Origin of the sequence: Lysinibacillus piscis (assembly GCF_026012395.1) — a bacterium.
Lineage (GTDB): Bacteria > Bacillota > Bacilli > Bacillales_A > Planococcaceae > Lysinibacillus > Lysinibacillus piscis.
In genome coordinates, this window is record NZ_BRZA01000001.1 from 922,745 (window position 1) to 1,153,430 (window position 230,686).

The following is a 230,686-nucleotide window of genomic DNA, read 5'->3' on the forward strand; positions in this document are numbered from 1 at the left end:
AAAGTAAACGCCTACCCCTTCACGCTCACGGAACTTACGGTTAACCTTTGTTTTATGTTTGCGAATTTGACGCTCTAGCTTATCAACAATTAAATCAACTGCTGCGTACATATCGTTATGGCGCTCCTCTGCACGAAGCGTTAAATTTTTCATTGGAATCGTTACTTCTACTTTTGTTTGTTTATCGTTATACACTTTTAAATTGACGTTGGCGTTTGCATTCACATCTTCGCTAAAATAACGCTCAACTTTGTCGATTTTATTTTCGACATATTCTCGAATTGCTGGAGTTACCTCAATATTTTCACCACGAATGTTATAGTTTAGCATGTAAACTCCTCCTTTATAACTGCTATACTTTATATTTCTACATAAGTGTATGAATTCCTTCTAAATTCATTCAAATTTTCACAAAAATTTTACTATAAATTATTTTTTTTCGATATTGCGATTTCTTTTTTCCGACGTGCTTTCAATTCATCGACAATCAAGTCCTCTACCTGTACTTGATCATTGAAAAATATACCATATTGCTTGCCCTTAGCAAAAGGACGTACCCAAATAACTTCACCATAGGCACGTATCTCATGTGTATCAAGGATAAATCGTACTTCAATAGGCGGTGGATTAATGCCTAAATCTACTTCACTAAACATTTTAATGCCTTTTGGACTAATATCTAATAAAGTAGCCATCGCCATTTTTTCTTTATTCACACGTCCATTTTCATAAACCGCAAAAGTCATAGGAATGGGTTCTTCAAATTTAAAGCGGAATCCTTCCTTACGTTTAAAATTCATCCTGCCACCTCATGTAATTCAAGTATGTATCAAAAAATCATCGCTATAAAGTGAACCTTCAATTAGAAAGAGCTTTGACATATAAAATAGCCGTTCCCCCTCTATTTACTTCACTTTATGCTTCAAAGTGAGGTCTTACAACCTGTTGATACAAGATAAAAGAAAGAGACCACCCCGATAAGATGATCTCTTTTGGTTTGTCTAAGCTTGTCCGTTATTGCCTGAGCCGAATTGCTGTTGTCGATTAATGCGAATAACTTCTTTCCATGTATCGCGGAATTCCGTCACAAACCCTTCAACTTCTTCAATAATCGCAGCATCATTTTTCATGTTAGCCTCTACAAGACGATGATTCATAAACTCGTAAAGGGATAACATATTTTTGGATACAGGAATATCCATGTTCAATGTTGCCATTAGTTCACTAATGATAGCTTGTGCTTTTTGGATATTTGTGTTTTTTTCTTGTATATTCTTCTCAGTAATAGCTGTCTTTGCTTTTCCAAGAAATTTCAGACACCCATTATAAAGCATTAATGTAAGCTCACCAGGGGATGCTGTTGTAACACTATTTTGTTTATATGCATTTTGCGCTGCTAAATTTGCTGCCAATAAAGGACAACTCCTTTGAACGAGTACTTTTTACTATTTTAAACCATTTATTAGACAATTACTATGAACGAAATGTTAATTCTTTTTATCATAGTACATACCATCCATTGTCCGAATATCAGAATATGGATTTTGATATTGTATCTCACTCTTTTTTGTTCTTTGAAGATTTGCCATATCTTGTTTCACTGCATTCATAACAACGACTAATCGTTCTTTAATACCATTATCCAGTTCAAGTAATGTACAATGAATACGATCTTCTTGATTAAATTGAAAACCATTTTTCATTAACATATCAATAATATCTCCACGTTTATTAAGACTATCATTAATATGCTCAATGTATCCATCCCGTTCTTCCCCAATTGGAATTTCGCCTAAAATTTTATATAAATTCGCTGACACTTGCAATAATTGATTGATTAGTTGCATATGACTCTCCTGCCTAGCTATTTAGAGATTACCTTCACTATTGACCTTGCATGAACAAACTAGATTGTTGATTTGCTTTGTTAATCGCTGATTCCATAGCAGAGAACTGTTTCCAATAGCGTGCCTCAACATCTTTCATCTTATTTTGCCAAGTTTTAATACGGCTATCCAAATCTTTCAAATTTTTTCCAATAGCATATTCTGCATCTGTCATTGTCGAACGACCAGCTTTTTTCTCAATAGATACTTCAAATGATTTCATTGCATCATAACGAAGTTTCTCTAAATAGCCACGTGTATCGACAGTTTTACCATCTATGATATCCTCTTTTTTACCAGAACTGTTTTTAAATAGCTTTTCTACGGCATCTGGGTCTTCTTCTAAAGCCTTACGCAATTTTACTTCATCAATTTCTAGTGTGCCACCTTCATTGTAATTTTTAGATGTCGTAATCCCTATATTAAAGAGTGAATTATATTTTGATCCTTCTAGTGCTGGATTTGTTTCATAAACTAATGCACGCATTTTTGAAAGCCCATCACGAATCAGTGCATCATTTCTAAGTAAACCACTTTTCGCTTTCTCATCCCATAGTTTTATTTCATTTTCCTTCATGTCTTTCTTTTGCTCTTCTGTAAGAGGCGCATAATCACGATATTTTGCTTCTTTTGTTTGACCAGAAAAATCTTTTACTAATTCATTATAAGTCGCTACAAAATCTTTAATCTTTTTCATCATGTCATCTACGTTTGAAGTAGATGCTAACGTTACAGGTGATATACTTTCAGTTGATGTACTTGTATTAAAAGTTGACTTGAGCGTAACATTATATCCATTCATTGAAAAGGTGTTACTAGTACGCTCTGTCTCAATACCATTTACCACAAATTTCGAATTTTTACCTGCTTGATTGCTTACTGCATCAATATCTAACTTTAATGCATCCTTTGCTGAACCTGTTATTTCAATACTACCCAAGCCTGTATTTTTAGCTGTAAGGGAGAATTGCCCTTTTTCAAACACCGCCGTAACACCAGCATTACTATTATTAATTTTTTTCACTAAATCTTCGACTGTCATATCAGATGTAATTTCTATTGGTGCTACATTACCATTATTTTGGGGAGATTTAATTTCAAGTGTTCCAGAAATGCCTATAGCACTTAATTTGGTTTTTTCTGTCGTTGTATTATCACCAATCTTACCACCTACTACTCGAGCAGCTGTCGCCAATTCCTCAACTTTCTCGATTGTCAATGTTCCAGATGCGCTACTTGATGCAGTTGCAGTAATTAAATTTGAGTTTGAGTTATTAACTGTTTTTGTATTGAAACTTTTTAATACTAAATTATCTGAGATATACATGTCAAACGTTTTAAGCTTTTTATTCACATCACGGTACGCATCCCGTTGCCATTCATATTTTTGCTTGTTTTGAAATAATTTATTTAGTGGAGCTCTTTCCGCACTCATTAATTTTTCTACTAAAGCATCAATATCCATCCCTGACGCTAAACCGCCAATTCGCATTACCATAAATATTCCTCCAATTATAAGTACATTTTATATTTTTTCGTCTACAATCATACCAAGCATTTTTTGCATTTCATAAAAAGCATCTAGTAATTTCTTCGGTGGAATTTCTTTAACTACTTCATCTGTCTCACGGTCCACTACTGTTATATAATAACGATCTAAGCCTTCATGATATTTAAATTTTGCAGTATTGTGATTTACTTCTAACATTGTATTCATTTTTTCAACAGCTTCTTGCACTTTTACTTTTATGTCCTCTTCATCGCTCAGTTGTTGTCCCTGTTCTACATTGAATGTCACATTTTTCATTGTAGTGTCGCTTCCTTGCTTTACTACATTTTCCACTGTTTGTGTGCTTGTAAAAATCGACTTATTCATATTTGTTGCACTCGTATCTACATTCCCTGTAATACGCATATTTTCATCCTCCTTGACTCTAATACAAATATCATTACTACTAGTATCGGATTAAAAAAAGAGAATTTCAGTTTTTTCTAAAACTAAAACTCTCTATTTTGATTATCTTTTACAATAGCAATCAGTGTACGAATTACAAATTGAATTTCCTCATCAGTCAAACTTGGATGAATTGGTAATGTTAAAGCCTGCTCATACCACTTCTCTGCTACTGGACATAACCCTTTGAAATAACCAAGTTGCTGATAATACGGGTGCCAGTAAACTGGAATATAATGTACATGTACACCAATATTTGTAGCACGCATAGCTTCAAATACATGCTTACGATTTGCACTCTTTAATTGAAGCATATACAAATGCCAACCAGATTGCGTATGCTCCAACTGTTGTGGTATTTGAATGCCTTCTACATCTTTTAATGCATTTGTGTACATAGTGGCAATATCACGGCGACGCTGTAAAAATAAATCCAGCTTTGCCATTTGTGAAATCCCAAGTGCCGCCTGCAAATCTGTCATCCGATAATTATAGCCGAGGTCTGTCATTTCATAATACCAGTCGCCTTGCTCATCTGCATAAGCCGTATGCTCAATACCATGACTACGGAATCTTAATAATTTTTTATAGTATTCTTCATTGTCAGTAACAATGACACCACCCTCTGCTGTCGTAATAGGCTTCACTGGATGAAAACTAAACATGGTCATATGTGCCTGTGTCCCAACTTTGCGCCCTTTATAGTTGGCTCCAAAAGAATGAGCTCCATCTTCAATCACAACTAAATTATGTTCCTTTGCAATTTGCATAATAGCATCCATATTTGCTGGCTGCCCTGTGAAATCAACAGGAATAATCGCTTTTGTTTTTGATGTGATTTTTGCTCGTATTTGGGTAGGGTCAATATTGTATGTTACTGCATCAATATCTGCAAATACAACTGTTCCTCCAACATATCGTACACAGTTTGCACTGGCAGCAAAAGTAATAGGCGATGTAATAACTTCATCATCTTCACCAATTCCAGTAGCATAACAAGCGCCATGTAGAGCTGCTGTACCATTACAAAAAGCTACTGCATATTTTGCACCAACATAATTTGCAACAGCCTGCTCAAACTCTAAAATTTTTGGTCCTTGCGTTAGATTAGGCGAGCGTAGCGTATCAATGACTAATTGGATATCTTCATCATCAATCGATTGTCGTCCATAAGATATAAAGTGACTGAATTTTTCCATTGTTATTCCTCATTTCGCAATGCAGAAATTATTGATGGTTCTATCCTCGACAATTTACCATCTAAAAATTGGTCTACAATATCATTGTTATAAACGTTATACACAAAGCGTAAATGCTGTGGCATCCAATCTGTTCCAATCCATAGCTTACCATTGCCTTTCTGAGGTGTATAAATTATTTTTTCTAATGGTGTACTTTGAATAATACTAATTAAATCTTCGGCTACTTGTATAACTGCCTTACATGCCACATCATGAAGTCCATCACTATAAGCTAATGTCGGGACAGCTTGATGTACAATTTCTCCAGCATCTAAACGAGTTGTTAACCGATGCACTGTCATACCTGCCCAATTTGGTCGTAGCATAAAGAATGGCCAAAATAGCGTTGTGTTGCCTTTATACCATGGTGAAAGACCACCATGAATATTCCATGAATGCTCTGGCATCACTTCTAGCAATTCCTTACTTAACATATGAACACCATAGCTAATAGCTAAATCAAATGTTTGATTTTTCACCCACTCAATTGTTTCCGCACTATTTAATGTGCTATGGGATACTTTAAATGTCAAAATGTCTGTGTGAACTGTAGCATGCCCTTGAAAATGACGTTGTTCTGCTTCATCACGATCAGCAAAATGACGGATAAAATTTTCCTCATCTATTTTTTCCAAATGAGCTGGTGGCTGCGGAACAAATTCTTCACGTACTTCTATAATATGAGCAGCTACTATACCCAATTTTGAGAGCTCGTTTACTAAATATAAATGCCTTGGATGTGAGCCTGTCAACAACAAAACTTTCATTTTCACAACTCCTGTTCTTCATAAAAAGGACCTGTTAATAACCCATGCTCCTTTAATGCTTCTATAGATATCTCATAATCTTCTAACGGATATGGTAGCGTCTTAGCTAAATCAGCTAGGCAATGCTTACCATCTGAATAATTTAAAATCGTCAGTATTTGATTTAACTGTTGACGGTTATCAATTTTTTTACTACTTGATTTCCCCCATGTTCCGGGAGCATTTATATCAGGATATAAATCATATTTTCCTAACTTCGGCTCACCAAATGGCTTTTGATTTACATAATAACCATTGAGTTCTTGTAGCTTTAATAATGTTTCAATTTCATCTACGCTTTCCAATAATGCTTCAATAGTCATTGCTTCTTTTGTATCTAATGAATTATGGTAACCAGCATATGTCCCATAAATCATTTTTGAAAACTGTCCAACTGGTAAATTAAAACCTGGAGAACAATATTGTCTTTCATCAGAACCATATAACGGTGTAAATGGACGAATTGGCATTTCATACTGTTCAAACTGATTTAAACGTGTAATTAATTCATCCATCGGCGTATTAGTAGCACGTGGCTGCTTAAATGAAAGACGGTGCTCCTTGCCACCTAAACAGGTTAATACAAGTCCAGAATACAAATTTTCTTTCAGTTGCTGTCCATACTTCCACAAATAAGTGATAGAGCCAATTGTCTCTGGTAAAAAAACAAAGCGATACGTCAATTCTCGGTTATTCCAATTTTTCAAACGATTATATAAAGCTGTTGCGACAAGCGGTCCACTTAATTCATTATTAGCCATTGATGGATGGCAAATATATGTACTAATTAACACCTCTTTAGCTGATTTCCCTGGCAACACTACTTGTGCAAGATTCAATTCACCATCTACTTTTTCACTATCAATATACACATGATATTGCCCATCCACTAAACTATCCAACTGATTTTGGCTCATGCAAAAACCCCAACGTTCCTTATAATAAGAAATTACATAAGGAACAGCATTAGGTAAATGAGGAATTGTATGTACATGCTGTTTCAATTCTTCCAACGATAACCATTGATTAATTGGTTCACTGTAATTGACAACATGTAAATTTAAATTTTTTATATCAATTACTGTATTTCCTTGTGCATCTTTAATCCACGCTTCACGAATAACCCACTCTTTTGGAATTTCCCAATCGAATACTTCTGTACCTGTTGGAATGCCTTCCATTTCTAGCGGGATATATTCTTGTAAAATACGGATTGTTTCGCGAACGCCTTCTCCTGTAATACTACGCATAATAGGAAAGAGACGATCGAATAGTTTATCTATTTCCTGTAATTCATTCATGATATAACCTCAATTTTCCTATAATTTCAAAGGTATCATCTTATTAAATTGCTCTATAAATTGAGTATATTTCAAAATACCTGTTGCTAACATCGCCTTTTGTCTGTTAATTGCGTCACTATGCAATGGTATCATACTTAAAAATAGCATACTTTCAATAAAATCTACGTATAACTTCACATAAGGATCCTGTAAAAATTGTTGCTCAAATAGTTGTACAATTTCCTTATGATGCTCCTTTGTAAAAAGCTCGAATACTATATTAGCTCCATCCTCTTGAAAATAAAATTGCTCCCGAATAATAAAATCATAATATCCACGGACAGAATGGCTTAATTTTGCCAAATCATATACTGTATCCCCATAAATCGAACGCTCTCCGAAAGAACCTCTAGGATCAATAATACGCATAATACCATTATAAATATCATACAAAATATTACTAAAACATAAATCTCCATGCATTATAGTAAATTGTTTTGGAAGTTTATGCTTTACATATTGATAAAGTTGACTATATACGTTTTCAAGAGAATTTAATATCTTTTCTAATGGCATAATTACTATATGATTAATTTTCTCTACAGTACTCACTTTTTTCAACACTTCTGGCCAATCATAACTTGTTAAACGATTCAATGTTTTTTGTACGTACATATTAAATCTTATATCGTCTATATTGACTGTCTGTTGCTGAAATTGATTAAAATGCTCTACTAGATTGCTAATTCGTTCAAAAATTAATCGCCAATCTTCAATAGGCAGATTATTAATGACGTATCGTTCTGATAATGATCGATAACTATAATACTCCATTTCAATAAACTCATTTGTATGTTCTATCGAGTAGTTAAAAATTCTTGGTACCGCATATTGTAAATCTTTAGGTAAATTAATATACCATAGTATTTCATCGATAAATTTCGCTGTATTCTTACTTCGTTTTTGTAAAATGCCCTTTTTGGCATCTAAAATAATTTCATTGAATGCTCGTGTTTGTCCTGTGGCCTCAATTAATCGATCCAAATGCCCTAAATCAATCCAACTTTCACGAGTAATTTCGATTAACTGTAATGGATACTCTCGATGATATTGTTCCAACGCAACAAATAAAGCATCTATAGTATTATTTTCAGTAAGTACCTCACATAATAGCTGCCTAAAATACATTGGTTGTTGAATATGTATAGTACCTACAACTGCAAAATCTTGCTGTGATATAGATGTTTTATCCTTAAACAGTAGCTCACCTTGATGGATAGTAACAGTTGTCCAACGCCATGCATCATTTACTTGGCATATCAATATACTATTCGGCGTATGTGCTTCAACATTATGCAGTATTGTATCGCCAAAATGGATTGTCATTTGATCTAATTCATTAAAGTGGATTTGTTGCATTAAATGATAGATTGTATGTCCTAATGTTTGTGGCTGTGCAATCTCTACTAATTCCACTTCTAATCGTGATTTTCTGACATACTGTTCTACCAGAGATTTCCCCTCACATAGCCCTACCAAAATCCTTGAATCCCTGTAATTTTTATGTACATATTGCAATATCGTTTCATTTTGATACGTTAATAGTACAGGTGGAATATGACCAAATTCCTTTCTTAAATCGGATGCTATATATTTTGCAGAAGGGATAATCACATAGTTTGTCATCTATTCAAATTCACCTCACTAAAAGCTTTATCAAATACTGTAACCTCTGCTGGTGTACCAAGTGGAATAACGTTTTGTGAAGGAATTTTCACATCTTTTATGAGCTTACCGCTACGAATCATGGTTTCATAAATTGGTGCTATATATTTTTCAACAGATGATAGATTTGAGTAAGTAACATTATAGTATTCTTTATAATCATTAGAAGAAGCAAAATAATAAAGTCCTACAGTTGCCCATTCAGATATACGCCTTTTTTCAGCAATTTCTATTACTTTATTTTGAGCATCTGATTTAGTAAAACTCCAATGAGTACCTTCAGCTGAAAAAACAGGAATCATACCATCTACTCCTTCTTCTATTTCTATTGCAGCTAAATCCTTAACATATGTATCAATATTATAGATAGCTATAGATTCGTCTTTAGTCGTTAACGCAAATAAAGCTGTTTCCGCCTGACCAGATGTGAAGTGATTAATTTTGACACAAGAATATCGTTCTATTCCTAACTGATGACACTGCTGTTGAACAAAATCTTCATCCTGTCGCAAAACAAAAACAAATTCAGCAGATGTAAACCATTTTTCTAATGATTGAAGCGACCATGTAAATAGCGTTTTATTATGGCATAATAGTTTGTATTTCGGAAGTTTATAGCCACTTTTTTTAAAGCGACTACTCTCTCCAGCCATCGTTATGATTATTTTCATAGTTGTGCATCTCTCTTCAATAAATTCATAATTTCATCATACGAATTATCAATAAATTCTCTAGGGCGAATTGCTCGATCATCTATATAAAATCCTTCATGACCACACCATGGTTTGCCAACGTGTAATTCGTCAAATGGGATATCATGTTCTTTTAACCATTCGACTAATGAAGGCAGTGTATGGACATTTATCTTCCCAATATTTCCATCAAATGTACGCATTTGTCGACTTGTATAAAGCGAAATGTGAAAACCTGTTTCCTTATATGCTCGTAACTGCGCTACAAATTCTTCATTTGGAATAGCTGTACTATAATCTCCCTTGACTTTAAGCTCTGTATAGATTGTTCCATCTATATCCACAACAAGAACTTTTCCTGTTTCAATCACGTCAAATATCCTCTATTCCAAATAAATTTTCGTTGATTTCGATAAATTCAATGAGAGATTTTGCTCGCTGTTCCCATGAATGTTGTTCTAATGCCAAGGTTTGTCCTTTAATCGCCACATTATATAGTGCTTCCTCATCCTGTAAATAATAGTTTAGGATATTTGGTGCTTTTTGAAGCTCTGTCCATTTATACAATACAATATCTTCGTTATTTGTAAATTGTTCCTCATAATAAGTACTAATATCTGAAAAAACAGCAGCTCCATTGACCATTGCAGCGAAAACCCTTTCATGCCCACCATGAACAAAATGTGTATTCGTATTTAAGACAATTTTAGCTCTCGGTAATAAATCTAACGTTTCTTCAAATGTTCCCTCTTCCTTAATCGTAAATGACTTCCATTTATCTTTCATTGAAGCCCAACCTTGTCCGTAAATAGTTACAGGTATTTCAGCCTCTGCTAATGTATTTAAAATAGAATATCTTCTCATCGCATGCACATAAGTATTAACATAAGGCATTACTTGATGTAATTTATTGAGTTGTTGTTTAGATAAATGTATATTACGTGTTGCTAACACATAATTTAATCCTTCTTCAAAGCTTATTGTATCTTGTGATAAGATTACCTCAACCACTTCATCTAATAAGTTAGCAAAATTTTCCCCATAATTCTCCCATGGTTTTTGAGGAATTCCTCTAAATGAGCCTGTAAATAACACAGGAATATCTCTTTTAGCTATGAACTCTTCTTTTGTATGAATTGTTATCGGTTTTTTCGTATTAAAATTACCACCAGGTGTCCATAATTTGGTCGCCTTAAAGTGATTTTCTGGGAAATACGTATGAACAAAATTTAGATGTCCTTTATCTAACATCATTACATAATGGTGATCAATTTTATGAGCTAATCTTTCTAAATGCATGTGTGGATGATCTACATAAGCAGCGACAAAAGGAACATTCAATAAATTATAAATACTCTTTCCTTCAATATTCATGTTCACGCCTATTCCATTAAATGCGAAAAATAAACTAATAGGCTCATTTATATATTTATCTAATGTACTGTAAGCATCATCTTGAGTTAAATCAATCACCACTGATTCATATCCTAAATTTCTTAAAGCTATATGTAATTGATCAATATGTAATCTTAATGAACCGTAGTTTGATTGACCCTTAAAAAGAATGATTCTTGACATGATTTTCTCCTCTTTCTTTAAAATAATAACTCCCAACTAAGTGGTGTACCTTTCACAACATTTTGTTTTACAGTTTTCCCTAAAACTAAATCATAATATTTAGTCGATAGTCCTAATCCAGGTCGTACATTACGTAAATTTTCAGCTGTAAGAATGTCTCCAGCCTGTAAATCTTCTCCTATATAGAGAGAGCGCCTAAATTTCGTTGAATCCTTCTCTGCTTCTGTTGGTCCATAGCTTACCTTGCCCAAGCTTTGCCACGCTCGCTCTGTTTCTTCTACAAGCATCTTTAGTTCATGTGGCTCCATCGAAAATGCCGAATCCACTCCACCATCTGTACGTGATGTTGTAAAATGCTTCTCAATAACTGTTGCTCCAAGCGTTACAGCGGCTACTGATACCCCAACCCCCATCGTATGATCAGATAAACCAATCTCCGTCTTAAACAACTCTCGCATATGTGGAATTGTTGCAAGGTTTGAATTTGCTGGTGTTGCAGGATAAGTACTTGTACATTTTAATAAAACGATTTGCTCATTGCCCTCTGCTTGAGCAGCACGCACTGCCTCATCAAGCTCGGCAGCAGTCGCCATTCCTGTTGAAATAATCATTGGCTTTCCTGTTTTCGCTACTTTACGAATTAACGGAATATCCACATTTTCAAACGAAGCTATTTTATAAGCAGGAACATTTAACGTTTCCAAAAAATCAACTGCAGTTTCATCAAAAGGTGAACTGAATGCTAATAGCCCAAGCTCATTGGCCCTATCAAAAATGGCCTTATGCCATTCCCAAGGTGTATAAGCCTCCTTATATAAATTATACAAAGAGTTACCCTTCCATAAATTAGCATCATCTTGAATAAAAAATTCTCCTGTATGTAAATCAAGCGTAATTGTATCAGGTGTATATGTTTGAAGCTTTAATGCGTCTACACCCGCCTCTGCCGCAAGATCTACTAAATGTAATGCACGCTCTAGTGACTGGTTATGATTCCCAGACATTTCTGCAATAATAAAAGGCTTTACATGTCGTCCTATTTCTTTATGTCCAATTTTTATCATTTAATCAACTCCATTATTTCATATAGCCAAGCATTTGGTTGCTGATTTGCTGTCAATTCCAATCCTTTATTGCTCATACCGTCTATCTTTATATCAGATAATAATTGATCATACGTCTCAGTTGTTACTTGCTCATGCCAACCTAAATTGACCGTAACTCCTAATGCATTTGCGTAAATAGTCGTCTCTCTTTGATTATCGGCAACAATTGTCGAACTTGAAGGAAGTCCCACGTAACAGCGCTCCCAAAGTGTGCTTCCACCAGCCCCAATAGCAAAGTCTGCTAACTGCATGAGTTTTGCCATATAGTTAATTTGACAATGATAGTGATAATTTCTCATCTTACAAATTTGTTCGATTTGTTCTTTCATAGGGTTACTGCCACCCACAACGATATCAATATGGACGAAGTTACATCTCTCTAATGCATTTAATATTTTCATTGTTTCATTCGTTGGATCGCTGCCTCCCATAAACACAAGCAAACGTTCAACTTTAGTATTGCGATGACCTAGCTGTTCTCTCTCCTGAATAAACTCATCACGCATAATTAAATATTTAGGACCAAGTAGCTTCATACAATGTGCTGGCACTTTTCCATCATAACGTGTTTCAAATTGTGCAATCACATTTTGATCTACTAACAAATCACAATCATGCTCTCTTGCTAAATCATCTATCACTACTATCTTTTGTGTGTATGGGCGAATAGCTTGTTCCCACGTCTTATCTAATTGATAATGGTCGATAATATATAAATCTGCCTGCTGTGTAGAAGTAATATTTACAAAACCTTCATTTGCCACGAAATCAATCAAATTCCCCTCTAAAGCGTCCATCCAAAATAATACCTGACACCCTCGATTACGAAGATTTTTAGCAATCGTCAAGCAGCGCATCACATGACCACTGCCGATTGCAACAGAGGCATCTGTACGAATAATAATATTCATTTCATATCACCTTATTATTTCAAATTCACTGATTTCAACTTAAGTTTAGTTTATCATACTTAAGTTCATTAGATTAAAGTCATTACATACTAAAATTTCAATAAAAATAAGGGGATTTGTTTAGTTTTCACTAAAGCAAATCCCCTTATAGCGTCTTAAATTACTGGCTTTTGCTCAATATGCGCATTAATCTGTGCAATCTCTGGATTGGCCTTCAAAAATCGAATAACCTCTTCACTCGACACTAATGGATTTTGAAAATGCTCTGCAATAGCCTTTATTAATTCATAATCTTCTTCTGTATCTAATGTAATACGAAGCTCTGGTGCTTGGCGATTCACAGGCACTTTATATGTCACAGCCTCAAACTGTTCCTTAAATTCATACGCATAATAGGTTACATGCTCACGATGACGTGGCTCTTTTCCCATCTCATCAATACGCAACAATGTATCATAAGAAATAATTTCGACTGCTAATCCACGTGGCAGCTCACCTTCAAGTAACATTACATCTTTCCGCTCTTTTGCCATTAACGCAACCATCTCACTAGCCATTTCATAATCAACAAATGGACAATCCGATGTCACACGCATTACATAGTCAGGCTCATACAGTTTCGCACACTGTACATAACGATCTAATACATCATTCTCAGAGCCACGGTAATAAGCTACCTTATGCTCTTCACACCAATTAGCAATGGCATCATCCTGTGGCAATATACTTGTTGCTACAATAACCTCTGCCACGCCTTTGATAGCACGACAGCGAGCAATATCATATGTTAACACATCAACATGGTGTAGAGGTTTTAAAATTTTTCCTGGTAAGCGGGAAGAGCCCATTCTTGCTTGAATAATCACGATTATATTCATCTCATCACCACTTTCCTTGTAAATGAAGTTAGAAAGCTTTGCCCATCCCAAGCCCCATCAAAATCAAGTGCTTGTCCAATCGGTACAATTCTGTCCAATCCACGAGAAGACACAGCTTCAATAAACGCTTGTAATTCTTGTTTTTCGATACCAAAGTAAGCCAGTGTTTGGTCTTTATCACAAATTATTGAGCTAGCATCCATTAAATTTTCCACATCGTATTCATAAAATAGCCCTCCACCACAATGCACTTCACGTACATTTGGCTCAATATGCTCAAATTGTACACGAGAATAATAAATATCACTGCTAATATGACTTACTTGCTCCTCTACTGCCAATTGAAGTGCCGTCGTATATTTTAATACTTGTGTTGCTGCAAATAGCTCATATTGTTTACTCTTAATTACTTTATCAAGTGCTGACCAAAAGTGGGCCTTAGCCTCGGTTTGTTGTTTACCTGTCCAAATAACTAACCGCGGTGATGAGCATGCCATTTGATCAAACCAAAAGACATCATTATAAAATCGCTCTACTAATGCAGCTAACTCCCCATCCTCTAAAGAAGCTACTACATCACTATTCAATGTGGCTAATGAAAAACGGTCAGGAAAGGCTAATTCATTAGCTAAAGGAGCTAACGGTATACGGCGAATTGCTTCTACTGTCGCATCTCCTCCCCAAATAACACGCGTATGACATACTGCACTAATTTGCTCTGTTGCCTGCTCCTCATGCCCATATGTACAAATAAGTGTTTGTCTAGCAATGGATTCAAACTCTGGTTTAACAAACTCCTCTAAAATAACTTGCAAAAGCACATTCAACCCATTCTGCTCCTTGCTTGAAATACGTAAAATATTGCGATTACCAGCAAGCAATGAAAGCATCCAAGAATAAACAAAAATTGTATCAACATTCGATGGTGCAATATGAAATACAGTTCCTCTTGCGCGAACAAAGGAATCTCCATGCTGTCGCTCAAATTCTTCCTGCATTTGTTTTATATTTGCCTTACGTAGCCAATAACCTAATGCCACAATTTCTGGCTGCTGACGCATATGTACAAAACGCTTTGACAATGCTTGTGTAAAAGGTATGATGTGTTTATCAAATGGACGATTGGTTGGTGTTTTTTGTAAATCATCTAATGCCTCATTAAAGGATTTTTGCAGTGGCCAAAATAACTTCATCCCTGTCCACCTCCTTGAAACGTATCACTACAACCTCGTAACTCTGCTTTTGGAATGCGCCCTGCTACTGAAAAATATTTTCCTTTCCAGCCACATGGACAATCATCTATCCCATGAACCGTTCCTAAATCCTCCGTTAATAAGGAGTGACCTGGATAACTTTTTGGTAGCTCGCTCACTACTTGAATCAATCCTTGTTCTCCAACTGCTACAGGTTTAAACGTAATCGTATCTCGAATAATTACATCTGCATAGCTCGGTGCATGTAAATATCCTTCACTACATTCCACAAAAATAGAGCCAACTTGTTCAACCATGCCGTAGTAATTATGCACTTCTTGAATACCTAACTGCTCCTGTAATAATCGATTAAAAGTTCGGGCATCCACCGCTTCATCCTTCAGTTTTTTCCAGCCACCACCATGAATTAACACACTATTAGCAAAATGAAGCGCAATATCTTTATCACGGATTTTCTTATAAATATACTGCCAAATCATAAACGTAAAGCCGAACAATAAAATACGTTGCCCCTCATATTCCTTTAAATAAGTCTGTAATCCTTCAACATCCAATGTCATATCATCGTTCAATGCATAAAAATGCTTGCGTCCGAAATTGGAAAATCCTAAAATACCAGCTCCCCTAGCACTAAATGATTTTCGGTCCTTTAGCACAGACTTCGTATCTAAAATAATCATCGGTAGACGTTTACCACCTAAAATTGGCTTCATTACTTCTACCAGTGTCTTTGTTTGTACAATAGATGTTTCCTTATCTAAATAAATTTTTGACACCTGCTGTCCTGTTGTTCCACTTGATGTTAACACTTTAACAATCTCCTCCTGTGGAACAGATTTTAAGTCCATTAGCTTAAATAATTGCACAGGCAAATAAGGGATTTCTTCTATATGATTGGCGCTAATCTGTAACTTGCTTTTTTCAAGCATTCTTCGGTATGGCTCACAATTCATCTTATGCCATGCTGTCAGCTCATTTAATTTCTCAAGCAACAGCTGCTCTTTTTCAGCTTGCGCTAAATGATATGGGACTGTCATAAACAGCGCTCCTTCAATGTTGTATAGTCTGTTTTGCCATTAGCAAATCGCGGGATAGCGTCTATTACCACCACTTTATAGGCTGTTTTGTGTAGCTTGTACAGTTGCTCAATTGCTCTCTTCACCTGCTCCATTACCTCTGTTTGCTCAATGGCTACAATTAATTTATCGTCAGAACCTGTACAAGCTAAAGGAATGTGAAAGGCTTCCTCTAGTTTCTTCTCTACCTCATCTAAATTAATACGTAAGCCAAACAACTTGATAAAACGCTTTATACGTCCTGTAATGGTGAAATAACCATCTTCATCAACCGTTGCTGTATCACCTGTATGTAAGACACCTTGTAGCTCGTCACCTTTTGCTAAATCAGCCAAATTTTCTGCATAGCCCATCATGACATTAGCCCCACGATATACTAATTCACTTAACTCCCCCTCAACTGATAACTGTCCATTTGGAATAGATATACCAATTGTTCCCGCTTTTTCAAGCACCTTATCATAAGGAATATAGCTCATTCTTGGTGCTGCCTCAGTTTGACCATACATAATATAAAAACGTTTGTCATGCTCCTTTGCATATTCAGCAAATACTCTCACTAGTTTTTCATTCAAACGCCCACCAGCCTGTGTCAACACCTTTAAATATGGCAAATCCATTTTCATAAAACCAAGACGATGTAACATTTGGTAAGTAAACGGCACACCAGCAAGTGATGTAGCTTTTTGTTCCTTCACAAGCTCCCAAAATGGCTTTTCCATCACACTCATTTCTGTTAACAAAATGGATGCACCTGCTAATAAATGACTATTCACTATCGACATTCCATAAGAATAGGAAAGTGGCAAATTCATGACTGCACGCTCATGTTCATTGATCTCCAAATACTCAATAATTGATTGTGCATTGGAACGAAGATTGTCATAGGATAAACGTACAAATTTTTGGCTACCTGTCGTACCAGAAGTGCTTAAAAGGATTGCTAAATCTGAATGAATGTCTACGTTACTCTCAATTTCTCTTACTAATTTATTAAATTTGGATGTATAGCCTTCATACTCATCCAAGCCTACAATCCAATACGGTTTATATTTACTAATAATATTATTTAGTAATTCAGGATGAATATCTGCTGCAAGTAGCATCACTGCATGTCCACTGTTCAGCCCTGAAACATAAGCGTTTAAAATATCAATCGTATTTTGACATAAAATTAAGATGAGTTGCTTTTTTGAATGAATAAATTCAATTGATGGGATTTCCTTGTAATGATATTTTTGTTGTGTTGTTATAATGGCTAAATTATGATTTTCTAAATTAAAAAAAGCCATGTGAGTCACATCCTTAAAAGATTACATATTTTTATCTATCACAAAAGTCATAATATTTTTATTTTCTTGTCAATTATACTGTAAATGCACTTTCAATAGACAAAAAGCTTGTAATTCTTAAAGAATCACAAGCCTTTTTACTAAAATTCTACATCATATTTCGTTAAAATGTCCTTAGCCTTCGCAAATGTACTCATATCAAGTACATCATCTGTATCAAGCATTGTATCAAATTGATCGTCAATTTCAGAAACTAGTGCCATATGTGCGATAGAATCCCACTCTGGAATCGAATTATATGCTAATTCGTCAGTTATTTGAGCCTCATCAATCCCTAAGCTTTCTGCAAAAATCGCACGTAATTTTTGTTCGTTTGTCATGTTAACCCCTGCCTAATTATATGTATTTATAAAATATATCGGATAGTCCAGTATTTATTATAATATAAAATCCGCCCTAAATTTATGAAATTTAGTACAATTGTCTTTCCAATGCCTTTCAATAAGCTCAAAATATTCAACATTATGAAATCTATTATTTTTATATATATGCTCTTTAAATGTCGCAACATGCGTAAAACCGTAATGTAAATGCATTTTCATCATTCCATCATTACCTTCCATCACTTCAGCATACAATTTGTTCAATCCTAACTCAAAGAAAACAAAATTATATAAATATGGATGAATACGCCCCGCAATAATCGAATAGCTCAAATCTCCAATATAGTAAGCAAAAGTTGCTTTCTTATTTTTTCGGTCAATTTGATTCAAGGAAATAAGACCAATAGGCACCCCTTTCACTTCAATAATCCAATAATACTGCGTATCATCATTTGATATTTTTTCAAACCATACATATTGTTTAGCTAAATCTTTTTCAATGTTCGTATACATATATTGTGTCACATGCTCACTCGTACGCCATTCTAGCACCTGCGCCAAATCAAATTCCTCTAACTTTCGAAAGGTAATCATTGTCCTCACTCCTCACCTGCTTGAAAAAGGTATGGCTAAATTACCATGCCCCCATCAACTCCGATTACTTGCCCTGTAATGTACGAAGCTACATCCGAGGCTAAAAATAATATAGCATTCGCCACTTCCTCAGGCTGCCCAATACGTCCCATTTTAATTTCTGATAGACGCTGCTCGAACTTCTCCTCTGATAGTTGCTGTGTCATATCTGTCGCAATAAAGCCTGGCGCTACTGCATTAACGCGAATATTATACGGTGCCAACTCTTTCGCCGCCGAATAAGTTGCTCCGATTACAGCTGCTTTACTTGCTCCATACACTGTTTGCCCTGCATTACCAACTCGTCCAATAATCGAACTGACATTGACAATGGCACCTGACCTTTGCTTCATCATTAAACGAGAGGCATACTGCATATGATAGATTACAGCCTCTGTATTAATAGCTAACGTCTGTGTCATTTGCTTCTCATTTACCATTCCAAGTAGGGCATCATCTAAAATACCCGCGTTATTCACTATCGCATCAAGCTTTCCTACATTCTTTTTAATCCACATGAATGCTTTTTTAATCGCATCTATATCACAGACATCGTAGCTTAATGTATGAATTGTTGCACCGTATTTTTCTAATTCCTCTTTAACCTCTGCCAAACACGCTTCATCACGACCATTTAATATGACAATCCAGCCTTGCATAGCCGCTTGTTTCGCTGTTGCATAGCCAATTCCACGTGTTGCGCCTGTGATTAATATTGATTTCACTTAATTCCCTCCTCACAAATTAACTTCACAAAAACCAAAATATTCAATTTTTATAGCTTGATTAACAAATAAACTTTTCTATTGTAATTTTGTAATATTCCCTTTCTAGTTTATCACAATTGTTTTTGTAGTAATGACACCTGTAATAAAAATAAGCAATCTGTCTGGTTTCTATCAAACAGATTGCTTATTTGTCATGAATACCTCAACAAGTTTTTACGTAATTCCCGTTTTGTAAAACAATATTCTTTTTTTCCATCAGCTAATACACTAAGATTATCAGTAGCATCCATATAACCTGGAAATTGCTCCAATGCTTGTTCAAATAATTCTTGTGCAGCTTCTATATTCCCTGCTTTCGCATAGCATACCCCCCGATTATTTAAGGCTGCACCATGATTTTCATTAAGATTTATTAATCTATCTAAATAACGAACAGCATTTTCCTCTTGATGCTTTTCGATATAATAAAGTGCTTGATAAAATAATTTACTTTCTTCAAACTCACCCGCTGTTACATACGCTAAATAATTAAATCCTTCATCATACTGTTGATATTGATAAAGAAGTGTTACAAAATCCATTAAATTTTTTTGTTCACTATAGCTTCTACAAAAGATAGCTTCTTTAATTTCATCAATTGAATAGATATCTAAAACGGCCTTTCCTGCTTCTTCCATTTTTTTCAAACTAGATGATGTATTCTTTAAATGTCTTCGATAGTTTACATACGCTTTATTTAAATAGACAAAAGTTCCCTGACGCGATAAACGTAAAAGAAATTCATAATCCTCTGATAGACTCAAATTAGTATTGTATCCTCCAACATTTAATGCTTCTTTCCGGTTAACTAATAGTCCTGAAGCTGTAATTATATAATTACGTACTAATAGAGTCCCAAATGTTTCATTAAAGGATAATTGTTGACCATAATATTCGCTTCCTAGCAGAACTTTCCCTTCTGAATCAATTTGAATATATGCTGGATGAACACAGACAGGCTTAGGTTGAGTATTTTCATGTTGCATAAGTTGGCTTACTTGATATTTCACTAAATTTGGATGAATCGTATCATCCGCATCCATCAACAAAACCCACTCATTTCGCGACTCCTGCAACCCTTTATTGCGGGCTGCAGAAACTCCTTGATTATACGGGAGTTGGATTATTCTAATATTTGAATGTTGTTTACTGTATTCCTTAACAACTTCTACTGAGCAATCATCCCCACAATCATCTATAACTAAGATTTCATCAATTGGATACGTTTGAGCAATTAGACTATCTAATGTTGAAGCTATATATTTTTCTACATTGTATACTGGAATAATTATAGATACATTCATATTTTCACTCCATAACGTTGAAAAAGAAACCATTCAAAAAATTGTTTCTTCTTTTCATATATAAAAATAACTTTCTACATCTGGTGAACAAAATCAATATTTTCTTTATATCCAAGAGCTTTCAAAATTTCTGCTATTTCATTGTAATAACCTGTACAAATAAGTATTCCTATATCTCTACTATTAGACAACTCTTCTATAGAGTAAATCGGTTTTCCGTTAAATCGCTGACCAGCTTTCATAGAATCCGAATCAATAAAACCCTTGATATCTACGCCAAGATATTGATAAACCTTTTCACCTGTTATACCTGCTCCCCAAATATAAATATCCTTTTTACTATTCAATATTTTTTTTACATTTTTCGAAACTAACCCCAAATATTTAACAGAAGTTTGTGATAAGTAAGATAAGTATTCAGATTGATATATACTAGAAGATGAGATATGCCATGGTTTAGATGCTCCTGTAAAATGAACAATTGCAGGGTCCTCTAAAATAGCTTTATCAATGTTATCAGGCTCAAAGCTGGCTGTTTGAACATTCCATGTATCCTCAATTATTAAAACTTTATCGTATAACAGCGCATTCAGTGCATCTTGATCCCAATAAATGAGCTTACTTCCTTTACTTTGTATATATCCAACTAGCCGATCCGTTAAATCATATTCTCTCCAATACTTTAAATTCATCAGTAATACACCTGCATTAAAGTAATCTGCAAATTCAGGCATATCTAACTCTTGCTTTCGATTTTGTGCCTTATAGTCATAAATCGCAGCAACAGCATATGACTCTATGTTTTTATCATACAATGCACTCAAAGATTTCCTTACTATTAAATCGCTATCTAAATATAATACTTTATCTTCCTTAATAATCTCAGCAATCATTATTCTGAAGTAAGTTTCATATGAAATATGAGCATTCACAAAAAAATTATTAAAATTGTATTCTTTCATATCATGCCAAACAAAAGAAAAACATGAAAATTCATTTTTTATGTTAGATAAATCCCTTTCTAACAAATCTAAAAATAAAACATTTATAATAATACTTCTATCCTTATTGTTACTACTCTCTATGGATTTCAAAACAGCCATAAAATGCGGAATAAATTTTCTATTAATAGCAAATGCTAAATTCATTGTTTCACCTCATATAAATAACATTAAAAAATTACTAGAAAATCATTTAAATGCTCAAATTTCTTTTGTTTTAATTCGTTTACAATGTCAAATTTTCCATATGATGATGCCACCAGTATAAAAGAATTTTTATTAATAACCTCCTTTGAATAAACCATAACTCCAGATTTTTTTGTTCCCACAATAGATAGATTATTATCAATAAAGCCTTTTACTGTCCATCCTTTATTTTTTAAGTACTCTACTGTACTTTGGCCAAGCTCTCCAGTTCCCCAAACATAGATATCCTTATTTAATGCCTTTTGAAACTCATCTTGTTTTATATCTAACATCCCGTTCAACATCTGATGTTTTTCTCGAACAGTTGTTGATGCTTCTGAAACTCTTATATCAGCCAATTTCACAGGTAGTTTATGTATTACAAAACCCAATTTATTTAATTTATAGTAAAAATCATAATCTTCTCCTATTTTCAAATCTTCATTATAACTAACTGTTTTAAGAATTGCGCTCCTAAACATCAGCGTGCTATGCGTAATACAAGGGAACCAATAAATTTTTTCACTAATTTCTTTATGTTTAAAAATTGAATTCAACTGTTCTTCATGTATATTCTTCAAATAGTAAAATCTTTTTGATTCTTCTATCTGCTTATTATCGGGAAAATAATTAATAAAACCATCCACCATTGATACATTTTTATGTTCTTGCAAGTAATCTAATTGCAACTGAAATCTATTTTTCATGTATATATCATCTGCATCTACTTTGGCAATAAAATCCCTATTAACATGCTTTAAACCTTCTTTAATCGCTGCTCCTACACCTCTATTTTCTTTCAACTCTATCAAAGTTATTCTGTTATCTTGATAACTCTGTATAATATTTCTAGTATCGTCAGTTGACCCGTCGTTTACGATGATTAATTCAAAATCAGTAAAGGTTTGATTTAAAATAGATTCTATTGACTGTCTGATATATTTTTCACCATTAAATACTGTCATTAAAGCACTTATCATAATTGTTCTATAACTCCTTTACTAAATCTCTTCAACTACATATTGTTAAATTTGATAATAATTATAATATTTTTTTTGCTAAATACACTTTTTTCGTTCCTTCCCTTAAAACTTATAACAACACAATCTATTTTTTTATAATTTTCAATTAAAAGTTCTGAAGGTACAACTAGAATATTATTCATCAACAACTACAACAGGAAACGGGAGCGTTTTTCTTATTCAAATATCTTCTTTCTATTTCAACAGAACTTACTAACCTGTGTACCTCTTTATAGTAAATATCACGTTTGTTAATTAACTATTTTTTACCATTAAAACTTAATAAAAAAGAGATTCCATGTAAAATGTAAGTTGCGATACAAACTTTTACGAGGAGGAATCTCTAGGCTTGCGAATAACACGATTTTCACACTGCTTTCAAACTTTATTTCACAGGAAGAAATGCATGAGATTCTCACTAACTTTGATTTGGAAGATACCGCTCATAAATATGATGTACCCACACTTTTAAACTTACTTAGTTGATGTTGCTACATTTGAATGGAAAAGCCTACGTTACGTTTCCCATATGGCAACAGAAAAAGGATTGAAATCAGTGGATTATACCATGCTTTTCAAATGTTTGGGCGAGTTGAATTACCCTATTGTCAGCCGATTAAACTGAACTATGAAACGAAAATTTCCACGAAACAAATGATTAGCGATTGTTTCAACAATCATTATGGTCAGAAAAAATCACTTACTCTGGGCAATGAATGCTTAGGGAGCAAACCATGCATTAGTTTCAAAATGTATTTATTGTCCATTTTTAGGAATAACGAATAAAGTAGAAATCCGCCATTTTGATTTTCAATGAATATTACAACTTTACATGGGGGGCGAGCGTAATAGTCTCATTCAGCCAATCACCCCTTATAATTTCTTGCTTTTGACTGTCAGTAGAGATCTTAATGTAAAATCGTAATTATTTACATACATGTATAGAGAGGTACATTTTGAACAAAAGTGTCCATACTTAAACAAGCAAAGATGTACATTTCGATATTGATATATTTATACTGTGAATTATACATCACTAAAATTATAGAAAACAAAAGGGCTACTTTTTCACTACATATGACAGTAGGAGCTTTCTTTTGAATCAAGAAAAATACTTTTCACATTTTTATATTCTTCTCAACCAAATGCTCCCACCAAAATGACCATCTATTAATAAATTCTCATCTAGGCAATGAATATCCTTGAATGTATCAAATGCAAAGTTATTAAAACACAATATTTCAAACTGATTATTATATTGTAAAAACGCTCTTAAAATATAATTTTCATTCCAAAATCGTCCATTATAGATCCAATCTAATGGATATTCAAATTGAGTGAAAATATCATGAATATGGATAATCGTTCCTTTTTTCAAATTCGGTAACACTTCAAAAAATAAATAATTTACATCACTATTGATTTTAGATACATGTGAACTATCAATAAATAAAAAATCATTTTCGTTTAAATTACTAAAAGTAGAAATAGGAATATTTTGTACAATATCTTCAAGCAAACAGCCCATTTCTTTTTTTCCTTCTAATAATTTTTTAATTCTTTCAGGGTATGGTTCAATAAAAGTAAAATCAATTTCTAAATCACAAAATATACTTGTTCCTAGTGCTAAAGCTGACGTAAAGCCTGAACCAACCTCAATAATTTTTTGGGGCTTGAAATGATTAATAAAAGTAAAATAAGTAATGCTATCCACATATCCAAAGTACCCGTTATTCAAATAGAACAGATCATGATTCTTCTCTAAAAACTCATTAAATTCATGTCTTGTTGCATTAACTCTATAAACGAAGTCTTTTTGTGTTTGAAGATTTAAATTAATCCCTAAGTAGTCGTCATTTCGTTCATAGGGTTTATAGTTTTCTGAAAATATTTCTGATGTATTCGGAATTGGTGAATAAAAATGCCCTGTTTCCAATATTTTATGCAAATTAAAGCCAGTATCTAAATCAATATATGTGCAAAAATCATTGCCATATTCCAATCCATTTCGCTCTAATTCTTTGGAGATTTCTTCAATAAAAGAACTCATTATAATAATAAAGCAATTAGAAAATTCTATTGATTGAGGATCAAATACATATTTATTATCCTTCATCTTTCCCCAATAATTTTCATCATTACATATTAATCCACACACATTATAACTATCTAAAAAAAACTTATATTTTTCATATACACTGCCAATGCCATATATATATATATTAGATTCTTTCATTTTATCAAATTTCATTCTCTTCTCCTTCTAGGATAAAACTATTAAAGGTCATCAATATTAATTCACCATTCTTATCATCCTTATATTGATTTTTTTACATTACATAAAAATCTTCATTAGCTTTTAACTCCATCTTTCTTAATGAATCAACAATTTCACATTTATATGTACTAGCCACGATTATTTTATAATTTTTTAAATCTATATTTTTAAAATAAAATATAGTTTTGTCCCCTTTTTTCTTCCTATCTAAATCTATATTTGAATCTATAAACCCTTCGACTTGAATATTTAACTTCTTTTCCAAATAGAATAATATATTTTCTCCATAGCTTCCAGCACCCCAAATCAAAAGCGATCTAGTATCTTTTTTTATATAATGAATTAAAAAATTTTCTTTAATGCTTTCAGTTAACTCTTTACTTTTATCACTATTTACCATTGTTGTAGACGTTTTTCTGATTCTTACATTGGCCAAAGTTATAGGTATTTTAAAAAATTTCACATTTCTTTCATTTAGTTTGTAAAATAAATAATAATCTTCTGCTAAAGACATTTCATCACAATAACCTACTTCTAACACAATATTTTTTCTAGCCATCATAACACTGTTTATTATAATACATCCCCAATACAATTCTTCATGTATTTCTTTAGAAGTTAATTCTCTATTTATATATTTTGAATATATTTCTTGACAGTACTTATATTTTGAAGATTTCTCTGCTTCTTCGTCGTGGGGAAAATAGTCTATAAAACTATCAACAACATCTATATCTGGATTACTATCTAAAAAATCCACTTGAATTTTAAATCGTTCTCTAACGTATATATCATCCACATCTACCTTAGCAATATACTCTCCTTTAGCCATTTTTAATGCAATATTACTAGCAAAGCCCACACCATGATTTGTATTCAATTTATGGATCTGCACTCTTTCATCGTCAATATCTTTTAATAGATTCCATGTATCATCTGTTGATCCATCATCAACTATTATCCACTCAAAATTTTTAAAAGTTTGATTTAATACAGAATCAATTACGTCTTTAATAAATGGCTCTCCATTAAAAATGGTAGTTAGAACACTTAATTTCAAATTTTTCACCTTTCCTTTCAAAACATAAGGCATAGGATAGCTAATAGATACAAGTAAGCATCTACTAGCTACAATTATTATTTTTCAATATCATATATGAGGGAGGTATGTTGATTATCTATTATTTCATAAAAATACTTTAAAATTTTTGATATTCACTCCTAGTGAATTTTTTACAAGAACACTACTACAACTATATTCTATTATTACTGAAATAAATGGATTTTCAACATGCAATTTCCTAGCTGACATCACCTTCCTCTCCAAACAAAAGATGTTCACATTATAAACCTTGTTTTTCCCTATAAAACATGTTAATGATTATTCAATACTATGAAATGCCTTTCCTTCCCACAAACTCTTATACCCATAATCACTTAATTGTTTTCCAATTTCATCAATATATTGACTTGCAATAATAATAAAATAGTTTTCTTTATTTTCTTTTAAAATATTAGGATTTAAAATGACTTTATTATTAAAGCTTCCATTCCATTTCTTCGAATCATTATCAACATAAAACATGATATTTATACCTTCGTTTTGACATATTTCAGATAATTGCAACGAAGCTTGACCAGTGCCAAATAAAACAACCTGTTTATTTGTTAGATATTTAAAGTCTGCTTTTCTATCATAATTTATATCTAATTCATCTAAATAAATGAAATATTCTTCTTTATAAGGATGGTCATCTAATAATTTCCAAGGTTTTTTAGCAGAAGTATAATGAATAATAGATGGATTATTCAATGCATCTTCTATTTCTTCATGTGAGAAATATTTATAATAATTTTCTTTATTATCTACAAAATTCCTAACAAGATTCCATTTTAAAGGAAGTCTCATCCACTCTCCATTTAAAACTCCGTTTAATACATCTTGATCAGCTAATTGTATTCTTTCAGGATATTGATTTGCGAATTTTAAACATCTATCTAAAAATTTTTCCTCTCGCCATTTTTTTAAATTGATTAATATAAATCCAGCATTAAAATAATTTAATATATTATCAAATTTTATAGTTTCTAGTATTTTTTCATAAACATCAACTACTGCTGCCAAATAATAATTTTTTAAATCAATTTTATAGATATCGTAAATATCATCTTTTATGACTATATCGGAATCTATATATAATACTTTATCAATATCTACAGGCAGTTCCATCGGCAAAAGTAATCTAAATAATGTTTCTATAGTTAAACTATCCGCAATTATCGGGATATTTTCCAACAAATTCTTTTCCACATGATAAAAGTTTACTGTGATTTTCTTTTGATTTTTAAATAGATTTTGAATAAAATATTGATCATTTTCATCTAATTCTGTATGTAATATATGAACAAATACATTTTCATTAGTGTTTGTTATCAAAGATTGCAGCATTACACACATATGTTGAATAAATTGTTTGTTTGTTGAACAGGCTACATGCATTTATTTTCCTACCTCTCTTAAATATCATATTTCTTCAAATTATCTCCAATTGAATTTAATATACATTTTTGACTTTAATTATATTCAGAAGTAGTATAATAAATCCCCTTTATGCGAAAATATGAGAAATTTAACATTTTCCCAACATTGAATTTTGTATATTTAATCAAATAAACTCTAGTCTGATTATGGAACTCTATTTTAGTAACACACTTACTTCAAGAAAAAGCGCAATATGGTCTAGGTCTAATAGATTTTATATTAATGAATACTCTTTTCAAAAAATCCTCACTATCTATGGAACAAAAGATAGGCTCTCCAACGGGAAAAGTATGAGCTGGAAATTTATTTATTTTGGTATATATTTAAACAATATTTATGCCTGAAATTGAATATACTATCAAGAACAATTTTTATTGAAAATTCTAAATGTCCATCTCATACCTTACTAAAAATAATTTACTTTCCTTTATTTTATTATCCTTTAAAGATAATTTCTTTTTGCATCTACGACTATTTTATATGAAAATAATTCATTGGAATCATCATCAAAAATATTATTTATATTGTATTTTTTTGGTAAATATACTCCACATATACCTGTATCTACTGCAAATAAATTTTCATGGAACTCTTTTGGAAGTGCCGTCAAAATTGCGTTATATGTTGTGTCAATTAATTGATTAGTATTACTCTTAAAATCATGCCAAACTATTATTGTATCTTCAAAGCCTACTAATTCAAATATATTTGTTGAATCTTTATAAATGGCTTCATAAGAATGATCTCCATCAATGAATACTAAGTCGATTTTATCCTTTATAACTGAAAAATCAAATTCTAAGGAATTATCATAATAGCTAATGATTTTTTCTTCATCTTTAGAGAAAAATCTACTGAAGTTATTTTTATCACAGTATGTTTTAAAAATATCTATCATTAGCATATCATCATCAGGTAATGAAATACTGTAACATTTCTCTGCAATATCTGAAACAGACATAATGCTCTCACCAGTCCATGTACCTATCTCTAAATAATTTTTCAAGTTAAACTTGTACATTAGGGCTCTCAATAACAAGTAGTCAGTTATTAATGAGCTACCATTCAAAAAAGAAAGGTTCCCAATACTTAACTTATTATTCTCTCCAATTATTCTTCCTAAAGATAATCTCTTTAAATTATTTTGCGAAAATCCGCTGTTCCCTAATCCATTTTTATCACAAGTTATATTGAAAATAGAATAATTATTAAATCCCATAGAATTTAATTGTCTTCTAATCTCTTCAACATAAGAACTAGCAATAATTACTTCATAATCACTTTCAAGAATAATATTTGGAGGATAAATAGGTATATTTTTTAATGTCTTTCCCCATTTTTCTTCATCATTATCTATAAATCCTACTACTGTTTTATTTAAACTCATATAATCATATGCAATTTCACCTAATTTTGAGGCACCAAACAACAATATTTTTTCCATTTTTTTCTCCCTTTATGTATTTTTTTAAATGACTTATTTTTTAATAAGCGATTAACAAAAATCACATTCATATGGTATTATTCAACATCTTTTATAAATATATAGCTATTTCTCTTTTTGAAAAAACTAGAAAACTTTTAACTAATTAATTCATTAATAAATAGCTTTCATACTCCTTTATTTATAAAAGAAACTCTAAAGCACTTTTATAACCAAAAAACATAAAAATTAATAAATTTTTCTTCCTTCAATTGCTGTATAATATCTTTATACCAATCAGATGCAATCACAATTAAACTTTTTTTGTCAATCATATCTAAGCTAAATACTTTTTCTCCATAAAAATCCGATTTATTATTATCAATGAAACCTTTAATTTTGATATTATTCTCCTCTAAATGTTTTTTTAGGGATACACCTCTTCCTCCAGCTCCAAAAATATAAATTACTTCATATTTTCTAAGTTGGTCAATCTCATCTAAATTTAGATAATACTCTGGATAGTTAAACTCTGGGTCTACTTCTTTGATATAATTTATTTCTTCCATATATTCTTCAATTATTTCGGATAAACGCTTTTTATTTTTATCAGTTGTATTTTTAAATTTCTCTAAAATAGGAACATGCTTTTCTAAGATATCTAAAAGCTTTTTTTTATTTATCTTGTCACTCCATGATTTTTCTGCATACCTTCTATATACAGCCATCTCTTCATTTAAATAATATATTTTTCCTTTTTCACTAGCTATCAATTGTAAAAAATAATCCATTATCGGAGCTTGATGAATATAATCAGGAATACCCTGTTCAAACACATTACTTCTAAAAAAACAGCTTGCTATATGACATAATGGCTCTTTTGTTATTTGATTAATATTAATTTCACCTGAATAGTTATGATTAAATTTCCAATCCTCCTCTGAAAATAAACCAGTTCTATTATCAAGCACTTTAACTGTATGTCCACAAAAAGAATACTCTGAATTCATTTCCATAAAATCAGCTTGTTTTTGTAGTTTTCCAACATCTGTCCAATAATCATCTCCTTCACAAATAGCGATATATTTTCCCGAAGCAGCTTTTATTGTTCTGATAAGATTAGCATTCATTCCTACATTATTTTCTGAAGAAATGATTTGTATCTTCTCACTTAAACCAGCATATTCGTCCAATATCCCTCTGGTATAATCTGTACTACAATCCTCTCCAATAATTATCTCATAATCAAAATCAGTTTTTTGTGATAAAAATCCTTCAATACTTTCTCTAATATATTTTTCATGATTATATGTAATACAACAAACACTAACAAGCGGTCTATCTTTCATCAATTTTTACATCTCCTCAAAAACCAATATGACATCATTAATTCTAATGCCCTACACTTTCTAAATAATGAAATAAACCATTGGGTATCTTGTGTTGTAATTTTCTTAACCTTTACACCTTTCTATCTCTTCTAGCATAGATTGCATATTTGCAATGGCATATCTTTGATCGCATGGTAATGGTAGAATATTTATAGCATACTGATACTCTAAACTATTCTTTGACATTGCTTCTAAAATATTTGGCCACAATGTAGGAATATATATATGTCTGCTTACTAATTTTTTTCTAAGTTCATCTCCATTTTCAATATAAAAAGGATACATAAAAGCCGTGTTTGGCATTGTTAATTTTAATTTATTTTCCTTGCCCAATTTTTCATTTAGAAAACTATAATTCTTATTCCTAATTTCCTGAACATGCTTATAATCAATTGCTCCCAAAATATTTTGTGTAAGTGTAGACATACGTTTTAATGGTTCTTGGCTAAATGTTTCCTCTGTCTCGCTAAATAAATTGTAATAATTGTACGCTTTTCCTTCATATCTACCCAAAAGGTGCTCCATGCGCCCTCTCGACTCATCAACACCTAATTCTTCTTGTAATTGTATATTTGTGAAAAGATATGCACCATCTGGAACTCCAAAAAATTTTCTACATGAATATATTGTATCTACATCATCTACTGGATGTTGAAAAAAAGCATGGGTATTATCTATTGCTATTTGGCGAAATTTTCGTTTATAAAAAAATATATCTTCATTAGTAAGTTGTCCAAAATAATTTACTATATATAAAAGTTCACCGTCATTCAATTTTCTATCAAAAATTGGTGTAAAATTTGAATCTATATAATAATATTCAAAATTGTATCCATCTCTAACTAAAACATCACTAACAGAGTTACAAAGGTAATATGGTATAAAAATTTTATTATATTTTTTTGATTTAAGAATATGCAAAAGGGCATTCCTTGCAGTATTTAATCTAACCATCTCTTTGTAATATTCGTTATTAATTAACTGTTCAAAACCAAAATAACCGCCAATTTCTTCCATTCCTTTACCTCTCAAATAAGTATATATTCATTTAGCATATTTCTTATTTCACTGGGTGAATTAAACATCATGATATCTATTATTGATAAATTTTGTACAAACTCTTCTTTTTGAAACTGCACATATTTTATGTTATTAGTTTTTAAAAATCTAAGTTCAATTCCATTATTTTCGAAATATGTGTATGAATATAAATTTTGCCCACCGACAGCATTAATATATTTACTCGCATGAAGGTTTTTACAAATTTCTATTATATTATCTTGCCCTTTTAAGTCGTTTCTTTTTTTCACATCAGAAGAAATGAGTATTTCTGTATTTATAGACAAATATCCACAAATTTCTTTAGTTAAAAATGTTAAATATTTTGCTAGATTATCTTCGTTTTGATTTACAATGTTACCTACTAACGAAAAAGTCTCTTTAAAAAAAGGTGCTTTGCTATATGATTCTTTAATAGTTTTTAAGAGCTTTTCATTGTATTTAAAATTACATAAAACTCGAGTTTCATTGATTAGTTTGTTTGGGCTAGCTTTTTCAATTTGCAAATTAATAAATTTTGCATCACCTTGAATTAAAATATTATTTCTATTTATCCACCCCCCTTTTATATAGTTCACATCATCATAGATTACATATTTGTCTACAGCATTTATCAATTGCCAATACCCTATATATGGAAAGAAGTAAGGTTGCATAATTCCTACTTTCAATGTAGCCCACCTCACACAATATTTTTCAAGCATTTAATTTTTTCCCATAATGCTTGTTATGACGCTATAATTGCATGCTATTACTCAAAAAACATTTCATTTTCTCTTAAATCAATTCCTTTTTCTAATTCTAGATAAATGAATTTATTTTGTTTTTTCACTAATATATATCGTCCATTATTTAATAAAAGCTCACCATCTTGTGATGAATTAAAAAGACTTTCTAAATTAGAGCTTTCAATTACTTTTACTGATAATATTTTATATTCTTGTCCCTTTCTATACATTTTAGCCCCTAACGAAGGAATACCAAATGCTCTAATCTTTCTAATCATCACTTCAAGACTATCGCTTTTATTCAAAACTAAATCTTCATTTTTTCTTGAGTAGTAAATTGGAGAGTCAATATTATAATTCTCATCACTCGGTATAAAATTTTGATTATATGCTTTTTTAAATACCTCAGCCTCAGTTAAAAATGTGATTTTATAAAGTAAATCTAAATCTATATTTTCATTAATAGGGATTTTTATTCTAGTAATTATCTTTCCTGTATCAATACCATCATCCATCAAGTGACAAGTTACACCATGTTTTCTCTCATATAATAAGGCTCCATTAATCGGATGCTTTCCTTTTAAATCAGGTAATAATGATGGGTGTATATTAATAAAGAGTTGGCCCATTTTACTCATTTTACTTACAGGTAAGACATATGGACATCCATTGGAAACTAAACAGTTGAAAGACAATTTGTTAAGTTTTTCAATTAAACTCTCCTTGTTATGTATTACATTGAATTGATATCCAATTTCTAATAAATATTTCTCTAAAAATGAATCTTTAACTGCGAAAACCCCAATAATTTCACAGTTCAGTTTCTGCATTTGTTTGAATACCTCAACTCTATTACCAACAAATACATATTTCATTATATCACCTCTTGAAATATTACTATTTAAATAACCAAAATTATTATCACAATTCAATACTTTAGTTATAATAATCGAAATTATTTTTTCACTATGTTAATGAAAACAAAATTATTTGAACCATCAGTAGTTACTACATTCATTTTATAAGTATAAAAACAGCATTTTACAAACCAATCAGATGCTTCTTTGTTAACAGAATACAGACTATTAGGAGCTTATAGGCTCTATTCTATGAAAAGCCTCTTTTTACCTGATGGTCAAAAAATTTCATCAGTAGGTACATGATACAGACGAGCTCTTTCAAATTCATTTTTCATATTATTAGGGAAATCTAGTCAATAGCTTTTAACTACATCCAGTAATATAAACTTCTTTAATAGAATTTCTTAATTAAATTATTTACATGTAACTGTGTAGCAAATAGATAACCTATTGAAACCTCTATTTTTAAATAAAGATTCTATTAATATCATCACTTACGATTTCTTTGAAGCTCTTTAAATCATCTTTAAATGCAAGTAAGCCCAAATTAATAATTTTAGACGCTGAATACCTTTTTAGCACGTAAATAATAAAATTTGAGCTAATAAAGCCTACCCTATCTACTAGTAAATTAATTCATTTTACTCTTTTTCTATTGTAAAATTTATTAATTCAGCTATGTGTTTTATATCGTGTTCAGAAAGCTCATTATATACAGGCAAGCAAAGAATTTTTTTAGATATATCTTCAGCATTGGGACAATCTATTTTTTTATCAAGGTAAGGTAACTTATTTAAAGATGGGTAAAAATAGCGCCTCACCTCGATTTTATTATTTTTTAGTACATTCACAACTTTAATTAATATATCTTCATTTTTAAAAAGCACAGGAAAATAACTATAATTGTACTCAACTTCACTTAGTTTGAAATTCATCCTAATTTTTGATGTTAATAATAAATTATATTGATTATAAATTTCTTTTCTTTTTTCAATAATCTTATCTACATATTTTAAATTGCAAATCCCCATTGCTGCATGGAACTCCGTATTTCTTGCATTAATACCTGGATGTATATAATCCTCTCCTTCAAACCCAAACTTTCTTAAAAGTTGAATCTTTTTATTTACCTCCAGACCTATATTGTTAATGATTCCCCCACCTTCAATAGTATGAAATAACTTAGTTGCATGAAAACTCAAAGTTGAAATGTCTCCATAACTTAAAATAGATTTCCCCTTATACTTCACACCGAACGCATGTGCTGCATCATAAATCACTTTTAAATTATGTTTCTTAGCAATTTCTTCTATTCGCTCTACATCACATGGAATACCATATACATGGGTCGCTAAGATTGCTACAGTATTTTCTGTAATTGCTTCTTCAATTTTATTTGCATCAATACATAGAGAATCTTTACATATATCCACATACACAGGTATACAATTTTCCCACATTATCGCTGTAGTTGTAGCGACAAATGAAAATGGCGTTGTGATTATCTCACCTTTTAAGTCAAGAGCTTTAATTGCAAGTTGCAAAGCAAGTGTACCATTACCCACAAAATGTAATGCTGGCACACCTAGCTTTTCCACTAATTTTTGCTCTAATTCTCTTACATATGGGCCATCGTTTGTTAACCAAACATTTCCCCAAATTTGCTTTATTTTTTCTTCATATTCCTCTATTGGTGGTAGAAATGGTTTTGTAACTGTAATCATTTTTTCATCTCCTAAAAATAGTTTTATATTTCTTTTAGTTAGATAAAAAGATTTTATCATTCGCTAACAGCATAAAGAACCGTTTCCCATGTTACATCTGAATGATGGCCTACGTAATACCTATAATTTAATTCATCAAATTGCTCTCTTAAATACTCATAAATATCTATTAAGTCTTCCCAAGAATGGTATAAACAAACTTGTAATTTCGGTTTATTTATATATATTGTATTTTTTGCACCTTTAAGAGAAGATAACTCAAAACCTTCAACATCTAACTTAATTAAATCAACTTGGCTTAAATTATTCTTTGTAAAATATGTATCAATCGATGTTATTTGGATAATTTCCTTTCCATCTTCTGAAATTTTACTGCCACCTGGATACATTTCATTAAAGCTTATTTTGAGTTGTTCGTTCTTTTCACCCAATCCCTCTCTATTCGCAAAGACATTTCCGTATTTTTGAATTTCTACTGTTTTTTTCAACTCAGAGAAATTTTGCGTTGTTGGTTCGAATGAATGAATTTCACATTCATTATTTAAAGCTTGATTAATCTGTTGAATTGTATCCCCTTGAAAAGCTCCACCATCAATTATTACATCACCTTTTATTGGTGATACTTGAGGGTGAAAATATTGAGGGTACACCGATTGCTTGATAAAACTCTCATCACCTGTCCTTCTAAAGTCTAAAATTCCCTTAAAGACATTAATAGATTCCTGATCTAGATTTTTAAACATCTCATTAAATCGGCCTTCGTTATCAATATAAAACTTTTCAAAATCCATAAAATACAATAAATCTTCATGAATAATTACATAATTTTTAATTTCCTTATATTTCAATTGCTCTTCAATTTCTTTAAAATAGCTACTACATACTACAATTAAATAAGAATTTTGGTTAAGTGAGGACACTTGTTTAAAATCCACTACTTCTATATCATAAAATAGCTTGCCTAACTTCATTTCATCATTGTCAATAAATTTTTCAACCATAATCCCCTGACTTCTCAAATATTCTGCGGTTCTCAAGCCGAAACTACCTGCCCCCCAAAGATACAATTTCCCCTTATTAATACTTAGCTTTTTTAATACCTGCAAATTTTCTAATTTCATATTAAATTTACTCCTCTTACCATTTTTTTGTTAATCATCCCCATTTTTCAAGGAAGCTTTGTTAATGTAAAAATTCTTTTATAAACTGAGATTTTTAATTAAATAAAAAATACATCTGATAAATCACGTTAAATTAGAATTAAGGTGATGTTATAGGAAGTAATTACTTAGATGTTGATTTAGAACCTCGCTCAACTATCACATGCTTAAATAATTCCATTTATACATTATCTAATCAATATTAAAACCTTTAAAGATGCATAAGTTATCTGCCAAAAGCAGTTTTACCACCAAAGTTCTCTCTAATTTAAAAGGCGTTATCGTCTATTTTAATGAAGATTTTTCGTAATAAATTCACTAAAATTCCTATATATCACAACACAAAATGATATTTATGTAAATCATAGAATTATATTAAAATTTGATTATTTTATACCTTTGTTGACATTTTCTTAATTTACTAATAAGTAGCGTCCATCAAATATTTTTTTACACCCTTGAACTTCCTTTAATTTCAAAAATTCTTCCCACTCTGTCACAAGTAACACTGCATCCGTTTCTATCAATACTTCTTCAATTGTCTCCACACATTGCGTCAAATGTTTGACAACAGGATCATAAGCCTTCACAACTGCCCCACGTTTCTCCAACTCTTCAATCAAATAAAGAGATGGTGCCTCACGCAAATCATCCGTATTCGGCTTAAACGCTAAACCTAACATACCAATAATTTTACCTTTGACATCTTCATTAAAGTAATTCAAAATTTTATGCAAAAACAATTCTCGCTGACGGAAGTTCGCTTTAATGGCACTTTCCACAATTGTTAAAGGTGCATCATATTCTCTTCCTAAATATGCAATAGCCTCTGTATCTTTAGGGAAGCAAGAGCCACCATATCCTATACCTGGATTTAAGAACGCTCGTCCAATGCGATGATCTAATCCTATTCCATCTGCTACATCAAGTACATTAGCTCCCATCTTTTCACAAAGATTCGCAATTTCATTAATATAGCTAATTTTTGTTGCTAAAAACGCATTTGCTGCATATTTAATCATCTCAGCACTACGGCGATTCGTTCGTACGACTGGTAGTTTTAAAGAGCTAAATAATTGCTCAACTATATCTCCAGACTCTTGTGATTCGGAACCAATTACAATTCGATCTCCATGAAATGTATCATGAATTGCATGACCTTCACGTAAAAATTCAGGATTCGATACAACATCTATTTTTACGTTAGCCACTAAATTTTCTCTAACGATAGTCTCTACTAAATCATTTGTTCCAATAGGTACTGTACTTTTCAAAACAACAACTGTATCGTTTATAATATTTTTGGCAATATCCTTTGCAGCTTGTCGAATATATGTTAAATCAGCTGCACCGTTATCACTTTGCGGTGTACCAACTGCAATAAACACCATACTAGCCTTCTCACATGCCTCTCGATGATTCGTTGTAAAATATAAGCGATTTGCTTCTATATTTTTTACCATTAATTCAGCTAATCCAGGTTCGTATATAGGTGATTTGCCTTCCTTCAATGTCTTGACTTTTTGCTCATCAATATCAATACAAGTAACTATATGACCAATTTCAGAAAGTACTACACCTGTTACTAAACCTACATAACCTGTACCAATAACCGCTACATTCATCATATCTTTTCCACCACTTCTCTAATATAAGCAAGTACTTCATCTCGCAAATCATCACGCTCTAGTGCAAAGTCGATTGTTGCTTGTACAAAGCCTACCTTACTCCCACAATCATAAAGCTTACCTTGGACATTATGCGCAACAATACGTTCTGAATGATTTAACAACTCGACCGCATCTGTCAATTGAATTTCTCCTCCAGCTCCTGGCTGTGTTACTCTTAATGCTTGAAAAATATTTGGTGTTAAAATATAGCGTCCCATAATCGCTAAGTTTGAAGGTGCTTCCTCAGCTTTTGGTTTTTCAATAAAGCCCTTTACCTCAATCGTCTCTCCTACTACAATATCACTCTTTGGATCGATGACACCATACTGATGTACAACACTTTTATCAACAGCCTGTACACCGATAACAGATGCTTGCTCCTTTTCATACACATCTATTAATTGAGCTAATGCTGGTTGCTCAGCTTGTAAAATAATGTCCCCTAATAATACAGCAAATGGTTCATCGCCAATAAAGCGATGTGCACAGTAGATAGCATCCCCAAGTCCCCTTGCTTCTTTTTGTCGAATATAGTGGATATTTGCTAGATTTGAGATGGTTTGAATATCAGCTAGATCATCCCATTTACCCTTTTTCGTCAACAATTCCTCAAGCTCGTATGTTTTATCAAAGTGGTCTTCAATCGAACGTTTATTGCGCCCACTAATAATAATGATATCCTCAATACCTGCTGCTACCGCTTCTTCGACAATATATTGAATCGTTGGTTTATCAACAATCGGTAACATTTCTTTAGGTTGTGCCTTTGTTGCTGGTAAAAAACGTGTACCTAAACCAGCAGCAGGTATTACAGCCTTGCGTACCTTCTTCATCTATACTCGCTCCTTAAAGTATGCAATTGTTTTTTGGAGACCCTCATCCAACATAATTTTCGGCTCCCAGTTTAATAATTGCTTTGCCTCCTCAATTATTGGCTGGCGTTGTTTTGGATCATCCTGCGGTAATGGTTCATATTGTAAAGATGTTGTGTTTCCTGTCCATTTCACTACTTTTTCAGCTAGCTCCAGCATTGTAAATTCGTTTGGATTCCCTAAATTCATAGGTCCTGTAATATGCTTAGGTGTAGCCATTAATCGTAAAAACCCTTCAATTAAATCATCTACATAGCAAAATGAGCGAGTTTGTTGTCCATCACCATATACAGTTAATGATTTATTTTGTAATGACTGTACAATAAAATTACTAACTACTCGTCCATCCTTGGCATCCATACGTGGACCATATGTATTAAAAATACGAACAATTTTAATCTCAATATCGTACATTCTTGCATAATCAAAAAATAATGTTTCTGCTCCACGTTTCCCTTCATCATAGCAGCTACGGATACCGATTGGATTGACATGTCCCCAATAGTGTTCTGGCTGTGGATGTACTAAAGGATCACCATACACCTCTGATGTAGAGGCTTGGAAAATTTTAGCTTTCTTTTGTTTCGCTAACTCTAGTAAATGTAATGCACCTATTACGCTTGTTTTGAATGTATGTACAGGATTAGCTTGATAATGAATTGGACTTGCTGGACATGCTAAATTGTAAATTTCATCAACATGCCCTAGAGCTGGCAATGGTTCTGTAATATCATGCTGGATAAATGTAATTTTATCAGCTATATGCTGTATATTATCCATTGCCCCTGTTTGTAAATTATCCATACAAACAATTTTATGTCCCTGTACTAACAAGCGATCAATCAAATGTGAGCCTAGAAATCCTGCTCCCCCTGTTACTAAAATACGCTTTTTCATACTTTGCCTCCAAATTTCTTCTGATGCCAAGCCCAAGCTGTTTCAATAATTTGCTGTAAATTATAATTCGGCTCCCAATGAATAATGTTCTTCGCTTTATCTGCACAACCTATTAGTTGCCCAGGATCCCCCAGTCGACGATCTGTTAATTGGTATGTGATAGGTATTCTTGTTACCTTTTCAGCCATCTGTATGATTTCTAAGTTTGAGTACCCCGCACCATTAGCTAAATTTAATTGAAGGTTTTGTTTTTCAGCGATTAAATATTTAGCAGCTCTATAATGAGCATCTGCTAAATCTGTGACATGAATATAATCACGGATACACGTACCATCTGGCGTATCAAAATCTGAGCCAAAAACATTAATTTTTTCTGATTTACCCAACGCTACATCCAAAATTAAAGGGATTAGATGTGGTTCTGGCTCATGCCATTCACCTATTTCACAATCCTCTGCTGCGCCAGCCGCATTAAAATAACGTAGTGCAGCAAAGTTAATACCATACGCCGTTGAATAATCATCCATTAACTGCTCCATCATTAATTTAGTACGTCCATAAGGATTAATTGGATTTTGTGGATGTTCCTCCGTAATCGGTAACGCAATTGGATTGCCGTATGTCGCACACGTTGATGAAAACACAATATTTTTCACATTATATACAAGCATTGTATCTAGTAAATTCACTGTATTTACTAAATTATTTCGGTAATATTTTGCAGGCTCTACTACTGATTCTCCTACATAAGCAAATGCTGCAAAATGAATAACTGTATGAATATTTGGATAGTTTGTAAAAAGTTTGTGTAAATCCTCAAAGGAAGCTAAATCTCCTTCAACAAATGGCACATCATTTGGTACAAATTGTTGATGCCCCGTGCTCAAATTATCGAAGACAACAACTGGTTCACTTTGCTCTACTAAATATTTGACTGTATGTGAACCGATGTATCCTGCCCCTCCAACTACTGCTATCATTTATATTTCCTCCGCCAACTCACGTAGTTGTTCAACCGTTAACCAATCCTCATTCACATCACTTGTATAAGAAAATCCATCTTTCAGCTCTTTTCCACCTTTTGCATATTTTGTCGACCAAAATGGAAACTCTGGCTGAATGACATAATATGTATCAAATTCAACGGTATGTCGTGCATCATCCTCCATAATCATTCCCTCATGCAATTTCTCACCAGGACGAATACCCACAATTTCAATTTCACATTCGGGTGCAATCGCTTTCGCAAGGTCTGTCACCTTCATGCTTGGAATTTTTGGCACAAATATTTCACCACCATGCATGCGCTCTAAATTATCTAATACAAATTGTACACCCTGTTCTAACGTAATCCAGAAACGAGTCATACGCTCATCTGTAACAGGTAATACACCTGTTTCTTTGATTTTCTTAAAGAATGGTACAACACTTCCACGGCTGCCAACAACATTACCGTAACGTACTACTGCAAAACGTGTTTTCTTTTCCCCTACATAAGCATTTGCTCCAACAAATAATTTATCAGACGCTAATTTTGTTGCTCCATATAAATTGACTGGTGCACACGCCTTATCTGTTGATAATGCAATCACCTTTTCGACACCACAGTCAATCGCTGCTTCAATAATATTTTGAGCACCATGAATATTTGTCTTCACTGCTTCAAATGGATTGTATTCACATGCATCCACATGCTTCATCGCAGCAGCATGAATAACAATATCTACACCATCAAATGCTCTATGTAAACGTTCCTGATCTCGGACATCTCCTATAAAGAAACGAAGGCGCTTATCATCAAATTCTTGCTTCATTTCGTATTGCTTTAACTCGTCACGGCTAAATATGATTATTTTTTTTACACCAAGCTCCAATGCTTTTTTGGTGAACTTCTTGCCAAATGATCCTGTCCCGCCCGTTACTAATACTGTTTTATTTTTTAGTACGTTCATTTATGTATATCCCCTATCTATCCGAAAAAGTTTATATAGTATCTCAAATTATACACCAAAATGATTACCCTATATATCGACAAAATTCCTTAAAAATAAATAAAAAACCTACATCTCTGTAGATTTTTTAATCTTTTGTACTATTCGATTCGTTTCAACATTCTTTTAGTAAAGATAAAAACTTTTCATATTGAACTAGCTGCGCATTATTTATTACAGCTCCATTATAAGCTGTATTATAGACTCGTATTTTTGTGGAAGCACACTTACTTTCAAACCATTTAAGATAGCTATATAAATTCAAAGTAGTATGAATTGAAGTTCCTCTATTAGATGGAATTTCAATTAACTTTTCATCAGCAGATACTATTCTACCTGATGTAGAACCAACAACATGTGTTTCTTCAGCCTCAAAGCCTAAATCTTGTCCAAACAAAAATATAGTAGCAAAACCGAAGTACTCTAAAAGACTAAAACCAGTAGTTGCTACTGAACCACCTGTTTCTAATAAAGGGTAAGATAAATCAGTTGCTTGTCGTTCTGCTAAAGAATATCCTTCCTGTAAAAGAATCGTCTTACTATGAGCATATGCTTGTACGGTTTTATAGTTTGCTGTACTTAAATAAAATAAATGCCCTGTATATGCGGTATGGTTAACTTGATAATAAATATTATCTTTAGGATCTGAAATGATTACTGCATTTGGTACTACACCATGGTTTAATAGAAAGTTTAATGCTGAACCTACACATAATATGTATAATTCTTTTTGTTGTTCTTTCAACCATTCTACAGTATCCTTCAAAGATGGTCCACTTGCCACTAAACAAGCATTTTTCCGTTGACTGATTCGAGCCTTTTGTTCAACTAAATCAAAATGATTCAATGCACTATTGAAAGAGAAGTTTTCTACCATTTGTTCAGCACTCTGTTTGTATGTTACTTGCTTCATCTTTATATCCGCTAAGGAGAAATATAAAGGATGCTCCTCATCTATTGTATTCATCCAAACTTGGGGAATAATAATTTGTAAATTTCCATTCCACTCTATATCTTGAAAACTCCCGATTTTAATGTTGTATTGAGCAAATGGAAAATCCTGTTCTATTGAATGAAATACTATTCTTTCCTCTTCATTTAGAGCAACCACTTGAACAGATTTATTTGTATCTATCAATTCACATAATGCAGCTAAATGATATCCTAAACCAAGTCCAATTAGTATATAGCCCGAAGCCTGTATATCAAAATCAGAAATAATATTTTTAGTCGCTTCTCGCTGAGGATTATACTTGCTATAAATATAGCGTCCATTTAGTTTTAATGTCCATTGCCCATTTTTTGCCTTTTCTTTTTCGAAATTCATGACTGTTTTTGAACACTTATTTGTTGAACATTTTCAAAAAAAGGAGAAATTTCATATTCAAATAAGTCTGCTACTAAGCTGTAATCTTGTATTGTTAACCCATCATTAATTTCATTTAAGTATTCATTGATTTTGTCAATATTTAATTCACTACTCATCCCATTTTGCGTAACTAAATTATCTACTTCAATTAACCAAATAACACCTTCTGTAAAATTTCTTATATTTTCAAGTGCCTCAGTCACTCTATCTTCCCTTAGTAAATTTGAAATAATCATACTCCCCGCAGGCATTTTTTGCATATATTGATTATAGCTTTTAATTGTTTCTGTTATGATTGCTTCCATTCAGACGATTCCTCAACTTTCTTTAATGTTTCGATGGTATATTGTTTAGCATGTTTTAAGGCTACTAATAAGCGTGTGTAAAGATCCTTATTTTTTGCAAATATGTGAATATACGCTTCCTCTTGCGATTCATACTTTTTCGCTGGGTACTTATTTAGTACATCTAAAGTAATAGGTTCAACAATTCTTTGAATAAACAATTGTGGAATAAGCCTTTCTGCTAATTTATCCAATTTATTTAGATTTTTAACTACATTTGGCTCAAATGCAATCGTTGACCTATTTTTAGTTAACAGCAAAATGGCATAATCCATCTCTTTAATTAATTTATCGTACATTTGTAACTGATTATTAAGTGCTTTTTTATATTCTTCTAAGTCGCCTTTCTTTTCTTCTGTTATCTCCGTTGACTCAGCCACACTATCTTCAAATGGCTTTACAAAATTTTTATAAAATTCATCGAAGGAGCATTGCTTTATGCCTTCAATACAGAGCCCACCCTCTGTACAGTTAAATATTGGTGATTCATGTACTAACAAACTATTTGTGATTTCAAAGTTTTTTTTCATGGAATAAAAAGCATAGTCTGTCAACACTTTATCACCAAAATACCCCTCTACTTCAAACATCCCTCGTTGCTTTTTATAATTATCATCAATTGCTTGTGAATATTTATTATTATTGGCATGTGTTAAATTGTTTGTATACGCTAAATCTTGACCAATGAAAGCGATAGGGCCTGTTGTCATATAGGCTGCTATAGAAAAAGCAAAGTTCGCTACTGAGCCTCCTCCTCTCATTAAAGGTGGCTCCAATCCTAGTAAATTTTTTAATTGTTTAGCAAATTCCAAGTCGATTAACTCTAAAAAGCTATATTTTTGATTGGTAAATTCATCTTGAATTTTGTAATGGCTCCCTAAATGATAAAGTAATTTAGAGTTTTTCACCTGTATATTTTGAAAATGGTGATAATTCTCCACCCCAGCATCTACTGTCACAATATAATTAGGCTCAATACCAGTCGCTAATAACGAATTAACTGTAGAGCCTGCTGCTAAAATAATAACTTTATTTTGCATTTGTTTTAATAATGGCAACTGCTTTGTTAAAGAAGGTCCTCCTGAAGCGATGATGATGGGATGATGATATTTTTTATTTAACACTTTTATGGTGTTATCCTTAAAAGCATGGTATGTGTTGTGGATATAATTTTGCTGCCACACATCAGCATAGCGATTCGCCGTATTGACAGAAATTTTATGAACAATTTGCACATCTAGCACGGATTTCAGTACATCATTATACTCTTTCGGAAAAATTTTATCGTAATTAGGCGTGCAAATTACTTTAATTTTCGTGCTTAAATTTTGCAGCTTATCCGAAATCATATTCTCTAGTTCCATTTTAATGATTTTTGAAATAACTGTACATTCCTGCTCCTCCACAGGTAAAAATTCATACACTGGATCGATAATAATAATGTTCTCTTTTGCAACGTGTTGCTGTAACAGTGCTTCCTTTAAATACCCCATTCCATAACCGAATAAAATGTATACATAGTCTAAAGATAACTCCTTGCTGATTATTCTTTCTGCCTCTGTGTGTGGATCATATTTGCTATGTATAAAAAAATCATTTATTTTCAAAATGGCTAACCCATTTTTGGATTGCTGCACTTCTATCTTATACGCTGTCATGCACTAACCACCTCTCTTTTTATCGTCCATACTTCTTCATTTTGCCATAAAAAAACCTCTAACTCGAGAGCTAGAGGTTTACTTTTTAAAATTAACCTAATAATTGTAGTACGCCTTGTGGCTGTTGGTTCGCTTGCGCTAACATAGATTGTGCAGCTTGCATTAAGATGTTGTTTTTCGTGAAGTTCATCATCTCTTTTGCCATATCTGTATCACGGATACGAGATTCAGCAGCTGTTAAGTTTTCTGAAGTAGCACCTAAGTTATTGATTGTGTGCTCTAAACGATTTTGAACAGCCCCTAGTTTAGAACGCTCACCTGAAACTTTCGTAATCGCTGAATTGATTGTTGTGATTGCTGTATTAGCATTTGCTTGAGAAGAAATGCTAACACCCGTACCTGCAGCTGTACCATTTACAGATAATGAAGTTGCACTCATGTTGTCAACTGAAAGTGTAATAGATTGACCTGCATTCGCACCGATGTGGAATACTTTACCAGAGAATGAACCCGTTAATAATTTTTGCGTGTTGAACTCTGTATCTGTTGAGATACGTGTAATTTCTGTCGCTAATGCATTAATTTCTTTTTGTAAATCACCACGGTCAGAAGTTACGTTTGTATCATTCGCAGATTGTACTGCTAATTCACGCATACGTTGTAAAATTGCATGTGTTTCGTTTAATGCACCCTCAGCCGTTTGGATTAATGAAATTGAGTCTTGTGCATTTTTAGTTGCCATATCAAGACCACGAATTTGTCCACGCATTTTTTCTGAGATTGCTAAACCAGCAGCATCATCGCCCGCACGGTTAATTTTGTAACCAGAAGATAATTTCTCAATGTTTTTGCTCGCTTGCGTGTTGTTGTAGCCTAGGTTACGGTGTGTGTTTAATGCTGAAATGTTGTGTTGAATTCTCATGATAGAATTCCTCCTTGAATTGTTTTTGTATAACCCACATCCATGTGGGAAAGTTTGGCATCAATAGTATGTACTACTTCTACCATACAGTTTATATATCGTAAGAGGTTGTAAATAGTTAATAGTTTTTTGAAAAATTTTTTATTTATTTTTTTTGAGTGTATTTAATATATCTACAGATGCAGTAAGTGCTTCTTTATTTTGCTCCTGTATTGCCTCAAATACTTCTGAACGATGGACTTTCACAGATTTAGGAGCTACAATTCCTAGTTTGACTTGTTCCCCTTCGACTGCTAATATTTTCACTTCAATTTGATCGCCAATTATAATTGATTCTCCTTTTTTTCTTGATAGTACAAGCATTAATCGGCACTTCCTTCCATAGAACCAATTGGATGTCGTAAAGGATAGCTAGTACTATCTTGTAAAACGATTTGCTTACCCAGTTTTTTTACGGTATTCACAATAACTGGCGCTAATAAATTCATAGTCGACTCTTGAAATGTTTCTTTCAATGTCAAAATAGCGTATGCGATAACATCTTCTTCTTGTTCAATTTGTAAATCTATTTTTTCATCTTCATTAATATCAAATGCATAGTCTTTTTTAAACGCAAATGGATAGGCAAGTATAAAGCTCAATTCTTGCTGTTCAATTGATTGTAAAACAACCAACGGCAAATCAGCATCTAATGGCAATAACACAAATTTTTGCGCATCAGGAAAACCAGGTAACCCTGCTGTAAAAGTTAAAATATCTTGTTCTTGGATTTCTACTGTACCTAAAAATTTTGTCTCAATATTCATTTCATTGCCCTCTCCTTTAACCAATTACATCAATCTCAATATGTGGTCTTTGCACCATTGTACCAGTTACTTTTCCTGGCGTATATTCGTGAATTGGTTTGTTTACCTTAACATCAATTTTAGGCTCCCTGCGTTGAATATTTATATCAGTTGTACCTGGTGTATAATCAATTTTGACAGAACCGATGGATGGTACAAATTTAATGTTAAATGGTGTGCGATGTGGACCATGATTTTGTTTCGCGATATTTTGAATCGTTGCTCGTCCCTGCTCTTTCCCAGCAGATAACATCATTTGTCGACCTTCTCCTGCTCTTCTGGCAGCTCCTTTCAACGCACCTTGAGCTCCTTCAGCAGCAAATTTTCTTGTAGCCTCAAGTGGCCCAACTAATCCTAAATCTCGTCTGGCCTGTGATGAGTCAATCCTCAAAACGCCTTTGGTAGTGTTGATTTCTAGTATCGCAGCTGGCTGTTCAATATGTTGAGTTGCTCTTGGTTGTTCAATATGTTGCTGTGGCTTTGTGATATTTAAATCCATTTGAATATCTGTTGTCTGAATTTGAATTTGTGGGAGTCTCATAGGTGGCTCTCCTTTCAAGAAAAGCGTCTGAACAATTTGTCCAAACGCCTTTTAGAATCATTATGAAAATCACTATTTTTTAGCACTACATTATCTTATAAAAGGTAGATTAACGGTTTCGCTTTCGAGATAAAATTTTAGTAGATTTTATCTTATGAAATCTACTAAAGTTTGCTGGATAATTTTCGCACCTACTGATAATGCAGCTTGGTGAATCGATTCTTGTGTGACCATTTCTGTAATTGTCTTTGCATAATCTGTATCTTCATTAAGAGATAATTGCTTTGTAACGTTAACTTCTTGCATACCTAATCGATTTTCCATCATTTCCACACGATTTTGACGAGCACCTACATCTGCTCTTGCTGTCAATGTGCTCTCATTAACAACGTCTAAATCAGAAAGTTTAGCACTAATTGTTGCAGATGTTCCACCACTTTGCAAAAGCGTATTAGTCTGTGCCATAAAATTATCAATATCTGCAAATAAAGTAGTTCCAGGTGTGTTAATATTCATTGCAATCCCATCAAAGACATTAATCTCGATAGGCTTTCCACCGCCTGAAGTGATAGCTGGGTTTGGTGCCCCCCCTGCAAGATAAAGTGGCTCATTTGTATGCGTTCCAGAAAAAATATAGTTTTCGCCAACTTTTGTATTGGCAATATCACGTAATTGTTCTCTAATTTGTTCCATTTCTGCATTAATTTTTTGGCGATCTTCAGGTGTATTAGAATCATTGGCAGCTTGTACAATAAGCTCTTTAACGCGCTTTAAAGCAGAACCTACTTGGTCAAACGCCTCATCCGTTGTATCTAGCCATGTATGTGCTTCACGAATATTGCGTTGATATTGAACATTTTTATCAATATCGACACGGTAGCCCATACCTTTTACAGCTACTACAGGGTCGTCAGAAGGTCTTGTAATTTTGCTACCTGAATCTAGCATGTTCTGATATTTAGACATTTTATTATAGCTTGTATTTAAATTACGCAGCATATTGCTTGATAGCATTGATTGTGTAACGCGCATGATGCATCTCCTCTCAGTTAAGTAGAGTGGCTATTATAGCCCTACTCTACCCATACCATTGATAATTTTATCTAATGTTTCATCCACCACTGTAATCATACGTGCATTTGCATTGTATGCTTGTTGGAATGAAATCATATTCGTCATCTCTTCGTCTAAAGATACAGAACTCATAGAATCACGGTTATTGGAAATTTGCAAATGCAATGTTTTGGAGTTAAAGGCATTACGCTCAGCCTCTTGTCCTGTTACGGCTAAATCTCCTACGAGTGATTTATAGAACCCTTGGAATGTACCTTGATTTAGAGCTGCCCGTGGATCTGATTGTAGCTTTGCCAGCTCACGCATATTATTATTATTACCTTCTTCACCTAAAGCACTAGACACAGCCACTTGTTTCGGATCTGTAATGACTACTTGGAAATCTCGTGCTGTTGTTCCTGTGAAAAAGTTATTGTTTGTACTATTATCAAGACCATAACCAGCGCGATGTTGTGTATTAAATGTTGTAATAAATTCATTCGCCAATCTATCTAAATCAGCTAACATCTCTGGGTAGATGCCTTGCCCACCACTATGTCCATACGCATCAATTAAAGAATGTAAACTTCCTTTACTTGGCTCCATTTGATTATAGGCAATAGTTGTATACGTTCCTCCAGTTAGTGGATCTGTTGGCGGTTCACCGATAGCAGAGATTCTAATTCCTCCAAATTCAGTGAATCCACCTGTTGTCAAATTATCGACATCACTATCAACACGATTACCACTTGTATCTACTGTTGCTAATTTGGCATACTCTTTACCATCTACTAATTTCACAGGTGCGCTTCCATCTGCTGGCACATATGTAATTGTCATCGAGCCTTCTGCTATATCTTTGGCCATCCCACCTGATTTTTGCCATGAAATCGATACAGGAATATGTGTATTTAATTCATCCACTAATAAATCACGTGCATCATATAAATCATTTGGTATATAACCATTTGGCTCAACAGCTTGGATTTGTTTATTAATATGTGCAATCTGCTTGAGAATTGAGCTTACTTTATCTGTTGTCACACTAATTTCATTTCCGATATTGCCTTGAATCAGTTTTAACTGCCGATCCATATAGTTAAAGGATTCTGCTAATGTTTTTCCTTTAGCGATTAACACTTGACGTCCAGCCGTGTCCTTTGGGTTGTCAATCACATCCTCCATCGACTTCCAAAAATCGGTGAATGATTGGTTAATACCAAATTCAGAAGGCTCTGACATAATATCTTCCATCTGTGAAATGGATTTCGTTGCTGATTCCCAATAGCCAAGCTTATTTGTTTCTTGACGATATTGTCGATCGATAAACTCATCACGAATACGTTTAATCGAACCTGCTTCTACCCCTGTTCCTAAATGACCTGGATAGATAGGTTGGTTTAAACCTGCTGTTGGAAAACCTGGTGTTGCCTGCATGTTTACACGTTGACGTGAATAGCCAAGTGTATTGGCATTTGAAATATTATGCCCTGTTGTATACAAAGCTGTTTGCTGTGTAAATAAACCACGCTTATTTGTCTCTAGTCCCATAAATGTTGAACGCATCTGTGTACCTCCCTATGCTTGTGAATCAAAGTATGATTTTTTAGCAATCGTATTTGTGCCTTTTACTTCCTTATCAGAATAATTGATAGATTCCTGCTGTGGTCTGAAGGCACCTAAAGTTAAATTAACAACTTGCAGTGATTGAAATACCAATTTTTGATTTAAGTCATTTTGTTGCTTTAATGCTTGAATAAGCTGTAGTAATCGTTGGCGAACAGCTGATAATACCTCTTTATCTGCTGGCTGTTTAGCAGCTTCGATGACATCTGCGACAGTCATTTTGTCAGTTGCAGCAAATCCATTTGCTACAAGGTAGTCTGTTACCTGTTGCTGACGCTGTTGCTCGAGCTTATCGATGGCCGCTACATGTGCCTGCTCATCCTTGAGCATTTGGTCCAGTGCTTCGATATCGCCTATTTTAATAATTTCTGTTTTTTTCAAAGCTAGCTCTAATAAACTTTTATGCATACGTTCTAGCTTTTCCAATGTAGAACAAATCGTTTCTACAGACATTTTGCTCGACACCTTCCTTCTTTAGAAACGATAATACTTCAGCATATCCTCTGCTACTTTGCGTGCATCTACTTTATATTTACCAGCGTCAATCTCTTCCTTCAACTGCTTTACACGCTCAGCTCGTTCCGTTCCGTATGTTGAAACATCACGCATCTCTTGTGCAGCCTTTGAAATTTCAATCTTATCAGCAAAAGACGCTTTATTCGCATTTGCTTTCACATTACGTGTTTGATTTTTATACGCATTCAGTGCATTGATACCATATGATGTAATTTTCATTAGTAAACCTCCAATCTAAAAGCCTTTCTTCTTATTATTTCGGATTCGCTTGCTTAATGTTAAGTTTTAAACATGAAAAAGTGTGTTAATTTTTGTTAGCAATTAACACACTTCCTTATTATGAATTATCGCGCTCTCCGTGGTATGTTGCCTTATCTCGTGCTGCAATACCATCTCGAAACTCTTTCGCTGCATCAAAAGTGCGCAAATCTGATTTTAAGGCATCTTGACATTTCGAACATAATTTACCTGTCGTTGTTAAATGACCACAATTATCGCACGGGTAGCCTAAGTTAGGGAACATCGCTGGCTGTAGACGACCTTTTCGCACCCACTTATATAATAAATCTTGGTCAGCACCTGTTGCTTCTACTATACGCTCCACTGTCGCAGCACGGTTTTCTCGCTTGCGTAAAAAGCGATAGACAATTTGGTACAATTCCTCTTCTGACTGTGCACACTTATGACAAACTTCTCGAACACCCGTATAATTAAAAAAACTATCACATTTTGGGCAATTGCGAATTTCCGCCATGTTATTTCCCTCCTACCTCAACAAATTCTATACATCTCATTATACATGACATCATACTATTTTCAGCCACTAATTAATGTAAAAGTGCGAACATTTTTTGCTCCTGCATCTAGTAAAATGGTCGTGGCATGCTGTAATGTCGTACCTGTAGTTTTTATATCGTCAAATAACAAATAATCTTGATATTCCACTTGTCGACCTGCTATTAATCGAAATAGCGGGGCTACTTGTATGCGTTGCTCTCGATTTTTCGTGCTTTGGGTTTCAGTGGTTGTCTTTTCTAATAGCTGAATATAAGGAATACAAGCCGCTTTCAATAGCTCTTCTACATGTGAAAATGTTCGTTCTATTTGTTTAAGGGGATGCATGGGAATAGGAATAATGATGGCTCGCTCTTTGCGGAAATGTGCATGGATTTGCTGACGAAACACTTTAGCTAATGCAATATCTTGCAGAAATTTATATTGATGTAAGTATACCTTCATCGCTTCATTATATTTATAGATGGCAAACGCACATGAAGAATCTTCAAATTGAGCCATACATCGATCACAAATCGTGGGTGGAAATTGCTTTGTCAGCAGTATTCTCCAGGAAATAACAGCTTGAATACGCTGGGCACATAATAAACAATGTGTAATGTCCTTATTCATTCCGAAAAACCTTCCTTATTATATTTTATAATTTCAGCACGTGCTTCATCCATTTCCGCTGTTATGCCATGATGGAAAAATAAAATATCACCATCTGCAAAATCGACATGTCGCCCTACTCTTCCTGCTATTTGAATCAGTGCACTCGCTGTGAAAATAGCTGATTCCGCTCCAATTACCGCTACTTGTACATTCGCAATGGTAATACCTCTTTCTAAAATCGTTGTTGTTAGTAAGCCTTTGACCTCCCGCTGACGTAATTGTAATACTTTCTCCTTCCGTTCAGGATCTTCTGCATGCACAGCTACAATCGTTGATTCCATTGCTTGAAACAGTGGTTCAGCCACTAACATTAACTCAATTGTTGGAAAAAATAATAGGAATGGTCGTTGCTGAGCAAGTTGGTGCTCTACCCATTTTTTGAGCTTGCGTGGTATTTTTCCAGCTCGAAAACATTTTTCATAACGCCATAAAGCACTAAATTGTGGCACTGGCAATGGATGATTATGATAGCGTTTCGGGATAAAGGAACGTTGCACTGTTGGAAATTGTGACAGTAATTTTTGCGAAGGGGTTGCGGTAACAACTATAATTGGTGCTATGGCTGTTTTTGCTTTCTGCACTGCTTGTTGGAGGGTGTCATCAAATACATAAGGAAAAGCATCGGCTTCATCAACAATCATCACATCAAATGCTTGCTTAAATCGATAAAGTTGGTGAGTTGTGGCAATAATTAGTTGTGCATAGCCTTCTTGCTTTGGTGCATCTCCATATAAAGCATGGATCGTAGTTTGCGGGAATGTTCGTTGAAAGCGGGGAAATAATTCGAGAACGACATCTGTGCGAGGAGTTGCAATACAAATGCGTAAACCTTGACACAGAGCATAGTAAACTGTAGGGAACAATAGCTCTGTTTTTCCTGCGCCACAAACAGCTGTTATGATATGTGAACGTCGCTGTTTCACGCTAGCTAAAACTTCATCAGCTGCCTTCCTTTGGAGTAGTGTAAATTGCCCTGTCCAATGAAAAGTATGCTTTTTTTGCTTGATAAAGCGAGGACCTGCCCATATCATCAATTGTGTACAGCTACTTACCCTGCCCATTTTGATACAATGGCGACAGTAAACACACGTTTTTTGACATTTTGCACAATCAAATAAAATGAATTGGTGTCGATTTTGATTGTGACAGCGATTGCATTTTATAGAGGGGATTGTTTGAATACCAGGAAGTACTTGAACATAATGATGTTGCAAAGCTCGTTCTATATCCTGTTGAGCAAATGGTGAATGCTCCTTTAACCAAATACGCCCTTCATGAAAATCACGTAATGCTGGTGGTACAATCCAACTACGATAGTTCATTAGTCATCTCCTTTGTCTACTAAACAGCCCCTACCTTATCTACGTAGAGGCTGTTGTATTCTATTGAAAAAAGTTGCTATCAAAAACAAAATAAGCACTTTGAGCAAAGCAAGGGTTGATTTCCGTTCCGCCAGCGTCCTTTCCAGGGGGCGTCCGATGAGCCGCTTCACTCATAAGGAAGGAACAAAGGCTAAGAGCGTCACGTCCTGTGACAACGCCTTTATGACTAACATCGTGTTAGCCTCAGGGTCTCATCTGTGACGCACATCCCCTAGGAGTGACGCTAGCTCCACTCCACTCAACTATTCTGCAAAAGTGGGTATATTTACTTTTTTCTCTATTAATAGGCGTAAGTTAAATAATTTAACCTTACTCTATTTCGAAAAGGGTATTTATTTACTTTTTCCATTTAAAATAAAAAGAAATAGGGTCAGTAGTAATGACTGTTACTATTAGCAAAATGCTTGCTAAAAAGATTTCACTTTTGCAGATTCGAGTGGATGTTTACTTTGACTGTCGCAGGATAGCGAGACAGTCAATACCCTAAGATCAACATAATATTGGCTCAAAAACGTTGTCATAAGACGTGACACTTTTAGTCTTTATCCCTTCTGTTATGAAGGAAATGACTCATTGCTACTTTTGTTTTTCAACAAGTTAATGTTATTTTTTCGTCCACCCTAAGCCTACGGAACCTTCACCTAAATGTGTGCCTATAACCGGACCGAAGTAACTTAGTGTGAAGTCCACGTTAGGATAGGCTGTCGCTAACTGTTTGCGCCATTCCTCAGCTTCTTCCTCACAATTACCGTGAATCACGACTGCATCCAATGCCTCATAACGGTGTGCATCTTCCGCTAGTAAGTCTTCTACACGTTTTAAAGCCTTTTTACGTGTACGAATTTTTTCAAAAGGCACAATGACTTTATCAACAAAATGTAAAATCGGCTTTACTTGCAATAATCCACCGATTAGAGCTGCGGCTGCTGACAAACGCCCTCCACGTTGTAAATGGGCTAAATCATCTACAATAAAATAAGCACGAGTATATGGCTTCATATCCGCCAATGCTGCCATAATCTCCTGTGCACTATGACCTTGTGCAGCCATTTCTGCTGCACGTAAAACATAAAAACCTTGTACAGCACAGGATATTTCACTATCAAATGTGTAAACATCCAGTCCATCTACCATTTCACCAGCTTGTACTGCACCTTGGTATGTCCCACTAATACCGCTTGATAAATGAATGGCAATTACTGCATCATAATCCTTTGCTAAATCGCTAAACAAAGCAACAAATTCTCCAATTGGTGGTTGTGTTGTTTTTGGAAACTCTTTCGCTCCACGCACTTTATCATAAAATTCAGCTGCTGTAATATCCACTTCTTCTGCAAATAATTGCCCTGCAATATTCACACTTAACGGAATCATATGGATATTTAAACGTGCACGTTCCTCAGGTGTAATATAGGCTGTACTATCTGTTACAATTGCCGTTCTCATTCATGTCACACTCCCATAATCCATAGTTTACATGAAAAAGAAATGAATGTGAATATCATCATCCACATTCATTTCTTGATTAATTTGCTGTGCTTGATTGCGAATCATCGCCAATATAATAAACACTCGTTACTTTCCAGTTGTCATCTTCTTTGACAAAGACCGTTACTTGACGACCAGCACTTTCATGTTGTACTTTCGTCTCCAACTGTAATGAATTTGTGCTGATAGTAGCAAAAACTTGTGCTTCCTCTGGAGAATACTTTGTAATCGTTATGTTATCCACTTCTCGCTTCGTATCGAATTTCGTAAAGATATCTGCCACAAAGGCCTTCTCTTCTTCATATTGAAAGCCCTTTGGATTTTTAGCGATACTTTGCATATAACGGTCTACTTCTTCTGCATTTAATGCAGCAATATATTCTTCAAAAGCAGCGACAATAGCTTTTTCCTCATCAGCTGGTACATCTTTCGCTTTTTCGATTGTATCACCCATCATCTCAAAGCCTGCTGTACCTTCTTCTATTATTTTTTCTCTTTCTTGTGCATCTAAATCTTCTTTATTACTACAAGCAGTTAACAGAAATAAGACCATCACTGCCATCATATATTTTTTAAACATCTAAAACCCTCCCGCGCATATTGTAGCACAGAATTATCTTTGTCGAAACTTTCATGCTACACCCACCTTATGACGCCAAATAAATAAAAATGTTGCACGCAAAAACCACTTTTAATCTACCTTTTGTACAAGTAGATTAAAAGTGGCTTTCATTTGCTAGTGGTCTGCATTAACGAACTTCTACCCAGCCATTTTTAATTGCTGTCACAACTGCTTGTGTACGGTCATTAACATTCATTTTTTGTAAAATACTTGATACATGGTTTTTCACTGTTTTTTCCGAAATAAATAGTGTTTCGCCAATAGCACGGTTCGATTGGCCGTCTGTTAATAATTGCAATACTTCACATTCACGTTTTGTAAGTAAATGGAATGGACGACGAATTTCTGATTGATGGAAATTGCCTTTGTTTTCATGTTCAGAAAGACGACGGAATTCTGCTACTAAATTTTTTGTCACTTTCGGGTGTAAATAAGAGCCACCGTTCGCAACAACTTTAATCGCCTCTACAATTTCATCTGCATCCATTTCTTTTAACATATAGCCAAGTGCACCTGATTTTAATGCGTGTGTTACATATGTTTCATCATCATGAATCGATAGCATAATTACCTTCGCATCTGGGTACTCACCAATCAGTTCTGCTGTTGCATCCACACCATTTTTTCCTGGCATATTAATATCCATCAACACAACATCTGGTTGGTTTTCTGTATATAAAGAAACGATATCCGTTCCATCATCACCTTCTGCAATCACATCAAATGTATCTTCAAAATCTAAAATACGCTTTACGCCTTCACGGAATAATTGGTGATCATCCACAATAATAATTTTTGTCATAGTCATAGTCATTACCTCCTAAATTTCCATTCATTCAATCGTTAATGGGATTTTAAACACTACTGCTGTACCATTATTGATTTTACTATTAAGAGTCATTGTACCATTTAATATATCAATACGCTCTCGCATACCAATAATCCCAAATGAATGATCTTTCACAGTTTGTGGATCAAAGCCTTGTCCATCATCTTTCACGACAATATTGACAGCATCTTTTAACCACTCAAGCTTCACCCAAATATTTTTACATTTCCCGTGCTTCATTGCATTTGTTACACATTCTTGCACTAAGCGGAACATTGAAACTTCATAGTTCGACGGAATGCGTGTTTCTACACTTTTGGATTGGAAATGTACCTCAACTTCTGGATTATATTCTGTCACTGTTGATAAATATTTCTTTAAAGTTGGTACGATGCCTAAATCATCGAGAGCCATCGGACGCAAATCATAAATGATGCGTCGTACCTCTGATAATGCATTACGGACAATTCTTTTTAAATCAGCAATCTCTTTTAATGCATAATCTATCCCTTTTTCACGATACGTTCGTTCAATTAAATCGGTACGCATTAATACATTTGCTAACATTTGTGCAGGTCCATCATGAATTTCTCTTGATAATCGTTTCCGCTCTTCTTCCTGTGCTGCAATAATACGAATGCCAAAATCTTGCTTCACCTTCGCTTGTTCAAGTGCCAAGCCAACATTTTTTAAATCGGATGTTAAATAATTTAACACAACATTCACTTGATTGACAATTTGGTCAGCACGTTCAATCGTATCTAACAAAGCTCGTAATCTTCTCTCTAAATCATCTCGTTTATCACGTAATTGTTTTTCTTCTGACCGGATAATAGAGAGCTTTGTTTGAAAATCATGCGCTGTTTCATATGCGTGTCTTACTTGTTCTTCTGTATAATTATTAAAAGCCTCACTGACCTTAGCTAATCTTTGTTTAGCAAGCTGTGTACTTTTTTCAAGTGCATCACTTTCAAGGATAACGGTTGTGATTTGTTTACGAACAGTTTCTAACTCTTTTTGCATCTCTTCAAAGCTTCGTCTACTTTGTTCGCTTATAATAAAAATATCATCTTTTGAACTCATAATTGTTTCTACCATTTGATTGAATATATCGTCAAGTGATTTTAAATCAAAAGTATCATTTGCAAACATTATGTACTCCCCAGTCTAATGTCATATAGTTGTTTGCTTTTTTTAAAGACTAATTTCATATATGCTATAGTCTACACCTATTATAGCATTACAATGATAAAATTTAATGCTTTTTCTTTATGAAAATTATAGAAGTCACGCTACTATTTTAAAGGAGAATAGAAATATGAGAGAAAATTATTTAACGGTCAAAGGATATGGAGAAAGTGAAATTGTTATTTCAAAGTCTCGCTTCCTCACTTATATAGAACGTGCAGAAACGGAAGAGGATGCACTTCTCTTTATAGAACGTATAAAAAAGACACACCATCATGCAACACATAATTGCTCTGCCTATTTAATCGGTGAACATGACCATATTCAAAAAGCGAATGATGATGGGGAACCTAGTGGTACAGCTGGCGTCCCTATGTTAGAAGTACTTAAAAAACAAGGCTTAAAAGACACAGTCGTTGTTGTAACACGCTATTTTGGAGGCATTAAACTTGGGGGCGGCGGTCTTATTCGTGCATATGGCAAAGCAACGACAGAAGGCTTACTTGCAGCACAAATTGTCGAACGAAAGTTGCATCACATGATGAAAGTGTCGATTGATTACACATGGCTAGGAAAAGTCGAAAATGAAATTCGTAGCTCTACTTATACTATAGAAGAAATTCGTTATTTAGAAGGTGTCGATATTATTGTCCCTGTTCCAAAAGAGCAAGAATCAGCTTTCCATAATTGGCTAACAGAAATGACAAATGGACAAGCCATCATCACATTTGAAGATGCACGATTTATCGAATTTCTTGTAGAGGAATAGTTTTCATTGTCGAGAGTCTAGTATCCATAGTATAATTCTAATATTGAGCTATTTTTGACTAATCTCAATAATGCCTGAATTTAGAGGAGAATCTATTAAACAATGACAAAAAGATCAAATTCTAAAGAAAAAAAGAAGCCTTCTAAAGTTTCTCTTATTATAAAAATTACTTTGTTACTTGTCGCTAGCTCACTTATTTGTGTAACAGCTTATGGTGTTTATTTGACTAAGCAAGCTGAACAAGCTGCTAACACTGCACATGAAGTATTAGAGGGACGAGAAACATCCCCTCGCCGTGTAGAAAAAATTGAACCTGTCCAAGACAATGTTTCCATTTTATTCGTCGGTGTAGATGATAGTGCAAGCCGTGGACAAGGCTCAGAAAATTCCCGTTCAGATGCTTTAATTTTAGCAACATTAAACAATCAAACAAAGACGATTAAAATGCTAAGCATTCCACGTGATTCTTATGTGTACATCCCACAAGTAGGATATAAAGATAAAATTACACATGCTCATGCTTATGGTGGAACATTAGCAACACTTGAAACAGTTGAAGACTTATTTGATGTGCCAATTGATTATTATGTACGTATGAATTTCAATGCCTTTATCGATGTTGTCAATGCTCTAGGTGGTATTGAAGCTGAAGTCCCTTATGCATTGCATGAAAAAGATGAATTCGATCGTAATACAGTCAATTTACAGCCTGGTTTACAACATTTAAATGGCAGTCAGGCACTTGCACTTGCTAGAACACGAAAACAAGATAACGATATCGAGCGTGGTAAACGTCAACAAGAAATTTTAACAGCGATTATTAATAAGGTTTCTTCTGTTGGCTCTATTACAAAGTATGATGATGTTATCCGAGCAATTGGTGATAATATGAAAACGAATATGACGTTTGATGAAATGAAATCATTTTTATCGTATGTCACACAAGGCATGCCACGTATTGACTCACTAACATTAGAAGGTGCAGATGATATGTCCACAGGTGTCTATTATTATCAACTCAACCAACAATCCGTCGATACAGTTAGTGAAATCTTAAGAAACCATTTAGATGTCAATGAAACACCTACTAGTTTAACAAATAACTCACTAACACCAACAAATGATGAGTCTGCCTCTTCTGAATAATATTAAAAGGTCCAAATTCACTTCTATTCCGTGAATTTGGACCTTTTTAATTTTCACATTGTATGCCAAAATAAAAAAGCAATCATCCCTATTGTATGAGATGATTGCCTATATCGTTTATTTATTAAATATCCGCACAAAATTTAATAATGGTTTGTAATTCTTCCCTGCTAGACCGATAATTTCTACGAATATTTCAATCGCTGTTAAAATTACGGCAATTAATAAGATAGCACCCCATACTTTTGCCATTGAGAAAATAACCGCTGCTAATCCAAACATCATCGCAATCGCATAAATAATTAATACCGTTTGACGATGTGTGAACCCCATATCAAGCAAACGGTGATGCAAATGAGATTTATCTGGATCAGACCATTTTTGCTTCATACGTACACGACGTACAATAGCAAAGAATGTATCAGAAATTGGTACACCTAACATAATAACAGGAATAATGAATGATACTACTGTAATATTTTTAAAACCGAGTAAAGCAAGCACTGAAATCATAAAGCCTAAAAATAAGGCTCCTGTATCACCCATAAAAATTTTCGCTGGATGGAAATTGTAAAATAAAAAGCCGATTGTTGCCACCGCTAAAATGGCTGCTACAGGTAATACAAACATATTGCCCATACTAAAGGCCATGACTGACAATGTAAGCAATGCAATAGAAGAAACACCTGCTGCTAAACCGTCTAAACCATCAATTAAATTAATGGCATTTGTAATACCTACAATCCATAAAATTGTTAACGGTATACTTAGTAAACCAAAATTCAATTCACCAACGAATGGCAAGTTAATCACTTCAATTTGAATGCCACCAACAAAAACAACAATAAGCGCTGCTATCAGTTGACCAAGCATTTTCGCTTTAGCAGAAATTTCACGCATATCATCGATAACACCTGTTGCGACAATAATACATGCACCAAGCACAATGGCTAATAAATAAGGGCCACCACTACCATCTGTAAACACATTGATTAAAAATGGCGACGATATGGCTATACCTATTAAAAAAGCGAGAAAAATAGCTAATCCGCCAAGTCTTGGCATAATGCGTGCATGTACTTTTCGATAATTTGGTGCATCTACTGCGCCTATCCGAAAAGCTAATTTTTTCACCAGTGGAGTTAATAATATGGAAGCAACAAATGCTGCTAGTAAAGACACGTAAAGCATGTCTCTCCTCCTCAAAAAATAATCTACATCTAATCCTCATTTAATTATAGCATGAACAAGCAATGAAATATACTTTTTCTATTTATTTTCCATCATTTTTTATCTATTATGCCTCATTTTCAATGATACATGTCAAGTGTTGCTGTCGCTACGTTGCACTCACGCTTTCGCACAGAAAACATTTGTTGCTGTCGCTACGTTGCACTCACGCTTTCGCACAGTTTAAACACGTGTGGTCACCATTCGTAAAATTTGATAGAATAATGAAGTGTCTAACAGTAGACAACTTAAAAGGAGCGTATATTTCATGTTCTCAATTTTTAAACGTAATACAGAGCAAACGAGTGCTCGTCAATTAAAGCGCTACTATAAGATAGTAGAACAAATCAACAGTCTTGAAGAACAATATGTCAACAAGTCAGATGCAGAATTGCAAGAAATGACTTTTATTTTCAAGAAACGTTTAGAGCAAGGCGAACCCATTACAGCAATCATCCCAGATGCTTTTGCGGTTGTGCGTGAAGCTTCAAAACGTGTATTAGGCATGCGTCACTTTGATGTACAGCTTATCGGTGGACTTGTTTTAACAGAAGGCAATATTGCTGAAATGCCGACGGGTGAAGGAAAAACGCTTGTAGCTTCACTTCCTTCTTATGTTCGTGCATTAGAAGGCAAAGGTGTACATGTTATTACAGTCAATGACTATTTAGCAAAACGTGACTACGAATTAGTTGGACAAATTCATCGTTTCTTAGGCTTAACAGTTGGCTTAAATATACCAATGATGGAGTCTAACGCAAAGCAAGAAGCGTATAATGCTGACATCACATATGGTGTTGGAACAGAGTTTGGTTTTGACTATTTACGCGACAATATGGCACATAGCTTAGCTGATAAGGTACAGCGTCCATATCATTTTGCCATTATTGATGAAGTGGATAGTGTCCTAATTGATGAAGCAAAAACACCACTTATCATCGCAGGAAAAATGCCTGCAAATGATGAGCTTCACCGTATTGCAGCAATGTTGGCAAAACGCTTTAAAGCAGAAGAAGACTATGACTTCGATGATGAGACAAAAGCTACTTCTTTAACAGAAAAAGGAATTGAAAAAGTAGAGGCTGCCTTCAATGTCGACAATCTATATGATCTTGAGCACCAAACACTTTATCATTATGTCATTCAAGCTGTACGTGCACATGTAATGTTTGCACGCGATGTAGATTACATCATTAAAGATGATAAAATTGAGCTTGTTGATATGTTCACTGGCCGTATTTTAGAAGGTCGCTCATTATCTGATGGTTTACATCAAGCGATTGAAGCTAAAGAAGGTGTAACAATTACTGAAGAAAATAAAGCACAAGCACAAATTACAATTCAAAACTATTTCCGTATGTATCCAAAGCTTTCTGGGATGACGGGTACAGCGAAAACACAGGAAAAAGAAATTCGTGAAGTCTATGGCATGGAAGTTGTGCAAATTCCAACAAACCGTCCACGTCTACGTGTAGACCAAGCTGACCTTATTTTTAGTACACAAGAGGCTAAATATAAACATGTTGCGGCAGAAGCAAAACGTCGTCATGAAACAGGACAGCCTATCTTAATTGGAACAACTTCCATCTTACAATCAGAAACAGTCGCTGATTATTTGAAAAAAGAAGGATTAAAGTTCCAACTATTGAATGCGAAAACGGTTGAACAAGAGGTAGAACTCATCTCTGAAGCAGGACAAAAAGGACGTATTACAGTTGCTACAAACATGGCGGGTCGTGGAACAGATATTATGCTAGGTGAAGGTGTCGCTGAGCTTGGTGGTCTATTTGTTATCGGAACAGAAAAACATGAAAGCCGTCGTGTTGATAATCAATTACGTGGACGTTCTGGACGCCAGGGCGATGTTGGGGAAAGCCGCTTCATCCTTTCTATTGAAGATGATATGTTCCGCCGCTACGCAAAAGAAGATGTAGAGAAATTTTCATCTAAAATGGTCGTAGATAAGCAAGGCATCATTCAAAATAAGGATGTGCAAGAGCTAATTGACCGCACACAACGCATTGTAGAAGGCTCACAATACGGTATGCGTGAATACAATCTCAAATTAGATGATGTTATCAATGATCAACGTACTGTTATTTATGGCATGCGTGATAAAATTTTAGCAGGTGAAGATTTATTAGGACAATTAAAGCAAATGTTCTATGAAACAGTAGATTTTGCTGTACGCGATGCTGCCCCAGAAGAGCTTCCTTCTGTAGAGTGGGACTATGATAGTATGGAAAAAACATTAAACAGTCTATTCATACACCCTGTTACCATCGATCGCGAAGTCGGCAAAGTGATTCCTATTTTAGATTCTTTACAAGCACCTGTAGACGAATTGACTGCACAAATGGAAAAATTCGCAGATAACGAACGTGTCATGGCTGTCATTCCTCAAGTGATGCTTAGCTACTTGGATAGTGGTTGGGTGAAACATTTAGAAGCAATGGCCCATTTAAAAGAAGGTATTGGACTGCGTCACTACCAGCAAGAAGATCCAATGCGTATTTATCAGCGTGAAGGCTTAGAATTATTCGGGAAAAACTTCCAAGAGTTACGTCGTTCAATTATTAGTGAGATTACAGGCTTTATGAAAATCGTAGAAGCTGAACAGGGGGAACTATAATCATGGGTTTATTTTCATTCTTTAAAAAAACAGATACAGTCGGGAAAGAAAGTACTGTTAGCTCAAAAGATGTTTTAACAAATATGAGTGTTGATGAAACAGATGCTGAGCGTGATGTCATCACAAAGCTATCCTTCCATCCAGAATGGGAAGTACCGCAAGAGCAAAAATATATTTTTAACTTTTTAGCTAATGAATTAGAGCCATTAAAACCAAACCAATTATCACTGTCTTCGATCAGCATTGATGAAGATATGCGTACTGGTAAATGGCTTGTACGTGCGTTCTTCCGTTCTTCTTTACCAGAAGAAATTGAGCTTGGTGACATCGAACTATTCATTATTGATAAAGATGAAAAACTGGTTGCTTCCAAACGATTCGATTTTAAAACACTTGGCACAATTCCAGCAGAAAGTGCTCGCCCATGGGTATTTGAATTTGACCAAGCGAGTCGTCAAGTCACAGAAGTGCCCGAGGAAGGATGGAAGCTTGCCTTCAATTTAGTTTCCTTACGTGACCATCAATTAGAGTTAGATGCAACATGGGAAGAGCAACTACCAGCAGAGCAAAAAGAAGAATTAGCACGCATCGTGAAAGATTTGCCAAAGCTTGGTGAAACAGAGGTCAACTTTACTGGTTTACAAGCTAAATTTTCAAATGATGGTAGCTTAAATGTATCAATCTTTATTCGTAATGGACATAATAAAGCGATTAATCTTGAACAGCTACCATTGGAAATCATTGATGCAAGAGGTATACAAATTGCAAAGGGCTCTTTCAAAATGGACCCAATCCTAACCGTACAGCCTAATTCCACAAAACCGTGGACATTTATTTTCCCAGCAAAGTTAGTAAATCCAAAAGGGGCTGACCTTTCTCGCTGGACAGCACGTGTAACACAAGCTTCAATATAATTTTTCATGTAAAAGGGCTATTCAGAATACATCTTCTGAATAGCCCTCTTCAAGCTATTTAATAATATCGAATCGCTTATAGCCAACTAATCTTGTTGACCAATAGGAATTGGTCACATCTGATACTTCAACACCATTTGTGCCTGCATGAACAAATTTAGTGCCACCAAGATAAATGCCCATGTGTGAAATACCTTCTTTATATGTGTTTTCAAAAAATACCAAATCCCCTGCTACCGGATTTTTCACTTGTACGGTACTGCCAAAATAATAGCCTTCACTACTATCCCTCGCAATTTTCAAACCACTTTGATTAAATGTATAGAAAATTAAACCACTACAATCAAGACCTTCTACCGTATTTCCACCAAACACATATGGTATACCAACTAATGTGTTCGCAAGTTCTATTGCCTTTTTATAAATAGTTTGACTATTTGTTGTAGGAGCATTCACGAGAATAGTAGTGTCTGTTGATGGGCTTGGTGTAACCACTTTATGTACACTTTCTTCTTCAGGTATTAATGCCACTGGTGAAACTGCCAACACTTGTCCAATATAAATGGTGTCTTTTTGCAACTTATTCCACTCTTTAATATCTTTCAATGCTACATTGTATTGCTTAGCTATATTGGATAATGTATCTCCTTTTGCAACCGTATGTGAAACAACAATCGGTTTTGCTGGTGTTAAAATATCCAATTTTTGCGCAACGAAAATAGTATCTTCTACTAGATTGTTCCATGCTTTAATATCTTGTATCGATACTTGATGACGTTGTGCTACTTTTGTTAATGTATCACCTTTTTGTACAACATATGTTGCTGCTTCTGCTGTTGGAATCGTTAGAAAAATAGTAGATACGATTCCTAAAGTAACAGCGCTTAGTTTTTTGGATATTTTCATAACTATCCTCCGTTTCACAAAATGATTACCTTATAAGTATCATACTAGATATTTAGTCATTAGAACACGGAAATACTAACTATATTCAACTATTCTATTTAGCCTATTTTACTTTGCAAAAATTCCCTCTTTATGCTATTATACATTTTTGCAGTTGAAATTTTTTGAAAGTTTTGCTTTTAAGATAGTAGGAGGTTATTGTGAGAAGTTTCATGCTTTTTATGAAAGAAAATTTATCAGTGGGCTTATTATTATTTGCACTCTTTTTAGGTGCTGGTAATATTATCTTCCCACCATTATTGGGACAGCAAGCGGGAGAAAATATTGCTGTTGCCATGTTAGGCTTTTTAGCAACTGGGGTAGGTCTACCATTGCTCGCCATTGTGGCTGTCGCTAAAGCAGGTGGCGATTTACAAGTGTTGGCTAATCGTGTTAACCCTGTATTTGGTGTTATGTTCACCTCCATTGTTTATTTAGCAATCGGTCCCTTTTTCGCAATGCCACGTACAGGTTCGGTTTCTTATGAAATTGGTATTGCACCGCTACTTCCCGAAGGATTCACTCATCACAGTGTCTCACTTTTTATCACATCTGTTCTATTTTTTGCATTCATTCTCTATTTATCACTCAATCCTTCCAAATTAGTTGATCGAATTGGGAAAATTTTAACACCTGCCTTATTGATTGTGATTTTACTATTAGCTATTAAAAGCTTTATAACACCAATGGGACAGGCACAACAAGCGGTAGGTAGTTATGTTATCTCTCCCTTTGCAGAAGGATTTGTACAAGGCTATTTAACAATGGATGTCTTAGGTGCACTCGTCTTTGGGATTGTTATCTTACAGGCTTTAAAGGATAAAGGGATGACGAATACGAAGCAGCAAATTAATACGACTATTTTTGCTGGTGTTATTGCTGCGATTGGTCTAGCATTTGTCTACATATCACTTAGTTATATTGGCAATACAAGTGTTGAATCCATTGGTACATTTGATAATGGTGGTAGTATTATCGCTCAATCTGTGAAAGTACTATTTGGCCATTTTGGCAGTATCATTTTAGCGATTATTATTTTATTGGCCTGTATTTCTACAGCTGTCGGTTTACTTACAGCCAACGCTCAATATTTTCATCGTTTATTGCCGAAAATTCCTTATAAAGTATTTCTGTACATTTTCACCTTCTTTAGTTTAGCCATTACGAATGTTGGGTTAACGAAAATTACAAATGCCTCCTTACCTGTGCTACTTGTTATTTATCCATTAGCTATCGTCCTGATGTTGCTCTCACTTTTAGATCATTTCTTTAAAGGTGGCGCAATTGTTTATATTTCTGCTTTAATTCCAACATTTTTTGTTAGCCTTTATGATGGCTTTAAAGAAGTAGCTATCACGCTCCCTTTTTATGAAAGGATGTTGAAAGCATTTCCTTTCTATGAACAAAACTTAGGTTGGCTTATTCCTGCAAGCATCGGTGCAATGATTGGCTATATTATTTATCTTAGTAAAAGACCTTAATGTGGAAATTCATGTATAATGAAAGTACCCTAAAAAAGAGGTGACATATGAGAAAACAATTATGGTCTTTTATCTTTGCTGTTAGTTTTATCTTTTTAATAGTCGGGCATGTCTCAGCCGCAAACAATGACCAACAGCTCGTACAAGAAATTAAAACGCTTGTTACAGAAAATTATGTTGGTACTGTCAATGGCAACCTAAAAAATGCTCAAACAATTCCTGAAATCATTGCCATGTTAGACCCCTACTCTGTGTATTTTACTAAACAGGAATTTGAAGCATTTATGAATAGCATCAATCAAACAGCTATTGGTATCGGTGTTGTTATTGAAGAGCATGAGGATGGCATTCATATTTTACAAGTTATTGAAGACGGTGGTGCTGCAAAGGCTGGCATTCAAGCTGGCGACATTATTGTGTCTATCAATGGACAAAATATTGTGGGCAGCTCTACTCAGGAAGTTTCCTCCTTATTAGTTGGTGATGAGGGTACACAGGTAGACATCACACTTCACCAAGAAAATGGGCAAACTGTAACAAAGAAAGTGACACGTAAGAAATTTTCATTACCAAATGTAGAATCGGAGCTATTATTTGGAGATGTTGGCTATATTGCAATGTCTTCCTTCTCAGAAGATGGTGGAAAGCTTGTTAAAAAAGCTTTAACACAATTAAAACAGCGTGGTGCAACTTCTTTTATTTTAGATTTGCAAAACAATGGTGGTGGTTATGTAGCTGTAGCTGAGGAGCTTGCAGGCTTGTTCCCAAAAGCTAAAATTGCTTATTTATTAGAAGAAGCACATACCTCACATGAAGTGCGAGCAATCAATCAAACAGAAAAATTTGCAGCTGACACACGTATTCTTGTGAATCGTTATAGTGCAAGTGCCTCTGAAATGTTAGCGGCTTCCTTACAGGATCAGCAATCAGCTATTTTATATGGAGAAACAACCTATGGTAAAGGTGTGATGCAGGGTTTCTTTGAATTACATGATGGCAGTTATTTAAAGCTGACAGTCGGTAAATTTACAGGCCCTTCTGGTAAAGAAATTAATGGCAGAGGCGTTCAACCTACTATTGAAACAGCAGCACCTCTTGCTCAAGCACACTACGATATTTTAAAAACACACTACAAAGATTATAAAGAGCTAGCAAGTCTTAAAAATGTACCAACGAACAAAACATTTACAGTGAAATTTTCACAAACACTTGCGAAAACGCTGAAAGAAAGCAGCGTACAACTCGTAGCATTGGGCAATCAACCAATTCCAATTACAACGAAAGTAGATGGCAAATCATTAAGTATTACACCAGCCAAGCCATTAATTGCTGGACAAGATTATATGCTCATCGTCCATCCTCAAAGTCAAAAAAATTCAAAAACAGGTGTTTATTTGTATATCACAGTAAAAAAATAACAAACCAAAAGGGTATCATAGACAACAAGCTATGATACCCTTTTTATCTCATTTGATAAATCTACGTTTTAAACGTCCGCTAAATTCTCTTACTTCCTTAATACCAAATACTAAATAAGAGCCTACTAAAACGGCACTAAAAACAGCAAGCCCCACTATAAATGTCAACCATCTATTACTAAATGTTAAATACTCGCTTGAGAAATACATGACAAGTGTAATAATCATCATTGGTGGTATGGCTCTGAAAAATTGAATTTCCTTACTAAAAATACCCATTTTCAAATCATATTTAACCCCTGCATAAATAACGAGCATAATAAAGTTTGTCACCGAACTAACCATTGTTCCCCATGCAATAGCTTCTGCACCATATTGATTCATAAATAACATGATGACGGCAATATTGACACCAAATACATTGATTAAACTAAAAATGACAGGTGCCATCGAGTCACCTTTTGCATAATAGAAGCGTGTAATATACGTATTCGCTGCTAAAAAATACATAGACAACACAAAAATCGCAAATACAGGTGCTGTAATAGCTGTCGATAATGCATCAAAATTACCACGCTGGTAAACGACTTGAATCAAATTTTCCGAATAGAAATAAGAATACGCTGTTACTGGTAGCAGTAATAAGAGTAAATAATGTAACCCTTTAGAATACAATGTTTTAATAGAAGCATGGTCATTCTCTGCTTCCTTTTTACTCAAAATTGGATAAATAACCGTTGTAACAGCCGTAATCAAAATAGCCTGTGGAAACTGCATCAACCGTGAAGCATAGTTAATCGCAGCCAATGCCCCTTCTGATAAGGTGCTTGCAAATGCTCGCTGTAACAAGGAATAAACTTGAATTGTTGCGCCACCAAGCACAATCGGCAAAATCATAACCCATAATTGCTTGGATGAAATATTTCGTTCAAATGAAAAACCAACTTGAAACGAATTTAATTTCTTATAACCAACAATTAAAAAATACAGCATAATGACAGCACTCAGTAATGCACTAATGCCGTAACCAATTGGTCCAATAAACTCAATTTCAGACAAAATGAATGCAATAACCACAAAAATAACATTATAAACTAAAATAGAAAAACTTGATAAATGGAATTTTTGATTAGCATTCAATAAGCCACTATACCATGAGGATAGCACAAGTAAAATAGATGATGGCATCATCCAATAATACAGCAACTTCACTCGCTCTAAATCCTCTTGAGTAAATTCCTTTTTAGCCATTTTCTCCTCGTAAAACATTTTCATAATCGGATTCGTAAATGCTACTAAAATAATAGTCATCAATGTGACTGTCAATAAGACAATCGTAAAAGATTGCTTTACAAATAATCCTTTATCTGTTGTTTCACGATTATAGATGGAGATAACGGCTGTCGTAAATGCTCCTCCCACTACTAAATATAAAAAGTTCGGGATTGTATAGGCTGTGAAAATGCTATCTGCTATATGTGTACTACCATATTGATAACTAATAATCACTTCACGTAAAAAACCGAAAACACGTGCAACAATGTTAATAATCGTTACAGCGCCAATGATTTTTATAAATCGATTCATAAACCATTCCCACCTTTAATGGCCGATTCATAAATCGCAATACAGCGAGCCGTTATATTTTTTTCATCATGAATCGCTAAAACATGGTCAACTGCCTGACGATTCATATACTGTTCTTTTGATGTATTCATCGCACGTAGCATCTCCTCAGATAGAGCCATTGCATTTTTTGGCTCCACTAAATGCCCCGCACCTTCCCCAAGCAGTGAGGTTAATCCTCCCACACTGGAAGCAATGACAGGTGTATCTGTCGCTAAAGCCTCTAATGCCACCAAGCCAAACCCTTCTAAATGAGATGGTAAGACAAAAACATCACAAGCATTAAAATATTGAATAAGCTCTTGTTGTTTGACTGGATTAATGAATTTGACGTCTTCGCTTACTAATGGTTGCAATGAATGGACAAAATTTTCATCTCGTCTTGAGCCTACAATCATTAATTCCATCGGGCGAGCTACTTTCGTTTTTAACATTTGAAAGGCTTGTAATAGCTCTTCTACCCCTTTTTGCTGAATGACATTCCCTACAAAAAGGAAAATAAATGGCTCAGAGGCTAATTGAAGTTTTTGACGAGCTTCTTCTTGACTACTATTGACAAAAATTTCTCGATTCACACCCATACTAACAACTGAAATTTTTGAACGCTCAATGCCAAAGTCTTGCTCAATTTGTTCAGCAAGAACAGGGCCCGCAGCAATAATATGTTCACTTTCCTGTAAAATTGTTGCAGTCCAGTTACGGATTTTCGCATTTTTCTTCGCCATACGCTCAATATCGCCGCCATGTGATGTGACAATGTACGGAATACCAAACATTTTTTTGAGCAATAATGACAACATACCTGAAGGAAAAACATAGTGTGCATGTGTCAAATCGATGGATTTACGATATTTTATGCCCTTCACTATAGTTTTCCAAGCCCATTTTGTATATTTCAAAATCGTATTTTTCTTACCTGTTGCTGGATTTGTATTCGCTGCTACTTCTACATCTACTCCAGCTTTTTCTAATGCTGTTACTTGATTTTTCACAAAAATACCGAATGATAGATGGTCAGATGTTGGATACATATTACTAATGACGAGTATTTTTTTCATAGACGTTTCACTGCCTTCTTCATTAATTCCTGACCAGACATGGCCTCTTGATGAATTTGAGTTGCAATTTGTTTCGTCTCTGCAATAGATTGCTGCCAATTGCTACTGAGTTTCTCAACAACTGTAGCTAGTGCCTGTTCATCTTTTTCGATATCCTGCATTTGCAAGCAACGATCCGATGCCCCTACAAAGGACATAAAATCTTGCACCTTCGTATGATAAGAAACAGCAATAATCGGCGTTTCCGCATCTGTTGCCAAAATCAATGAATGGAGACGTGTACCAATGATAATATCTTGTGTCTCGGCTACTTCTAATAGTCGCTCTGGTACTAAATTTTCGCCAATAATCGTTGTTTGGTCAGGATACTGCATTTTTTTCTGAATATCCTTTGTCACCGTCACATCTTGTGGAAATTTCGTTGCGAAAAATGTAATGTGTGTATGATGTTGTGCAATCACTTGGTCTAAATTTTTAGCCATGCCTGTTACATAGGCATCGTATTTTTTCGTGTCACCCTCTGGCCAATAATTTGCATTATAAAATGGCACTGCCGATACACCGATTTTAACAGGCTTGTCAGCGTAATGATGACGCTCCTTCTTTAATGTAAAAGCTGGATCACCAATAATTTCAATTGGCTTTTTAACCCCAATGCTTTCTAATAGCTTTTTCGATTCTGGATCACGTACAGAAATATTTGCTGCATAGTGACACATCATTCGAATACTTACTTTTCCTGACAGCGTATCAAGTGGACCTGCTCCACACCCATAAATCACATAAGGAACATTACTACGCTTTGCCATCATGGCATATGTTCCATAAAGGTGTGCCTCACGTTTATAAAAATCCATTAAAATACCGCCCCCACCAATAATAAGAAGGTCGAAGGTCGATACATATTCTTTATTATTTTTGTACGTGTGGATAAATGTTTTAACTAAATTACTCTTGCGATAATATAACGGATAGCTATGTACACCGTAACGCTCGGATGTTTGCTGTGTGTTATTACTAAATACGGTGATATCATCATTCGTTACAGAAAATGTTTGTTTTACTTGTTGAAGAATGCCGTATAATATGGACTCATCTCCATTATTATCATTGCCGTAATTCCCCACAATGCCTATTTTCATCAAAAAACATCCTTTATCTTTTTAATACTGTGATTATATCATAATTGTGTTTAACTTTTATGCTTATATAGAGAGAAAGCGACTTCACCACACTATCATGATGAAGCCGCTCATCTTTATCCTGTATGAACAGGCTGTCAAATCCAATTGATGAAACTAACAATCAGTAGAGGTTCACTTTATCGTTGAATGGCTCTATATAAGAATAGACCGAAATGTGCCCGACTAATCGCTTCGTTTGGTTTATATATATTTCCTTTATAACCTGTTGTAATATTATTAGCTGCTAACTGCTGTACAAAGCTATATGCCCAGTGATCCTTTGGCACATCTTTAAAGTTCATTGTACTTGTCCCTTTTAGTTGATAAGCTAATGCTACAATTTTTGCCATCTGTGCTCGTGTTAACGTACCATTTGGATCGAAGGTTTGATCGCCTTTACCACTCATAATACCCGCTTCTACAACTGCCGCAATTTGCTTATAGTATGTGTGGTTAGCTGGTACATCTTTCAAACTTGGATTTTTTACATTCGTTACATCTAAACCAAGTGCTCGACTAATAATAACAGCCGCATGTGCACGCGTTAATTTATCATCTGGTCTAAATGTACCGTCTGCTTGTCCTGTAATAATTTTATTGTTCGTTAAATACTCAATTTCTTTATAGTACATATAGTTAGTTGGAATATCTTTAAATAGAGCTGGTTTAGCAACAGTAACGGCCGCTTCAACACTTTTTGTTCCTAGTGTGGCAATGACCTTACCCGTTGTTGCAGGGTTCTGTGCAGTAAATTTACCAGCACTTGTGATTGTGCCGATATTGCCTTCCACTGACCATTTGACCTGTGAAGCATCATAGACAATCGCTTTTCCTGCCTCATCTTTTGCATCTACTTTAAAGGCAACTGTGTCACCAGCGTTTACCGTTTTAGCGTTTGGCGCAAGTGTCATTGTTGTTGGTGCATCTACTGTTTTCACTTGGAATGATTGTAGAGGCTCTCCATCATAATTGATATAAATGCGCCCGTCTCCTGCCTGTGTCGCTGTATAGCTTGAACCATTCACAGTCAATGACGGATTCTCTGAAGTTAGTGAGATACGCCCATCGATTGGTAATGTCGTATAATTATCATCTAAAACATACTGTACTGCTATAGTAGACGAAGCTCCTACTAAAAGTGTTGCATAGTCTGTGCTATTTGTGTATTTCACATGTGTTGCTTTGCCATCTGGTGCTGTACTAACAGCTAACAATGTCGCAGATACAAGGCGCTGTGTATTACCAGAGTTAGATGGTAAATTCGCCAATACCACGTTATTGCTACCATAATTACGAATACCCATCGTTGTAGAACCACCACCATCGAGGTTAATCGCATTTTCGACACCAAGCGATACTAAATAGTTGGCAAGCTGGACCATATTCATACCCTTACTATGATTTTGAAGTCCATCCACTGTGATGAAATGCACTGTTTGTCCATTATTGCTTGTCGCTACAACTGTACGTGGTGCAATTAATTTAGCACGTGAACTAGAAGTACTCATCATAATATACGGTTTTTTATCTTTCACTAAATATGGACCACTTGCTAAAATAAATTGCGCATCCTGCCATGAATTATCAATTGAAAAATTGACACTTAACTCATCCCCTACTGCAATTTGACCCAACTTGCTATGCCAATCTCCACCTTGTGCTGACACAACAAAGCCATTTGGAGGAATCGTTACTTTTTCTTTTGAACCGTATGGCGTAATTTGTGTTACTTTTCCTGTTAATGTTTGACCGAAACGATTTTCAGTTACTGGCTCACCTGTATCTACAACAATTTCAAAGCCATATTCATTCGTGTCTGTCGTTTTACTATAAAACTGTGGTGTGTAGATAATTGATTCATAAATATTACGAACACGATTCATTCCTGACATTTCATAACTCGTCCCATTATGAGAAAGTGTTACATCAAAATCGAAATAATCAATTCGTCCACGCCCATCAGCCGTCATACCAAATGCTGTTGGGACATTCATATATTCATCAGCGCCGCTTGATACGACACCGCCATTGATAATCACATTATTTTGAGCAAGTAAAAACAATGGATATCCCTCTGACATATTAAAGAAGCTCGCATTAATAGCTCCTACTACTCGATTTCCTTCACGTGAATAACGATTCGCATTCGCTACTGTCGACTCTTTCCCATTAACCTTTGCAGGCAAGCCAAGCTGTACCTGTGTCAGTGGATCCTCTACATTCATAATCAGATGATTAATCGAATTGGTCGCTCCATCATTGTATGTATATTGTTTATACTGTACACCTTTGGATACTGGATAATCCTTTTTTACCGTTTGCGCTGCATAAGCACTCAGTGGGCTTATAACCATTGACATAATCACAACTAAAAACAATAATTTTTTTGTCATTCTTTTCATTGATAGATTGCTCTGAAAAATATAGAGCCTTCACTCTCCCTTCAACTATTTTACTTCTATAACATTATCAAAAATATGTCAAAATAGCTATGGAACATTTAAGCTATTTTGATATGTCATATAATCGACAAAAGTTCAATATTTTATAGTAGAACTATTTCTATATTTGGCTCCTTTGTCTCTTATCCTCATACTCGAACTTTGTTAAAATAGTGTAGAAGTTTAGGAGGATACTAATATGAAAAAACTATCGATTATTATGACGCTAATGATAAGCATTTGTTTCTTAGGCTGGCAACCGTCACAAGTATTTGCAGATGAATTGACTGGTCATACACATGAACAAGGACTTCGATATTTAATCTCCAAAAATGCACTCATGCAAGACGTAAAAGGAAGCTATCGTCCAGGTGACAATGTCACACGTGGGGAATTTGCTTCTTATTTAGCAAAATCATTAGCATTACCAACAAAAAATACGATCGACTTTACAGATGTGCCAGATACCTATTTATATGCTAAAGATATTCAATTAGCTGCTTCAGCTGGCATCATTACAGGCTATGTAGATGGTTCATTTAAACCTGATACGGCTATTTCACGACAGCATATGGCGGTGATGTTAGAAAGAGCGATTAATTATTTACACATCCCTAAAGGATCCACTACGATTAAATTTAAAGACGAGGCATCTATCATTAAGGACTATCGTTCAGCGGTAGCAACTGGTGCACAATTAGGCATCATTGTAGGCTCTGACGGTCATTTCATGCCAACGAAAAATGCGACAATTGGACAAGCTGCCACGTTTATTTATCGTCTAATGCAATTACAAGAAACACCACCTGAGGAATTGCCAACACCGATTCCACCAGCACCAACGCCAACACCACCTGTTGAAGTACCTGCATATATGGTGAAGAGCATTGTCAACGGTGAGCTAGTAGGCACACAAGGCTTTACTAGTTTTGAAGAAGCTAGCAAGGCCGCAAGTCAGGCGACACAGGTTATTGTGGTGAAGGATAAAATTATGAAAATGACAGCTGGCTATGCGGTCACAAATAATTACGTCACGTTAAACTCAGAATCGCTGAAAGATCAAATCGCGATTGCAGCGAATACAGAGATGGAATATATCAGCAGTGATGCGACACAAGTAAAAGTGAATATAGCTGGTCATATAGGCTATGTAAAACAAACTGATGTGACATTAATTCCATTTGCGATGAGTAAAGGTCGCTCCTATTATTCAAATGAAAATGGGGAAATTAAACATACACTTTATGATTATACAACGAATAAATATAATGCTAGCTACACCTATGGTAAAGCGCCTGCATTTATGCAAAAAGGTGAAAAATACTATAGTTGGGATGGCATTCACTTTTCTCTTGCAGATGGCTCACCAAAAGGAGAAGTATATAACTACTATCAATTTTTGCCTATACGCTCTAAAACACAATATACAGCAGAAGAAATAGACGCTTATATTATGACGAAGCTAACTGAATTAGAAAGTTCAGGACTTTCTATTTATAAAGATGCAACAACGAAAAGTAAGCTCATCGGTTTAGGTAGCACGTTAAAACAACTAGAAGAAGCTTCACAAATTAACGCTTTATTAATTTTATCTATGGCTCAACACGAAAGTTTATATGGCTTAAGTGATCATGCTCAAAACTTAAATAATCTATTTGGCCTCTATGTCTTTGATGTCAATCCATTAAATAAAAACTTTGACAGTATTGCTGCCAATATTAGTGAATTAGTGGAGAAATTCCTTCAGCCGAATTACATTCAACCAGGTGGTTCACCAGGTAGAAATTTTGCTAACGGTGCTGTTATTGGCTCTAAGGCAGTCGGTTTTAATGTGAAATATGCATCAGATCCATTTTGGGGCGCAAAAATCGCAGGTCACTATTATCGAATTGATAAAGCATTAGGTTTCAAAGATGCCAATAATCCATATACGATTGGCTTCACGACAACAACAGGATTAAATGTACGCACAGATGCTTCGACAACAAACAGTCCACTGTTCAAATACTCACGCAGTGGTATGCCTGTCATTATTACCAATACAGATGTTAATGGTTGGTATGAGGTACTGTCTGATCAACTAACTATGATGCCTGTCTATATTCATAAAGATTATATTCGTATTGTAGAAACAGTTAAATAGTACAAGAAAAGAGATGCCCTACTCTGTAAGGTTAAGTACAAGTAATTGTACATGAAGTCTTATTCAATAGTGTTTCATTTATACCGTTACACATTTAATGAAAAAGCACATTACTAAATTTCAGTGATGTGCTTTTTATTTTGACTATCCTTCTCATTTAGATTTGTTAAAAGACTAAACATTTTACAACGACGAAAAAAACATTAGCAGAACAGTTTAGTTGAATAAAAGACGTTATGCTATCGATATTTTTTAGAAAGCAGAGTCCCTATTGTCTATCTTCCCACAATGTTATTGGGAATTGTTCGTATTTATTAAACTAACCTACTAGTATTAGATAAAGAAAAATATCTTTCATTGAATGACTTGAATAAAAAACCCGAATAGCTACACTTTTTTAGTGTTCACTATTCGAGCAAGTTCAGTTTTTTATTTACTGAATAGCTGATACTAAAACTTCAATTAGATAGTCTGAATCATTTACAAAGCCTGTAAAAACATATACAGGCTGATAATAACCTTTTGTATCATAAGTATAGGTTAGGCGAACATTCGTTATCGTTAATGTATCACCTTTTTGTAAAAGGTTGTACGTGCTAAACTCTCCGTTTACCAATACATTATATGCTTGCTGTTGTGAAATTAATGGCTTTTTCGCAACCATTTCATTGTCACTGATATCAGATAATATGTCGGGTACTTGCTGATTATAAAGACTAATCATAACCAGACCTTTAGAGAAATCTTCACATGTGGATTGTAAATTCTCTGGTTCAGCTAAATCCCAACGAATTGTACGTTCATCCTGCTGCTGATAGATAGCGTTATTCGATAATAGCCCTTCATTTTTTAACCAATTTTCTAAAAGTTGCTTTTGCTGTTTAATATCAATTTTTAGGGGGTCATCATTTATATTATCTAATGATACAGACCAAGAACCATTTGACATGAAATAAGTTAAATAATAGGCACTTCCTTCATCGTCTTGAAATGTAAATATACGATTAGTCCCGTCAATCCGCATGCCACCTTGTTGTTTCAAATTAAATTGTTTAGCAATAGATTGGGCAATTAATTTCCCTTTTTTTAAATCATTCACATCTTTATTGTAATAAATACATGCTTTAGGTGATTTATTGGAAAGTTCAGTTTCCAGTTGCAGCTGTATGTGTTCCATATTTTGTTTTTGTGCAGGTTTGAATGGCAGATTCCCAAATTCTTGCGCGTTATACACCACATTTGCTACGCCAAATAACGCAATAAAAACTAGTGGAATAGAAATAGCTTTCATAATCGGTATGAATGTTAATTTTCGTTGTTCGGTCCATAGAATGAATACCATTACGATAAAGTACCCTGCTAAACTCCCAATGGTATTATGCAAAAGGTCGTCTAATTCAAAAATCCCTTTACCTGTAATCAATTGGGAAATTTCAATACAAGTCGTGAAAGTAATTGATATGACGAGTACACGCCAAAATGATTTGTTTTTATGATGAATCAACGGTAATAGCACACCTAATGGTACAAACATTAACATATTAAAGATGATTAATTGAAATTCACTCAGTGACCAATTATTCCATGCATTTACATAACTAGTGAATAAATTAAAATTAATCTGTCCCGTATACCTTGCCCCTCTACTAAGAGTAGTGATTCCAAACACAACAATGAACCAACAAATAAGTAAAGTGATGAAAACGAATTTAGAAAGACGTATTGGATACTTTCCCTGATAAAACTTTCTATATATAAAGTATCCAATCATCAAGATTGCGATGATAAAAATGGAATATTTTACATATGGTAAAAGACCGAATACTATACTAATTAAATCCATTGTAACGTAACCTCCTAAATAATTTGACTTGTTCATTGTAGCAAGAAAATCTTAAGGTTTTTTCATTATAAAACTTAAGATTTTATGAAGTATGTTTAGTTACTAAGTATTTAATAGGGGTTGTTATTCAACTATCGGAGGCTTTCATTGAATGTTCGTATCCTGAAATAACCAAACTAGATAAATAAAGAACCCACTGTTTTGATCAAATTTTGTTTCAAAACAGTGGGTTCTTTATTTATAAAATCAGTATTTACAACTTACATTTAATCCAGCTTTATTAAATTTATAAAAATAAAAGCAGAATTAGTTCTTCAACTAATTCTGCAAAAAGCTATTATATCTATTTGTCATGTTGTTAAAGCTTTAATAATAGAAAATAACTTGACTTTTAATAAAAATAGTCGGACATCTCTTTTTTATTAAAAACGTAATTTATTATTATCTATTTTGATAATAGCTGAGGCAATAATAACGAAGCCTAGCATTAAAATAAAGATTAAATCAAGTAAACCTGTATGCATTGACACGGTAAATACTGTAATAACAAAGGCATAGGCTACTGCATGGAAGCTGCGTACGCCACCTTGCTTCACTTTATTGTAAATTAGTGAAATCAAAACACCATATAGTAAGAAACCAATCGCCACTAATAAATAGCCACCATCTAAAAATAGCTGACCGATAAATGTTGGTGTTGTTGTTCTTGTCTCACGCGTAATGTACTTCCCTTTTTCAACGCCAATAGAGTTCACGACTTCTGTTACACGCATACGTGGTGAAATTTGCTCTCCAGGTAAAATCGTATTAAAAACGCCTTTATGGATTTCACCTTTCAAATAACCCTCTTGCTGTGTGTATTCAATAATTGTACTTAACACAATATGTCCTGTCACCGCTTCTTGGTTAATAGCACGAATCCATTTTGGTGTTAAATTCACTTTTTGCTCAGCCGTTAATAAACGTTTAGCCTCTTCCTCAGATAGCTCTACATCTGGCTGGCTACGGTCATTAAATTCCTTAGATGTATCCTCAGTCAGCACTCGAAGGAAACCAAACATGGAGAACACGACACCTATCACAAATAAGGCCGTTAAAAACCAAGTTAATTTTACTCGTTGTACAACATAGTGGAAAATAATAATACCTGTAAATAACATAATCACTAATGGTGTACGATAACCCATTAATAAAAATAAAAACATCACAACGGCAAAAATCGCACCATACACAATTGCCTTTTTCCATGTCATATGTTTTTCTAAAATCATTTTATATGATAGTAGTAGCAATGCACCAAACCATAGCAATTGACTAAAGAAGTTTAGTTTTGGGTCTAAGTTACGACGGTTGGATTCATCTGAAATACCCAGACCACCACCGACCATCATCATAATATAAGACACTAAGCCTAGTAGCATTAATGCCACGATAAAATGAACAACATATTTGCCAAAGAAGGATAGACCAAATGATGGAATCGTCCATTGTAATTTATCAATAATATAAACGCCAATATAATAACAAACAATCGCTAAAATAACAGCTGGCCAAATAGAGGCTGTTATTTTAAACATTTCAAAACGGTGGAAATCAAATAAACTAACAAAAAAGTAGAGCATTAAAATAAACGGTAAAAAGAAGTACGGTGAAAATGTATCAATTTTATTAATCTTTGTGAGAACTGGTTTCAATTTATTCATACATATTATACATCTATGTAGATGTGATGCCTCCTTCATGAATGTTTTCCTTATCGATACAAAGCAAGAGCTATTATACCACAAATTTGATTGTACTTAATAGTTAGAATAAAATTTTCTACATCTTTATCTTTTAATTAATAATGATAAAAATCTGGTTTCTAATAAATAGAAAAATACTATCAAGCCCTATGACAAATTATAAAACTAAAACGTATATAAACACAAAAGGTTCCAATCTACTCAAGTTATTTATCAATTCATTCAATATTATTTATATATAAAATAGAACATAATTCTCATAATATTTATAAAATTTATTATATTTAACAAAATAATAAAAACATATTTTATACTTCCAAAAAATTCATCTTTATGTTAACATAAAAAATGTAAATAACACGATGTATTTACAAATAAGTAGTAGGAGTTGTAAAAATGAAATACACATCCATAATAGGTAAAATCGCCTTAGCTGGTACAATTGCATTAGGCACCATTGGCACAGTAAGTGTGGTAGAGCTATCACAACCAATTAAAGCGGAAGCAGCAATGCTTGATTATCAAGCAAATATTAACAGTAGTTCCGCAAGTACACTTGTCCATAATTTCCAATTCACTGTGGATAGTTCAGCAAGCCACTATGGTCGTACAGCATCTTGGTATATCAAAGATGCCAATTCAAATGTTAGATTAAGCGGGCAAAGCTCTATTAATGTAGGCGTATCTGGTAATAGTGGTGAATTTATCTGGTCAACAAGTTTGATTAATACTAACATTAGTGCTCTTCCTGCTGGTAATTATTCAATTCTGTACATCTATAATGCTGGTGGTACTGAATTTAGAGCTACAGCTTATTTTTCAAAATAGTTAAGTTGTAACCAAATAAAAAATCATTAACCCTTAGATATCCAAATTGAACTATATATTTAATTTCTATCTAAAAATATAATCGGAGGTATCATAATGAGCTTAAAATCATCAAAATTAAAGTTAGGTAAAGCAATGTTAGCTGGAGCAATGGCATTTGGTGCAATTGGTTCTATAGGGGTTGTTGAATTAGCAAACCCTATACAAGCTGAAGCTGGAATGATTTCATATGAAACTAACGTCCGCTTTATAGGAACTAATTTAATTGAACATAATTTCCAATTTTTCGTAGACACTACCGCTTCACATACAGGTAGGATTGCAAACTGGTACATTAAAGATTCAAATAAAAATGTTAAATTAAGTGGTATTTCATCTGTGATTACTGAAGAAAGTTTTAATGGCTTCTGGAACACAGGTTTAGTAACAACTAATGTGGCTTCTTTACCATCTGGTACATATGAAGTTCTATACATTTATAATGCTGGTGGCGTAGAACACCGCAGTTCAGATTACTTTACTAAATAATGAATCGACAATAATTTATTTTCCCAATTAAACTGTAAAGAAACTCAAAAAGCTGAGTAGTTTCTTTACAGTTTTTCAATATCAATTATATAATTTATAGATTTTTGGTTATATTTTTAAAAGATATGAATTTGGAACTTTTATAGATTACGTATTTATTGATGCTACCCATGTACATAAAATACGAATAATCACTATAATGAACATTTGATACAAATCCCTATAAAGTGATTGTATATCTATTAATTTTTATCGGCTAAATAAAAAATTACAAAAGACATCAAGAGTGGATATCTTGATGTCTTTTATTGAAAGTTTAAAGAGCATAATTGCCTCTTTTTTATTATTGTTTTGTATAATACTGGACAATCCCTTTATAAATCGAATCTGCAAAAAGCTCAGTGTATTGATTATCTGTCAGTTTAGCTCGATCACTCTCATTTGAGAGGAAGCCTAACTCTACTAAAATAGATGGAATCACCATATTACGAATTACATAGTACTGTTCTTCTTTTACACCACGATTTTTCATCTTCAAATTGCTCACGATTTGATTGTTCACGAATGTCGCAAGGTCAATCTCCTCTTGATACATATCTCCTGTTGTCACAGCATAATATGTTTCTGTACCTTGTGCAGAAGTATTACCTGCTGAGTTCACATGAATACTCACAAAAATTTCGCCATAGTTCGCATCAGTAAAGTCAACACGATCTTGTAAAGATGGATACGTATCTCCTGTGCGAGTCATCATTACTTTAGCTCCTGCTGCTTCAAGCTTTTGTTTCACAATCGTACTAACCTTTAAAGTAATAGTTTTTTCAGAATTTGAACCTGTAACTGTGCCATGATCTTTCCCACCATGCCCTGGATCAATGATAATGACACGGTCCTTCAACGCATTACCATTTTGATTTAATAGCTTTAAATATGTTTTATGCACATAGCCTATCTGACCATCATAAGTTACCTGTGCCCAATAGCCAGTGATACTATTCACTTGTACATAGGCGCCCTTTTTCAGCTTACCTACTACTGTAGATGTTGAATTGGCTTCTTGACGAATATTTAAGTTATCTACTGTTGTTCGACCGATTAAATCACCTGTAACAACGGGTGGTACAATTGGGTCTGGGTCTGGGTCTGGATCTGGTGTTGGTTCAGGCTTAGGATCTGGTTTCGGTGTAGGTGGTGGTGCAACCTCTACATCCTCTGTACTGCTTGCCACAACATAACCTGGAAGACCATCAACTAATGTTAAATAATAACCGCCTACAGCCTTATATACAGCTAATTTTTCTTTACTACTAATCGTTGTAATGATTTTAGATGAGGAGGTTGGTTTCACATACAGGTTAATGCCTTGTGTCGTTGTCACTTGTTTTTGGGATTTCCCTAATGTATTACCATCTGCATCTAAAAATTGTGCATAGCCTTTCGATACATAAGCAAATGCACCTTTATATGTCACTTTTAACCAATCACCTTCAGTCGCATAAACCGATAATTTACCACCTTTATTCACTGTACCAACAATATTTGTTGCTGAAGCAGTATCCTTTGTTTTGCGAATATTTAAGCCATCTGTTGTCACAGCTACTAAGCCAATTACTTGAGATGTATCAGGTACATTGACCCCTTTCACAGGTAGCTCTAAACGATATTTTTCACTTTTAGCACGAGCTACAAATAAAGCAAACTGTGCACGTGTTACTTGACTATTTGGTTTATAATTTTGACCACTACCTTTTGTAATACCATTGTAATAAATGGTATTAACATATTGCACATACGGATGTGTAATCGCTACATCCTCAAAAGGTGAATCAATATTCTCATACTCACTTGCATCTAGCTTAAATGCTTTTGTTAGCACATAACTCATTTCATCACGTGTTAAAGGCTTATTCGGTAAAAATTGACCTTTTACATTCGTTTTAAAATAACCTAACTGTATCGCACGTTCCACATAACCTGACAGCTCTGTGCCCACTTCGACATCAGAAAAACTCGATTTTTTCACAACTAACGGATTGTTACCTGATGCTACAACGACCATTTTCGCTACTTGTCCACGTGTCACGTTATTACCAGGTTTAAAATACGTTTTTCCTTTTTCCGTATATCCTTTGATTACACCTAAACCTACTAAATAATTGATTTCTTCATATGCTTCGTGCTTTTGGGTTACATCTTGAAAACCACTGTTTGCATGTGCACTATGTACTGAAAACATAGAAGCTGAAATCAATAAGACGCACAACATAAAACTAATTTTCTTTAAAAACAATGTCCTATTTTCTCCCTTCCTGTTCTTGTATTTTATTCTAACAAAAAGTTACCAACAAAACTATCATACGAATGTAACTTTTCCAAAAAAGAAGAGAGTCTGCATATGCAAACTCTCCATCTATATACTATTTATAAAGAACTTCTCTGCGCTTTGTTATTTTAAGCGTAGCCCATGCTTAAAATAAGACGGCATACTTTTATTTGATTTCTGTAATACGTTCGATAAATGTTTTCAAATGTTCTACTTTTAGCATGTCATCATAACCGAAGTTGTCATTATTTGTTGTAATACCATTTGATGCAAGAATCGATACAAATTCATTTGCCCAATGATCTGCTGTAGCATCTGCAAATGTTACCACATCACCATTTTGCGCTAAACCAAATGCTTTTACTAATACTTTTGCTGCTTGTGCACGTGTCATTGGTGAAGATGGATTGAATTTACCATTGCTATCACCTTCAAAGATACCTAATTTTGCTACTGCTGCAATTGCGCCAGCATGTGCATATGTTGGTTTTACATCTGCAAATTTTGTATTTTTATCAGAAGTATCTAAGCTAAGTGCTTTCGCAATTTGCTCTGCCACTTCTGCACGAGATGCGTAAACAGAGAAATCGATTGCTGCTTCTTTCACTTCTGCTTGTGCCACTACTGCTTCTTGTTGTGCGCTATCGAATGTTGCTACACGTTTCGCACCAACATAACGAGAACCCCAATAATATGGATCGTTGACATTTGAGTAACTAACACCTTTACCCGTTTGAGAGTGGACCATCTTGCCATCGCCTATGTATATTGCTACATGTGAGATACCACTGCCACTTGTGTTAAAGAATAATAAATCGCCCACTTGTAAATCGCTTTTATCTACTGCTGTACCTTGCTGGTATTGTGAACCTGATGTGCGATTTAACTTGATGCCTAAATCTGCAAATACTTTAGATGTAAAGCCTGAGCAATCTAAGCCACTAGTAGTTGTACCTCCATAAAGATATGGAATGCCTAAGTATTTTGTCGCTGTTTCAGATACATCTGATGTAGATGCTGCTTCAGCGTTATTTATATTAGTTGTTGTAAATAGCATAAATGATGCAAAAATCGGTAATAACCATTTCTTTTTCATACGTTTGTAATGCCCCTCTCAGAACTTTTTGCATATACATAGACTATCATAAAAGGGGCGGTTGTTATTTTTCAATTGTGTAACGGTTTCAAAAACGTAGAAAAACGCTGATATATCAACATTTCGTTATATATCAGCATTGCAAATATAGGTATTTTCTAATAGATATTATGATGCTTTGTAACATTCCTGTAACATTCGAGATGCTTTGTTACATTAAAAAATACTAATTATTGGCTAGAAAATAGTTGGACCCAGTAATAATTTCCTTTACTGTCAGCTGCAATGGCTACGCCTGTATTTGTATAATTCTCTCGTAAAATATTCTCTCGATGTGATGGAGATGCCATCCATGCCTTTACAGCCGCTTCTGCGGTCGGAATGTTTCTTCCAATATTCTCTCCTAGACTTGTATAAGGATAATCAAATAATGTCGCTAAATCCCATGGCATCCCATAATAAGGCGAATTATGATCAAAATAATGTCGATTCACCATATCCTGTGCCTTAATGACAGCAACCTGTGTTAATGCATCATCTGTTTGTAATAAACCTAGCTTCTTTTGCTGACGCTCATGATTGATGAAACGAATGACGTCATTCGCCATTGTCTCTGAATAATTCTTCGTCGGAATATAATTTTTCGATAAATAGTCATAGGCGACTTCTCTTTGTTGAACTTGAGTCGTAAAGGCTAAGCTGCGTACTAATAAAGAAGAAAATTGTGCACGTGTTACATATTGATCCGGTGCAAATTGCTTTATATTGACTCCTTTAATCACCCCTACATCTGCAAGAGATTCAATGTAATCTTTTGCCCAATGTCCATTTGGTACATCCGTAAATTCACTTCGATTGACTGCATCGACTTCAATTTTATATGCAAGTGTCAGCATTTTCGCAATATGCATACGTTTTAACGGTGCTTCTGGCTGGAAATAATCATTATCTTGTAAAATATGTAACTCCACTAAAGCACAAATTTCTTTGTAATAGGGAGATGTTGCAGACACGTCTTGAAACTGTGGAACAGTCGAACTGTTTAATGAAATCGCCATTGAGTGTGCGATGGCTGCCGCTGCTTCAGCTCTTGTAATGGGTTGTTCTGGCTTAAAAGAACCATCCTCATACAGTGTCATATAATTTTTTTCTAACACACTACTAATCTCTTTATTTGCCCAATGAGTAGTGGCAACATCCTTTGCTGTACTTGCAGCCTTCACGATTTGTGATGGTTCTGTCAATGACATACAGTAAAAAGTTGTCAACAACACTACAGACATCCCAACAACATGAGACATTTTTTTTAACATCCCCATCACTTCCCTTCATCTAGTTCATGTTCTTAGCGGAGCACATGAGAGTAGGCTATTCCACACTAACAATATACATTTGCGTTTGCAAAGCACGATGTAAAAATAAAGCCATTTGCCCTCGTTGTACATTTGCATATGGTGAAAAGGTCGTAGCACTCGTTCCTTGCGTCACTCTATAATATAATAACGTTTGAATATACTGATTAGTTTCACTATCTTTTGTAAAATCTGAAAAAGTTTTTTCATTACTTGTCACAAGTTCCCATTCAAAGCCTTTTGTTAAAATTTTGGCCATTTGACTACGTGTAATAGGCTTGCTTGGGTAATAATTAGCTCCTTGCTGAATAATGCCTTTTACTGCTAAAGCTGCGATATGTTTATAGTATGGATGTGTAGTAGGTACATCCATATAGCCTGGATTTGCTATTTGCTCTGTATCTAGATGTAACGCTTTTGCTAAAAAATAAGCAGCTTCTCCTCTTGTTAAAGATTGATATGGGCTAAACGTTGTAACCGTTGTCCCAAACACAATCCCCTCTTGATATAAATCATTCACAGCTTGATAGAGCTCTACTTCATTTCCACTATTGTGAATATCACTAAAAGGCATAGTAGCTGCCGTAGTAGGTATAGCCGCTACAAAAGGTACTGTGACAGCTATCATTGCTAATGCCCATGCATTTTTTCTCATCTTTGAAACCTCCCATTATGTGTTAAAAATAAAAAAAGAGGAACTATGCCCTCTTTTCTTATTCCAGTCCTAATTCATTGATATGCTCTTGTAAAATGCGGTAATTATATACTAATCCTTGCTGGTCAAGTGTCAATGCACTATAGAGCTTCTGAGCTGCGACCACTTTTCGTTCATACGTCGAGGCATTCGGGTCAATTTCGCCAATAGCTTGTACCACTTTTAACACAGAAGCTACATCCTTCTCCGCTTGCTTCAATACATCGTAATTTAATACTTGCCCACGCACTTTTGAATCTAATGCTTTATACGCCGCCAGCGCATTCGCCACATCCTCTAAATACGTGCTAGATGTTGGACGTAAACTTGAAATAATGCCCACCATTTTCTTAACATCGCTCATCTGTTTCTCAGCTTCCAGTAAAATCGAATAATTGGATACACGTTGCTTATCCACTGAATTTAAGCTGTCATAATCTCTACGAACAGATTCAATCATACCAAAATACAGCTTATCACTCGGTTTTAATGACGCAATACTCTTATAAACTTTAATTACATTATCTAGTGATAAAAGAAGCTGGTCATTATATACATATTTACGTTGTGTCGCATCTAAATTGTCATAGGCCTTTAAAATCTTTTGGTATTGGCTATCCATATTTTTCGATGTCATTAATTTCTCAATTTCCCCGACAATACTAATAACAGGCTTCACCAATTTTTCTTGTTCTTGCAATGTTTTATAGTTCGACACAGCCATTTGCTGGTCTCGTGGTAATGCATTATAAGCTGCACGTATTTCCGCAATGCGTTTCACATATTGCTTTGGCTCCACAGATGGTAAGTCCTCAATCATTTGTTGGACATTGCCCGCTCCTAAAATACTCGCCTCTGCTGCTTGTAACAAGTTATAGTTTGACACATACGGCTTCAATTCTGTGCTAAGCGCATTATACATTGAGCGCGCATGTGTTGTATCTGATTGGAATGTTGGACTAGATGGCTTCAGTTTACCAATCAATTCAATCACTTTTGCTAACGGTTCATAGCTTTGCAATGTTGCCATGTTATGAACGTATTTTTTTTGCTCTTTCGATAATTTGTCGTAGCTTTTCAATGCTGCATTGACTTTGCTCAAAAATTGGCTTGAGCTTGGATCTAAATTATCGATTTGCACCATTACTGTTAAAATAGGCTTAACGAGCTTTTCACGTTCTGTTAAGTCCTTTAAATTGGCTACGAGCTTTTTCTGCCCACTATCTAGTTTGTCATATGCCACACGAGCATTCATTAGCTTTGTCAAATAATCCTCACTATCAGGTACAGCTAGGTCGATTAATTCCATAACCTTCTGCGCTGTATTCAATTCCGCTTCCGCTTGTACCAACTTTTCATAGTTGATAATCCCTTGCTTTTTCGGCTCTGGTAAAGCATTATACATTTTTCTTGCTGTATTTAAGTCATTAATGAATGATTTACTTGTCGGTTTTAATGCTTCAATTAAAGCAATTAATGTTGCCACATCTTCAACGGCTACTAAATTCTCATAATTTGTCACACGTTTTTGAGACACGATATCAAGTGCATTATACGCTTGACGTGCTGCTAATACTTTCTTCGCATAATCTTTATTTGTTGGATTCAATGCCGTAATTAAATTAATAACTTTAATGACATTAGCATTATTTTTTTCGTAGGTTTGTAATGTTTTATATTCCTTCACTAACTTTTTAATACTATTATCAAATTCTTTATATTCTGCTGATAATGCAGCTAGCTTCGCTACGAATGTTGCATCTGACTCATTCGCTAGAGCAATAACACGCTCATCAAAATTTTTCGCTGTTGTCATCGCATTAGTGGATGCTGTGACTTTAGAATAGTTTGTCACTAGTGCTTTCACTTCTAACGATAATGCATCATAATCTGTCTTAATTTTCGCTACTGTTTCACTATAATCCGCCTTTGAACTATTCAATGCCTCAATACGTGCCACCATATCCATAGCGATGATTTTATTTTCTAATTTATTAGTATCATATGTTTTCACATAGCCTTGCTGTGTGGCATCTAGTTTATTATATGCCGCACTCGCTGCCTTTGCTTTATTCACATAATCTTTGGCAGTTGGCTCTAGCTTACTCACCAGTGTAATGACATTTAACACTGCCTTATATTGCTTTTCTGCATTCGTCAGCTCTGGTAAATTATTGACGATTTTTTTTACAGTAGCCGCATCAATTGTTTGTCCATCCAGCTTTGGTTTTGGTGTAGTATACGCTTCTCTTGCTTTTTGTACCGCTGAGATTTTATCTGTCGCACCATTAATCGCTTTAATCTCTTGTTCAATGACAGTAGCCGCATCAATATTTGCTATAGCTCGCTCTAAGTCAGTATAATTTTTAACATACTCTTTTTTTGTTAAAGCATCATACAGCTCTTTTACCGCTGCCGCCGCTGTTCGATAATCATCCCGATTCGATGGACGCAGCTTTGTAATTTGCTCTGATACAGCCGCTGCTGCTTTATAAGGTGTAAATTGACCATACTCTGTCGCTAATAAGCGCTGAGATTCTACACTTAGTTTTGTATAAGCTGATTCAATACCTTTAACCTCACTAATAAAATTAGAAGCTGCTTTAAAATCAGTAGGTTGTTTATTTAAAAAGTTATTTAGGCTAGTCTTTACTTTTTCAGAGGATAGTTGGCTCGCTGTAACATTTGTATATTGTTTATAAGGCGTAACCTGCGCATCTTTAGGATTATAGGCAACAATAATTTTCTTTTGGTCTGTCGTTAATGGCGTATATTCTACAGTTACAGCCGCAGCAGCATTTATAATATCAGCTGCTGAAGAATTGGTTGCCCCCAACACATCGATAAGCGCATCTAGCATATTTATCGTTGTTTTAACAGCATCTGCATCTACTATAAATTTCTCTAGCTTCGCAATGTCAGCACCATTGGATTTGAAATAGGTTTTACGAGCAGTCTCATTGTAACCATATTGTAGTGATGTACCCGTTACAGCATTAACGATCGATTTTGCCTCGCTAATATCCTGTGTTGCATCATCTACAGCACCTTGAAAATCAAATTGTACCGTATCATAAGATGTAAGAAATGCTTCATAATCATTCTCCACTTTTGGTACATCTGTAGTAAATGTTTTACTTGTATATGATAATGCATTAATTGCTGTACCAATCTCTTTTAGCTTTACCAATTGCGCTTTTTGAGCTTCAATATAATTGTACTTTGCTGTAATAAATGAAATTTCTTCATCATTAAAACCAGCAGTGCTTAAAAGAGCTAAATCTCGCTTGGCAATAACCATCGCATCCGCTGTCGATTTTTCCGTTAAAGCACCATATTGTTTAATTATCGCTGCTCGTTGCGTATCATCTACTGCTACTGCGTTCGTATAAGAAGTGACTTGTGAAACTTCCTGTGGTTGTATTTCTTGCGCATTTGCTATCATCGTAGGCGCTAACAATAAACTCGCTAACACACCGACTCTTATTGGCTTATTCAAAATATCCACCCTTTCATCTATAGGAAAATTGATATAGGAATATGTTTTAAAATATCTTAACTTTAGTATCGGTTTTTATAATACAATTTCAAGTTATTAATAGAATACTATATAATAATAAGCAGTGCACAACTATCGTGTAAAAATCACCAAATCATGAAATATACAGTATTTCAGAAAGGACTTTATTTATGTTATATGATTATAAGTTTTGGCATAGCTTAACACACCCTGCTATGTTGGCAAAAGCGGTCGAAGATGGGGAAATTCGTGGCTATCATAAACGTGTGCTTGTCGTCTTTTTCCTGTTCATGGCACTTATCATAGCTCGTGAATATTGGGGAATTGGGACAGAAGGTTTAACTACACTATTTGCTACAAATCAACAAAATGCCTATTATGTAGCTCGGCTATTATCAATGGTCGGCGCTCTCTTTGTTGGCATTCTTTATTTTAGCTTTCATTATTATGGTGTGACATATATACTGTACGTCTTAACGGATATCCCTTACAAATGGATTCAAAAGGTACAGCTCTATGCCATCGTATTTGTACTCATCGAGAAAGCAATTTTATTCGTCGTCTTTTATGCAGTTGGCTATACAACAACTTTTTCCTTTTTATCTTTTGCACCCATTGTTCAACAAGCCATTTCTACAGAGGTTGTCTTGTTTACAATCAATCAATTAACTGTAGCAACAGTGCTCACAGTCATCGTGCAATACGTTTTCTTAGCGAAATGGGAAGAAGTAGCCGAGCATAAACTATTATTAGTAAAAATTACTTTATTACAGTTACTTATCGCTATTTTCATTGGAATGATTAGTGTATTACCACTGCAACAATGGCTAGTAAGGGGGTTTAGCTGATGTACATTTTTAAAGCAAAGCCTTGGCTCATATTGACTGTCATCATCACGATAGCACTCATTAGCCTTAATGCTTATTTTGTCTTCAAAGGCGATAGTAAAGTGCCACGTACTTATTTTATTGATGAATTTCAACGTGCAACGGCAAAGCATCGTGTAGACACTGTGAAAAAAGAGGCCATCGTTGTACCAGCCAACACATATACGATTTCTGCTGATGCAACAAGTCTTGCTTCGATATCTGTTCAACGTGGACAAACTATCCATGCTAATGATCTACTGGCTACATATGAAACAGCGGAAGCCGATCATGAATTAACAAAGCTCGAATCAGAGCGTACTGCCTATAAAAATGAATTACACAACTTACAAGAAGCATTAACACAAATAGACACAATGAATCCGCGTGAAAAAAATCCGAAAAGTACAATTGATGCAAAGCAAGTACGTGACCAATTAAATGTCACTGTAAAATTAGAATTAGCACAACAGACTACACCATCAGAAGCAATAGCCATTTTACAACGCCATATAGCAGAAACAACTAGACAAATCGCTATAACAGAGGCACAAATCGCACAAATGCAAGCACGTCAAGGTATTGTGAGCCCTGTTGATGGTGTGATTTCAGCTATTTCAACAGAGGCGGGTACTGTAACTTTCGAGATTTATACAGCAGACAAAGCCTTATTCACTTATATAACAAAGGATGAATGGCAAAAGGTACAGGAAGGACAAACCATAGAGCTACATATACCATTTGTAGAGGAAAAGCTGACAGGTACTGTTGTGCAAAAACAACCGCTGCCTGTGGACAAAACATCTTTGTGGGCAAATGAATTAGGCAAAGCTTCAACAAATGGAACTTATGAGGTCATGCTACAGCAGGATGAGCCATTGGAAAATATTCCTTATGCAACAATCGGTCAAACATCGATTATTATCAATGAGGCCTTTGATGCCTATCAAGTAGATACAGCTTGGATTAAATCCACTAAAAAGCATCCATATAGTGTCTACATTCTAGATGAGGATGGCAAAATACGCCTTGAGGATATCGAGCCTTCCTTCACGACAGCTAATGCAACTATTTTTTCTAGCGATTTCGATGAAGGAACACCTATTATGATGAATAATCACTATCCGACTTTAGCCCGTTCCTTTGTCTCCATGCCAATCAAAAAAATTGAATGGCAACACTTTAAAGAACTTAGCTGGAAACGATATGTGAAGTATATGTTATTTTAAACAAGAGGAAGATGGTTCGTAGACAATCGACATGACTTCGTAAGCATTCGACAAAATTACGTGGAGATTCGACAAAACTTCGTAGACAATCGACAAATGTTTTCTGTGCAAAGAGCGTGAGTGAAACGTAGCGACAGGTGCGACAAAATTAAGTAAATAAATTGCTGAAAAACTATTTTTTCAACAGCAAAAAGAGCTTGTAGCACACTCCGCTACAAGCTCTTCTTCGTTTTAATAAATAGGGTTTTCCATTTGTTCCTGCGTCATTAGCTCATAATACAGTGATGTAACGCCACTAACTTCAAACATCATACCTTGAACATACAATTTTTCACCTTTTGCACCATCTAAGCGAATAGCAAACATTGAGTCACCTTTGCCAATCTTTTTGATTGTCAGCCCATCTGCTGATTGTGTGACCTCTATAATTTTATGGTCATACATCGCACCTGAATACTGCTCCATTTTAAATTCTTTCACCGTAAATCCTATTTCTTTTGTAGAGATAAATACACTGTCTTTTTCAATGGCCGCAGATGTATAAAGGTCATAGCCATCCGATTCCGCCTTAATGCCTACACGAACCGTTTTTCCCTGATCATCTGATACAGTAGCAATATAGTCGCCAGCCTGTAATAAGTTCAGCTCATAGCTACCGCCCTTAGGAATCGTTTCCTCATCCCAACCATCAAAATTCATCGGTGCATACGTATAAACTTTTTCACTTACAGCATGCCCATCAAGCGTTGTTAATTTAATTGTTTTAGGATTGATGCCTAGTTCTTCCTCCCAAAACGTTACAGCTCCTGGTGTCAGCTCATCTGTTGGTTGACAATCAATTTTTAGCTGACCATCTACTTTTATAACCGTTACTTTATATTTTTGTGATTCTACTACTTCATAATTCTCATCTTTATCGAAATTATAACCAATCAACATAAAATAGCCTGCGCCTTCTTGTAGTGCTTCAATTTTAACTTGGTTGCTATCTTGATAGATACGGAAAATTTCTTGTCCATCCTCCGTTAAATTATTCGCACTATAGGCTTCTACATATTTGGCTTTTAGTGTAGCGGCTGTAAATGTACTAAATACTCTTTTCGCCTGCATTGCCTCTATTCGACTAATAAATAATGTTAGCTGTGCACGCGTCACTTTTTCATTTAAGCCGAATAATGTTGGTGTTAACCCCTTTGTTATTTCATGCTCAAATAAAGGTAGAACTGCATAGTACGCATCTGAATATTTTTCAATATCTGTAAATGGCAATCTAGCTTCATCTGAATAAGAATCTAGCTCATACGCAGCCGTCAGCATACTCGCCAATTGTCCTCGTGTAATCATCATATCTGCACCAAATCTACCATCTGCAAACGCACCGACAATTCCTGCATTGGCTAATGCGGCAATAGCTCCATAATACTCATCACTTGGCTGTACATCTGTAAACTGTGGATTCTCTACATTTTTTGTGTCTAATTGTAATAAGCCAGCCAAAATTTTTGCCACTTGACCACGCGTTACATTAGCGAATGGTTTAAACGTACCATCTGTATAGCCTTTAATGATACCTCGTGCTGTTAAATCTTTGACAGCAGCACCATAATCCTTTGTATAATCTACATCTGTAAATCCTTCTGCGGCCTGCGCTGGCACTGCTACAATCGCACTTGTTGTTAATGCAGCGATTAATGCACCTTGAAATAATGCTCGTTTTTTCATCATTTCAAACCTCCTCCACTAATGTTAACAATCTATTATGATTATACATGTAAACGTCATCAAAAGTTTCATATTTTTTATCCAATATGTATGAATATAAGTGAACCTTCAATCGGCGAGGTTTTCCTCATCCCCATCGATTGGTAGTTTCACTAATCGGGTTTTTACAGGCTATTGATTCCACTCGCTATTTTGAATATAAGATAAATTTTTATCTTTATCGACAAAATAAGAAGCCCTGTAGAGAATTATCTCTACAAAGCTTCGAATCATTACCAATTAATAATTTTTAAATCTGCTGGTGTTAGTTTATTACCTGCAATATCTCGAATATCGATTGTTGAAAGTGGTTTTAATGTTAAACCCTTCATCAAGTTGTCTGCTGTCATTTTTGTTGGTAGAAGGATTGTTGCCACATTTGTTGCTCCTCCGCCAAGAAGAACATCTACATTTGTTTGATATAACTCTGTCCCAATATAAACACTATAATCATATGCTACACCAGGGCCTTGATAAACATTTTCAGAGAACGTTAGTCTAATTGTTTGTAAATCGGTTTGTAATTCCGCTACAACAGTTGGTCGAACATTTTCTTTTAAGTCTACAGTTAATGTAGTTGGCAACATAAAGACAGATGAACCTGCTGCTTTAATATTTTGCACAATCACATTGCGATAGCCTGTAAATGTATTAGAGCCTTCTCTTAATTTGAGCATAACTGTGTTTAAGTTTCCTGCATTAACAGAGGCAGATACTACTTCTGCACCTTGGATAATGTAATTTGCTTTATTCGTTGCTGTTTCAGCATCTACTTGTCTGTTGAATGTTACGACTACCGTGTCGTTATCAGAACCTTGTGCAATACTGCTTACAGCTACCATATCTGTATTCGCAGTTGTACCATCTACACCACGGACAAATTCTGCTTGAGCTGCTGTAAACGGAACGCCTGCTTCACTTGTTACACCACTAAATAGTAGGTTTACCGCATATTTCGCACCAACAGCATTGTTATTGCCTAACAGTGTCGCTAATTTCACACGTACAACATTTTTTTGTTCAAACGATTTATACATCAGCATGGCATTATTGATTGGCATTACATTATTTGTAATGTAATCTTTCACATAGCTACCACCTGTCAGTGATACAAATGAATTAGTTAAGTCTACATTTTTATTAAATACAAATTCCAAGTATTCTGCTTTGTCTGTTACATCCTGCACAACAGTTGCTGTTAGTAATGTTGGTGCTGTACTATCTTTCACAAATTGCACAACACGGTTAATTGGTGCTTGTACTTCACCACTACCATCGACAGCGCCTGCTATTGCAATAATACGATTTCCTTCTAACGCATTCGGTGCTGTTACGACCACTTTTGTAGGATTTTTTGCATCAATCACAATACTTGCTGGATTCAATGCCATATTATCAATCGTAACATTTGGTTTCCCTACAATTGCTTCTGAGTATTGAATTTCAAATGTTTTTGCTCCTGTTTGTGTAACATTTGTCACCGTTGGGGCAATACCATCTTTATCCCCTTTTTGGAATGTCACTGTTGCAGGATTTGGGTTGATTAAGTTTCCTGCTCGATCCGCTGCTGCAATCACAGTTGCTGTAATATCTCGATTCGTTGGGATACTCACATTACTTAAATTTAAAATAATCGCTGTTCCACCATCAACTAGCTCATTTTGGCCTGTAATTGTCGTAATCGGTGTACCATCTGCTGCTCTAAAAGAGATAGAACCTGCACTTGCCATTGGTTCAGAGAATTTCACCTTCACCTGTGTAGCTGTAATACGCTCTGCGCTTACGATTGTTGGTGCAACCACATCTTTCGCAAAGTTCACGATTTCATTGTAGCGAACAAGTGCATTACCATCTAGTGCTTTCACTTTATCAACAATAACGTCATAACGTTTCTCGAAGAAACGACTAGATGTAACCTTTAATACTTTACCATCAACACTTAATTCCCCTGTTAATGTACCATCTGTTAAGCCGTCAATCGAACGTAATGTCAATATATTGTCTAAAAACTCACCTGAAAGCCCATTTTTAAAGACTGTTTTCGCATCAACTGCTTTATTGAATTGAATAGCAACCTGTGTAGCACTCACGCTCGTAGCTGCCTTCACTTTTAATTCCGTTACGACATATGTAACGTTTGATGAATAACTAACACCATCAATTTTAAACTCTGCTTTTGTTACCTCATTTTCTGGTAATGGTGTCGATAATGTTACTTTATGTGTTTTGTCATTTGAAAGTGTTACTTCTAATGTTGTCGCATCGATTACTTTAACATTTTTCACCGTCAACACTTCTGGCTCTGGTTGCGGTACTGGTAAACTTTCGATTTTTGTCATTGTACGGTTTAAGAATGAAGCAAATTGACCACGTGTTAATGTGTTTTTAGGATTGAAGGTTTTCACAGTTGTCAAACCTGTATATTCTAAAGCAACAATAGCTTCACGACTTTCAAGTGATGAGGCAAGCTCTAAGTCTGTCATTGTTGTTTTGAATTTTGCTGTTTTATACTCCGCTACTAAATCACGATCATAAACAATTTGTGCAGCACGAACAAGTAAAACCGCCATTTGCTCACGTGTCATATCGCTTGTGTGCATTAATTTATTTTCAGTTTCTTTAAAAATCCCTACGTCCTTCACAAGCGCTGCATATTGTAAAAGCTCTTTATCAGGTGCTGTAGTTGGTAAATCTGTAAAACGTGCTTTTTTTGTATAGTCTGTTGGAAGATCATAGCCTACAGATACTAGCCATTTTCCTAAAAACTTTGTCACATTGCCACGCGTTAACAATGCGTTTGGCTTGAATGTACCATCTGGATAACCACCCACGATTTTAGCATCAGCCAACGCTAAAATATTTTCCTTATGGTCACTCTTTGCAATATCCGTAAAGCTTGCCGCACTTGCTACTGGTACAATTGCTGATGCCACCAAAGCTGTCGAAGCTGCACCAATAATCCACTTACTATATTTTTGTTTCATCTAGAAAAACCTCCTAATCACTGAGTCACTACATATGACTACTATTCTATTATAAAAGAGGGTAATAATACAATTCAAAGGGCAAGTTATGGAATGAAGATATTGGGAATTTAATATATATAGTAAAATATATAATGATATGAGGCCTATATGTTATAATAAAAAAGATACTAAAAGAAAAGAGGTGATAGATATGGAAAATGTCTTACAACAAATCTTACAAGAAATTAAAGAAATCAAAGAAAGTAACAAAGCTATGAATCAACGTTTTGATAGTATTGAACACCGACTTGATTCAATCGAATTAGAGCAGCATCAAATCAAGCAAGCTGTTTTTGAAACAAATGATAAAATTACTCAACTTCAATCATTCCAAGAAAGCCAACATCGTGTTATTGAGCTACTATCTGCTCGCTCCATCCAACAAGAAGCTGATTTAAAAAAAATACAATAGCTCTCCACCTCATTTACTATTAACCCATATGAGAAAGCTCCTTTAACTCAGAAGGAGCTATTTTTATGCCAACAACCAAAAAGCGGCGATTCCGTCATCAATACGTCATCACCGCCAATAGCTATCACTTGTCTTCTTTTAATAATGCTTGCATTTTCTTCTTATATGCTTCCACACCAGGTTGGTTAAATGGATTTACCTCTAGCAAGCTGGCACTCATACCACAAGCCTTCATAAAGAAGTACAATAAATAACCAAGATGATACGTATCTAATGTTGGCAATGCAAGCTGAATAACAGGTACTTCTCCTTCAGCATGTGCAAGGATTGTCCCCTCTTCACAAATCGCATTCACCTCATTAAATGTACGGTTTGATACATAATTTAAGCCATCTTCATCACGTGCATCAAAAGGTACAGCTAAATCATCCGTTAGCTCATTAAAATGAACAACTGTCTCAAACATCACACGACTACCCTCTTGAATAAATTGTCCAATGGAGTGTAAATCCGTTGAGAAATTCACAGTTGCAGGATAAAGCCCTTTATGGTCTTTCCCTTCACTTTCTCCAAATAACTGCTGCCACCATGCGCCCAATTTGCTTAAGCTTGGCTCAAAGGAAGCGAGAATCTCCATTGTATAGCCCTTTTCATACAGCATATGACGCAATACCGCATAGCGATAAGCAACATTCGATGCTAAATCTGCCTCTGAAAATGCGATTGCTGCATCTTTGGCTCCTGCTAATAATGTACGAATATCAACACCTGCTACTGCGATTGGTAATAATCCAACAGGCGTTAACACAGAGAAACGTCCACCAACATCATCTGGAATCACAAATTGACGATAACCTGCTTGGTCAGCAAGCCCCTTTAAAATACCTTTTTCGCCATCTGTCGTCACAATAATACGCTCTGTTGCTTTATTGCCGTAACGCTCCTCCATATATAGACGCAATGTACGGAATGCTAATGCCGGCTCCATCGTGCCACCTGATTTAGAAATCACATTCACATATACCTGTTTTGAATCCAAATAAGCAAGCAACTGCTTCACATAAGCGCCACTCATATGCTGTCCTGCATAAATAACCTCAATACCATTTGCTGCCTTGCCGAAATACGGTGTTAATGCCTCTTGAACAGCGTGAGCTCCTAAGAATGAGCCACCAATCCCAATAACAACAAGTACATCTGCACAAGCTTTAACTTCCTGTGCTATATTTTCAAGAGAAGTCACTAGCTCATCTTGTTCTCGTAACGGTAAATCTAACCACCCTGTAAAATCCTGCTGTGGCAAATCATGATGAATTCGTGTCACACGCTCTTGATACTGCCCAATCTCATCTAGTGTACAATTTAATAGTTTTGTTTGAATAATTTCATTAGCTGACATGTATAACCCTCACTTTTTTATGCATATTTAATGATTTTTATTATGACATATAACCTCTTGGAATACAATTTGAATAGCTGACTTTCAAGATAGTCTTTTTAACAATTGCCTAATTTTTATAATAAAAAACCAGCAACCTCACATTTACTGTAAGATCGCTGGTTTCACTATTTCACCATTTCCAGTACAGCCTGCTTCACTCGCTCTAGCTTCAACTGTGCCGCTTCCTTCATCTTATCCATTACCCCAATATAAAACTTACACTTTGGCTCTGTACCAGATGGACGAACAGCCACCCATGAACCGTCCTCTAACATAAATTTCAAGACATTTTCTTTTGGCAATGCGAGTGTTTTAGTCGTGCCATCAGCCATTGTTGCCAATCCTATCGCATAATCCTCTACACATTGCACCGTCAAATCAGCTATTGATTTTGGCATATGCTGACGCAGATTCGCTAAAATAGCTTTCATCTCGTCTTGCCCATTCTTGCCTTCAAACACCTGTGAAATCAATGCCTCTTGATAGTAGCCAAACTCCTGATACAAGGAATCCAGCTGGTCTAATAATGTCTGACCTTGCTTCGCATAAAAGGCAGCCATTTCTGCAACTTTCAATGCTACCTGTACGGCATCCTTATCACGTACAAAGGTTTCAATTAAATAGCCATAGCTTTCTTCATAGCCAAATAGATACGTATACTCATCAGTCTTTTCATATTCAGCAATTTTCTCTGCCATATATTTGAAGCCTGTTAATGTATTGGCTGTTGCAACACCAAACTTCTCTGCAATAACTGCACCAAATTCAGATGTCACAATCGTTTTCACAACGACACCGTTTGTCGGCAATGCACTTTGTTGCTGCTTCATTGACAATAAATAATGCAGTAACAATGCGCCTAGCTGATTACCCGTCAGCAACTCATAGCTCGCTCCATTCCACACAGCTACACCTAAACGGTCAGCATCCGGATCAGTTGCCACCAACAGCTCTGCACCTATCTTTTTTCCTAGCTCCATTGCCATTTCAAAAGCATCCGCTTCTTCTGGGTTTGGATACGATACCGTTGGGAAATTCCCATCTTGTACAGCCTGCTCATCCACAAGCGACACCTGCTGGAAGCCAAATGCCTGCAAGCCCTCACAAACAGGCACTAACCCAGCACCATGCAACGGTGTATACACAATCTTCATATCTAGTGCAACATCACATGTACCCTTTAATGTTAACAGCTTCTCTAAATAAGCGTTATCTAAATCAGTCCCTAGCCATGTCATAAGCCCTTGCTCCTCTAATTCTGAAAGCTCTGTCGTCACAATTGCAAAAATATCCTCAATTTCTGCCATATGTGCCACAATCGCATTCACAAACTGAGGTGTTAGCTGTGCCCCTTCCTCATCATACACTTTAAAACCATTGTACTGCTTCGGATTATGACTAGCCGTAATCACTACACCTGCATAAGCATTCAGCTCACGCACAGTAAATGACAATTGCGGTGTTGGGCGTGATTCCTGATAAACATAAACTCGAATACCATGTGCACCTAACACACTCGCTGTTTCACAAGCAAATTCATACGAAAAGTGACGCGTATCATAAGCAATCACCACACCACGAGCTTTCGCCGTTTCACCATTCGCCTTCACATAACGAGCAAGCCCCTCCGCTACACGACGAATCGTATAAATATTCATGCGGTTCGTGCCAGCACCTAATACCCCACGCATACCACCCGTACCAAAGGACACGTACTGATAAAAGCGCTCCTCAATCTCCTGTACATCCGTTACACTCGCCGCTATTTCATCTTGTAAATAAGAAGGAAGTTTTTGTTCTAGCCATTGGTTATATAATTTATTCATATGTATCACCTATTTTTATGTTAATTTCATTGATGTGAAAATCCATATCACACCTTGGCTTCATTATGACATAGAACAGCTGGAAAAACCAATTTCCCTATTACAAGGTAGAAAGGTATGTCCGACTATCAGACATACCTTCGTTAGTTAAAGTTGTTTTTGATGCCAAGCCCATGCACTTTCGATAATACCTTGCAGATCCATTCGAGCTTGCCAGCCTAACTCTTGATAAATTTTCTCAGCATTAGCAACAAGCATTGCAGGATCACCCGCACGTCGCTCTACATATTGGACATTTGCTTGCCTTCCAGTTACACTCTCACACATAGCAATAATTTCTTTCACTGAATAGCCAAAGCTATTACCTAAATTATACGTTGCTGTAGTAATCGTGTCCCCTAACAAACCTTCAAGAGCTAATATATGTGCATGCGCTAAATCCATTACATGAATATAATCTCGTATACAGGTTCCATCAGGTGTAGCATAATCTGTACCAAATACCGAAATGGCTTCTCGCTGTCCCAATAAATGCTGCAAAATCAGTGGGATTAAATGTGTTTCAGGTGAATGACTTTCACCAATCTCTGCTGTTTCATGTGCACCAGCCGCATTAAAATAACGTAATATTACATACTTCATACCATAGCTATCAGCAAAATCTGCCAGCATTTGCTCCACTATCAATTTAGAACGTCCATAAGGATTAATCGGAGTAGTTGGAGTACTTTCATCAATTCGTTCAACATCTGGCATACCGTATGTTGCAGCAGTGGAAGAAAAAATAAATTTATCAATACTATTTTGTTGCATCATTTTTAATAAATTGAGTGTCGCACCCACATTATTTTCATAATATTTCAATGGATCAGCTACTGATTCACCAACTAAGCTAAACGCTGCAAAATGCAATACCGCTTCAATTTCGTATGTATCAAATACCTTTTGAACTGTTGCAGCATGACCTAAATCACCCTCGACAAAAATAGCCTTTTCATCCACAGCCCAACGATGCCCTGTGCTCAAATTATCTAAAACAACTACTTCCTGTGTTTTTACTAACTCCTTAACAAAATGACTACCAATATAACCCGCACCACCAACTACTAAAATCATAGTGATTCACCACTCAATTCTTTCGCCTTTTGTAAAATTAATGCTTTAACACCTTCACTTAAATCATCACGTTCTAAAGCAAAATCAATGGTTGTTTCAATAAAACCTAGCTGCTCTCCGACATCATAACGTCGCCCTTCAAAGGCATAAGCAAATACTCGTTGAATACTATTTAAAGATTCAATTGCATCCGTTAACTGAATTTCACCATTCTTCCCTTTTTTCTTTTCATCTAAAAAGCGAAAAATTTCAGGTGTTAATACGTATCGTCCAATAATCGCATAATTCGATGGTGCATCCTCTAAAGCGGGTTTTTCTACAAATTGCGTTACCTGCATTAAACGTTCATCCGTACTGACTGGATCAATCACACCGTAACGATGTACATCTTCATCTGACAACTCTTGCACACCAATAACACTTGAAAAGGTCTTTTGATACTGATTCATTAACTGCTTCAAACAAGGTTCATCACTTTTCACGACATCATCACCAAGCAACACAGCAAATGGCTCGTCCCCAATAAACTTACGTGCACACCAAATCGCATGACCTAAGCCGAGAGCCTCTTTTTGTCGAATATAATGAATTTCTACATTGGCAGATTCCTGTACTTTTTCAAGCATTTCGATTTTGCCATTCTCCATCAAAGTGGTCTCAAGTTCCCACGCATTATCGAAATGGTCCTCAATCGCACGTTTGTTTTTCCCTGTTACAATAATAATATCTTCAATTCCAGAGGCAATCGCTTCTTCTACGATATATTGGATTGTTGGTTTATCGACGATAGGTAACATTTCCTTAGGCATTGCTTTTGTAGCAGGTAAAAAACGGGTACCAAGCCCTGCTGCTGGAATAATGGCTTTACGGATTTTTTTCATCTAGATTCCCCTCTAACGAACGAAACTACTTTACTATTAATAAGCATTTTTATTCACAAATCCATTAATAACCGTTTTAATAACAATTTTCACATCAAATAACAATGTCCAATTTTCTATATAATAAATATCATGTTCAATTCGATCTTCAATTGATGTATCGCCACGTAATCCGCATACTTGTGCCCACCCAGTAATGCCTGGACGTACAAGATGCTTTAACATGTACTTAGGGATTTCTTCTTTAAACTGTCCTACGAAAAATGGACGTTCAGGCCTTGGACCAACAACACTCATATCCCCTTTTAATACATTAAAAAATTGTGGTAACTCATCTAAACTTGTTTTACGAATAAATGTGCCAAATTTTGTACGTCGTGGATCATTCTCTACAGTCCATTGTGTATCTGAATGACTTTCTGGCATCTGCTTCATCGAACGAAACTTATACATCATAAATGAACGACGATTGAGCCCAACCCGTTCCTGTTTAAAGAAAATAGGACCTGGAGAAGTAACCTTCACACCTATCGCTACAATGATTAATACTGGTGACATTAAAAGAATAGCACATAATGAAAAGGCAATATCAAACATTCTTTTGACTAGACGATTAATAAATTCATCAAGAGGTACATTTCGCACACTAATTAAAGGAAGCTCTCCAAACCTTTCAAAGTGTGGACTAGCAGGTAAAATATCATAAAAGTCAGGTACAATTGAAACCCTAACTCCTGCTTTTTCACAAATAAAAATGATCTTTTGATATTTTGTGAAAACCGTTAAGGGCAGTGCAATCACTACTTCATCAATTATTTTCTCTGTTAATATTTTCTCCAAATCTGCTACTTTACCTAATATTTGATAGCTTTTTTCTTTATCTTGAATATTTTTTTCTCGAAAATCATCTAAAAATCCCAATACTTCCAAACCGTATTCTGGATGGTTAAATAAATTGGTCATGTACTTTTGACCAATCGTTCCAGCACCTAAAATTAACACGAATTGTTTATTGTAACCGCTACTTCTTAGCTTTCTTAACACTTGTTTAACTGCGTATCGGTAAATTAAACTCATCATAATAGCGATAACAAAATAAATCACTAAGAATACACGTGAAATATCGATTGTTTTCACTGTAAAAAGTACACTCATTAATACAAACATACCAAATAAATGTGCTTGAAATATTTTAAACACTTCTGACGCAAATCGTATTTTACGCTTTGGCATATATAATTTAACAATAAAAGCGACAAGTATATATGCAATAGAGTAAACTATATTCCATACAAAGTAATCAGATAATGGTAAATATCCTCCAACCTCTTCATCTAATATGTAAAACCGTAAAACCCAAGCACTAAAAAAAGCAAGTTGGATAACTAAAAAATCCATTAACACATATAACTGTGTTAAAAAACGTTCTCTTCCTCTTATCATTGACTTTCACCTTTTATTTATGACTACATTTATTTACGACCTTTTTTCAATAAATTAATAACTGCTGACAACCCCAGCTTTAATGCAATTCCTAAATAAACGAGTAGATTAATTATACCATTATATTTTTTGGCGTAATGTTTTTTATGAAATAGATACATTGCTCTATGAAATTCATAAACAATTTTAAATGGCTTTCTTCGACTACTTGCTCCTTTATAATGAATAATCGATGTAGTTGGGTTATAAACAATACGCCAGCCAGCTTCTTTAATTCGATAACACCAATCAATATCCTCTCCATACATGAAAAATTCTTCATCTAAGAGACCTACTTGTTCAATAGCCTCTCTTCTAACCATCACAAAAGCACCAACTAAACAATCAATATCATGTATTTCCTGCATATTCATATAACTTTGATGATAGCTATTGTATTTTGGGCTTTCTGGATATCGCTTCGCTAACCCCATCATATAATAAAAAGATGCTTCAGGAGTAGGAAAACCTCGATGACATGCCTTATCCAATGAGCCATCAGGTAAATTAACCTCACAACCAGCTGCACCTACCATTTGATGTTGCTCCATATACTCCTTTATTGTAGAAAGCGTATTTTTCTGAACAATGGTATCTGAATTAAGCAACAAAACATACCTACCACTTGATACTTTAATTGCTTGGTTATTGGCTTTAGAAAATCCAACATTTTCTGTATTCGCAATAACATGTACATCAGGAAAATCACGCTGTAATACCTCTACAGAGCCATCTGAAGAAGCATTATCTACTACAAAAATTTCATATAAAAAATCCATTTTTGAATCTATTACAGATTGAATACAATCACTTGTTAATTTTTTTGTATTATAATTCACAATAACAATGCTTAAATCCATGTTCTATTTACCATATTCCTTTAAAGTATTTATAAATTTGCGCAGAAGGAACCTTTCTCTTTAATTTTATAGACCTTCTTTTACTTTTTAAAGCTTTGTATTCTTTAAAAAGTAACTTATAAGCACTAAAAAGTTGTGGTTCTTTGAATAACATATAGACTAAGCATAACATCTCATAAGCAAAAATAGCAGGGAAATGTAAAAAGAAATACAACAGATTATCATTTTTAATAATATAGTAATGCCTGTTGATATACGAATGTTTACGTGTTCTAAGCGAAATATGCTTTCTTGATTCATTTCCCTTCCAGCCTCGCTCATGCTGCGCTATGGCTGTAGGAACAAAACAAATCTCCCATCCAGCCAACCTTGCCCGCCAGCTCACATCTACATCTTCCTTATAAGCAAAGAAGCTTTCATCAAAAAATTGCCCTTCATCCGAAATCATGTCAATCATTTCTCGCTTATAGACTGCGGCTGCTCCAGAAATGCCAAAAACATCACTAGCTGTATCATATTGTCTTTTATCTACTTCACCACTACCACGGTCAACAGCTCGGCGATTTTTCTTTATATCAATGCCTGTGCTATCAATTATTTGTGATTTGAAATCTCTATATAGTTTACCAGTAGCCGCACCTATGTTTTTATGTTGCACCATGTACTCCACAATATTTTTAATATAATCTTTCTCTAAAATCACATCTGGATTTAACACTAAGACATAATCTGTATTTGTATAAGTTAAAGCTTGGTTGTGTCCACCTACGAAACCGTTATTTATCATATTTTGTACGAATTGAACATGTGGATACTTTGTAATAATGTCTTTAATATTATCTTTCGAGTTATTATCCACTATAATGATATTTTCTATTGGATATGTTTGTGAACACACCGCATTTAAGCAATTGTTTATATCCTCTGCACTGTTATATGTGACAATTTGAACTGCTATATTAGCCAAATTACCCCTCAATTCTATGTTATAATACTCTTTCATTATAGCCTTATAAACAAAAATAACAATCTATAGGAGATTGTTATTTTTGTTTATATAGTCATATAAAGCATCTTTCCAGTGTCGTCTTGTAGTAAATCCATTCATTTGTAATGATAAATCCCCTAATACCGAATAAGCAGGACGCTTTGCAGGTCGGGGGAATTGGTCTGATGTTAATGGATTAACGACAACGCCTTTATTAGCCAATTTGAATATCTCTTGAGCAAACTCATACCATGAACAAGTTCCACTATTTGTACAATGATAAATGCCATACTTTTCAGTTTGCACTAGCTCTATTAAAAACTCTGCTAAATCCACTGCATAAGTAGGTGAGCCAATTTGGTCATGAACAACGCCTAGCTCTGTTTTTTCCTCTGCTAATTTTAGCATTGTTTTCACAAAGTTTGGTCCATATTCTCCATAAACCCATGCTGTACGCACAATAAAGTATTTCGTGTTAAGTGTTTGTGTTAAAAACTCACCTGTATACTTTGATTGGCCATATACTCCTAAAGGGTCTACCGTCATATATTCACCGTATGGAGATGTTGCTTGTCCATTAAATACATAGTCGGTGCTAATATAGCAAATTTTCGCCCCAACTTTTTCAGCTGCCACAGCTAAATTACGCTGTCCTACAGCATTTACTTGAAAAGCTAGCTCTTCATTTGTTTCAGCACCATCAACATTTGTATAGGCAGCTGCATTAATAATAATATGTGGTTGAATATCATGACATATACTATTTACTTGCTCATTATTTGTAATATCCAGCTCTGTTTTAGTAAAAGTAAATAATTCATGCTTACTATTAACTAATTGTTTGACCAATTCTTGCCCTAGCTGCCCATTAGCACCTGTCACCATAATTTTCATTATAGCTTACCACCATATTGCTCTACATAATAGTTTTTGTAATCACCTGAAATGATGTTTTCCCACCATTCTTTATTCTCTAAATACCATTGCACTGTTTCTTGTAAGCCTGTTTCAAATGTATATTTTGGCTCCCAGCCCAACTCTTGTTGAAGTTTAGTAGGGTCAATCGCATAACGTCTGTCATGTCCTAAACGATCCTCTACATATTGAATTAATGATTCAGGTTTACCAAGTTGTTTTAAAATCTCCTTCACAACTTCCACATTCGTCTTTTCATTATGTCCACCAACATTGTAAACTTCACCATCTACACCTTTGTGTAAAACTAAATCAATCGCACGGCAATGATCAAGCACATGCAACCAATCACGGACATTTTTCCCGTCGCCATAAACAGGAAGCTGTTTATCATTCAATGCATTAATAATCATTAAAGGAATTAATTTTTCAGGGAAATGGAATGGACCATAATTATTTGAACAACGTGTAATATTGACTGGTAAACCAAACGTTTCATGATAAGCAAGCACTAACAAGTCTGCCCCAGCCTTACTCGCACTATATGGGCTATTAGGTGACAATGACGTTTGCTCAGTAAAATAGCCATCTTCTCCTAACGAACCATATACTTCATCCGTTGATACTTGTAAATATTTCTTCACATTATATTTCTTCGCTACATCTAATAATACTTGTGTCCCTTGAATATTCGTTTGCACAAAAATTCCTGGATTTGTAATACTGCGGTCAACATGTGATTCAGCAGCAAAGTTAATCACCGCATCAACACCATCAGCAATTAATTGATCCATTGCCTCCACATTTGTAATATCTGCTTTGACAAACTGATAATTTGATTTACCTTCTGATGGCTTTAAGTTCTCTAAATTCCCTGCATAGGTTAAAGCATCAACATTGACAATGGTATACTCAGGGTATTTTTCAACCATGTAATTAACAAAGTTACTACCAATAAACCCTGCGCCACCCGTTACTAAAATTTTCATTTTTATCATTCCTCACCTTTATAAAGAAATTGGCTCTCTAAATTCTTTAAATTCGGATACTGTGTATCCTTATCAGAGAGTATTGGTTTTGTTACAGGCCAATTGATATTTAAATCTGGATCATTCCAAGCAATCCCTCTATCATGTTCTGGTGAATAATAATTATCTACCTTATAAAGAAACTCCGTATTTTCAACTAATGTACAATAACCATGTGCAAAGCCTTTTGGTACTAGTAATTGTCTTTTATTATCTTCACTCAAAATAAAGCCTTCCCATTGCCCGTAAGTAGGAGATCCTTCACGTATATCGACAATTACATCATATACTGCCCCTCTTATCACACGTACTAACTTCGTTTGAGCAAATGGTTCTAATTGATAATGTAATCCCCTTAGTACACCACTTTCTTTAGATAAAGCATGGTTATCTTGTACAAAATTAAAGGAGAAGCCCTGTGCTTCTAATAATTGTGCATTAAAAGTTTCCATAAAGAAGCCTCGATGATCGCCAAACACCTTTGGCTCCAAAATAAAGGCATCTTTTAGTTTCGTTTTAATAATATTCACTATATAGAACCCCTTATAGTTTTTTATTTGCCAATTTAATCAAATATTGACCGTAACCGTTCTTCTTTAATGGCTCTGCAAGCTTTAATAATTGCTCCTTTGAAATATAACCTTTGCGGAAAGCAATTTCTTCTAAACAGGCAACTTTTAGGCTTTGACGTCTTTCAATTGTTTCAATAAAGGCAGAAGCCTCTAAAAGCGATTCATGTGTGCCAGTATCAAGCCATGCAAAACCTCGTCCTAATAACTCGACATGCAAATTTCCAGCTTCTAAATAGGCTTTATTAACATCTGTAATTTCTAGTTCTCCACGTGAGGAAGGCTTAATTGATTTGGCAATTTCAATAACATTATTATCATAAAAATATAAACCTGTGACAGCATAACTAGATTTAGGTTCTAAAGGTTTTTCTTCAATTGATATGGCTTTCCCATTTTCATCGAATTCTACTACACCAAAACGTTCAGGGTCGTTTACATTATAGCCAAAAACAGTTGCTCCATTTTCTCTTGAGGCAGCTCTCTCTAGCATTGAAGTAAATTTATGACCATAGAAGATATTATCCCCTAAGATTAATGCTACTGAATCTTCCCCTATAAATTCTTCACCTATAATAAAGGCTTGGGCTAAGCCATCTGGTGAAGGTTGTATTGCATACTTTAAACAAATACCCAGATCTTGCCCATCACCTAATAATTGTTCAAAACGTGGTGTATCTTCAGGTGTCGAAATAATAAGTATTTCGTTAATTCCCGCCAACATTAATACAGATAAAGGGTAATATATCATTGGTTTATCATAGATTGGTAATAATTGTTTTGATACTGAGCGAGTTAGCGGGTATAAACGTGTACCACTGCCTCCTGCTAAAATAATACCTTTCATCATGAAACTCCTTTTATTTTGTAATTAGATATACGCCAAAGAGAATAACCCCTACCCCTACCCATCTTGTAATAGGTATAACTTCTTTGAATATAATTACTGCAATAAGCAATGCAATAATATATGCTACACTTTGTAAAGGATATATTAAACTAAGTGGGAGTTTTGACAACAAATATAACCAAATAACAGTAGCAATTACATATAAAATGCCACCTCCAATAATCCATGGAGATAAAATAGCATTAATAATAGATTTTACTCCTGTTATTTCTATCTTTTCTGCACCGATTTTCCATAGAGTTTGTCCAGCTACTAATAACAAAACATTTGAAATAAATAAGATAATATTCATATAGTTATTCTTTTCCTATATTTTTTTTGTAAGATTCAAATTCGTATCTTAAAATTCCTAATTCTTGAGAAATATTCTTTATTTTATTTGATGCTCTAGATAAGGCAATCGTTAAACTAAATATAATCGCTAATATTAAAAGTATTGCCAATAAAAATAAGGCATTAGTAGGTGTTTCAATACTTAATATATTTGCAGTCTTAGATAAAAGCTGTGGAAATATTACAAGCAATAAGGCTGTCATAGTTAACAAAATCCATAATAAGGCATATTTTAAATCTAATTTATACCTGGTAATCATTCTTGTTAACTGAACTATTGCCAATAAAATGAATAATAAAAGTATTATTTGTAATTTTAACGGTATCATAATATCTCACCTAAAATGATTCTTTTCTTATTTTATCAAAAAGTATTGCCAATGAAACTTTAATCATATAGTAAATAGAACGATGAAGATTTATAGATGATTCTCCCCCTATCCTTTCGTTCATAATTACTGGTATCTCTAAAACTGTTAGTCCTTTTCTTTTTATATACATAATAGATTCTGGTTCCGGATAGTCTTTGGGATAGTTTGATGAAAATAATTGAATTATCTCCTTATTACATGCTCTATATCCAGATGTTGGATCTGTTATTTTTAAACCTGTCAATGTATTTATTAAATATTTTAAATACCAAATACCCATTCTTCTCACACTAGATGATTGAAAGCCTAAATGTTCAATATACCTGGATCCTATAACCATTGTTGAATGACCTTGTATGATAGGTTCTATTAATTTTTCAATATATTCTGGATTATGTTGTCCATCCCCATCAACCTGAATTGCAATATCATAATTATGCATTGCTGCAAACTTATAACCAGTTTGAACAGCTCCACCAATACCTAAATTACAGGGTAAATCGATTACATTTACTCCTTCTCGTTTGCATACAAGGGAAGTTTCGTCTGTAGACTGATCATTAATGACTAGAATATCTAAGTTATTTTCATTATCGTATTTCTTTATTTTTTTGATTAAATCTCCTAAATTTTCTTCTTCGTTAAATGCTGGAATAATAATTAATATTTTCATATTCCCCTCCAAAAACTGACATACCAAACAATTTCAGAACTTAAATATCAAAAAAATTCTTGACTAGTACATATTTTTATGAATTAGAGATAAATAGCGAGTTTTACCCAAAAATCGTTATCATATGCAGATGCAATTTTGATATTATTCTAATTTTCGAATGTTAAAAAATATATTAATATATTTTTACTAAATAAAATACAAAATCATACTTTACTTTCATTACTAACAAATTTATTAATAAATTCAATAATTTTCGAAAGCAGATATGCAACTATAATTATCATAACTATATAATCTAGTATTCTAATCCATAAAATATCTGAAACGCTAGGTATTCCATAACCAAATAAAAACTTACCTTCAATTAAATACAATTCGTATGATATAGTTCCGATAAAAGTAAGTATTTTTGACTTACATTTGGTGATTATTAATAACGAGCATATACCAAAAGTCAACAAAATACTACTCATTGATAAAACTCCATAAAACGTTAAGTCAAAAACTTTAAAAATATAATCTAAGAATAATCGCAAACATATTATTGTTATTAATATTAATAGTATATTTAGGTGCTTGACTTTAACTTTATATTTATTCAATATCGCAAATACATACGCAATACCTACTCCAATAGGAAATGCAAACGTGTAAAAATTCCAATCAAATATTACAGTAAATTTTGTAATATACAATGTTAACGAGAATGAAATAATAATTAAAACTTTTAGTATATCTTTAATTGGGGTTATAAATATGATAAAGAACACTGTATACCACATAAAAATATAAGTTATATACCACATAGTGGGATCAACAGGATAGTTAAAATTTAACCCAAATACTACTTTTAACGCCTGAATAAATCCATAGTCCACATTAAAAATTATCTTATCAATAATAATCCACATAAGCGTAACAATTATATAAGGAATAACAACCTTAGAAAATCTCTTGTTTAAGAAATTGAAGTGAATACCATTTTTCAAATATGATTGTGTTAAACCATATCCAGATAAAATCATGAAAATAGTTACTCCCCAAACTCCAGCATAATCAAATTTGTCAGATGGCACTTTAATAATATCTAACAAACATAAGTGTCCAAAAATCACAAAAATTATTCCAATACCTTTTAATTGATTTGTAACATCTTTATTTATTCTATATTCCATACAAATTCTCCTACCACAATTAATTTTATGACTATAGAATCAAACTATATTCTGCAATTAACTCACACTCTAAACCCTTAAAGAGAATTTTTTATTTACAAACACAAACTTTTTATTGCATCAGTTTTTTTCATTTAGTCGAAATATGATGGTACTTGAATCTTCATAAACTTTCGCGAAATAAATATTATAATCCAACAAACTATTCTGCTCCTCTGTTAGTCGACCTTTATTTATTAAAAAATAATTTACATTTAATGATTTTAAATGCTCATGGATTTTCTGTTCGTCATATAACAATCCTAGTGTAGTAGAGTACCTCGCAATACCAAACCAATCTCCTATAGATTTTCCATTTGCATAGTAATACATATTTTCATTCAATAATCCATAAGTTTTTCCATTTAATTTTTGACTATATATAGTTCCATCATATGTAGCTAACTTTCCTCTTAAATACTCTGTTTCTTTTATAGTTGTGAGTGGGGGAAATCCCTCATTTTGTACTTTCGTGTTTATATATTTTATAGGTGTTATACTTAAACCTATAATTAATAGTACAAGTATTACATTTTTCATTCTTCTTTCTTGAATTTGATTTATTAAGTGGATAAAGCCTATACTACAAACTAGCAATAAAACTGGAAGAATTGGAGCATAGTATCTTGGTAGGTTAATAGATAAAAACCAAGTTATTGTATATAAAATGATAAATAACAATAAAAATATTTGGCTTTTTTTCTTTTTCATAACTATAAAAAGAAGAAATCCAATCCACACAATGACGTTCAATGCAATAACTTCATAATTATCTATACTCAACATCTTAGGTATTTTCAAAAAATTAATAAAATTCTTCTCTACACCATTTGCTGTAAAATCACCAAATTGGCCTGTATAATCATCTTCATTCCAAATATCCCCTGTACCAAAAACACTACTCATGAATGGCCACACAGGATTGCCTGTATAAATAAGTGTTCTAATATACCAAGGGATACAAATTACTGAAACAGTTGCAATAAATTTAAATAAATTTTTATATTCAATTTTATATAGAAATATTGCTAAAATGAATAATATACCTGCTATCACACAAATTATTAATGCTGTATATTTCACCCCTGCTGCTATACCAAAAAAAGTAGCAGACAAGTATAATATATACATATTACCTGTTTCGAAATATTCAACTACTAAAATTATAGCTGCAGTTACAAATGTTGCTAATAATATATCAACATAACTAACTGAACTCAAAAAAATTAATATTTGGCTAGATATCATTACTATGAAACTAAATATACTTAAAATAATTGATGCAGTTCTTTTATGTATATACCCATATATTCCTATACATAATGTAAATAAACTAATACTTGATATTATTTGTGATGTTTTCACACCAAAAATCATGCCAAAAGTAAATAGCATTTCTGCGTTAAATGGAAAATATGGATATCTTAAAAATTCATTCCCACTTAAATTTCCTATTTTTAATAGAGATTGAGCAATAGGTAAATGATAACTGATATCATCCCAATGTGTAGGTGGGTACAAAGTTAAACTTAATATAGGTATAAACATAATAAATAATAAAATAACGTTGAAATAAATTTTCTTACTATATTTAAAATATTTAATACCAAAAAAGCCAAAGAACAATAAATATACAAGTGGTTTATATACTATCCCAAATATACTCAAAAAAGTCATATAAAATATAACAATCGTCATACCCGTTAATACCGATATAAATACATCAAAATATAAAGAAAAGTTATTTACGACTAATTTTTCTCTAATTATGATTTTGCCTATACTTAAAAATAACAGAAACATCAGTATCGCATAAAAAAAGTGTGTTGCTACATTAAATATCTCTTCCATCTAATCTCCCTTTCCTGTATTAAAATTTTTGTTCACTAAAGAATAATATCGGATAGACCACATTTATTTATACAATTTATGGTAATAGTGTATCGTACCTCATAAAAACTCTCAGTTAAGCAGCTTACATACTTCTTATACTTCAACATTTCTTTGTCCTAAAAATTATGACCATTCCAATAATATTCAACAAATTTCCCCCTAAGCTTTCCTCAGTTTGTTTTTATCCAAAGTTATTAAAAATTAATTTAAAGTATTGTCTCTAATTCTTTTAAAACATGATTCCAATCATAATTATAGCCTGTATACCTTTGAATATCTTTCTTTCCTATCTCATTTTTAAATGTTAATAAACACTCGTTAATATTTTCGACTTCATAAGGGATACAATATACCGCAATATCCTTAAAATATTCTTTTACAGGTTCTGTATTAGATACAATTATAGGAATATCTAATACCATAGCCTCCAAAGAAGCTAACCCTGGAGTCTCAATAAAGCTGGGTTGAATATGCCCTATACTACTCTTCATAATTTTAAAAACTTCTTCCTGTGGAAGCTGCTCTAAAAAATATATATTATCTCTAGATATAGACTTTACTTTTTTAAAGTAATTTTCATATCCATATGAGGCTTTACCGATTAACACAAGATTAATTCTTCCACGATTAGCTGCCTTCACCAAGTTCAATTGATTTTTTCTCGGTCCTATACCACCAACACAACAAATATAATTTTCAGGCAAATTGTATTTTGCTTTTATCGAATCATCTTGTTCAATTACTCTTAATCTATCTAAATCAATACCATTATAAATTACTTTTACATTTTTATTTAATTGGTTTAATTCAAAATTATCATTTAAATGCTTCCATTCAGCATATGAATTCGGACAAACATAAAAGGCTTTTCTTAAAATGCTTCTAATACAGTTATTTATATTAAAAAGCTCTTTATTCTTAATTTGAAAAGAGCCTATGATTTCATGATTATTCTTTAAAAACTTAAGAGCTCTAATATATGACTTTAAAAAGTTTGGTATTATCATTTTTACAAGCATTTTTAGATTGAATTGAATAGGCATTTTTAAAGAATCTAGATTCCAATAAACAGGGAAAAGAATATAAGGTTTATTATATTTTTCACATGCTTTCATACATACATATGCTTCTAATGGATTTGTTAAATTAAAAATAAAAATATAATGATACTCACTCAAATCCTCTAAAGGGTCAGTACTTATTTTGACATCATAATTATGTTTAACTAAAAAGTTCTTTATTGCGTTTATTTGAACTGTATCTCCACCTGGAAATTCTGAAGAATTCATACGATCAAAAATTAGAATTTTATTCATATTTCCCCTCAAATATATTCAAGTATTTTTTTCACACGCTTTTGCCAAGTATGTTGTTCTGCAATTTCTTTCAATGTTTTAATGTGTTCATCGCTTTTTAATTCCAAAGCTTTTCGTATTTGCTCTTCAAATTCTTCTTTTGTCCTCCCAATGAAAATGCCTTCTATATCTAAAACTTCAGGCAATGGAGAACTCACTACATTTTTCCCTCCAGCCAAATATTCAAAAACTTTAACTGGGGAAGTATTTAATGTTATATTGTTTAATATAAAAGGCAAAATAGCCACGTCGAATGAGCTAAGTAAATATGGAATTCTATCATATGATATACGTTCTAATAGTTTCACATTGTCCAAGCATTCCATTTTTTTAACTCTATCTTCAACAGCAGGATATACTTCTCCAACTAATACAATTATCCACTCTGAATTTACAGTCGCAAGATATTCGATAGTTTCAAAATCAAACCATTCTGCTATAGCACCATAGTACCCTATAATTTTTTTCTTTTGATTTTTTATATCTTCTAAATTTGGCCAATCTAATGATTTATATTCTTGAAAATCCTCTATAGCCACTGCATTTGGAATATATAATATTTCTTTTTCAAAACATTTTAAACTATTTTCTATTGTTTTTGCAGTTGCCAATAAACAATCAGAATTTTGAATAGATATTTCAAAATCATTTAAAATAGTATCATACGCATCAAATGTTTCGATAAAATCTATACAATCATATATTTTATAAATACCTTCATGGATAGATTCCCAATTAGTGATTGTTTTTAATTGATGTGGCCAATATTGCCATACATATAATTGATGATTTAAAAGAGCATCCATTAAATATTTCCCATCTACATTATCATTATACAAATATAAATTAGGTTCTATTTTAAAAATACTTCTCACATTCCAATCAGGTTCATATGGAAATGATGTATCTACCAAATAAAATACAAGATGCCCTTCTTTAGCTAGTGCTCTTGCCAACTGCTGAGGTCTTTGAAACATATATCCCCAAGGACAAGATGGCGAAGGGAAAATAAAAATTTTCCTTTCATGACCATCTAAAGTTAATAAGATTTCATCTTTAATTTGAGCAGATTTAGGAAATTTTAATATTATTCCTTTAATCTTCTTTGGTAGCTTATGGATTAGTTTTCTCTTGATTATTAAAGGCTCATTTTTAAGTAATTTAGAAAACTTTTTTATAATTTTCATGAAAACTTCAATCCTTTACGATTCCTTTTCCACTTTTTCTATATATTGCATTGTGCTTACCTCTGCTTGTAATTTTTCAATATCAACAAAGTTATTAAATACAATTTTTTCTTTAAACATTATTTTTGAAATTAACTCAATAGTGCTAGTTATATATAGATTATCTGTGACTTTGCGAAGTCCATGATATACTTCATCATTATAAAATGCTGTCACAACGATGACTAATTGATTTTCGTTCATAGAATTTTCAACAAATTGTTTGAATTCAACATTTTCACTTACCCACTCACCAACAATAACAATTGGGTTTATTTTTAATTCCACAATTTTATTAGCGATAGAGGTCGAATCTGTCAAATTCAAAAATAGAGAATTAGGAGGCTTAGGCATTTCCCATGATTTCTTCCACTTTTGTTCAAAATAATGCTTATTTCGTTCCCATACTTTCCTATATTGTTCCGATTGTAATTTTTTAAAGCTAACACTGCCGTGATGATATATAAAGACATCCTCAACAATTACTAATTTATATCCAAGATTTCTTATTGCTTCACAATAGTCATCATCTTCAAACATACCAATACCATAGTTTGTATCTAAATCACCAGCTTTTTCATATGCTTCTCTCTTTATTGCTACACAATAAAACCCTAATAAATCCGTCTCTCGGAATTTCCCTTTATTAAATTGATTAAAATCTTTTAACCACAATTCAGATGGACCAAATAATGGATCACCAATACAAAAATCTAGCATTTGGTCATTACCTACTGAATTCGATACTGGGCCAGCCATACCAATATGCTTATTTTCCTTTAAAGGTTTAATAAGTTTTTCAATCCACTTTGATGTCACAATAGTATCATTATTTAATAGAATGATATATTCTCCTGTAGCTAAATTACAGCCAGCTTTATTTCCTCCTGCAAATCCTAAGTTAATTGGCGAAAACATAACTTTTATATTAGGATTATTGATACGTGCTAATTGTACCTTTGTTTCATCAGTAGAAGCATTATCAATAATAATAATTTCAACATTTGGATACTCGTTATTACGAATCAAACTTTCCAAACACTGCTTAGTATATGTCCAATTATTGTAAGTAACAATTACTATACTTACTTTTGGAATATCATTTGTTAAATGTTGCGCAAGTTCAAAGTACCTTGATTCCCATGTATTATCAATTGCATATTGTTTTCTTCCTTCTATGAGCTTATTATCAATCTCATTCAAACTTTTTACTATGCACTTTTCAAAGTCTTCTACAGTATCAGCAAGATAAACAAAGTCTTTCATATACTCTAACTCAGGAAGTTTTGTTGATACAACAGGTTTTCCAGCAGCTAAATATTCGTAAACTTTTACTGGATTTGTAGCTAACGTTAAATTATTTATTAAAAAAGGTATTAAACATACGTCAAATTTATATAAATAACTTGGTAAATCTTTATATGAAACTTCTCCAGTTAGAATTATGTTTGACATCTTCTCTACATTAGAAACATCACAGCCAAATGTATTCCCAACTAAAACAAATGTCCAAGACGGATTTTGTCTTGCAAGCTTCTCAATTAACTTTATATCAAACCACTCTGAAATAGCCCCGTAATATCCTATAATAGGACCTTTTAAATTTTTTATCTCCTTCGCATAATCAGTAGGAGGAAAGGCAAAATGATTATATTCACCTGCATTTCGTATCAATAATGTATTAGAGTTTTTCTCTATAATTTTTTCATATAACCTTTGTGAAGAAGCCAGCACTATATCAGCTGAGTGTATTAATTTCTCTTCATTTAAAAGCATTTCAACTGAATTTGTTGAAAATCCTTCATGATCATCCATGCAATCATAAATTACTAAATTATTATCTAAGTTTAATGCTACTGTTGACCAAAATGGTAAATCAAGAATGGAATATGTCGACCCAATATTAAATTTTTCCTTCAAATATTCTAAGGAATGATTAATAATTTGAAGGTTTTCTTGATTAATAGTATCTCTATAAGCATTTAAATTATCTATTGAACATAATTTTACCCAGTAAATATTCGGTTGTAATTCTTTAATAATTGTAGATTTTTTTACTTCTTCAATTGATATATTAGCTTTTTGTAAGCCAAAAGTTTCAATAGAAAAATAAAATACTCGATGACCATGTTTTTCAAATTGCACAGATATTTGCTGAGGTCTCTGCCATCTAAAATCCCATTCAATGACAGGAAATCTGAATAAATCAATCTTTTTAGGATAGTCAACAAACAACTCGCTACTTGCTATTTCTCCAATTTCATTTTCTAAACAATTTGTAATTTTATAATTAGGAATTCTATATTGCTCAATATGTTGTGATTTAATTGGGCTAAATTGAGCCAATTCTAAATTTTTAGGAATAGCTTGTTTGGATATTTTCAATTTCATCCATTTTAAAAACTGCTTTTTATCAAGACTACTACCTTTTAAAAATTGCTCATTTATACGTCTTACTAAACACATTAATTTCCAAGCCTTAGTAGACTGTACTAATTCCAATTTGTTGTTATACTCTAAGGAATTTTGATAATAAGAATCGTTAAGCCGTTTGTGCAATTCGATATATTCTTGAATATCTATTTGGTTATTACTCTTCATTTCGATATCACCACTTTACCTCCCCTTCCTCTCTTTCACATTATTTTGAATATACTCAGATATTTCACCAATTTGTTTATTTAAACCTTCAATGATTCGATCTCTTTCAATAACTTGCTCATATAGTGATTGACCCCACAAAGATGTTTCCTCAATTTTTTTATTCTGTTCTAAAATCAACTGATCTCGCTCTTCTAAACTCCTACGCTGTTCAGAAATAAAAATAGAAATATTCTCTATTTCTTGATTAAGTCTAGCAATTACTATATCTTTTTGGATACTTTCATCCGAAATCTTTTTCCCCCAATCACTTAATTGTAGATTTTCCCTTTTTTGCTCATAAAGTTGTCTATCGATTTTTTTTGTATGTTCTGTATCAAAAGCAAAATTTACAAACGAATCTAAAGTGTTTTTATTACTTAGTAAGTTTTTGTGCGTATAAATTAATATAGCTTGTTTTCCATCCCATAAAGTATTTTCTATCATTCGACAATCAACAATTTTAAAGTAAGAAATTATAAAATTATTTATTTTTAAAGGGAAATTATGATAGTCAAATGTATAAAAATGTTCTTTTAAGCGTTCTACTTCTTGAAACGGAACCATAATTATTAAATGATTTTTAGTTTTCTCCAATAAATTCCTGATGATTTCGAAAGGATCTTCAAAATGTTCTAAAACATTTGATATGAAAATGCTATCATATGTCTTTGATAGATCATAAATATCATCTTTAAAGAAATTTATTTTTGGATATAACTTTTGCGCTTTTTTTACAGCTTCTTCAGAGAAGTCAATTCCATCAATATTAATATTGGGATAGCGTTCTTTAAAAAGAAATGTCCCTTGACCTTCTGCACACCCCGCATCACATACATTAGCGTTATTTAAATCTTGATTCATCCACTTAGGTAAATGTTCAATCAAGATATTTATAAAAAAAGATGTCTGTTTTTGACCATTAAGTTCTTCCCAATCCTTTTTAAAACGTTCATTCCAATACTCATTACTATTGATATCCCATTTATCCATAATATTACCCTTTCATTATTTAAAATCTATACTCTGTTCGATTTTTGGTTGTACTAATGAAAAAAACCGCTTATCACCTATTACTTTAAAAATAATTGCATTTTCAATAAAGTCATAATAAATAGGGTTAGCACTACTTCTATCTTCTGCGGATAATACAAGAAAATAATCCCCTGGTGTTAAAATATTATCAAGTTTAAATTGTACTTCAATAAGCTTTTGTCCAGGATAACTTTCAAAAGTCGTCCCTTCATCAAAAGTTGTTGACACAATCAAATCTAGTCCATGTTTATTTCTAAAACTAAAAGCAAAACCTAAACTATTATAATTTATATCATCTGCTATTACTTCAGCCATTAATTTTATTGAAATTTTTTCATTCCAATAAAAAATATCTGTATATTCTCCCATTTCATTAACAATGTTGAAATTTTTGATTACGACTTTTTGATTTCCCCATCTAATTAATTCGTTTTTCTTTTTTTCTTTTTGCTTCACTGTACCTTCAAGCTCTTCTTCTAAAAATAAGCTCTTAACATACTCTGATGTTACCTCGCTTGGCATTCCTTCTTTTATTATTTTCCCATGCTGTAACCAGATAACTCGACTACAAAAGCTTCGAATAGTTTGAACATCATGTGTTACTAAAATAACTGTAACTCCTTTATTTACCAGTTTTTTCATATGGTTCATACATTTTAATGAAAAAGCCGCATCCCCGACTGCAAGAGCTTCATCTACGATTAGAATCTCTGGATCTATACATGCTTGTACAGCATATGCTAATCTAACAAACATACCACTAGAATATAGCTTCACAGGATGATTTACAAAATCTCCAATATCTGCAAAATCAAGAATTTCTTGAAGTTTATCATCTATTTGTTTTTTTGAAAAACCCAATATTGTTGCATTTAAATAAATATTTTCTAACCCTGTATATTCTGGATTAAAGCCTGCTCCCAATTCTAATAATGCAGATATTTTCCCTTTAACTTCTACTTCACCAGAGGTAGGTGTAATTATGCCTGTTAATATTTTTAATAAAGTAGATTTTCCAGAACCATTTTTTCCAATAAGCCCTATAGTTTCACCACGTCTGATTTCTAATGAAACACTCTTTAATGCTGAAAATTCTTTATAATATTTTTTTTTAGTCGGAAATATTGCTTCTTTAAAGCGATCCATCTTGTTTTCATACAACTTATAGTCTTTAGAAATATCTTTCATATCAATTACAACTTCATTCATCATTTTTACGCTCCTTATAATGAATCAGCAAAATGTGGTCTCAACCTTTTGAAAACGATATTACCAATCAGCAACACTCCAATTGTTACCATCCAAAAATACATAGTTAAATAAGGATGCTCCCAAAACCAAACTTTATAAATCATAGACTCTCTATATCCATTAATGATGTAGTAGAAAGGATTTAATTTCAAATATATGCTATATTCATCAGGGATTTGCTCTAATGACCAAAAAATAGGCGTTAGCCAAAAACCAAATTGTAGTATTAAAGCTATTAATTGTCCAATATCTTTTAAAAATATTACTAATGCAGAAGATATAAAAATAATTCCTACAGTTGTTACAACTGTTGCCAGAATATAATACAGCAACTGTAAGCTATATAAATCCAAAGAATAGCCATAATAAAAAAAAATTCCCACAGTAAATATAACAAAAATTAGATGAATAACCAGTGCAGAAGTAATTTTAACTAATGGTAGTAATTCAACTCTAAATACAACCTTTTTTACTAAATAATCATTTTCTAAAATAGAATTTGTACCATTATTTAGTATATCAGATATAAAAAACCAAGGTATCATTCCACAAATCAACCATAAAATAAACGGGAGTTCATCCACTGGTGCAGATTTGAACCCAACTTCAAAAACAAACCAAAAAACCCCAATTGTAATAATCGGTGTTACAAAGGCCCATAATACACCTAAATATGAACCTACATATTTTCTTTTAAAATCTTTTAATGTTAAATCTATTAGTAACCTTACATTATTCATATATATACCTCAGTAATTCATTTAATATTTCCACTCTTATCTGTTACCATTTTAAATAGGGTACCTATAAGTATAAATAAAGGCGCTGCAGTTCCTGGCAATGTATCATTAAACACTGCTTGGAATAAGAAAGCTAATACAACAACAGCTAATATTACTAGTCCACTTTTCCCACTAATCACTACTTTTAAGCTAGTCCATACTGTGAATGCCACGATTGCTAAAAAGGCAATAAATCCAACAATTCCTGTGCCGTAAAGAATACCCATATACATATTATGTGGTTTATCCACAACAACTGTTTCGGTTTCAAGATTTGCCCTTGCATCCTTGTTATAATGTGGGAAATTGTACATTAAGGTATCAAGACCATAGCCCAGAATAGGTCGCTCCTTCACTAAATCCATAATGTATGTCCAAATATAAACACGACCTGAACCTGCTCCTACGCCTGATGGAGCAACTTCTGGAAGTTCAAAGCTGTTGTCAGATGCATATGCACGATTCTCAAAGTCAAAAATAGATTTGCTTAATGCTACTTCTTCTTTATATGGATTAGTCGAAACAAAGAAGCCAAATGTTTCATCCCATACTTTGGCATTTTCTCCCGCTAGTACATGAATACCTGTCATCGAAATAGCACAAAATACTACCACCTGAATTAAAGCTACTATTCTCTTTTCATTTTTCACAGCAAGCCATAAAACAAAAATCATCATTGCCACAATAGTTAAAAAACCACTTGTGGATAATGACATTAACACTACAAACACTGAAATTATTGCAAGGATAAAACTACAGATTTTATCAAATACTTTTTTATCCATAATACTCTTAGCTAAAAACATAATGACCATCACTGCAAACATACCACTCATATAGTTCCCGTGGTTTAATGTTCCTAATAATGTCGAACCTTCACTTAAGGCTGCACCTTGAGGTAAAAACGCTGTAAACAGTTTTTGAGCCCAACTTTTTTGAAGTAAATCTTTCCCATAAAAATTTAATGTAATAATAATAAAGTTAAATAACACAAATGGTACGAAAGTATACGTGATATATTGAATAGCTTTCTTTGGATACTCAATATTCATCGCAATAAAGAACAAAGCTAAATAACACAACCAGCTAATTGCCCCATCTGTACGATTGTATTGTCCATGTAACGCAATTGAAATATTAGGTGAAAAAATAGTGGAGAGTACAATCGCTACAGCAAAAGCACCTACAGCATAGTTCAATTTTGTTTTACGAATTTCACCGTTCATAAATAAAACTTTCATCATAAACATGATACTTGCTATTACTGTTACAACAATAACTAATAGCGACTTATAATATGTGAAAAGGTCACCTTTTGCCCCACCTGTTAAAGCGCCAATATTTGTAACAAGTGGTGACTGAACCTCTACAACGCTTGCCATAACAATTAATGGAACAAACCCTATCACCACTAGGAGTAGTCCAAAAATCCATTTATCTATAGATTTTCGTGACTGAATATCTTCTTCCACATCACGATAGGTCACTTTTTCATAAAACTTACTCATTTTTTAGTACCTTCCTTTGATTGTGAGTTTTCAATTTGAGCTAGCATTGCAGCTACTTGTTCTTGATAGTTAGGAACATCCTCTAAAGTCCATTGTGCCTCTTGACAACGCAACAACACAATTTTTGCATCCTCGTAGCGTTCAGCACCTACCAATATTTCCCCAAATTGCATCATAAAGCGTGCATCTTCTACTTTATACGGATTCATATCTAACACTTTTTGCATATGAATAGCTGCTTGTTTCATATCACCCGTTTGTGCCATTGTTAAGGCAGCTGCATAATTAGCCACTTCAGAGTTCGGTTGTTTCTTTAAAACCTCTGAAATCATAGTCTTTGCTCCTGGTAAATCGCCAGTTGATTGTAATTGGATTGCTTGGTTATATAAAGTTTCATTCATCAAAAATTCTTCATCTTGTTTACTTGCCAGCACGTTCGCCACGATTAATCCAATTACGACGAATGTCACTACACCGGACAATATATATTTTCGTATAGGTTCTGTAAATGTCATTGTATGTCTACCTTCCTCGAATTCTGTTTTTTATGCACATATTGCTAGTATACTATAAAATGGTTGCCATATGTAGATTATTTCCCAATTAAACGTATGGCAATTATGTAACTTTCTATCATCATATCTAGAGATTATAATTTTTGAAAAAGGGTATTAGTAGAATAAAAGGAGGCGATACTTTGAAAACGGATATCTCATTAAAGGAATCTATACATCAATTTATACAGTTTTTGTAATTTCGGAAATACAGCCAGTAGACACTTCGAGGTTATCAAATTGACTTAACACAACTAACTCACTTTTTAACACATTATATGAATGGACCTACCATACTTGAGGAAATAACAGCTGATCATCTTGAAGACTTTTAGCAAGAACTCGTCCTCAAGCAACTATTAATCGTAATCAAAAGTCTATTCAAATGGGCCACTTCTAAAAGCTGATTGAGCATAATTGTGCACTTGCTCTCACACCATTAAAGCTTCATACGCAGAAGCGTCATTTTTCAATAGAAGACAAGCTACAACAATTTCTACAGCATATTACACATCCAACGATTCGTGTAATTGCTCAATTCATTGCAAATACAGGCTTACGCATAAGTGAGTATACACAACTACTACTGACAGATATTGATTTTGAACAGCTTGTTATATATGTGCTGCATGGTAAAGGCGATAAATCTCTAACAGTTCCATTAAACGATAGCACTTTCCAGCTATTACAGCATTATCATTCATCAATATATTTTTTTGCGCTCGAAAAAACAGGTAACCTCTCTCCTCAATATATTAATAGTATTTTCAAAGATGCTAGTCGTCAAATGCAACACCCATAGCTTATCACTTGCCATACTTTGCTAGCAATCTGGTAAAGCATATTTTCTATGTGAACTACTTAATTTCTATTCTTTAATTCCTATATCTTTAATCAATTTGTACTTTATTATTTATTCAATTGTATCATGAGCTCAATGAAACTAAATTCAAAAAGCAGAAATGCTATTAAATCAGCGCCTCTACCTTTTAATATTTATTCATTCTTTGATAAAAGTACTCTCCTTTGTGAAAATAAAAAACTGCAGTAAATCTAGATAAACTAGATTTACCACAGTTTTTATACCCAAACGTAATATACTATGTTGATTAGTATTTACGAGAGAATACTAATGTAGATGCACCTGCAGTGTAAGTAGCAGTATAAGTTTTACCGTTGCTTACTACAGTTACTACTTGACCACCAGCTAATACTGGAGCAAATGTTACTGTTACAGTATCACCAGAAGTTGTTCCTACAGTACCACCAGTTACAGATGTGATAGCAGCTGTAACATTAGCAGCAAATGTGAAGTTCACAGTGTCTGCAGAAGTTGTTGTTACAGTAGCAGTAAATGGTACTTCTGGAGTTGCTGGATTAGTTTGAGTTACACCAGTAAATACTGGAGCAGTAACTCCATTTACTGTAGTAACATCAGTAACTGTACCAGTACCTGTTACAGTAGAACCAGTTACTTTAGCAATTAATTCAGTAATTGTAGTGTTATCTAAAGCAATATGCTCTTTGATATTTAGGAACAGTAGATTTAATGTAGAATCTTTAGCAGTAAATGTGTTACCATCTCCACCGTTAACAGTAGTTGTACCTGTTACAGTAACGTTATCTAAAGTAGAATCATTTTTCACTTTATTTGTAATTTCTAGGTTACCTTCTAATGTAAGGTTTTTAAGAGTTACATTGTTACCTTGGATTTCGATAGAAGCTGTTTTAGTTGCAGCTTTTCCGATTACACCTTTTGCTACTGCTGGAGCTACAGCTGTATTAAAATCATATACAGAGTTATCATATGATAATACAAGTTTAACATTTTCTTTTAATTCTACTAAACCAGAATTAAGATTAGTATTTTTAAACACTTTTTTAGTTGTATCTGTTGCTTGAGTGAATGTTACTTCCTCACCTACAGATAAATGACTTTTAAATGTATCTGCAATTACTTTTTCAGATTGTACAAAAAGATCTGAATCGTCATATGAAAGTTCATATACTACTGAACCAGTAGAATTAGAAAGTAATAGGCGTTTGTTATCTTTATCTACAGCAACTACTTTACCAGTAACTGATTGACCAGCTGCAATACCTTCAGTTGTTACTTTATCGAAGTAAGCTGAAGCAGATAGACTTGGTAAACCTGCAGAAGTAGCGTGTACGCTTACTGTGTTACCATTTGTAGAAACAACTTTAATAGCTGCAACGCCACCAGTTGTTTTTAGAGTGTAGCTACCAGAACCAGCGCTACCTTGGTTTACAGTACCTAATAGTGCACCTGTTTTTGCATCATACACTTGTGCTGCTGTAAACGTAGTATCCACTTGGAAGTTTACATTGAATTCATCAGCAGCAGTTCCACCTTTGAAGTAAGATTTGCCGTTTTGGTCAACTGTTTGGTAAGAGAAAGTAGCAGACTGTGATACAGTAGAAGTAGCTTCTTTTTTACCATTTACAGTTAAGTTAGCTGTAGTAATTCTTACATCACCGAAGTAAGCAATTTCGCCAACTTGTTGTAGGTCGTTTTTATCTAAGCCAGTGCTGTCACCAGTTTCAACGAATACAGTTGGTGTTGCATAGCTATCTTTATTACCAAATAAAGTGAATGAAACTTCACCTTTGCTATTAGTAGCTAAAGCGAACTCTTCAGTTGATTTAGCATTGTTTAATTGGTAAACAACTTTACGGTTGTTATCAACTAAGAATACTGGACCAGTTGTTTTTAAAGCTGAACCGCTTGCTACAGATACTTTTACAACTGTACCAGCTGGAGCAAGTTTACCTGCTTTATCTGTTAATACAGCTTTGTAGTCACGTCCACCCGTATTTTCAAGGTCTGTTGCAAATTTATCTGCATCGCTATAGCTGAATACACTTGCAGATGAATTAGCATCTTTACCAGCAAATATTGGTAAAGTACGGTAAGCTGCTGCATCTTTAGTACCTTCAGAAGTTAATGTTAAACCTAAGTTTTGGATTTTGCTGAAGTCTACTGTTGGAGCTTTAGCAAATAACTCAGTTGGGTTGAAGCGACCATATTGACCTGAAGCGTTCGTTGGGTTTTCTTTTTGGTCAACGAATACGATAGGTGTTACTTTACCGTTGCTACCAGATAAAGTGAAAGTTGCTTCACCTTTAGAATCTACTTTAAGTTTTACCACTTTAGTGTTTGCATAGTTTTGACCACCTAAAGAAGTCGTGAATTGACCTGGGTAGTCTAAGCTTACGCCGTTTGCATCAATTACATCTACAGATTTAACTGCTTTATCAGGAGTTACGTTTAAGTTTTCCTCGAAAGCAATGTTTACATAGCTACCAGACGCATAAGTTTTACCATCGATTACTGTTGTAGTACCATTATATTCAGCATGATCAAGAGCTACTTTTACTTTGTAAACTTTTTTCGCACCATTATTAATAGTGTTACCTTCAGTTACTTCAGTAATTGTTAATGGTTGAATTGCTGCCCAGTACACTTTAGCGAATGAACGTAAAGTTGCATTACCAGTTGCATATGCTTGTACTTCATCGCTAGTTGCTAATTGTTGAGCAGTTGAAGCATAACGAGTATAAGTGTAAGTTGCTACACCGTTTTCATCAGTTGTTGCTTCAGCAACGATTGCTGGGTTTAAAGCACCACTTGGGTTGTTGCTACCATTTTGTGTAGAAACGATATTGAATGTTACAGGAATACCTGCTTTAGATTGACCTTCAGCTACAGTTACTTGTGCTTTTACAGTTACTTGTGCACCAAGTACATTTTGTTGTGATTCTTCAACCACTTTGATAGCTGTTGGAATTACAGCTGCGATACCTTTGAATGAACCAACTTTTTCGTCATCTAAAGATACAGTGTATTCTTGATCAGCTTTTTGAGCTGCAGTAGTTAATACAACTACTTTTTTATTAGATTGTTTTACAGCTGCGTTTTTCACTTCTAAATCAGAAATTAAGAAGTTAAGAGCTTGTACGTTTTCAACTTCGTCTTCAAACGTTACTTCAACAGTCGTGTTGTTAATTGCTTTTACGCCTACAACGCCACCAACTTCAACGTCAAGTACGTTGTTGATTGTGCGGTATAAGAATGAAGCGAATTGACCACGAGTTAAGTTTTCAGTTGGACGGTAGTTAGAAACGTTTGTAAGACCGAATGCTTCTAAAGCAACGATAGCTGGACGTTGTTCAGCAGTTGCTTTGTCAAGGTCAGTGATTTCTGTTACGAAACCAGCTTCTTTGTACTCAGCGATTAAATCAACACCAGCGATTTCTTTAACAGCACGAGTAAGTACTAATGCCATTTGACCACGAGTGATGTTTTGAGCTGCTAACAAGTTACCGTTAGAACCAGCGAATACGCCTGCATCTTTAGCAAGTGCAGCATATTTTACTAATTCAGCATCAGCTGAGTTAGTAGCTAAATCGTTGAAGCGTGCTTTTGAAGTTGCATCAGCTGGAATTTCATAACCTTGCTCTTCTAACCAACGACCTAATAGTTTAACAACTTGACCGCGAGTGATAGTTTGGTTTGGTTTGAATGTGCCATCAGCATACCCATTGATGATACCTGCATCAACAAGTGCGTTGATTGCTACTTCATGATCGTTACCTGCTACATCAGATAATCCTGCTGCAGAAGCCACTGGTACGATAGCTGAAGCTACTAAAGTAGCTGTAGCAGCCGTAGCTACGAATTTTTTGTATTTCTTTGGTTGGTTAGCCATAGAAAAATTTCCTCCTCTAAGTTCGAAAATAATAATGTTTTTACTACATAGTGATGCAGTAAATAAACAACTACACATAAAAGTATAGTGGTATCCCTAAAAGTTGTCAATCATATTTTGGGAAACTTTCTATTTTGTTTCCGAAAAAGTAAGATTGCTAACTCTCTTTTAACATTGTTATCTATCTTCCCTCATTTTTCAAGTGAAAACTGAAAAATTTTTTAAAATGATTAGAGGGAATCATAAAATGTTCAAGTATTTCTAAAATCATACTACATAAACAGAAGAATCCGAATTATAGTAACTATTCGTACCTATCTGAAACAAAAAACGGATTTACACCAATTCTGTTGGTATAAATCCATTTTCAATAATTCATGTGATGTTTCAAACTTGTATAGCTCTTTGTACTCTTAGATACTACAGGCGATGTGCTTTAACTTGTTCAACGGTTAAACCTGTTATGTGTGTGATAAAAGAATCTGCCATCCCTGCTGCTATGAGTTTCATTGCCATTTCAACTTTTTCTTCTTGTTTACCTTCTTGTCTTCCTTCTTGTCTTCCTTCTTGTCTGCCAACTTCTATCCCTGCTTTTCTTCCTTCTTCCTCACTCAATCGCAGTTGCTTTTCTAAATTCCATTCATGGATTAGCATATTCTCCACCTCACTCCCGTGTTCTTTTAAAAAGTCTTGCATAACTCCTTCACGTTCACAATCTTGCATTGCTTGATGGATAGCATCTTCTAATGACAAACCCTCGTTTTCATGATGCTGAATTCTATAGATGAAAAATCCGTATTGTTTCAAAGTATTACTTCGCTCTAATACTTCATCATTCTGTCCATAATTAATGTTAATCACTTTCACTGCTAATTCCAGTGTATTTCTTTGAATACGTCAGATAAGTATTGGATTTCCTCTTTCGGTACATTCTCATGCCCATTGTACAAAACAAGAAATTCAGGAGCTTCTAGCGGAATAGGTGTTCTTCCATAAATATTTTCATTCGTTGTCATTTTCTCATACAAGCGCCCAATGTACAGTAATAATCTTAATGGCATGTTCTCACAAATGGTGGATTGGTGTTCGATTAGCACTATGAATTTATTGTCCAACACGAAGGACACATCATTGATACGGTCTTTATACAAGACATTTTCTAAGGTGTTGATCTCAATAGACGTATCTAGTGCATAGTTCTCGTTTTGAATGGCATTATACACATCAATTAATCGTTCAGGGTCGCTCAAATACAAAGAAAACACACTGCTTTATGCTGAATATTTGCTTTCATTGACATCCCTCCACTTTCCTTTAGTTTAGCCGATTTTGTAAGGAAAAACAATTTTCCGATGCACGAAAAAAGCCCAAGCATCGAAATGCTTGAGCTTTTTTCGCTTGGGCTACCAACCGTTGTTTCCTTGCAGGGAATTCTATAATATTTCATAGAGGAAATTCCTATACACCAACAGTCTAACACTTTCATTTTAAAACGGCAATACCATTTTTTAAAAATTATTGACGCTTTTGTTTAGCAACCTCTAGTAAAAATAACGGTAATGCTATTTGACGCTTGATACGCTTAGGTTCTTTCATTAAACGATACAACCATTCGAGACCAAATTTTTGAAAAATAGCAGGTGCTCGTTTGACTGTACCTGCAAGTACATCAAAGGAGCCACCGACACCTTGATAAATTGTTGGATATAATTGTTCTCTATTAGCATTAATCCAATTCTCTTGTTTCGGACTGCCCATTGCGACAAATAAAATATCAGGCTTTACTTCATTAATACGTGCCATGACTTTTTGCTCATCTTTTTCATAGCCATCCTGAACACCAACTATTTTAATAGAAGGAAATAATGATTCAAGCTTTGCTTTGGCTGCATCTGCTACACCTGGTTTCCCACCATAAAGGAAAACAGGCTTACCACGCTTTGCGGCTTCCTCACATAGCTTCATCATCATATCGACACCTGTTACACGCTCACGAATTTGCCCTTTTTGAATTTTCGAGGCCAGAATAACGCCAATACCATCGGGAATTTGAAATTCGGCTTCATTGAGCAATTTTTTTAGTGCAGGATCTTCCTTTGCCTTTATAATCTTCTCTGGATTAATGGCTACAACGAGCGCCTTTTGTTTTTTATCAATACGTTCAAAAGCCATATTCATTAATTCATCATAGCCTTCTGTATTAACTTGAATGCCTAGTACAGTTTCTTTCATCGGTTTTTCGCATCCCCTAATAGATGGAACTGATAGCCAGCCTCTTCCCATGCATCACGCTGTAAGCAGTTTTTTGTATCGAACACGATTTTTGATGTTGCTGTTATATCGGCTGGATTTAATGCTTTAAATTCATTATGATCTGTTAACACCACAATAATATCCGCATCTTTTGTCGCTTCTTCTAAGCTTTGTGTTTGTGTAGCATGTTTATTTTCTTTAATATGTGGGTCATAGGAAATAACGTCTAGACCGAGATTTTGCAATTCCGTAATGACAATCGTTGACGGACTTTCACGCATATCATCTACATTCCCTTTGAAGGCTAGTCCTAAAACCGCTACTTTACCACCTGCAATTTTATTTTGATTTAAAATAGCTTGTGTTTTTTGTGCAGTGTAGCTTGGCATACTATCATTTGTATTACGTGACAAATGAATCATTTGTGCCTGCTCGCCACCTAACTCCACTAGGAACCATGGATCTACTGCGATACAGTGACCTCCGACACCAGGTCCTGGGAAATGGACATTTACACGTGGATGGTAGTTCGCAAATTTAATCGCTTCCCAAATATTCACTTCTAACGTCTCCGCTAATTTAGCTAGTTCATTCGCAAAGGCGATATTGACATCACGGTATGTGTTTTCCATTACCTTTACTAATTCCGCTGTTGTAGCATCTGTTAAATGAATCGTACCGTTCACAAACGTTTCATACAGTTCTTTTGTCATCAGTGCTGATTTTTCATCTATCCCACCAACGATACGATCATTATTGACTAGTTCTTCAAAAATACGTCCTGGAATCACACGTTCTGGTGAATGCGCTACAAATAACTCAAGTCCAAATTCTAAATTTGCTTTCACTAGCTCTGGCATCATAATGTTTTCCACTGTTTTCGGTGGTACTGTTGATTCTAAAATAACAAGATTGCCTTTTTTCAAATAAGGTACGATAGACGCTGTTGCCTGACGTACATATTCTAGATTCGCTGTATTATCTGGGTTAATTGGCGATGGAACAGCCACGATGAACACATCTGCTTCCTGCGGTGTTGTCGATGCTGTTAAAAATCCTTCGTCTACTGCTTTATTTAAACGGTCCTGTAAGCCTGTTTCCTCTATATGCAGTTGCTTCTCTTGAATACTTTTTACTGCTGCTGGGTTTACATCTACCCCATGTACTTTTACGCCGTGATTGGCAAACATAACGGCTGTTGGTAAACCAATATAGCCAAGCCCCACGACACAAATTAATTTCGTCATTTTCTACTCTTCCTTCCGTTTTCAACAACGTGTAATGATACTGCAATATAGTATACATCTTTCAATTGAAAGTGTGAACCAATTTATTGTTTTTAACGTTTCTGACACATTATTGGTTTCATTCACATAGTTATTTACAAAATATTGGTTCATTTTGTCTAGATAAAAAGCTTACAACAGGTATGCAAAAAAGGAGCTCCCTTCACTATCGGGAACCCCTCATTGTACCGCTATCCAGCAATTTCAAAATGGATTGTGCTTGTTGCATATGAAGTGCCAGCACGTATTGACTTGCCTGCATTAAAATTTGTGCCTTCACCATATTCATCATTTCTTTGGCAATATCGGCATCACGAATACGTGATTCAGCAGCTTGCAAATTATCTGCCGTATTGACAGTGACATTATAGGCATGCTCTAAACGATTTTGATATGCGCCTAATTGTGCACGTTGCAGGGATACTTTTTTCAATACGTCATCCATCGTCCCAATGGCTTTATCCGCTTCTTCCCGTGTAGCAATCGAGGCATTATCTAATCCTAATGCACTAGAGCCCATATCGCCCATTTGTAGCTCAATATTTTGCCCTGCATTTGCTCCTACTTGAATTTTAATCCCATTGCTAGAATGCTCACCATTCAACAAAGGTTTCGTGTTAAATTCTGTATCCCTTGAAATACGTTGAATTTCCTTTTTTAATTCTTGAAATTCTAAATCTAATTTTTGACGATCATCATCTGTTAATGTATCATTAGCAGCTTGAACAGACAGCTCTCTCATTCGTTGTACAATAGCATGGGTCTCATTTAATGCACCTTCTGCTGTTTGTACCAGTGAAATACCATCTTGTATGTTTTTAGCAGCCATATTTAATCCTCTAATTTGAGCACGCATTTTTTCTGAAATAGCTAAGCCTGCTGGATCATCAGCAGCACTATTAATACGATAACCTGAAGAGATACGGAGCATTGCCTTATTCATTGCACCGTAATGCCGATTCATATTATTCAAAATAGACATACCTGTTGCAGACCATTTTCCTAACACTTGCTCACTCCCTCTCCATGTTTACCATTATTAATGTTCTGGACCTTTCATCATCACCTGTTCCAATGCTTTTACCGTTGTATGTGCCTTTTGCATATGTAACACAAGCATCGTTTGACTAATACGCAAAATCAATTTTAAGCGTATTCGCTCCATTCTTTTATTGGCCACATATGTATGACGAATACGTGATTTAATTTCCCGAATCCGCACACCGATGTCTTGCAAGTGCAACTCCGTGTCTTGTAATTGTGCCATTGTCTTCTGATGGCTGTTTCCCGTACGTTCCAACCAATTTTGATAGGTCTCTAATCGAGTACGTTCATAAGATACTTTATTCAAAGCAGCATCCATTGTGTTGATTGCTTGGTCCGCATATTCCCAAAGTCCCACAGAGGCATGGTCAATAGCTAATGCCCTCACACCCATATCATTAATATGTAATTCTATATTTTGCCCTGAATTGGCTCCAACATGAATTTTCAAACCACCATCCACATAATCTCCATTAATCAAAGCTTTTTTATTAAAATGGGTATCTGTAGAAATACATTGAATTTGATATTGTAACTTTTGAAAATCTAATTCACATTGCTCACGATCAGTGACTGTCAATGTATCACTTGCTGCCTCTATCGCTAATTCACGCATATTTTGTATACACACATGTATCTCATTTAGTGCTTCTTGTATTATTTGAATCAGTGCAATGCCATCCTGTATGTTTTTCATGGCTATATGTAGCCCTCGAACCTGGGCATGTATCTTTTCTAAAATGGCTAATCCTCCAGCTTCCCCGTCAACTTGATTGATAGGATAGCCAATTGCAATTCGTAAAATCGGTAGTTTCTTTGCTGAACGTTTCCCCATCATTTTATCACCATCCATCCTTTTTATCGGCTCTATCTTATTTTTATTCACCCTAAAGCGTGCTAAATTAAATAGATATTGTCAACTATATAAGCAATGGGATTTATTAAAGCAAGATAAAAGCACCTATTTTTCATTATTGAAAAGCAGGTGCTTACTGTAAAGAGCATGTATTCAATTTTCAAAACCTCCGAGTTGATTGTTTTGTGTATTCAACAGTTCAAAAAAGAGTGCTTGATTTTTCGTTAACAGTGCCTGGTCAATTAAATAATCGAAATTTCGTTGCTCTAACTCTGCTAGCAGTTGATCAATCTCCCCTACATTAACAGTCGTTTCTACTACAATTTCTTGTGGAGGTACAATGCTTTCCAAAATCGGAGATAAGTGCTCATGTACATTTGTGATTAACAATAGTTGATACAGTGGTAATCGAATAAAGCGATTGCCCTTTTGAAATACAAATACTTCAGATAAATTTTCGATTTGCTGTGTGTGCAAATTAATAATCATCTCTTTACCTTCGATCGGAATAAAATGAAAAATTTCTTCCTCTTTTAAAATAGAGAAATATTGATAGGCAAAGACAAGCCGAAGTTTATCACCAGTGATTTTTGTATAAAATGGCTTCATATATTGTACTTGCATCATAATGAATACCCCCTTAATTATCTGATTATTCAGATTTTAACACAAAGTCATTTACTTGTTAATCCTTTTTTCTTATTTTAAAGTCATTTTTTAGCTTTGATTGTATTCCGCTTATCATCCATTCCTTTTTGTCGTATAATGGAAGGACAGCCTTTTTTACATTGATAGAAAGGAATGAGGTTATGGCATTATCGATAGCACAATTAGCGAACGAACATCGCCAATTTGTCTTGACCAAATTACAAGAGGCTGAACAGGCTTTACATCCATCCTCAACAGAAGATGAGGAATTAGTGCGTCGTGCTGTTTTTTCAGTGCGCAATAAATCCATTATTTTTGAACGCTTTAACGGAGCAAGCTCTATACTATATGCAGGTGTACAGGATGTCAGACCCGCTTCTGTAGAAATTGATTTTCTTCAGCAAACATTGCATTGTAGCTGTCCTCAAATAAAATGGTGTAGACATCAACTAGGGGCATTGCTTGCTCTTTATCAGCATTTTGAATCTGTTCAAAACTGGTCAAGTGCTTGGCGTGCTCAAAAATCAATACATTTAAAAACGTTAGCAGATGAGCGTACACCAGAAAATTGGCGTTTGATGGTGGATGAAGTAACGAAACGTATGCTCCCACCTGGCAAGATAGTAGAATCATTTTCGCTTCCTGCTATGCGTATCGATATATTAGAACGATTAAAACGGCATTTACCATTTGAACGTGAATGGCAACCACTCTATATGCTATTTATGGAATTGTCTATTGTAAATACAATGTGGAAACACTTGAACGAAACACATGGTCACTCATGGGACAATTATTATATGAGAACTTTTGTGAAACAAAGCATATACGCTGTAGAAGATACTTTAGCCGAGCTAACGAATCGCTCGCGGCTCTTTGCAACAGATCCATTTTATGATGCTATTCAAGTTTTAATCCGTGAAATTTTACTAGAGCGACAATGGTTGTTTGAAAATCGATTACAGCTATATATATCGCTGTGGTCATCTCTTTTTTATGAAAAGCCTCGTCGTGAACAGGAATTATCTATTATCAATCAATTTGATGATCCTGTATTCGAACCTGTTAAACAATTATTTTATATTTTATTACAAAATGAAGAAGCACTGCGTAGTAGCCTCCTTCACATCACTGTACAGCAATTTCCTGTGCTCGCACAATTAGCTTTGTTAGCGAAAACAATTGGTGAGACACAGGCACAAACCATTATCCTACAAGCTATTCTTCCGTTTATTGAAGACTTTTTGCAAAATGCTTCACCATCACAAAGAGCCGATGCCGTAAAACATGTGCAAATGTTAATGGAAAATATCGAATTAACTGAAGCAGAAGAAGTCGCATTGTATCATGCTTTTGGTGTACATGGGCTACAGCCATTTTCTTCCTTTTTATTAAAAAAAGGACGTTATCATGAATGGGTAGCATTACATCAACTCAATCCGACTTCTCTTGCTTATTTAGAAATGTGTGGCTTAAAAGATATTGTACAACTAGCACCTGCAACAGCCTTACCACTATATCATCAATATGCTATAGCAGAAATTGCACAAAAATCACGCATGAACTATAAACAGGCTGTACGAATTTGGAAAAGTATGCGTACTGTAGCCAAACGTGCTGGCAAAATGACTTACTTTGAAAATTATATGCAGACAATTTCTGCAGAATTCAAACGACTTCGCGCCTTACAAGAAGAAATTGAGAAAGGAAATTTATTATGACAATCAACCATATTCCTTCCCCATTTTCAAAGACATTTCAGCTACAAATTGATGTGGCACAAGAGGATTGCTTTACATTACAGGGCTTTACTGCAACGGATACAAAACTCGATATCGATACACTAGTTTCTTCTTTATTTTATAAATATGAAGCAAATTATTATGGTCTTTTAACGAAGCGCTTCAATGATGCGATTGAAGTATCAACAGCAGAGCTTCTTGATATTTTTTCAGCACAATATAGACATCCTTTTATCGAATGGCGTGGTCATACTGATGAAAGTAAGCAATGGCTAGAAAAAATAATGGCTTTACAACCTTTTTGGCAACATGAGGAGCTTTGGTCTTATGCAACTGTAACAGAGCATTCCTTGTCCTTTACAATCGATGATGTAGATACGGCTCTATTAACGATAGCTGTCCAGCAAAAGCTTGCCCATGTCGGTCTTTTGCCAACAGACTTGCCAAAATTACTGCCATTTTTCCAACATGGTGGATGGCCACTCGCTCAGGACCGTTCAGAAGGTGCTATCACTACTTCCTTGCGTTTAAGTGAACCTGAGGAAGATACAAATGTTTGGTTATTAGAGACGGTGCTTAGTACACCAACAACGAAAAACTATTGGACACCTGCTATACGTAAACAGCAGTTGCCTATTTTAGAGGCATTGCCTGCAAAATGGCAAAGTTTCGCAACAACAATTGAACAACAACAAGAGCAGATTGTTGAACTTCTATCCATCGAAAATTTGCAGAGTGATATTTTCATTCGGTCTATGTTAGAAGATGCACAAGTACGCCAATTTTTACGTGAAGATTTAGCACGATTGCAAGCACTTGGCTTTGATGTTGTTCTCCCTGCATGGTTGAAAAACTTAAAGCCCTCTAAAATGCGTGTACGTGTCAATACTGGAAATGTCTCTACAAAGAAGGTTGCAGGTTTAGATGATATTTTAACGTTCAAATGGCAATTTTCTATGAATGGTCAACAAATTTCACCTGAGCAATTCAAAAAATTAGTGGATGAACAACGTGAATTTATTCGCATTGGCACAGAATGGTTTAGAGTCGATGCCAATTGGTTGCAAGAAATGCGCAATTTAATGCAGCAAGCCGAGGAAGAAAGTTGGACCGTCCGTGAATTGCTATTCCGTGAGCTTCCAGAAGATTTATCTATCCCGCTTGAGGAAGAGGATGATTTGCAAGACGATCCACTATTCACATTTGAGTTACAACAATCATTAAAAGCCTATTTAGAACAGTTACAAGAGAAGAAAGGGCTCCCATCCATTCCATGCCCGCCAGCTTTACAGACCGATTTGCGTCCCTATCAGCAAGAAGGCTTTGAATGGCTTGTTTTTATGCGTGAGCAACATTTTGGTGCATGTTTAGCTGACGATATGGGATTGGGTAAAACCATCCAGCTCATCTCTTATTTGCTCCACCTTTATGAGACACTTGATACAAAACAGCCGTCTATTGTCATTTGTCCAACATCTGTGCTTGGCAATTGGCAAAAGGAATTGGCTCGTTTCGCTCCTACATTAGTCGTGCATACACATTATCAAACAACAAGAGCAAAAAGTGAGTCATTTCAACAATTGATTGCACAAGAAAAGCCACAGATTATTTTATCTACCTATGGAACAGTTTCCCAAGATGCTGATTTCTTACAATCAATTCAATGGGCAACCATTATTTTAGATGAAGCACAAAACATTAAAAATATGCAGACATTGCAATCAAGAGCCATCCGAAAATTACATGGCACACATCATATTGCTTTAACAGGAACACCTGTAGAAAATCGTTTATCTGAATTATGGGCGATTTTTGACTTTATCCATAAGGGCTATCTAGGAAGTTTTAATCGCTTCAACGAGGAATTTATTTTACCAATTGAACGTGATGACTCTTTCACACATAAACAGAAGCTACGAGCAAAAATTCAACCATTTTTATTGCGTCGTACAAAACGTGACCCACAGCTACAGCTTAATCTACCTGATAAGCAAGAGATACATGAGTATTGTCCATTAACGACAGAGCAAGCAGCATTGTATGAAGGTTATATTTTAGAAACGTTAGAGCAGCTTGAACAACTGACTGGCTTGCAAAAAAAGGGACATGTTTTAAAAATGCTTAGTAAATTAAAACAGTTATGTAACCATCCTGCTTTATATTTAAAAGAATCATTTGAGGATGCCAAAACCATGCTTTTACGCTCTACAAAATTGGAACATATTGTAAACATGTCGGCTGAAATCGTGGACAATGGTGAGCAATGCCTTATTTTCACGCAATATATCGGTATGGGACAATTACTACAGCATTGTTTAAATGAGCTATATCAAATCGAAGCGCCGTTTTTAACGGGCTCAATGCCTAAGCAGCAACGTGACCGCTTAGTAGAGGCTTTTCAAGCAGGTGATTTCCCTATTTTCATACTCTCTTTAAAGGCTGGTGGCACAGGCTTAAACTTAACAGCTGCTAATCATGTCTTACATGCAGATCGTTGGTGGAATCCAGCCGTAGAAAATCAAGCAACCGATCGAGCTTATCGAATTGGGCAAACACAATTTGTACAAGTGCATAAATTTATTACAATCGGTACAATTGAGGAAAAAATCGATAAAATTTTAACGCAGAAATCTTCTTTATCTGAAGAGCTTATTCAATCAACACAGTGGCTTACAGCATTAGAAGATGAAGAACTTCGAGATTTAATGACACTAAGTTTGTAATATAGCGAAGGAAAAACCACTATTTTTCAAATCAAAAATGGTGGTTTTTTGTTACTTATACCCCAGTACTTATCACTTCTATTTTTCTTTATCTATTTCACATTGCTGTGCGGTCTCAGCAGTTATTAGACATTCCACGCTCCTTTCAATTTATTTATCACGGTGCAAGTTTATGGGAGAATGGCGGATTTGACAATAATTCACTTGCCCCGTTAGCTAACATTAGACGATTGGTAATTGCTCATCTTCTGTTGGCAATACAAAATCTTTCAAGCCTTCTTGTTCATCAACAACAGCTCCATCGTCAGCATTTTTCTTCAATTGATAAAATCGAACATCTTCCACTACTACCTCTGTCATAAAAATTTTTGTATTGTGCTCATTGATAAATGAACGAGATTGCATACGACCATTCACACCAATTAAAGAACCTTTACCACAATATTTGACGATACGCTCTGCTAGCTTTCCCCATGCTGCACAAAGAATAAAGTCTGCCTCTATCTCTCCATGACTATTTTTGTAATTTCGGTTAATCGCTAAAGAAAAATGTGTTTGTATACGATTGCCTGATAAATAACGCAACTCTGGATTTTTTGTTAGTCTGCCCACAAGTCCGACTTGATTCATCTTTTCACCTCCCTCCCTGAAACTGTCTTCATCTTACAGCAGCGAGGTCAAGACTGGCAAAATTCGGTTTTTAAAATTTAAAGGTATTTCACGGCAAACAATTTCATTTTATACTATATAAATAACAATATTTTTAGTTCTTTGGATACGTCCATGCTTCTCACTGTAACAAGTAAGACCATTTGTTGAAATATGTAATTTTGTATGTTTCAGTGGTATACTTACTATACGAATGACCTGGAGGGAGATACATATATGAAAACATTTAAAATGCTTACCTTCGATCTTGTTACAGAGGATGGTCTACAAACATTTCCGTTAGTCGATGGTATTATCATCAATCAAGAAAATAGTCATCAATCCTGGATTCTCGAATTATTTATGGATCGGCAATATCGGATAGCCTTCGATGACCTCTTACAGAATGCTACAGTTTTCAATGCCCGAGCTGTGATTTCTTCTCCTGACAATGAACCAGCACCATTTCAGGTAGTTGTACATGCAGTGCAAGAAATTGGAGAACATATATCGATTTTGTTAAAGGGTACATTGAAAGCACAACGTTCTAAGTATGCGGAGCGATTACTCATGGAATTGCTAGATGAAGGAGTTCCTTTAGCTGATTTGCTGGAACGCTTCTCACAAGACATGAAAAAGCGCCCGAAATTAAAAAATGATTAGCATTTACGGTTATTAACAGTATGCAAAAAAGGGCTCACTTAGTAGCCCTTTTGTTCATTACCTGTAGTAAAAACCGCGCAGTTTGAAGTTATCGTGTATTCACATTATTTTGCTTATCGATATCTACTTTCTTTTCTACAACATCTTCCTCAATGACTGTATCATTACGTTGTACACCATTTGTATTTGGCACTGTTGTACCATCTACATTCGCAGGCGGCGTAGCTTCTGGGACGACACGGTCGTTGTCATTCAACATGCGACGGTCTACACCATCTACATTACGATTATACGCATCGTCATCTCGTCTATCAGGGTCTACTACATCCTCTACCTTGTCAACGCCTCGACGAACATCTTCATTGACTTCCTCCGCTGCTCGATTGCCCCAGTTACACCCACCAAGAAGCATTGTTGCAAGAAGCATTGTCAAAAGTGACAGTTTCCACATAAAAAAGCCCTCCTTCCTTGAGTCTATGTCAGCAAATACAACATGTGCATTTGTGCTCCTACATAGATTGCCCGAGAAAGAAGGGAACTATCCGACTATTTTTGTTTTTCTTTTAGCATTTGTTCAACGTAGGCTGCTTCTGCCTTACAATCGTAGCTATAGTTAGTACCTAGCTCTTTTTGTAATTCCTCGATTGTTGCCACCTGCTTGGCTGTCGGTTCTTCATTTAAAATTTTAGCAATGACCTCATCGATTTTTTGCGCCATTTCTTGATGGAATTCTGTACTCATCAAGACATCTGCTGGAATTTTATCAACCCATGCTGCATTTTCCTGAAAATAGGCTTGCCAGCTTGCGACGAAGTCTTCCATTGAAAAGCGCTCCTCATCCCATCCAATACTCGCTAAGTATGATTCAAAGGATGTAGAAATCGAACGTGTAATGCTAATTTTAACACCTGAAGACAAATCCTTATACATCTTATATAATCCTCCTACGTTTTAAAAACCTCATTCAACTCTCAATCATTTAGTAAAACTTCATTACTTTTTCACAATTTGACCAATATCATTTTATAACTTTTAACCTATAATTGCAAATACACCTATTTTGGTTGTACAGGACCAATGGCGAATAAAATATCCGTTTCACACACAAGCTCTCCATCTACAGTAGCAATCGCATGACCTTTTCCCATTGCTCCACGTAGCTTAACAAACTCTACCTCTAAACGCAGTTGGTCACCAGGTACTACTTGACGTTTAAAGCGACAATTATCAATACCTGTCAAAAAGGCTAAACGACCTTTAAATTCATCTGCGTTTAATAAAGCGACACCACCTACTTGTGCCAATGCTTCTACGATTAATACACCTGGCATGACAGGATAACCTGGGAAATGTCCATTAAAGAAATCTTCATTTATAGACACATTTTTAATGCCTACCGCACGTTTACCTTCTTCTAACTCCACAATGCGATCAACAAATAAAAATGGATAGCGATGTGGTAAAATTGCTTGAATTTGTTCTGCACTTAACATGTATTTCCCTCCAAAGTGTATAAATGGTAAAGAATCTTTTTATTCTTTACCATTCATAATATCAAATATATGCTGCCATGTTTCTTTTTTGAAAACATCTGTGGCATCTCCTCCACCAATCACACCATAACCAAACATGGCACCTAAAGATGCTGCTCCACATATTAATAATAGAATCAGTACAACACGTAGCCAAATTGGAATCAGTCGTATTTGCACCCAACGAACCTCTCGTTGCTCTCCATTTGATCGACGTTTCTTCTCTTCTGGTGGCATAGTATCGGTTTCTTGTGTCGGCACAGAACGTCGACGTGAATCATTTACCATAAATTGTACTCCTTCTTTACATCTTACTTAGCGAATACTATTAATCAAACCAAGCATTTGGTCAGCCATCGAGACAGCTCTTGAATTAAATTGATACGCACGCTGTGTTTGAATCATATCTGTCATCTCTTTTGATAAATCAACATTAGACATTTCTAACATACCGCTTTGCAGTCCAATTTGCTGACGATTTGCTCCAACTAATTGCGTGACAACTTCAGCTTGTGTATAGCCAAGTTCTGCTAGATTATTTGGCAACCCCACATATGTACCTGAAATATGCTCCATTAGCTGTGGTTTTTGTAGCTCTGTTACAGCTAAATCTGTGCGAATCACATCACCATTTGCATATGTTGCCTCTAATACACCTTCTGTACGTACAGCAAAGTTTTGAACATTTTCAGGCAATGTGATAGCTTGACCTGCTGCATCAGCTAATGGATAGCCATCTGCATTCACGACCATTGCTGTTCCGTTATTTAAAGGAGATAAATAAAAGTCACCTTGACGAGTATACACTGTTCTTGTGCCATTTTCACCTTCTGGCATTAAAATGTTAAAATATTGTTTTGGTGTTGTGAATGCTAAATCAAGATCTCGATCTGTTGTTTGAAGTGAGCCTTGCTTTTGATTAATTTGAATTTGTCCAAGCATTGCCCCTACACCGTAACGAATACCGACTGGTGTTTGACGTTCAGCACGATCTTGTTTATCATTGTTAAATTGTTGATAGAGCAGCTCATTGAATGTCGCTTCTCTTTTTTTGTAGCCATGTGTATTACTGTTAGCAATATTATTACTAATTGTATCGAGTTTATTTTGTAACTGTCCCATTGTATTTGTTGCAGTAATCATTGTGCGTAACATTTAGCAAACACCCCCACTATACTTTTCCGATTTCGTTAACAGCCTTCTCCATACTACGGTCATAGGCTTGCAATACTTTTTGATTTGCTTCGAATGCTCGATAAGCTGTCATTAAATCCGTCATCGTACGTCCAGAATCTACATTGGAGTTTTCAAGAAATTTTTGACGTAATCCAAAAGTTACGCCGTTTGCTCCATATGCTGTCGGTAAATTTCCGCCATCTTCTAAACGCAGTAAGCCATTATCTTCTTTTCTTAGGATGTTCGGATTTTCTGCAAATGATACACCTACACGTGCCACTTGTTGATTTTCTACATAAATTGCTCCACTTTCATCGAGACGAAAATCATCGTTTGGTAGTTGAATACGTTGACCTGCATCTGATAAAACATATAGCCCTTGTCCATTAACTAAATATCCTTGTCCATCTAAAGTGAAATTCCCATTACGTGTATAGGCTTCCCCGCCATTTGGATGTGCTAAACGGAAAAAAATCGATCCTGCTACACCATCTTCATTTTGAGGTAATGTACCATCGATTAAAGCCATATCTGTTGTTGCATCTGTTTCATAAATTTGACCTTGTCCGTAATTTGGTAATGTCTCTTGCATATAAATACCTGTATTTAATGCACCCACCTGATTCATATATTGTGCACCTATTTGCTGCTTAGCTTGGGCATTCGTTTTGCCTACACTTGACATCAGCATATCAGGAAAAGAGCGAATCGTTGACTGATCTGCCTTAAAGCCTGGTGTATTAGCATTGGATAAGTTATTTGTTAATAATTCCGTGCGTCTTTGCTGTGCAATCATACCTGTCGCTACTGTATAAAACCCTTTAAACAAAGAAATCACCTCAATTGATTTTTAGCAAAATGTAAAAGTGCCTTTCGCCCATTTTGCCTTTATAGTGAAGCCGGGGCTTGATCAATATTTTCTAACATAATACCTGTACCAATTGCTACACAATCCATTGGACGCTCTGCCACAAATACAGGAACCTTCAACTCTTCAATTAATAGCTGGTCCATACCATGTAATAACGCTCCACCACCTGTAATAATTACGCCACGGTCAATAATATCTGCTGATAACTCTGGCGGTGTTTTTTCTAAAACATTTTTCGCAGATTGCACAATCATTGCCACAGATTCATGTAATGCCTGTTCAATCTCATGTGAATGAATCGTAATCGTTTGTGGTAAACCTGTTACCATATCTCGTCCACGAATTTCCATGGAATCTTGTCGACCACCCTTAAAGACTGTACCAATTGTCATTTTAATAGACTCCGCTGTACGTTCACCAATCAGTAATTTATACTCTTTTTTTATATATTGTAGAATATCATTATCAAAAACATCACCAGCAACTTTAATAGATTCGCTTGTTACAATGTCCCCCATTGATAAAACCGCAACATCTGTTGTTCCACCACCAATATCTACAACCATATTACCGCTTGGTTGGAAAATGTCCATACCAGCCCCGATTGCTGCCACTTTTGGTTCTTCTTCTAAGTATACTTTTTTGCCGCCTGATTTTTCTGCTGCTTCACGAATCGCTTTTTGTTCAACACTTGTAATATTTGTTGGACAACAAATTAAAATACGTGGCTTTGTTAAAAAGCCTTTTAAGTTTAATTTATTGATAAAATGTCTTAACATCGCTTCTGTTACATCGAAATCTGCAATAACACCATCACGCAATGGACGGATTGCTATGATGTTTCCTGGCGTACGTCCAACCATTTGACGAGCTTCTTCCCCAACTGCTAATACTTTATTTGTATTTTTATCAATTGCTACAACAGATGGCTCGTTTAAAACAATCCCTTTCCCCTTTACGTGAATTAATACATTTGCCGTTCCCAAGTCAATCCCAATATCTTTTGAAAACATTCTGTAGTTTCTCCTTCCCGCCAGTTCCATCACATAACGTTCATTTTATATCTTTATCTAGAATATTTTATCATATTTCATTGGTAATTTCACCTAGATTTAGTGTGAAAAGATACGAGTTATACATCGTTTTTTCCTTACCCATTTTAAGTTATTTATGTATATCAAAAAAGAACGAATCAGCTTTGACTCGTTCTTTCTTTCCATTTGTTTTTTGTTGCCTCTCCTCCACGAATATGACGCACGGCTTTATGATAGGCAAGAATTTCCTTCACTTGTTCAGCTAAGCCTTCATGAATCGTTGGCAATCGCTCTGTTAAATCTTTGTGTACCGTACTTTTGGAATAGCCTGTCAATTTCGCGAGGACACGCACAGTTTCACGCGTCTCAATCAATAATTCACCGAGGCGTATGCAGCGCTTCCGAATGTGCTCATGCACGTTCTTCGTCCTTTCCATACAATTTCACAAAATGGCTTTGGCATTAGCGCATTTCTTCACCTTATGTAAGGACAAAGCAATTCAGAACACTTTCTTACTCAAGTTAAAGCAATCTTAAAAACCTAGACGTTTTTTCGGATTAATGTAGTTCCCATTTTCAAGCACTTCAAAATGTAAATGAACACCTGCTGCTTGGTTCCACTCATTATCTGTTGCTTTACCAAGTACTTGCCCTTGTGTTACCTCATCACCTGTTTTCACCATAATGTCTTTAACAGAGCTATACTGTGTTTGTAGACCATTTGGATGTTCAATAACAATTTGATTGCCTGTAAATGCATCTAATTTGACTTCAGTTACTTTTCCACTCAGCGCTGCTAGTACTTCAAATTCTTCACCATTCATTGCCAGTGAAATACCAGACGATGTTGTAAAGGTTTGATTAAATACCATTAGGGCTTTTTCTTGTGATTCAGCACTCGCCTCTACATCATAAAATTCCTGTACGATTTGTACTTTATTGAGTGCCTCTTCTTTGAATGGATACTTCATAGTTTCTGTACGTGCATTTGTTTCAACTACAGGACCTGGTTCCACCTCTGCTACATTTGGCAATGGCGCCTCTTCTACTTTTGATACAAGAGTATTGTAACCAAATAGTATTCCTGCTAACATCAGTGCACTTCCTGCATAAACTGCTGGTAAAAACCATGGTTTCTTTTGTAATTGACCTTTTCCGTGTTGAGAAGTTTTGTTATTTTTATCCTCTCTCATTTTCATCACCTCTAGTTGCAGTGTGAACAACTAGAAGTTATTTTAAACATGTATCTAGCATTTTTATTTCAGTACCTTGATAGTAATGCATTAAAATATCAGTTGCTGTCTTTCCTATCTTAGCCATCGCTTCTGCACCATATTGACTCATACCTACCCCATGCCCATAACCCTTCGTATATACTTGCACTTTTTCATTTGCTGAGTTATAGGAAAGTGTAAAATCAGTAGATGGAATTTGTAATAGTGTGCGTACTTCTCGTCCTGTCCATACGTGCGTACCTAGCTGTATACGTTCTACTCGTTCCGAATCATTATAAATGAATTGAAGACGATTGAAATCAGCAGGCTGCCATTGAATAGGCCAAAGTGTATTCCATTCTGCTAATGTCCATTCTTTCAATGCAGTAAATTTAGGAGATGAACGATCACTGCTACTGTCCACTGTTTGTAGATATGGAATATCATTACCACTATAGCCATACGCACTTTCTGTTTTTCCATTACTTGTTGAATGGAACATAGCTGTAATTAATTCATTTTGATAGAGCAATACCTGTCCTTTTGTTTCTTGAACAGCTTCGACAATTTTCCGTTCATTTCCTGGGAAATCGCTTGCCCAATTCGCCTTTCGCTGCTCTTCATTATAAAAAACTTGTCTAGTAACAGTAGGAACAATCGCTTTTTTGCCATAGTTTGTCGATTTTAAAGCATATGTTCGTGCTGCAATCGCTTGTGCTTTTAATGCTTCTTTCTCAAAAGACACAGGCATTTCTGCTGCAACTACGCCTGTAATATAGGTTTCCAATGGTATCTTTTCTGCTTGTCCCTCCACCTTGATCCATATTTCGCAGGCTTTTGGTGTTGCAAATTTCGTGTTTTCCGTTGACATGTACTTACTAAATACAATAGGCACTGTATATAATACACTAATAAACAACAGCATTCCGAAACTGATTATCCATTTTTTCATACAAAATAATATGCTAGTCTTTTCAACAATATGTAATAACTCTATAAAGAAAACCCTCCACATCATAGTGAAGGGTTGGGAGCATTATTGTAATTCCAGTGTTGCTTTTTCAACTGTAGTCAGATTTTCATCTACAATACGTTCAATATTTGCACCAAGTGCTGCTAATTTCCCATGGAAGTTTACGTAGCCACGATCTAAATGGTGTAGCTTTGTCACTCGTGTGATACCTTCAGATACAAGCCCTGTTAAAATTAATGCAGCAGCTGCTCGTAAGTCTGTTGCCATTACTTCAGCTCCTTGCAAGTTAACAGGTCCTTCAATAAAGACAGAGCGTCCTTCAATTTTAGCACCCGCATTCATACGACGGAACTCTTCTACATGCATGAAGCGATTTTCAAATACCGTTTCAGTAATAATACTTGTGCCTTGTGCTGTTAACATTAATGCCATCATTTGTGATTGCATATCTGTTGGGAAACCTGGATGTGGCATCGTCTTAATGTCTACCGCTTTTAAACCGTTTGGCACGCTGACATGGATACCTTCTTCAAGCTCTGTCACCTCAACGCCCATTTCACGCATTTTAGCAATCAATGCTGTCATATGCTCTGGCACAGCATTTTCAATTGTAACATCCCCTCTTGTAATTGCTGCTGCTACCATAAATGTTCCAGCTTCAATACGGTCAGGTATAATATGATGCTCTGTCCCATATAATGCGTCAACACCTTCAATGCGAATCGTGTTTGTACCCGCACCAATAACACGACCACCCATGCTGTTAATAAAATTCGCTAAATCCACAATTTCAGGTTCTTTTGCTGCATTTTCAATAATTGTTGTGCCTTGTGCTAAAGAAGCAGCTGTCATAATGTTTTCTGTCGCACCAACACTTGGGAAATCTAGATAAATATTTGCTCCATGTAAGCGTCCTGTTGCTTTTGCTTCCACATAGCCATGACCAAAAGAAATTGTTGCCCCCATCGCTTCAAAGCCTTTTAAATGCAATTCAATTGGACGTGAACCAATCGCACAACCGCCTGGTAATGCTACACGGGCATAACCATTACGAGCTAATAATGAGCCCATCACTAAAATAGAAGCACGCATCTTGCTCACAAATTCAAATTGCGCTTCGCTTGAAAGTTCATTTGTCGCATCAATATAAACTGAGTTGTCCTCTGGTATATATGTAACTGCTGCATTTAGACTTTTTAATACCTCATTAATTGTATAGACGTCTGCTAAATTAGGGACTTCTCTAATTACATTTTCTCCTTTAGACGCAAGTAAAGCAGCTGCTAAAATTGGTAATACTGCATTTTTAGCACCCTCTACACGCACCTTCCCTTGCAGTTTTTCGCCACCAGTCACAATTATTTTTTCCACTTTATGTCCCTCCGAATTCAAACTATTAATTTATCAAATTTGTATTTTAAAAAGAAGTATAATGTCATTAATTAGTAAACAAACAACTTAATAGTACAACGTTTTTCCCTGTCGTTCAAGCATCAAAATCACTATTTTTTATCACACATGAACAGATAGTAAGATACACATTTCGAAATTTCAGGAAAAACGCTCTATTTTATGTGGACAATCCATTATTAAAAAAACCAATTAGTCATAAAGATACTTGGTAAAGATAAAAATTTCCACTGATTGAAGGTTCATTATAATATTCCTTATTATTATAGTACGCGCCATTCTTTTTTTTGTGAATGACAGCTATTGATTCTACTACCACACATTTCACAAGGTTGCACATTGTCTTGTATAGCCCTGTGAAATATGTAGCATCATTTAGAATAAATAAGGTAATTTACCCGACCATTTAGAAATTTGTAAGAAGAAATTGGATACTGCTGAACCAATAGCAATGCTCAACAAAATATACATCAATTGGATTTGAAATACTTTATTCTTTTTGAAAAGCTTATCTACCATCAATGCTTGCAGTGCATAAAATGTAACGCCGATAAAAAATATATGCGATACAATCCCTAATACAGCTCCTTGGCCAAGTTCTGTGTAAACATCCATATGGTATCCTCCTATATTCATAAAAAACGGACAGATCACTAAAATCTGTCCGTTCCATAGTATATTAAATATTACCCTCATGAACGTTGATACGATTCAACGCACGTTTTAATGATAATTCGGCACGTTTGAAGTCAATGTCATCTTGTTTATTTTGAATACGTCCTTCAGCACGTTTAACGGCTTCTTTGGCACGTTTTACGTCAATATTTTCAGCAATTTCAGCAGAAGGTGCTAAAATGGAAATTTTATCAGGACGAATTTCAATGAAACCACCGCTTACCGCAACAAGCTCAGTAGAACCATTCGCTTGCTTTAACTTCACTGCCCCAATAGCAAGTGGAGCAACCATTGGAATATGGCCTGCAAGAACACCGATTTCTCCTGAAGTTGTTTTTGCGACTACCATTGATACTTCAGAATCGCATACTGGGCCGTCGGGAGTGACAATACTAACTGCTACTGTCTTCATATGCTTTCCTCCTCGTCCCTAGTATTAAACCTCTACGCCCATGCTTTTCGCTTTTTCAACTACTTCATCAATTGAACCAACTAGACGGAAAGCATCTTCTGGTAAGTGATCCCATTTGCCATCAAGAATTTCCTTGAATGAACGTACAGTTTCTTTAACAGGCACATAAGAACCTGCTTGACCAGTGAATTGCTCCGCTACGTGGAAGTTTTGAGATAAGAAGAATTGAATACGACGAGCACGTTCTACTGTTTGTTTATCTTCATCAGATAATTCATCCATACCTAAGATTGCAATGATATCTTGTAATTCACGGTAACGTTGGATTGTACGTTTTACGTTAGTCGCGATTGCATAATGTTCAGCGCCTACAATATCAGGTGACAATGCACGAGAAGTTGAAGCTAATGGGTCTACCGCAGGATAAATACCCATTTCTGATAATTTACGCTCAAGGTTTGTTGTTGCATCTAAGTGAGCGAAAGTCGTTGCTGGAGCCGGGTCAGTATAGTCATCGGCTGGTACGTAAATCGCTTGGATAGAAGTTACAGAACCTTTGTTAGTAGATGTGATACGCTCTTGTAATTTACCCATTTCTGTAGCAAGTGTTGGTTGGTAACCCACCGCAGAAGGCATACGACCTAATAAGGCAGAAACCTCAGAACCTGCTTGTGTGAAACGGAAGATATTATCGATGAATAAAAGTACGTCTTGACCTTGCTCATCACGGAAATATTCAGCCATTGTCAGACCTGTTAAAGCTACACGCATACGTGCTCCAGGTGGCTCGTTCATTTGACCAAATACCATCGCTGTTTGCTTAATAACGCCTGAATCGCTCATTTCGTGGAATAAGTCGTTCCCTTCACGAGTACGCTCACCTACACCAGCGAATACAGAGATACCAGAGTGCTCTTGTGCGATGTTGTTAATTAATTCTTGGATTAATACCGTTTTACCTACACCGGCACCACCGAATAGACCGATTTTACCACCTTTAATATATGGTGCTAATAAGTCTACTACTTTGATACCTGTTTCAAGGATTTCAACTGTTGTTGAAAGATTCTCGAATGATGGTGCTTCACGGTGAATTGAATCACGACGTGCAGCAGCTGGAATCTCTTCACCTAAGTCGATTACTTCTCCAAGTACGTTGAATACACGACCTAGAGTAACTTCACCAACTGGTACTGAGATTGCTTTTCCTGAGTCTGTTACTTCTGCTCCACGTTGTAAGCCATCCGTAGATGCCATCGCAATTGTACGAACAGAATCATCACCTAAATGAAGAGCAACTTCTAGTGTAAGAGTTGTTGGTTCTTCATTCGGACGTTCAATCTTAACTGTTAATGAGTTATAGATTGCTGGTAATTGGCCATTGCTGAATTTTACGTCAACAACTGGACCCATTACTTGAATAACATGTCCTTTATTCATTACTGTGTACCCTCCTATTCGTATTCTTATACGACATTGGGGAGACATGCGCCTATTCTAAGGCAGCAGCTCCACCAACGATTTCTGTAATTTCTTGTGTAATCGCTGCTTGACGCGCACGGTTATATTGCAATGAAAGCTCCGCAATTAAATCAGAAGCATTATCCGTTGCATTACGCATAGCCGTCATACGTGATGAATGTTCACTTGCTTTTCCATCTAATAATGCACCATAAATTAAGCTTTCTGCATATTGTGGTAACAATACTTCAAGAATTGCTTCACCAGATGGCTCAAATTCATAAGAAGCTACACCTGTTGCAGGGGCAATATCAGTTAATGGAAGAAGTTTCTTTTCAGTCACTTCACTAGCAATAGCGCTAACGAAATGATTGTAGTACATATAAAGTTCATCATATGTACCGTCAATGAACATACCAACAGCTTTACGAGCGATTTCTTTAATATCAGCAAATGTCGGTTGGTCAGGAAGAGCAACGATACTGCTGATGACATGATGATCACGTTTTACAAAGTAATCACGCACAACACGACCTACTGCTAAAATAACGTATTCGTCTTTTGATTTATGACGCTCGTTAATTGTACGTTGCACTTGACGCAAGATACTTGAATTATAAGCACCTGCTAGTCCACGGTCAGAACCAATTACTAAGTAAGCTGTTTTCTTTACAGGACGAACAGTTAGCATTGGATGCCCACTATCTTTCGTACCTGCTGCAATTGCACCTACTACGTCTTGGATTTTTTCCATATAAGGAACGTACGCTTTCGCATTTTGCTCTGCACGACGTAATTTTGAAGAAGAAACCATCTGCATCGCTTTTGTCGTTTTTTGTGTGCTCTTTGTAGAATTAATACGACCTTTAATTTCGCGTAAGTTTACCACTGGTATTTCACCACCTTCTGTTTTTTAATCCACTCCATCACATACTTGAACTTATTCAGATTTTGCGAAAGTTTTTTTGAACTCAGTAAGAGCTGCTACATACTCTGCATCTGGTGCAAGTTCTTGTGTTGTACGAACATGGTCTAAAACATTTGTGTGGTTTGAATCTAACCAGCTTAAAAACTCTGATTCAAAACGAACGATATCTTGTACTGGAATATCATCTAAATGACCTTTTGTTAGGGCATAAAGAATGGCAACTTGTTTTTCAACTTTTAGCGGTTTGTTTAAATCTTGTTTTAACACTTCAACTGTACGTTTACCACGTTCAAGTTTTGCAAGTGTTACTTTATCTAAGTCAGAACCGAATTGAGCGAATGCCTCAAGCTCACGGAATGCTGCTAAGTCAAGACGTAATGTACCAGCTACTTTTTTCATCGCTTTAATTTGAGCAGATCCACCTACACGTGATACAGAAAGACCTGCATTAATCGCTGGACGTACACCTGAGTTGAATAAGTCAGATTGCAAGAAAATTTGACCATCTGTGATTGAGATAACGTTTGTTGGGATGTATGCAGAGATATCCCCAGCTTGTGTCTCAACAAATGGAAGAGCTGTAATTGAACCGTTTTGGTAAGTTTCGTTTAATTTTGCAGCACGTTCTAATAGACGGCTGTGTAGATAGAATACGTCACCAGGGTAAGCTTCACGACCTGGAGGACGACGAAGAAGAAGTGAAAGCTCACGGTAAGCTGATGCTTGTTTTGTTAAGTCATCATACACTACTAATACGTGTTTACCTTGTAACATGAATTCTTCTGCCATTGATACACCAGCAAGTGGCGCTAAGTATAGTAATGGAGCTGGTTGAGATGCTGATGCTGTTACAACGATTGTGTAATCTAATGCACCATGCTTACGTAATGTTTCAACTACACCACGAACTGTTGATTCTTTTTGACCGATTGCTACATAGATACAAATCATATTTTCACCATTTTGGTTTAAGATTGTATCGATAGCAACAGATGTTTTACCTGTTTGACGGTCACCGATGATTAACTCACGTTGACCACGACCGATTGGTACTAATGCATCAATCGCTTTAATCCCAGTTTGTAATGGTTCATGTACTGATTTACGAGCCATTACACCGAAAGCTGGACTTTCGATAGGACGTGTTTTTGTTGCGTTGATTGGACCTTGACCATCTACTGGTTGACCAAGTGGGTTTACAACACGACCAATTAGTTCTTCACCAACTGGTACTTCCATAATACGACCTGTACGACGAACTTCATCGCCTTCTTTAATGCCAAGGTAGTCACCTAGAATAACGATACCAACGTTACCTTCTTCTAAGTTTTGAGCCATACCCATAACACCGTTTGAGAACTCTAATAGCTCTCCAGCCATGACGTTGTCGAGGCCATGAGCAAGAGCGATACCGTCACCAACACGGATAACTGTACCAACTTCGCTTACTTTAAGTTCAGATTCATAATTCTCAATCTGTTGTTTAATCAGACTGCTGATTTCTTCAGCCTTGATGCCCATGTATGTCACCTCTCACATTTCTAAAATATTAACCGATTAATTCACGTTTTAGACGCTCTAGCTTACTTGCTACTGAGCTATCATAAATATGGTTACCGATTTGAACACGAATACCACCAAGTAATGATGGATCAATTTCGTTTGTAATGTTTAATGAATGTTTACCAACAAGTGTCGCAAATGCTGTTGAAATGTTTGCACTTTCTTCAGCAGTAAGCTCACGCGTTGAGAACACTGTTGCATTGGCAATCCCTTGTGCTTGTGCAGCAAATTCAGCATATGCTTCTGCAATTAACTTTACTTCGTTCACACGTTTTTTCTCAACCAGAAGTTGAATTGTGTGTATAAATTCAGGAGTTGCTCCTACGAAGATATCAGCGATAATTTGTTTCTTACGTTCGATTGAAAATTTCGGTGCACTCAAAAGCGTTAAAAGCTCAGGTGATACGTTTAATACTTTTGTAAGCTCCTGCAAATCTGAACCGACTTCAGTAAGAATATTTTTTTGTTGTGCTAACTCGAAAAGTGCTTGCGCATAACGTTTTGCTAGCGTTGAATTACTCATTGAGCTTCCCCTGCCTTCGCAATCGTCTCTTCAATTAGAGCACGGTTGTCTGCCTCAGAAATTTCTTTGCTAAGGACTTTAGATGCTGCAAGTACAGATAATGACACAACTTCGTCACGCACTGCGGCAATAGCCTTTTCTTTTTCAGACTCGATTTCACGTACAGCAGATTCTTTTAAGCGGTTAGCTTCATTGCGAGCAGCAGTAAGAATTTCTTCTTTTTGCAATTCGCCTTGCTTCTTTGCGCTTTCAACAATCGCCTGTGCTTCCGTACGAGCTTCTTTTAAAAGGCTCTTTTGTTCTTCTAAAAATTGGTGAGATTCTTTGCGTGCTTTTTCAGCTGCTTCGATTTCACTCGCTACTAATTCTTCACGTTGTTGCATAATGCCCATAAGTGGACCCCAAGCAAACTTTTTTAGTAAAAACATTAATACTAGGAAAATAACTAATGTTGATACAATATCACCGTTGTTAAATCCTTCACCAGCGCCTGAGCCTAGTACAAGATAATCTAAAAACACGATTGTTTCACTCCCTTCAAGAGCATTAACTACATAATAATGGACAAGCTAAAACTACCTATTTTAAAAAGCTATATGTATACATAGCTTTTACTGTGTCAAAATGAAAAGCGAAGTTTCCCCCGTATTAACAGGCTGTAAGATTCTCCATTCAAATTGTATTTGAATAAAGATAAACAGCCTGTAAAAACCCGATTGGTTCAACTAACCTTTAGTGAAGATAAACCTTCACTAAATGAAGTTTCACTTTATCTGGAGAATCTTGCTTCGCCACTAGTAAAATTCAGTATAGTACTGAATTATTTATTCATTACGATAAACGCAACTACTACTGCGATGATCGGTAGGGCTTCAACTAATGCAACCCCGATGAACATTGTTGTTTGAAGAGCACCACGTAATTCTGGTTGACGAGCGATACCTTCTACTGTTTTTGATACGATAAGACCGTTACCAATACCTGCACCAAGTGCACCTAAACCAATTGCGATTGCTGCTGCTAATAAACCCATTTGAAAACTTCCTCCTTGGAATTGTTTGTTTTTTAATTTTTAAGCATAGAATTATGCTTTATATTAATGGTCATCGCTCACTTTATGAGCCATGTACACCATTGTTAACATTGTGAAGATAAAGGCTTGGATAAAGCCTACGAAAATAGAGAATCCTTGCCATGCCATCATTGGAATAATTGCGCCAACGAAACCAACAGCACTTGATGCTGCTAAAGTGGCAAGTAAACCAAGTAAAATCTCACCTGCATAAATGTTACCGTAAAGACGTAGACCTAACGTTAATGTGTTAGCAAATTCCTCTACAAGTTTTAGTGGAAACATGAATGACATTGGTTTAAAGAACGTACCACCATAATGACCTGTGCCCTTCATCTTAACACCATAGTAGTGTGTTAATACTAAAATCATTGCTGCTAATGTCATTGTTACGGTTGGATCGGCTGTTGGTGATTTCCACCATAGAGTGTGATTATAGGCGATTGAAAACGGAAGACCCAATAAGTTAGATACCGCAATAAACATAATTAATGTGATACCTAAAACATGGAATCGACCACCTGTTTTCCAGTCCATATTGCTTTTGATGATGCCCTTTACAAAATCCATAACCCATTCCATAAAGTTTTGCATCCCAGTAGGTTTTAGTTTGAGGCTTCTAGTTGAGACAAATGCAATTATAAAGACAATAACTGCGGCAACTAATAGCATCATCACTGTGGATAGATTGAATGTTAAAAAACCAATCTTGTATAACGGAGCTTCATGATTCATTGTTAATTTTTCACCTCTCTTTCTAATTTTTTAAAGTACATTAGCGATTCCTTACGTGTGCTACGATTCTCTCGACAAAGAGAAAGATGTACGGAATCATTAGCCCAATAACTGTGCTAATTAAGTGAAAATAGTTGGGCCACAAAATGGCTGTCGCAGCCGCTGCTATACCTGAGGCAAAGCGTAGTGCTGTACCAATTGAGCCTATCTTCTTCCCTTCACTAATGGACCTATCAAACTTCTCCATACGACGAACTAAAATCCAAAAATTATATGTACCAAAGAATGCACCGACTGCGATGCCCGCAAAAATCGTTTGATAAGGTGTAAAACCCCAGCCTAATGCACAGAGTGCGAGCAAAAAAAATAACGCTCTCTTCTGCATAGCAAAAATGTGATGCAAATCTAGCATTGGTTTATAATCTCCTGAATCGTTTTTTCGAGTAAAGAAACCGTTTGTCGACCACTTTGTGAAATCAGAAAAGAGCAGTGACATACTACTCAGTTTGCGAATTTGTCATTGTCTAAAAAGTAGAAGGAAATGTATTGGTAACGCTTTCCTAATCAATAACAAAGTAAATCGCACAAACCATTACAAACCGACAGTATTTGTTTATACTGTCAATTTAGTAGAAACTTGATATAACAAGTATTCCTATGTCGATTCTCGAATAGAAACCCTTATCATTCTTACCCTTTGTAAGCATACAATAGCTGATATTTGAAGTCAATTAGTAAAGGTGAAAAACTTCACAGCTACTACAATCTTGTCAAATTGTTGACAAATTTGTGTATACTCTCATCTAGTATATAGAATTATGTAAAAAAAGCATTTATATTAAAATGTCGTCATATGACAAAGAAAAAGCTAACTGTTACACGATGTTCTGTGTAGCAATTAGCTTTTGTATCACATTATTTTTGTAAAAATTTTAGAAGTGCTTCTACGATACGTTTAGATGCATGACCATCACCATATGGATTAGACGCCTTTGCCATTGCTTCATAAGCATTGACATCTTCTAATAATTCTTTTGTTAGTGTATAAATTGTTTCTTCTTCCGTTCCTGCAAGTTTTAACGTCCCTGCTGCAATGCCTTCTGGGCGCTCTGTCGTATCACGTAATACTAAAACAGGTTTTCCTAATGAAGGCGCTTCTTCTTGTACACCACCTGAATCTGTCAAAATCATATATGCATTCGCTGCAAAGTTATGGAAATCAAATACTTCTAATGGTTCAATTAAATGTACACGTTCATTGTCTCCTAAAATCTCATTCGCAATTTCACGAACAGCTGGATTCATATGCACAGGGTATACTACTTGCACATCGTCATGCTCCGCTAAAATTCTAGTAATTGCACGGAACATATGACGCATTGGCTCTCCTAAATTTTCACGGCGGTGTGCTGTTAATAAAATCATTCGGTCTGTGCCCATTTTTTCGAGCACAGGATGTGTATAATCCTTATTCACTGTTGTTGCCAAGGCATCAATAGCTGTGTTACCTGTCACAAAAATCGTTTCTAATTTTTTATTTTCATCTAATAGATTTTTCTTGGATACTTCTGTTGGCGCAAAATGAAGGTCAGCCATCACACCTGTTAATTGACGATTCATTTCTTCGGGATATGGTGAATATTTATTCCAAGTTCGTAAGCCTGCTTCTACATGTCCAATCGCAATTTGATTGTAAAATGCCGCCAAGCTTGCAACAAAGGTTGTCGTTGTATCACCATGTACTAGCACGATATCAGGGCTTGCTTCCTTCATCACCTTATCTAAACCTTGTAAAGCATTCGTTGTCACATCAATTAATGTTTGACGATCCTTCATAATATTCAAATCGTAGTCAGGCGTAATTTGGAACGTTTCTAATACTTGATCTAACATTTGACGATGCTGTGCTGTTACCGTCACAATCGACTCTATTTGCTCAGGATATTTTTGTAGCTCCAATACAAGTGGGGCCATTTTAATTGCTTCTGGTCTTGTGCCAAAAATCGTCATTACCTTCCATTTTTTCACCACAATAACTTGCACCATCCTTTGTTAAATTTGTTCTTCATATGGAAACGCCCTCCAGTTGTTGCAGGGCGCTTCCGAATGACATTATTTTGTACCAAATAAACGGTCTCCAGCATCCCCTAAACCAGGTACGATATAGCCATGATCATTTAATTTTTCATCAAGTGCAGCAATATAAATATCTACATCATTATGTTTTTCTTGAATTGCTTTCACACCTTCTGGCGCAGCAATTAAACACATAAATTTAATGCTCTTTGCACCACGTTTTTTCAAGGAGTTAATCGCCTCTACTGCTGAACCGCCTGTCGCTAACATTGGGTCTACAATGATGAAATCACGCTCTTCTACATCAGCAGGTAGTTTTGCATAATATTCTACAGGCTGCAATGTTTGTGGATCACGATATAAACCGATATGCCCCACTTTAGCTGCTGGGATGAGTTTCAAAACGCCATCTACCATCCCAATACCTGCACGTAATATAGGTACAATCGCAATTTTTTTCCCTGACAGTACTTTTGTTTTAGCCGCTGTTACAGGTGTTTCAATTTCGATTTCTTCCAATGGTAAATCGCGTGTAATTTCAAAAGCCATTAATGTTGCTACTTCATCTACCAGCTCTCGAAATTCTTTTGTTCCCGTATTTTTATCGCGAATATACGTTAACTTATGTTGGATTAATGGGTGGTCAAATACATATACTTTGCTCATAGAAGATCGCTCCTAACCGTTCATATTTATCTTATCTAGTATAACAGAAAAAAGAAGCCTTCTCAAAATTAATTGAGCGAGGCTTCTTGCATATCGAGTATTTCATTCAGTTGCTCTGGCATCATTGGTTTATAGTAGAAATAGCCTTGTCCCACCTTACAACCTAAAGCACGTAATATTTCTACTTGCTCCTCATTCTCTATCCCTTCAGCTACTGATGTCATCTCTAAATTTAAAGCAAGCTGGACAATTGAACGGACAATGGCTAAAGTAGCCGCATCATCAATTGTATTTAAAAAACTACGGTCAATTTTCAATTCCGAGAATGGTAAACGCTGCAAATAACTTAATGAAGAAAAACCTGTACCAAAATCATCTACAGATGTTGTGATACCTTGCTCTGTTAATTTTTGAATAATCGCGAAGGCTGTTTGGAAATCGACCAAGCCTACGCTTTCAGTCACCTCTACAATGATATAGCTTGGATCAATATTGTATTTGTGAATCATGGCTAATGTATCTTCTACAAAGCCCTCATGGTAAAAATGTGTAGGTGAAATGTTAATGGCCACCTTCATCAACTTTTTGCCTAATCGTTGCCGTTCTGCTAACCATTCAAGAACTTTTTCCAAAATTTGATTATCTATATCTCGTACCTTTCCAGCACTTTCTGCCACTGGAATAAACATGGCAGGTGAAACAAACCCCAACTTAGGTGATACCCAACGTGCAAGCGCCTCTATACTGTGAATTTCTCCCGTTTGTAAATGAACTTTCGGTTGTAGATTCACTGAAATTTCTTTGTTTTCTAGTGCCTCTGATAAATAATTTAACACCATCATCTGCTCTTCTAACATATCATTGCGCTGTTGTGTAAATATTTCCACATGTGTACCTGGCTTCTTGACCGCTGAAGAAACAGCATTGTCTGCAAAACGTATAGCATCTTTTACAGAGATTTCTTCATTATAATAAGCCACACCTGTTTTTATCGTAATATACACTTGCTTACCAGCTAATATGAACGGTTGACGTACAATATGACGAATTCTTCTATCATAGTTTGTTAAATTTTTATCTGTTGTCATCGTTAATATAATGAGGGCTGAACTTGTAAAACGTGCAATGTATTCGTTATGCTCTCCTTCATTTTCTTGTAAGCGCTGTGCAATTTGTTTTAAAAGATCATCTCCTACACTTCGCCCGTACAACTCCACAATTTGATGGAATTCACTAGGTAGCACAATTTTCACATCACCTTGTCCATATAGGCTATCAATTTGTTCAAATAGGCTATATCTATTTGGCAATCCCGTTGGTGTATCTAAATAGGCTAAATTCCAAATTTTCTGCTGTGTTTTTTCATAGACAATAGCTAATGCAACAAGGTCACCAATTTTACGGAACACTTTTTCAAATAAATTCGGATTATCCATTTGCTCTGTACAGTATATACTGAAAAAACCGATTGTTTGCTGCTGTTGGTTATGAATAGGTATAAACCACCCTGTTTTACTTTGTGCTACTTGTGCAAACAGTTTATGTTCCAATGGAATATCTAATTCATCCCAACAATTCACCTGAATGACATTTTCTTCATTGAATACCTTTTCATAAAATGCCGTTTTTGCACAACTTTTCGATATATCTGTATAACAATTATCCCCTGTAAACACGCGTAATTGATCTTCTTCTAATTCAATTAGTATTGTACTCACAATATTGGGCGCAAAAAATTCATCTAAACCATTACAAATCGCTTTTAATTTTGTATAAAAAGGGCTGTCCTTTTCAATGGCCTCATACATTTCTTTTTCTAGTCTTATTAAAAAGTCTTCTATATGATAATATGTAACATTTTCTACAAACGCTAATACATAGGTTGTTGTATTTGTAGCATTTTGAAATGGTAATGCTTGCACTTCAGCCCAAAATGCGGACTTCTCTAAACGATCATGGTATAGTTTTGCCTGTACCATGACGCCACTATGTATTTTTTGTTTAATCATCTCAAGTGTCGCTACTTGCTCCTCTTGAAATAGTAGCTCAAAATAATCTTGATTGATTATTTGGGAATGTTCCATATTTGTTAATATACAAAAATAATTATTACACGCTACAATATTATAATTATTGGTGGCATCAAAAATAACATAGCCTTTCTTCGAGTTTTCAGCTAAATTGCAAATAGCCTTCAACAGCATTTCATTTTGTATTTCTAATGAATTTGTAATCATTTAATCCCCCCTATCTTTACCATCTTGTCATTTTAAATTGTACACAAAAAGTGAATGAATTGTCACTTTATAGACAAAATTTTTTTCGACATAGCTGGGTATTTTTATAATATTATAGGTCATTTACTTTAGTTCAGCAAAGAACTTATCTCTATTTATATTAATATTTCGAATTTTTAGTTACTATTAGTCATTTAATCAGATTTTCTAACAAAAAAGCCCAAGCTAGGACAAACGCTCAATCAGCATTTCATCTAACTTGGGTTAACTTTTTATGCGTACAATGGATATTTATCCGTTAACACTTTCACACGGTCTCTCGCTTCAGCTTTAACCGCTTCATCTTCTGGGTTTTTAAGTACCATTGCAATAATAGCACCTACTTCTTTTATATCATCTTCTTTGAAGCCACGTGATGTGACAGCAGGTGTACCAATACGGATACCAGAAGTGACAAATGGTGATTCCGTATCATATGGAATGGTATTTTTGTTTGTTGTAATACCTACTTCGTCTAAAGCATGTTCTGCTACTTTACCAGTTAAGCCAAGTGATTTCACGTTTAATAATACGATATGATTGTCTGTACCACCTGATACAATTTTCACACCTTCAGCCATTAAAACATCTGCTAAAGCACGTGCATTTGCTTTTACTTGCTTTGCATATTCTTTAAATTCAGGCTGTAATACCTCACCAAATGATACTGCTTTTGCAGCGATTACGTGCATTAATGGACCACCTTGAATACCTGGGAATACTGATTTATTCAGTTTTTGCTCCCATTCTTTTGAAGCAAGGATTAAACCGCCACGTGGCCCACGTAATGTTTTATGTGTTGTAGATGTCACAAAATCAGCATATGGTACTGGTGATGGATGTTCACCAACAGCAACAAGACCTGCAATATGTGCCATATCTACCATGAAGTATGCCCCTACCTCATCAGCAATTTCACGGAATTTTGCAAAGTCAATCTCACGTGGATAAGCAGATGCACCAGCAACAATTAACTTTGGTTTATGTTCCAATGCTTTTTGTCGTACATCTTCATAATCAATCACATTTGTATCTTCTGTCACACCATATTCTACAAAGTTGTAAAGGACACCTGAGAAGTTTACTGGTGAACCATGTGTTAAGTGACCACCATGGGATAAGTTCATACCAAGAACTGTATCACCTGGCTCTAAAATTGTATGGTAGACCGCCATATTTGCTTGTGCACCTGAGTGTGGCTGTACGTTTGCATATTCTGCACCAAAAATTTCTTTCACACGATCACGTGCAATATTTTCTACTACATCGACATATTCACAGCCACCATAGTAACGTTTACCAGGATAACCTTCAGCATATTTATTTGTTAATACAGAGCCTTGTGCTTCCATAACTGCTTCGGATACAAAGTTTTCTGATGCGATTAACTCAATATTAGCTTGTTGACGCTTTTTTTCTGCAAGAATTCCATCTAATACTGCTTTGTCTTGTAGTGCTAATTTTTCATATGCCATGTTTCAAATATCCTCCTAGAAAATGAATTATTTATATACTGCACGTTCTCCACCAATTAGCTTTGGACGTGTTGTTGCTATTGTGACAATGGCTTCCCCTACTTTATCGACTGTTGTACGAACAGGGACAGCTACTGCTTTTAAATGCATACCAATTAATGTTTGGCCAATATCAATGCCTGCACTTGCCTGTACATTTTCTACAACAACAGCATTCGTAAATTGTGTATAGGCATAGGCTGACATGGAGCCCCCCGCTGTACGAACAGGTACAACTGCTACAGGCTCATAGTCAAAAAATTCCGCTGTGCTTGATTCTAATGTAATAGCACGATTAATATGCTCACAGCCTTGAAAAGCTAAATATAGCCCATGCTTCTCTGCAAATGCTTGCAGGGGTTCAAAAATAGCTTCTGCTATGTCGAGTGCACCCGCTGTTCCAATTTTCTGACCAATTACTTCAGATGTTGAGCAGCCTACGATAAAAATTGTTTTTGCTCGTAGTGTTACCTGCTCTTCAAATTCCATGAGTAACTGAGTCAACTGTGCCCGTATTTGTTCTACAACCATCTGCTCAGCCCTCCCTATGTTTAACCCTCTAACTCTGTGATTTTTTCAATGCGACGTGTATGACGACCACCTTCAAAATCTGTTTCTAACCATGTTTGAACGATTTCACGTGCAAGGCCTGGACCAATAACACGCTCACCCATCGCTAAAACATTTGAATCATTATGACAACGTGTTGCCTTTGCACTAAATACATCATGCACTAATGCACAGCGAATACCTTTAAATTTATTTGCAGCAATCGAAATACCAATGCCTGTACCACAAATTAAAATACCGCGGTCAAACTCGCCTGCCGCTACCTTTTCCGCAACTGGACGTGCGTAGTCTGGATAATCCACTGACTCATCTGTTTTTGGACCAAAATCTTCATAACTAATAGTTAGCTCATCTAATAGCTGCATAATCTCACGACGTAAATTATTACCACCGTGATCAGAAGAAATTGCTATTTTCATCGGGATTCCCTCATTTCGAATTTATAGTCAACAATAGTGTACCACTTCTCTTCTAAGAATAACATGATTTTTCTTATGCTTTTATGCTGATTTCCCCTAAAAGACGAACGTTTCTTGTACATCGATCATATAATATTCATTTTTATGCTTTTTTCATTACTAAACCTTTAAAAAGTACGGCACAAAATTCGGATAACATACTTTTACTAGAACAGTTCGTCATCCAAAAATTTTTCCACTTTTTTAGTACAGTGGACATTATTGTTGGAGTCTGCAATAGCAAAAAGACTGTAGCTATTTCTCTACAGTCTCTCATACTTTAAGCTTGTCTATCAAATTGTTGGATAACATTGTGTAATTCTTCTGATTGTTTTCTTAGGCCTTGCACCAATCGTTCTACCTGCTCGATAGCATGGGCTTGTTCCTCCGTTGCACTGCGTACTTCCTGTGCACCTGCTGATGTTTCTTCTGTAATAGCTGCCACTTCTTGCGATTGCCTTACTGTCGTTTCAATATTATGCATTTGTTGTTCTACCAATTCAGAAATTTCTACAATCGCTGCTGCCATTGACTGTACGTTGGTAGACATCGTATCCACAGCTGTTGTCGTTTCTGAAACACGAGACACTTCTTTTGTTGTAAAGTCGACCTGCTGGTTCATACGCTTCACGACAGCCTCTACATTGTGCTGCATTGTTTGAATTAGCTCTGTAATCCCTTGAACAGCTTTTGCACTTTCATCTGCTAAGCCTCGTACCTCCTCTGCCACCACAGCGAAGCCTTTTCCATGCTCACCTGCACGTGCCGCTTCAATAGAGGCATTTAAAGCAAGTAAATTTGTCTGTGCAGCTAAGTCACCCACTAAGCCAATAATTCGCTCGACTTGTCCTGCATTTTCTTCTAAGGCACGAATGCTTCCTAATGCTTCTTGATTATCTGCGGCAATTTGTTGCATACCTTTCACAAGTAATTCAATTGCTGTATTTGTTGTTGTAAGACTTTGTAATATTTCTTTCGATTGCTTCGCTGACAGTTCAGCCCGATTATTGACTTTGGTAGCTAATGCGCGCACATCTTCTATTGCTTCAACTGTATCTTGTACAGCTACTGCTGATACTTCTGCACCATTTGAAATATGCTTAACTGTTGACACAATATTTTCTGTTTTTTTCGTTGCCATTTCTGCTTCATCCGATAATCGAATAATTGATTGATTCGTTTGCTGAAAATTCCCTTCAATACTCTCTACCATTTGACGTAAATTAATTTGCATTTGCTGGAATGCTTCTGCAACTGAGCGTATTTCATCATTCGTTCTTGGTAGCTCCACATCACGCCCAATTTTTCCTTCCGCTACATACTTCACTGAATTTTCTAAATTTTGGAGTGGTTTCACTAAAATCACACTAAAAATAGCAGCTAAAATACCAGACCATATAATCCCTGCTAAATAAGTCCCTGCCTCAAACCATTTACGATTGATGTCAGGTAAAAAAGTAGGTTGAATAAATTCAATAAATATAAAACTAATACTATACGTGATTATTGCAAGAACACTAACAAACAAAACCATTTTGCGCCGTAAGCCAAATTTCTTTTTCATGTTGTCCCTCAATTCTTGTCGATTTTTTGTCGTAACTGTGCTATCAATGCTGTCAATTCTGCGAACGTTTCTTCATATATATACTGATTGCCACCATATGGGTCTATCACATCTCCCGTATCTTCTTCATTTATATATTCTTTCAATGTAAATGTTTTATGTAATGCCTGTGGAAAATGAGCAATAATGGTTTCTTTATGCGCTACTGTCATCGTTAAAATCAAATCTGCCCATGTCATTTCACCATCAGAAAATTGCGTTGCTGTATGTTGATGTGCTATTTGCGCATTATTCAATACTTGCTGTGCATGTATGGACATTTCAGCTTGTGGCATAGCAAAGATCCCTGCGGAACGTACTTCTATAGTTGCTAATTGATTATTCTTTAAAATTGCTTCAGCCATTGGACTGCGACATGTATTGCCTGTACATACGAATAATATATTCATCTAAATCACCCTTCTTTATTTCCCCTTACAATCATTACTGCTGTACCGCTAAAATACTCATAATAATAAAAACAATGCCCGCAATAATCGAAATTTTCTCCCCCCATAGTACTTGACTTTTTCTTGCAATTACAAGCGACACATAGGAACAAATAAGAGCACCTATACCTGCACTCATAATAAAAATTGTTTTCTCTAAATTCAACATACCAAAAGATATGCTTACTGAAAAGGTATCGATACTCGCCGTTATCGCTAATAGAATAGGAGAAATCGTTATTTTCTTTTCCTGATGAGAAAACAGTAACAATTGGAGACCGATGCAAAATAATAATATACTCGAAATCCATTGTCCCCACTCGACTAAAAATTGTAGTAGATAATTCCCTAGTTCAAAGCCTAGTAACGGGAAAAGCATGTGGAGAAACGCTGTCCATATAGACAATAATAGTCGATATCTTACATTTGGTAATACTATATACAAACCAATGACATCTATTGATGTAATAATACCTGCAATAATCCCTTGCAAAGGTACACTCCTTTGTCCTCTAATATTTTATCATTTTATGCTCGAACATGCAGTATTATCCTCTCTATTACTTACCATATACTTTAGGAAATGAACAAAGATAAAAAGACATTATCTATTCACAATGGAATACATAATGTCCTTTCTCGATTCTTTATTTTGTTATATACCAATTACCACCAGATGCTTTTTCAAGTCGATTCATAATCGCCGCTCCTACACCATCTGTAGAAGTCGCTGTCACTAAAATAACAGTCGCCTCTGTTTGATCACAAGCTCGTAATGCTTGATACAATGCTATTCCCATATCTTCTTGACAATTTTCTTCACCTAATGAAAAAAAGAAATCCGCTTTACTCATCATAAAGCTGTTTGGTGCTAATAATGCAATTTTTTCACTTTGTGCTTGTAGTTCATCTATTGCTAAGCTAACTTTTTGCCAATCACAATCAATTAACATGACAGGTGCATTTGGTGCATAATGTGTATATTTCATACCTGGTGCTTTTGGCGTGCTTTCTAATTTTTGTTCCGCCTGTGTTGGTTGTAATACAGGTCCAATCACTTCTTCTAGCATCTCTTTCGTAATGCCTCCTGGACGTAAAATAACAGGTGGCTCATGTGTGACATCTAACACTGTAGATTCAAGCCCAATTCCTGTAGCTCCTCCATCCAAAATATAAGGTATGTATCCATCTAAATCCTCTTGCACATGAACAGCCTCAGTTGGACTTGGCTTGCCACTCCGATTGGCGCTTGGTGCTGCCAGTGGTTTTTTTAGTTGCTGTAGTAATGCAAGGGCAACAGGATGATCAGGCATACGTATACCGACCGTTTCCAATCCAGCCGTTACGCTAGATGCAAGTATATTCGGTTTTGCCGACATAATGAGCGTCAATGGACCAGGCCAAAATACTGCCATACATGTTTTAGCCACTTCTGGAATATCGTCAATATAAAGTGCCACTTCTCCCTTTGTCCCAATATGCACGATTAATGGATTATCTGCTGGACGACCTTTTGCTTTAAAAATATTTTTGACTGCATTATCATCTGTAGCAATTGCGCCTAATCCATATACCGTCTCAGTTGGAAAAGCTACAAGCCCTCCACTGTTCAAGATATCCACAGCTTGTGCATAATTTGTCTGACTATTCACATTGTTCTCCACAACCTTACACACAGTTTTCATCCTTAAAACCTTCCTTCACTTCATTAATTTTACTGAATTATCCACATATTGTTTATAACTCTTGAAAAACTGTGTATAAGTTATCTGAATTTATTCACAATTCTTCAAAAACACCCTTCAACCATTCCCATACAAAGAAGTTCACTTCACTCTCTTCTTCCTCTTCTTTATCTGGTTCACATACGTTAGGAAAGACGCTACACCACCAATTATCACCTCTCGCATCACCTATTTGTATGACGATTGACTGATACATATTTTGTGGATAAAGGATGGCTTGATGTCTTTTAGGTGGGAATAAGTTTGCTCCTAGTATAACGCTTATTGCTGTTTGTGGATAATTTTCTTTAATATGCTGTTCCATTTGCTGTCTAATCACAAGCAATTGCTCTTTATCCACATCTTTTGTCACTTGTTGAAAATAAGGTTGTAACTCTTGTACAAGTTGCTGCTTTTCATACTGGTCATGTGCAGTATTGCTATTCGCAATCACACGTACACGAAAATCTTGCTCTTGTACTTGATTCATTGTTTCTTTTGCCAAATCTATCAATATAGGAATATAGTATACGCATAATTGTAGCGCAATTCCCATCACAATTAATTTTACACAAGCAATGATGATATTTAACTTAGATAATCTTGTAATCTTGTATTCGTTTAACATAAAAACCCCTCCTTGCTCAACATTATTGACAAGAAGGAAGCTCTTTATTCATGAATTTCACAAAAAATCATACGAGGTTTACCATTAATATCTTTTTCGATTGTAATCTCTGCCTGTGGAAAACTTTTTTGAAAAAATGATGCTACTTGTTCTCCCTGTGTATAACCAATTTCAAGACCAATCAGTGCTGGTTTATTCATTAAAGCTGGCAATTGCTCTGCCAGTTGTCGGTACAATATAAGCCCATCCTCTTCTGCAAAAAGAGCGCTATGTGGCTCATAATCTAGCACAACCGTTGACATCTCCTTTGCCTCATCAAATGCGATATACGGCGGATTCGATAACACAATATCTAGTTTTTCCTGTGCAAGAGGTGCAGTTAAATCGCCTAATCGACAATCAATAGTTGCTCCCAGCAAGCTAGCATTCTTTTGTGCTGTTGCTAATGCTTTGTCTGATAAATCCGTTGCAATCACTGTCAGTTCAGGGCATTCTAGCTTCATCGAAATAGCGATAGCACCACTACCTGTTCCGATATCTGCCAGCTTTAATGCTCGATGCTGAAATAGATTTTGGATACGCTGTATTGTCCCTAACACTAATTCCTCTGTTTCAGGTCTTGGGATTAATACCGATTCATCTACTATAAATGAGCGACCATAAAATTCCTCGCTCCCGACACAATATTGCACAGGGCGACCATTGCCATGCTCCTCTATCAATTGCTGAAAACGCTCTTGTTGTGTTGTTGTTAATGTATTTTGTAAATGCAGCATAACTTCTGCATAGCTTATCCCAAGTATATGTTGCATCACAATACGTGCTGCTGTCTGCTCTCTTCCATTATCCACCAAAAAAGAAGAAGCCCAATCAAGGGCCTCCATTACATTTTTATAGCTCATCATTTAAACGCTCTAGTTTTGATGCTTGCTCCTCTAAAATAAGGGCATCAATAATTTCATCTAATCGACCTTCGATAATTTGGTCAAGCTTTTGGATTGTTAAGCCAATACGATGGTCTGTTACACGATTTTGTGGATAATTGTATGTGCGGATACGTTCAGAGCGATCGCCAGAGCCTACTGCTGATTTACGTGTTGCATCGATTTCTTTTTGCGCTTCCTGCATATACATATCAGCTACACGTGCACGGAGAATTTTCAATGCTTTTTCACGATTTTTGATTTGTGAACGTTCATCCTGCATGGACACGACAACGCCTGTTGGTAAGTGGGTCATACGAACAGCCGACATGGTTGTATTAACGGATTGTCCTCCAGCACCTGAAGAAGCGAATGTATCAACGCGAATATCCTTTTCATGAATTTCAACATCTACTTCTTCCACTTCAGGTAAACATGCGACTGTTGCTGTTGACGTATGAATACGACCTTGTGATTCTGTTGCTGGGACACGTTGAACACGGTGTGCACCATTTTCAAATTTGAATTTGGAGTATGCGCCTTGTCCATTAATCATGAAAATAACTTCTTTATAGCCACCCATCGGATTCGGTGTCGCTTCCATGATATCAATTTTCCAGCCCTGTGTTTCTGCATAGCGTGAATACATGCGGAATAAATCACCTGCAAAAATATTCGCTTCATCTCCACCTGCTGCACCACGAATTTCCATAATAACGTTTTTATTATCGTTAGGATCTTTTGGGATTAATAAAATACGCAAACGTTCCTCTAATTCTTCTTGCTGCTCTTTTAATGAGTTGAACTCTTCTTTAATCATCTCATGCATATCAGGATCTTTTTCGTTATCCAGCATTTCACGAGTATCAGCGAATTGCTCCTTAACACTCTTATATTCACGATAAGCATCTACCGTTTCTTGAATATCTGATTGTTCCTTGGAATATTCACGCAATTTTTTACTATCATTTACAATATCAGGATCACTTAAAAGCTCATTTAATCTTTCATAACGATCTTCTACTGCTTGTAATCGATCAAACATGGGTATCACCTCTATATTCATTTTCTATTATAAGTGGGTTAAAACAGCTTTCACATCATTACTTAGTATAAGGAAATTTTCATATATCCGCTACTGTTTTAAAGAGGTGGATGTGTATGACATTTGCGACAAACTGGATAATAGGAGTCATTCCCGCCAATTTGGATTTGATCCCCTGTATAAACAGGTTTGTGATTTTCATCTACACGCAAATTCATTGTCGCCTTTTTATGACAAAACCAGCAAATCGTTTTCATTTCTTCGATTTTGTCTGCATATGTCAGCATATATTGACTGCCTTCAAACAGTTCATTTTGAAAATCGTTTTTCAAGCCAAAGCCCATCACAGGAATATCTAGCTCATCCACAATTTTCGCTAGCTGTAAAACATGTGATTTCTTTAAAAATTGTACTTCATCGACAAGTATGCAGTATGGTTTCGCAGCATTATTTTGTACAATTTCGAAAATATTTGTATCATCATAAACAGGAATAGCTTCTTGACGCAAGCCAACACGACTTGATACAAACCCTACCTCATCACGTGTATCAAGTCCTGATGTGAACATCATGACAGGTTTTTGTTGTTCTTCATAATTATGGGCAACTTTTAAAATTTCAATAGATTTTCCACTGTTCATTGCGCCATGCTTAAAATAGAGCTGTGCCATTATCCATATACTCCTCTTCTCAATAGACTGAAAAAAATACCTGCCAAGCGTATCGTATGCTTGGCAGGTATTAAACTAAAATTAGTTTTTAAGACCGTATTTTTTGTTGAAACGATCCACGCGACCATCAGCAGACGCGAATTTTTGACGGCCAGTATAGAATGGGTGACATTCGTTGCAGAACTCGACAACGATGTTTTCTTTTACTGAACCAGTTTTGAAAGTGTTACCACAAGAGCAAGTTACTGTTGCTTCTTTGTAGTCTGGATGAATTCCTTGTCTCATATTCGTTTTCTCCTCTCGCCCTGAACCATCTGGAACAGAGTATTATCGAACTGTGCCTTACATAGCCCGAATATGTCGGCTATATATGCACACGTTACATACTTTTGAATCATAGCATAACTATTAGTACTTTTCAAGAGAAAATGCTAACTTATTCTTTTAATCGTGCTAATAAATATAAGAAATACGGGGCACCTAAAACAGCTACAACAATACCTGCTGGGATTTCAGAAGGCTCCAATATAGAACGTCCAATCGTATCAGCTAATAAAACAAGCAATCCGCCTAATAAAGCGGAGACTGGCAATAAAATTTGATGCTTTGCCCCGACAAGTTGACGTGCCAAATGAGGTGCAATTAACCCGACAAAGCCAATGCCACCACTGACTGATACACTAGCACCAGCTAAACCGACAGAAGCTGCTAATAACCAACGTCTTTCTTTTTCAATCGATGCGCCTAAGCCAATTGCTGTTAATTCATCTAAATTTAAGACATTTAATATCCGTGACTTTGAATAGATAAACGGTAGTAAAATAATTAGCCATGGCAATAAAGATAAAACGAATTTCCAATTTGAACCCCAAATACTGCCTGCTAGCCAAGTTGCAACAAATTGATAATTTTCAGGTGTTAAACGCAATGTTAACACAATCATTGCTGAGCTAATACCCGCTGCTACAGCAATTCCCGTTAACAACAAGCGCATCGGTGTAATCCCCTCATGACGTTTATAAGACAAGGCATAAATAATAATAGCCGTCATGCCAGATCCTATAAAGGCCAAGACAGGAAGCAAATAAACAGGAGCCGCTGCTGTTGAAGGAAAAAAAGAAATAAATAACATAACCATAAGTCCTGCCCCTGCATTGATACCTAAAATACCAGGGTCCGCTAGAGCATTACGTGAAATTCCTTGCAAAATAGCTCCTGAACTAGCCAATCCCATTCCGACCAATATAGCAACCACTATACGTGGTAGACGAAATTCAAATAAAATTAATTGTTGCTGTGCATCCCCTTGTCCGAATAATGTTCGTAAAACTTCTAATGGTGTCAGTTTAATAACACCTGTATTCATGCTAATCACAAACGTAATAAGGATGAGAACTATCAATGTACCTAGAATAATGAAATGTTTCTTCCTCGTCTTTTGCTGACTAGCTGTTAAAAAAGCATGATGGCTCACAATTCTTTTCCTCCTTTACGTGCTAAATAGAGGAAGAATGGTACGCCGATAAAAGCAATCAATGCTCCAATGGGTGTTTCATATGGTGGATTAATGATACGAGCCGTAAAATCAGCCAGCACAACTAATAATGCACCATATACTAATGAACAAGAAATAATCCAACGATAATCATGCCCAACTATGTATCTCGCCAAATGAGGAACAATTAGCCCAACAAAACCAACTGCACCTACAACAGAAACAGCAGCACCCGCTAATATTAAAACAATAATCATGCCCCACACTTTAATCACGACTGTACGTTGACCAAGTCCAATAGCAAGCTCCTCACCCAAACTCAGTAATGTAATCGAACGTGACAATATCAGTGCACCAATCATTGCCACAAGTATCCATGGCGTCAGGATTTGTAGATGACTCCACTTTGTACCTGAGACACCACCAGCATACCAAAAGGCTAAATCCTGTCCAATACGATAATACAGTGCAATCCCTTCTCCTAATGCCCCTAAAAGCGCACTTACTGCTGCCCCTGCAAGCACTAAGCGCATAGGTGTCAAACCACCTTTAGCCAATGAACCAACACCATAGACAATGACTACCCCTAATCCCGCTCCGACAAATGACCACATAATTAAATACATATATGACATTCCTGGAAAAAAGGCAAAGCAAACAGCCAGCATAAATGCTGCTCCTGCATTTAATCCTAGCAAGCCTGAGTCTGCTAATGGGTTGCGTGTCATACCTTGCATAATGGAACCTGCCACTGCGAAGCATGCACCAACTAATGCTGCTCCTAGTACACGCGGCAAACGAATCTCACGAATAATTTGATGCTCCGTTAAATCCGATGAAAAATGAAAAACAGCCGTCCATACAGTACCTAATGAGATATTGGCAGCTCCAAAAGATATGGATAAACCGATAGCAAATAGTAAACCTACCACACCTAAAACGAGTGCTATAATAGCGCGTATGGGATGTGTTCGTCTTTTCAGCTCCTCTAATTGATTGAGTCCTTCAGCTGACGTAGCCATGTACTTCCTCCTTAAAACAAGATCCTTTTAAATTCTGTTAACGCTACTACTATTTATCTCTTTCATATAATTGATAGGATAAACAAATAGGATTCGCACTATATGGACATATAGCCATTTCCGCATCGATATGAAAGACTGTTTGTAAATTTTCCTTTGTCATCACCTCATTAGGATGACCATTCACAATGAGCTGACCATTTTTCATCGCAATCATAAAATGAGAAAAACGAGAGGCATGATTTAAGTCATGTAAGACCATAACAATTGTCCGTCCTTCTTCTTTATTCAACTTTTGCAATAATAAAAGAACATCCAATTGGTGTGCTAAATCTAAATAAGTTGTTGGTTCATCTAAAACAAGAATATCTGTCCCTTGGGCTAAAGCCATTGCAATCCATACACGTTGACGTTGCCCTCCTGATAATGCTTCAATCGGTCGATCGCTAAATTCTTTCAAACCTGTGACATCAATAGCCCAATGGATATATTCGTAATCCTCTTTACGCAATGTTCCAAAGCCTGTTTGATGCGGAAAACGACCATATGACACTAATTCAAAAACAGTTAACCCCCCTGGTGCTGTAGCTGTTTGTGGCAAAATCGCCATTCGTTTTGCTACTTCTTTTGTCTTCAATTGATGAATGGCTTTCCCATCTAAATAAACCGCACCTTCCTGTGTTTTTAGCACACGTGCTACAGCTTTTAATAAAGTCGATTTTCCACAGCCATTTGGACCAATAATTGTTGAAATTTGACCCTTTGGAATTGTTACACTTAAATCATCTACAATTAAAGTAGAAGAGTAGCCGATAGCAACATGTTCGATTTCAAGAACTGTCATATAAAATTTTCTCTCCTTTGTCATAAACAAGGCCTAAATATTAAAGAAATGACATACATCATTTCTTCAATGATTAAATCTTCTATATTTGTAAGCCAAATTGTGCTGTATACAAGCCATAGTAAGCTTGTTTATTATCCATCAATTCATGATGTGTGCCTTCTTCAATAATTCCCTTTTTCGATACAACAACGATACGATCAGCATCTTTAATGGTCGCTAAACGGTGCGCAATCACTAATGTCGTACGCCCAATCGACAGCTCATTTAATGCTTCTTGAATCGCCTTCTCTGTTTCAGTATCTAACGCTGATGTAGCCTCGTCCAAAATTAAAATTTTAGGATTTTTTAAGAAAATACGTGCAATCGATAAACGTTGTTTCTGGCCACCTGATAGCTTCACACCGCGCTCACCAATTAACGTATCCATCCCTTCTGGCAAAGCATGAATGACATCCTCTAACTGTGCACGTTTTGCCGCATACCAAATGTCTTCTTCACTTGCGTTTAAATCTCCGTAGGCAATATTTTCTCGAATCGTCCCATCAAACAAAAAGACATCTTGTTGGACAATTCCAATATGTGAGCGCAATGAATGGAGCTTGAAATCCCGTATATCCATACCATCAATTTGGATAGCCCCCTCACTCACCTCATAAAATCGTGGTAAAAGACTACAAATAGTCGATTTTCCTGCTCCTGATGGTCCAACAAGTGCAACGGTTTCACCAGAACGAACTTTTAGATTAATATGATTTAGAGCACGTTTATCCTCCGTATAGCCAAACGACACATTACTAAATGTAATCGTTCCTTCAATTTCAGCAATTGCTTTTGCTGTTGGTTTATCAGCAATTTCAGGCTCTGTCTCAAGAAACTCAATATAACGTTTAAAGCCCGCCATACCTTTTGGATAACTTTCAATAAACATATTAATCTTATTAATAGGTCCTAAAAGAATGCCTGATAATAGGATAAATGCGATAAATTCACCGTTCGATAAATGTCCATTTAAGACAAAATATGCCCCAACAAATAATGTGAATAATGATAGCACCTTCGTTAAAATACCTGAAATAGCTTCATTCCATGCCATTACTCTATATGAGAACAGCTTTGTTGTACGGAATCGCTCATTATTAACTTTAAAGCGATTAATCTCATGCTCTTCATTTGTAAAAGCTTGTACGACACGAATACCGCTCACATTATTTTCAACACGAGCATTAAAATCAGCAATATCTCCGAACATTTGACTAAATGCCTTTGACATCAGCTTGCCAAAAATAATCGTTAAAATCAGAATAACAGGCACGAGTAAGAATATAAGCAGTGTAAAGGTTGGATCAATATAAAACATCACACCAAATGCTCCAATAATGGTCATCGCAGCGATAAAAATGTCTTCTGGACCATGATGAGCGAGCTCCCCAATATCCATTAAGTCATTCGTTAAACGTGACACAAGATGCCCTGTTTTATTATTGTCAAAGTAGCGGAATGATAACTTTTGTACATGGCTAAAAGATTCTTTACGCATATCTGTTTCAATATTAATTCCTAGCATATGCCCCCAATAGGAAACAACAAAATGCATAATTGAATTTAGTATGTATAAACCGAATAACAGTGAACTCGCCATAATAATCCACTTTAATTCACCATCTGGCAATATATCGTCAATCACCTTATTTAAGACAATGGGAAAAGCTAGCTCTATGAGTGCCACCAAAATTGCACAGGAAAAATCAAGTATAAATAACCCTTTGTACGGCTTGTAATATGAGAAAAAACGTTTTAAAAGCACTGCGAAACCTCCTAATTCTATATATAATAATTGATAATGATTATCATTATAAATTAAACTATACTATAGCTACCTTTATCCAGCAATACTTGTTTTTCTATACAAAATGCAATATCAGTAACACATATTTTAGCGACAAGCTTCAATGACCTTTGCGCTACCTGCTAACGCCATAAAAAAACCACCATCAACTAGTACTAGTCAATAGTGGTTTTACATTATAGTAAGCCTTTACCTTTAGTGGCTTTCTTCATATCTTCATTTAATTTCTCAAAGAATTCTTCGTTCGATTTTGTTGTACGTAATTTTTTTAAGAAACGTTCTGCAAAATCAGGCGCATCTGAAAATGTTTTACGAATAGCCCATAGTTTTTCAAGTTGCTCAGGTTCCAGCAGTAATTCTTCCTTCCGTGTTCCTGAACGACGTATATCTAACGCAGGGAAAATACGACGCTCTGCTAACTGACGATCTAGATGTAATTCTAAATTACCTGTCCCCTTAAACTCCTCATAAATGACTTCATCCATACGAGAACCTGTATCGACTAGCGCTGTTGCTAAAATCGTTAAACTACCGCCTTCTTCAATATTACGAGCTGAACCGAAGAAACGTTTAGGACGATGGAAAGCAGCAGGGTCAATCCCCCCTGATAATGTACGACCACTTGGTGGAATCACTAGGTTATAGGCACGTGCTAAACGTGTAATAGAATCCATTAAAATAATAACGTCACGCTTATGCTCTACTAAACGACGTGCACGCTCTAATACAATTTCCGCTACTTTGACATGATTTTCTGGTACTTCATCAAACGTGGAACTCACCACATCTGCATTGACAGAGCGTTCAATATCCGTTACTTCTTCTGGGCGTTCATCGATTAATAAAACAATAAGCTCCGCCTCAGGATAATTGGTCGTGATGGCATTTGCAATCTCTTTTAATAATGATGTTTTCCCTGCTTTTGGCGGTGCTACGATTAAACCACGTTGCCCAAAGCCGACAGGTGCTACTAAATCCATAATACGTGTAGATAGATTACGCTGTGTCGTTTCAAGTTTAATTTGTCTATCAGGATATAAAGGTGTTAGTGCAGGGAAATGCACACGTTCTTTTGCAATTTCAGGGTCTTCCCCATTAACAGCGTCTACTTGTAATAAGCCATAGTAACGCTCATTTTCCTTTGGTGGGCGTACTTTACCGGATACTTTATCTCCATTACGAAGATCGAAGCGTCGGATTTGAGAGGCCGAAATATAAATATCTTCTTTACTTGGTGAATAGTTGATTGGTCGAAGGAAACCAAAGCCCTCTTGTGAGACAATTTCTAATACACCCTCCATAAAGAAGTAACCTTCTTGTTCAGAACGAGTTTTCAAAATGGCAAATATTAATTCTTTTTTTGTTAGCTTGCTATAATACGAAATTTTATATTGGCGTGCAAGAGCATATAACTCTTTTAACGTCATATTTTCTAATTGAGCGATTGTCAATGCAGACATATGCATAACTCCAGTCTTTATCAAAATATAATATGTTTCTTAAGGGTAAGGAAATTTTGGTCAAAAGGTGAATTCAGTTAAGAAGAAGATACCTAGCACTGAAAAGCACTAGGTACATTTTAGAAGAAAATCTGATTAATAGCTAGGTTTTTTATCTAAAGCATGGCGTCCCTCTACAAAACGAACTGTCCCTGATTTCGCACGCATAACAATTGAATGTGTTAATGCATAAGCTCCTTTGTATTGAACACCTTTTAATAATTCACAGTCTGTCACTGCTGTTGCTGCAAAAATAGCGTCGTCTCCTTTTACAAGGTCATCTAAATACAAGACTTTATTAATATCAATCCCCATTTGATGACAACGCTCTAATTGCTCTTCATTCTCCGGTACTAACTTCGCTTGGAAGTCACCACCTAAACATTTTAACGCTACAGCAGAAATAACACCCTCTGGTGCACCACCTGTACCAAAGAGTATGTCAATACCTGTTTCATCGAAGGCTGTATTAATTGCAGCCCCAACATCTCCATCTTGAATAAATTTAATACGTGCACCTGCTTCTCGGATTTCATCTACAATCGCTTGGTGACGTGGACGGTCTAACAATGTTGCCACAACATCTGAAATATCTTTATTTTTCGCCTTAGCTACTTGTAATAAATTGTAAGTAACAGACGCATTAATATCTACTTTTCCAGCTGCTTCTGGACCAACCGCAATCTTTTCCATGTACATATCAGGCGCATTTAACAAATTACCTTTATCAGCAATGGCTAATACCGTCATCGCTCCATTTGTACCTTTTGCCACAATATTTGTGCCTTCTAAAGGGTCAACTGCGATATCTACTTGTGGACCGCCATTGCGCAAACCTAGCTCTTCACCAATATAGAGCATTGGCGCTTCATCCATTTCTCCTTCACCAATTACAACTGTAGCATGCATAGGAATTGTATCGAACATGACACGCATTGCTGTTGTTGCTGCATCATCTGCTTCAATTTTCAACCCACGACCCATCCATTTTCCCGATGCAATCGCTGCTGCCTCTGTTACTCGAACTACTTCCATTGATAAACTACGTTCCATTGTTATTTGCCCCCTATTGTCGGTTTAACCCATATGAACAGGTTGTAAAAACCCATTGAGTGAAACGTCCAAGCAGTGAGGGATGAGGTCGGCTAAAAGCGCCTACATTAGCACATCTTGTGTGTCAAAACTCTCACTGATTGAAAGTTCACTTTATATTTTGCGTATAAACCTTCAAATTACATTTACCCCTTATATACTCCAATTACTGTAGTGCTTACCTTGGCATCTATTATTTTATTCTTGTGTATCTACTGTACTAGCCATAGTTGTTTCACGTCGAATATCTGCGCCTAAATCACGTAGCTTTTCAATGAGTGCACTATAGCCACGCTCAATGTGATAGATTTCTTGAATTTCTGTTTCGCCTTCAGCTAAAAGCCCTGCTAACACTAATGCCGCACCTGCTCGCAAATCTGTGGCAGTCACCGTAGAGCCTTCTAGCTTACTAGGTCCTGTAATCATTGCTGTATTGCCTTCCACACGTGCATTTGCATTCATGCGACGAAGTTCATCAATATGTTTAAAGCGAGCTGTATAAATCGTATCTGTAACCTTCGACGAACCTGATGCTTGTGTCATTAATACAGAAAGTGGTTGTTGGATATCTGTTGGGAAGCCTGGATAGACTAGTGTCTTTACGTCCACTGCTTGCAATGTAGAAAGATCTGTTTTTGGTACAAAAATACTTTCTTCCCCAACTTCAATTTTCACACCCATTTCACGTAATTTCGCAATAATGGCTTCTAAGTGTAGTGGAATGACATTATCAATCGTGATGCCATCACCCACAGCCGCAGCCATCACCATAAATGTAGCTGCTTCAATACGGTCTGGAATAATTGTATGTTCTGTTCCATGTAGCTCTTCTACGCCATCAATCCGAATCACACTTGTACCTGCGCCTTTAATTTTTGCACCCATGTTAGTAAGAAGCGTTGCTACATCAATGATTTCTGGCTCTTTTGCTGCATTTTCAATGACTGTACGCCCCTTTGCTAATACAGCGGCTAACATAATGTTAATCGTTGCACCCACACTAGCAATATCAAGGTAAATTTTTGCACCAATTAATTCCTCTGCACGTAAATAAATAGCACCATGCTCATTCGTAATTTTAGCACCTAATGCTTCAAAGCCTTTTATATGTTGGTCAATCGGACGAGGCCCTAAAAAACAACCACCTGGTAAGCCGATTACTGCTTTTTTGAAACGCCCCAGCATAGCCCCCATCAAATAATAGGAGGCACGTAGTTTTTTTACATTGCCATTCGGTAATGGTAAATCCACCATCTGCGTCGGGTCAATGACCATTTTGCCATCTACAAATGTAACCTCTCCACCGATTTCCTCCAATAAAGCTTTTAATGTCCAAGCATCTGAAATTTCTGGTATTCCACCAATAGTCACTGGAGAGTTCGCCAAAATCGATGCTGGAATTAAGGCGACCGCACTATTTTTTGCACCACTAACTTTAATTGTACCTTGTAGACGATTTTCGCCTGTAATTTTGTAAACATCCATTTTGCGTTCTCCTCATGATTGGAAAATAATTTTCAAATTCCTGCTAAATCAGCTCATCACCATGGTTAAGGGGTGATGAGCCGTTATGTTCATCTTTTATGATTAGTTATGCTTCATTTCTAGAGCGAGGTAAAATAAATAGATACTCTATATATTTATTATTCGCCTTTTCTCTTATTCCAATCCGCTAAAAATCCTTCAATTCCTTTTTCCGTTAGTGGATGGTGGAAAAGTTGTTTTAATACTTTAAATGGCGTTGTTGAGATATGTGCTCCTGCAAGTGCTGCAGCCGTTACATGTTGTGGATGACGCACAGATGCTGCAATGATTTCTGTTTCGATATTATGAATTGTGAAAATATCAGCAATCGTTTCAATTAGCTCTACACCATTTTGCCCGATATCATCTAGACGACCAATAAATGGTGATACATATGTAGCTCCTGCTCTAGCAGCCATTAATGCTTGGTTGGCACTAAAAATTAATGTTACATTTGTTTTAATACCTTTATTAGCAAAGAAACGGCATGCTTCTAGTCCAGCAGGTGTCATTGGTAATTTCACCGTAATATTTGGTGCAATTGCTGCTAGCTCTAAACCTTCTTTAATCATACCTTCTGCATCAAGGGCAATAACTTCACCACTTACAGAACCATCTACAAGTTCAGCAATTTCGCGAAGTCGATCATGGAAAGAAACATTTTCTTCTTTTGCTACTAATGATGGGTTAGTCGTTACACCTGATAAAATCCCCCACGCATGTGCTTCTTTAATCTCGTCATAGTTTGCTGTATCAATAAAAAATTTCATTTTAATCGTCCACTCCTTCTATGTTTTGAAAATTATGATGTCAAAAACAAGAGAAGGTCGATTACATAATCAACACTTCTCTGTCCTCATTGTATTTAGCTTTAAATAAAAGTATCACCAAACGTAAACTTATGCTTTGTTTGAGCTACCAAATTCGCGAATTTTACCAACTACTGTTTCTTTAATCGCTTCACGTGCTGGTCCAAGGAATTTACGTGGGTCATATACTTTTTTATCATTATCAAGAACTTCACGAATTACTCGTGTTGCAGCAATTTGATTTTCAGTATTTACATTAATTTTTGCTGTACCTAATGAAATAGAACGTTGGATATCTTTTGTTGGGATACCAGTACCGCCATGTAGTACTAATGGAAGATCTGCTAATTTAGAGATTTCTTCCATCTCTTTGAAGCCTAAGTTTGGCTCACCTTGGTATGGACCATGAACAGAACCAAGTGCTGGCGCTAAGCAATCAATGTTTGTTAACTCCACCATTTTACGGCACTCTTCTGGGTCAGCGTACATAATGCCACCGATAACACCATCTTCGTCGCCGCCAACTGTTCCAAGTTCAGCTTCAACAGAAACACCTTTTGAATGTGCGTATTCTACCACTTTAGAAGTTGTTGCAATATTTTCTTCAAATGGATGATGTGACGCATCAATCATAACAGATGTAAAGCCAGCATCAATCGCCTCTTTACATTTTTCAAAGCTTGAGCCGTGATCAAGGTGGATAGCAACTGGCACTGTAATACCATATGATTCCACTAAGCCTTTTACCATATGAACAACACTAATAAAGCCGCCCATATACTTACCAGCTCCTTCAGAAACACCTAAAATTACTGGAGATTTTTCTTCTTCAGCTGCTTGTAAAATTGCTTGTGTCCATTCAAGGTTATTGATGTTGAATTGCCCAACTGCATAACCTTCTGCTTTTGCTTTAACTAACATTTCTTTCATTGATACTAATGCCATACTAAAAATCCTCCTCATCGGACTATTTTTGATACTTCAAATATACCCTAATCATAACAAAAATCAACACCTCTGAAAAGGGGTGTTGATTTTCTACCCAAAAGCATAGCATCAAAGCTTAATTTTAGTGATTTTTTCAACTTTGCAATATTTTATTTACTTCATCACGTACCTCAAAAATATCAAAGGGTTTTGTGAAATAGCGAATAGCCCCTAACTCGATTGCTTCTCGCACGATATCCAGCTCACCATACGCTGTCATCATTAAAACGGGCAGTTGTGCCCATTGCTGTTTTAAACGTCTTAAAATCTCAATGCCATCCATCCCTGGAATTTTCATGTCCAATAGCACACAATCTAAATTTTCTTCTTCGGCATATTTTAATGCCTCTATACCATTGGCTGCTAAATACGTGAGATATCCTTCTTTTTTCAAAACCTCGTGTAACAATAAACGAATTCCTTGCTGATCGTCAACAATTAATACTCGCTTCACATTGCATTCCGCCCTTTTCAATTATTATTTTTACATCTTTCTATCAATAATCATCATTTATGCATAAACGACAGGCAGATGAATACTTTTCACATCAATCCTCTATCTGATACGTCTGCTATTTATACGACGAAATTTTTCATTCCATTTAGAATAATTCAGATGTAAAAATTGCTATAATATGTATTATTCTCTATATGACAACTTAATACCTTCTAAATTTTCAAATTATCTACTTTTGCTTTCTAAAGTGTCCACACATATAATATTGTTTGAGGTGGAAGCATGTCAAAAATTCTAACAACACAATTAAGCGGGTTATTCCAAAGAATCGTTCAAAATGAAGAAGAAGCTATTGAAGAAACAGCACGATTGCTGGCACAAGCGGCTGTCGGAGAAGGTCATGTATACTTTGCATGTTTTGATGAAATGCAGGCTATTGAGTTAAATGCTTCTCAAGCCATTGAGCATTTTGCTAAATTGCGAATATGGACAAAAGATGCCAACATCACAGAGGCTGATCGTGTTTGTATTTTCACACGCAGTGCACATCATGAAGAAGCACTAACTTTTGCACAAAAATTAAGTCAAAATTTTATTCCATTTGCGGCCGTTGCTAGTGAGATTGCTGATGAAGAAAATCCGCTTGCTGATTTAGCATATACTTATATTTCTACACGTGTACGTGGCGGGCTATTACCTAATGAGCAAGGTGAGCGTATCGTCGTACCACATACAATCGCTGCCTTATTTATTTATGAGGCAATCAAAATAAGTTATGACGAAATGCTACAACCTGAAGATGAATAGTAAAAAAGAGTTGTTCTCAAAATGAGACAACTCTTTTTTATCGTTATTTGAATGTAGCGCCAATAAAGTCACGGAATAATGGTTGTGGACGATTTGGACGTGAAATAAATTCTGGATGGAATTGACAAGCTACAAAGAAGTTATTGTCTGGTAGCTCAACAATCTCCACTAATTTACCGTCAGGGCTTGTACCTGAGAACACAAGACCTGCTGCCTCCATTGCCTCGCGATATTCATTGTTAAATTCATAACGATGACGATGACGTTCATATACTAGCTCTTGATTATATGCTTGGCCAGCCTTAGAACCATCTTGTAATTTACATGGATATAAGCCTAAACGTAGTGTACCACCAATATCAACACTATCATTTTGATCTGGTAAGAAATCAATAATTGGATGTGCTGTATTAGCATCTAACTCTGTAGAATGTGCCCCTTGTAAACCAAGTACATTACGAGCAAATTCAATTGTTGCTAACTGCATACCTAAGCAAATTCCTAAGAATGGTACATTGTTTTCACGTGCATATTGGGTTGCTAAAATTTTACCTTCTACGCCACGGTCTCCAAAACCACCTGGTACTAGAATCGCATCAGCCTCTTTCAATAATGCTGCAACATTTTCTGCATTGACATGTTCTGCGTTAATCCAGTCTACATCGATTTCTGAGTTGTATGCATAGCCTGCATGACGCAATGCTTCCACTACTGAAATATAAGCATCTTGTAATTCTACATATTTCCCAACTAATGCTACTTTACGTCTATTCGGTAAATTTTTCACTCGCTCTACAAGGTCGCGCCATTCTTCCATGTTCGCTTCTGGCGCTTCGATGCCAAAATGATTAAGTACAATATCATCAAAATCTTGCGCATGTAGGTTTAATGGCACTTCATATAAATGCTCAGCATCACGAGATTCAATGATTTCATGTGGTTGCACATCACAGAACAACGCTAATTTTTCTTTCATCTCTTGTGGTACCTCTTGCTCAGTACGCACGACAATAATATTTGGTTGAATACCTAAAGAACGTAGCTCCTTCACAGAATGCTGTGTTGGTTTCGTTTTTAACTCACCAGCCGCTTTAATATAAGGAATGAGTGTACAGTGTACATATAACACATTATTATGACCTAAATTCGTTTTCATTTGACGAATAGCTTCAAGGAATGGTAATGATTCGATATCTCCTACAGTACCACCTACTTCAGTAATAACAACGTCTGCATTCGTTTCACGACCAGCACGTTGAATACGCTCTTTAATTTCATTTGTAATATGAGGAATTACTTGTACTGTACCACCGTTATAGTCACCACGGCGTTCTTTTTGTAATACAGACTGATATACACGACCAGATGTTACAGTAGAGTGCTTACCAAGGTTAATATCGATAAAGCGCTCATAGTGACCTAAATCTAAGTCTGCCTCTGCACCATCATCTGTTACAAAAACCTCACCATGCTGATAAGGACTCATTGTTCCTGGGTCAATATTAATGTATGGGTCAAATTTCTGAATTGTTACTTCTAACCCACGATTTTTTAATAAACGACCTAGAGATGCTGCAACAATCCCTTTTCCAAGTGACGATACAACCCCACCTGTTACAAAAATATACTTTGTCATAAAAAATTCCTCCTTTTACTATCTATCAGAAAGCTCGCAAGAAAAATCGAGAATGTTTGATGCTGCCTACTAGCAATCACTCATAACATTTGATTTGTTAAAAAACAAAAAAACGCTCCTCCTGCATAGCTTTGCAGGGGGAGCGTGTTATATACACGGTCTTTCTCCTTTTTTAAGGAGCCCAATAAAAAGATTAAACGGAACCGTCATAGAAGTCAAGATTTTTTACTTCAGAAAAATAGGCTTAGAGTTCTTCCTCGTCTTCCTCAAACTCTTCTTCCTCTTCATCAATAAACTCTTCTTCGATTTCTTCGTCAAGTTCTTCTAACTCTTCATCCTCGAACTCTAAATCTTCTTTATCTTCATCTTCGTCAAGCTCATCGCCATCTACAAATTCTTCATAGTCTTCGTCAAAGTCGATGTCTTCCTCATCCAAATCTTCGCTTTCGTCTAAATCTTCATCCTCATCCAAAGTAGCTTTTGCTTTCTTTTTATGTGATTTTACAGAAGGCGCTGTTTCTTCTTCGATTTGTTCTACTTTAAACCATTCACGTAGACCCCACCCTGTTTCTTGGTTGAATAGGAAACGGCCATCTACATTGATATCTGTATAAAATTGTAGTAAGCGAGCTTGTATATCTTCTTCACTATACCCAACAAGTTCTTGAATAATTTTTAGTAAATCATTAAACGCTATGGATGTACGTTTTTCATTTAAAATTTCATGTGCTAAATTAATTAACGACTCTTCAGCTAATTGTTCCTTTGTCATTTCACGAAAATTCAACTTCGTGCACTTCCTTTCCATTATTACGATACTGTATCTGCTAAGAAAATCTAGTATACCCTAGCTTCAGGACGTTTAGATTTTTTCAATGCCCAATCTGTTCAATCCGCTTTTGCCATTCATGTGGCAAATACGCTACTGAACTAAAATAACTTCCTCTATCATAAGCATAATACCCATTATATACAAAGTTTCTGTTACATGGCTAGCCTGAATTGTTGTTTTTCTTCATCACATTTCGCTTTCTTTCAACAATCGACCGTTCTCTCTTCGTATTATTGTGATTTGCGTATTTTTTTGATACCACAATAAAATAAATAAAGCGATAAGAGCAATAGTGGGATGGCGCCTACTTGCTTATTGTATAAGAAAAATATGCCCATTAATAAAGCTAAAATAATCAGATAATGAATAATAGATTTCATCTTCAAATGCGCCTCCCTTTTTTGACAATTCTATTATAGCGGAATTTGAAAAAAGTGCCTAATACGAAGATTAGACACTTTCGTTAAAATCAATTACATGTTACGACGGTATTGTCCGCCAACTTCATATAAGGCCTTTGTAATTTGACCTAAGCTAGCTACTTTCACCGTTTCCATCAGTTCTGCAAAAATATTGCCATTGTTGACAGCGACTTCTTGTAATTTTGCAATGGCTGCCGCTGATTTAGCTTCATGCTCCTGCCAAAATGCTTGCAAATGATGAATTTGCGCTTCCTTCTCCTCTTGTGAGGCACGGGCAATTTCCATATTATCAATCGCTGCGTCTGAAGGCGGGTTTGGATTTAAGTAAGTGTTGACCCCAATAATCGGTAATTCTCCTGAATGCTTTAACATTTCATAGTGCATCGATTCTTCTTGAATTTTTCCACGCTGGTATTGCGTCTCCATTGCACCAAGCACACCACCACGATCATTAATACGGTCAAACTCTTGCAGCACGGCTTCCTCTACAAGGTCGGTTAATTCCTCAATAATAAACGCTCCTTGCAGTGGGTTTTCGTTTTTCGCTAAACCATGCTCTTTCGTAATAATCATTTGAATCGCCATTGCTCGACGTACAGATTCCTCTGTAGGTGTTGTAATCGCCTCGTCATACGCGTTTGTATGCAATGAATTACAATTATCCTGCAATGCCATCAATGCCTGCAATGTTGTACGAATATCATTAAAATCAATTTCCTGTGCATGCAAGCTACGTCCTGATGTTTGAATATGGTATTTCAGCTTTTGTGCACGCTCATTTGCACCATATTTATCACGCATAACAACTGCCCAAATACGACGTGCCACACGGCCAATAACCGTATATTCTGGGTCAAGCCCATTGGAGAAGAAGAATGATAGATTTGGTGCAAAATCATCAATGTGCATGCCACGACTTAAATAATATTCTACATATGTGAAGCCATTTGCTAATGTAAAGGCAAGCTGTGAAATTGGATTTGCTCCAGCTTCTGCAATATGATAGCCAGAAATGGACACAGAGTAGTAATTACGCACTTTATGGTCAATAAAGTATTGCTGAATATCGCCCATCATACGCAGTGCAAATTCTGTGGAGAAAATACATGTGTTTTGTCCTTGATCCTCTTTTAAAATATCTGCTTGCACTGTTCCACGTACAACTTGTAACGTTTTTTCGCGTGTTTCTGTAAATTCTTCTACCGTTAATGTTCTACCTAATTCCGTTTCACGTAGTTTCACCTGTTGGTCAATTGCTGTGTTCATAAACATCGCTAAAATAATCGGTGCAGGGCCGTTAATCGTCATCGATACAGACGTAGATGGTGCACATAAATCAAAGCCTGCATATAGCTTTTTCATATCCTCTAATGTACAAATAGATACACCTGATTCTCCCACTTTCCCGAAAATATCTGGTCGATAATCAGGGTCCTCACCGTATAATGTTACCGAGTCAAAGGCTGTGGATAAACGTTTGGCATCGTCGTCCTTCGATAAATAGTGGAAGCGTTTATTCGTACGCTCTGGTGTTCCCTCGCCCGCAAACTGACGTTTTGGATCTTCACCCTCACGTTTGAATTGGAATACTCCCGCTGTATACGGAAATTCGCCAGGAACATTTTCTTTATATACCCAGCGCAAAATTTCACCGTAATCGACAAATTTCGGCAACACTACTTTTGGAATTTTTGTACCAGAAAGACTTGTTGTCGTTAAAATCGTACGAATTTCTTTATCACGTACTTTCGTAATAAATTCATCGCCCGCATACGCTTCTTTTAGCATTTGCCAATTATCTAAAATACGCTTTGATTCTGCTGTTAATTCATCCCGTACACCAGCAGCTAAAGATGTTAATGAAGCAATCAATGCATCATCTGGCGATTTTTCTTGTACGGCTACGATAGCACCCTCTAATTGGAATAAGCGGCGTGCGAGCGCTACTTGTTGCTCTGTTTTTTTATGATAGCCACGCACTGTATCTGTCAATTCACGTAAATAGTAACGACGGTCATTTGGAATAATCACATCTTGCTTTTGTGTTTTCGCAAATTGTTCATAGCCCGTTTCCCAATCACTGCCTGTTTTTTCATTCATGATATTTACTAATGCAGCAAATAAAGCATTTGTTCCTTTATCATTAAACTGGCTCGCAATCGTACCGTAAACTGGCATACTGTCTAGTGAATCATGCCAAAGCTCACGTGAACGTTGGAATTGCTTTTGCACTTGACGCAATGCATCTTCTGAGCCTTTACGCTCAAATTTATTAATAGCGATAACATCCGCAAAATCAATCATATCAATTTTTTCAAGCTGTGTTGGTGCACCAAACTCACTTGTCATGACATACATCGATAAGTCCGTGTATTTCGTAATTTCTGCATCCCCTTGCCCTATACCACTCGTTTCCACAATAATTAAATCATAGCCAGCTACACGTACAACATCTATTACATCACCAATAGAAGCAGACAATTCTGTACGTGAGCCACGTGTCGCTAAGCTGCGCATATACACACGATTATTGAAAATCGCATTCATGCGAATACGGTCACCAAGCAATGCACCGCCTGTTTTTTGCTTTGTCGGGTCCACAGATAAAATCGCTACACGCTTATCAGGGAATTCTTTAAGGAATCGACGAATGAGCTCATCTGTTAAAGAGGATTTCCCTGCGCCTCCTGTACCTGTAACCCCTAAGACAGGCGTACCCTTTGAGCGTTTGCGTGCCTCTTCTAGCATTTGCTTTGTCTCTGCATCCTCATTTGACTCTGCTGCTGTAATTAAGTTCGCTAATATTTCAGGTGTATTTGGTGTTAAAGTATCCAATTTTTCTAAATAATTGCCTGTTGCAGTAGAGAAATCCGTGCCTTTAATTTGCTCATTAATCATGCCCTGTAGCCCTAAAACACGACCATCTTCTGGAGAGAAAATACCTGCAATACCGTATGCATGTAATTCTTTAATTTCACGAGGCAGTATAACACCGCCACCACCACCATAAATTTTAATGTGGGGAGCACCTTTTTCACGCAATAAATCATACATATATTTAAAGTATTCCATATGCCCACCTTGGTAAGAGGAGATAGCAATACCTTGTGCATCTTCTTGAATTGCTGCATTGACTACTTCTTCTACAGAGCGGTTATGACCTAAATGAATCACTTCTACGCCACTCGCCTGTAAAATACGTCGCATAATGTTAATCGAAGCATCATGCCCATCAAAAAGGCTTGATGCTGTTACAAAACGTACATGATTTGTTGGACGATAAATTTCTACCTTTGTCATATGACATCCCCTTTTCATCAAAAAACGGTAATTGCAATGTGACACTATGCAATTACCGTTTTGTTTGAATTAAAAACCTTTTACACCTGAAATAAACAATGTTGTTTGCATTTCAATAAATTCTTCAATTGAATGCTGACGATGGAGCGCCCATTTACGAAAAGCCCAGCTCTGCCCAGCTACAACGATATGATTCGCTGCCAAATGAATTTGCTTATCTGTCATAGAAAGCTCGCCTAGCTGCACACAGCGCTTTAATAATCGTTCAAATGTAGCAACCATTTCAAATTCCTTGCTAAACACATAATGCTGCGCTTCTTTAGACAATGACTTCGTTTCCTGATACATAATTGTCAGCTCATCAACCATGTTGTTAATTTGTAAGAAATATTCACGAATCATCTCTTGCAATTCTTCTAATGTGCCCGCTTTTACTTCATAGCTTGAAAGTCGCTCCATTGCATGATGATAAATACTATCACACACAAGATATAGAACATCTTCCTTTGTACCGATATATTCATATAACGTGCCGATACTAAAACCCGCTGCTTTTGCAATTTCTCTTGTTGTGGCACGATGGAATCCTTTTTCTTTAAATAGCTTAATAGCACCTTGTATCATTTGCTCCCGACGCACAGCAATTAAATTTTCATCTTTGACCGTAGACTGTACTTGAGGTCTTTTTTCTTGCTTTGTCATCAATTATTTTGTCAACATACGAGAGATAACAAGGCGTTGAATCTCTTGTGTACCTTCATAAATTTGTGTAATTTTAGCATCACGCATGTAGCGCTCCACTGGATAATCCTTTGTATAGCCGTAGCCACCAAAAATTTGTACAGCCTCTGTCGTCACCTGCATTGCTGTGTCACCCGCCATTAACTTCGCCATAGCTGATGCCTTGCCATACGGTAAGCTATTTGATTCTAGCCATGCAGCTTGATACGTTAGCAAACGAGATGCTTCAATTTGAGTTGCCATATCCGCTAATTTAAATGATACCCCTTGATTTGCTGTAATTGGTTTACCAAATTGAACACGCTCTTTTGCATAGTCCACCGCTGCATCTAATGCGCCTTGTGCAATACCAACTGCCTGTGCTGCAATACCATTACGTCCACCATCAAGTGTTGTCATCGCAATTTTAAAGCCTTCCCCTTCTGCACCAAGTAAATTTTCTTTTGGTACACGGCAATTATCAAAAATGATTTCTGTTGTTGGTGATGAACGAATACCTAATTTTTTCTCTTTCTTCCCAACTGAGAAGCCTTCAAAACCAGCTTCTACAATAAAGGCTGATGTGCTATTTTTTGCCTCTGGATCTGTTACGGCAAATACAACATATGTATCTGCTACACCACCATTTGTAATGAAGATTTTAGAGCCATTTAAAATATAATCATCGCCATCACGTTTCGCATATGTTTTCATACCACCTGCATCTGAACCTGATCCTGGCTCTGTTAAACCATATGCGCCAATATGTTTCCCCTCTGCCATTGGACGAAGATATTTTTGTTTTTGTTCTTCTGTGCCAAATTTAAAAATAGGCCAGCCTGCTAATGATGTATGTGCTGATAATGTCACACCTGTTGATGCACAAACACGTGATAGTTCTTCCACTGCAATGACGTACGCAAGGTAATCAAAGCCTGCCCCACCATACTCTTCTGGCCAAGGAATACCTGTTAAGCCTAGCTCAGCCATTTTGTCAAAAATCGCACGGTCGAATTCTTCATTTTCATCACGCTCTGCCGCTGTTGGTGCTACCTCATTGATTGCAAAATCACGAATCATTTCACGTAATTGTTCATGTTCTTCTGATAGTTGAAAGTTCATCCGTCATATCCCCTTTATTCCATATTAACGAGCTTTAAAAACCTGATTGAAGGTTCACTTTATTTTAATAAATGTTTACTAATAACGATTCTTTGAATTTCACTTGTACCTTCATAGATTTCCGTTACTTTAGCATCACGGAAATAACGTTCCACTGGATAATCCTTTGTATAGCCATAACCACCGAAAATTTGCACTGCCTCAATCGCCGTTTGAACCGCTGTGCGTGAAGCAAATAACTTAGCCATCGATGCCTCTGCACTGCAATCTAAACCTTTTGTACGTAAATCAGCCGCTCGATAAACTAACAATTTCGCTGATTCTACCGCTGTTGCCATATCTGCTAATTTAAAGCCCACACCTTGCTGAGCTGTAATTGGTTTACCAAATTGAACACGCTCTTTGGCATATGCTGTTGCCGCTTCTAATGCTGCCTCTGCAATCCCCAATGCCTGTGCTGCAATACCGATACGTCCAACATCTAAGTTAGCCATCGCAATTTTAAAGCCTTCTCCTTCTGCGCCAAGTAGATTTGCCGCTGGTACACGACAATTATCGAACGTCAATTGCACTGTACGTGAGCCATGTAAGCCCATTTTATGCTCATCTTTGCCAATAATTAAGCCTGGTGTACCCTTTTCCACGATAAAGGCTGAAATACCATGCGTTTTGTCGGCAGGATTTGTAGAAGCAAAGACGATATACACATCTGCCTCCCCACCATTTGTAATAAAGACCTTTGAACCATTAATCACATAGTCATCACCATCACGGACTGCCTTTGATTGTAATGAGCCTGCATCAGATCCTGCACTAGGCTCCGTTAAGCAAAATGCACCTAAATATTCACCAGATGCCAATTTTGGTACATAGCGCTTCTTTTGTTCTTCATTGCCAAAATAAATAATTGGATTTGTGCCAACAGAAGTATGAACGGATAAAATAACACCCATCACTGCACTTACTTTGGATAACTCATTAATCGCAATAATATACGAGGTAAAATCCATATCAGAGCCGCCTAATTCTTCTGGCGTCGTGATGCCCATTAAACCGAGTTCACCCATTTGTGTCAGTAATTCACGAGGAAACTCGCCATCTTCCATACGCTCAATCCATGGTGCAATTTTTTCCTGCGCAAAGTTTCGTACCATATCACGCATCATCATTTGTTCATCTGTAAATTGTAAAAGCATCTATGTTGTCACTCCTATATATTGTCTCATCACATGCATTTCTCCCATCCCCATAGGATTATTCATACACGTAGAAACCTCTACCTGATTTCTTCCCTAACCAGCCTGCTGCCACATATTTACGTAGCAATGGGCAAGGTCGGTATTTACTATCACCTAAGCCCTCATGTAAAATTTCCATAATGTATAGGCATGTATCTAAGCCGATAAAATCTGCTAATGTTAATGGTCCCATCGGATGGTTCATACCAAGCTTCATGACATCATCAATTGCTTCCTTCGTTGCCACACCTTCATACAAAGCATAGATAGCTTCATTAATCATTGGCAGTAAAATACGGTTTGAAATAAAGCCTGGGAAATCGTTCACTTCCACTGGTGTTTTGGCTAGCTTCACCGTCATCTCTTCTACTGCTTTATATACCTCATCACTTGTTGCTAAACCACGAATCACTTCAACTAGCTTCATAACTGGTACAGGATTCATAAAGTGCATACCAATGACTTGTGCTGGACGACTTGTCACCGCTGCAATCTCCGTAATTGGTAAGGAAGACGTATTTGTGGCTAAAATCGCATGAGCTGGTGCAATGCTATCGAGCTGCTTGAAAATAGACTGTTTAATTTCCATGTTTTCCACAGCCGCTTCGATAATAATGTCTACATCATGTGCATCTTGTACATCAAGTGACATCGTAATACGCCCTAAAATCGCCGCTTTTTCATCTTCTGTTTTTCTACCTTTTTCGACATCACGTGACAAATTTTTCGTAATAACGCCTAAGCCACGTTCGAAAAATTCCTGTTTCATATCGTTCAATTTGACATCATAGCCTGCTTGCGCACAAACTTGCGCAATGCCTGAGCCCATTTGTCCAGCACCAATGACCATTACTTTTTGAATTCCCATCACTTTTGTCCCCCTGTTTTTGGTACTTCAATCATAACGGCATCCCCTTGTCCGCCACCTGAGCATATCGCTGCTATCCCAATACCGCCGCCACGACGCTGTAATTCATGGGCAAGCGTTAAAATAATACGTGCTCCTGATGCACCAATTGGATGCCCTAATGCCACTGCCCCACCATTAACATTGACCTTTTCTGCATCTAAATGAGCGAGTTGCTTGCTAACAAGTGCTACCGCTGCAAATGCTTCATTAATTTCAAATAAATCAATATCAGCTAACGTTTTACCTGTCTTTTCAAGTAATTTGTTAATAACAAGCCCTGGCGTTTGCGGGAAGTTTGTTGGCTCTATTGCTAGCTCTGCATGACCTAGAATAATTGCCAATGGTTCACGGTCTTCTCGTACTGCACGCTCCTCACTCATCACAACAAGTGCACATGCCCCATCATTAACACCTGGTGCATTGCCTGCTGTAATCGTTCCGTCTTTATCAAATGCTGGCTTCAATTTTGCTAGTACTTCTGCTGTTGTACCTACCCTTGGCGCCTCATCTGTTGCAATGACAATAGGCTCTCCTTTACGTTGTGGAATTTCCACAGGTATAATTTCCTCCGCAAAGTAACCGTTTTCAATTGCGGCCAAAGCACGTTCATGACTACGAACAGACCATGCATCCTGCTCTTCTCTACTCAATGCAAATTGCTGTGCTGTTGTATTACCATAGCTACCCATATGTGGTCTTGCTGAATCAAATGCACATGTTAAGCCATCATATAGCATGCCATCCACCATTTTGGAATCACCCATACGTAAGCCTGTGCGACCATTTTGTAAATAGTACGGTGCATTTGACATGGATTCCATACCACCTGCGACAATTACCTCTTCATCCCCTAATCGAATAAGCTGATTCGCTAATGTAACAGCTCGCATACCTGATGCACATACTTTATTAATCGTTTCTGTTTTTACGTCAATTGGTAGCTCTGCTTTCAATGCTGCCTGTCTAGAAGGAATTTGCCCTTGCCCACCTTGCAATACCGTACCTAAAATAACCTCATTGACATCTGTTGGTTGAACATTCGCTTTTTCTAATGCTCCTTTAATCGCCACTGCACCTAAATCGCTCGCATTTAATGTTGCAAGTGCGCCACCAAACTTACCAAAAGCTGTTCTTGCTCCTGCTAAAATAACCGCTCTATTCAAATAAAACACCCCTTTTTATCTTGTAACCGCTATCACAGGACATGACACTTCGTGCTCAAAAATCTGGGCACAATGATAATGAAGTATCATAAATTATTGACTGAACGCTCGCTCGATTTCTTCCGATGAAAAATGGGAGTTCTTATTAAACTCCCATTCTCACTTACTTTCATTTTACAAAACAACTATTTTTTACGCAACAGTTATTCTTGTTCGTCTGATGCTACAACTTCCTCTAGCACTTCTTCAGCTACTTCTTCCACTATCTTCACTTTTTCACCAAAGACTGAGCGTTCTAATAGCTCTGCTACATCGAATGTACCGATTGAATCTTCAACCTCTTTCGCTTTTGTTCCATCCGATAACATCGTTAAGCAGTATGGACAGCCTGATGAAATAACAGAGGCATTTGTTGCAATGGCCTGCTCTGTACGTGCAACGTTAATACGGTTGCCAACATGCTCCTCCATCCACATTAAACCACCACCAGCACCACAGCACATCGCTGTTTCACGGTTTCGCTCCATTTCAACAAGGTTGACACCTGGAATGCCACGTAAAATTTCACGTGGTGCATCGTAGACATCATTGTAACGTCCTAAGTAGCAAGAATCATGGAAAACAATCGTTTCATTCACTTCGTAGTTCAACACTAAACGATTTTCTTCAATTAGTTCATTTAACAATTCTGTATGGTGATATACTTCACCTTTCCAGCCGAAATCTTGGTATTCATTTTTAAAGATGTTGTAAGCATGTGGATCGATTGTTACGATTTTCTTCACATCATTTTTCTCAAACTCATCGATATTAGCTGTCGCCAATTCTTGGAATAAAAATTCATTTCCTAGACGACGAGGCGTATCACCAGAGTTTTTCTCTTTATTACCTAGAATCGCAAACTTCACACCTGCTTCATTTAATAAACGACAGAATGCAAGCGCAATTTTTTGTGAGCGATTATCAAATGCTCCCATCGAACCTACCCAGAATAAATATTCCATCTCTTCCCCAGCTTTTTTCAACTCTTTCACTGTTGGAATAGTAATTGTTGGGTCTAGATCACGCCAATTTTCTTTTTCTTTACGGTTTAAGCCCCATGGATTCCCTTGACGCTCGATATTTGTCATCGCGCGCTGTGCATCTGGATTGACTTTCCCCTCTGTCATCGTTAAGTAACGACGTAGGTCAATAATTTTATCTACATGCTCATTCATTACTGGACATTGGTCTTCACAGTTACGGCAAGTTGTACAAGCCCAAATTTCCTCTTCTGTAATAACATCGCCGATTAATGATGGGCTATAAATATCTGTAATAACTGCCCCTTCAGCACCAGCTGCCATTGCTAGCTGATTTCCCTGTGTATTTTTAAACATTTGATATGGTACCCAAGGTTTTTGCTTTGTTTGGACTGCACCTGTAAATGTTAAATGATCACGTAGTTTGACGATTAAGTCCATTGGTGACAACATTTTCCCTGTGCCTGTTGCTGGACACATATTTGTACAACGCCCACATTCTACACAAGAATAAAGGTCAAGCATTTGTTTTTGCGTGAAATCTTGAATGCGCCCGACACCGATTGATGGGATATCCTCTTCACTTTCAGCATTTTCTCCAGCTTCCTCTAATGCTTCAAAGTCAATTGGTGTTAATGTCCCTACACGATCTAAACGGTTCATATAAACATTCAGCGGACTTACAATCAAATGGAAATGCTTTGATTGTGGTACATATACTAGGAATGTTAATAATGTAGCCAAATGTACCCACCACATAATATAGAAAATCCCTGTTGCCACAGATGCAGGCAAGAAACCGAAAATAGCAGCAATACTTGATGCTACTGGCTCTGTATATGTTAGCCCCTCACCATGCCAAATCAAGCCCATACCGTTTGCTAATAATGTCGATAGCATTAACGCACCGATGAAAATAAGGACTAAGCCGTTTTTCCAGCCGCGTTTTAAGCGCACTAATTTCTCGACATAACGGCGATAGAATGCCCAAATAACAGCGATTAAAATCATTAACACGACTAGCTCTTGGAAGAATGTGAAGAAACCATAGAAAATACCAAGTGGTAAATGTGATCCTGGTGCTAATCCTTTCCAAATTAAATCAATTGCACCGAGCTGTACCATTAAAAATCCATAGAAAAACATCACATGAATTAAACCACTCTTTGGATCTTTTAATAGTTTATTTTGCCCGAAAACGTTTACCATAATGTAACGGATACGCTCTTTTACACTTTCATCAAACTCAACCTTTTTTCCTAATTGTACATATTGATAGCGTGTTTTTAGTAAGTAGAAAAATAATCCTACACCATATAACACAACAACAACTGTTAATACGATATTGACAATTAATAATGGATTCATGGTTGGCCCCCCCTTTTTGTTAATCGTTACTTTTTCTCTTTTTGCATCATTGCTAGCTTATACAAAATTGTATGCTACTTTATTATCATGTCTTTATTCTAATAAATGAATGAGCATTCAGTCAAGACAAATTAGAATAATTTTTGATAACGCTTTCCATTTTACAAGAAAAAACGGCATCCTTGAAGGGGCTTTTTCAATTGAGCTTTTCATGTGGGGCTAAATAAACGTGCTTGCTATTTCACAATGAGCGTTTTTTTCCGCTCTCGATATAGTATTTTATTTTGAATTATCGTAATGGTGCTACTAATAATCCAATAGAGTGCAATGGCAGCAGGCGACATTAAACCGAATCCGAAAATCATCAGTGGTAGTATGTATTGAACAGCCACTATTTGTGAGTTAGCCGTCAAAGTGGGACTTGTTTTTAATACGATGAACTGTGCTATACCTGCTATGACAGCTAATATGACACTCGGGCTTGCTAATGGAATCATCAAAAAAGAACCAATTTCGTAACTAGGCGTCACATTCATTCTACTAATAGCATGATATAAACCAATCAAAATGGGCATTTGGATAATACTTGGTAGACAGCCACTTACAGGATTAACATTGGATTCTTTCATTGTACGCATAAGCTCCTGTTGATACTGCTGCTGCGTATTAGCATCCTTTGCTTGATATTTTGTTTGCAATATCTTTAATTTTGGCTGTATATCCTGCATTTTTTGGGAGTGTTTTATTTGCTTCAATGTCAGCGGTAAGATCAATAAACGAATGAACACTGTCACAGCAATAATGCCACCACCATAAGAGCCTGTTATAACTGATAAATAATGAATAATTTGCACAATCGGCCATACAATCCATGTATTCCAATAACCTGCACTACTTTCTGTAATGGGTTCGTTAAATTCCGCACAGCCTGTCAGCAATACTATACTAATAGCTAACAAGACAAAATAATAATACTTTTTCATCAACTTTTCGTTCCTTTCTATCATCAACTCTATACATTTTCAGTATAAAGAGCTTTAATAGAACTACGACGAATTATTCCATATAGAATATTTAGGAGGTATGTATGACTATTGGTGCTACATTGCAAAAAATTCGTAAAAACCTTCATTTTACCCAACAGGAACTGTCACAAGGAATTATGTCACAAGGTGCCTACTCTAAAATCGAACAGTCGCAACTACAAATTAATGCTGAACAATTGCTAGCATTATTGTCGAAAATGAATATTCACCTCAATGAATTTTCTTTTGTTATGAATCATTATCAAGCTGATGATAAACAAAAAATACTGCGCAATTTTATAGCATTTGAAATAGGTGATATATCACTTTTACAAGCCCATCTGCATCAAATTGAACATTATTTATCGACTGAAGCCGACCCATTTGTTGAATCATTACGCCAAATCTATCAAGCTTTTTTAGTTTTACTACAAGAACAAAATATACAAAAGGCTCGTGAAATCATTTGGCCCATTTGGGAGAATATGCAGCGCTTAGATCATTGGTATATCCATCATTTAGAAGTATTGAATGCTATTTTATTTTTATTTCCGTTAGATGTTGCGCAAGAAATAACCAATACAGCGTTAAAAAGATTAGCAAACTATGATCACTATGAGCAGGATTTTACTTACTTAAAAATTTATTTTCGGATGGATCTTTCCGTGCTCTATATTGAACATCAACAATTTGAAGAATGCTTACACTTGTTAGAATCGCTAGAAACTGAGTACATACAAAAGATGCGTTATCAAAGTCTAGCCCTATTATTTGAGCGAAAAGCTATTTGCTATTATTTTTTGCAAAAACCATATGAGGCTGAGTTAGCGAAAATGAAGCAGCTATTAACAATTTACCAAGATGAGCGGACAAGTGATTTATTGCTCATGGAATTTAAACTACTAACAAAAAATGAAGCTGTTGATTGCTAATGCAATACGACAGCTTCATCTACTCAATTTACTTAAAAACATCACCACTACGAATGTATTCAACATCGGCTACATTCAAACGGAAGTTCACAACACGTGCTACAGCAAATAAATAATCCGATAAACGGTTTAAATATTTTTGCACAATCGTTGGTACATCTTCCGTTTCCTTCATTAATGTCACCATTTCACGCTCGGCTCTACGTGCAACCGTCCGTGCAATATGCAAAGTTGCCGCTGCTGGTGCACCACCTGGTAAAATAAAGCGTTTCAATGGTGGCGCTTCCTCAGAAAGTGCGTCAATACGTGTTTCTAACACTTCAATCGGTTGCTCTGTTAACGTATACTTACGCTCCTTCATTACATTGGCAAGGTCACCACCTGCATCAAACAACTCATGTTGAATTGCTTCTAAATCTACAAGAATATCTTTAAACAATTCACGGTCTAACTCGCTCACTGCTTTGCCTATAAATGAATTCAATTCATCAATAGCGCCATATGCTTGCACACGAAGATTGTCTTTATCGACACGTCCACCAATTAAAGCTGTTTTTCCTTTATCCCCTGTTTTTGTATAAAGCTTCATCATCATCACTCCCTTGTTTTATAACGCTGGATAGCCTCCACTGTTGCTTCAAAAACACCTTTACCAATGACCTTCCCTACATCTGTAATAGGGCCACCATACAGCATTTCTGGTCCCTTTTGTGTTGCAGCAATTAATAAACTATCGGTAGCTGTACTTGTCGCAATCGTTCCTGTGCGCTCATCACGAATATTTTCAGACTGCAATGCCTTTGTTTTTGCTTCCGTTGCTGTCATCATTGCTTGGAAAAATGCCTCTTCTGATAAACAGCCATTGATAATAACCCAAATATTAATAGTACCAATATATGGTTCATCCTGCCTTTCATATGTGCGTGATACGTCGACTGCATTACCGATACCTGCTGTGACAGCGACAAAAATATTGCCAAATGGTGCTTCAAACTCTTTAATGACTGCTAAACTTGTAGGAACTGCGGTTAACATAACAACTGTACTTGTTAATGGAAATCGTGCCCGCTGTAAAAATGCTGTCACTTCCATTTTTACATCAGCTATTGCATAATCTAGAGGCACAGAACGATTCAAAAAGCAATTGTACCAACCAATTCCTGCATTATGGACAGCAGATGACACTGTCTTTAATGGAAATTTTGTTTGTAGCTGCACATATTGCTCTGTGATATTGAAATGATTCATCATAACAACAGCTCGCTGTGGTGCATTCAAATCGGGCATCATCGTCATTTGTGGTTTAGGCATTTCAGGATGTGCATAGGTTGCAACCCTTGCTTGATAAACCTCTTCAATTTGCGTAGCCACTATCACCTCATGTGGTGCACCGAATGCTCGTACTTGCCCTTGCTCCATTAACAGTAATTCATCACAATAAAGAGCAGCTAAATTAATATCATGTAGCACCATCACAACCGTTAATCCACATTCCAGCGCTTCCTTGCGCACCATATCTAAAATTTGACGCTGATGGGCAATATCTAGATGATTTGTTGGCTCATCTAACAATAAAATTTGAGCGGTTTGTGCCAATGCCTGCGCCACAAAAACACGCTGCTGTTCGCCACCTGATAAAAATTCCATTGGTGTATGCTCATAACGCTGTACGCCCGTCTGTTCCATTGCATATTGCACAGCCTGTTCATCCTGTTCAGACCAGCTAGAGAAAAAGCCTGTTTGATGAGGATAACGTCCAAGTGCGACAGCCTCACGTACCGTATTAGAAAAGGCATTGACATGTAATTGTGGGAGCACCGCCATTTTTTGCGCTAATACTCTTGCATTATATGTGCTAATTTCTTGACCATCTATATACACTTCTCCTGCCGTAGCTGGCAAAATACTACTCATCACTTTTAATAAGGTGGATTTTCCACTGCCATTCGGACCTAAAATACCAAGAATTTTGCCCTTTGCTACAGTAAAGCTAACATCCTTCACAATAGGTTTATCCTCATAGCCACCCGACAAATTGTTGACAATAATCATGTGCGCACCCCCTTACGTTTTCGTTGTTGATAGAAAATATAAGCAAAGACAGGTGCACCGATAAATGCCGTAATGACACCAATCGGCAATTCTCTTGGCATAATAATAGTACGTGCGACTAAATCACAAATAATTAACAGTGTCGCACCATTCAAAAACGATAATGGTAATAAATGACGATGGTCAGAGCCCCACAGCATACGTGTCATATGTGGTACGACTAAACCAACAAAGCCAATTGTTCCTGAAACAGCTACTGCCGCACCAGTGAGCATGGAGCCACCTGCTAAAATAATATATTTACTACGCTTCACATTGACTCCTAAATGTTTGGCACGTTCCTCTCCATACAATAAAACATTGAGCTCACGCCGTTGTATCCATAGCATTATTGAGCCAATCACCACAAATGGCAAAATCATTTTGACAAACGGCCAGCCACGCATCGACACAGAGCCAAGCAACCAGCCAACGACTTGTCGCAATTCCTCTCCTGACAAAGCAATCATTAAAGAAATCAAGGAGCCTAAAAATGAACTGAAAATAATACCTGTTAAAATCAATGTTTCCATTTTCAATGTTCGATCAATTAGACGTGCAAAGCCCATAACAATCACCATTGTTATCACCGCACCAAGCATACTAAACACTGGCAATGTATAAAGTCCAATGAATGGCATCGATAAACTGAAAAAAATCGTCATGACCGCACCAACAGATGCACCAGAGGAGACCCCTAATGTATAAGGGTCTGCCAATGGATTTTTTAATAAACCTTGGAAAGCTGCTCCTGCAATAGCAAGAGACGCCCCCACAAGTCCTGCTAGCAAAACACGTGGCATGCGCACCTTCCATAAAATATTAGCAGCTGTTTCATCTGCTGCCTTATTCCACAATACTTCTAGTGGAATATGCACCGAGCCTATTGCGACACCACACCAAATACCAATAAGTAATAATGCAATTGTCGTAACATAAGCTAAAAGTGGTTTACTCACTTGAATGCCTCTGGATAGATTGCTTTCGCTAATTCCTCAAGCCCCTCTGCTAAACGTGGTCCTTGACGATTGACCATATTTGGATCTACTTGAATAATGGCATTGTTTTTCACAGCCGTAATTGTATCAAAACCTGCACGTTGTGGGATTTTCGTTAAAATATCAGGTACATAATTGTACGTTACGATTATCACATCTGGATTTTTCGCAATAATTTGCTCTGTGTCAATTTTATACCAATCCGTACCATCTGCTGCTACATTTTCGGCATGAATCATTTCTAACATTTTGTCTACAAATGTACCTTTCCCTGTTGTATAAATTTCAGGCTCATCTGACGTCTCAATAAATACTTTCTTCGGCTCTACATTCGCAACTTTTGCTTGTACATCCTCTATTTTTGCCTTCATATCAGTAATAATTTTTTCTGCCTCTGGTAATTTACCCGTTGCACGTCCAATTTCCTCAATTGTCGTATATGTTTCTTCAAATGTATTAGCATCTTTGACAACAAACACTTTCACACCAGCAGATTCAAGTTGCTCAATCATTTGTGGTGAAGAAGCGATGCCTGCCTCATGTGCAAAAACAATATCAGGTGTTAAAGCAATAATACGTTCAATATTAAACTCCATACTACCCACTTTTTCTTTTTCTGCTGCTTCAGCAGGGTAATCATCATAATCATTAACACCCACGATTTCATTATTTAAACCAAGACCAAATAAAATTTCTGTATTACTTGGAATTAATGAAATGATTTTTTCAGGTGCTGCTTCCAATGTAATTTCTTTCCCAGTAACATCCTTAATCGTCATTGGGAATGTTGCTTCATCAACCTTTGCATCCTTTTGCTCTGATTGTTGCTCTACATCTGTCGTGCTTTTCGGTTCCTCTTCCTTCTTATTACATGCCGCAAGCAAACCGATTGCTAAAAATGCGGACAACCCTATTTTCCAAAATTTCTTCATCTGTAAATCCTCCTAGACTATTTTTCTCGAATACCATGAAAAAACCCCTCACGCAATGGAGGGGATTATGTACTAAAATCCACCACCCTATCCGCGTAGGCTGTTGTTAGCTATGCTCTAAAGGACAGGTATTCTGGCTCATGCTAGTTAGCACTCACAGTGGCGGGACCGCATCGGATTTGCTGTTATTTGTGTCGCTACGTTTCACTCACGCTTTCACATAGAAAACAACCTCACCGATTTCCCCTTATCCTTTACAAGTATCCAATTACTATCATTATACATGAACTATGACGAAAAAAAAATCGACTCTCTGCCTTAAACAATTTCATTGAAGTGCTACACTGTTTCACGCCACCACACCAACTAATTTATTATCGACACATAATGAGGAGTTTATCTACAAGGTCGTGTCGATTATCTACGAATGTTCAATATTATAAAACCCTCGACATTTTACATGCCGAGGGTTCTGATTACATTTTCTCAGGAGCAGATACGCCAATTAAACGTAATGCATTAGCAATTGTTGTGCGTACAGCGGTAATTAATGCTAAACGAGCCTCTGTTAGCTCTTTATTAGAAGCATCTAATACTTTTTCAGCATTGTAGAAGCTGTGGAAGGCTGCTGCTGTTTCTTGAATATAGTTAGCAATACGGTGTGGCGTGCGGTGTTTCGCTGCATCTGCCACCACTTTCGGGAAATCACCCACTTTTTTCAGTAAATCAATTTCCTTTTCAGCCGTTAATAAGTTTAAGTGCTCTGTTGATGGAGCAAAGCCTTGCTCAGTCGCTGAACGTAAAATAGACGAAATACGTGCATGTGCATATTGTGCATAGTACACGGGGTTTTCGTTGGATTGCGATACAGCAAGATCAAGGTCAAAGTCCATATGTGAATCACCTGCTGTTTTTACGAAGAAGTAACGAACTGCATCTAAGCCCACTTCTTCTACAAGCTCACGCATTGTCACCGCATTACCTGTACGCTTCGACATTTTAAACTTCTCACCATCTTTGTACAGTTGCACCATTTGAATCACTTCTACTTCCAATGTATCACGGTCATAGCCAAGTGCTTGAATCGCTGCTTTCATACGTGGGATATAGCCATGATGGTCTGCTCCCCAAATATTAATTAATTTATCAAAGCCACGTACAATTTTATCCTCATGGTAAGCAATATCTGGTGTTAAATAAGTGAAAGAGCCATCATTTTTAATTAACACACGGTCTTTATCGTCACCAAATGTTGTCGAACGGAACCAAGTTGCACCGTCTTCCTCAAATACATGACCATTTGCTTTTAGTTTATCCAATGCTACTTCAATTTTACCGTTGTCATATAAAGATGTTTCAGAATACCACACATCAAAGTTTACACGGAAATTAGCAAGGTCTGTTTTCAATTTATCTAACTCTAATGCTAAACCATGCTGACGGAAGAAAGCAAAACGATCTTCATCTGATTTCGCTAAAATCGAATCACCATACTCATTAGCCAATTTACCCGCAATATCAATAATATCCTGACCATGGTAGCCATCCTCTGGCATCACTGCTTCTAGCCCTAACGCTTGCTTATAACGAGCTTCTAACGAATACGCTAAATTATTAATTTGATTCCCTGCATCATTAATATAGTACTCACGAGAAACAGTATAGCCAGCCATATCAAGTACATTACATAAGGAATCTCCTACCGAAGCGCCACGTGCATGTCCTAAGTGAAGATCACCTGTTGGGTTGGCAGATACAAATTCCACTTGCACTTTCTCGCCTGCCCCTGCATTTGAACGACCATAATCAGTGCCTTGCTCCAACACCTGTGTCACAACACCTGTTAAGAAATCTTTACGCACAGTAATATTAATAAAGCCTGGACCTGCGATATCCAATTTCTCAATATCTGTACCCGCTGTCTCTAGATTTTCTAAAATCGCCTCTGCAATGGCACGAGGTGGTTTTTTCGCTAATTTCGTTAATTGCATGGCGATATTTGTTGCATAATCTCCATTTGCCTTATCCTTTGGTGTTTCAAGGTGAATATTTAACTCTGTACCCGCTTCTACTAAGCCCGCTTTTTCAATAGCCTGTACAATCGCTACTTTAATGGCCTGTTGTACTTGTTCTACTGCGTTCATCATTGTACCTCCATAAATGTAATATCTACTGTATAATTGCCTGCAGATTGTCCACTAATGATTAAATCATATTGCACGTGAAATTGTCCGCTTGTTTCCTGCTTCGTAAATGATAGTTGTTTCGTTTGTACAACAAGTGGCATTGAACCAAAATCACCTTCATAATGCCCATTTTGCTGTTCCAAACGATTCAATGGTAGTCTCATATTTACAGCACCAGCACGCATAATGAGTGCCTTATCATGGTCGAGCTTCATCGTCGTCCGAATAACTTGACCTTCTTCTATTTCTTCATATTTTAAATAGGTGCTTCCTGCTTTTTCAAGTAACTGTCCTGTCAGCCACATTTCAGTCATTTCTTGCTCACCATCAGTTGGCTGAATCATGGAAGTAAGATGAATACTTACTTGCGATTTTACCTCATTCGCCATCATGGACACTCCTTTGTGTTCTTTTACTATAACCTTCTTATTATAGGATACATACTGATATTTTTTCAAGATAGAAGTCAAATGCCCCCCATAATTGGAGGTAATAAAAAAGCATTTACTCAAGTTAATGAATTTGAGGTGACAGAATGGGAATTAGGGCTAAATTCAAATGAAAAAATATTTTGGATGATAGAGGTATTTCAATCAGAAAATGCACTGAAATGGCTGACTTAAAGGTTGAAACGGTGAGACACATGTATAACGATACAACAATGCAATATCAAGGTGACCATTGTGCAATTAGCGACTTGATAGAAATTATTGAGGAATGGCTTCGTTTTACGCTGCGTATACTATTAAAGCCTTGACGGTTTCACTTGTTAGGGTTAAGATAGTGGCAGCAAGATTCTTTGTCGTGATAGAATCTAGGCATGTAGTACGGCGTCCGAGTGGTTCTCGGGCGTTTTTTTATTTTATCGAAAAGAAAACACCACCCAGTAAAGAATACTGAATGGCGCATCCTTTTCTACAGCATCATCCGAAAGAAACGATAAACAGTATCTATCAAACGGAATACATCCGCCACGTATCGAAAGATGGTTAGCCTTTCTTTACGTTGTTCCTCTCTTTGCGCTTTGAACTTTCTTAGTCGTGATAGCTTAGACACATAGTACACCTCCTTTCGAAAAAGGAAGTTAGCTAGATGCTGCCTATTTATTGTAGCATGTTCATAATACCCGTCAATGTAACTTTATTGATAGTGGTCTCTGCATTTGATACACTCACACGACCACATGAAAAGTGCTTGTTCACTAAAAGTGGGACTAGCCAATAGCTACATCCCACTCCAATCACTTTATATCAACGTTTTTGCCATACTTATTATTTTACCCAGCCCAAAATCATTTCTCTTAGCAATTTTGAAGCTGTATTTGCCGTCATTTCTGATGAATCATAAATTGGTGCTACTTCTACTAAATCAAAGCCAACTACATTTACATCACTACCAGCAATCGCATGAATTGAAGCTAGTAGCTCTTTAGCTGTAATACCACCACAGTCCACTGTACCTGTACCTGGTGCATGTGCTGGATCAAGTACATCAATGTCAATCGTTACATAAACATTGCGTCCTGCTAATGTTGGTAATACTTCTTTTAATGGCTCTAGCACTTCAAATTTGGAAATGTGCATGCCATTTTCTTTTGCCCATTCAAATTCCTCTTTCATACCTGAACGAATGCCGAATGAGTAAACATTTTTTGGACCAATATGCTCCGCAATTTTACGAATTGGCGTAGAATGTGAAAGTGGTTCTCCTTCATACTCTACACGTAAATCTGTATGTGCATCGAAATGGATAATCGCTAAATCATTATATTTTGCAGCAACAGCCTTCATTACGGGCCATGATACTAAATGCTCGCCACCCATGCCTACAGGAATTTTGTTATCTGCTAATAAGGTTTGAATATATTTTTCAATTTCATCTAATGAGCGCTGTGCATTCCCAAATGGGAGTGGAATATCACCTGCGTCAAAATATTTAACCTCATCTAATTCACGGTCTAAATATGGACTGTATTCCTCTAAACCGATTGATACTTCACGAATACGCTGTGGACCAAAACGTGAGCCTGGTCTGTAACTCACTGTCCAATCCATTGGCATCCCATAAATTACAGCCTGTGCATCCTCATATGTAGGGTGACTTTTAATAAACACATTCCCCGAATAAGCCTCATCAAATCTCATTAATAGTTCCTCCTTCATAGCTACCTACTCTATCTATCATTTAGCGTCTCTTACGAAAATGTAATGAAACTCTATTCTTTCCACTTCGTACTTATTATTAGCACACTACGCAAAATTCGATTAAAATCTACAAAGTGTACAAAAAAAGTATAGATGTTTTTCAATAAAGTGCAAGCAATTTTTGTGCGAAAGTGCAGTGCAACGCAATGTCAGCAACAAGCAATTTTTGTCCGAAAGTGTGAGTGAAACATAGCGACAGTAACAAGTAATTCCCATGTGCTAGCGTAGTGCCACACAACAACAGCAATTTTTTCTGTATCAAAAGCAATAATCGCTAGTTTTTCATCAGAATGCCGATTAAAGATGTGCATGCAAACACATACTAGCAATAAATTCTTAGAATGAGTTGAATACTACAGACTTGTTCTTATCATTTGTTAGAAAACGAGGTGAAGTCACATGAAAAGAAAAAGTTATCAGCGTAAGCAACAACGTGTTAAACGCAGACGTAAAGTGTTAACATTCTTTATTGCTTCTATATCTGCTCTAGTTGTAGCATTTATTGCACTACGCGTTTATGTACAAGTGGCTGGTGCTCCACCTCTAACCGTACCAAAAGCCTCGATTTTTTTAGATGAAAATAAAAACCAAATCGGTGACCACTTTACCAACCAACGACGCTATTGGGTTAGTATCGATGAAATGTCACCCTATTTAACCAAAGCAGTTGTTGCTGTGGAGGATAAAGATTTTTATAAACATAGCGGACTCGATTTTTCACGTATTGCTGGCGCTATTCTAGTAGATATTAAAGCAGGTTATAAAGCACAAGGCGCAAGCACAATCACACAGCAATATGCACGTAATCTCTATCTTTCACATGAAAAATCATGGACACGTAAGCTAAATGAGGCTTTATATGCCTATCGAATCGAAGTTTTTTATGATAAAGACCAAATACTCGAAGGCTACTTGAATACGGTTTATTATGGACATGGGATGTACGGCGTAGAGGCAGCCAGTCAGTTTTACTTCGGCAAATCAGCACGTGATTTAACATTAGCCGAGGCAGCGATGCTGACAGGCGTACCAAAAGGACCAAGTATCTATTCTCCTATTGCCAATATGGAAAAAGCAACAAACCGCCAACATGTTATTTTAAAATTAATGGCCGATCAAGGAAGCATTACACAGGATGAAAAAACACGTGCACAAAACGAACAGCTTGTATTAAAAAATGATAGCTGGGTTGCTACTAAATCCGTTGCTCCGTATTTTTTAGATGTAGCTTGGCAAGAAGCAAGTGAAATTTTAAAAGCGAAAAATCTCGATATTAGCGAAGGTGGCTGGACAATTCAAACAACCTTGAATTTAGCGCACCAAAAGGCGGCTGAAGAAGCTGTAACTAAACATATGCCAGCCAATGACCTACAAACAGCATTTGTCAGCATGACGGCTAAAACAGGTGCTGTCACAGCACTGATTGGTGGTAGAGATTACGCTACAAGTTCATTTAATCGTGTTTCACAAGCAAAACGGCAACCTGGTTCAACCATTAAGCCAATTTTATATGCCGCAGCCTTAGAAAATGGCTTCACTCCTTTAACTTATTTAGATGTTAGTGAAACCACTTTTACCTACGATAAAGGGCGAGCGACATATGCACCTAAAAATGTAAATGGTCAATTTGCCCAACATGATATGTCCATGGCACAGGCCATTGCCATCTCTGATAATATATACGCTGTCAAAACATTGGAGGAAATTGGCTTCAAAACATTCCATGATATGGCGAATCGCTTCGATATTAATATTGGGACAAAGGACAATTTATCCATTGCACTCGGTACAATAGAAACAACCCTATACGATATGACAAATGCGTATAATATACTAGCCTCACAAGGACAGAAAACAATGCCTACGACAATCGTATCGATTAAAAATGCAAATGGTGATGTCATTTATACAAATAAGGATATTCAAAGAGAAGATGAAAGCGTACTATCAAAAGAAAATACCTATATGCTAACAGAAATGATGACAGGTATTTTCGACCCCGTTTTTAGTGACTATTCACCAGCCACAGGTATTAGTATTCGCTCGCGTATGACACACACATACGCTGCTAAATCAGGCTCTACTAATAGCGATCAATGGCTTATTGGCTTCACACCACATTTAACTGCTGGTGTATGGAACGGTTATGATCAAGGAAAAAATTTAACAAGCAAAGAAGACACGGCTGTAACGAAGCAAATTTGGATTGATTTTATGGAAGCTGTTCACAAAGGGACGAAAAATGAAGATTTTGTAAAACCGAAAAATGTGAAGGGCGTTGTCATTGATATTGAAACAGGAAAGCTCGCAACGAATGCATGTCCAAAGCAACGCCTTATTTATGTAAATACTGAAGATGTACCAACAGAAAAATGTACACAATTTGATATTTTAGACAGCAACACATGGGGCGAATTTTGGAATATGCTACCGTTCTCTATTTTCAAAAATTAAAACTCATAAAGGCAACCTTTTTAAATAACATACGTTTTTATAAGTAAGCTCTCGACAAAGATGATTCATTATATCGCAGTTCAGCTAATGACGTCTGAACTACGAAAAAAAGCTTTCTCTTCCCCGGAAACATGTCCGTGGGAACAGAAAGCTTTTCTTTTTATGGTCAACGCCGTGGATGAGCAGCATGGGGCATTCGGCTTGGATGGTTTCAAATGCCGCATAACGCTCATCACACATGCGTAAACCAAGTGTCCTAGCTTACTAAAATGTAAGCTCTGTTTCAAGTGTACTTTTTTTCAAATCGACTTTCAACCTTATATAGAGAGCGATTATAAAATGTCACAGATTGTTCAATCATTTAGCATTTATTGAACAAATAAACCTTGACGTAATTGCTCTTGACTGCGTGCCCATAGGTCTGGATTTAATTCTTCTAAAAATGTCGCTAATACTCTTTTCGATGGTGTATCCATATGCTCCACAAGAATATGACGTTTCATGGATTTATCCATTTTATTTACATGGTCTGCTAAAATTTTATAGCCCCGACGTTTTTCACGATTCACAACCATTTCACAAGCCGTTACGCCTGCATAATAAGGACCATCCTCCTTATGATCAATCGTCACCCATACTAACCAATAAGGCTTTCCACCTTCTGAATCTGCTGGGTCTGTGGTAAATTTGATGCCACGTTCCACATCACTACGTGCATGCATCGCACCAATTTCAACAGATGCCGTACCTTCTTCTATATCAATAATGACTGGCGATACGTTTTCAAGTGACAACGAACCAATACCAAAGCCTTTATGTCCATCAGTTGGATTATTTTTTATAATGGTAAAGCCCATTTTTTGTTTTGGTTTTTCTTCATTTGTCATTCTTTAATTCCCTCCATTCTGCTATTATTTAAATATACACTAAATTCCCTCAAAGGAGACAAAATTATGCCATACGTAACAGTGAAATTACTAGAAGGTCGTACAGACGAACAAAAGCGTGCTCTTGTTAAAGAGGTAACAGAGGCTGTTTCTCGTACAGTGGATGCGCCAGCGGAAAATATTGTAGTTTTCATCGAAGATATGCCTAAAAATCACTACGGTGTTGCAGGTACATTGTTCAGCGATAAATAAAGCGAAGCTACCAATTAGTTTTTTTACAGGCTGTTGATCCCCACTTACACATTTCATTTCCACCCCTATTTTGAAGTGAGGTCTTACAGCCTGTTAATACGGGATAAAAATAAGATGAGCGGAGCCTTTGTTGCTCTGCTCATTTTTTTCAATTTTATGCGGCAGGATGTGATACCTCCATATGAATAAACTTCGGCTACTACTAGTTATCCTTATGCTTGTCATAGGGCTGTTACTACTATTTATTACTCCCATCCAAAATGCGATGGTTACACGTTTAAGTGAGCAACTTAGCGCAAAAGAATATACTACAGAGACAATTGAGCAACATCAAACAACGGAGGCTGATTTTGAATTTGAGGCAGTACAGTCATTATCTATTGCCGAAGTTCTTCAAGCACAGATGAAAGTTAACGACATGCCTGTAATTGGTAGTATCGCTATCCCTCATATTGATATGCAATTACCCATTTTAAAGGGTGTTGGTAATGCGGTACTAGCTGTTGGAGCTGGTACGATGAAGCCTAATCAACAGCTCGGTAAAGGGAACTATGCACTAGCAGGGCATTATTTTGAAGATAAAAATATTTTATTCAGCCCATTATATCAAGCAAACATTGGTGACATCATTTATGTAACCGATATGGCTGAAATTTATGAATATAAGCTATCAGAAAAGAAAATTATTGCGGCAACAGATGTCTTCATTATTGATGATATATCCAATAAGACGCTGTTAACCTTAATTACCTGTGCGGAAAATGGTACAAAACGGCTCGCTATACAGGCAGATTTTATACAGCATTATCCATTTGATAAAGCTCCAAACATCCTAAAGGGTCATTTTTGATAAATCTTTCAGCAATTTATCCACTTAGTGATGCTGATTGCTTATGCCCTACTTTCATAAAATTCTCCATGAATCTCGAGTTCATTATCGGTAAACACAGAAAAAGTGCCTTCGTTAAAGAATGGCACTTTTTCGCATGATACTTATTTTACTTCTGTTTGACGACGACGCATTAATAATACTGCACCCGCTACAAGCAATGCACCTACAAATGTAAGGGCCAATTGATTAGCTCCATCTGTTTGTGGGAGTTTACCTTGTGCGCTTAATAATGATTCTAGGCGTTTAACATCTGTCTTCACCTTATTGATATCAATGGAATTAGCTACAACCGCCTGCTCTTCTTTTGTTAGTTTACTATATTTATTAAGGAAATCTTTATAAGCATCTAACGTATTTTTTGTAGCAGTAGAATCGTTGTATGATGGTAGCTTTGTTCCTTGATCAATGACATTTTGTACTGCTGTATTACCATTATTGCCAGGATTCGTTTGTGTATTTGATCCTGATGTTGGATTACTTGGTTCTACCGGTTGATTTGGATCTGGTGTTGGATTACTTGGATCCACCGGTTGATTCGGATCTGGCTTTGGATTGCTTGGATCTATCGGTTGATTCGGATTTGGATTAAATGTTGGATACTCTGGCTCAATTGGATAGCCACCACCTGTATATGCTGGCTTAGCAATCCCTTCACAGTTTTGGATCTTCATAGAGTCAATGAACTTATATCCTTCATATACATAGTAATCCCCTGGTTCAACGATATAAGGAACCATGAATTTACCATCTGCATCTGTTGTACCTGTAACAATTGTTTTCCCTGCTGTAGTCTTCACAATAAAGGAAACATTCGCACGCGGTTTTCCATTTACATCCTGAATCGTTAATGTAAAGATTGGACATACATTGTCTGGAACTTTCACAGCTGCTCCACATACACTATCCGTATAGCTAACTGTAATATCGCCTAATAGTACATCAAGCTCATTCACTACAGTATAGTCATGACCTTGTTGTAATGCAGCTTTATCTGTAAAGACAATTTGACCATTTGCATCTGTTATACCTGATGTCACAATTGCGCCCGTTGCTTTATCTTTGATTGTCACTTTCACATTTGCGCCTACAGGTTGTAGATTTCTATCATTTACAGTTAACGTGAATTGTGGACAAGCATTTTGAATCACTACACCTTGACAATTGTCTGTATAGGTTACTTTGACACTACCAAGTTTATCGCCTTTTGAATTATCTGGATTTGCCTCATAAACGGTTACATCTCCTGGTGATTGCGACTGTGGCAGTGTAATTTTACCATTCGCATCTGTAGTATAAGGCGTTTCAGTACCTAATTCATCTACTACAATAACTTTTGTCATGGCTTTTGGTGTTGTGCCGTCTGGATTCAATATTGTCATTTCGAATTGTGTACATGCACGAAGCTTTTCTGCTGTATCTTCACAATTTCCTGTATACGATACATCAAAGTCATCAATTACTTTTCCTGATGAAGTAATAGATACTTCATAATTTCCAGGATTAATCGTATAATACGGATTCGTTGGATTCGTTGGGAATTTAATTTCACCATCTTTTCCTACCGTTTTTGTCATTGAATCATGTGTAATTGTATTCGTGATTGTTACTTCTGTACCCTCTGGTAAAATACCATCTTCATCTTTTACAGTTAACGTAAATACTGGACATGATGGCGCTGGTTGAACGTCCGCTTTGCAGTCTGTCGTTACTACAAAATCATTAATCTTTGTAGTGCCTTCATATACTTCATATTCACCTGGTGGAAGATCCGTAATGGTTACTTTCCCATCCACATCAGTCGCGCCATTTGGCTGTGGCACTAGGGCACTTGGATTATTTTTATCCTTAATCACTACTGTAACACCTTGACGTGGTTTACCGTCTGCATCATTAATAACAAGTGTAAATACTTCACATTTCGGTGCTGGTGTTACGATATCCTGACAGTTACCATTTTGATACGTAATGTTTACCTCACCTAAATACTGTGTACCTTCATATAGCTTGTATTTACCTGCTGGTGTTGTTTTGTCAAACGTGAACTGACCATTACTGTCAGTTGTTTTAGTATCAATCACTACATTACTTGAATTTTTCACTGTTACTGTTACATTTGGACGTGGATTGTTACTACCATCATTTATTGTAACTGTAAATTCCGTACACGCATTGATTGGTTGAACTACGCCTTGACATTCGCCTGCCCCAAATTTCACATTAACCTTACCATAATCAATGCCATCACTGTCTTTCACTGTGTACCCACCAGCTTTAACTGTTGATGGAATGGCTACTTTCCCACCATTATCAGTAGTAACAGTTGATTTAACCATACCATTACTGTCTATTAACTCAATTTGCTTATTAGCAACAATTGCACCATCAATATCTTTGACGGTTAAAGTAAATGCTGGACAAGCGTCGCCTGCAAGCGGTGTAAGATTCACCAAATTTGTAATAACAGTAGAGCCTAATTTTGTATCTTTAGCTGCATCAAGCACAAAATCTTGAGGCTGCATTAATTGATACCCTGCTTTTGGACTTACCTCTTCAATTTGGTAATTCCCATAATTAATATTTGTAAAGGTAAACAGACCATCTGCATCTGATGTTGCTGCTTGTATCAAATACTTATTTGCTCCAATTTTTTTGTACAATTGGAACTGCACGCCTGATAATGGCTCTTCGACACCTGTTGAAGAGTTAACGCCAACCTTTTTAAATTGTGCATTACCTTTTGTTGTTGAAAATGATGAATCTGAACTACTAAATGCAAAATTAGTGTTTATATGTGCAGTATCTTTTTGATTGCTTGCATTTGTAACACCAAATGTTAATTTTGCATCATTATTGAAGCCTTGACCTGCTTGACCTAAACCAAGTGTTTGATATTGCACCTGATAGCCTTCATTTAGATTAGCAAAATGGAGGATAAAGCCACCATCAGCTTTCTTTTCAACAGTGATTCCATAAGTACTTGGGTCTACATATGCACCTGTACCATTAGTGGAAATACTAGTTGAGGTAACATTGTATTTTCTCACTTTGATTGAACCATCAATTAACATTAAATTAGTAGATGGTGTATCTTCTAATGCCACATTTGTCCCTAACGCTGAATGCGATTGGTTCACATCCAACACCCAAGTAATTGTTGGATTACTTTGCGTTGGTGTACGTTTTTGAATCAGATTATTCGCTACATGTGATGGCAATGTCACTGGTGTAGCACCTAGCGTATAATTTTTAGAGCCTAATGTTTGGAATGTTGCTGTATTACTATAAACATTGCCTGTCGTATAGCCAGCCTCATCATCACCAATCCCAAGAATCTCATCAGAATCCTTTGTATCGTATTCCACTAAATAGGCTTTGTTATTGATTGAGCTATCTAATACATTGTTAAATGTTAGTACATAGCTCTTGTTATCTGATGCAACATTTAGTACATAGTTTGAAGCATCGATAGGTGTAGCAGCTTTTGTACCGCCCGTATCATCACCAGTAGTTAATGTATATTCATAAACCTTTAATGAATCGGCTACGAACTCATGCCCCGTACCAATTGTATCTGTTAAAATAGCTCCTTGAATATCCTTTTTGTTAATGTTCACCTTTACTTGCCATGTGAACAATTGATTAAGATAATTAAAGCTTCCTGCTTTGCTACCATTGTTTACCGTTGTAGTAGCTGGTGTGTAATGGTCTTGTTCTGTTGTTGTATAGGTGCCCCAATTGACAGTTGCTGTATTACCATAACCATTTTCTACCCCACCATCATTACTAATAGCAAATGATGTTTTATACGTAATTCTTGCTGTGCTACCTGCTGTTATATTAATACCCGTAATGGTGAAGCCATTTGTAGGGCCATTCACTGTTGTAACTGGCGCAGCACCTGTTGTTCCAGTGATTGTAATATTATTTTCATCACCTACAAGTGTATGTGTCCCCTCTTTGCTACCAGCAATTTTAAATACATCTGTTAACGTTAAATTATTGATTGCTTCATTTGGATTATCTGCTTTAATATCAATTGTCCAAGTGATTTCTTTTGTATCAAAATTCACTAGGTGACCTTTACTTAGTACACCTTCTGTAATTATATGTGACTTTACATCTGTTTTTGTGCCACTAACTACCGTATTGTTTATCGTTGTAGGAGTTGTTCCTGTATAATACCCAAGACCCGTTCCATTGTACTTCGCATCATATGTGATTTTATAAGCTTTATCTATGTTGCTGTTAAATTGAAGCTCAAAACCATCTGCAACTGGATTGACCGTGTAATTAGTTACTACTGTACCTGCTCCAGTACTATTACCTGCATCATCTATTGTCATTTCTCGTACTTCAATCGTACTCGTGTCGATTTGATGAAGACCTGGGAGTGTGTCTGTAACTTTCGCACTCGCCTGTGCAATACTTGCCTGATTGTAATTGTAGCGAACTTCCCATTTTGACGTATAGTTATCAGTGCCTGTCGCTACTTTCTGTTTCTCTAATGCTTTACCATATGTGATATTCTTAGAAACATTATTTACAGGTTCAGCTGTTCCATTATTAGTGAAGGTTACAGAATTATTAAATGTCTTTGTTCCTTCTCTTTGATCCACAGGTAAATTTACTTCTGTATTGTAAACAATTTTATAAGCATGTTTATTTTTATAAACGATGTCACTAAAATTACCATCAGTGACAACTTGAGTCCCTGTACTCGCTACACCTGCTAAATCAACTGTATACTCATATACATTGACTGAGCCTGGTACAATAGCATGTCCACCTGTTGGATTATCGACTAAACTTGGATTATTAAAATCTTTACCTGCTTTATTAATCCAAATTGTCCATTCCATTTGATGATTACCACCAACTACAGGGGGAATACCCGCAGTAGCTTCTTTTGTTGCTTTTTCATTAGATGTTGGTGGTAAAAATGTGAATTGTGTTTTAGCCTCACCACCACCAACCTTTGGCAATGCTAATTCTTGCTCAATATCATTGGCACTTAAGCTAAATTTTGCAGCAAAATCCATTGTCATTTTGGCTGGCGTTGTCGTACTTACATCTGTTACATCTACATCATTCACTAAGTGAACTCTTACTTTATTCCCTGTAGTATCATAGGCATAAGAAATATTTCCTACCGTTTTGCTACCTTGGAATTTACCATTAAAGTCAATTAACGAGGCTGGTAAATCGAACTCAAAATAACTGTCTGCACAATACATGTCATCCAGTAATACATCAAATTCGACATGAAAGTTAGCCTCTTTATCTTTTGGTAATGGTGTTGTATAAACCCCTTCTGTAACAGGATTTCCATCAATCTTCATCTCAAATGCTGATAGTGCCACATTTGTTAATTCTTGCGGACCTGTACAAGCTGCTAAAGGACCTACACTCAATGGCATTATTTTCGCAGAATCATCACTGGTTGTTGCTATCTCTTCACTAGTATCGTCACTAGTACCATCGTCTGTTGGAGCAACACTCTCATTCGTAGTGTCCTCTGGCAATGGTTCAGATAGGTCTTCTGCAAATGCTGATAATGGACTTAGTAAGGTTTGGAATACTAAGAGCATCGTCAACATCGCAATGTTGATCTTTTTCCTCATGTCTCTCCTCTTTTCTTCAGGTAGAGAGAGCTTTTACTGTTTGCTGACGACTAGTAGTTGACATTGAAAGTGAACTACGACAAACAAATTCTTTAGCCCCTCGTTCCTCTTGTTTAATTTAGTCGTCATTATTTGAATACACAGTAAATCTTTGAAGAAGTACTAGAGACATACGATATTGCCATTTTTCCCGAAAGTGATGTGTATTCATTATTTTGTGCACCGAACCGATAATAACTTGTCTCACCTCCTTCAAATAATCGGTCCCCTCACGACTATCTATAATCAATAGAAGCTTTTTATCTCATTATAAAAAAGACATCTAAACAAATTCTTTACAACCTAGTTAGTAGGCAGCTTCATTAACAAAGGAAGATTTACGAGGTTTTGTTCGCTTTGTGATGATATAGCAATATACAAATGTATAAAAATGCTAATCTATAAGTAATTAAATATTTATCTTACATCTTGTTTTGTAGATTCATTAAGTTGACTTTGCTTTCGTACAGCATTTTCGGCTACAGCCGCCACCCTTACTAATGTAAGGAAATATTGTTGATTTTCTGTTGTTAGCTGTTTTACAAGTTCTGTTATTTCATCAGTCATAGTTTCATTTATCATAAAAACACCTCCGAAAATTTCATTTGTGATTAAAACCATATTATCATAAATGAAATCATTGTCAATAATAAAGTTTCATTTGTGATAATGGAATCTCTGTTTTATTTGTGATAATTGAATGTATATTTTATTTGTGATAAATTATAATTACATAGAAATGAGGTGAACTAATTTGTATAGCCGAATAAAAGAAATACGAAATGCTTTAAATATGAATCAAGCAGAATTTGCACAACATTTGGGTTTGGGGCAATCTACTCTTGCTATGATTGAAGTGGGGAAGCGTACATTTAGCGACAAACATATTAAAATAATTTGTGCCACTTTTAATATTAATGAAGCATGGCTACGCACAGGGGAAGGAGAGATGTTTAATTCTTCTCTATATGAAAATGAACTTATTAAAATTTTTGATAGCCTAAATCCCGAAACACAACAATATTTACTAACGATGGCAAAAGAATTATTAAATACTCAACAAAAACTACTATCAAGGAAAGAAAATGATAGTTATTAACATAAAGCAGAACAACCAAAGAAGCCATGATATACCTAAGTAGCATTTTACAGAGGTCAATCAATAGTTCTATTTACCACACCAAAAGACTTCAGTATGCCATTTAAAGCTATAAAAACAATTGGAATAAGGGCTGTCATAAATAGCCCTTTATTCATTAAAGCTAATTGATTTTTTTACTTTAAAACAAAAATTAATAGAATTAAAATTGATATATTTTACAATTTAACAAGCTATATGTCCTTATAATTTTTCCTTTATCCATTTTTTAAAAGCAAAATTATGTATATAGTCACACTATTTGTTCACTAATATACTCATCGGTTAAATTAATATAATTTGAGTAGTTATAAACCTTCAAAAGGAAAAATCCTTTTCAAAGGAAAATAGTCTAATTAATGCATTTTAATATGATATTTTTTTGATATATTAATAAAATTTCATTATCCCTTTCTATTAATTAGCAATCATAAATATAATGCATCAGATAAGACGCTATTGCTAAAAAAGGAAACCTCCAAAAATCACCGTAAAAAAAGGATTCCATCTAAACAGAATCCCTTTCACCCTATGTTTTTAACTGCAATGATGTATAAGCCCTATTAACTCTTCTCTAACACCCTTATCTACTTCACTATCTGTCAGCACCTCTTCTGGAAAGTACACTTTATGGTCTGTTTTCAAACGCCCTGCAATGGCATCGACTAAGGAACTTTCTTGTGACAGCTCTCGTACTTCACCATTGGACATTTGCAACATGATAGGAAGCTTTTCCATTGCTGCTCCTGGTTGATATAAATCATATGGCAAATCCGAAGTAGAGTCATGTACAACATAATAGGTCGCATCTAAACCCATTTGATTAAATAATTGCTGTAACCGTTCAAAACGTTGTGGCTCTTTTTGCGGGTTCATGTTGATATAGCCAAATAGTTTGCGATTAATAAAGCGACTACTTAAATCACGCAAAATAACATCCTCTTCCTGCATCCAAAATTGAATATACGTCAACATCACACTTTCATCTAATGCAAGATAATCGTCCAATGTGATTTGATTTCTAAAAAATGGCTTAAAGTGAATAGGAGCATGTTTAAACCAATAATCTTCTTCACTCAATGCTTTTACGCGCTTTAATATATTATTTAAAATCACTTCTGCACTACGTGAAACAGGATGGAAGTATATTTGTAAATACATTTGGTAGCGTGACATGATGTAGTCCTCTACTGCATGCATCCCACTTTCCTTAATGACAACTTGATTGGCACGTGGCCGCATGACACGCAATATTCGTTCCATATCAAAATGACCATAGCTGACACCTGTATAATACGCATCTCGCTGTAGATAATCCATACGGTCTGCATCAATTTGGCTTGAAATTAAGCTTACCACCTGTTTATTCGCATATGTTTTTTCAATGACCTGTGCTACTTTTTCAGGAAAATCTGGGGCAACACGCTGTAATACCGTATTTACTTCTGTATTCCCTAGCAAAATCGCACGTGTATATTCCTCATGGTCTGTTGCAAATACATTTTCAAATGCATGTGAAAATGGTCCGTGTCCTAAATCATGTAGTAATGCTGAGCATAGAACAAGTAATCGTTCTTGCTCATCCCACTCGGATCGACCTGCAAAAACATCATCAATAATGCGTCTTACTATTTCATAAACGCCCAACGAATGATTAAAACGACTATGCTCTGCACCGTGAAATACTAAGTATGTTGTTCCTAATTGGCGTATTCGTCGTAAGCGCTGAAATTCTTTTGTTCCTATCAAATCCCAAATCGCTTGATCTCGTACATGAACATAGCGATGTACAGGATCTTTAAATACCTTTTCCTCTTGTAATTTCGCTGTTGCATAACTCGTCATACACTAACACCTCCATCTTCTATGTTATTCCTCTAACACTAGCATACCTTTTTCCTGCTATAAAAAACAATAAATGATAGTATTGTCATACAAAACAAAAATGCTACCTTCACTCACTGAAGATAGCATTTGTTTGTTATTTTTTTAATTTGGCTAACACTTTTTCCATCAATTCGTCCTCTGTTAATGCTGCAACAGGTCTGCTATTCACAAAGGTAAATGTTTTTTTACGTCCAGGACCACAATAAGAATGACAGCCAATTTCGATGGTTGCATCAGGATCGATTTCCTTTAATTTTGGAATTAACGTTTTTAAGTTAACGGCCTGACATTCATCGCAAACTTTAAATTCGTTTGCCATTTTGTCAACAACCCTTTCTATTATAAATTTTCTTTCAACCTTTCATTGAGTACATTACTGTCACATAGTTAAGTATGTAGAATGCACACAAATCTACATCGGGTATTGTATCGTACTTTCCACCTTGTATTCAAGCATAATTCTTCCCAGATGGGTGAATAAAAGGTTACAAGATTGGTCAAGCTAGGAGTACCAATATTCAGAGAATGAATTAATCTGAATAACTATTGAAGCAACAATCGTTTTGCTTCATTCAAGATAAAGGTGGGAGGAATTTACTATGAGTAAAACAAGACAGGATGCTTGGTTAAAAGAAAACGATGAATTGTTGGCTGAGGCTGTTATTCGCCATGTGACAGAAGGTAGCACACAGTTAAATGCCTTTGAGGAAGCTGGTGATGCATTGAATCGCACTGCCGCTGCCTGTGGTTTTCGCTGGAATGCCGTTGTACGTAAAGAATACGAGGAACAATTGGCAACTGCGAAAAAAGAGAGAAAAGAAAGAATGCGAGTGTTAGGGGCACCATTAAGACGCCGTAGTACAAGCATGATTACCTTCAATGGTAACACAGACGGTAAAGCCATTTCGCTATCTGCTTTATCACTTGATATTGTCATCGCCTATTTACTACGCTTACAAAATAGTGGTGAAGTTGGCAATGAATCTGCGAAATGGCGACAACTTGTCCATGTAACCTCTGAAAAAAATAAAAAGCTAGAAAAAACCATTGCACAGCTCGAGGAAGAAAATAGAGCAATTCGCAAAGACTACGAGCAGTTCGTTCAAATTATGAATCGTGCACGCCGACTTGTCACATTGGATGAAGAGGAAGAACGTGTAGCCCCTGTTTTTAAAATGGAAAAAAACGGAAATCTTGTAGTCAGCAATGCTACTTATCAATCAGAAAATGGCGATGTGCTTAGTTAGCGATATCACTTTTTAGGACAAACGCATGTTAATCGTCATGCGTTTGTCCTATCATCATTTTTATCTAGCATTTTCGCATTTCGCTCGAAAATGCGTTGCAAATAAAACCCATAAAGTGTTAGTTCATCATCATGAAAAGATTGCACACGAATATCCTCTGTTAGGCGATGCAAAAGTTTTTGCAAACGAATTACCACTGCCTCTACAGTTAATTCAACAGCCAATAATTCACTTAAGGAAGCCATTACCTCTGGCACAATCGTTGGATAAACAAATTTCGTCGTTTCTCCCTGTAGGCTTTCCTCATAAAAATCTCGAATCAAGGTGGCTCTTTCTGCACCACTGCCTTCAACACATAAATAAACTTGCACCGCTACACCTTGGCGTAAACGTCTTTGTGAAATACCTGCAAATTTTTTCCCATTAATGCTTAAATCATAGGAGCCTGGACAATACGAACCTACAATTTCATAGGCTTCCATTTGATGTGCAGCTTCTGGAAATAACCCTTTCACAAGTGCCACCATCACCTCATAGCCATCGTTAATGCTTAGGGGTGTCGTTTGTTCTGATAACACAACGGATATATTTAATACACCAGCATCTAAAACAACAGCTAGTCCACCTGAATTGCGCACAATCGGTTGATAGCCACGCTTTTCAAGCAATGCCATCCCCTCTTGTACATATGGTAAACGATGATCTTGAATTCCCAGTACTACAGCGGCATCATGCACCCATGTGCGGATTGTTGGTGGTGATAATTGTTGCCCTACTAGCTGACATAATGTATCGTCTGTCGCAAAGGATTCTAATGGTGAACGATTTTTTGCACTATTGGATTGGTCATAAAAACGCCAAATTGGTTGTTGTAACATAGTTTATACACCTCACTCTCTTTAGCATACATCATCTGTAGAAGGTGTCAAATTGGTGACAGCCTTATGTATTGATAAGGATTTCCAATAAAATTATGATACACTAAATAACGATAAGTCATTATTACAAAGGAGTGTTTTACGGATGAACGAAGCTGCAATTACATTAGATGGTTGGTACGCTTTACATGATTTCCGCTCAATCGACTGGGCTTCTTGGAAACTTGTTTCTGCAGAGGAGCGACAAGCTGCGGTAGAGGAATTTATTACTTATTTAGAAAAATTAAATACAGCTGATGTGGCTAAAACAGGGGCACATGCTTTTTATGCAATTGTTGGGCAAAAAGCTGATTTTATGTTGATGACATTGCGTGAAACAATGGACGAGCTACAAGAGCTTGAAGCTGATTTCAATAAACTAGCAATCGCTGATTTCACGATTCCTGCTTATTCATATGTATCGGTTGTAGAACTTTCTAATTATTTAGCTGGTGAGTCCAATGAAGACCCATACCAAAATCCACATGTACGAGCTCGCCTATATCCTGAACTTCCACGTTCTCAATATGTGTGCTTCTATCCAATGGACAAGCGTCGTGAAGGTAATGACAATTGGTATATGCTATCAATGGATGAACGTAAATCATTAATGCGCTCACACGGTATGATTGGACGTAGTTATGCAGGGAAAGTAAAACAAATTATTACAGGCTCTGTTGGCTTTGACAACCACGAATGGGGCGTGACATTATTTGCAGATGATGTGTTACAATTTAAGAAATTAGTGTATGAAATGCGTTTTGACGAAGTGTCTGCACGTTACGGTGAATTTGGTGCGTTTTTCGTAGGTAACCTACTTGACCAAGAAAAGCTAGTAAAACTTTTAGCTATCTAATAATGATGAGAGCGAGTCCAGTAAAATGGACTCGCTTTTTACATGCCTTAACTTCTTTTTTGAACGTCTCCCCGCATATACTGTTGGCGAGGAGGAATGACAATCGCTGTTATTAAAACAACTGATGCACAAACTGCTTTGCTCGCAAGGCTCATGCGTGCTGAAGCAGAGGGTGATGGTGAGCTAGGGATGCTGATGGTTGGCAATGTGGGCGTCAATCGTGTACGAGCGAATTGCTTAGATTTTGGTGATATTCGTACGATTGAGCAAATGGTTTTCCAAAATCCAGGTGGCTTTGAGGCAACAACACAAAGCTATTTTTATCAACGTGCTCGTGAGCAAGATATTCGCTTAGCGAAACGAATTATTCAAGGTGAAGTATTCCATCCAGCCACACGTGCTTTATGGTTTTTTAGACCTGAGGGTAACTGTCCTGCACAATGGTATGGACAATGGAATACAGGTCGTTACAAAGCACATTGCTTTTTTGCTCCAACTGAAGAGGATTGCCCACAAATTTAAAGGAAAGAAGGTTGATTAGGAATGATGCCTTATTATTGGACACCGACAACGCAACAACAAATGATGCCACCACAGGTCGCTTTGCCAAGTAGCCGACCGCCTGGGCGTGAGGAGTCGTACATCGAAAATATTTTACGTTTAAATCGAGGTAAGCCAGGAACATTTCATTTTTCATTTGAACATGCTGTAGAACAAGGTAAAAATACCGTCACAGTACGGGGGGTTGTAGAGGCTGCTGGACGAGACCATGTCATTATCCGTGAGCTCAAATCCAATCACCGCTTCCTTTTCCCTATGATTTACTTCGACTTTGCTGAATATGATGAAGAAATGTCCTATTTCAATCAAAATCCGTAAGATGATGTTAATAACAGACAAAGGCTTTTGGTAATGATAAGCAATCGACCGATCAATTATGCCCTAGCGTAATTGCGTCTGGATTTTCTCGAACTCCTCTAGTAAATGTTCATTTTCCAATAGCAAGAGGCTATCTAGATATCGTATCCAGATAGCCTCTTGCTATTATTGATTATCCTGTAAATAGTGCCATGTTGCCTTACCTAATAATTTGGCTGCAATGACCATTGCTCGCTCATCAAAATCGAAGCGTGGATGATGATGCGGGTAAGCCATCTCCCACGCTGGGTTTTTCGCCCCTGTAAAGAAAAATGTCCCTGGTACTTTTTCGAGATAGTACGCAAAATCCTCACCAATCATCATAGGTGGACATGTGATTACATCGCTAACACCTGGTACATCTACAGCTAGTTGTGCAACAAAATCTGTCTCTTTTTTATGATTGTATACAGGTGGATAACCTCTGACATATCGATAATCAAAGCTAGCACCAAATGCCATACAGTTCGCCTGTAATACCGCTGCTAGTTCCTTCTCAAGTTGGTTACGTATGGACTCATCAAATGTACGCACAGTGCCTAATAATGTAGCTCGCTCTGCAATGACATTAAACGGATTAATCGCTTCAAAATGTCCAAAAGATATAACGGCTGATTTTAATGGATCTACTCGTCTAGCTACTAGCTGTTGTGCATTGACAATAAATTGCGCAGCCAGTACCACCGCATCAATGGAATGATGTGGCTCCGCACCATGCCCCCCTTTACCATGGATGGTGATTTCTACCCTATCAGCCGCTGCCATGATTGCACCATCTCTTACCAAAATTTTCCCTAATGGTGTTGGCGCCCATAGATGTGTACCAAAAATAACGTCTACACCCTCTAAGCAACCATCCTCAATCATTGCCTTTGCCCCACCTGGTGCGAGCTCCTCTGCATGTTGATGAATAAAGACAATATTTCCTGCAATATCCTCTTTCATCGTATTGAATGCTCTCGCAAGCCCCAATAGTGTTGCTGTATGCCCATCATGTCCACAAGCATGCATTTTGCCATCCTCTTGTGATTTATATGGTACATCATTTTCCTCTTGAATGGCTAAGGCATCAAAGTCCGCTCGTAAAGCTACCGTTTTGCCTTGTTTCCCGCCACGTAATACAGCCACAACACCACGCTCACCCACATGCTCTCGCACCTCATGACCTAACGCTCTATGAAATGCAGCAATATAGGCAGGCGTTTGTACCTCTTCAAACGACAGCTCTGGATGTTGATGCAAGTAACGACGAATATTCACCATTTCCTGAAAACCTTGCTCAATGAAAGAAAATAATTTTTCCATACGATATCCCCTTCTATTAACGTGCGTATTTCCATGCAGCAATCATGATGCACAGCCAACCAGCTAAAAATAACACGCCTCCGATTGGTGTAATAGCACCTAACACTTTAATGCCACTCACAGCTAATACATATAAACTACCTGAAAAGAAAATAATGCCTGCATTAAAGCAAATACCTGCTATATTTAATTGCTTGACATTGCCTAATAGCTTCGTGCTCATTAATAAACCAATCACTAGTAGACCTGTCGCATGGAACATTTGATATTGCACCGCTGTCTCCCAAATACCTTGACTATACGCATCCAATGTTTCCTTTAAAGCATGTGCACCGAATGCACCAAGTGCTACTGCTATCAAACCATGAAGTGCACCTGTTATGATAAATTTTTTCATCTATTATAATCTCCTATACTTAAAAATCAAAAATGGAATCCCCGTTTGCTCCATCTTCCTCTGTTACTTTTACTGTGTTGAACGTAACTGGCTCTGATACTAGCATTTGTGGTATATGTTGTGACTTTGGCTGTGTCTCGCCTTGTCCATCTAATACAACATCACAAAGCGCACGAATGGCTATAAATGCTTCTCGAATTTGCTGTTCATTGCTTGTATGCTTAACACTCACTAATTGTTTTTCAAGCTGCTGCATAATGGCTTGATAAGAAATCATGATTTTCGCTCACTTTCTGCTTTTGGAACAAATTTCAAACAATCTGTCCCTGAAGATTGTTTCACTACAATGGAAGGAATTTGCTTTGTCTTAAAACCATATGCTGCACAAGCACGTGGTAACTGTGGGTCCCAAGTTATTTTGAAATACTGACATTTAAAACAATTAATTTGCATGACATCCCCTCACTCTAAGCACCAGTCAATCGGTTCATCACCCCAAGCCTGTAATTGTGCATTAATTTTTGAATATGGCTTACTACCAAAAAATCCTCGAAATGCACTCAATGGGCTTGGATGCGGTGATTCTAAAATAAGATGGGCTGTTGGATAGCGACGAATTAATGCTTTTTTCTGCTGTGCTGGTCGTCCCCATAATACAAAAATCATCGGTTTATCCCTTGCAGCTAGTTTATCAATCACTGCATCCGTAAAATGCTCCCATCCTCTATCTTTATGTGAATGTGCTTGTCCTGCACGCACCGTTAACACCGTGTTTAACATCATTACGCCCTGCTGTGCCCATTTTGTCAACGTGCCATCTTTCGGAATTGGACAACCTACATCATCCTGTAACTCCTGTAACATATTGCGCAAGCTTGGCGGATGCGGTACACCTTGCTTTACTGAAAAACTTAAGCCATGTGCCTGATTCGGTCCATGGTAAGGATCTTGTCCTAAAATTACAACCTTCACATCTTTATAGGCTGTTGTATAAAAGGCATTCATCACATCAGACATCGGTGGGTAAATGGTTTGTGTTGAATATTCATGTGCGATAAATTGCCGTAACTGTTGATAATATGGTTGTGCTAATTCATCAGCTAGTATTGTTTGCCAATCATTCGGGAATACTTGTTTCATCACATCTAACCCCTTTCTCTTCTTAACGGTACAAAAAAATAGTAGCAAATTCAAGCACTATCGCTATCTGGCCCTATGAAAATATACATTTCTGACCATTTCTATATAATCAGACTAAGCCTATACTAATATGAAAAGAAATTTTGTTATAAAGGAGAATTTTCATTATGACGCTTAAAAAAACATTAACAATAGCTGGTTCTGATACATCTGGTGGCGCAGGTATGCAAGCTGACTTAAAAACATTCCAAGAACATGGTACATATGGGATGGTCGCCTTAACAGTTGTAGTAACAATGGATCCAAACGGCTGGTCACATAGTGTAACACCACTACCAACGGAACTTTTACAAAAACAAATCGATACCGCTTTATCAACAGGTATTGATGCAATTAAAACAGGAATGTTATCAACAGAGGAAATCATTCGTATCGCAGGAGATGCCATTGCCAAATCAGGTACAGCTAATGTTGTAATTGACCCTGTTATGGTATGTAAAGGTGAGGATGAGGTGTTAAACCCAGGCAATACGGATGCGATGATTCAATACTTACTACCCTTTGCAGCCGTGACAACGCCAAATCTTTTTGAAGCAGGTCAATTAGCTGGCACAGGTACACCAAAAACAATCGAAGAAATGAAAGCTGCCGCACATAAAATTCATGAACTAGGTGCAAAAGCAGTTGTCATTAAAGGCGGCAAAGCACTCGCTACCGAAAAAGCGACTGATCTTTTCTTTGATGGTGAAAAATTCTATTTATTAGAGGCTGATAAAGTAGCTTCTACCTATAATCATGGTGCAGGCTGTACGTTCGCTGCCTCTGTCACAGCAAACCTCGCAAATGGCTTGACTGTAAAAGAAGCGGTTGTAGAAGCGAAAGAATTCGTTTCGGCTGCGATTGCACACGGCTGGGCATTAAATGAGTATGTAGGGCCTGTGATGCATGGTGCCAAATCTCGTTTTGGCGCACCAGCAGTGACTGTTACAGAAATCTAATCTATTGAAAGGTCGATTGGTGTTTCCAGTCGACCTTTTCGCATATTTCTAGCTCTTTCATACATATATTAGCTATATCGGAGGGAGAGCTTATGACAAAAAAGAAGGGTGAAGAACTAACAGCAGCTAAAATTGAGGTGATTTCTTCTATTGTATTAACACTTGGTTATTCATTATCCACGCTCGCCGCCATTTTAGCTTTCCAAGAGGCAGAGGAAGTGGAACAGGATCAAAATGTTTATTTAAAGCAAATGGCAAAACAACTAGAAACGATGAATAATCGACTTAGTACAATTGAAAAGCAATTAAGAAAACCGTAATTCTTGTATGAAGCAAGCCATCAAGAATTACGGTTTTTTCAACGGCAGTTCTATATGTTTCCCTTTACTATTATTTTTTACTATACTAACTAAAAGGAAACATCCTTGAAAGGAGCTCTATTATGCAGGAAGTACACGCAGAAACATTGCAAACACTATTGAATTCTTTTGCAGGCAAAGACGTTTATATACATCTTGAGACGACAAATGGCTCTTATGCCGCACACTATGATGAGAAATTTTTCAACGCAGGTGCTTTTATTCGCAATGCTAAAATTAGCTATGAGCATGCGAAAGTAGTAGGCACTGAACAATACCGTGTTGGCTTAAAAATGCCTCATGGCTGGGTATATGCCCAAGGAATCACACACTATGAATTAGATGAGTTCGGTCGTATTTTAATGGCTGGATTAGATTACTCAGGGAAATTGGCAGTTGCACTTGAAATCAGTGAAACGCCTTTTACTTACTAAGGGGGACGACATGTTGAACTTACAACCACAACGTCAGATTTTAATAGTTTACCCACACCCAGATGATGAGGCTTTTTCAGTAGCTGGAACGATTTCTTACTATAGAAAAAAAATGAATACACCTGTTACATATGCATGTTTAACATTAGGTGAAATGGGGCGTAACCTTGGAAACCCACCTTTTGCTACACGTGAATCTTTGCCAGAAATTCGACGCAAGGAGTTACAAGCTGCTGCCGCTGCAATGGGAATTGAAGATTTACGTATGCTTGGTTTCCGTGATAAAACAGTTGAGTTTGAAGATGATGAAAAAATGGTCAATGTGATGGCTGATTTGATTGCCGAGTTAAATCCTTCATTGATTTTTACATTTTATCCTGGCTTCGCTGTCCATCCCGACCATGAAGCAACAGCACGTGCCGTAGTAGAAGCTGTACGTCGTATCCCTCAAGCTGAGCGTCCAGAAGTTTATGGCTGTGCGTTCGCCAATGATACACTTGAAAAACTAGGTGAACCGCATGTTATGGTGAATATTAGTGAAATGAAAGCTGATAAAATCCAAACAATTAAAGCCCATGCTTCTCAAACAGGCTGGATGATACAGGAAGCTGAAAAACGTGCTGATGACGGTGAACCGTTAAGTGAAAGCTGGCTGAATTTTGAACGTTTTTACATCGTGAATCCTGACCATTTTGCCAAATAATCAATGCGCGACTCTTTTAAAAAAGGGTCGCTTTTTTACGTTTATGAAATGAAATCGCATACATCGATAATTGTTCACCAAAAATTTAGAATTTACTAAAAATTAATACCATATGGTTACTAAAATGTGTTATCATATAGAAATCGTAAAATGGAGGATGAATGTTATGGAAGTTACTGATACTAAAACGGTGCAAATCGAAAATATTTTAATTGCACACCATTTTTTAAAAGATGTGGTCGTGCATACACCGCTCCAAAAAAACGACTATCTATCTGAGAAATATGGAGCTACTATTTACTTTAAGCGTGAGGACTTACAGCATGTACGCTCCTTCAAGTTGCGTGGTGCCTATTATAAAATAAAAAAAATCGAGGATGAAGCACGTGCTGTTGGTGTCGTTTGTGCCAGTGCAGGCAATCATGCACAAGGCGTAGCCTATGCCTGTGCCCAGCTTAGCATCCAAGCGAAGATTTTTATGCCTCAAACAACACCTAAACAAAAAATCGACCAAGTGCGTATGTTCGGACGTGAGTATGTCGAAATTATTTT

General features: G+C 35.9%; 213 protein-coding genes and 1 riboswitch (2 of these 214 cut by a window edge). Of the genes, 31 read left to right on the plus strand and 182 right to left on the minus strand.

What is annotated here, in order from left to right:
* The 58 genes from hpf to OPF91_RS04845 form a co-directional block, all read right to left on the minus strand.
* Window positions 1–330 carry the 5' portion of a ribosome hibernation-promoting factor, HPF/YfiA family gene (hpf, locus tag OPF91_RS04560; RefSeq protein WP_264987501.1) on the minus strand. It extends 219 nt beyond the left edge of the window, so the window shows 330 of its 549 coding nt (coding positions 1–330); it begins with the start codon at window positions 328–330; the stop codon falls past the left edge of the window.
* Window positions 331–422: 92 nt separating this feature from the next.
* Complete coding sequence (locus OPF91_RS04565; protein ID WP_264987502.1) at window positions 423–800, minus strand: PilZ domain-containing protein; 378 nt, start codon at window positions 798–800, stop codon at window positions 423–425.
* A gap of 201 nt (window positions 801–1,001) precedes the next feature.
* Window positions 1,002–1,412 carry a flagellar export chaperone FliS gene (gene fliS / locus OPF91_RS04570; RefSeq protein WP_264987503.1) on the minus strand — a complete coding sequence of 137 codons (411 nt, stop codon included), beginning with the start codon at window positions 1,410–1,412 and terminating at the stop codon, window positions 1,002–1,004.
* A 75-nt stretch (window positions 1,413–1,487) separates the two neighbouring features.
* Complete coding sequence (fliT, locus tag OPF91_RS04575; RefSeq protein ID WP_264987504.1) at window positions 1,488–1,847, minus strand: flagellar protein FliT; 360 nt, start codon at window positions 1,845–1,847, stop codon at window positions 1,488–1,490.
* Between the two features lie 37 nt (window positions 1,848–1,884).
* Window positions 1,885–3,384, minus strand: a complete 1,500-nt coding sequence (locus OPF91_RS04580; RefSeq protein WP_264987505.1) for a flagellar hook-associated protein 2 — start codon at window positions 3,382–3,384, stop codon at window positions 1,885–1,887.
* Between the two features lie 27 nt (window positions 3,385–3,411).
* The gene (locus OPF91_RS04585) at window positions 3,412–3,801 is read right to left on the minus strand and encodes a flagellar protein FlaG (protein WP_264987506.1); all 390 of its coding nucleotides are present in this window, start codon (window positions 3,799–3,801) and stop codon (window positions 3,412–3,414) included.
* A gap of 83 nt (window positions 3,802–3,884) precedes the next feature.
* Complete coding sequence (gene pseC, locus OPF91_RS04590; protein WP_264987507.1) at window positions 3,885–5,039, minus strand: UDP-4-amino-4,6-dideoxy-N-acetyl-beta-L-altrosamine transaminase; 1,155 nt, start codon at window positions 5,037–5,039, stop codon at window positions 3,885–3,887.
* Window positions 5,040–5,041: 2 nt separating this feature from the next.
* The gene (locus OPF91_RS04595; RefSeq protein WP_264987508.1) at window positions 5,042–5,848 is read right to left on the minus strand and encodes a formyltransferase family protein; all 807 of its coding nucleotides are present in this window, start codon (window positions 5,846–5,848) and stop codon (window positions 5,042–5,044) included.
* 2 nt (window positions 5,849–5,850) lie between these two features.
* Window positions 5,851–7,188, minus strand: a complete 1,338-nt coding sequence (locus tag OPF91_RS04600; RefSeq protein WP_264987509.1) for a DUF4910 domain-containing protein — start codon at window positions 7,186–7,188, stop codon at window positions 5,851–5,853.
* An 18-nt stretch (window positions 7,189–7,206) separates the two neighbouring features.
* Window positions 7,207–8,856 (minus strand): aminoglycoside phosphotransferase family protein, encoded by a 1,650-nt coding sequence (locus OPF91_RS04605; protein ID WP_264987510.1) that lies wholly within the window; start codon window positions 8,854–8,856, stop codon window positions 7,207–7,209.
* Entirely contained in the window at window positions 8,853–9,566 is a 714-nt protein-coding gene (locus tag OPF91_RS04610; protein ID WP_264987511.1) for a glycosyltransferase family protein, read from the minus strand. Before OPF91_RS04610 ends, OPF91_RS04605 begins: the two co-directional genes overlap by 4 nt.
* Complete coding sequence (locus OPF91_RS04615; protein WP_264987512.1) at window positions 9,563–9,958, minus strand: HAD family hydrolase; 396 nt, start codon at window positions 9,956–9,958, stop codon at window positions 9,563–9,565. The genes OPF91_RS04610 and OPF91_RS04615 overlap by 4 nt, the downstream gene beginning before the upstream one ends.
* Window position 9,959: 1 nt before the next feature.
* Window positions 9,960–11,165, minus strand: coding sequence for a glycosyltransferase family protein (locus OPF91_RS04620; RefSeq protein WP_264987513.1), 1,206 nt, complete (start codon window positions 11,163–11,165; stop codon window positions 9,960–9,962).
* 17 nt (window positions 11,166–11,182) lie between these two features.
* Window positions 11,183–12,229 carry a pseudaminic acid synthase gene (pseI, locus tag OPF91_RS04625; RefSeq protein WP_264987514.1) on the minus strand — a complete coding sequence of 349 codons (1,047 nt, stop codon included), beginning with the start codon at window positions 12,227–12,229 and terminating at the stop codon, window positions 11,183–11,185.
* Complete coding sequence (gene pseG, locus OPF91_RS04630) at window positions 12,226–13,182, minus strand: UDP-2,4-diacetamido-2,4,6-trideoxy-beta-L-altropyranose hydrolase (RefSeq protein WP_264987515.1); 957 nt, start codon at window positions 13,180–13,182, stop codon at window positions 12,226–12,228. The genes pseI and pseG overlap by 4 nt, the downstream gene beginning before the upstream one ends.
* 155 nt (window positions 13,183–13,337) lie before the next feature.
* Window positions 13,338–14,060 carry a cytidylyltransferase domain-containing protein gene (locus OPF91_RS04635; RefSeq protein ID WP_264987516.1) on the minus strand — a complete coding sequence of 241 codons (723 nt, stop codon included), beginning with the start codon at window positions 14,058–14,060 and terminating at the stop codon, window positions 13,338–13,340.
* Window positions 14,057–15,253 (minus strand): acyl-CoA reductase, encoded by a 1,197-nt coding sequence (locus OPF91_RS04640; RefSeq protein ID WP_264987517.1) that lies wholly within the window; start codon window positions 15,251–15,253, stop codon window positions 14,057–14,059. Before OPF91_RS04640 ends, OPF91_RS04635 begins: the two co-directional genes overlap by 4 nt.
* Complete coding sequence (locus OPF91_RS04645; protein ID WP_264987518.1) at window positions 15,250–16,311, minus strand: LuxE/PaaK family acyltransferase; 1,062 nt, start codon at window positions 16,309–16,311, stop codon at window positions 15,250–15,252. Before OPF91_RS04645 ends, OPF91_RS04640 begins: the two co-directional genes overlap by 4 nt.
* Window positions 16,308–17,642, minus strand: coding sequence for an AMP-binding protein (locus tag OPF91_RS04650; RefSeq protein WP_264987519.1), 1,335 nt, complete (start codon window positions 17,640–17,642; stop codon window positions 16,308–16,310). Before OPF91_RS04650 ends, OPF91_RS04645 begins: the two co-directional genes overlap by 4 nt.
* A 140-nt stretch (window positions 17,643–17,782) precedes the next feature.
* Entirely contained in the window at window positions 17,783–18,022 is a 240-nt protein-coding gene (locus OPF91_RS04655) for an acyl carrier protein (RefSeq protein ID WP_264987520.1), read from the minus strand.
* Between the two features lie 57 nt (window positions 18,023–18,079).
* Window positions 18,080–18,619: a UDP-4-amino-4,6-dideoxy-N-acetyl-beta-L-altrosamine N-acetyltransferase gene (gene pseH / locus OPF91_RS04660; RefSeq protein ID WP_264987521.1), complete on the minus strand. Its 540-nt coding sequence runs from the start codon at window positions 18,617–18,619 to the stop codon at window positions 18,080–18,082.
* 35 nt (window positions 18,620–18,654) lie between these two features.
* A complete protein-coding gene (locus tag OPF91_RS04665; RefSeq protein ID WP_264987522.1) occupies window positions 18,655–19,383 on the minus strand; it encodes an SDR family NAD(P)-dependent oxidoreductase in 729 nt (242 codons plus the stop codon).
* Window positions 19,384–19,577: 194 nt separating this feature from the next.
* Window positions 19,578–20,729 carry a glycosyltransferase gene (locus tag OPF91_RS04670; RefSeq protein WP_264987523.1) on the minus strand — a complete coding sequence of 384 codons (1,152 nt, stop codon included), beginning with the start codon at window positions 20,727–20,729 and terminating at the stop codon, window positions 19,578–19,580.
* 74 nt (window positions 20,730–20,803) lie between these two features.
* On the minus strand, window positions 20,804–21,877 hold the full coding sequence (locus OPF91_RS04675; protein ID WP_264987524.1) for a glycosyltransferase: 1,074 nt from the start codon (window positions 21,875–21,877) through the stop codon (window positions 20,804–20,806).
* 23 nt (window positions 21,878–21,900) lie between these two features.
* Window positions 21,901–22,896 carry a glycosyltransferase family 2 protein gene (locus tag OPF91_RS04680; protein ID WP_264987525.1) on the minus strand — a complete coding sequence of 332 codons (996 nt, stop codon included), beginning with the start codon at window positions 22,894–22,896 and terminating at the stop codon, window positions 21,901–21,903.
* Window positions 22,897–24,064: 1,168 nt separating this feature from the next.
* Entirely contained in the window at window positions 24,065–25,189 is a 1,125-nt protein-coding gene (locus OPF91_RS04685) for a class I SAM-dependent methyltransferase (RefSeq protein WP_264987526.1), read from the minus strand.
* Between the two features lie 79 nt (window positions 25,190–25,268).
* Complete coding sequence (locus OPF91_RS04690) at window positions 25,269–26,276, minus strand: glycosyltransferase family 2 protein (protein WP_264987527.1); 1,008 nt, start codon at window positions 26,274–26,276, stop codon at window positions 25,269–25,271.
* A gap of 321 nt (window positions 26,277–26,597) precedes the next feature.
* Entirely contained in the window at window positions 26,598–27,716 is a 1,119-nt protein-coding gene (locus OPF91_RS04695) for a glycosyltransferase family 8 protein (RefSeq protein WP_264987528.1), read from the minus strand.
* Window positions 27,717–28,200: 484 nt separating this feature from the next.
* The gene (locus OPF91_RS04700) at window positions 28,201–29,202 is read right to left on the minus strand and encodes a class I SAM-dependent methyltransferase (protein ID WP_264987529.1); all 1,002 of its coding nucleotides are present in this window, start codon (window positions 29,200–29,202) and stop codon (window positions 28,201–28,203) included.
* A 206-nt stretch (window positions 29,203–29,408) separates the two neighbouring features.
* Window positions 29,409–30,530, minus strand: a complete 1,122-nt coding sequence (locus OPF91_RS04705) for a glycosyltransferase family 2 protein (RefSeq protein ID WP_264987879.1) — start codon at window positions 30,528–30,530, stop codon at window positions 29,409–29,411.
* A 105-nt stretch (window positions 30,531–30,635) separates the two neighbouring features.
* Window positions 30,636–31,589, minus strand: a complete 954-nt coding sequence (locus OPF91_RS04710; protein WP_264987530.1) for a hypothetical protein — start codon at window positions 31,587–31,589, stop codon at window positions 30,636–30,638.
* A gap of 11 nt (window positions 31,590–31,600) precedes the next feature.
* The gene (locus tag OPF91_RS04715; protein ID WP_264987531.1) at window positions 31,601–32,302 is read right to left on the minus strand and encodes a WbqC family protein; all 702 of its coding nucleotides are present in this window, start codon (window positions 32,300–32,302) and stop codon (window positions 31,601–31,603) included.
* An 80-nt stretch (window positions 32,303–32,382) separates the two neighbouring features.
* Window positions 32,383–33,234 carry a formyltransferase family protein gene (locus OPF91_RS04720; RefSeq protein ID WP_264987532.1) on the minus strand — a complete coding sequence of 284 codons (852 nt, stop codon included), beginning with the start codon at window positions 33,232–33,234 and terminating at the stop codon, window positions 32,383–32,385.
* 626 nt (window positions 33,235–33,860) lie between these two features.
* Window positions 33,861–34,943: a DegT/DnrJ/EryC1/StrS family aminotransferase gene (locus OPF91_RS04725; RefSeq protein WP_264987533.1), complete on the minus strand. Its 1,083-nt coding sequence runs from the start codon at window positions 34,941–34,943 to the stop codon at window positions 33,861–33,863.
* Window positions 34,944–34,999: 56 nt separating this feature from the next.
* Complete coding sequence (locus OPF91_RS04730) at window positions 35,000–36,064, minus strand: FkbM family methyltransferase (protein ID WP_264987534.1); 1,065 nt, start codon at window positions 36,062–36,064, stop codon at window positions 35,000–35,002.
* Window positions 36,065–36,516: 452 nt separating this feature from the next.
* Window positions 36,517–37,731 (minus strand): UDP-glucose dehydrogenase family protein, encoded by a 1,215-nt coding sequence (locus tag OPF91_RS04735; RefSeq protein WP_264987535.1) that lies wholly within the window; start codon window positions 37,729–37,731, stop codon window positions 36,517–36,519.
* Window positions 37,728–38,606: a UTP--glucose-1-phosphate uridylyltransferase GalU gene (gene galU, locus OPF91_RS04740; RefSeq protein WP_264987536.1), complete on the minus strand. Its 879-nt coding sequence runs from the start codon at window positions 38,604–38,606 to the stop codon at window positions 37,728–37,730. Before galU (OPF91_RS04740) ends, OPF91_RS04735 begins: the two co-directional genes overlap by 4 nt.
* On the minus strand, window positions 38,607–39,542 hold the full coding sequence (locus OPF91_RS04745) for a UDP-glucuronic acid decarboxylase family protein (RefSeq protein ID WP_264987537.1): 936 nt from the start codon (window positions 39,540–39,542) through the stop codon (window positions 38,607–38,609).
* Window positions 39,539–40,522 (minus strand): UDP-glucose 4-epimerase GalE, encoded by a 984-nt coding sequence (galE, locus tag OPF91_RS04750; protein ID WP_264987538.1) that lies wholly within the window; start codon window positions 40,520–40,522, stop codon window positions 39,539–39,541. The genes OPF91_RS04745 and galE (OPF91_RS04750) overlap by 4 nt, the downstream gene beginning before the upstream one ends.
* Window positions 40,523–41,494 (minus strand): UDP-N-acetylglucosamine 4,6-dehydratase (inverting), encoded by a 972-nt coding sequence (gene pseB, locus OPF91_RS04755; RefSeq protein WP_264987539.1) that lies wholly within the window; start codon window positions 41,492–41,494, stop codon window positions 40,523–40,525.
* 154 nt (window positions 41,495–41,648) lie between these two features.
* Window positions 41,649–42,860 carry a motility associated factor glycosyltransferase family protein gene (locus OPF91_RS04760; RefSeq protein ID WP_264987540.1) on the minus strand — a complete coding sequence of 404 codons (1,212 nt, stop codon included), beginning with the start codon at window positions 42,858–42,860 and terminating at the stop codon, window positions 41,649–41,651.
* Window positions 42,857–43,207, minus strand: coding sequence for a DUF8042 domain-containing protein (locus OPF91_RS04765; protein ID WP_264987541.1), 351 nt, complete (start codon window positions 43,205–43,207; stop codon window positions 42,857–42,859). Before OPF91_RS04765 ends, OPF91_RS04760 begins: the two co-directional genes overlap by 4 nt.
* On the minus strand, window positions 43,192–44,904 hold the full coding sequence (locus OPF91_RS04770) for a motility associated factor glycosyltransferase family protein (protein ID WP_264987542.1): 1,713 nt from the start codon (window positions 44,902–44,904) through the stop codon (window positions 43,192–43,194). Before OPF91_RS04770 ends, OPF91_RS04765 begins: the two co-directional genes overlap by 16 nt.
* Window positions 44,905–44,995: 91 nt before the next feature.
* Window positions 44,996–45,826: a flagellin Hag gene (hag, locus tag OPF91_RS04775; protein WP_264987543.1), complete on the minus strand. Its 831-nt coding sequence runs from the start codon at window positions 45,824–45,826 to the stop codon at window positions 44,996–44,998.
* Window positions 45,827–45,967: 141 nt separating this feature from the next.
* On the minus strand, window positions 45,968–46,189 hold the full coding sequence (gene csrA, locus OPF91_RS04780; protein WP_264987544.1) for a carbon storage regulator CsrA: 222 nt from the start codon (window positions 46,187–46,189) through the stop codon (window positions 45,968–45,970).
* The gene (fliW, locus tag OPF91_RS04785; protein WP_264987545.1) at window positions 46,189–46,632 is read right to left on the minus strand and encodes a flagellar assembly protein FliW; all 444 of its coding nucleotides are present in this window, start codon (window positions 46,630–46,632) and stop codon (window positions 46,189–46,191) included. Before fliW ends, csrA begins: the two co-directional genes overlap by 1 nt.
* Before the next feature lie 16 nt (window positions 46,633–46,648).
* Entirely contained in the window at window positions 46,649–47,212 is a 564-nt protein-coding gene (locus OPF91_RS04790) for a DUF6470 family protein (RefSeq protein ID WP_264987546.1), read from the minus strand.
* 147 nt (window positions 47,213–47,359) lie between these two features.
* Complete coding sequence (flgL, locus tag OPF91_RS04795; protein ID WP_264987547.1) at window positions 47,360–48,244, minus strand: flagellar hook-associated protein FlgL; 885 nt, start codon at window positions 48,242–48,244, stop codon at window positions 47,360–47,362.
* 33 nt (window positions 48,245–48,277) lie between these two features.
* On the minus strand, window positions 48,278–49,831 hold the full coding sequence (gene flgK / locus OPF91_RS04800) for a flagellar hook-associated protein FlgK (protein WP_264987548.1): 1,554 nt from the start codon (window positions 49,829–49,831) through the stop codon (window positions 48,278–48,280).
* A gap of 12 nt (window positions 49,832–49,843) precedes the next feature.
* Window positions 49,844–50,344, minus strand: coding sequence for a flagellar protein FlgN (locus tag OPF91_RS04805; protein ID WP_264987549.1), 501 nt, complete (start codon window positions 50,342–50,344; stop codon window positions 49,844–49,846).
* 21 nt (window positions 50,345–50,365) lie between these two features.
* Window positions 50,366–50,626, minus strand: coding sequence for a flagellar biosynthesis anti-sigma factor FlgM (flgM, locus tag OPF91_RS04810; RefSeq protein ID WP_264987550.1), 261 nt, complete (start codon window positions 50,624–50,626; stop codon window positions 50,366–50,368).
* Window positions 50,627–50,744: 118 nt separating this feature from the next.
* Window positions 50,745–51,161: a TIGR03826 family flagellar region protein gene (locus OPF91_RS04815; protein WP_264987551.1), complete on the minus strand. Its 417-nt coding sequence runs from the start codon at window positions 51,159–51,161 to the stop codon at window positions 50,745–50,747.
* A gap of 62 nt (window positions 51,162–51,223) precedes the next feature.
* Complete coding sequence (locus tag OPF91_RS04820; protein ID WP_264987552.1) at window positions 51,224–51,814, minus strand: ComF family protein; 591 nt, start codon at window positions 51,812–51,814, stop codon at window positions 51,224–51,226.
* A complete protein-coding gene (locus OPF91_RS04825; protein ID WP_264987553.1) occupies window positions 51,811–53,178 on the minus strand; it encodes an ATP-dependent helicase ComFA in 1,368 nt (455 codons plus the stop codon). The genes OPF91_RS04820 and OPF91_RS04825 overlap by 4 nt, the downstream gene beginning before the upstream one ends.
* Window positions 53,179–53,841: 663 nt before the next feature.
* The gene (fakB, locus tag OPF91_RS04830) at window positions 53,842–54,684 is read right to left on the minus strand and encodes a DegV family protein (protein WP_264987554.1); all 843 of its coding nucleotides are present in this window, start codon (window positions 54,682–54,684) and stop codon (window positions 53,842–53,844) included.
* Window positions 54,685–54,763: 79 nt separating this feature from the next.
* Entirely contained in the window at window positions 54,764–55,306 is a 543-nt protein-coding gene (locus OPF91_RS04835) for a DUF3225 domain-containing protein (RefSeq protein ID WP_264987555.1), read from the minus strand.
* A 169-nt stretch (window positions 55,307–55,475) separates the two neighbouring features.
* On the minus strand, window positions 55,476–56,150 hold the full coding sequence (locus OPF91_RS04840) for a response regulator (RefSeq protein ID WP_309297415.1): 675 nt from the start codon (window positions 56,148–56,150) through the stop codon (window positions 55,476–55,478).
* A 30-nt stretch (window positions 56,151–56,180) separates the two neighbouring features.
* Window positions 56,181–57,329 (minus strand): sensor histidine kinase, encoded by a 1,149-nt coding sequence (locus OPF91_RS04845; RefSeq protein WP_264987557.1) that lies wholly within the window; start codon window positions 57,327–57,329, stop codon window positions 56,181–56,183.
* Window positions 57,330–57,495: 166 nt separating this feature from the next.
* Here OPF91_RS04845 and OPF91_RS04850 point away from each other — a divergent pair, with 166 nt between their 5' ends.
* Both OPF91_RS04850 and OPF91_RS04855 read left to right on the plus strand, forming a co-directional pair.
* Window positions 57,496–58,134: a YigZ family protein gene (locus tag OPF91_RS04850; RefSeq protein ID WP_264987558.1), complete on the plus strand. Its 639-nt coding sequence runs from the start codon at window positions 57,496–57,498 to the stop codon at window positions 58,132–58,134.
* A gap of 102 nt (window positions 58,135–58,236) precedes the next feature.
* Window positions 58,237–59,280 carry an LCP family protein gene (locus OPF91_RS04855; protein WP_264987559.1) on the plus strand — a complete coding sequence of 348 codons (1,044 nt, stop codon included), beginning with the start codon at window positions 58,237–58,239 and terminating at the stop codon, window positions 59,278–59,280.
* Between the two features lie 117 nt (window positions 59,281–59,397).
* Here the strand turns inward: OPF91_RS04855 and OPF91_RS04860 are convergent, their stop codons facing one another.
* Window positions 59,398–60,471 (minus strand): glycosyltransferase family 4 protein, encoded by a 1,074-nt coding sequence (locus OPF91_RS04860; RefSeq protein ID WP_264987560.1) that lies wholly within the window; start codon window positions 60,469–60,471, stop codon window positions 59,398–59,400.
* A gap of 307 nt (window positions 60,472–60,778) precedes the next feature.
* Here OPF91_RS04860 and secA2 point away from each other — a divergent pair, with 307 nt between their 5' ends.
* Window positions 60,779–63,142: an accessory Sec system translocase SecA2 gene (secA2, locus tag OPF91_RS04865; protein WP_264987561.1), complete on the plus strand. Its 2,364-nt coding sequence runs from the start codon at window positions 60,779–60,781 to the stop codon at window positions 63,140–63,142.
* A gap of 2 nt (window positions 63,143–63,144) precedes the next feature.
* Complete coding sequence (locus OPF91_RS04870) at window positions 63,145–64,056, plus strand: accessory Sec system S-layer assembly protein (protein ID WP_264987562.1); 912 nt, start codon at window positions 63,145–63,147, stop codon at window positions 64,054–64,056.
* Between the two features lie 54 nt (window positions 64,057–64,110).
* Here the strand turns inward: OPF91_RS04870 and OPF91_RS04875 are convergent, their stop codons facing one another.
* Window positions 64,111–64,962 (minus strand): C40 family peptidase, encoded by an 852-nt coding sequence (locus OPF91_RS04875; protein ID WP_264987563.1) that lies wholly within the window; start codon window positions 64,960–64,962, stop codon window positions 64,111–64,113.
* Window positions 64,963–65,174: 212 nt separating this feature from the next.
* Here OPF91_RS04875 and brnQ point away from each other — a divergent pair, with 212 nt between their 5' ends.
* Both brnQ and OPF91_RS04885 read left to right on the plus strand, forming a co-directional pair.
* Entirely contained in the window at window positions 65,175–66,482 is a 1,308-nt protein-coding gene (gene brnQ / locus OPF91_RS04880) for a branched-chain amino acid transport system II carrier protein (protein ID WP_444980431.1), read from the plus strand.
* Window positions 66,483–66,529: 47 nt separating this feature from the next.
* A complete protein-coding gene (locus tag OPF91_RS04885; protein WP_264987565.1) occupies window positions 66,530–67,900 on the plus strand; it encodes a S41 family peptidase in 1,371 nt (456 codons plus the stop codon).
* 48 nt (window positions 67,901–67,948) lie between these two features.
* Here the strand turns inward: OPF91_RS04885 and murJ are convergent, their stop codons facing one another.
* The 4 genes from murJ to OPF91_RS04905 all read right to left on the minus strand — a co-directional run bounded on the left by murJ (window position 67,949) and on the right by OPF91_RS04905 (window position 74,170).
* Complete coding sequence (gene murJ, locus OPF91_RS04890; RefSeq protein WP_264987566.1) at window positions 67,949–69,487, minus strand: murein biosynthesis integral membrane protein MurJ; 1,539 nt, start codon at window positions 69,485–69,487, stop codon at window positions 67,949–67,951.
* On the minus strand, window positions 69,484–70,584 hold the full coding sequence (locus tag OPF91_RS04895) for a glycosyltransferase (protein WP_264987567.1): 1,101 nt from the start codon (window positions 70,582–70,584) through the stop codon (window positions 69,484–69,486). Before OPF91_RS04895 ends, murJ begins: the two co-directional genes overlap by 4 nt.
* Window positions 70,581–71,726 carry a polysaccharide pyruvyl transferase family protein gene (locus tag OPF91_RS04900; RefSeq protein WP_264987568.1) on the minus strand — a complete coding sequence of 382 codons (1,146 nt, stop codon included), beginning with the start codon at window positions 71,724–71,726 and terminating at the stop codon, window positions 70,581–70,583. Before OPF91_RS04900 ends, OPF91_RS04895 begins: the two co-directional genes overlap by 4 nt.
* A 179-nt stretch (window positions 71,727–71,905) precedes the next feature.
* The gene (locus tag OPF91_RS04905) at window positions 71,906–74,170 is read right to left on the minus strand and encodes an S-layer homology domain-containing protein (RefSeq protein WP_264987569.1); all 2,265 of its coding nucleotides are present in this window, start codon (window positions 74,168–74,170) and stop codon (window positions 71,906–71,908) included.
* A gap of 238 nt (window positions 74,171–74,408) precedes the next feature.
* Between OPF91_RS04905 and OPF91_RS04910 the strand changes: the two genes are divergently transcribed.
* Window positions 74,409–76,352, plus strand: coding sequence for an S-layer homology domain-containing protein (locus OPF91_RS04910; RefSeq protein ID WP_264987570.1), 1,944 nt, complete (start codon window positions 74,409–74,411; stop codon window positions 76,350–76,352).
* Window positions 76,353–76,785: 433 nt separating this feature from the next.
* On the opposite strand, the gene OPF91_RS04915 is transcribed toward OPF91_RS04910, so the two are convergent.
* Together OPF91_RS04915 and OPF91_RS04920 are read right to left on the minus strand one after the other, a co-directional pair.
* A complete protein-coding gene (locus tag OPF91_RS04915) occupies window positions 76,786–78,195 on the minus strand; it encodes a VanZ family protein (RefSeq protein WP_264987571.1) in 1,410 nt (469 codons plus the stop codon).
* A 422-nt stretch (window positions 78,196–78,617) separates the two neighbouring features.
* Window positions 78,618–79,898 (minus strand): oligosaccharide repeat unit polymerase, encoded by a 1,281-nt coding sequence (locus OPF91_RS04920; protein WP_264987572.1) that lies wholly within the window; start codon window positions 79,896–79,898, stop codon window positions 78,618–78,620.
* Between the two features lie 438 nt (window positions 79,899–80,336).
* Here OPF91_RS04920 and OPF91_RS04925 point away from each other — a divergent pair, with 438 nt between their 5' ends.
* Both OPF91_RS04925 and OPF91_RS04930 read left to right on the plus strand, forming a co-directional pair.
* Window positions 80,337–80,768, plus strand: coding sequence for a hypothetical protein (locus OPF91_RS04925; protein WP_264987573.1), 432 nt, complete (start codon window positions 80,337–80,339; stop codon window positions 80,766–80,768).
* 96 nt (window positions 80,769–80,864) lie between these two features.
* Window positions 80,865–81,296, plus strand: coding sequence for a hypothetical protein (locus OPF91_RS04930; RefSeq protein WP_264987574.1), 432 nt, complete (start codon window positions 80,865–80,867; stop codon window positions 81,294–81,296).
* A gap of 343 nt (window positions 81,297–81,639) precedes the next feature.
* Here the strand turns inward: OPF91_RS04930 and OPF91_RS04935 are convergent, their stop codons facing one another.
* From OPF91_RS04935 to OPF91_RS04955, 5 genes are all read right to left on the minus strand, one after another.
* The gene (locus OPF91_RS04935) at window positions 81,640–83,586 is read right to left on the minus strand and encodes an N-acetylmuramoyl-L-alanine amidase (RefSeq protein ID WP_264987575.1); all 1,947 of its coding nucleotides are present in this window, start codon (window positions 83,584–83,586) and stop codon (window positions 81,640–81,642) included.
* A 199-nt stretch (window positions 83,587–83,785) separates the two neighbouring features.
* Complete coding sequence (locus OPF91_RS04940; protein ID WP_264987576.1) at window positions 83,786–84,715, minus strand: C40 family peptidase; 930 nt, start codon at window positions 84,713–84,715, stop codon at window positions 83,786–83,788.
* Between the two features lie 230 nt (window positions 84,716–84,945).
* Window positions 84,946–86,028, minus strand: coding sequence for a CAP and S-layer homology domain-containing protein (locus OPF91_RS04945; RefSeq protein ID WP_264987577.1), 1,083 nt, complete (start codon window positions 86,026–86,028; stop codon window positions 84,946–84,948).
* A gap of 55 nt (window positions 86,029–86,083) precedes the next feature.
* A complete protein-coding gene (locus tag OPF91_RS04950; protein WP_264987578.1) occupies window positions 86,084–86,722 on the minus strand; it encodes an S-layer homology domain-containing protein in 639 nt (212 codons plus the stop codon).
* A 58-nt stretch (window positions 86,723–86,780) separates the two neighbouring features.
* A complete protein-coding gene (locus tag OPF91_RS04955; protein WP_373877025.1) occupies window positions 86,781–90,260 on the minus strand; it encodes a hypothetical protein in 3,480 nt (1,159 codons plus the stop codon).
* A 191-nt stretch (window positions 90,261–90,451) separates the two neighbouring features.
* Here OPF91_RS04955 and OPF91_RS04960 point away from each other — a divergent pair, with 191 nt between their 5' ends.
* Entirely contained in the window at window positions 90,452–91,129 is a 678-nt protein-coding gene (locus OPF91_RS04960) for a hypothetical protein (protein ID WP_264987580.1), read from the plus strand.
* On the plus strand, window positions 91,129–92,376 hold the full coding sequence (locus OPF91_RS04965) for an efflux RND transporter periplasmic adaptor subunit (protein ID WP_264987581.1): 1,248 nt from the start codon (window positions 91,129–91,131) through the stop codon (window positions 92,374–92,376). The genes OPF91_RS04960 and OPF91_RS04965 overlap by 1 nt, the downstream gene beginning before the upstream one ends.
* A 231-nt stretch (window positions 92,377–92,607) precedes the next feature.
* Here OPF91_RS04965 and OPF91_RS04970 read toward each other — a convergent pair whose 3' ends face one another.
* Both OPF91_RS04970 and OPF91_RS04975 read right to left on the minus strand, forming a co-directional pair.
* Window positions 92,608–94,101 carry an S-layer homology domain-containing protein gene (locus OPF91_RS04970; RefSeq protein WP_264987582.1) on the minus strand — a complete coding sequence of 498 codons (1,494 nt, stop codon included), beginning with the start codon at window positions 94,099–94,101 and terminating at the stop codon, window positions 92,608–92,610.
* Between the two features lie 269 nt (window positions 94,102–94,370).
* Entirely contained in the window at window positions 94,371–97,121 is a 2,751-nt protein-coding gene (locus OPF91_RS04975; RefSeq protein ID WP_264987583.1) for an S-layer homology domain-containing protein, read from the minus strand.
* Between the two features lie 193 nt (window positions 97,122–97,314).
* On the opposite strand from OPF91_RS04975, the gene OPF91_RS04980 reads away from it, so the two are divergent.
* Complete coding sequence (locus tag OPF91_RS04980; RefSeq protein ID WP_264987584.1) at window positions 97,315–97,575, plus strand: hypothetical protein; 261 nt, start codon at window positions 97,315–97,317, stop codon at window positions 97,573–97,575.
* 124 nt (window positions 97,576–97,699) lie between these two features.
* Here OPF91_RS04980 and OPF91_RS04985 read toward each other — a convergent pair whose 3' ends face one another.
* The 24 genes from OPF91_RS04985 to OPF91_RS05100 all read right to left on the minus strand — a co-directional run bounded on the left by OPF91_RS04985 (window position 97,700) and on the right by OPF91_RS05100 (window position 124,390).
* Window positions 97,700–98,974, minus strand: coding sequence for a glucose-6-phosphate isomerase (locus OPF91_RS04985; RefSeq protein ID WP_264987585.1), 1,275 nt, complete (start codon window positions 98,972–98,974; stop codon window positions 97,700–97,702).
* 167 nt (window positions 98,975–99,141) lie between these two features.
* Window positions 99,142–100,842, minus strand: a complete 1,701-nt coding sequence (locus OPF91_RS04990) for a phospho-sugar mutase (protein ID WP_264987586.1) — start codon at window positions 100,840–100,842, stop codon at window positions 99,142–99,144.
* A gap of 147 nt (window positions 100,843–100,989) precedes the next feature.
* On the minus strand, window positions 100,990–101,958 hold the full coding sequence (gene galE / locus OPF91_RS04995) for a UDP-glucose 4-epimerase GalE (protein WP_264987587.1): 969 nt from the start codon (window positions 101,956–101,958) through the stop codon (window positions 100,990–100,992).
* A complete protein-coding gene (gene galU, locus OPF91_RS05000) occupies window positions 101,955–102,839 on the minus strand; it encodes a UTP--glucose-1-phosphate uridylyltransferase GalU (protein WP_264987588.1) in 885 nt (294 codons plus the stop codon). Before galU (OPF91_RS05000) ends, galE (OPF91_RS04995) begins: the two co-directional genes overlap by 4 nt.
* 36 nt (window positions 102,840–102,875) lie before the next feature.
* Window positions 102,876–104,282, minus strand: coding sequence for an undecaprenyl-phosphate glucose phosphotransferase (locus OPF91_RS05005; protein WP_264987589.1), 1,407 nt, complete (start codon window positions 104,280–104,282; stop codon window positions 102,876–102,878).
* Between the two features lie 29 nt (window positions 104,283–104,311).
* Window positions 104,312–105,181 (minus strand): glycosyltransferase family 2 protein, encoded by an 870-nt coding sequence (locus OPF91_RS05010; RefSeq protein WP_264987590.1) that lies wholly within the window; start codon window positions 105,179–105,181, stop codon window positions 104,312–104,314.
* A gap of 7 nt (window positions 105,182–105,188) precedes the next feature.
* Window positions 105,189–106,148 (minus strand): glycosyltransferase family 2 protein, encoded by a 960-nt coding sequence (locus OPF91_RS05015; RefSeq protein ID WP_264987591.1) that lies wholly within the window; start codon window positions 106,146–106,148, stop codon window positions 105,189–105,191.
* A gap of 63 nt (window positions 106,149–106,211) precedes the next feature.
* On the minus strand, window positions 106,212–107,063 hold the full coding sequence (rfbD, locus tag OPF91_RS05020; RefSeq protein ID WP_264987592.1) for a dTDP-4-dehydrorhamnose reductase: 852 nt from the start codon (window positions 107,061–107,063) through the stop codon (window positions 106,212–106,214).
* The gene (rfbB, locus tag OPF91_RS05025) at window positions 107,063–108,073 is read right to left on the minus strand and encodes a dTDP-glucose 4,6-dehydratase (protein ID WP_264987593.1); all 1,011 of its coding nucleotides are present in this window, start codon (window positions 108,071–108,073) and stop codon (window positions 107,063–107,065) included. The genes rfbD and rfbB overlap by 1 nt, the downstream gene beginning before the upstream one ends.
* 5 nt (window positions 108,074–108,078) lie before the next feature.
* The gene (gene rfbC / locus OPF91_RS05030) at window positions 108,079–108,642 is read right to left on the minus strand and encodes a dTDP-4-dehydrorhamnose 3,5-epimerase (protein ID WP_264987594.1); all 564 of its coding nucleotides are present in this window, start codon (window positions 108,640–108,642) and stop codon (window positions 108,079–108,081) included.
* Window positions 108,643–108,655: 13 nt separating this feature from the next.
* Window positions 108,656–109,528 (minus strand): glucose-1-phosphate thymidylyltransferase RfbA, encoded by an 873-nt coding sequence (gene rfbA, locus OPF91_RS05035; protein ID WP_264987595.1) that lies wholly within the window; start codon window positions 109,526–109,528, stop codon window positions 108,656–108,658.
* 13 nt (window positions 109,529–109,541) lie between these two features.
* On the minus strand, window positions 109,542–109,883 hold the full coding sequence (locus OPF91_RS05040) for a DMT family transporter (protein ID WP_264987596.1): 342 nt from the start codon (window positions 109,881–109,883) through the stop codon (window positions 109,542–109,544).
* Window positions 109,884–109,887: 4 nt separating this feature from the next.
* Window positions 109,888–110,253 carry a DUF2304 domain-containing protein gene (locus OPF91_RS05045; protein WP_264987597.1) on the minus strand — a complete coding sequence of 122 codons (366 nt, stop codon included), beginning with the start codon at window positions 110,251–110,253 and terminating at the stop codon, window positions 109,888–109,890.
* 10 nt (window positions 110,254–110,263) lie between these two features.
* Window positions 110,264–110,968, minus strand: coding sequence for a glycosyltransferase family 2 protein (locus OPF91_RS05050; protein WP_264987598.1), 705 nt, complete (start codon window positions 110,966–110,968; stop codon window positions 110,264–110,266).
* 206 nt (window positions 110,969–111,174) lie between these two features.
* Entirely contained in the window at window positions 111,175–112,146 is a 972-nt protein-coding gene (locus tag OPF91_RS05055; RefSeq protein ID WP_264987599.1) for an acyltransferase family protein, read from the minus strand.
* A 120-nt stretch (window positions 112,147–112,266) separates the two neighbouring features.
* The gene (locus tag OPF91_RS05060; RefSeq protein WP_264987600.1) at window positions 112,267–114,036 is read right to left on the minus strand and encodes an ArnT family glycosyltransferase; all 1,770 of its coding nucleotides are present in this window, start codon (window positions 114,034–114,036) and stop codon (window positions 112,267–112,269) included.
* 248 nt (window positions 114,037–114,284) lie between these two features.
* Window positions 114,285–115,394: a glycosyltransferase gene (locus tag OPF91_RS05065; RefSeq protein WP_264987601.1), complete on the minus strand. Its 1,110-nt coding sequence runs from the start codon at window positions 115,392–115,394 to the stop codon at window positions 114,285–114,287.
* Between the two features lie 8 nt (window positions 115,395–115,402).
* Window positions 115,403–116,620, minus strand: coding sequence for a glycosyltransferase (locus OPF91_RS05070; RefSeq protein WP_264987602.1), 1,218 nt, complete (start codon window positions 116,618–116,620; stop codon window positions 115,403–115,405).
* A 15-nt stretch (window positions 116,621–116,635) separates the two neighbouring features.
* Window positions 116,636–119,260, minus strand: coding sequence for a glycosyltransferase (locus tag OPF91_RS05075; protein ID WP_264987603.1), 2,625 nt, complete (start codon window positions 119,258–119,260; stop codon window positions 116,636–116,638).
* 15 nt (window positions 119,261–119,275) lie between these two features.
* A complete protein-coding gene (locus OPF91_RS05080; RefSeq protein ID WP_264987604.1) occupies window positions 119,276–120,292 on the minus strand; it encodes a class I SAM-dependent methyltransferase in 1,017 nt (338 codons plus the stop codon).
* Window positions 120,293–120,307: 15 nt separating this feature from the next.
* Window positions 120,308–121,546 (minus strand): ABC transporter ATP-binding protein, encoded by a 1,239-nt coding sequence (locus OPF91_RS05085; protein WP_264987605.1) that lies wholly within the window; start codon window positions 121,544–121,546, stop codon window positions 120,308–120,310.
* Window positions 121,547–121,557: 11 nt separating this feature from the next.
* Window positions 121,558–122,325 carry an ABC transporter permease gene (locus OPF91_RS05090; RefSeq protein ID WP_264987606.1) on the minus strand — a complete coding sequence of 256 codons (768 nt, stop codon included), beginning with the start codon at window positions 122,323–122,325 and terminating at the stop codon, window positions 121,558–121,560.
* 17 nt (window positions 122,326–122,342) lie between these two features.
* On the minus strand, window positions 122,343–123,875 hold the full coding sequence (locus OPF91_RS05095) for an O-antigen ligase family protein (protein ID WP_264987607.1): 1,533 nt from the start codon (window positions 123,873–123,875) through the stop codon (window positions 122,343–122,345).
* The gene (locus tag OPF91_RS05100) at window positions 123,872–124,390 is read right to left on the minus strand and encodes a tetratricopeptide repeat protein (RefSeq protein WP_264987608.1); all 519 of its coding nucleotides are present in this window, start codon (window positions 124,388–124,390) and stop codon (window positions 123,872–123,874) included. The genes OPF91_RS05095 and OPF91_RS05100 overlap by 4 nt, the downstream gene beginning before the upstream one ends.
* Before the next feature lie 511 nt (window positions 124,391–124,901).
* On the opposite strand from OPF91_RS05100, the gene OPF91_RS19130 reads away from it, so the two are divergent.
* On the plus strand, window positions 124,902–125,231 hold the full coding sequence (locus OPF91_RS19130; protein ID WP_373877034.1) for a tyrosine-type recombinase/integrase: 330 nt from the start codon (window positions 124,902–124,904) through the stop codon (window positions 125,229–125,231).
* A gap of 307 nt (window positions 125,232–125,538) precedes the next feature.
* Here OPF91_RS19130 and OPF91_RS05105 read toward each other — a convergent pair whose 3' ends face one another.
* The 8 genes from OPF91_RS05105 to OPF91_RS05140 form a co-directional block, all read right to left on the minus strand.
* The gene (locus tag OPF91_RS05105; protein WP_264987609.1) at window positions 125,539–129,159 is read right to left on the minus strand and encodes an S-layer homology domain-containing protein; all 3,621 of its coding nucleotides are present in this window, start codon (window positions 129,157–129,159) and stop codon (window positions 125,539–125,541) included.
* Window positions 129,160–129,579: 420 nt separating this feature from the next.
* Window positions 129,580–130,026, minus strand: a complete 447-nt coding sequence (locus tag OPF91_RS05110; RefSeq protein WP_264987610.1) for a hypothetical protein — start codon at window positions 130,024–130,026, stop codon at window positions 129,580–129,582.
* A gap of 2 nt (window positions 130,027–130,028) precedes the next feature.
* On the minus strand, window positions 130,029–130,415 hold the full coding sequence (locus OPF91_RS05115) for an RpnC/YadD family protein (protein ID WP_264987611.1): 387 nt from the start codon (window positions 130,413–130,415) through the stop codon (window positions 130,029–130,031).
* A 259-nt stretch (window positions 130,416–130,674) separates the two neighbouring features.
* On the minus strand, window positions 130,675–131,391 hold the full coding sequence (locus OPF91_RS05120) for a WecB/TagA/CpsF family glycosyltransferase (RefSeq protein ID WP_264987612.1): 717 nt from the start codon (window positions 131,389–131,391) through the stop codon (window positions 130,675–130,677).
* Entirely contained in the window at window positions 131,388–132,659 is a 1,272-nt protein-coding gene (locus OPF91_RS05125) for a nucleotide sugar dehydrogenase (protein WP_264987613.1), read from the minus strand. Before OPF91_RS05125 ends, OPF91_RS05120 begins: the two co-directional genes overlap by 4 nt.
* A 205-nt stretch (window positions 132,660–132,864) precedes the next feature.
* Window positions 132,865–133,707: a flagellin N-terminal helical domain-containing protein gene (locus OPF91_RS05130; RefSeq protein ID WP_309297409.1), complete on the minus strand. Its 843-nt coding sequence runs from the start codon at window positions 133,705–133,707 to the stop codon at window positions 132,865–132,867.
* Window positions 133,708–133,737: 30 nt separating this feature from the next.
* Window positions 133,738–134,580 carry a flagellin N-terminal helical domain-containing protein gene (locus OPF91_RS05135; RefSeq protein WP_264987614.1) on the minus strand — a complete coding sequence of 281 codons (843 nt, stop codon included), beginning with the start codon at window positions 134,578–134,580 and terminating at the stop codon, window positions 133,738–133,740.
* A gap of 171 nt (window positions 134,581–134,751) precedes the next feature.
* Entirely contained in the window at window positions 134,752–135,225 is a 474-nt protein-coding gene (locus OPF91_RS05140) for a transcriptional regulator (RefSeq protein ID WP_264987615.1), read from the minus strand.
* A 182-nt stretch (window positions 135,226–135,407) separates the two neighbouring features.
* Here OPF91_RS05140 and OPF91_RS05145 point away from each other — a divergent pair, with 182 nt between their 5' ends.
* Window positions 135,408–136,967 (plus strand): hypothetical protein, encoded by a 1,560-nt coding sequence (locus tag OPF91_RS05145; RefSeq protein ID WP_264987616.1) that lies wholly within the window; start codon window positions 135,408–135,410, stop codon window positions 136,965–136,967.
* The gene (locus OPF91_RS05150) at window positions 136,964–139,711 is read left to right on the plus strand and encodes a DEAD/DEAH box helicase (protein ID WP_264987617.1); all 2,748 of its coding nucleotides are present in this window, start codon (window positions 136,964–136,966) and stop codon (window positions 139,709–139,711) included. The genes OPF91_RS05145 and OPF91_RS05150 overlap by 4 nt, the downstream gene beginning before the upstream one ends.
* 222 nt (window positions 139,712–139,933) lie before the next feature.
* Here the strand turns inward: OPF91_RS05150 and OPF91_RS05155 are convergent, their stop codons facing one another.
* Window positions 139,934–140,341 carry a single-stranded DNA-binding protein gene (locus tag OPF91_RS05155; RefSeq protein ID WP_264987618.1) on the minus strand — a complete coding sequence of 136 codons (408 nt, stop codon included), beginning with the start codon at window positions 140,339–140,341 and terminating at the stop codon, window positions 139,934–139,936.
* A 255-nt stretch (window positions 140,342–140,596) separates the two neighbouring features.
* Here OPF91_RS05155 and OPF91_RS05160 point away from each other — a divergent pair, with 255 nt between their 5' ends.
* Window positions 140,597–141,022 (plus strand): YwpF family protein, encoded by a 426-nt coding sequence (locus tag OPF91_RS05160; RefSeq protein ID WP_264987619.1) that lies wholly within the window; start codon window positions 140,597–140,599, stop codon window positions 141,020–141,022.
* An 88-nt stretch (window positions 141,023–141,110) separates the two neighbouring features.
* Here the strand turns inward: OPF91_RS05160 and OPF91_RS05165 are convergent, their stop codons facing one another.
* The 46 genes from OPF91_RS05165 to OPF91_RS05390 all read right to left on the minus strand — a co-directional run bounded on the left by OPF91_RS05165 (window position 141,111) and on the right by OPF91_RS05390 (window position 182,779).
* Window positions 141,111–141,473, minus strand: coding sequence for a hypothetical protein (locus OPF91_RS05165; RefSeq protein ID WP_264987620.1), 363 nt, complete (start codon window positions 141,471–141,473; stop codon window positions 141,111–141,113).
* Between the two features lie 95 nt (window positions 141,474–141,568).
* Entirely contained in the window at window positions 141,569–141,952 is a 384-nt protein-coding gene (locus OPF91_RS05170) for a hypothetical protein (protein ID WP_264987621.1), read from the minus strand.
* Window positions 141,953–142,077: 125 nt separating this feature from the next.
* Window positions 142,078–142,515 carry a 3-hydroxyacyl-ACP dehydratase FabZ gene (gene fabZ, locus OPF91_RS05175; protein WP_264987622.1) on the minus strand — a complete coding sequence of 146 codons (438 nt, stop codon included), beginning with the start codon at window positions 142,513–142,515 and terminating at the stop codon, window positions 142,078–142,080.
* Between the two features lie 39 nt (window positions 142,516–142,554).
* Window positions 142,555–142,842, minus strand: a complete 288-nt coding sequence (locus OPF91_RS05180) for a DNA-directed RNA polymerase subunit beta (protein WP_264987623.1) — start codon at window positions 142,840–142,842, stop codon at window positions 142,555–142,557.
* Window positions 142,843–142,869: 27 nt separating this feature from the next.
* Window positions 142,870–143,709, minus strand: coding sequence for a flagellar hook-basal body protein (locus tag OPF91_RS05185; RefSeq protein ID WP_264987624.1), 840 nt, complete (start codon window positions 143,707–143,709; stop codon window positions 142,870–142,872).
* 16 nt (window positions 143,710–143,725) lie between these two features.
* Window positions 143,726–144,559: a flagellar hook-basal body protein gene (locus OPF91_RS05190; protein WP_264987625.1), complete on the minus strand. Its 834-nt coding sequence runs from the start codon at window positions 144,557–144,559 to the stop codon at window positions 143,726–143,728.
* Between the two features lie 59 nt (window positions 144,560–144,618).
* Window positions 144,619–145,614 carry a rod shape-determining protein gene (locus OPF91_RS05195; RefSeq protein WP_264987626.1) on the minus strand — a complete coding sequence of 332 codons (996 nt, stop codon included), beginning with the start codon at window positions 145,612–145,614 and terminating at the stop codon, window positions 144,619–144,621.
* Between the two features lie 179 nt (window positions 145,615–145,793).
* The gene (locus OPF91_RS05200; RefSeq protein ID WP_264987627.1) at window positions 145,794–146,054 is read right to left on the minus strand and encodes a sporulation transcriptional regulator SpoIIID; all 261 of its coding nucleotides are present in this window, start codon (window positions 146,052–146,054) and stop codon (window positions 145,794–145,796) included.
* A gap of 114 nt (window positions 146,055–146,168) precedes the next feature.
* Window positions 146,169–146,828 (minus strand): M23 family metallopeptidase, encoded by a 660-nt coding sequence (locus OPF91_RS05205; protein ID WP_264987628.1) that lies wholly within the window; start codon window positions 146,826–146,828, stop codon window positions 146,169–146,171.
* 37 nt (window positions 146,829–146,865) lie between these two features.
* The gene (spoIID, locus tag OPF91_RS05210; protein ID WP_264987629.1) at window positions 146,866–147,801 is read right to left on the minus strand and encodes a stage II sporulation protein D; all 936 of its coding nucleotides are present in this window, start codon (window positions 147,799–147,801) and stop codon (window positions 146,866–146,868) included.
* A gap of 84 nt (window positions 147,802–147,885) precedes the next feature.
* Window positions 147,886–149,193 carry a UDP-N-acetylglucosamine 1-carboxyvinyltransferase gene (murA, locus tag OPF91_RS05215; RefSeq protein ID WP_264987630.1) on the minus strand — a complete coding sequence of 436 codons (1,308 nt, stop codon included), beginning with the start codon at window positions 149,191–149,193 and terminating at the stop codon, window positions 147,886–147,888.
* Window positions 149,194–149,607: 414 nt separating this feature from the next.
* Window positions 149,608–149,847, minus strand: a complete 240-nt coding sequence (locus tag OPF91_RS05220; RefSeq protein WP_264987631.1) for a DUF1146 family protein — start codon at window positions 149,845–149,847, stop codon at window positions 149,608–149,610.
* Window positions 149,848–149,911: 64 nt separating this feature from the next.
* Window positions 149,912–150,319, minus strand: a complete 408-nt coding sequence (locus OPF91_RS05225) for a F0F1 ATP synthase subunit epsilon (RefSeq protein ID WP_264987632.1) — start codon at window positions 150,317–150,319, stop codon at window positions 149,912–149,914.
* 24 nt (window positions 150,320–150,343) lie between these two features.
* Window positions 150,344–151,759, minus strand: a complete 1,416-nt coding sequence (gene atpD, locus OPF91_RS05230; protein ID WP_264987633.1) for a F0F1 ATP synthase subunit beta — start codon at window positions 151,757–151,759, stop codon at window positions 150,344–150,346.
* Between the two features lie 52 nt (window positions 151,760–151,811).
* Window positions 151,812–152,669: an ATP synthase F1 subunit gamma gene (gene atpG, locus OPF91_RS05235; RefSeq protein ID WP_264987634.1), complete on the minus strand. Its 858-nt coding sequence runs from the start codon at window positions 152,667–152,669 to the stop codon at window positions 151,812–151,814.
* A 51-nt stretch (window positions 152,670–152,720) separates the two neighbouring features.
* Entirely contained in the window at window positions 152,721–154,229 is a 1,509-nt protein-coding gene (atpA, locus tag OPF91_RS05240) for a F0F1 ATP synthase subunit alpha (RefSeq protein ID WP_264987635.1), read from the minus strand.
* A gap of 28 nt (window positions 154,230–154,257) precedes the next feature.
* Window positions 154,258–154,794: a F0F1 ATP synthase subunit delta gene (locus tag OPF91_RS05245; protein ID WP_264987636.1), complete on the minus strand. Its 537-nt coding sequence runs from the start codon at window positions 154,792–154,794 to the stop codon at window positions 154,258–154,260.
* Complete coding sequence (atpF, locus tag OPF91_RS05250) at window positions 154,791–155,315, minus strand: F0F1 ATP synthase subunit B (RefSeq protein ID WP_264987637.1); 525 nt, start codon at window positions 155,313–155,315, stop codon at window positions 154,791–154,793. Before atpF ends, OPF91_RS05245 begins: the two co-directional genes overlap by 4 nt.
* A gap of 299 nt (window positions 155,316–155,614) precedes the next feature.
* Window positions 155,615–155,827 (minus strand): F0F1 ATP synthase subunit C, encoded by a 213-nt coding sequence (atpE, locus tag OPF91_RS05255; protein ID WP_264987638.1) that lies wholly within the window; start codon window positions 155,825–155,827, stop codon window positions 155,615–155,617.
* Between the two features lie 63 nt (window positions 155,828–155,890).
* Window positions 155,891–156,601 (minus strand): F0F1 ATP synthase subunit A, encoded by a 711-nt coding sequence (gene atpB, locus OPF91_RS05260; protein ID WP_264987639.1) that lies wholly within the window; start codon window positions 156,599–156,601, stop codon window positions 155,891–155,893.
* A gap of 40 nt (window positions 156,602–156,641) precedes the next feature.
* Window positions 156,642–157,013 (minus strand): ATP synthase subunit I, encoded by a 372-nt coding sequence (locus OPF91_RS05265; protein ID WP_264987640.1) that lies wholly within the window; start codon window positions 157,011–157,013, stop codon window positions 156,642–156,644.
* A gap of 503 nt (window positions 157,014–157,516) precedes the next feature.
* Window positions 157,517–158,632, minus strand: coding sequence for a non-hydrolyzing UDP-N-acetylglucosamine 2-epimerase (gene wecB / locus OPF91_RS05270; RefSeq protein ID WP_309297410.1), 1,116 nt, complete (start codon window positions 158,630–158,632; stop codon window positions 157,517–157,519).
* An 81-nt stretch (window positions 158,633–158,713) separates the two neighbouring features.
* Complete coding sequence (gene upp / locus OPF91_RS05275) at window positions 158,714–159,343, minus strand: uracil phosphoribosyltransferase (protein WP_264987642.1); 630 nt, start codon at window positions 159,341–159,343, stop codon at window positions 158,714–158,716.
* A gap of 68 nt (window positions 159,344–159,411) precedes the next feature.
* A complete protein-coding gene (locus OPF91_RS05280) occupies window positions 159,412–161,580 on the minus strand; it encodes a bifunctional diguanylate cyclase/phosphodiesterase (RefSeq protein WP_264987643.1) in 2,169 nt (722 codons plus the stop codon).
* Window positions 161,581–161,852: 272 nt separating this feature from the next.
* Window positions 161,853–163,094, minus strand: coding sequence for a serine hydroxymethyltransferase (gene glyA, locus OPF91_RS05285; protein WP_264987644.1), 1,242 nt, complete (start codon window positions 163,092–163,094; stop codon window positions 161,853–161,855).
* A 27-nt stretch (window positions 163,095–163,121) separates the two neighbouring features.
* Window positions 163,122–163,664, minus strand: a complete 543-nt coding sequence (locus OPF91_RS05290; protein WP_264987645.1) for a TIGR01440 family protein — start codon at window positions 163,662–163,664, stop codon at window positions 163,122–163,124.
* Between the two features lie 20 nt (window positions 163,665–163,684).
* A complete protein-coding gene (rpiB, locus tag OPF91_RS05295) occupies window positions 163,685–164,122 on the minus strand; it encodes a ribose 5-phosphate isomerase B (RefSeq protein ID WP_264987646.1) in 438 nt (145 codons plus the stop codon).
* 319 nt (window positions 164,123–164,441) lie between these two features.
* Window positions 164,442–165,725 (minus strand): methyl-accepting chemotaxis protein, encoded by a 1,284-nt coding sequence (locus tag OPF91_RS05300; protein WP_264987647.1) that lies wholly within the window; start codon window positions 165,723–165,725, stop codon window positions 164,442–164,444.
* Window positions 165,726–165,733: 8 nt separating this feature from the next.
* Entirely contained in the window at window positions 165,734–166,174 is a 441-nt protein-coding gene (locus tag OPF91_RS05305; protein WP_264987648.1) for a low molecular weight protein arginine phosphatase, read from the minus strand.
* Between the two features lie 34 nt (window positions 166,175–166,208).
* The gene (locus tag OPF91_RS05310) at window positions 166,209–166,706 is read right to left on the minus strand and encodes a manganese efflux pump MntP (RefSeq protein WP_264987649.1); all 498 of its coding nucleotides are present in this window, start codon (window positions 166,704–166,706) and stop codon (window positions 166,209–166,211) included.
* A 154-nt stretch (window positions 166,707–166,860) separates the two neighbouring features.
* Window positions 166,861–167,898, minus strand: a complete 1,038-nt coding sequence (locus OPF91_RS05315; RefSeq protein WP_264987650.1) for an L-threonylcarbamoyladenylate synthase — start codon at window positions 167,896–167,898, stop codon at window positions 166,861–166,863.
* Between the two features lie 94 nt (window positions 167,899–167,992).
* Window positions 167,993–168,565 (minus strand): stage II sporulation protein R, encoded by a 573-nt coding sequence (locus OPF91_RS05320; protein WP_264987651.1) that lies wholly within the window; start codon window positions 168,563–168,565, stop codon window positions 167,993–167,995.
* A 44-nt stretch (window positions 168,566–168,609) separates the two neighbouring features.
* Window positions 168,610–169,470, minus strand: coding sequence for a peptide chain release factor N(5)-glutamine methyltransferase (prmC, locus tag OPF91_RS05325; protein WP_264987652.1), 861 nt, complete (start codon window positions 169,468–169,470; stop codon window positions 168,610–168,612).
* Window positions 169,457–170,533, minus strand: a complete 1,077-nt coding sequence (gene prfA, locus OPF91_RS05330) for a peptide chain release factor 1 (protein ID WP_264987654.1) — start codon at window positions 170,531–170,533, stop codon at window positions 169,457–169,459. Before prfA ends, prmC begins: the two co-directional genes overlap by 14 nt.
* Window positions 170,534–170,631: 98 nt before the next feature.
* Window positions 170,632–171,204 (minus strand): thymidine kinase, encoded by a 573-nt coding sequence (locus OPF91_RS05335; RefSeq protein WP_264987655.1) that lies wholly within the window; start codon window positions 171,202–171,204, stop codon window positions 170,632–170,634.
* A gap of 81 nt (window positions 171,205–171,285) precedes the next feature.
* Window positions 171,286–171,489 (minus strand): 50S ribosomal protein L31, encoded by a 204-nt coding sequence (gene rpmE / locus OPF91_RS05340; RefSeq protein WP_264987656.1) that lies wholly within the window; start codon window positions 171,487–171,489, stop codon window positions 171,286–171,288.
* A gap of 151 nt (window positions 171,490–171,640) precedes the next feature.
* A complete protein-coding gene (locus tag OPF91_RS05345) occupies window positions 171,641–172,621 on the minus strand; it encodes a FecCD family ABC transporter permease (protein WP_373877035.1) in 981 nt (326 codons plus the stop codon).
* 53 nt (window positions 172,622–172,674) lie between these two features.
* Window positions 172,675–173,721, minus strand: coding sequence for a FecCD family ABC transporter permease (locus OPF91_RS05350; RefSeq protein WP_264987658.1), 1,047 nt, complete (start codon window positions 173,719–173,721; stop codon window positions 172,675–172,677).
* Window positions 173,722–173,770: 49 nt separating this feature from the next.
* Entirely contained in the window at window positions 173,771–174,565 is a 795-nt protein-coding gene (locus OPF91_RS05355) for an ABC transporter ATP-binding protein (protein WP_264987659.1), read from the minus strand.
* A gap of 82 nt (window positions 174,566–174,647) precedes the next feature.
* On the minus strand, window positions 174,648–176,372 hold the full coding sequence (locus OPF91_RS05360; RefSeq protein WP_264987660.1) for an ABC transporter ATP-binding protein: 1,725 nt from the start codon (window positions 176,370–176,372) through the stop codon (window positions 174,648–174,650).
* Window positions 176,373–176,590: 218 nt separating this feature from the next.
* Window positions 176,591–177,874 carry a transcription termination factor Rho gene (gene rho, locus OPF91_RS05365; protein WP_264987661.1) on the minus strand — a complete coding sequence of 428 codons (1,284 nt, stop codon included), beginning with the start codon at window positions 177,872–177,874 and terminating at the stop codon, window positions 176,591–176,593.
* Between the two features lie 135 nt (window positions 177,875–178,009).
* A complete protein-coding gene (gene glpX, locus OPF91_RS05370) occupies window positions 178,010–178,966 on the minus strand; it encodes a class II fructose-bisphosphatase (RefSeq protein WP_264987662.1) in 957 nt (318 codons plus the stop codon).
* A gap of 237 nt (window positions 178,967–179,203) precedes the next feature.
* A complete protein-coding gene (gene murA, locus OPF91_RS05375; protein ID WP_264987663.1) occupies window positions 179,204–180,490 on the minus strand; it encodes a UDP-N-acetylglucosamine 1-carboxyvinyltransferase in 1,287 nt (428 codons plus the stop codon).
* Between the two features lie 158 nt (window positions 180,491–180,648).
* On the minus strand, window positions 180,649–181,299 hold the full coding sequence (fsa, locus tag OPF91_RS05380) for a fructose-6-phosphate aldolase (RefSeq protein ID WP_264987664.1): 651 nt from the start codon (window positions 181,297–181,299) through the stop codon (window positions 180,649–180,651).
* 129 nt (window positions 181,300–181,428) lie between these two features.
* Window positions 181,429–182,283, minus strand: a complete 855-nt coding sequence (locus tag OPF91_RS05385; protein ID WP_264987665.1) for a class II fructose-bisphosphate aldolase — start codon at window positions 182,281–182,283, stop codon at window positions 181,429–181,431.
* Between the two features lie 136 nt (window positions 182,284–182,419).
* Window positions 182,420–182,779, minus strand: coding sequence for a response regulator (locus tag OPF91_RS05390; RefSeq protein ID WP_264987666.1), 360 nt, complete (start codon window positions 182,777–182,779; stop codon window positions 182,420–182,422).
* Window positions 182,780–183,064: 285 nt separating this feature from the next.
* Between OPF91_RS05390 and OPF91_RS05395 the strand changes: the two genes are divergently transcribed.
* A complete protein-coding gene (locus OPF91_RS05395; protein WP_264987667.1) occupies window positions 183,065–183,589 on the plus strand; it encodes a DUF2529 family protein in 525 nt (174 codons plus the stop codon).
* 43 nt (window positions 183,590–183,632) lie between these two features.
* Here the strand turns inward: OPF91_RS05395 and pyrG are convergent, their stop codons facing one another.
* From pyrG to yidC, 11 genes are all read right to left on the minus strand, one after another.
* Complete coding sequence (pyrG, locus tag OPF91_RS05400; RefSeq protein ID WP_264987668.1) at window positions 183,633–185,225, minus strand: CTP synthase; 1,593 nt, start codon at window positions 185,223–185,225, stop codon at window positions 183,633–183,635.
* A gap of 244 nt (window positions 185,226–185,469) precedes the next feature.
* Window positions 185,470–186,012 (minus strand): DNA-directed RNA polymerase subunit delta, encoded by a 543-nt coding sequence (gene rpoE / locus OPF91_RS05405; RefSeq protein ID WP_264987669.1) that lies wholly within the window; start codon window positions 186,010–186,012, stop codon window positions 185,470–185,472.
* A 275-nt stretch (window positions 186,013–186,287) separates the two neighbouring features.
* The gene (locus tag OPF91_RS05410) at window positions 186,288–186,437 is read right to left on the minus strand and encodes a hypothetical protein (RefSeq protein WP_264987670.1); all 150 of its coding nucleotides are present in this window, start codon (window positions 186,435–186,437) and stop codon (window positions 186,288–186,290) included.
* A gap of 93 nt (window positions 186,438–186,530) precedes the next feature.
* The gene (icmF, locus tag OPF91_RS05415) at window positions 186,531–189,779 is read right to left on the minus strand and encodes a fused isobutyryl-CoA mutase/GTPase IcmF (protein WP_264987671.1); all 3,249 of its coding nucleotides are present in this window, start codon (window positions 189,777–189,779) and stop codon (window positions 186,531–186,533) included.
* Window positions 189,780–189,848: 69 nt separating this feature from the next.
* Window positions 189,849–190,481, minus strand: a complete 633-nt coding sequence (locus tag OPF91_RS05420; RefSeq protein ID WP_264987672.1) for a TetR/AcrR family transcriptional regulator — start codon at window positions 190,479–190,481, stop codon at window positions 189,849–189,851.
* Window positions 190,482–190,484: 3 nt separating this feature from the next.
* Window positions 190,485–191,621 carry an acyl-CoA dehydrogenase gene (locus OPF91_RS05425; protein WP_264987673.1) on the minus strand — a complete coding sequence of 379 codons (1,137 nt, stop codon included), beginning with the start codon at window positions 191,619–191,621 and terminating at the stop codon, window positions 190,485–190,487.
* A gap of 59 nt (window positions 191,622–191,680) precedes the next feature.
* The gene (locus tag OPF91_RS05430; protein ID WP_264987674.1) at window positions 191,681–192,817 is read right to left on the minus strand and encodes an acyl-CoA dehydrogenase; all 1,137 of its coding nucleotides are present in this window, start codon (window positions 192,815–192,817) and stop codon (window positions 191,681–191,683) included.
* 58 nt (window positions 192,818–192,875) lie between these two features.
* Window positions 192,876–193,727, minus strand: coding sequence for a 3-hydroxybutyryl-CoA dehydrogenase (locus OPF91_RS05435; protein WP_264987675.1), 852 nt, complete (start codon window positions 193,725–193,727; stop codon window positions 192,876–192,878).
* On the minus strand, window positions 193,727–194,932 hold the full coding sequence (gene mmgA, locus OPF91_RS05440) for an acetyl-CoA C-acetyltransferase (RefSeq protein ID WP_264987676.1): 1,206 nt from the start codon (window positions 194,930–194,932) through the stop codon (window positions 193,727–193,729). Before mmgA ends, OPF91_RS05435 begins: the two co-directional genes overlap by 1 nt.
* 203 nt (window positions 194,933–195,135) lie before the next feature.
* Window positions 195,136–197,322: a (Fe-S)-binding protein gene (locus OPF91_RS05445; protein ID WP_264987677.1), complete on the minus strand. Its 2,187-nt coding sequence runs from the start codon at window positions 197,320–197,322 to the stop codon at window positions 195,136–195,138.
* A 236-nt stretch (window positions 197,323–197,558) separates the two neighbouring features.
* On the minus strand, window positions 197,559–198,305 hold the full coding sequence (yidC, locus tag OPF91_RS05450) for a membrane protein insertase YidC (protein ID WP_264987678.1): 747 nt from the start codon (window positions 198,303–198,305) through the stop codon (window positions 197,559–197,561).
* A 104-nt stretch (window positions 198,306–198,409) separates the two neighbouring features.
* Between yidC and OPF91_RS05455 the strand changes: the two genes are divergently transcribed.
* Window positions 198,410–199,279, plus strand: coding sequence for a helix-turn-helix domain-containing protein (locus OPF91_RS05455; RefSeq protein WP_264987679.1), 870 nt, complete (start codon window positions 198,410–198,412; stop codon window positions 199,277–199,279).
* Between the two features lie 28 nt (window positions 199,280–199,307).
* Here the strand turns inward: OPF91_RS05455 and OPF91_RS05460 are convergent, their stop codons facing one another.
* From OPF91_RS05460 to speB, 8 genes are all read right to left on the minus strand, one after another.
* Window positions 199,308–199,868: a cob(I)yrinic acid a,c-diamide adenosyltransferase gene (locus OPF91_RS05460; protein ID WP_264987680.1), complete on the minus strand. Its 561-nt coding sequence runs from the start codon at window positions 199,866–199,868 to the stop codon at window positions 199,308–199,310.
* A 5-nt stretch (window positions 199,869–199,873) separates the two neighbouring features.
* Window positions 199,874–201,331: an adenosylcobinamide amidohydrolase gene (locus OPF91_RS05465; protein WP_264987681.1), complete on the minus strand. Its 1,458-nt coding sequence runs from the start codon at window positions 201,329–201,331 to the stop codon at window positions 199,874–199,876.
* Window positions 201,328–202,329 (minus strand): FecCD family ABC transporter permease, encoded by a 1,002-nt coding sequence (locus OPF91_RS05470; protein WP_264987682.1) that lies wholly within the window; start codon window positions 202,327–202,329, stop codon window positions 201,328–201,330. The genes OPF91_RS05465 and OPF91_RS05470 overlap by 4 nt, the downstream gene beginning before the upstream one ends.
* Window positions 202,326–203,300, minus strand: coding sequence for an ABC transporter substrate-binding protein (locus tag OPF91_RS05475; RefSeq protein WP_264987683.1), 975 nt, complete (start codon window positions 203,298–203,300; stop codon window positions 202,326–202,328). Before OPF91_RS05475 ends, OPF91_RS05470 begins: the two co-directional genes overlap by 4 nt.
* A 106-nt stretch (window positions 203,301–203,406) precedes the next feature.
* Window positions 203,407–203,570, minus strand: a riboswitch (cobalamin riboswitch).
* 206 nt (window positions 203,571–203,776) lie between these two features.
* Complete coding sequence (gene argS / locus OPF91_RS05480; RefSeq protein WP_264987684.1) at window positions 203,777–205,444, minus strand: arginine--tRNA ligase; 1,668 nt, start codon at window positions 205,442–205,444, stop codon at window positions 203,777–203,779.
* Window positions 205,444–205,875 carry a YwiB family protein gene (locus OPF91_RS05485; protein WP_264987685.1) on the minus strand — a complete coding sequence of 144 codons (432 nt, stop codon included), beginning with the start codon at window positions 205,873–205,875 and terminating at the stop codon, window positions 205,444–205,446. The genes argS and OPF91_RS05485 overlap by 1 nt, the downstream gene beginning before the upstream one ends.
* Window positions 205,876–206,401: 526 nt before the next feature.
* Complete coding sequence (locus OPF91_RS05490; protein ID WP_264987686.1) at window positions 206,402–206,542, minus strand: hypothetical protein; 141 nt, start codon at window positions 206,540–206,542, stop codon at window positions 206,402–206,404.
* Window positions 206,543–206,757: 215 nt separating this feature from the next.
* Entirely contained in the window at window positions 206,758–207,630 is an 873-nt protein-coding gene (gene speB / locus OPF91_RS05495) for an agmatinase (protein ID WP_264987687.1), read from the minus strand.
* A 459-nt stretch (window positions 207,631–208,089) separates the two neighbouring features.
* Here speB and OPF91_RS05500 point away from each other — a divergent pair, with 459 nt between their 5' ends.
* Entirely contained in the window at window positions 208,090–210,144 is a 2,055-nt protein-coding gene (locus OPF91_RS05500) for a transglycosylase domain-containing protein (RefSeq protein ID WP_264987688.1), read from the plus strand.
* A 368-nt stretch (window positions 210,145–210,512) separates the two neighbouring features.
* Here the strand turns inward: OPF91_RS05500 and OPF91_RS05505 are convergent, their stop codons facing one another.
* Window positions 210,513–211,031, minus strand: a complete 519-nt coding sequence (locus OPF91_RS05505) for a YwhD family protein (RefSeq protein WP_264987689.1) — start codon at window positions 211,029–211,031, stop codon at window positions 210,513–210,515.
* Window positions 211,032–211,097: 66 nt separating this feature from the next.
* On the opposite strand from OPF91_RS05505, the gene thmT reads away from it, so the two are divergent.
* Window positions 211,098–211,283, plus strand: a complete 186-nt coding sequence (thmT, locus tag OPF91_RS05510) for a 2-hydroxymuconate tautomerase (protein ID WP_264987690.1) — start codon at window positions 211,098–211,100, stop codon at window positions 211,281–211,283.
* Window positions 211,284–211,464: 181 nt separating this feature from the next.
* Complete coding sequence (locus OPF91_RS05515; RefSeq protein ID WP_264987691.1) at window positions 211,465–212,133, plus strand: class A sortase; 669 nt, start codon at window positions 211,465–211,467, stop codon at window positions 212,131–212,133.
* A gap of 143 nt (window positions 212,134–212,276) precedes the next feature.
* Here OPF91_RS05515 and OPF91_RS05520 read toward each other — a convergent pair whose 3' ends face one another.
* Both OPF91_RS05520 and OPF91_RS05525 read right to left on the minus strand, forming a co-directional pair.
* Window positions 212,277–217,796, minus strand: a complete 5,520-nt coding sequence (locus OPF91_RS05520) for a collagen binding domain-containing protein (protein WP_264987692.1) — start codon at window positions 217,794–217,796, stop codon at window positions 212,277–212,279.
* Between the two features lie 456 nt (window positions 217,797–218,252).
* Window positions 218,253–218,417, minus strand: coding sequence for a hypothetical protein (locus tag OPF91_RS05525; RefSeq protein WP_264987693.1), 165 nt, complete (start codon window positions 218,415–218,417; stop codon window positions 218,253–218,255).
* 172 nt (window positions 218,418–218,589) lie between these two features.
* On the opposite strand from OPF91_RS05525, the gene OPF91_RS05530 reads away from it, so the two are divergent.
* A complete protein-coding gene (locus tag OPF91_RS05530) occupies window positions 218,590–218,934 on the plus strand; it encodes a helix-turn-helix domain-containing protein (RefSeq protein ID WP_264987694.1) in 345 nt (114 codons plus the stop codon).
* 576 nt (window positions 218,935–219,510) lie between these two features.
* Here the strand turns inward: OPF91_RS05530 and OPF91_RS05535 are convergent.
* A complete protein-coding gene (locus OPF91_RS05535) occupies window positions 219,511–220,818 on the minus strand; it encodes an HD domain-containing protein (protein ID WP_264987695.1) in 1,308 nt (435 codons plus the stop codon).
* A gap of 136 nt (window positions 220,819–220,954) precedes the next feature.
* Complete coding sequence (locus OPF91_RS05540) at window positions 220,955–221,179, minus strand: YuzB family protein (RefSeq protein ID WP_004227652.1); 225 nt, start codon at window positions 221,177–221,179, stop codon at window positions 220,955–220,957.
* Between the two features lie 280 nt (window positions 221,180–221,459).
* Between OPF91_RS05540 and OPF91_RS05545 the strand changes: the two genes are divergently transcribed.
* Window positions 221,460–222,107, plus strand: a complete 648-nt coding sequence (locus OPF91_RS05545; protein WP_264987696.1) for an RsfA family transcriptional regulator — start codon at window positions 221,460–221,462, stop codon at window positions 222,105–222,107.
* A 35-nt stretch (window positions 222,108–222,142) separates the two neighbouring features.
* On the opposite strand, the gene lipL is transcribed toward OPF91_RS05545, so the two are convergent.
* Window positions 222,143–222,985: an octanoyl-[GcvH]:protein N-octanoyltransferase gene (gene lipL, locus OPF91_RS05550; RefSeq protein WP_264987697.1), complete on the minus strand. Its 843-nt coding sequence runs from the start codon at window positions 222,983–222,985 to the stop codon at window positions 222,143–222,145.
* Between the two features lie 145 nt (window positions 222,986–223,130).
* Between lipL and hemQ the strand changes: the two genes are divergently transcribed.
* From hemQ to gerQ, 3 genes are all read left to right on the plus strand, one after another.
* Window positions 223,131–223,880, plus strand: coding sequence for a hydrogen peroxide-dependent heme synthase (hemQ, locus tag OPF91_RS05555; RefSeq protein ID WP_264987698.1), 750 nt, complete (start codon window positions 223,131–223,133; stop codon window positions 223,878–223,880).
* A 96-nt stretch (window positions 223,881–223,976) separates the two neighbouring features.
* Window positions 223,977–224,402: a cell wall hydrolase gene (locus OPF91_RS05560; protein WP_264987699.1), complete on the plus strand. Its 426-nt coding sequence runs from the start codon at window positions 223,977–223,979 to the stop codon at window positions 224,400–224,402.
* A gap of 21 nt (window positions 224,403–224,423) precedes the next feature.
* On the plus strand, window positions 224,424–224,759 hold the full coding sequence (gene gerQ / locus OPF91_RS05565) for a spore coat protein GerQ (RefSeq protein ID WP_264987700.1): 336 nt from the start codon (window positions 224,424–224,426) through the stop codon (window positions 224,757–224,759).
* A gap of 165 nt (window positions 224,760–224,924) precedes the next feature.
* Here gerQ and OPF91_RS05570 read toward each other — a convergent pair whose 3' ends face one another.
* From OPF91_RS05570 to OPF91_RS05590, 5 genes are read right to left on the minus strand one after another with little or no spacing between them, the layout of a single operon-like run.
* Window positions 224,925–226,103, minus strand: coding sequence for a M20 family metallopeptidase (locus OPF91_RS05570; RefSeq protein ID WP_264987701.1), 1,179 nt, complete (start codon window positions 226,101–226,103; stop codon window positions 224,925–224,927).
* 16 nt (window positions 226,104–226,119) lie between these two features.
* A complete protein-coding gene (locus OPF91_RS05575) occupies window positions 226,120–226,500 on the minus strand; it encodes a DUF423 domain-containing protein (RefSeq protein WP_264987702.1) in 381 nt (126 codons plus the stop codon).
* Window positions 226,501–226,519: 19 nt separating this feature from the next.
* The gene (locus tag OPF91_RS05580) at window positions 226,520–226,777 is read right to left on the minus strand and encodes a YwdI family protein (protein WP_264987703.1); all 258 of its coding nucleotides are present in this window, start codon (window positions 226,775–226,777) and stop codon (window positions 226,520–226,522) included.
* On the minus strand, window positions 226,774–226,953 hold the full coding sequence (locus OPF91_RS05585) for a uracil-DNA glycosylase (RefSeq protein WP_264987704.1): 180 nt from the start codon (window positions 226,951–226,953) through the stop codon (window positions 226,774–226,776). Before OPF91_RS05585 ends, OPF91_RS05580 begins: the two co-directional genes overlap by 4 nt.
* A gap of 9 nt (window positions 226,954–226,962) precedes the next feature.
* Window positions 226,963–227,640: a uracil-DNA glycosylase gene (locus OPF91_RS05590; RefSeq protein ID WP_264987705.1), complete on the minus strand. Its 678-nt coding sequence runs from the start codon at window positions 227,638–227,640 to the stop codon at window positions 226,963–226,965.
* 167 nt (window positions 227,641–227,807) lie between these two features.
* On the opposite strand from OPF91_RS05590, the gene thiD reads away from it, so the two are divergent.
* From thiD to ilvA, 5 genes are all read left to right on the plus strand, one after another.
* A complete protein-coding gene (gene thiD / locus OPF91_RS05595; protein ID WP_264987706.1) occupies window positions 227,808–228,638 on the plus strand; it encodes a bifunctional hydroxymethylpyrimidine kinase/phosphomethylpyrimidine kinase in 831 nt (276 codons plus the stop codon).
* Window positions 228,639–228,730: 92 nt separating this feature from the next.
* Window positions 228,731–228,958 carry a hypothetical protein gene (locus OPF91_RS05600; protein ID WP_264987707.1) on the plus strand — a complete coding sequence of 76 codons (228 nt, stop codon included), beginning with the start codon at window positions 228,731–228,733 and terminating at the stop codon, window positions 228,956–228,958.
* A 122-nt stretch (window positions 228,959–229,080) separates the two neighbouring features.
* On the plus strand, window positions 229,081–229,431 hold the full coding sequence (locus OPF91_RS05605) for a YojF family protein (RefSeq protein WP_264987708.1): 351 nt from the start codon (window positions 229,081–229,083) through the stop codon (window positions 229,429–229,431).
* A gap of 13 nt (window positions 229,432–229,444) precedes the next feature.
* Window positions 229,445–230,134, plus strand: a complete 690-nt coding sequence (gene bshB2, locus OPF91_RS05610) for a bacillithiol biosynthesis deacetylase BshB2 (RefSeq protein ID WP_264987881.1) — start codon at window positions 229,445–229,447, stop codon at window positions 230,132–230,134.
* 166 nt (window positions 230,135–230,300) lie between these two features.
* Window positions 230,301–230,686 carry the 5' portion of a threonine ammonia-lyase IlvA gene (gene ilvA / locus OPF91_RS05615; RefSeq protein WP_264987709.1) on the plus strand. Its footprint extends 877 nt past the window's final position, so only the first 386 of its 1,263 coding nucleotides appear in the window; the start codon lies at window positions 230,301–230,303; its stop codon lies beyond the right edge, outside the window.

Coding starts and splice junctions, on each gene's coding strand:
- OPF91_RS04565 (WP_264987502.1), bottom strand. CDS start 800: ATGAATTTTAAACGTAAGGAAGGATTCCGCTTTAAATTTGAAGAACCC.
- fliT (WP_264987504.1), bottom strand. CDS start 1,847: ATGCAACTAATCAATCAATTATTGCAAGTGTCAGCGAATTTATATAAA.
- OPF91_RS04580 (WP_264987505.1), bottom strand. CDS start 3,384: ATGGTAATGCGAATTGGCGGTTTAGCGTCAGGGATGGATATTGATGCT.
- OPF91_RS04585 (WP_264987506.1), bottom strand. CDS start 3,801: ATGCGTATTACAGGGAATGTAGATACGAGTGCAACAAATATGAATAAG.
- pseC (WP_264987507.1), bottom strand. CDS start 5,039: ATGGAAAAATTCAGTCACTTTATATCTTATGGACGACAATCGATTGAT.
- OPF91_RS04595 (WP_264987508.1), bottom strand. CDS start 5,848: ATGAAAGTTTTGTTGTTGACAGGCTCACATCCAAGGCATTTATATTTA.
- OPF91_RS04600 (WP_264987509.1), bottom strand. CDS start 7,188: ATGAATGAATTACAGGAAATAGATAAACTATTCGATCGTCTCTTTCCT.
- OPF91_RS04605 (WP_264987510.1), bottom strand. CDS start 8,856: ATGACAAACTATGTGATTATCCCTTCTGCAAAATATATAGCATCCGAT.
- OPF91_RS04610 (WP_264987511.1), bottom strand. CDS start 9,566: ATGAAAATAATCATAACGATGGCTGGAGAGAGTAGTCGCTTTAAAAAA.
- OPF91_RS04620 (WP_264987513.1), bottom strand. CDS start 11,165: ATGTCAAGAATCATTCTTTTTAAGGGTCAATCAAACTACGGTTCATTA.
- pseI (WP_264987514.1), bottom strand. CDS start 12,229: ATGATAAAAATTGGACATAAAGAAATAGGACGACATGTAAAGCCTTTT.
- pseG (WP_264987515.1), bottom strand. CDS start 13,182: ATGAATATTATTATTCGTACAGATGCCTCTGTTGCAATCGGCAGTGGT.
- OPF91_RS04635 (WP_264987516.1), bottom strand. CDS start 14,060: ATGAATATAATCGTGATTATTCAAGCAAGAATGGGCTCTTCCCGCTTA.
- OPF91_RS04640 (WP_264987517.1), bottom strand. CDS start 15,253: ATGAAGTTATTTTGGCCACTGCAAAAATCCTTTAATGAGGCATTAGAT.
- OPF91_RS04645 (WP_264987518.1), bottom strand. CDS start 16,311: ATGACAGTCCCATATCATTTAGCGCAAGCTGAAAAAGAGCAGCTGTTG.
- OPF91_RS04650 (WP_264987519.1), bottom strand. CDS start 17,642: ATGGCTTTTTTTAATTTAGAAAATCATAATTTAGCCATTATAACAACA.
- OPF91_RS04655 (WP_264987520.1), bottom strand. CDS start 18,022: ATGACAAACGAACAAAAATTACGTGCGATTTTTGCAGAAAGCTTAGGG.
- pseH (WP_264987521.1), bottom strand. CDS start 18,619: ATGATTACCTTTCGAAAGTTAGAGGAATTTGATTTGGCGCAGGTGCTA.
- OPF91_RS04670 (WP_264987523.1), bottom strand. CDS start 20,729: ATGAATGTATCTATAATTATTCCAGTATACAATGTAGAAAAATATATA.
- OPF91_RS04675 (WP_264987524.1), bottom strand. CDS start 21,877: ATGAATTTAGCATTTGCTATTAATAGAAAATTTATTCCGCATTTTATG.
- OPF91_RS04680 (WP_264987525.1), bottom strand. CDS start 22,896: ATGATAAGTGCTTTAATGACAGTATTTAATGGTGAAAAATATATCAGA.
- OPF91_RS04685 (WP_264987526.1), bottom strand. CDS start 25,189: ATGAAATTTGATAAAATGAAAGAATCTAATATATATATATATGGCATT.
- OPF91_RS04695 (WP_264987528.1), bottom strand. CDS start 27,716: ATGCATGTAGCCTGTTCAACAAACAAACAATTTATTCAACATATGTGT.
- OPF91_RS04700 (WP_264987529.1), bottom strand. CDS start 29,202: ATGGAAAAAATATTGTTGTTTGGTGCCTCAAAATTAGGTGAAATTGCA.
- OPF91_RS04705 (WP_264987879.1), bottom strand. CDS start 30,530: ATGAAAGATAGACCGCTTGTTAGTGTTTGTTGTATTACATATAATCAT.
- OPF91_RS04710 (WP_264987530.1), bottom strand. CDS start 31,589: ATGGAAGAAATTGGCGGTTATTTTGGTTTTGAACAGTTAATTAATAAC.
- OPF91_RS04720 (WP_264987532.1), bottom strand. CDS start 33,234: ATGAAATATGTATTTGTTGGTAATAGAGTTGAGGTATTCAAACAAATG.
- OPF91_RS04725 (WP_264987533.1), bottom strand. CDS start 34,943: ATGATTACAGTTACAAAACCATTTCTACCACCAATAGAGGAATATGAA.
- OPF91_RS04730 (WP_264987534.1), bottom strand. CDS start 36,064: ATGAAATTAGAAAATTTGCAGGTATTAAAAAAGCTAAGTATTAATAAG.
- OPF91_RS04735 (WP_264987535.1), bottom strand. CDS start 37,731: ATGATGAATGTAGCGGTTATTGGTACAGGTTATGTAGGTTTAGTAACA.
- galU (WP_264987536.1), bottom strand. CDS start 38,606: ATGAAGAAGGTACGCAAGGCTGTAATACCTGCTGCTGGTTTAGGTACA.
- OPF91_RS04745 (WP_264987537.1), bottom strand. CDS start 39,542: ATGAAAAAGCGTATTTTAGTAACAGGGGGAGCAGGATTTCTAGGCTCA.
- galE (WP_264987538.1), bottom strand. CDS start 40,522: ATGATAGCAGTAGTTGGAGGGGCAGGATACATCGGTTCACATACAGTC.
- pseB (WP_264987539.1), bottom strand. CDS start 41,494: ATGAACGTACTAAAAAATAAAACAGTATTAGTAACGGGCGGGACAGGA.
- OPF91_RS04760 (WP_264987540.1), bottom strand. CDS start 42,860: ATGAATTTCGAAAAAGAAAAGGCAAAAAATGGGCAATGGACATTAAAA.
- OPF91_RS04765 (WP_264987541.1), bottom strand. CDS start 43,207: ATGGAAGCAATCATAACAGAAACAATTAAAAGCTATAATCAATATATG.
- OPF91_RS04770 (WP_264987542.1), bottom strand. CDS start 44,904: ATGACAGCGTATAAGATAGAAGTGCAGCAATCCAAAAATGGGTTAGCC.
- hag (WP_264987543.1), bottom strand. CDS start 45,826: ATGAGAATTCAACACAACATTTCAGCATTAAACACACACCGTAACCTA.
- csrA (WP_264987544.1), bottom strand. CDS start 46,189: ATGCTTGTACTATCAAGAAAAAAAGGAGAATCAATTATAATTGGCGAT.
- fliW (WP_264987545.1), bottom strand. CDS start 46,632: ATGAATATTGAGACAAAATTTTTAGGTACAGTAGAAATCCAAGAACAA.
- OPF91_RS04790 (WP_264987546.1), bottom strand. CDS start 47,212: ATGAGACTCCCACAAATTCAAATTCAGACAACAGATATTCAAATGGAT.
- flgL (WP_264987547.1), bottom strand. CDS start 48,244: ATGCGCGTTACACAATCAATGCTATCAAGCAATATGCTGCGTAATTTA.
- flgK (WP_264987548.1), bottom strand. CDS start 49,831: ATGCGTTCAACATTTATGGGACTAGAGACAAATAAGCGTGGTTTATTT.
- OPF91_RS04805 (WP_264987549.1), bottom strand. CDS start 50,344: ATGTCTGTAGAAACGATTTGTTCTACATTGGAAAAGCTAGAACGTATG.
- flgM (WP_264987550.1), bottom strand. CDS start 50,626: ATGAAAATTACATCATATGGTATCAATGCACTGAATGCGTATAAAAAT.
- OPF91_RS04815 (WP_264987551.1), bottom strand. CDS start 51,161: ATGGCGGAAATTCGCAATTGCCCAAAATGTGATAGTTTTTTTAATTAT.
- OPF91_RS04820 (WP_264987552.1), bottom strand. CDS start 51,814: ATGAATAAGGACATTACACATTGTTTATTATGTGCCCAGCGTATTCAA.
- OPF91_RS04825 (WP_264987553.1), bottom strand. CDS start 53,178: ATGAACTATCGTAGTTGGATTGTACCACCAGCATTACGTGATTTTCAT.
- fakB (WP_264987554.1), bottom strand. CDS start 54,684: ATGAGAACGGCAATTGTAACAGATAGTACAGCCTATATTACACCTGAG.
- OPF91_RS04835 (WP_264987555.1), bottom strand. CDS start 55,306: ATGTTTAAAAAATATATGATGGCAGTGATGGTCTTATTTCTGTTAACT.
- OPF91_RS04840 (WP_309297415.1), bottom strand. CDS start 56,150: ATGACAAAAATTATTATTGTGGATGATCACCAATTATTCCGTGAAGGC.
- OPF91_RS04845 (WP_264987557.1), bottom strand. CDS start 57,329: ATGTTTGCAAATGATACTTTTGATTTAAAATCACTTGACGATATATTC.
- OPF91_RS04850 (WP_264987558.1), top strand. CDS start 57,496: ATGAGAGAAAATTATTTAACGGTCAAAGGATATGGAGAAAGTGAAATT.
- OPF91_RS04855 (WP_264987559.1), top strand. CDS start 58,237: ATGACAAAAAGATCAAATTCTAAAGAAAAAAAGAAGCCTTCTAAAGTT.
- OPF91_RS04860 (WP_264987560.1), bottom strand. CDS start 60,471: ATGCTTTACGTGTCTTTACTAGCAGCATTTGTTGCTTCCATATTATTA.
- secA2 (WP_264987561.1), top strand. CDS start 60,779: ATGTTCTCAATTTTTAAACGTAATACAGAGCAAACGAGTGCTCGTCAA.
- OPF91_RS04870 (WP_264987562.1), top strand. CDS start 63,145: ATGGGTTTATTTTCATTCTTTAAAAAAACAGATACAGTCGGGAAAGAA.
- OPF91_RS04875 (WP_264987563.1), bottom strand. CDS start 64,962: ATGAAAATATCCAAAAAACTAAGCGCTGTTACTTTAGGAATCGTATCT.
- brnQ (WP_444980431.1), top strand. CDS start 65,175: ATGCTTTTTATGAAAGAAAATTTATCAGTGGGCTTATTATTATTTGCA.
- OPF91_RS04885 (WP_264987565.1), top strand. CDS start 66,530: ATGAGAAAACAATTATGGTCTTTTATCTTTGCTGTTAGTTTTATCTTT.
- murJ (WP_264987566.1), bottom strand. CDS start 69,487: ATGAATCGATTTATAAAAATCATTGGCGCTGTAACGATTATTAACATT.
- OPF91_RS04895 (WP_264987567.1), bottom strand. CDS start 70,584: ATGAAAAAAATACTCGTCATTAGTAATATGTATCCAACATCTGACCAT.
- OPF91_RS04900 (WP_264987568.1), bottom strand. CDS start 71,726: ATGAAAATAGGCATTGTGGGGAATTACGGCAATGATAATAATGGAGAT.
- OPF91_RS04905 (WP_264987569.1), bottom strand. CDS start 74,170: ATGAAAAGAATGACAAAAAAATTATTGTTTTTAGTTGTGATTATGTCA.
- OPF91_RS04910 (WP_264987570.1), top strand. CDS start 74,409: ATGAAAAAACTATCGATTATTATGACGCTAATGATAAGCATTTGTTTC.
- OPF91_RS04915 (WP_264987571.1), bottom strand. CDS start 78,195: ATGGATTTAATTAGTATAGTATTCGGTCTTTTACCATATGTAAAATAT.
- OPF91_RS04920 (WP_264987572.1), bottom strand. CDS start 79,898: ATGAATAAATTGAAACCAGTTCTCACAAAGATTAATAAAATTGATACA.
- OPF91_RS04925 (WP_264987573.1), top strand. CDS start 80,337: ATGAAATACACATCCATAATAGGTAAAATCGCCTTAGCTGGTACAATT.
- OPF91_RS04930 (WP_264987574.1), top strand. CDS start 80,865: ATGAGCTTAAAATCATCAAAATTAAAGTTAGGTAAAGCAATGTTAGCT.
- OPF91_RS04940 (WP_264987576.1), bottom strand. CDS start 84,715: ATGAAAAAGAAATGGTTATTACCGATTTTTGCATCATTTATGCTATTT.
- OPF91_RS04945 (WP_264987577.1), bottom strand. CDS start 86,028: ATGTTAAAAAAAATGTCTCATGTTGTTGGGATGTCTGTAGTGTTGTTG.
- OPF91_RS04950 (WP_264987578.1), bottom strand. CDS start 86,722: ATGAGAAAAAATGCATGGGCATTAGCAATGATAGCTGTCACAGTACCT.
- OPF91_RS04960 (WP_264987580.1), top strand. CDS start 90,452: ATGTTATATGATTATAAGTTTTGGCATAGCTTAACACACCCTGCTATG.
- OPF91_RS04965 (WP_264987581.1), top strand. CDS start 91,129: ATGTACATTTTTAAAGCAAAGCCTTGGCTCATATTGACTGTCATCATC.
- OPF91_RS04970 (WP_264987582.1), bottom strand. CDS start 94,101: ATGATGAAAAAACGAGCATTATTTCAAGGTGCATTAATCGCTGCATTA.
- OPF91_RS04975 (WP_264987583.1), bottom strand. CDS start 97,121: ATGAAACAAAAATATAGTAAGTGGATTATTGGTGCAGCTTCGACAGCT.
- OPF91_RS04980 (WP_264987584.1), top strand. CDS start 97,315: ATGGAAAATGTCTTACAACAAATCTTACAAGAAATTAAAGAAATCAAA.
- OPF91_RS04985 (WP_264987585.1), bottom strand. CDS start 98,974: ATGTCAGCTAATGAAATTATTCAAACAAAACTATTAAATTGTACACTA.
- OPF91_RS04990 (WP_264987586.1), bottom strand. CDS start 100,842: ATGAATAAATTATATAACCAATGGCTAGAACAAAAACTTCCTTCTTAT.
- galE (WP_264987587.1), bottom strand. CDS start 101,958: ATGATTTTAGTAGTTGGTGGTGCGGGTTATATTGGTAGTCATTTTGTT.
- galU (WP_264987588.1), bottom strand. CDS start 102,839: ATGAAAAAAATCCGTAAAGCCATTATTCCAGCAGCAGGGCTTGGTACC.
- OPF91_RS05005 (WP_264987589.1), bottom strand. CDS start 104,282: ATGATAAGAGGAAGAGAACGTTTTTTAACACAGTTATATGTGTTAATG.
- OPF91_RS05010 (WP_264987590.1), bottom strand. CDS start 105,181: ATGGATTTAAGCATTGTTATTGTGAATTATAATACAAAAAAATTAACA.
- rfbD (WP_264987592.1), bottom strand. CDS start 107,063: ATGAAAATTATGGTGACAGGTGCTAATGGGCAGCTAGGGCAAGAATTG.
- rfbB (WP_264987593.1), bottom strand. CDS start 108,073: ATGAAAATTTTAGTAACGGGTGGCGCAGGGTTTATTGGTAGTAACTTT.
- rfbA (WP_264987595.1), bottom strand. CDS start 109,528: ATGAAAGGTATTATTTTAGCAGGAGGCAGTGGTACACGTTTATACCCG.
- OPF91_RS05040 (WP_264987596.1), bottom strand. CDS start 109,883: ATGAATATTATCTTATTTATTTCAAATGTTTTGTTATTAGTAGCTGGA.
- OPF91_RS05045 (WP_264987597.1), bottom strand. CDS start 110,253: ATGATACCGTTAAAATTACAAATAATACTTTTATTATTCATTTTATTG.
- OPF91_RS05050 (WP_264987598.1), bottom strand. CDS start 110,968: ATGAAAATATTAATTATTATTCCAGCATTTAACGAAGAAGAAAATTTA.
- OPF91_RS05055 (WP_264987599.1), bottom strand. CDS start 112,146: ATGGAATATAGAATAAATAAAGATGTTACAAATCAATTAAAAGGTATT.
- OPF91_RS05060 (WP_264987600.1), bottom strand. CDS start 114,036: ATGGAAGAGATATTTAATGTAGCAACACACTTTTTTTATGCGATACTG.
- OPF91_RS05065 (WP_264987601.1), bottom strand. CDS start 115,394: ATGAATAAAATTCTAATTTTTGATCGTATGAATTCTTCAGAATTTCCA.
- OPF91_RS05070 (WP_264987602.1), bottom strand. CDS start 116,620: ATGAAAATTATAAAAAAGTTTTCTAAATTACTTAAAAATGAGCCTTTA.
- OPF91_RS05075 (WP_264987603.1), bottom strand. CDS start 119,260: ATGAAGAGTAATAACCAAATAGATATTCAAGAATATATCGAATTGCAC.
- OPF91_RS05080 (WP_264987604.1), bottom strand. CDS start 120,292: ATGGATAAATGGGATATCAATAGTAATGAGTATTGGAATGAACGTTTT.
- OPF91_RS05085 (WP_264987605.1), bottom strand. CDS start 121,546: ATGATGAATGAAGTTGTAATTGATATGAAAGATATTTCTAAAGACTAT.
- OPF91_RS05090 (WP_264987606.1), bottom strand. CDS start 122,325: ATGAATAATGTAAGGTTACTAATAGATTTAACATTAAAAGATTTTAAA.
- OPF91_RS05095 (WP_264987607.1), bottom strand. CDS start 123,875: ATGAGTAAGTTTTATGAAAAAGTGACCTATCGTGATGTGGAAGAAGAT.
- OPF91_RS05100 (WP_264987608.1), bottom strand. CDS start 124,390: ATGACATTTACAGAACCTATACGAAAATATATATTGTCCGGTGTAGTG.
- OPF91_RS05105 (WP_264987609.1), bottom strand. CDS start 129,159: ATGGCTAACCAACCAAAGAAATACAAAAAATTCGTAGCTACGGCTGCT.
- OPF91_RS05120 (WP_264987612.1), bottom strand. CDS start 131,391: ATGAAAGAAACTGTACTAGGCATTCAAGTTAATACAGAAGGCTATGAT.
- OPF91_RS05125 (WP_264987613.1), bottom strand. CDS start 132,659: ATGACGAAATTAATTTGTGTCGTGGGGCTTGGCTATATTGGTTTACCA.
- OPF91_RS05135 (WP_264987614.1), bottom strand. CDS start 134,580: ATGATGGGGAAACGTTCAGCAAAGAAACTACCGATTTTACGAATTGCA.
- OPF91_RS05140 (WP_264987615.1), bottom strand. CDS start 135,225: ATGATGCAAGTACAATATATGAAGCCATTTTATACAAAAATCACTGGT.
- OPF91_RS05145 (WP_264987616.1), top strand. CDS start 135,408: ATGGCATTATCGATAGCACAATTAGCGAACGAACATCGCCAATTTGTC.
- OPF91_RS05150 (WP_264987617.1), top strand. CDS start 136,964: ATGACAATCAACCATATTCCTTCCCCATTTTCAAAGACATTTCAGCTA.
- OPF91_RS05155 (WP_264987618.1), bottom strand. CDS start 140,341: ATGAATCAAGTCGGACTTGTGGGCAGACTAACAAAAAATCCAGAGTTG.
- OPF91_RS05160 (WP_264987619.1), top strand. CDS start 140,597: ATGAAAACATTTAAAATGCTTACCTTCGATCTTGTTACAGAGGATGGT.
- OPF91_RS05165 (WP_264987620.1), bottom strand. CDS start 141,473: ATGTGGAAACTGTCACTTTTGACAATGCTTCTTGCAACAATGCTTCTT.
- OPF91_RS05170 (WP_264987621.1), bottom strand. CDS start 141,952: ATGTATAAGGATTTGTCTTCAGGTGTTAAAATTAGCATTACACGTTCG.
- fabZ (WP_264987622.1), bottom strand. CDS start 142,515: ATGTTAAGTGCAGAACAAATTCAAGCAATTTTACCACATCGCTATCCA.
- OPF91_RS05180 (WP_264987623.1), bottom strand. CDS start 142,842: ATGGTAAATGATTCACGTCGACGTTCTGTGCCGACACAAGAAACCGAT.
- OPF91_RS05185 (WP_264987624.1), bottom strand. CDS start 143,709: ATGTTACGCACAATGATTACTGCAACAAATACAATGGGACAGTTACAA.
- OPF91_RS05195 (WP_264987626.1), bottom strand. CDS start 145,614: ATGTTTTCAAAAGATATTGGGATTGACTTGGGAACGGCAAATGTATTA.
- OPF91_RS05205 (WP_264987628.1), bottom strand. CDS start 146,828: ATGAGAGAGGATAAAAATAACAAAACTTCTCAACACGGAAAAGGTCAA.
- spoIID (WP_264987629.1), bottom strand. CDS start 147,801: ATGAAAAAATGGATAATCAGTTTCGGAATGCTGTTGTTTATTAGTGTA.
- OPF91_RS05220 (WP_264987631.1), bottom strand. CDS start 149,847: ATGGATGTTTACACAGAACTTGGCCAAGGAGCTGTATTAGGGATTGTA.
- OPF91_RS05225 (WP_264987632.1), bottom strand. CDS start 150,319: ATGAAGACAGTAGCAGTTAGTATTGTCACTCCCGACGGCCCAGTATGC.
- atpD (WP_264987633.1), bottom strand. CDS start 151,759: ATGAATAAAGGACATGTTATTCAAGTAATGGGTCCAGTTGTTGACGTA.
- atpA (WP_264987635.1), bottom strand. CDS start 154,229: ATGGGCATCAAGGCTGAAGAAATCAGCAGTCTGATTAAACAACAGATT.
- OPF91_RS05245 (WP_264987636.1), bottom strand. CDS start 154,794: ATGAGTAATTCAACGCTAGCAAAACGTTATGCGCAAGCACTTTTCGAG.
- atpE (WP_264987638.1), bottom strand. CDS start 155,827: ATGGGTTTATTAGCAGCAGCAATCGCAATTGGTTTAGGTGCACTTGGT.
- atpB (WP_264987639.1), bottom strand. CDS start 156,601: ATGAATCATGAAGCTCCGTTATACAAGATTGGTTTTTTAACATTCAAT.
- OPF91_RS05265 (WP_264987640.1), bottom strand. CDS start 157,013: ATGCTAGATTTGCATCACATTTTTGCTATGCAGAAGAGAGCGTTATTT.
- upp (WP_264987642.1), bottom strand. CDS start 159,343: ATGAGCAAAGTATATGTATTTGACCACCCATTAATCCAACATAAGTTA.
- OPF91_RS05280 (WP_264987643.1), bottom strand. CDS start 161,580: ATGATTACAAATTCATTAGAAATACAAAATGAAATGCTGTTGAAGGCT.
- glyA (WP_264987644.1), bottom strand. CDS start 163,094: ATGGCATATGAAAAATTAGCACTACAAGACAAAGCAGTATTAGATGGA.
- OPF91_RS05290 (WP_264987645.1), bottom strand. CDS start 163,664: ATGGTTGTAGAACAAATACGGGCACAGTTGACTCAGTTACTCATGGAA.
- rpiB (WP_264987646.1), bottom strand. CDS start 164,122: ATGAAAATAGCAATTTCTTCTGATCACGGTGGTAATAATTTACGTCGT.
- OPF91_RS05300 (WP_264987647.1), bottom strand. CDS start 165,725: ATGAAAAAGAAATTTGGCTTACGGCGCAAAATGGTTTTGTTTGTTAGT.
- OPF91_RS05305 (WP_264987648.1), bottom strand. CDS start 166,174: ATGAATATATTATTCGTATGTACAGGCAATACATGTCGCAGTCCAATG.
- OPF91_RS05315 (WP_264987650.1), bottom strand. CDS start 167,898: ATGAAAACTGTGTGTAAGGTTGTGGAGAACAATGTGAATAGTCAGACA.
- OPF91_RS05320 (WP_264987651.1), bottom strand. CDS start 168,565: ATGTTAAACGAATACAAGATTACAAGATTATCTAAGTTAAATATCATC.
- prmC (WP_264987652.1), bottom strand. CDS start 169,470: ATGATGAGCTATAAAAATGTAATGGAGGCCCTTGATTGGGCTTCTTCT.
- prfA (WP_264987654.1), bottom strand. CDS start 170,533: ATGTTTGATCGATTACAAGCAGTAGAAGATCGTTATGAAAGATTAAAT.
- OPF91_RS05335 (WP_264987655.1), bottom strand. CDS start 171,204: ATGGCACAGCTCTATTTTAAGCATGGCGCAATGAACAGTGGAAAATCT.
- rpmE (WP_264987656.1), bottom strand. CDS start 171,489: ATGAGACAAGGAATTCATCCAGACTACAAAGAAGCAACAGTAACTTGC.
- OPF91_RS05350 (WP_264987658.1), bottom strand. CDS start 173,721: ATGGCTACGTCAGCTGAAGGACTCAATCAATTAGAGGAGCTGAAAAGA.
- OPF91_RS05355 (WP_264987659.1), bottom strand. CDS start 174,565: ATGACAGTTCTTGAAATCGAACATGTTGCTATCGGCTACTCTTCTACT.
- rho (WP_264987661.1), bottom strand. CDS start 177,874: ATGTCTGCATTGACAATCGCTCAATTAGAAAATATGACGTTAAAAGAG.
- glpX (WP_264987662.1), bottom strand. CDS start 178,966: ATGGAACGTAGTTTATCAATGGAAGTAGTTCGAGTAACAGAGGCAGCA.
- murA (WP_264987663.1), bottom strand. CDS start 180,490: ATGGATGTTTACAAAATTACAGGCGAAAATCGTCTACAAGGTACAATT.
- fsa (WP_264987664.1), bottom strand. CDS start 181,299: ATGAAATTTTTTATTGATACAGCAAACTATGACGAGATTAAAGAAGCA.
- OPF91_RS05385 (WP_264987665.1), bottom strand. CDS start 182,283: ATGGCATTAGTATCAATGAAAGAAATGTTAGTTAAAGCAAAAGCAGAA.
- OPF91_RS05395 (WP_264987667.1), top strand. CDS start 183,065: ATGTCAAAAATTCTAACAACACAATTAAGCGGGTTATTCCAAAGAATC.
- pyrG (WP_264987668.1), bottom strand. CDS start 185,225: ATGACAAAGTATATTTTTGTAACAGGTGGGGTTGTATCGTCACTTGGA.
- OPF91_RS05410 (WP_264987670.1), bottom strand. CDS start 186,437: ATGAAATCTATTATTCATTATCTGATTATTTTAGCTTTATTAATGGGC.
- icmF (WP_264987671.1), bottom strand. CDS start 189,779: ATGACAAAGGTAGAAATTTATCGTCCAACAAATCATGTACGTTTTGTA.
- OPF91_RS05420 (WP_264987672.1), bottom strand. CDS start 190,481: ATGACAAAGCAAGAAAAAAGACCTCAAGTACAGTCTACGGTCAAAGAT.
- OPF91_RS05425 (WP_264987673.1), bottom strand. CDS start 191,621: ATGAACTTTCAACTATCAGAAGAACATGAACAATTACGTGAAATGATT.
- OPF91_RS05430 (WP_264987674.1), bottom strand. CDS start 192,817: ATGCTTTTACAATTTACAGATGAACAAATGATGATGCGTGATATGGTA.
- OPF91_RS05435 (WP_264987675.1), bottom strand. CDS start 193,727: ATGGGAATTCAAAAAGTAATGGTCATTGGTGCTGGACAAATGGGCTCA.
- OPF91_RS05445 (WP_264987677.1), bottom strand. CDS start 197,322: ATGAATCCATTATTAATTGTCAATATCGTATTAACAGTTGTTGTTGTG.
- yidC (WP_264987678.1), bottom strand. CDS start 198,305: ATGAAAAAGTATTATTATTTTGTCTTGTTAGCTATTAGTATAGTATTG.
- OPF91_RS05455 (WP_264987679.1), top strand. CDS start 198,410: ATGACTATTGGTGCTACATTGCAAAAAATTCGTAAAAACCTTCATTTT.
- OPF91_RS05460 (WP_264987680.1), bottom strand. CDS start 199,868: ATGAAGCTTTATACAAAAACAGGGGATAAAGGAAAAACAGCTTTAATT.
- OPF91_RS05465 (WP_264987681.1), bottom strand. CDS start 201,331: ATGATTATTGTCAACAATTTGTCGGGTGGCTATGAGGATAAACCTATT.
- OPF91_RS05475 (WP_264987683.1), bottom strand. CDS start 203,300: ATGAAGAAATTTTGGAAAATAGGGTTGTCCGCATTTTTAGCAATCGGT.
- argS (WP_264987684.1), bottom strand. CDS start 205,444: ATGAACGCAGTAGAACAAGTACAACAGGCCATTAAAGTAGCGATTGTA.
- OPF91_RS05485 (WP_264987685.1), bottom strand. CDS start 205,875: ATGGCGAATGAGGTAAAATCGCAAGTAAGTATTCATCTTACTTCCATG.
- speB (WP_264987687.1), bottom strand. CDS start 207,630: ATGAGATTTGATGAGGCTTATTCGGGGAATGTGTTTATTAAAAGTCAC.
- OPF91_RS05500 (WP_264987688.1), top strand. CDS start 208,090: ATGAAAAGAAAAAGTTATCAGCGTAAGCAACAACGTGTTAAACGCAGA.
- OPF91_RS05505 (WP_264987689.1), bottom strand. CDS start 211,031: ATGACAAATGAAGAAAAACCAAAACAAAAAATGGGCTTTACCATTATA.
- thmT (WP_264987690.1), top strand. CDS start 211,098: ATGCCATACGTAACAGTGAAATTACTAGAAGGTCGTACAGACGAACAA.
- OPF91_RS05515 (WP_264987691.1), top strand. CDS start 211,465: ATGAATAAACTTCGGCTACTACTAGTTATCCTTATGCTTGTCATAGGG.
- OPF91_RS05520 (WP_264987692.1), bottom strand. CDS start 217,796: ATGAGGAAAAAGATCAACATTGCGATGTTGACGATGCTCTTAGTATTC.
- OPF91_RS05525 (WP_264987693.1), bottom strand. CDS start 218,417: ATGATAAATGAAACTATGACTGATGAAATAACAGAACTTGTAAAACAG.
- OPF91_RS05535 (WP_264987695.1), bottom strand. CDS start 220,818: ATGACGAGTTATGCAACAGCGAAATTACAAGAGGAAAAGGTATTTAAA.
- OPF91_RS05540 (WP_004227652.1), bottom strand. CDS start 221,179: ATGGCAAACGAATTTAAAGTTTGCGATGAATGTCAGGCCGTTAACTTA.
- OPF91_RS05545 (WP_264987696.1), top strand. CDS start 221,460: ATGAGTAAAACAAGACAGGATGCTTGGTTAAAAGAAAACGATGAATTG.
- lipL (WP_264987697.1), bottom strand. CDS start 222,985: ATGTTACAACAACCAATTTGGCGTTTTTATGACCAATCCAATAGTGCA.
- hemQ (WP_264987698.1), top strand. CDS start 223,131: ATGAACGAAGCTGCAATTACATTAGATGGTTGGTACGCTTTACATGAT.
- OPF91_RS05560 (WP_264987699.1), top strand. CDS start 223,977: ATGACAATCGCTGTTATTAAAACAACTGATGCACAAACTGCTTTGCTC.
- gerQ (WP_264987700.1), top strand. CDS start 224,424: ATGATGCCTTATTATTGGACACCGACAACGCAACAACAAATGATGCCA.
- OPF91_RS05570 (WP_264987701.1), bottom strand. CDS start 226,103: ATGGAAAAATTATTTTCTTTCATTGAGCAAGGTTTTCAGGAAATGGTG.
- OPF91_RS05575 (WP_264987702.1), bottom strand. CDS start 226,500: ATGAAAAAATTTATCATAACAGGTGCACTTCATGGTTTGATAGCAGTA.
- OPF91_RS05580 (WP_264987703.1), bottom strand. CDS start 226,777: ATGATTTCTTATCAAGCCATTATGCAGCAGCTTGAAAAACAATTAGTG.
- OPF91_RS05585 (WP_264987704.1), bottom strand. CDS start 226,953: ATGCAAATTAATTGTTTTAAATGTCAGTATTTCAAAATAACTTGGGAC.
- OPF91_RS05590 (WP_264987705.1), bottom strand. CDS start 227,640: ATGAAACAAGTATTCCCGAATGATTGGCAAACAATACTAGCTGATGAA.
- thiD (WP_264987706.1), top strand. CDS start 227,808: ATGACGCTTAAAAAAACATTAACAATAGCTGGTTCTGATACATCTGGT.
- OPF91_RS05600 (WP_264987707.1), top strand. CDS start 228,731: ATGACAAAAAAGAAGGGTGAAGAACTAACAGCAGCTAAAATTGAGGTG.
- OPF91_RS05605 (WP_264987708.1), top strand. CDS start 229,081: ATGCAGGAAGTACACGCAGAAACATTGCAAACACTATTGAATTCTTTT.